The 230,686-nt window shown below is 47.1% G+C and carries 200 protein-coding genes and 1 other RNA gene (2 of these 201 only partly in view); 114 read left to right on the top strand and 87 right to left on the bottom strand.

The window, feature by feature from the left end:
• The 30 genes from FHW36_RS19515 to FHW36_RS19655 all read left to right on the top strand — a co-directional run.
• Nucleotides 1-305 carry the 3' portion of a VapE domain-containing protein gene (locus tag FHW36_RS19515; protein ID WP_145671270.1) on the top strand. Its footprint begins 1,858 nt before the window's first position, so only the last 305 of its 2,163 coding nucleotides appear in the window; its start codon lies off the left edge, out of view; the stop codon is at nucleotides 303-305.
• A gap of 296 nt (nucleotides 306-601) precedes the next feature.
• Nucleotides 602-805 (top strand): hypothetical protein, encoded by a 204-nt coding sequence (locus tag FHW36_RS19520; RefSeq protein WP_145671271.1) that lies wholly within the window; start codon nucleotides 602-604, stop codon nucleotides 803-805.
• A 382-nt stretch (nucleotides 806-1,187) separates the two neighbouring features.
• A complete protein-coding gene (locus FHW36_RS19525; protein ID WP_145671272.1) occupies nucleotides 1,188-1,403 on the top strand; it encodes a hypothetical protein in 216 nt (71 codons plus the stop codon).
• Nucleotides 1,400-1,789: a DUF3127 domain-containing protein gene (locus FHW36_RS19530; protein ID WP_145671273.1), complete on the top strand. Its 390-nt coding sequence runs from the start codon at nucleotides 1,400-1,402 to the stop codon at nucleotides 1,787-1,789. Before FHW36_RS19525 ends, FHW36_RS19530 begins: the two co-directional genes overlap by 4 nt.
• Before the next feature lie 81 nt (nucleotides 1,790-1,870).
• Nucleotides 1,871-2,371: an RNA polymerase sigma factor gene (locus FHW36_RS19535; protein ID WP_145671274.1), complete on the top strand. Its 501-nt coding sequence runs from the start codon at nucleotides 1,871-1,873 to the stop codon at nucleotides 2,369-2,371.
• 276 nt (nucleotides 2,372-2,647) lie between these two features.
• Nucleotides 2,648-3,100, top strand: coding sequence for a hypothetical protein (locus FHW36_RS19540; RefSeq protein ID WP_145671275.1), 453 nt, complete (start codon nucleotides 2,648-2,650; stop codon nucleotides 3,098-3,100).
• Between the two features lie 2 nt (nucleotides 3,101-3,102).
• Complete coding sequence (locus tag FHW36_RS30580) at nucleotides 3,103-3,276, top strand: hypothetical protein (protein WP_186452535.1); 174 nt, start codon at nucleotides 3,103-3,105, stop codon at nucleotides 3,274-3,276.
• Nucleotides 3,269-3,754: a terminase small subunit gene (locus tag FHW36_RS19545; protein WP_145671276.1), complete on the top strand. Its 486-nt coding sequence runs from the start codon at nucleotides 3,269-3,271 to the stop codon at nucleotides 3,752-3,754. Before FHW36_RS30580 ends, FHW36_RS19545 begins: the two co-directional genes overlap by 8 nt.
• Before the next feature lies 1 nt (nucleotide 3,755).
• On the top strand, nucleotides 3,756-4,916 hold the full coding sequence (locus tag FHW36_RS19550) for a PBSX family phage terminase large subunit (protein WP_145671277.1): 1,161 nt from the start codon (nucleotides 3,756-3,758) through the stop codon (nucleotides 4,914-4,916).
• Between the two features lie 10 nt (nucleotides 4,917-4,926).
• Nucleotides 4,927-5,130: a hypothetical protein gene (locus FHW36_RS19555; protein ID WP_145671278.1), complete on the top strand. Its 204-nt coding sequence runs from the start codon at nucleotides 4,927-4,929 to the stop codon at nucleotides 5,128-5,130.
• A gap of 38 nt (nucleotides 5,131-5,168) precedes the next feature.
• Nucleotides 5,169-5,747 carry a hypothetical protein gene (locus FHW36_RS19560; protein ID WP_145671279.1) on the top strand — a complete coding sequence of 193 codons (579 nt, stop codon included), beginning with the start codon at nucleotides 5,169-5,171 and terminating at the stop codon, nucleotides 5,745-5,747.
• A 133-nt stretch (nucleotides 5,748-5,880) separates the two neighbouring features.
• Nucleotides 5,881-6,531, top strand: a complete 651-nt coding sequence (locus tag FHW36_RS19565; RefSeq protein WP_145671280.1) for a hypothetical protein — start codon at nucleotides 5,881-5,883, stop codon at nucleotides 6,529-6,531.
• 1 nt (nucleotide 6,532) lies between these two features.
• Complete coding sequence (locus FHW36_RS19570; RefSeq protein WP_145671281.1) at nucleotides 6,533-7,741, top strand: hypothetical protein; 1,209 nt, start codon at nucleotides 6,533-6,535, stop codon at nucleotides 7,739-7,741.
• Nucleotides 7,742-7,803: 62 nt separating this feature from the next.
• The gene (locus FHW36_RS19575) at nucleotides 7,804-9,972 is read left to right on the top strand and encodes a hypothetical protein (RefSeq protein WP_145671282.1); all 2,169 of its coding nucleotides are present in this window, start codon (nucleotides 7,804-7,806) and stop codon (nucleotides 9,970-9,972) included.
• Nucleotides 9,972-10,523 (top strand): hypothetical protein, encoded by a 552-nt coding sequence (locus FHW36_RS19580; protein ID WP_145671283.1) that lies wholly within the window; start codon nucleotides 9,972-9,974, stop codon nucleotides 10,521-10,523. The genes FHW36_RS19575 and FHW36_RS19580 overlap by 1 nt, the downstream gene beginning before the upstream one ends.
• A 3-nt stretch (nucleotides 10,524-10,526) precedes the next feature.
• Entirely contained in the window at nucleotides 10,527-12,680 is a 2,154-nt protein-coding gene (locus tag FHW36_RS19585) for a coiled-coil domain-containing protein (RefSeq protein WP_145671284.1), read from the top strand.
• Nucleotides 12,681-12,684: 4 nt separating this feature from the next.
• Nucleotides 12,685-13,278 carry an XkdF-like putative serine protease domain-containing protein gene (locus tag FHW36_RS19590; protein WP_145671285.1) on the top strand — a complete coding sequence of 198 codons (594 nt, stop codon included), beginning with the start codon at nucleotides 12,685-12,687 and terminating at the stop codon, nucleotides 13,276-13,278.
• A 114-nt stretch (nucleotides 13,279-13,392) separates the two neighbouring features.
• Entirely contained in the window at nucleotides 13,393-14,025 is a 633-nt protein-coding gene (locus tag FHW36_RS19595; RefSeq protein ID WP_145671286.1) for a hypothetical protein, read from the top strand.
• Nucleotides 14,026-14,055: 30 nt separating this feature from the next.
• Nucleotides 14,056-15,015 carry a hypothetical protein gene (locus FHW36_RS19600; RefSeq protein ID WP_145671287.1) on the top strand — a complete coding sequence of 320 codons (960 nt, stop codon included), beginning with the start codon at nucleotides 14,056-14,058 and terminating at the stop codon, nucleotides 15,013-15,015.
• A 56-nt stretch (nucleotides 15,016-15,071) separates the two neighbouring features.
• The gene (locus tag FHW36_RS19605; RefSeq protein ID WP_145671288.1) at nucleotides 15,072-15,593 is read left to right on the top strand and encodes a hypothetical protein; all 522 of its coding nucleotides are present in this window, start codon (nucleotides 15,072-15,074) and stop codon (nucleotides 15,591-15,593) included.
• Nucleotides 15,594-15,683: 90 nt separating this feature from the next.
• Nucleotides 15,684-16,028, top strand: a complete 345-nt coding sequence (locus FHW36_RS19610) for a hypothetical protein (RefSeq protein WP_145671289.1) — start codon at nucleotides 15,684-15,686, stop codon at nucleotides 16,026-16,028.
• A complete protein-coding gene (locus tag FHW36_RS19615; protein WP_145671290.1) occupies nucleotides 16,025-18,037 on the top strand; it encodes a hypothetical protein in 2,013 nt (670 codons plus the stop codon). The genes FHW36_RS19610 and FHW36_RS19615 overlap by 4 nt, the downstream gene beginning before the upstream one ends.
• A gap of 113 nt (nucleotides 18,038-18,150) precedes the next feature.
• Nucleotides 18,151-18,621 carry a DUF6712 family protein gene (locus FHW36_RS19620; RefSeq protein WP_145671291.1) on the top strand — a complete coding sequence of 157 codons (471 nt, stop codon included), beginning with the start codon at nucleotides 18,151-18,153 and terminating at the stop codon, nucleotides 18,619-18,621.
• Between the two features lie 59 nt (nucleotides 18,622-18,680).
• Entirely contained in the window at nucleotides 18,681-19,109 is a 429-nt protein-coding gene (locus tag FHW36_RS19625) for a hypothetical protein (RefSeq protein ID WP_145671292.1), read from the top strand.
• Complete coding sequence (locus FHW36_RS19630) at nucleotides 19,091-20,560, top strand: autotransporter outer membrane beta-barrel domain-containing protein (RefSeq protein ID WP_145671293.1); 1,470 nt, start codon at nucleotides 19,091-19,093, stop codon at nucleotides 20,558-20,560. Before FHW36_RS19625 ends, FHW36_RS19630 begins: the two co-directional genes overlap by 19 nt.
• 28 nt (nucleotides 20,561-20,588) lie before the next feature.
• Nucleotides 20,589-20,885: a hypothetical protein gene (locus FHW36_RS19635; RefSeq protein ID WP_145671294.1), complete on the top strand. Its 297-nt coding sequence runs from the start codon at nucleotides 20,589-20,591 to the stop codon at nucleotides 20,883-20,885.
• Nucleotides 20,886-20,889: 4 nt separating this feature from the next.
• On the top strand, nucleotides 20,890-21,135 hold the full coding sequence (locus FHW36_RS19640) for a hypothetical protein (protein ID WP_145671295.1): 246 nt from the start codon (nucleotides 20,890-20,892) through the stop codon (nucleotides 21,133-21,135).
• A 3-nt stretch (nucleotides 21,136-21,138) separates the two neighbouring features.
• Complete coding sequence (locus FHW36_RS19645) at nucleotides 21,139-21,336, top strand: hypothetical protein (protein WP_145671296.1); 198 nt, start codon at nucleotides 21,139-21,141, stop codon at nucleotides 21,334-21,336.
• On the top strand, nucleotides 21,333-21,881 hold the full coding sequence (locus FHW36_RS19650; protein WP_145671297.1) for a hypothetical protein: 549 nt from the start codon (nucleotides 21,333-21,335) through the stop codon (nucleotides 21,879-21,881). The genes FHW36_RS19645 and FHW36_RS19650 overlap by 4 nt, the downstream gene beginning before the upstream one ends.
• Nucleotides 21,878-22,408 carry a hypothetical protein gene (locus FHW36_RS19655; protein ID WP_145671298.1) on the top strand — a complete coding sequence of 177 codons (531 nt, stop codon included), beginning with the start codon at nucleotides 21,878-21,880 and terminating at the stop codon, nucleotides 22,406-22,408. Before FHW36_RS19650 ends, FHW36_RS19655 begins: the two co-directional genes overlap by 4 nt.
• A gap of 84 nt (nucleotides 22,409-22,492) precedes the next feature.
• On the opposite strand, the gene FHW36_RS19660 is transcribed toward FHW36_RS19655, so the two are convergent.
• The 4 genes from FHW36_RS19660 to FHW36_RS19675 form a co-directional block, all read right to left on the bottom strand.
• A complete protein-coding gene (locus tag FHW36_RS19660; RefSeq protein WP_145671299.1) occupies nucleotides 22,493-22,867 on the bottom strand; it encodes a response regulator in 375 nt (124 codons plus the stop codon).
• A gap of 231 nt (nucleotides 22,868-23,098) precedes the next feature.
• A complete protein-coding gene (locus FHW36_RS19665) occupies nucleotides 23,099-24,355 on the bottom strand; it encodes a CinA family nicotinamide mononucleotide deamidase-related protein (RefSeq protein WP_145671300.1) in 1,257 nt (418 codons plus the stop codon).
• A gap of 4 nt (nucleotides 24,356-24,359) precedes the next feature.
• Nucleotides 24,360-24,782 (bottom strand): acyl-CoA thioesterase, encoded by a 423-nt coding sequence (locus FHW36_RS19670; protein WP_145671301.1) that lies wholly within the window; start codon nucleotides 24,780-24,782, stop codon nucleotides 24,360-24,362.
• A 41-nt stretch (nucleotides 24,783-24,823) separates the two neighbouring features.
• Nucleotides 24,824-25,231, bottom strand: a complete 408-nt coding sequence (locus FHW36_RS19675) for a DoxX family protein (protein WP_145671302.1) — start codon at nucleotides 25,229-25,231, stop codon at nucleotides 24,824-24,826.
• 208 nt (nucleotides 25,232-25,439) lie between these two features.
• Between FHW36_RS19675 and FHW36_RS19680 the strand changes: the two genes are divergently transcribed.
• The 3 genes from FHW36_RS19680 to FHW36_RS19690 all read left to right on the top strand — a co-directional run bounded on the left by FHW36_RS19680 (nucleotide 25,440) and on the right by FHW36_RS19690 (nucleotide 31,292).
• A complete protein-coding gene (locus tag FHW36_RS19680) occupies nucleotides 25,440-28,517 on the top strand; it encodes a tetratricopeptide repeat protein (RefSeq protein WP_145671303.1) in 3,078 nt (1,025 codons plus the stop codon).
• A gap of 19 nt (nucleotides 28,518-28,536) precedes the next feature.
• Entirely contained in the window at nucleotides 28,537-30,186 is a 1,650-nt protein-coding gene (locus tag FHW36_RS19685; protein ID WP_145671304.1) for a TonB-dependent receptor, read from the top strand.
• 161 nt (nucleotides 30,187-30,347) lie between these two features.
• Nucleotides 30,348-31,292, top strand: coding sequence for an HU domain-containing protein (locus tag FHW36_RS19690; RefSeq protein ID WP_145671305.1), 945 nt, complete (start codon nucleotides 30,348-30,350; stop codon nucleotides 31,290-31,292).
• Here FHW36_RS19690 and FHW36_RS19695 read toward each other — a convergent pair whose 3' ends face one another.
• Complete coding sequence (locus FHW36_RS19695) at nucleotides 31,293-32,192, bottom strand: SDR family oxidoreductase (RefSeq protein WP_145671306.1); 900 nt, start codon at nucleotides 32,190-32,192, stop codon at nucleotides 31,293-31,295.
• Between the two features lie 71 nt (nucleotides 32,193-32,263).
• Nucleotides 32,264-34,357, bottom strand: coding sequence for a prolyl oligopeptidase family serine peptidase (locus FHW36_RS19700; protein WP_246121194.1), 2,094 nt, complete (start codon nucleotides 34,355-34,357; stop codon nucleotides 32,264-32,266).
• Nucleotides 34,358-34,528: 171 nt separating this feature from the next.
• Between FHW36_RS19700 and pfkA the strand changes: the two genes are divergently transcribed.
• The 4 genes from pfkA (at nucleotide 34,529) to FHW36_RS19720 (ending at nucleotide 39,180) form a co-directional block, all read left to right on the top strand.
• Complete coding sequence (gene pfkA, locus FHW36_RS19705; RefSeq protein ID WP_145671307.1) at nucleotides 34,529-35,509, top strand: 6-phosphofructokinase; 981 nt, start codon at nucleotides 34,529-34,531, stop codon at nucleotides 35,507-35,509.
• Between the two features lie 12 nt (nucleotides 35,510-35,521).
• Nucleotides 35,522-37,009: a pyruvate kinase gene (gene pyk, locus FHW36_RS19710; RefSeq protein ID WP_145671308.1), complete on the top strand. Its 1,488-nt coding sequence runs from the start codon at nucleotides 35,522-35,524 to the stop codon at nucleotides 37,007-37,009.
• Nucleotides 37,010-37,171: 162 nt separating this feature from the next.
• The gene (locus FHW36_RS19715) at nucleotides 37,172-37,738 is read left to right on the top strand and encodes a TetR/AcrR family transcriptional regulator (RefSeq protein WP_145671309.1); all 567 of its coding nucleotides are present in this window, start codon (nucleotides 37,172-37,174) and stop codon (nucleotides 37,736-37,738) included.
• A gap of 35 nt (nucleotides 37,739-37,773) precedes the next feature.
• A complete protein-coding gene (locus FHW36_RS19720; RefSeq protein ID WP_145671310.1) occupies nucleotides 37,774-39,180 on the top strand; it encodes an MFS transporter in 1,407 nt (468 codons plus the stop codon).
• Here the strand turns inward: FHW36_RS19720 and FHW36_RS19725 are convergent.
• Complete coding sequence (locus tag FHW36_RS19725) at nucleotides 39,170-40,345, bottom strand: MFS transporter (RefSeq protein ID WP_145671311.1); 1,176 nt, start codon at nucleotides 40,343-40,345, stop codon at nucleotides 39,170-39,172. The two genes, FHW36_RS19720 and FHW36_RS19725, sit on opposite strands and share 11 nt — an antisense overlap.
• 114 nt (nucleotides 40,346-40,459) lie before the next feature.
• Between FHW36_RS19725 and FHW36_RS19730 the strand changes: the two genes are divergently transcribed.
• The 4 genes from FHW36_RS19730 (at nucleotide 40,460) to FHW36_RS19745 (ending at nucleotide 43,928) form a co-directional block, all read left to right on the top strand.
• Entirely contained in the window at nucleotides 40,460-41,815 is a 1,356-nt protein-coding gene (locus FHW36_RS19730; protein WP_145671312.1) for an NAD-dependent succinate-semialdehyde dehydrogenase, read from the top strand.
• A gap of 51 nt (nucleotides 41,816-41,866) precedes the next feature.
• Nucleotides 41,867-42,823, top strand: a complete 957-nt coding sequence (gene coaA, locus FHW36_RS19735) for a type I pantothenate kinase (RefSeq protein WP_145671313.1) — start codon at nucleotides 41,867-41,869, stop codon at nucleotides 42,821-42,823.
• A gap of 3 nt (nucleotides 42,824-42,826) precedes the next feature.
• Nucleotides 42,827-43,411 carry a Crp/Fnr family transcriptional regulator gene (locus FHW36_RS19740; RefSeq protein WP_145671314.1) on the top strand — a complete coding sequence of 195 codons (585 nt, stop codon included), beginning with the start codon at nucleotides 42,827-42,829 and terminating at the stop codon, nucleotides 43,409-43,411.
• Nucleotides 43,412-43,481: 70 nt separating this feature from the next.
• Nucleotides 43,482-43,928, top strand: coding sequence for a DoxX family protein (locus FHW36_RS19745; protein ID WP_145671315.1), 447 nt, complete (start codon nucleotides 43,482-43,484; stop codon nucleotides 43,926-43,928).
• A 90-nt stretch (nucleotides 43,929-44,018) separates the two neighbouring features.
• On the opposite strand, the gene tssD is transcribed toward FHW36_RS19745, so the two are convergent.
• The 5 genes from tssD to FHW36_RS19770 form a co-directional block, all read right to left on the bottom strand.
• Entirely contained in the window at nucleotides 44,019-44,405 is a 387-nt protein-coding gene (gene tssD / locus FHW36_RS19750) for a type VI secretion system tube protein TssD (protein ID WP_145671316.1), read from the bottom strand.
• 153 nt (nucleotides 44,406-44,558) lie between these two features.
• The gene (gene tssO, locus FHW36_RS19755; RefSeq protein WP_145671317.1) at nucleotides 44,559-45,083 is read right to left on the bottom strand and encodes a type VI secretion system TssO; all 525 of its coding nucleotides are present in this window, start codon (nucleotides 45,081-45,083) and stop codon (nucleotides 44,559-44,561) included.
• Between the two features lie 61 nt (nucleotides 45,084-45,144).
• Nucleotides 45,145-46,320 carry a hypothetical protein gene (locus tag FHW36_RS19760; protein ID WP_145671318.1) on the bottom strand — a complete coding sequence of 392 codons (1,176 nt, stop codon included), beginning with the start codon at nucleotides 46,318-46,320 and terminating at the stop codon, nucleotides 45,145-45,147.
• Nucleotides 46,321-46,330: 10 nt separating this feature from the next.
• Nucleotides 46,331-47,185: a TssN family type VI secretion system protein gene (locus FHW36_RS19765; RefSeq protein WP_145671319.1), complete on the bottom strand. Its 855-nt coding sequence runs from the start codon at nucleotides 47,183-47,185 to the stop codon at nucleotides 46,331-46,333.
• Between the two features lie 109 nt (nucleotides 47,186-47,294).
• The gene (locus FHW36_RS19770; RefSeq protein WP_145671320.1) at nucleotides 47,295-48,257 is read right to left on the bottom strand and encodes a hypothetical protein; all 963 of its coding nucleotides are present in this window, start codon (nucleotides 48,255-48,257) and stop codon (nucleotides 47,295-47,297) included.
• A gap of 241 nt (nucleotides 48,258-48,498) precedes the next feature.
• Between FHW36_RS19770 and FHW36_RS19775 the strand changes: the two genes are divergently transcribed.
• The 3 genes from FHW36_RS19775 to FHW36_RS19785 are packed head-to-tail and all read left to right on the top strand — an operon-like array spanning nucleotide 48,499 to nucleotide 51,845.
• On the top strand, nucleotides 48,499-49,551 hold the full coding sequence (locus tag FHW36_RS19775; RefSeq protein ID WP_145671321.1) for a PKD domain-containing protein: 1,053 nt from the start codon (nucleotides 48,499-48,501) through the stop codon (nucleotides 49,549-49,551).
• 8 nt (nucleotides 49,552-49,559) lie between these two features.
• Nucleotides 49,560-49,991 (top strand): GPW/gp25 family protein, encoded by a 432-nt coding sequence (locus FHW36_RS19780; protein ID WP_186452536.1) that lies wholly within the window; start codon nucleotides 49,560-49,562, stop codon nucleotides 49,989-49,991.
• 24 nt (nucleotides 49,992-50,015) lie between these two features.
• Complete coding sequence (locus FHW36_RS19785; protein ID WP_145671323.1) at nucleotides 50,016-51,845, top strand: type VI secretion system baseplate subunit TssF; 1,830 nt, start codon at nucleotides 50,016-50,018, stop codon at nucleotides 51,843-51,845.
• Nucleotides 51,846-51,860: 15 nt separating this feature from the next.
• On the opposite strand, the gene FHW36_RS19790 is transcribed toward FHW36_RS19785, so the two are convergent.
• From FHW36_RS19790 to FHW36_RS19825, 8 genes are all read right to left on the bottom strand, one after another.
• The gene (locus FHW36_RS19790) at nucleotides 51,861-52,958 is read right to left on the bottom strand and encodes a transglycosylase SLT domain-containing protein (RefSeq protein ID WP_145671324.1); all 1,098 of its coding nucleotides are present in this window, start codon (nucleotides 52,956-52,958) and stop codon (nucleotides 51,861-51,863) included.
• A complete protein-coding gene (locus FHW36_RS19795) occupies nucleotides 52,955-53,854 on the bottom strand; it encodes a hypothetical protein (protein WP_145671325.1) in 900 nt (299 codons plus the stop codon). Before FHW36_RS19795 ends, FHW36_RS19790 begins: the two co-directional genes overlap by 4 nt.
• A 127-nt stretch (nucleotides 53,855-53,981) precedes the next feature.
• A complete protein-coding gene (locus tag FHW36_RS19800; RefSeq protein ID WP_145671326.1) occupies nucleotides 53,982-55,352 on the bottom strand; it encodes a DUF5458 family protein in 1,371 nt (456 codons plus the stop codon).
• Nucleotides 55,353-55,390: 38 nt separating this feature from the next.
• Complete coding sequence (locus FHW36_RS19805; RefSeq protein ID WP_145671327.1) at nucleotides 55,391-55,837, bottom strand: hypothetical protein; 447 nt, start codon at nucleotides 55,835-55,837, stop codon at nucleotides 55,391-55,393.
• 37 nt (nucleotides 55,838-55,874) lie between these two features.
• Entirely contained in the window at nucleotides 55,875-58,319 is a 2,445-nt protein-coding gene (locus FHW36_RS19810) for an ATP-dependent Clp protease ATP-binding subunit (RefSeq protein ID WP_145671328.1), read from the bottom strand.
• A 402-nt stretch (nucleotides 58,320-58,721) separates the two neighbouring features.
• Nucleotides 58,722-59,777, bottom strand: coding sequence for a DUF3137 domain-containing protein (locus FHW36_RS19815; RefSeq protein WP_145671329.1), 1,056 nt, complete (start codon nucleotides 59,775-59,777; stop codon nucleotides 58,722-58,724).
• An 18-nt stretch (nucleotides 59,778-59,795) separates the two neighbouring features.
• Nucleotides 59,796-60,320 carry a hypothetical protein gene (locus tag FHW36_RS19820; RefSeq protein ID WP_145671330.1) on the bottom strand — a complete coding sequence of 175 codons (525 nt, stop codon included), beginning with the start codon at nucleotides 60,318-60,320 and terminating at the stop codon, nucleotides 59,796-59,798.
• A gap of 232 nt (nucleotides 60,321-60,552) precedes the next feature.
• Nucleotides 60,553-61,767: a DUF6807 domain-containing protein gene (locus FHW36_RS19825; protein WP_145671331.1), complete on the bottom strand. Its 1,215-nt coding sequence runs from the start codon at nucleotides 61,765-61,767 to the stop codon at nucleotides 60,553-60,555.
• A 143-nt stretch (nucleotides 61,768-61,910) separates the two neighbouring features.
• On the opposite strand from FHW36_RS19825, the gene FHW36_RS19830 reads away from it, so the two are divergent.
• The 3 genes from FHW36_RS19830 to FHW36_RS19840 all read left to right on the top strand — a co-directional run bounded on the left by FHW36_RS19830 (nucleotide 61,911) and on the right by FHW36_RS19840 (nucleotide 64,415).
• On the top strand, nucleotides 61,911-63,464 hold the full coding sequence (locus FHW36_RS19830) for a C25 family cysteine peptidase (protein WP_145671332.1): 1,554 nt from the start codon (nucleotides 61,911-61,913) through the stop codon (nucleotides 63,462-63,464).
• Nucleotides 63,451-63,723, top strand: coding sequence for a hypothetical protein (locus FHW36_RS19835; RefSeq protein WP_145671333.1), 273 nt, complete (start codon nucleotides 63,451-63,453; stop codon nucleotides 63,721-63,723). The genes FHW36_RS19830 and FHW36_RS19835 overlap by 14 nt, the downstream gene beginning before the upstream one ends.
• Nucleotides 63,724-63,797: 74 nt before the next feature.
• On the top strand, nucleotides 63,798-64,415 hold the full coding sequence (locus FHW36_RS19840) for a hypothetical protein (protein ID WP_145671334.1): 618 nt from the start codon (nucleotides 63,798-63,800) through the stop codon (nucleotides 64,413-64,415).
• Here FHW36_RS19840 and FHW36_RS19845 read toward each other — a convergent pair whose 3' ends face one another.
• From FHW36_RS19845 to dnaK, 3 genes are all read right to left on the bottom strand, one after another.
• On the bottom strand, nucleotides 64,416-65,429 hold the full coding sequence (locus FHW36_RS19845) for a dipeptide epimerase (protein ID WP_145671335.1): 1,014 nt from the start codon (nucleotides 65,427-65,429) through the stop codon (nucleotides 64,416-64,418). It abuts the gene before it with no gap.
• A gap of 68 nt (nucleotides 65,430-65,497) precedes the next feature.
• Nucleotides 65,498-68,110 (bottom strand): 4-alpha-glucanotransferase, encoded by a 2,613-nt coding sequence (locus FHW36_RS19850; protein ID WP_145671336.1) that lies wholly within the window; start codon nucleotides 68,108-68,110, stop codon nucleotides 65,498-65,500.
• 115 nt (nucleotides 68,111-68,225) lie between these two features.
• Entirely contained in the window at nucleotides 68,226-70,133 is a 1,908-nt protein-coding gene (dnaK, locus tag FHW36_RS19855) for a molecular chaperone DnaK (RefSeq protein WP_145671337.1), read from the bottom strand.
• 328 nt (nucleotides 70,134-70,461) lie between these two features.
• On the opposite strand from dnaK, the gene FHW36_RS19860 reads away from it, so the two are divergent.
• From FHW36_RS19860 to argS, 4 genes are all read left to right on the top strand, one after another.
• Nucleotides 70,462-71,766 carry an OmpA family protein gene (locus FHW36_RS19860; RefSeq protein WP_246121195.1) on the top strand — a complete coding sequence of 435 codons (1,305 nt, stop codon included), beginning with the start codon at nucleotides 70,462-70,464 and terminating at the stop codon, nucleotides 71,764-71,766.
• Between the two features lie 68 nt (nucleotides 71,767-71,834).
• Nucleotides 71,835-72,320 carry a GNAT family N-acetyltransferase gene (locus FHW36_RS19865; RefSeq protein WP_145671339.1) on the top strand — a complete coding sequence of 162 codons (486 nt, stop codon included), beginning with the start codon at nucleotides 71,835-71,837 and terminating at the stop codon, nucleotides 72,318-72,320.
• Nucleotides 72,321-72,402: 82 nt separating this feature from the next.
• A complete protein-coding gene (locus tag FHW36_RS19870) occupies nucleotides 72,403-72,984 on the top strand; it encodes a porin family protein (RefSeq protein ID WP_145671340.1) in 582 nt (193 codons plus the stop codon).
• A 150-nt stretch (nucleotides 72,985-73,134) separates the two neighbouring features.
• Nucleotides 73,135-75,063, top strand: coding sequence for an arginine--tRNA ligase (gene argS, locus FHW36_RS19875; RefSeq protein WP_145671341.1), 1,929 nt, complete (start codon nucleotides 73,135-73,137; stop codon nucleotides 75,061-75,063).
• 187 nt (nucleotides 75,064-75,250) lie between these two features.
• Here argS and FHW36_RS19880 read toward each other — a convergent pair whose 3' ends face one another.
• The 5 genes from FHW36_RS19880 to FHW36_RS19900 all read right to left on the bottom strand — a co-directional run bounded on the left by FHW36_RS19880 (nucleotide 75,251) and on the right by FHW36_RS19900 (nucleotide 79,551).
• Nucleotides 75,251-75,646, bottom strand: coding sequence for a tetratricopeptide repeat protein (locus FHW36_RS19880; protein WP_145671342.1), 396 nt, complete (start codon nucleotides 75,644-75,646; stop codon nucleotides 75,251-75,253).
• 89 nt (nucleotides 75,647-75,735) lie between these two features.
• Nucleotides 75,736-76,221: a cytidine deaminase gene (locus FHW36_RS19885; protein ID WP_145671343.1), complete on the bottom strand. Its 486-nt coding sequence runs from the start codon at nucleotides 76,219-76,221 to the stop codon at nucleotides 75,736-75,738.
• Nucleotides 76,222-76,342: 121 nt separating this feature from the next.
• Nucleotides 76,343-77,539, bottom strand: coding sequence for a signal peptidase I (lepB, locus tag FHW36_RS19890; protein ID WP_145671344.1), 1,197 nt, complete (start codon nucleotides 77,537-77,539; stop codon nucleotides 76,343-76,345).
• 172 nt (nucleotides 77,540-77,711) lie between these two features.
• Nucleotides 77,712-78,359 carry an alpha/beta hydrolase gene (locus FHW36_RS19895; RefSeq protein WP_145671345.1) on the bottom strand — a complete coding sequence of 216 codons (648 nt, stop codon included), beginning with the start codon at nucleotides 78,357-78,359 and terminating at the stop codon, nucleotides 77,712-77,714.
• Nucleotides 78,360-78,366: 7 nt separating this feature from the next.
• Nucleotides 78,367-79,551, bottom strand: a complete 1,185-nt coding sequence (locus tag FHW36_RS19900) for a sigma-54-dependent transcriptional regulator (RefSeq protein WP_145671346.1) — start codon at nucleotides 79,549-79,551, stop codon at nucleotides 78,367-78,369.
• A gap of 104 nt (nucleotides 79,552-79,655) precedes the next feature.
• On the opposite strand from FHW36_RS19900, the gene FHW36_RS19905 reads away from it, so the two are divergent.
• From FHW36_RS19905 to cysM, 3 genes are all read left to right on the top strand, one after another.
• Nucleotides 79,656-80,030 (top strand): GrpB family protein, encoded by a 375-nt coding sequence (locus FHW36_RS19905; protein WP_145671347.1) that lies wholly within the window; start codon nucleotides 79,656-79,658, stop codon nucleotides 80,028-80,030.
• Nucleotides 80,031-80,180: 150 nt separating this feature from the next.
• Nucleotides 80,181-80,993, top strand: coding sequence for a serine O-acetyltransferase (locus FHW36_RS19910; RefSeq protein WP_145671348.1), 813 nt, complete (start codon nucleotides 80,181-80,183; stop codon nucleotides 80,991-80,993).
• A 4-nt stretch (nucleotides 80,994-80,997) separates the two neighbouring features.
• Entirely contained in the window at nucleotides 80,998-81,879 is an 882-nt protein-coding gene (gene cysM / locus FHW36_RS19915; RefSeq protein WP_145671349.1) for a cysteine synthase CysM, read from the top strand.
• An 84-nt stretch (nucleotides 81,880-81,963) separates the two neighbouring features.
• On the opposite strand, the gene FHW36_RS19920 is transcribed toward cysM, so the two are convergent.
• Nucleotides 81,964-82,998: a pyruvate dehydrogenase complex E1 component subunit beta gene (locus tag FHW36_RS19920; RefSeq protein ID WP_317131893.1), complete on the bottom strand. Its 1,035-nt coding sequence runs from the start codon at nucleotides 82,996-82,998 to the stop codon at nucleotides 81,964-81,966.
• A gap of 146 nt (nucleotides 82,999-83,144) precedes the next feature.
• Here FHW36_RS19920 and FHW36_RS19925 point away from each other — a divergent pair, with 146 nt between their 5' ends.
• Nucleotides 83,145-83,768, top strand: coding sequence for a hypothetical protein (locus tag FHW36_RS19925; protein WP_145671351.1), 624 nt, complete (start codon nucleotides 83,145-83,147; stop codon nucleotides 83,766-83,768).
• A 12-nt stretch (nucleotides 83,769-83,780) separates the two neighbouring features.
• On the opposite strand, the gene lpdA is transcribed toward FHW36_RS19925, so the two are convergent.
• Entirely contained in the window at nucleotides 83,781-85,175 is a 1,395-nt protein-coding gene (lpdA, locus tag FHW36_RS19930; RefSeq protein WP_145671352.1) for a dihydrolipoyl dehydrogenase, read from the bottom strand.
• A gap of 116 nt (nucleotides 85,176-85,291) precedes the next feature.
• Nucleotides 85,292-86,464 (bottom strand): acetyl-CoA C-acyltransferase, encoded by a 1,173-nt coding sequence (locus FHW36_RS19935; RefSeq protein ID WP_145671353.1) that lies wholly within the window; start codon nucleotides 86,462-86,464, stop codon nucleotides 85,292-85,294.
• Nucleotides 86,465-86,671: 207 nt separating this feature from the next.
• Between FHW36_RS19935 and dnaG the strand changes: the two genes are divergently transcribed.
• Nucleotides 86,672-88,642 carry a DNA primase gene (gene dnaG / locus FHW36_RS19940; protein WP_145671354.1) on the top strand — a complete coding sequence of 657 codons (1,971 nt, stop codon included), beginning with the start codon at nucleotides 86,672-86,674 and terminating at the stop codon, nucleotides 88,640-88,642.
• An 18-nt stretch (nucleotides 88,643-88,660) separates the two neighbouring features.
• Here the strand turns inward: dnaG and FHW36_RS19945 are convergent, their stop codons facing one another.
• Together FHW36_RS19945 and FHW36_RS19950 are read right to left on the bottom strand one after the other, a co-directional pair.
• The gene (locus FHW36_RS19945; protein WP_145671355.1) at nucleotides 88,661-89,152 is read right to left on the bottom strand and encodes a dihydrofolate reductase; all 492 of its coding nucleotides are present in this window, start codon (nucleotides 89,150-89,152) and stop codon (nucleotides 88,661-88,663) included.
• Between the two features lie 8 nt (nucleotides 89,153-89,160).
• Nucleotides 89,161-89,982, bottom strand: coding sequence for a thymidylate synthase (locus FHW36_RS19950; RefSeq protein ID WP_145671356.1), 822 nt, complete (start codon nucleotides 89,980-89,982; stop codon nucleotides 89,161-89,163).
• Between the two features lie 328 nt (nucleotides 89,983-90,310).
• On the opposite strand from FHW36_RS19950, the gene FHW36_RS19955 reads away from it, so the two are divergent.
• Both FHW36_RS19955 and FHW36_RS19960 read left to right on the top strand, forming a co-directional pair.
• Complete coding sequence (locus FHW36_RS19955) at nucleotides 90,311-93,307, top strand: SusC/RagA family TonB-linked outer membrane protein (RefSeq protein ID WP_145671357.1); 2,997 nt, start codon at nucleotides 90,311-90,313, stop codon at nucleotides 93,305-93,307.
• Between the two features lie 29 nt (nucleotides 93,308-93,336).
• Nucleotides 93,337-94,653 carry a RagB/SusD family nutrient uptake outer membrane protein gene (locus FHW36_RS19960; RefSeq protein ID WP_145671358.1) on the top strand — a complete coding sequence of 439 codons (1,317 nt, stop codon included), beginning with the start codon at nucleotides 93,337-93,339 and terminating at the stop codon, nucleotides 94,651-94,653.
• A 96-nt stretch (nucleotides 94,654-94,749) separates the two neighbouring features.
• Here the strand turns inward: FHW36_RS19960 and FHW36_RS19965 are convergent, their stop codons facing one another.
• Nucleotides 94,750-95,931: a proline dehydrogenase family protein gene (locus FHW36_RS19965; protein WP_145671359.1), complete on the bottom strand. Its 1,182-nt coding sequence runs from the start codon at nucleotides 95,929-95,931 to the stop codon at nucleotides 94,750-94,752.
• A gap of 182 nt (nucleotides 95,932-96,113) precedes the next feature.
• On the opposite strand from FHW36_RS19965, the gene FHW36_RS19970 reads away from it, so the two are divergent.
• Entirely contained in the window at nucleotides 96,114-96,911 is a 798-nt protein-coding gene (locus FHW36_RS19970; RefSeq protein WP_145671360.1) for a FecR family protein, read from the top strand.
• Between the two features lie 36 nt (nucleotides 96,912-96,947).
• Here the strand turns inward: FHW36_RS19970 and FHW36_RS19975 are convergent, their stop codons facing one another.
• The 13 genes from FHW36_RS19975 to bluB all read right to left on the bottom strand — a co-directional run bounded on the left by FHW36_RS19975 (nucleotide 96,948) and on the right by bluB (nucleotide 112,752).
• Nucleotides 96,948-97,979 (bottom strand): sugar phosphate isomerase/epimerase family protein, encoded by a 1,032-nt coding sequence (locus FHW36_RS19975; RefSeq protein WP_145671361.1) that lies wholly within the window; start codon nucleotides 97,977-97,979, stop codon nucleotides 96,948-96,950.
• Between the two features lie 83 nt (nucleotides 97,980-98,062).
• Nucleotides 98,063-98,953: an SPL family radical SAM protein gene (locus FHW36_RS19980; RefSeq protein WP_145671362.1), complete on the bottom strand. Its 891-nt coding sequence runs from the start codon at nucleotides 98,951-98,953 to the stop codon at nucleotides 98,063-98,065.
• A 30-nt stretch (nucleotides 98,954-98,983) separates the two neighbouring features.
• Nucleotides 98,984-100,183, bottom strand: a complete 1,200-nt coding sequence (locus FHW36_RS19985) for a thioredoxin family protein (protein ID WP_145671363.1) — start codon at nucleotides 100,181-100,183, stop codon at nucleotides 98,984-98,986.
• 12 nt (nucleotides 100,184-100,195) lie between these two features.
• The gene (locus tag FHW36_RS19990) at nucleotides 100,196-101,554 is read right to left on the bottom strand and encodes a RagB/SusD family nutrient uptake outer membrane protein (protein WP_145671364.1); all 1,359 of its coding nucleotides are present in this window, start codon (nucleotides 101,552-101,554) and stop codon (nucleotides 100,196-100,198) included.
• 11 nt (nucleotides 101,555-101,565) lie between these two features.
• A complete protein-coding gene (locus FHW36_RS19995; RefSeq protein WP_145671365.1) occupies nucleotides 101,566-104,901 on the bottom strand; it encodes a TonB-dependent receptor in 3,336 nt (1,111 codons plus the stop codon).
• Nucleotides 104,902-104,939: 38 nt separating this feature from the next.
• Nucleotides 104,940-105,902, bottom strand: coding sequence for a FecR family protein (locus FHW36_RS20000; protein WP_145671366.1), 963 nt, complete (start codon nucleotides 105,900-105,902; stop codon nucleotides 104,940-104,942).
• A gap of 414 nt (nucleotides 105,903-106,316) precedes the next feature.
• Nucleotides 106,317-106,907, bottom strand: coding sequence for an RNA polymerase sigma factor (locus FHW36_RS20005; protein ID WP_145671367.1), 591 nt, complete (start codon nucleotides 106,905-106,907; stop codon nucleotides 106,317-106,319).
• Nucleotides 106,908-106,990: 83 nt separating this feature from the next.
• Nucleotides 106,991-107,863 carry an alpha/beta hydrolase gene (locus FHW36_RS20010; RefSeq protein WP_145671368.1) on the bottom strand — a complete coding sequence of 291 codons (873 nt, stop codon included), beginning with the start codon at nucleotides 107,861-107,863 and terminating at the stop codon, nucleotides 106,991-106,993.
• Nucleotides 107,864-107,899: 36 nt separating this feature from the next.
• On the bottom strand, nucleotides 107,900-108,490 hold the full coding sequence (locus tag FHW36_RS20015; protein WP_145671369.1) for a TetR/AcrR family transcriptional regulator: 591 nt from the start codon (nucleotides 108,488-108,490) through the stop codon (nucleotides 107,900-107,902).
• Between the two features lie 44 nt (nucleotides 108,491-108,534).
• Nucleotides 108,535-109,239, bottom strand: coding sequence for a LytR/AlgR family response regulator transcription factor (locus FHW36_RS20020; protein WP_222429133.1), 705 nt, complete (start codon nucleotides 109,237-109,239; stop codon nucleotides 108,535-108,537).
• Between the two features lie 31 nt (nucleotides 109,240-109,270).
• Nucleotides 109,271-110,458 carry a DUF4407 domain-containing protein gene (locus FHW36_RS20025; protein WP_186452537.1) on the bottom strand — a complete coding sequence of 396 codons (1,188 nt, stop codon included), beginning with the start codon at nucleotides 110,456-110,458 and terminating at the stop codon, nucleotides 109,271-109,273.
• A 7-nt stretch (nucleotides 110,459-110,465) separates the two neighbouring features.
• Nucleotides 110,466-111,974, bottom strand: coding sequence for a sensor histidine kinase (locus FHW36_RS20030; RefSeq protein WP_246121196.1), 1,509 nt, complete (start codon nucleotides 111,972-111,974; stop codon nucleotides 110,466-110,468).
• Nucleotides 111,975-112,074: 100 nt separating this feature from the next.
• Complete coding sequence (gene bluB / locus FHW36_RS20035) at nucleotides 112,075-112,752, bottom strand: 5,6-dimethylbenzimidazole synthase (protein ID WP_246121197.1); 678 nt, start codon at nucleotides 112,750-112,752, stop codon at nucleotides 112,075-112,077.
• 116 nt (nucleotides 112,753-112,868) lie between these two features.
• On the opposite strand from bluB, the gene FHW36_RS20040 reads away from it, so the two are divergent.
• Genes FHW36_RS20040 through FHW36_RS20050 form a run of 3 tightly spaced genes read left to right on the top strand, consistent with a single transcriptional unit; the run spans nucleotide 112,869 to nucleotide 115,726 of the window.
• Complete coding sequence (locus FHW36_RS20040) at nucleotides 112,869-113,279, top strand: Dabb family protein (protein ID WP_145671371.1); 411 nt, start codon at nucleotides 112,869-112,871, stop codon at nucleotides 113,277-113,279.
• Nucleotides 113,280-113,288: 9 nt separating this feature from the next.
• The gene (locus FHW36_RS20045; protein WP_145671372.1) at nucleotides 113,289-113,777 is read left to right on the top strand and encodes a DinB family protein; all 489 of its coding nucleotides are present in this window, start codon (nucleotides 113,289-113,291) and stop codon (nucleotides 113,775-113,777) included.
• Nucleotides 113,778-113,794: 17 nt separating this feature from the next.
• On the top strand, nucleotides 113,795-115,726 hold the full coding sequence (locus FHW36_RS20050; protein WP_145671373.1) for a gamma-glutamyltransferase family protein: 1,932 nt from the start codon (nucleotides 113,795-113,797) through the stop codon (nucleotides 115,724-115,726).
• Between the two features lie 109 nt (nucleotides 115,727-115,835).
• Here FHW36_RS20050 and FHW36_RS20055 read toward each other — a convergent pair whose 3' ends face one another.
• From FHW36_RS20055 to FHW36_RS20075, 5 genes are all read right to left on the bottom strand, one after another.
• On the bottom strand, nucleotides 115,836-116,540 hold the full coding sequence (locus FHW36_RS20055) for a hypothetical protein (protein ID WP_222429134.1): 705 nt from the start codon (nucleotides 116,538-116,540) through the stop codon (nucleotides 115,836-115,838).
• A gap of 56 nt (nucleotides 116,541-116,596) precedes the next feature.
• The gene (locus FHW36_RS20060) at nucleotides 116,597-116,962 is read right to left on the bottom strand and encodes a winged helix-turn-helix transcriptional regulator (RefSeq protein WP_145671374.1); all 366 of its coding nucleotides are present in this window, start codon (nucleotides 116,960-116,962) and stop codon (nucleotides 116,597-116,599) included.
• A gap of 243 nt (nucleotides 116,963-117,205) precedes the next feature.
• Entirely contained in the window at nucleotides 117,206-117,718 is a 513-nt protein-coding gene (locus FHW36_RS20065; RefSeq protein WP_145671375.1) for a hypothetical protein, read from the bottom strand.
• 20 nt (nucleotides 117,719-117,738) lie between these two features.
• A complete protein-coding gene (locus FHW36_RS20070; protein ID WP_186452538.1) occupies nucleotides 117,739-118,227 on the bottom strand; it encodes a DUF4240 domain-containing protein in 489 nt (162 codons plus the stop codon).
• Nucleotides 118,228-118,295: 68 nt separating this feature from the next.
• Entirely contained in the window at nucleotides 118,296-119,114 is an 819-nt protein-coding gene (locus tag FHW36_RS20075) for an ATP-grasp domain-containing protein (protein ID WP_145671377.1), read from the bottom strand.
• 140 nt (nucleotides 119,115-119,254) lie between these two features.
• On the opposite strand from FHW36_RS20075, the gene FHW36_RS20080 reads away from it, so the two are divergent.
• From FHW36_RS20080 to FHW36_RS20100, 5 genes are all read left to right on the top strand, one after another.
• On the top strand, nucleotides 119,255-119,854 hold the full coding sequence (locus tag FHW36_RS20080; RefSeq protein ID WP_145671378.1) for an RNA polymerase sigma factor: 600 nt from the start codon (nucleotides 119,255-119,257) through the stop codon (nucleotides 119,852-119,854).
• A 94-nt stretch (nucleotides 119,855-119,948) separates the two neighbouring features.
• On the top strand, nucleotides 119,949-121,118 hold the full coding sequence (locus FHW36_RS20085; protein WP_145671379.1) for a FecR family protein: 1,170 nt from the start codon (nucleotides 119,949-119,951) through the stop codon (nucleotides 121,116-121,118).
• 221 nt (nucleotides 121,119-121,339) lie between these two features.
• On the top strand, nucleotides 121,340-124,651 hold the full coding sequence (locus FHW36_RS20090) for a SusC/RagA family TonB-linked outer membrane protein (RefSeq protein WP_246121198.1): 3,312 nt from the start codon (nucleotides 121,340-121,342) through the stop codon (nucleotides 124,649-124,651).
• A gap of 43 nt (nucleotides 124,652-124,694) precedes the next feature.
• Nucleotides 124,695-126,314 carry a RagB/SusD family nutrient uptake outer membrane protein gene (locus FHW36_RS20095; protein WP_145671712.1) on the top strand — a complete coding sequence of 540 codons (1,620 nt, stop codon included), beginning with the start codon at nucleotides 124,695-124,697 and terminating at the stop codon, nucleotides 126,312-126,314.
• A gap of 175 nt (nucleotides 126,315-126,489) precedes the next feature.
• Complete coding sequence (locus tag FHW36_RS20100) at nucleotides 126,490-127,437, top strand: endo-beta-N-acetylglucosaminidase H (RefSeq protein WP_222429135.1); 948 nt, start codon at nucleotides 126,490-126,492, stop codon at nucleotides 127,435-127,437.
• 54 nt (nucleotides 127,438-127,491) lie between these two features.
• Here the strand turns inward: FHW36_RS20100 and zwf are convergent, their stop codons facing one another.
• The gene (gene zwf, locus FHW36_RS20105) at nucleotides 127,492-128,997 is read right to left on the bottom strand and encodes a glucose-6-phosphate dehydrogenase (protein ID WP_145671380.1); all 1,506 of its coding nucleotides are present in this window, start codon (nucleotides 128,995-128,997) and stop codon (nucleotides 127,492-127,494) included.
• A 135-nt stretch (nucleotides 128,998-129,132) separates the two neighbouring features.
• Nucleotides 129,133-130,881, bottom strand: coding sequence for a glycoside hydrolase family 9 protein (locus tag FHW36_RS20110; RefSeq protein WP_145671381.1), 1,749 nt, complete (start codon nucleotides 130,879-130,881; stop codon nucleotides 129,133-129,135).
• A 255-nt stretch (nucleotides 130,882-131,136) separates the two neighbouring features.
• Between FHW36_RS20110 and FHW36_RS20115 the strand changes: the two genes are divergently transcribed.
• Genes FHW36_RS20115 through FHW36_RS20125 form a run of 3 tightly spaced genes read left to right on the top strand, consistent with a single transcriptional unit; the run spans nucleotide 131,137 to nucleotide 134,711 of the window.
• Nucleotides 131,137-133,137 (top strand): TonB-dependent receptor plug domain-containing protein, encoded by a 2,001-nt coding sequence (locus tag FHW36_RS20115; RefSeq protein ID WP_145671382.1) that lies wholly within the window; start codon nucleotides 131,137-131,139, stop codon nucleotides 133,135-133,137.
• A 4-nt stretch (nucleotides 133,138-133,141) separates the two neighbouring features.
• Entirely contained in the window at nucleotides 133,142-134,215 is a 1,074-nt protein-coding gene (locus FHW36_RS20120) for a cytochrome-c peroxidase (RefSeq protein WP_145671383.1), read from the top strand.
• A 7-nt stretch (nucleotides 134,216-134,222) separates the two neighbouring features.
• Nucleotides 134,223-134,711 carry a molybdopterin-dependent oxidoreductase gene (locus FHW36_RS20125; protein WP_145671384.1) on the top strand — a complete coding sequence of 163 codons (489 nt, stop codon included), beginning with the start codon at nucleotides 134,223-134,225 and terminating at the stop codon, nucleotides 134,709-134,711.
• 8 nt (nucleotides 134,712-134,719) lie between these two features.
• Here the strand turns inward: FHW36_RS20125 and FHW36_RS20130 are convergent, their stop codons facing one another.
• A complete protein-coding gene (locus tag FHW36_RS20130; RefSeq protein ID WP_145671385.1) occupies nucleotides 134,720-135,055 on the bottom strand; it encodes a winged helix-turn-helix domain-containing protein in 336 nt (111 codons plus the stop codon).
• A 167-nt stretch (nucleotides 135,056-135,222) separates the two neighbouring features.
• Between FHW36_RS20130 and eat the strand changes: the two genes are divergently transcribed.
• The 6 genes from eat to FHW36_RS20160 are packed head-to-tail and all read left to right on the top strand — an operon-like array spanning nucleotide 135,223 to nucleotide 142,478.
• Complete coding sequence (gene eat, locus FHW36_RS20135; RefSeq protein WP_145671386.1) at nucleotides 135,223-136,539, top strand: ethanolamine permease; 1,317 nt, start codon at nucleotides 135,223-135,225, stop codon at nucleotides 136,537-136,539.
• Nucleotides 136,536-137,894 (top strand): glutamine synthetase family protein, encoded by a 1,359-nt coding sequence (locus tag FHW36_RS20140; protein ID WP_145671387.1) that lies wholly within the window; start codon nucleotides 136,536-136,538, stop codon nucleotides 137,892-137,894. The genes eat and FHW36_RS20140 overlap by 4 nt, the downstream gene beginning before the upstream one ends.
• Nucleotides 137,895-137,904: 10 nt before the next feature.
• Nucleotides 137,905-139,041: an iron-containing alcohol dehydrogenase gene (locus FHW36_RS20145; RefSeq protein WP_145671388.1), complete on the top strand. Its 1,137-nt coding sequence runs from the start codon at nucleotides 137,905-137,907 to the stop codon at nucleotides 139,039-139,041.
• 2 nt (nucleotides 139,042-139,043) lie between these two features.
• Complete coding sequence (locus FHW36_RS20150; RefSeq protein ID WP_145671389.1) at nucleotides 139,044-139,760, top strand: gamma-glutamyl-gamma-aminobutyrate hydrolase family protein; 717 nt, start codon at nucleotides 139,044-139,046, stop codon at nucleotides 139,758-139,760.
• Entirely contained in the window at nucleotides 139,757-141,124 is a 1,368-nt protein-coding gene (locus tag FHW36_RS20155; protein WP_145671390.1) for an aldehyde dehydrogenase family protein, read from the top strand. The genes FHW36_RS20150 and FHW36_RS20155 overlap by 4 nt, the downstream gene beginning before the upstream one ends.
• A 49-nt stretch (nucleotides 141,125-141,173) precedes the next feature.
• Entirely contained in the window at nucleotides 141,174-142,478 is a 1,305-nt protein-coding gene (locus FHW36_RS20160) for a hypothetical protein (RefSeq protein WP_145671391.1), read from the top strand.
• 2 nt (nucleotides 142,479-142,480) lie between these two features.
• Here FHW36_RS20160 and FHW36_RS20165 read toward each other — a convergent pair whose 3' ends face one another.
• Together FHW36_RS20165 and asnA are read right to left on the bottom strand one after the other, a co-directional pair.
• Entirely contained in the window at nucleotides 142,481-142,921 is a 441-nt protein-coding gene (locus tag FHW36_RS20165; protein ID WP_145671392.1) for a DoxX family protein, read from the bottom strand.
• A gap of 149 nt (nucleotides 142,922-143,070) precedes the next feature.
• A complete protein-coding gene (asnA, locus tag FHW36_RS20170; RefSeq protein ID WP_246121199.1) occupies nucleotides 143,071-144,057 on the bottom strand; it encodes an aspartate--ammonia ligase in 987 nt (328 codons plus the stop codon).
• A 416-nt stretch (nucleotides 144,058-144,473) separates the two neighbouring features.
• Between asnA and FHW36_RS20175 the strand changes: the two genes are divergently transcribed.
• The 3 genes from FHW36_RS20175 to FHW36_RS20185 all read left to right on the top strand — a co-directional run bounded on the left by FHW36_RS20175 (nucleotide 144,474) and on the right by FHW36_RS20185 (nucleotide 145,927).
• On the top strand, nucleotides 144,474-144,926 hold the full coding sequence (locus FHW36_RS20175) for a DMP19 family protein (protein WP_186452539.1): 453 nt from the start codon (nucleotides 144,474-144,476) through the stop codon (nucleotides 144,924-144,926).
• Nucleotides 144,919-145,509, top strand: coding sequence for a hypothetical protein (locus tag FHW36_RS20180; RefSeq protein ID WP_145671394.1), 591 nt, complete (start codon nucleotides 144,919-144,921; stop codon nucleotides 145,507-145,509). Before FHW36_RS20175 ends, FHW36_RS20180 begins: the two co-directional genes overlap by 8 nt.
• A gap of 76 nt (nucleotides 145,510-145,585) precedes the next feature.
• Nucleotides 145,586-145,927, top strand: a complete 342-nt coding sequence (locus tag FHW36_RS20185; RefSeq protein ID WP_145671395.1) for a HopJ type III effector protein — start codon at nucleotides 145,586-145,588, stop codon at nucleotides 145,925-145,927.
• Between the two features lie 51 nt (nucleotides 145,928-145,978).
• On the opposite strand, the gene FHW36_RS20190 is transcribed toward FHW36_RS20185, so the two are convergent.
• From FHW36_RS20190 to FHW36_RS20210, 5 genes are all read right to left on the bottom strand, one after another.
• Nucleotides 145,979-147,505, bottom strand: a complete 1,527-nt coding sequence (locus tag FHW36_RS20190; protein ID WP_145671396.1) for a TlpA disulfide reductase family protein — start codon at nucleotides 147,503-147,505, stop codon at nucleotides 145,979-145,981.
• A gap of 11 nt (nucleotides 147,506-147,516) precedes the next feature.
• Nucleotides 147,517-149,046 carry a RagB/SusD family nutrient uptake outer membrane protein gene (locus tag FHW36_RS20195; protein WP_145671397.1) on the bottom strand — a complete coding sequence of 510 codons (1,530 nt, stop codon included), beginning with the start codon at nucleotides 149,044-149,046 and terminating at the stop codon, nucleotides 147,517-147,519.
• Between the two features lie 10 nt (nucleotides 149,047-149,056).
• Nucleotides 149,057-152,608, bottom strand: coding sequence for a SusC/RagA family TonB-linked outer membrane protein (locus FHW36_RS20200; protein ID WP_145671398.1), 3,552 nt, complete (start codon nucleotides 152,606-152,608; stop codon nucleotides 149,057-149,059).
• A 181-nt stretch (nucleotides 152,609-152,789) separates the two neighbouring features.
• A complete protein-coding gene (locus FHW36_RS20205; protein WP_145671399.1) occupies nucleotides 152,790-153,956 on the bottom strand; it encodes a FecR family protein in 1,167 nt (388 codons plus the stop codon).
• 65 nt (nucleotides 153,957-154,021) lie between these two features.
• Nucleotides 154,022-154,591, bottom strand: a complete 570-nt coding sequence (locus FHW36_RS20210; RefSeq protein ID WP_145671400.1) for an RNA polymerase sigma factor — start codon at nucleotides 154,589-154,591, stop codon at nucleotides 154,022-154,024.
• A gap of 258 nt (nucleotides 154,592-154,849) precedes the next feature.
• On the opposite strand from FHW36_RS20210, the gene FHW36_RS20215 reads away from it, so the two are divergent.
• The 5 genes from FHW36_RS20215 to FHW36_RS20235 all read left to right on the top strand — a co-directional run bounded on the left by FHW36_RS20215 (nucleotide 154,850) and on the right by FHW36_RS20235 (nucleotide 161,717).
• Entirely contained in the window at nucleotides 154,850-155,428 is a 579-nt protein-coding gene (locus FHW36_RS20215; protein WP_145671401.1) for an RNA polymerase sigma factor, read from the top strand.
• A gap of 97 nt (nucleotides 155,429-155,525) precedes the next feature.
• Nucleotides 155,526-156,488, top strand: a complete 963-nt coding sequence (locus FHW36_RS20220) for a FecR family protein (protein ID WP_145671402.1) — start codon at nucleotides 155,526-155,528, stop codon at nucleotides 156,486-156,488.
• A gap of 167 nt (nucleotides 156,489-156,655) precedes the next feature.
• A complete protein-coding gene (locus tag FHW36_RS20225) occupies nucleotides 156,656-160,096 on the top strand; it encodes a TonB-dependent receptor (protein WP_222429136.1) in 3,441 nt (1,146 codons plus the stop codon).
• A 29-nt stretch (nucleotides 160,097-160,125) separates the two neighbouring features.
• Nucleotides 160,126-160,914, top strand: a complete 789-nt coding sequence (locus FHW36_RS20230; RefSeq protein WP_145671403.1) for a hypothetical protein — start codon at nucleotides 160,126-160,128, stop codon at nucleotides 160,912-160,914.
• Nucleotides 160,915-160,925: 11 nt separating this feature from the next.
• Nucleotides 160,926-161,717 (top strand): hypothetical protein, encoded by a 792-nt coding sequence (locus FHW36_RS20235; protein WP_145671404.1) that lies wholly within the window; start codon nucleotides 160,926-160,928, stop codon nucleotides 161,715-161,717.
• Nucleotides 161,718-161,850: 133 nt separating this feature from the next.
• On the opposite strand, the gene FHW36_RS20240 is transcribed toward FHW36_RS20235, so the two are convergent.
• The 5 genes from FHW36_RS20240 to FHW36_RS20260 all read right to left on the bottom strand — a co-directional run bounded on the left by FHW36_RS20240 (nucleotide 161,851) and on the right by FHW36_RS20260 (nucleotide 167,565).
• A complete protein-coding gene (locus tag FHW36_RS20240; RefSeq protein ID WP_145671405.1) occupies nucleotides 161,851-162,633 on the bottom strand; it encodes a M57 family metalloprotease in 783 nt (260 codons plus the stop codon).
• A gap of 306 nt (nucleotides 162,634-162,939) precedes the next feature.
• Nucleotides 162,940-163,313: a transfer-messenger RNA gene (gene ssrA, locus FHW36_RS20245) on the bottom strand.
• A gap of 75 nt (nucleotides 163,314-163,388) precedes the next feature.
• Nucleotides 163,389-164,723, bottom strand: a complete 1,335-nt coding sequence (gene rseP / locus FHW36_RS20250) for an RIP metalloprotease RseP (protein WP_145671406.1) — start codon at nucleotides 164,721-164,723, stop codon at nucleotides 163,389-163,391.
• A gap of 84 nt (nucleotides 164,724-164,807) precedes the next feature.
• Nucleotides 164,808-165,974 carry a 1-deoxy-D-xylulose-5-phosphate reductoisomerase gene (locus FHW36_RS20255; protein WP_145671407.1) on the bottom strand — a complete coding sequence of 389 codons (1,167 nt, stop codon included), beginning with the start codon at nucleotides 165,972-165,974 and terminating at the stop codon, nucleotides 164,808-164,810.
• A gap of 91 nt (nucleotides 165,975-166,065) precedes the next feature.
• Nucleotides 166,066-167,565, bottom strand: a complete 1,500-nt coding sequence (locus FHW36_RS20260; protein ID WP_145671408.1) for a GH3 auxin-responsive promoter family protein — start codon at nucleotides 167,563-167,565, stop codon at nucleotides 166,066-166,068.
• A gap of 383 nt (nucleotides 167,566-167,948) precedes the next feature.
• Between FHW36_RS20260 and rplU the strand changes: the two genes are divergently transcribed.
• From rplU to FHW36_RS20295, 7 genes are all read left to right on the top strand, one after another.
• A complete protein-coding gene (gene rplU, locus FHW36_RS20265; RefSeq protein ID WP_246121200.1) occupies nucleotides 167,949-168,305 on the top strand; it encodes a 50S ribosomal protein L21 in 357 nt (118 codons plus the stop codon).
• A 49-nt stretch (nucleotides 168,306-168,354) separates the two neighbouring features.
• On the top strand, nucleotides 168,355-168,633 hold the full coding sequence (gene rpmA / locus FHW36_RS20270; protein ID WP_145671409.1) for a 50S ribosomal protein L27: 279 nt from the start codon (nucleotides 168,355-168,357) through the stop codon (nucleotides 168,631-168,633).
• A 64-nt stretch (nucleotides 168,634-168,697) separates the two neighbouring features.
• A complete protein-coding gene (locus FHW36_RS20275; protein ID WP_145671410.1) occupies nucleotides 168,698-169,129 on the top strand; it encodes a histone H1-like repetitive region-containing protein in 432 nt (143 codons plus the stop codon).
• A 188-nt stretch (nucleotides 169,130-169,317) separates the two neighbouring features.
• Entirely contained in the window at nucleotides 169,318-171,006 is a 1,689-nt protein-coding gene (locus FHW36_RS20280; RefSeq protein ID WP_145671411.1) for a DNA polymerase/3'-5' exonuclease PolX, read from the top strand.
• The gene (locus FHW36_RS20285; RefSeq protein ID WP_145671412.1) at nucleotides 171,003-171,704 is read left to right on the top strand and encodes a PrsW family intramembrane metalloprotease; all 702 of its coding nucleotides are present in this window, start codon (nucleotides 171,003-171,005) and stop codon (nucleotides 171,702-171,704) included. Before FHW36_RS20280 ends, FHW36_RS20285 begins: the two co-directional genes overlap by 4 nt.
• Before the next feature lie 112 nt (nucleotides 171,705-171,816).
• Nucleotides 171,817-172,452, top strand: a complete 636-nt coding sequence (locus FHW36_RS20290) for a DsbA family protein (protein WP_145671413.1) — start codon at nucleotides 171,817-171,819, stop codon at nucleotides 172,450-172,452.
• Between the two features lie 11 nt (nucleotides 172,453-172,463).
• A complete protein-coding gene (locus FHW36_RS20295; RefSeq protein ID WP_145671414.1) occupies nucleotides 172,464-172,961 on the top strand; it encodes a GNAT family N-acetyltransferase in 498 nt (165 codons plus the stop codon).
• Between the two features lie 293 nt (nucleotides 172,962-173,254).
• Here FHW36_RS20295 and FHW36_RS20300 read toward each other — a convergent pair whose 3' ends face one another.
• Genes FHW36_RS20300 through FHW36_RS20315 form a run of 4 tightly spaced genes read right to left on the bottom strand, consistent with a single transcriptional unit; the run spans nucleotide 173,255 to nucleotide 188,275 of the window.
• On the bottom strand, nucleotides 173,255-175,738 hold the full coding sequence (locus tag FHW36_RS20300; RefSeq protein ID WP_145671415.1) for a Calx-beta domain-containing protein: 2,484 nt from the start codon (nucleotides 175,736-175,738) through the stop codon (nucleotides 173,255-173,257).
• A 43-nt stretch (nucleotides 175,739-175,781) separates the two neighbouring features.
• Complete coding sequence (locus FHW36_RS20305) at nucleotides 175,782-177,926, bottom strand: OmpA family protein (RefSeq protein WP_145671416.1); 2,145 nt, start codon at nucleotides 177,924-177,926, stop codon at nucleotides 175,782-175,784.
• Nucleotides 177,927-177,947: 21 nt separating this feature from the next.
• Nucleotides 177,948-178,862, bottom strand: a complete 915-nt coding sequence (locus FHW36_RS20310; protein ID WP_145671417.1) for a PorP/SprF family type IX secretion system membrane protein — start codon at nucleotides 178,860-178,862, stop codon at nucleotides 177,948-177,950.
• A gap of 59 nt (nucleotides 178,863-178,921) precedes the next feature.
• Entirely contained in the window at nucleotides 178,922-188,275 is a 9,354-nt protein-coding gene (locus FHW36_RS20315) for a Calx-beta domain-containing protein (RefSeq protein WP_186452540.1), read from the bottom strand.
• A gap of 490 nt (nucleotides 188,276-188,765) precedes the next feature.
• Here FHW36_RS20315 and ahcY point away from each other — a divergent pair, with 490 nt between their 5' ends.
• Nucleotides 188,766-190,094: an adenosylhomocysteinase gene (gene ahcY / locus FHW36_RS20320; RefSeq protein WP_145671419.1), complete on the top strand. Its 1,329-nt coding sequence runs from the start codon at nucleotides 188,766-188,768 to the stop codon at nucleotides 190,092-190,094.
• Between the two features lie 161 nt (nucleotides 190,095-190,255).
• Nucleotides 190,256-190,987 carry a pyridoxine 5'-phosphate synthase gene (locus tag FHW36_RS20325; RefSeq protein ID WP_145671420.1) on the top strand — a complete coding sequence of 244 codons (732 nt, stop codon included), beginning with the start codon at nucleotides 190,256-190,258 and terminating at the stop codon, nucleotides 190,985-190,987.
• Between the two features lie 146 nt (nucleotides 190,988-191,133).
• Here FHW36_RS20325 and lon read toward each other — a convergent pair whose 3' ends face one another.
• From lon to FHW36_RS20345, 4 genes are all read right to left on the bottom strand, one after another.
• Entirely contained in the window at nucleotides 191,134-193,536 is a 2,403-nt protein-coding gene (gene lon / locus FHW36_RS20330) for an endopeptidase La (RefSeq protein ID WP_145671421.1), read from the bottom strand.
• A gap of 212 nt (nucleotides 193,537-193,748) precedes the next feature.
• Nucleotides 193,749-194,360: a porin family protein gene (locus tag FHW36_RS20335; protein ID WP_145671422.1), complete on the bottom strand. Its 612-nt coding sequence runs from the start codon at nucleotides 194,358-194,360 to the stop codon at nucleotides 193,749-193,751.
• 112 nt (nucleotides 194,361-194,472) lie between these two features.
• Nucleotides 194,473-195,381 carry a hypothetical protein gene (locus FHW36_RS20340; protein ID WP_145671423.1) on the bottom strand — a complete coding sequence of 303 codons (909 nt, stop codon included), beginning with the start codon at nucleotides 195,379-195,381 and terminating at the stop codon, nucleotides 194,473-194,475.
• 112 nt (nucleotides 195,382-195,493) lie between these two features.
• Complete coding sequence (locus FHW36_RS20345) at nucleotides 195,494-196,675, bottom strand: metallophosphoesterase (RefSeq protein WP_246121201.1); 1,182 nt, start codon at nucleotides 196,673-196,675, stop codon at nucleotides 195,494-195,496.
• 539 nt (nucleotides 196,676-197,214) lie between these two features.
• Here FHW36_RS20345 and FHW36_RS20350 point away from each other — a divergent pair.
• The 9 genes from FHW36_RS20350 (at nucleotide 197,215) to FHW36_RS20390 (ending at nucleotide 204,915) form a co-directional block, all read left to right on the top strand.
• On the top strand, nucleotides 197,215-197,895 hold the full coding sequence (locus FHW36_RS20350; RefSeq protein WP_145671425.1) for a metal-dependent hydrolase: 681 nt from the start codon (nucleotides 197,215-197,217) through the stop codon (nucleotides 197,893-197,895).
• A gap of 67 nt (nucleotides 197,896-197,962) precedes the next feature.
• Complete coding sequence (locus tag FHW36_RS20355) at nucleotides 197,963-198,784, top strand: ParA family protein (protein WP_145671426.1); 822 nt, start codon at nucleotides 197,963-197,965, stop codon at nucleotides 198,782-198,784.
• Nucleotides 198,768-199,685: a ParB/RepB/Spo0J family partition protein gene (locus tag FHW36_RS20360; RefSeq protein WP_145671427.1), complete on the top strand. Its 918-nt coding sequence runs from the start codon at nucleotides 198,768-198,770 to the stop codon at nucleotides 199,683-199,685. Before FHW36_RS20355 ends, FHW36_RS20360 begins: the two co-directional genes overlap by 17 nt.
• Nucleotides 199,678-200,391 (top strand): DUF5683 domain-containing protein, encoded by a 714-nt coding sequence (locus FHW36_RS20365; RefSeq protein WP_145671428.1) that lies wholly within the window; start codon nucleotides 199,678-199,680, stop codon nucleotides 200,389-200,391. The genes FHW36_RS20360 and FHW36_RS20365 overlap by 8 nt, the downstream gene beginning before the upstream one ends.
• A 45-nt stretch (nucleotides 200,392-200,436) precedes the next feature.
• Nucleotides 200,437-201,147, top strand: a complete 711-nt coding sequence (gene dapB / locus FHW36_RS20370) for a 4-hydroxy-tetrahydrodipicolinate reductase (protein ID WP_145671429.1) — start codon at nucleotides 200,437-200,439, stop codon at nucleotides 201,145-201,147.
• Nucleotides 201,148-201,268: 121 nt separating this feature from the next.
• Complete coding sequence (locus FHW36_RS20375) at nucleotides 201,269-201,685, top strand: RrF2 family transcriptional regulator (protein ID WP_145671430.1); 417 nt, start codon at nucleotides 201,269-201,271, stop codon at nucleotides 201,683-201,685.
• A gap of 265 nt (nucleotides 201,686-201,950) precedes the next feature.
• On the top strand, nucleotides 201,951-202,634 hold the full coding sequence (locus tag FHW36_RS20380; protein ID WP_145671431.1) for a phosphoadenylyl-sulfate reductase: 684 nt from the start codon (nucleotides 201,951-201,953) through the stop codon (nucleotides 202,632-202,634).
• Between the two features lie 48 nt (nucleotides 202,635-202,682).
• Nucleotides 202,683-203,591 carry a sulfate adenylyltransferase subunit CysD gene (gene cysD, locus FHW36_RS20385; protein WP_145671432.1) on the top strand — a complete coding sequence of 303 codons (909 nt, stop codon included), beginning with the start codon at nucleotides 202,683-202,685 and terminating at the stop codon, nucleotides 203,589-203,591.
• 76 nt (nucleotides 203,592-203,667) lie between these two features.
• A complete protein-coding gene (locus FHW36_RS20390; RefSeq protein WP_145671433.1) occupies nucleotides 203,668-204,915 on the top strand; it encodes a sulfate adenylyltransferase subunit 1 in 1,248 nt (415 codons plus the stop codon).
• Nucleotides 204,916-204,984: 69 nt separating this feature from the next.
• Here the strand turns inward: FHW36_RS20390 and FHW36_RS20395 are convergent, their stop codons facing one another.
• Nucleotides 204,985-205,923 (bottom strand): NAD-dependent epimerase/dehydratase family protein, encoded by a 939-nt coding sequence (locus tag FHW36_RS20395; protein ID WP_145671434.1) that lies wholly within the window; start codon nucleotides 205,921-205,923, stop codon nucleotides 204,985-204,987.
• Between the two features lie 246 nt (nucleotides 205,924-206,169).
• Here FHW36_RS20395 and kdsA point away from each other — a divergent pair, with 246 nt between their 5' ends.
• Nucleotides 206,170-206,985, top strand: a complete 816-nt coding sequence (kdsA, locus tag FHW36_RS20400) for a 3-deoxy-8-phosphooctulonate synthase (protein ID WP_186452541.1) — start codon at nucleotides 206,170-206,172, stop codon at nucleotides 206,983-206,985.
• A gap of 62 nt (nucleotides 206,986-207,047) precedes the next feature.
• Nucleotides 207,048-207,449, top strand: coding sequence for a hypothetical protein (locus FHW36_RS20405; RefSeq protein ID WP_145671436.1), 402 nt, complete (start codon nucleotides 207,048-207,050; stop codon nucleotides 207,447-207,449).
• Between the two features lie 175 nt (nucleotides 207,450-207,624).
• On the opposite strand, the gene FHW36_RS20410 is transcribed toward FHW36_RS20405, so the two are convergent.
• Nucleotides 207,625-207,846, bottom strand: a complete 222-nt coding sequence (locus tag FHW36_RS20410) for a PspC domain-containing protein (protein ID WP_145671437.1) — start codon at nucleotides 207,844-207,846, stop codon at nucleotides 207,625-207,627.
• A 333-nt stretch (nucleotides 207,847-208,179) separates the two neighbouring features.
• Between FHW36_RS20410 and FHW36_RS20415 the strand changes: the two genes are divergently transcribed.
• The 3 genes from FHW36_RS20415 (at nucleotide 208,180) to FHW36_RS20425 (ending at nucleotide 211,783) form a co-directional block, all read left to right on the top strand.
• Nucleotides 208,180-210,450, top strand: a complete 2,271-nt coding sequence (locus tag FHW36_RS20415) for an aconitate hydratase (protein WP_145671438.1) — start codon at nucleotides 208,180-208,182, stop codon at nucleotides 210,448-210,450.
• Between the two features lie 109 nt (nucleotides 210,451-210,559).
• Nucleotides 210,560-211,192: an HD domain-containing protein gene (locus FHW36_RS20420; RefSeq protein ID WP_145671439.1), complete on the top strand. Its 633-nt coding sequence runs from the start codon at nucleotides 210,560-210,562 to the stop codon at nucleotides 211,190-211,192.
• A gap of 9 nt (nucleotides 211,193-211,201) precedes the next feature.
• Entirely contained in the window at nucleotides 211,202-211,783 is a 582-nt protein-coding gene (locus FHW36_RS20425) for an LOG family protein (protein WP_145671440.1), read from the top strand.
• Here the strand turns inward: FHW36_RS20425 and FHW36_RS20430 are convergent.
• A complete protein-coding gene (locus FHW36_RS20430) occupies nucleotides 211,780-212,823 on the bottom strand; it encodes a DUF4421 domain-containing protein (protein WP_145671441.1) in 1,044 nt (347 codons plus the stop codon). The two genes, FHW36_RS20425 and FHW36_RS20430, sit on opposite strands and share 4 nt — an antisense overlap.
• A gap of 26 nt (nucleotides 212,824-212,849) precedes the next feature.
• Nucleotides 212,850-213,338, bottom strand: a complete 489-nt coding sequence (locus tag FHW36_RS20435; protein WP_145671442.1) for a metallophosphoesterase family protein — start codon at nucleotides 213,336-213,338, stop codon at nucleotides 212,850-212,852.
• Between the two features lie 36 nt (nucleotides 213,339-213,374).
• On the opposite strand from FHW36_RS20435, the gene purU reads away from it, so the two are divergent.
• Nucleotides 213,375-214,241 carry a formyltetrahydrofolate deformylase gene (gene purU / locus FHW36_RS20440; RefSeq protein WP_145671443.1) on the top strand — a complete coding sequence of 289 codons (867 nt, stop codon included), beginning with the start codon at nucleotides 213,375-213,377 and terminating at the stop codon, nucleotides 214,239-214,241.
• A 108-nt stretch (nucleotides 214,242-214,349) separates the two neighbouring features.
• On the opposite strand, the gene FHW36_RS20445 is transcribed toward purU, so the two are convergent.
• Entirely contained in the window at nucleotides 214,350-214,937 is a 588-nt protein-coding gene (locus FHW36_RS20445; protein WP_145671444.1) for a hypothetical protein, read from the bottom strand.
• A 72-nt stretch (nucleotides 214,938-215,009) separates the two neighbouring features.
• On the opposite strand from FHW36_RS20445, the gene FHW36_RS20450 reads away from it, so the two are divergent.
• The gene (locus FHW36_RS20450; protein WP_186452542.1) at nucleotides 215,010-215,840 is read left to right on the top strand and encodes a CHAD domain-containing protein; all 831 of its coding nucleotides are present in this window, start codon (nucleotides 215,010-215,012) and stop codon (nucleotides 215,838-215,840) included.
• A 3-nt stretch (nucleotides 215,841-215,843) separates the two neighbouring features.
• On the opposite strand, the gene hutG is transcribed toward FHW36_RS20450, so the two are convergent.
• The 6 genes from hutG to FHW36_RS20480 all read right to left on the bottom strand — a co-directional run bounded on the left by hutG (nucleotide 215,844) and on the right by FHW36_RS20480 (nucleotide 222,425).
• Entirely contained in the window at nucleotides 215,844-216,848 is a 1,005-nt protein-coding gene (gene hutG / locus FHW36_RS20455; RefSeq protein WP_145671446.1) for a formimidoylglutamase, read from the bottom strand.
• A complete protein-coding gene (gene hutI, locus FHW36_RS20460; RefSeq protein ID WP_145671447.1) occupies nucleotides 216,845-218,077 on the bottom strand; it encodes an imidazolonepropionase in 1,233 nt (410 codons plus the stop codon). The genes hutG and hutI overlap by 4 nt, the downstream gene beginning before the upstream one ends.
• Nucleotides 218,078-218,186: 109 nt before the next feature.
• Nucleotides 218,187-219,854, bottom strand: coding sequence for a urocanate hydratase (gene hutU / locus FHW36_RS20465; protein ID WP_145671448.1), 1,668 nt, complete (start codon nucleotides 219,852-219,854; stop codon nucleotides 218,187-218,189).
• Entirely contained in the window at nucleotides 219,832-221,400 is a 1,569-nt protein-coding gene (gene hutH / locus FHW36_RS20470) for a histidine ammonia-lyase (RefSeq protein WP_145671449.1), read from the bottom strand. The genes hutU and hutH overlap by 23 nt, the downstream gene beginning before the upstream one ends.
• Nucleotides 221,401-221,429: 29 nt before the next feature.
• On the bottom strand, nucleotides 221,430-221,909 hold the full coding sequence (locus FHW36_RS20475; RefSeq protein ID WP_145671450.1) for a MarR family winged helix-turn-helix transcriptional regulator: 480 nt from the start codon (nucleotides 221,907-221,909) through the stop codon (nucleotides 221,430-221,432).
• A gap of 114 nt (nucleotides 221,910-222,023) precedes the next feature.
• On the bottom strand, nucleotides 222,024-222,425 hold the full coding sequence (locus FHW36_RS20480; protein WP_145671451.1) for an SET domain-containing protein: 402 nt from the start codon (nucleotides 222,423-222,425) through the stop codon (nucleotides 222,024-222,026).
• 126 nt (nucleotides 222,426-222,551) lie between these two features.
• Here FHW36_RS20480 and FHW36_RS20485 point away from each other — a divergent pair, with 126 nt between their 5' ends.
• A complete protein-coding gene (locus tag FHW36_RS20485) occupies nucleotides 222,552-223,430 on the top strand; it encodes a bestrophin family protein (protein ID WP_145671452.1) in 879 nt (292 codons plus the stop codon).
• Between the two features lie 58 nt (nucleotides 223,431-223,488).
• Nucleotides 223,489-224,865 (top strand): magnesium transporter, encoded by a 1,377-nt coding sequence (mgtE, locus tag FHW36_RS20490; RefSeq protein ID WP_145671453.1) that lies wholly within the window; start codon nucleotides 223,489-223,491, stop codon nucleotides 224,863-224,865.
• A gap of 43 nt (nucleotides 224,866-224,908) precedes the next feature.
• Here the strand turns inward: mgtE and FHW36_RS20495 are convergent, their stop codons facing one another.
• On the bottom strand, nucleotides 224,909-225,442 hold the full coding sequence (locus tag FHW36_RS20495) for a histidine phosphatase family protein (protein WP_145671454.1): 534 nt from the start codon (nucleotides 225,440-225,442) through the stop codon (nucleotides 224,909-224,911).
• A gap of 102 nt (nucleotides 225,443-225,544) precedes the next feature.
• Here FHW36_RS20495 and FHW36_RS20500 point away from each other — a divergent pair, with 102 nt between their 5' ends.
• The 3 genes from FHW36_RS20500 to FHW36_RS20510 form a co-directional block, all read left to right on the top strand.
• Nucleotides 225,545-227,911, top strand: a complete 2,367-nt coding sequence (locus FHW36_RS20500) for a S9 family peptidase (RefSeq protein ID WP_145671455.1) — start codon at nucleotides 225,545-225,547, stop codon at nucleotides 227,909-227,911.
• Between the two features lie 261 nt (nucleotides 227,912-228,172).
• Nucleotides 228,173-230,008, top strand: a complete 1,836-nt coding sequence (glmS, locus tag FHW36_RS20505) for a glutamine--fructose-6-phosphate transaminase (isomerizing) (RefSeq protein ID WP_145671456.1) — start codon at nucleotides 228,173-228,175, stop codon at nucleotides 230,006-230,008.
• A gap of 100 nt (nucleotides 230,009-230,108) precedes the next feature.
• Nucleotides 230,109-230,686: the beginning of a DUF4954 family protein gene (locus FHW36_RS20510; protein ID WP_145671457.1), read on the top strand. It continues 1,624 nt past the right edge of the window; only the first 578 of its 2,202 coding nucleotides appear in the window; its start codon is at nucleotides 230,109-230,111; its stop codon lies beyond the right edge, outside the window.

A 230,686-nucleotide genomic window follows, 5' to 3' on the forward strand; every position in this document is an offset into this window, starting at 1 on the left:
ACATCGCTATGCTGAATGGATATACTACCAGCTTCGATAAGAGCAGTATTGAATACGACCTTATTAACCGGTACTACGAACTCCCTGCTGCTGGCAATCAGTTTAATGTAGTGCCGCGTACCACCACCGATATAAAGGTGCGCCTGGAAAAGCTGACGATGCAGCGCTTGTCATTGGACAGGATTGGTAAAGAGATGGCTAGACTTGGATATGAGAAGAAGGCTGTAAAGATTAAGGGCAAATCATATAAAGCATATGAGTTGGTTGAAATTGGCGATCCGGTGGTAAGCAGTGGTAACCAGTAGTAACCGAAAAAAATGGCACGGTTACCACCTGTCAAATCATTTACCGTAAACACTTTAAAGGCAAAAGTGGTAAGGGTGGTAACCAGTTTTATTAAGAGATCAGAAATAATATTATAAAAGTAGTGAAAGGCAGTTTAAAGGGCGATTAAACATGTATTAATGGCATCGTGGTGAATATATTTTTTTATTCTGGGAGCTATATAAAGTAGGCTACCACGGTTACCACCTTACCACCATCTGATATTTTGATCGTCAAAAACATATCACCGCATAAATCTGACACAATAAAAAAGCATATGGCAAGAAAAGATAAAATATCGGAAATGCAGGATAGGCTAAAGGGGTATAAGGCTTACCTGGTAGATGTGGACTTCATTGCTTACAGCGTTCACATCTGCGTGCTGGCCGACAGCGTGACGGAGTGCCGCGATAAGCTGGATGCCGCCTATCCCCGCCTCCGAACAACTATTGTTCACCAGTTATCAGAAGTAATTGTATAAACTAAAACGCTAACCGGAAGCGATACCGGGGACTGATTATGATTATCATAGAGCAATACATGTATCAAGATAAGGCCGGGAAATGGCAGGTGCTATATGTCTGTGGCGGCGGATCATGCTTCACGACATATACAGGTGGATTTGGGCTGGACACAATGTATATCCAGCCAATGAACCTATTTGAGGCGGAGCGAATCATTTCTGAGATCAAGGCATTAGGCGACACTGAATAATTAACCGCACCGGCTACGGTTACCGGCAAGTAATGACAGAAGATCAATTGCAAGCTAGGTGCTACCAGTGGGCACACAATACATACCCACAGATACGCAAGTTGTTGTTTGCTGTTCCGAACGGAGGTAGCCGGAATAAGGCGGAGGCAATGAAGTTGAAGGCTACCGGAGTAACACGCGGTATACCGGATCTAGTGTTGCTATGGCAGGGCAAGATATACGGCTTTGAGTTGAAGGTCGATAGTAACCGGCAAAGCGATGATCAGGTGGAGGTAGAGAAAAAGTGGGTATCACATTCGGCCGCCTATCACCTGGTACGGGACGAAGAAACATTTCAAACACATATTAAACAAATACTACTATGAGTGATCAAGCAAGAATTACCCTCAGTGGCACACTGATTAACGTTTTCCCTACCGAGCAGATTTCGGATAGCTTTAAAAAGCGTGTCATATGGCTACGGGAAGACACCCTCGATTATGCGCAGACATATAGCATTGAGTTTGTCCAGGACAACTGTAGTAAGCTGGACAGGTATCAACCCGGGATGACGGTAGAAGTGTCAGTTAACCTACGCGGCCGTCTTTCCTCTAAGAACGGAAAAGAATATGTATTCAACCAACTCCAGGGATGGAACATTAAAAAGCTGGGGATCAATTCAGACCCAGGGGCGGAATACCAGGAAGCAGAAGCAGCTCACTACAAACAACCTGACCTGCAGGAATCAGCGGGTGATGATCTGCCCTTTTAGTTACGACCGCGTGTAAGTTGACCATCCGACATCTACCAGGATGTCGGATGGTATTAAGTCAATAACCATTAATTAAAAATCATGAATAGGGAGCAGATTATTAACCAACTTAGCCGGGACAATGAATATCACAACATATGCCGGCAGATCGGTCGGGATGATGCCGACGACCTATACCAGGAGCTTATGCTTTATATCCTGGAGATACCAGAAGAAAAATTAACCCGATTGAATGAAAGCTGCCTGAAATGCTTTTTCTATCGCATGGCAGAAAAACAATATAAGAGCAAAACCAGTGCCTTTCACAAAAAGTATCGGCGGGAAGCTGAGATTATCAGGGAACATGCAAACGATATAGTGGCTATTGGTCAGGACACGGGTATTGATGAGGATGTGATTAACGATGTGGTAGCGGCGGTACAGGGATTGTACTGGTATGATAGAGGCATCGTAGAGCTATACGCAGAAAAAGGGAATATGCGCACTGTATCTGCCGAAACAGGCATCCCCTTAATAAGCATCCACGGGACGGTGCAGAACGCCCGTAAGGCAGTCAGGGCTAAATTAAAATCACATGCATAAAGTATTGCTTCATATCGCCGGCCCCGCATGCCTGGCCCTTATATTCATAGAGTCAGGCATACCTCACTGGGTCAAAATGCGCATATGGGGCCGGGATGCATACAAGCACCGGCTAAAACCGTTCGATTGCCAAATGTGCATGGGCTGGTGGCTGGGACTTATTTCCGGGTATTTAGAAACAGAACAGGCTTTTTCGATATATACATGTATGCAGGTAGTGTTTATAGGGGCGATGTCCTCCGTACTCGCAGTACTGCTGTACAAAACTATATCTAAATGAGCTTTACACCTGAACACATAGAGATTTTAGAGAAGCACCGGGAACACTGGCTTACCCTTACTACTGCCGGCTATATGCGCAACCTGGACGAACCGGTAAAACGCGAGCTGCAACGGGTGTTTAATGAGGCTGTCGGCCCGCAAAGGTTTACGCTATGGTGCAACGACTGCGTAGTTGACCTGGTACGCCTACTGTATACCAACTACGATCAGCGAGTCTTGATAGACAAGGGGCTCACTGCAACAGCGAAGCGACACCTCGACCACATCGCAGCAGTGGAACAGCGGGTTGATGATTTAATTCATGAGTATCTGACAAAGCCAGAAGCTGGTGCTACAACTTTTGACGGGCTGGTATCTGCAATCGTAGCCCATGCCCAGCCAGAGACTCCCCCTGCTCCCTCAGCGGCCGCTAACAAACTGCCGGCGCGCAAACGTAGACGCCGTTAACCATGTGTAACAAGCGCGCACTATCCAAAGCAGACGCACAACAGGCGCTTTACTGGATCAGGTCCAATAAGCGCCGGAAGGGCATGCGTAAACGCAAGGAGTGCCGGCACTACTGGTGCGATGAGTGTAACGCGTTCCATCTGACAAGTAAGGGTAAACAGGATTATCATGGCTAAAGGAAGACCAAAGAAACAGGAGCATCCCGGAAGGCCAGCTGAAAGCTATAAGTTTTCAGTGGTTGAAATACAAGACGCCTGGCAGGAGTATAAGGCAAAATGCGATAACGCAATAAAATATGAAGTGTCTGCTGGGAAGGTCCTAAAGGTGCCCTCCCCTAAAGTTTACACGCTAGGGGCATTTCAGGTATATCTGCGTATCAGTCGGGAAAGCTGGGGTGACTACCGCACATACCCCGCCTATACAGAAACTATCATCGGGATAGAAGAAGAAGTATTAGCACGCAAGGGAGATGCTCTCGCAAACGCAGAGGGAAGTACCTCGGGGATAATTTTCGATTTAAAAGCCAATTACGGCTGGGTTGACAAACATGTAGTGGAAAGTAAGGTAGACATAACGAGCGTTGAAGTAAAGGTCGTGCCGGCGCTGGCAATGGCCATTCCGACATCAGAGAAGGATGTAGATATAGATATTTAGAATGTTCCAGGTTGGGCCACTATACGAAGCTAATCTTTATGCAAAGGAGGACACCATTGTTAATCAAGGGGGTACATCTTCCGGGAAGACATATAGTATTCTGCAGGTGCTTTTTACGAAGGCGGTTCAGGCGCCGAACCTGATCATTACGGTAGTGGGGCAAGACATGCCCAATCTGAAGAAAGGTGCACTAAGGGATGCTGAAACAATACTCGCGGCGTCCACAGAGCTGCAGCAAATGGTTATACAGTACAACCGCACCGATAGGGTGTTTAGGTTCTGGAACGGATCAATAATAGAGTTTACCAGCTACCTGACACCGCAGGACGCGAAGTCAGGAAAGCGTGACTACCTGTTCATTAACGAGGCAAACGGTATTCCTTACCTGGTGTATTACGAACTGGCAATGCGTACTAAGCGCCAAGTATTCATCGACTACAACCCGAATGCTGAGTTCTGGGTACATACGGAGATAATACCGGAACCCAACACCAGGTTATTGATCAGTGACCACCGCCATAATCCGTTCTGCCCGCAGAAGATCCGTGAAAAGATAGAGGCACTGCGACATAAGGATTACGAACTCTTTAAAGTATATGGCCGCGGGCTGACAGGTAAGATTGAAGGATTGATTTTCCGCAACTGGTTCCTGGTAGATGAGATACCGGCCGATGCAACGTTAGTAGCTTATGGTTTGGATTTCGGATTTACCAACGACGAAACAGGGCTGTTAGGCGTCTGGAAGCAAAACGGTGAGTTATGGTTGCGTGAATTGTGTTATGAAACTGGACTCACAAACCCGGCTATCGCCAGAAAGGCAAAAGAAGCCGGTATCCAGCCATGGGAAGAAATTGTTGCTGATAGCAGTGAGCCTAAATCGATCATGGAAATAAACAATGAAGGATTGTTGGTAATGCCTGCATTGAAAGGACCGGATAGCGTGAAGTCCAGTATTGACATTATAAAGCGCTGGAAGCTGAATGTTACAAAGGATAGTGTAAACCTCCGTAAGGAGCTGAATACCTATAAGTGGAAGCAAGATAAGAATGGTAAGACTATCAATGAGCCTGTGGACTTCATGAACCACCTGATTGATCCGCTGCGATATGTAGGGCTTAATCATCTGGCTAACAATAACAGCGGGGTTTATACCCTCGCATAAATCAGACATCATGACAGCACATGAATTTTTAAGCCATCACGGCGAATTAAAGGACGTAAATGTCCACTTTGTAAAGGCTGGCAATACCATTGTGAAGCCATTGGTAGGTTTACTTGAAGAATACTTATCTGCCCAGGGCATCACTACCGGCAGACAAGTGGTTAAAACCGCATCGCCAGCGAAGCGTCGGTTGGCGAACACTAAAAATAGTTGATAATGTGGGATAAAATAACCGTCGCCAAGTATCAAGAGTTGTACGAGATCATTACCGATACCGGCTTCGATCATGAGATAGACCGAGATATACAGTTACTTTGTTGCCTGGAAGGGAAGCAAACTGAGCATTACGAGAATATGCTGTTATCCGACCTGCAGCAGGAGATAAAGAAGATAGCCTTCCTGCATGGGGCGGAGATACCGTCAGTGAAGCCATCTCGTTATTTTACCGTCACCGGCCGTACCTACAAAGTGCTGTATGATTTCCGCGACCTGGTGGCTGGTCAGTTCATTGATGCTATGGCTTGCGCAAAGGAACCGGCAGAGTTTATCACCAACATGCACCGCATGCTGGCAGCCATCTGCCGGGGGACAAAGCGCACATGGCGCGGCCGCACTGTTTTGGACTATGGCGCCATTCCATTCGAACAGGTATCAGAGGCCATGAAGCAGCTACCAATTGTACAGGCTCATGCTACTGCGCTTTTTTTTTGTCAACTCTGGGCAGCCTTCTTAAAAGGTATTCCGGATTATTTGACACAGAACAGACAGACGATGGCGAAGGAGGAACACCTGATGTGGACACAGGCTTTAGCAGTCGCTGGGGGTGGCTAATATCTGCATGTAATGTTGCTGAAATGGAGCGGATACCGTTGGCGCAGGCATACGACCTATCAACAATAAACTTTCTAAATGACATGGCATACTTGAAGGATAAGGCTAATAACGAAAAAGAAGAGCAAAGAAAATGGCTACAGAAGCACAACGGCAGCAAAACCTATTAAATAGTGGGTTCCTTGATAACTTAGGGACGCAGCCGGAACCGGTGGCACTGGATAATGTTGAGCAGATCTTTGTTAAGCACATGGGGCGTTTACTGGAGGCCCTGCAAAGAAACCTGAACACCCAAAAGAATGGCCGGGAGATATCCGCATCGGGAACACTTTCCCAAAGTATCCGGGTTGAATATACTAAGGGAAGCGCTAAATATGAGGCGGAATTTTACATGGCGTCATATGCCGACTATGTAGACAAAGGAGTTCAAGGTATTGGTCCCAAAAACAAGAATACCACCAGTCCCTATAAATTCAAAACGGCGTTTCCTGGGAAGGACATGCAAAAGGCCCTTATCCTGTGGGTTCGGCAGAAATCTATACTGTCTGATGTTACAGCGCCAAAAGGGTTACGCGGCAAACATACTAGCGGATATCTGCGGAATAAGGTTCGCCGGAATGACCTGGCAATAGCGCTGGGTATTGGGATTAAACGACATGGTATTGCCGCTACAAACTTTAAGCAGGTTAGTATAAATGAAGTACTGGCAGACATGACAAAGGAGCTGGCGCAGGCGCTCGCTAAAGATATTGTCGTAAATATAAACACTGAAAGACTTAAATAGTATGGCTATTACTGTTATTGAAACCCCAGATAAATTTACACCAGCTTTTAATCCAGTAGTATTCAGTATTTCCAGCGATAACTACGCCCAACCTGATTTTAAATTTGTGGTGGATGTATATAGTGGTACTGGGCAACTGTTGGTTACCCTAAAATATCAGCCACAGGTTGCCGGAAACGAGCCAATTGATTTCGATATCAGCCGGAATTTGCATGAGTTGGTGGCTGCAAACTACTGCAAGCTAAACGAGGTCGCAGGGGCCGACATTGTGGTAACAGGGGCAGGCGCTATCTCAGGGTATAGTGTGCAGTTTGGAGAGCAATATAACAATGTGGTACATGCCAACCTTACATCATATTCTGGGTATATATTCAATGCAGCGATGAATAATAAGCGGTTCGCCTTCTATTCCCAGGCGACCTACCTAAACAAACAGTTCCTTACCAGATTCCCACGCCAGGTGGTGCGGAAGCGTGACAGCGTGATACTGTCCATATTGCAATCAGATGCCGCCGCCATGGCAAACTTTGGACTTACCATATACAACATGGCCGGCACAATCCTTTACTCAGATAATATCAATAATCCATACACCAGCCTTGCCAATACCAGCAACCGGGCTTTACACCTGCATGCCGGATTCGATCACCTGTACTCAATAGTCGGGTTTTCCACTGCAATTTACAATGCAGCAGCGTACTATACCATTACTCCCCCCGGCGGCAACACTATGCGCCTGGATCTATACAGCCAGTGTGAGAGATTCCCAGGCGTGCGCTTATATTTTCTTAATGAACTTGGCGGCTTCGATTCTTTTAACTTTATGCTGGCTTCCCGTCCAGAACAGACAAACGAAAAGAAAACATATCAGCGGCAGGCTGCCAACCGCCGCACAGCATACGATGCAACTAACAGGCGGTTTGAAGCTACAGTCCGCAACTACTCAACGTCCTATACTGAAAAGCTAAAGGTAATAAGTGATTACCTGACTGACACAGAATCTGAACTACTCGAAGGGCTTATGTATTCCCCACTTGTTTACCAGGAAGTAGCCGCCAGCGAATACGGCGGGCCGGCTGGGCAGAACATACTTATCCCTGTTGATATGAAGATGCAGGACTATACCCGTAAACAAACAAGGGTAGATAAAATGTTCAATTTGGAGGCAGATATAGAATTGACATATACAAATTATATGCAATCTATATAAATTTTCACGAACAGAACGTCGATTTCTGATATATACAGTTGATGATACGATCAGCTGTTATAATGGAAGGCGAACTTCTTGACCTCACGGAGGATATTGATACCGACTTTACGTACTCCATCCAGGATATACGGGAACCGGATAAGCGTCGTACAGACTTTTCCAAAACGATAGATCTACCCGGCACCCCTAAGAATAATGCGCTGTTTGCGCAGATATTCGATATCAATGTGGAGAATGAGTACAACCCTGCCTTGCCCAACATTGGTTATAACTTCAACCCAAACAAGGCAGCAAAGGTAATTGTGCTGGTAGATGGTATCCAGGTATTCCGCGGTGTCCTGCGTTTACTGAAGGTTACCCGGAATAAAGATCTTATAACCTATGAAACGAATGTGTTGGGCCGCCTATCAGACATTCTTTTTGCCCTGGGAGATAGTAAGCTCTCAGATCTTGACTTTTCTGACCTGGACCATACATTAGATGTAGGCACTATTGAAGCTAGTTGGTATGGCACACCGGGTACCGGCTATGTATATCCACTTATTGATTACGGCATGTCTGTAGATGGGGTTAACTTCCCTATTACCGGATTTAGGCCAGCAGTGTATGTATTGGAGTATATCAATAGAATCTTCGCCAATGCTGGATTTACTTATAAGTGCAATTTTTTCGCCCAGCCATATTTTAGGGGTCTTCATATCCCATGTACTGAGAAGAAGGAGTATAATCAGACTGCAACGCAGGCGCGTTTCTTAGAATGCTATAGCCGTGAAAGATATACAGTTAACCGGCGTACCGGTCAATGGCGCGAAGTTTATAACTGGTGGGGGGGCACAGTGGTTAAAGATAAATATGGGTTTATTGAGGTAACTGATGATGAGAGCCGTGGCACAAAAATAATTATCACCCGGAATATTACAACTTCCTTCCAGTTTTCAATGTGGTTTATTGTAAAGAACGAAGGATGTTACATGAACATTCGGAAGAATGGGCAGGTGATAGCAAGCAAAAAGCTAGGATCATACCATGTCGTCCACCATCAAGAAATTATAGAGATACCCAAGCAAGACTGGGTAGCGGGAGATGTGCTTACGATGAGTATGGACATGTCCCCAAGAAATGTTTCAACAATATTCCCAGAAAGCTCCGTTATTGCTCCCTCCCCAACTGATGACTCTCCTTATCCGGTCGATGATGGTGCGCCGGTAATGATGCATGATCTAATCAGCAGTAGTGTAGCGCAGAAAGACTTTTTTAAGTCCATCATCCTGATGCACAATTTATATGTATTTACAGACGAAAACGACGATAAGAACCTAATCATTACCCCGGAAACATGGTTTTATGATAACTACGCCGGGAATGCCGTAGACTGGACAAGCAAAGTGGATTACAGTCAGGAGATTGAGGTTACTCCAATGGGGCAGCTTACAAGCAAGGAATTCATATTTACGTATAAGAAGGACACAGATTATTATAATGATGACAGATATTTCAAAAAATACAATGAGGTATTCGGGCAAAAGAAGTTTGTCGCTGAAAATGAGTTTGAGAAGGACCAAAATAAGGTCGAACTCATTTTCAGCCCAACAATATCGGTGCAAATTCCAGAAGTAAGCCAACGGGTTATACCGCATATATACAAGGTGAATGCTGATGGCGTCAAGCAGATAGACACTTTTAATATTCGCATTCTTCAATGGGGTGGCCTAAAAAGGAGTTACATATCTATTGATCAAAACAGAGGGTACGCCACCTGGAAAATTGTGGATTCATCCGGTGTAGCAATGGCTTCATATATAGATTATCCTTATGCTGGGATGCTTGACGACCCCATTACGCCGAGCCGGGATCTATGCTTTGGCCCTCCAATCGAAATTTTCTTTGCACTAAATACCTATTCCGATTTAGGCTTATTCCGATTTTATTGGGAGCCGTTCATTAACGAAATAACAAATAAAGATAGTAAGCTGTGGAAGCCATTTATTTTGTTAACCCCTTCCGACATCAACCAGCTGGACTTTAAACGCCTGGTTAAAATTGACAACACATATTTCCGGCTCAATAAGGTAGAAAACTACAAGCCCATGGGGCAGCAAACAACGCCTGTAGAGCTATTTAAATCTAACGTTTCCGTGGAAGTGGTCCGTCCTGGGTTTCTAAAATGGAGTGACGACGGATACCTGCTGCATAGTGATGAATCACCTGCAAGAATACCTTACGCATAATGGCAGACAAGAAAATAATACAGCTGAACCCGGCCAGCACAATAACGGCGAATGACATATTAGGAGTATGCCAGAACCCGATCACAGGCGAACTATTACAGGCAACAGCATCTGACTTGCGGACATATGTCCTGGGTGGTGCCAATGCAGGTGCGCGTATATTCTTTATCGTTGGCATACCATCAATACCATTGGGGGTTGATGGTGATGTATGTTTTGATATACAGGCGCATAATATCTATCAGAAGGCTAGCGGTGCCTGGATTCTTCAAGACAGCTATGGATCTATTGGCGGAATGGATAGGATAAGATTCACTGCTACATATGGTAGCGGGGGCCTTTCAGCTGACGGGAAAAGCTATATAAACAGCTCTCTCCTAAACGGCATGCCACAGGAAGTATTGATTGATGGAAGCCCTTTAATAGGGGTAGAAAATTTCGGAGATATCCCAGCATTTGATGAATGGGATTTTGACCCCGTTTTAGGTAAACTAATTTTTGGCAGCCCACTCCCGGCTGGTGCACGTATTACTGTTTTATATTCATTTTAAAGCATGGCAACAGAAAATGTAGAGGTAAAGGTTAATGTTTCTGGCGATGGCCAGGCGGCTAAGAGTGTCGGTAGTATAAAGAAAGAAATAAAAGAGGCACAGGCCGAAGCCCTACGACTTTCTCGCCAGTTTGGCGAATTGTCCCCCCAGGCACAAGCAGCTGTTGACCGGATAGCTGAACTACGTGACGAAATAGCTGATTTAAATGAGCGTGTGGAGCTGGCAGACCCAGGAGCCAAATTTAAGGCATTCGGGAACGCCATAGCATCTGTAGCAGCAGGATTCCAGGCAGTTCAGGGAGCAATGGCAGTATTCGGAGGGGAATCTGATGAGCTTCAGAAGCAATTGGTAAAGCTCCAGGGAGCTATGAATATTACCGAGGGACTCTCTACTATTGCAGATAGTTGGAAGGATTTCCAACGACTTGGAGCTGTTATTAAAACAAATGTAGTGAGTGCATTTAGCACTCTTCGATCCGCTATTATTACTACTGGGATAGGCGTCCTTATCGTAGCGCTTGGAATTGTAATTGCCAATTTCGACAAAATTGAGGCCTGGTTAAAAAAGTTATTCCCTGCATTTGAGGGTTTCGGAAAATTGTTCGATAAGATAAAGGCAATAGCCATGGGCGCCTTTAGCGTGATCGTTGAGTACTTTAAAATAATTGGCGATATCATAGGGGACCTATTTACAGGCGACTTTAAGGGGGCTATCAAAACTGCCGGGGAAGCTGGAAAGCGCCTGGGGGATGCATATGTAAAAGGGTTTAATGATGAAGTGGCTGACCAAATCCAAGAAGCTGCAAGGAAAGCAACCGAAGCTTTAATAAAGGCACAGGAGAACGACTTGAAAGTATTACGCGCCTATGGCGCCACCCGGGAAAAAGAGTCTGACGCCCTGGAATTGGAGATAGCAAAAAATAAAGTAAAGATCACTAAGGACGGGACTAAAGAGGACCGGGAGGCACAGGCGGCCGCCTTTGCCGAATTGCAGGCACTCAGAATTCAACAGGAACAGAAAGAGGGACAAAGACAAGTAGAAATATTAAAGAATAGACAGGCGTTAGAATTACAATCCTTGCAAGACGCCGGCAAGTCTACAATAGGTATTCGTGAGTCCCAGCTACAAGTACAGTTAGCTCTGGAAAAAAAATATGGCCTGGATACAAAAGGGACTATACAGGAAATACTCCAGGCCAGAGAGGCAGATCGCAAAGCGGCTTTTGACAAAGAATTGTTGGCACTACAACGGGCGCAAGATACCCAGCTACAGGCCGCGACCATTGCCGGTAAAAATATATATGAGTTGCGCCTGCAGCAATTTGAAGCACAGTTGTCGCTTTATAGAAAATTTGGATATGATACAAAGGAGATACAGCAAAAACAGGCACAGGATGAATTGGCCAGAAGGAAGCAGCTTAATGATTCCCTACAAACATCTGTGCATGATCATAATGCGGTCATATCCAAAGAGTTAATAAATATTGCTGGCGCTCAACAACAATTAACTACTGATACCACAAATAGGATTGCAGAAGATGCTGTAAGGCTGGATGAAATAGAAAAGAAGAAACAAAAGGCGATTTCAGATACATCCTATGTTTTATCACAATCTGCACAAGCTGGTGAGGACAGAAGCGAGGTTGAAGGGGCTGCGAGCGCGGTACTAGCTGTCAGCATGATAGCAGATGAGCTTTCTAAACAGGATGCACTCCAGGCTACAAGCTCTGTGCTGAAAACAGCTACTACCGTATTAGGGCAGCAAACTGCAATTGGTAAAGGTGTTGCGATCGCAGATGCTACGATTAGCACTTACCAGGCCGCACAATCATCTTTTACTGCGCTATCACCTATCCCTATTGTAGGTCCAGCCTTGGGAGCCATTGCCGCGGCGGCCGCAGTTGTTGCTGGTGTTGCGCGTGTTAAAAAAATAATAAGCACCCAGGTACCCGGAGCGGGTAGTGGTGCCAGCGCCGGCGCTGCTCCAAGTATGCCTGCCCCGCCAGTACCGACAATTCAGCCGAATGCTACAACCCTGCTTCAGCAGCAAATTGCACAACAGTCTGCGCAAAATGCCACCCGTGTATACGTGTTGGAAAGTGACATAACGGATAAGCAAAAGCGAGTAGCAAGTATAGAAGAAAACGCCAAATTTTAATCACATGGAAAAGCTACCAGTATTTCAGTTGCTTATAAGCGACGACGAAACAGACGACAATGAGGTGAACTTTGTATCCCTAGTGGATAGGCCGGCCATACAGCGGGACTTTCTCGCTTTCGCAGAGCGCAAACTATTTGCCATCCAGGATGAAGAACAGCAGATCGTCACCGGCCCAGCTATGGTGCCAGATGAGCCTATCTTCCGGAGTGACAAGAACGGTAAATACTATGTGGTTTTCTCTGCGGATACTATCGGGAAAATCGCTTACCGGTTTTTCAAAAAGGGATACCAAGGCAATATTAATATAATGCATGAAAGTGGATCTGTTGTAGCTGATAGTGTATTTTTTGAAAGCTGGATAGTAGATCGCGAGAAGGGTAAGCAGCCGCTTGCCGGGTTTGAAGATATGCCTGATGGAACATGGTTTCTGACAGCCAAAATTAATAACACTGATACCTGGGATAAAATTAAAGAAGGTGAGTACAAAGGATTCAGCGTGGAAGGTCTGTTTAACTACAAGCCTATAGCGGAAATTGATCCAGAAGAAGCCCTCATGCTGCAAATAAAAGAGCTACTGGATCAGGTAGAAGAGTAACCCACCCTACCCATTGTTTAATATCCTCCCTGGCATTCCTGCTGGGGATTTTTTTTTGCTTAAAACCGAACGGAGGTTGCAATTCTGATATGTGCATGTATAAACAGTTTGTACATGACAGCAAAAGAAGCATTGGATAAAGCCCGGATATTGCTGAAAACGTATTTCGCCGATACTCCCCCAGCAGAAACTATTGCTGGCAAATTAAAAGACGGGACAGAGGTGCAATATACCGCGTTAGAAGTGGGCGCCAGCCTATTTATTATAGACGCTGATGGTAACCCTACCCCCGCGCCGGCAGCAGAATATGAAATGGAGGATGGCTCTATCGTCGTTGTCACTGATCCAGGTGTTATTTCAGAGATTAAGCCTGCCCCCGCCGCCGAAGGCCCCAAAGCAGAAGAAATGGCAGCAGATCCCGCACCGGCGGCCGCAGATCAAGGCAAAGGAATCGACTGGTCAGAAGAAATTAAAAGCATTCAACAGTCTTTGGCCTGGATGGCACAACGGATCGCCAGCCTTTCTACTGCCATGCAGATGTTTCGGCAGGCTACCGGAGAATCATTTGCCAGCATGGTGGATGCTGTAGAAGCTTCTGCCAGCGAAGGCAAGGAAGACCCTATCAAGAAACCCCGCCAGACGGTATTTGGTAGCAACAAAGATGTAAAACAAACCGCACTGGAGAAGATGCAGAAAGGTGTACAAGCCTTTAACGAACGCCTAAGCAAGCAGAATACCGCCAGTTAACCAATACCCACCCATTAAAATCATTTCACGATGGCATACGACGTAAGTACGTTAGCAAACTATACAAAAGAAAACGAAGCACTGCTCGTTACCTCCAGCGTTTTTGGGGCAAAAACACAACAGAAAATATCCGCACAGGGCAACGTGCTGACTGGCGTAAAGTCTTCCGAACAAATCAACCGAATCGACACTGACGCAGTATTTCAGTCTGGCGCGGCCTGTGGATTTACGGCATCCGGCACCACTGCTATCACCCAGCGGGCGGTGGTTGTGGGTAAAATTAAGGTTCAGGAAGCATTGTGTCCTAAAACTTTAGAAAGCAAATACACCCAAAAGGCGTTACAGGTAGGCAGTAAGAACGAAAGCATCCCATTTGAACAGGATTACACCGACAAAAAGTCTGCCCGCATTGCTGCACAGAACGAGGTTGCGATCTGGCAGGGGGATACCGCATCCGCAGACGGCAATTTGAATAAGTTCGACGGGTTGATTAAGCTCATTGACGCAGCCACCAACGAAATCCTGTCCAATACAGCCGCGCTCACAAATGGGGGACCCATTGCTGTTGCTACAGGAGTAACTCAGGCGAACATCATTGATATTGTAGATGGTGTATTTAAGGCACTCCCCGTGGCGCTGCTGGACAAGCCTGATACGGAAATCGTACTGGGCTGGGATTTGTTCCGTCTGTATGTTCTCGCACTCCGCGAAAAGAACCTTTACCACTATTCTGCTGATAATACCGATGGAGAGTTAACCATCCCAGGCACCAATATTAAACTGGTTGCTCTGAACGGCCTCAATGGCACTAACCGGGTGTTCGGCTTTCGCTGGTCAAATATTTTTCTTGGCACCGACATGCTAAATGAAGAAGAAAAATTTGAAATCTTCTTTGCGAAAGAGGCTCAGGAAGTCCGCTTCGATACACAGTGGAAACTCGGTGTAAACGTAGCATTCCCTGACGAAGTTGTTAGTTTCAAACTGGTGTAACCTATACCGGGCCGGTCACAACCGGTCCTTCTTTTCTACCATTAAATTTTACTACAATGCCTTGTGAGTTAACACAATCATTAACCCAGGACTGTAAGGATAGTATTGGCGGTGTCAGCGAGGTGATGGCTATCGAATTTGACAATGTGGAGTCCATTACTGAAACAGCCGGCGTTATATCCGCAATTGTTTTAGCGACTGGTAAACAGTTCCGCAAGTATTCAATGCCTAAAGATACTGCATTTTTTACGGATGTACCTACTGCAAACGTTCAAAATGGGACCATATTCTACCAGCAGGAAGTAACAATTGTCTTTAATAAGATGAGGACAAACGTCCGTAATGAATTGCTGCTACTGGCCCAAAATAGGTTAATCTTTATTATAAAAGATAAGAATGGAACCTATTGGCTTCTTGGCAAAAAGAATGCATTAGACCTAACCGGCGGGGAAGGTGGCACAGGTACTGCATCAGGTGATCGCAATGGATATACTCGTGTATTTACCGGGCAAGAACCTCAAATGGCTGTTGAGGTACAGTCAACTCTTATAGCCGCTTTACTACTCCCGGCAGCATAACCTAACCATGAATAACCATAAAAATAGCCTGATGACATCATCGGGCTATTTTTTTATAAACAGAACGTCGATTTCTGATATATACAGTTGATGATACTAATAACCAGAGGTGATATAACGCAGATAATTGTAACGGCCAGCGAAAAAGAGAGCCTTAACCCTACTGTATATAGTATCTCCTTCACAAATGATCTTACCAAGTCTGGTGTAACTGTATCTCCAGCGATTGATACAAGTCCTTTTCCGAATAGATACAACAAATTCCAGGTAGATACAGCATTATTTGCGGACCAGGATAACGGCTTCTATACATATCGGATTACAGATCAGGCAGGCAATCTTCTGGAGATTGGGAAAATGAAGCTGGTAGGCGAAAAGTTGGTGCCGGTACAGTACCAAGATACCCCAACAGAATACAAAACATACGGAGAATGAATAGCGTAAGTATAGGCGATGGTTTACTAACACTGCATTTTGAAGATGCAGCACAGCCGGTATTTTTGGAAAAGAAGGGGAAGGAGTATGTTTTTTATGGAGAAAAGAACGATTATCCAGATTACCTGCTATATCTATACAATAATTCCGCTAAGCATAGTGCTATTATCAATGGGAAAGTTGATTATGTGTGTGGTAACGGGTGGGCCTTTGAGCAGGAGGCAATAACCCCGCAAGATTCAGAAAAAGCAGAAGCATTTATTGAGCGTGTTAACAAGGAAGGTGAAAGCCTCAATGAAATAACCGGGAAAGTAGATATTGATTTCGAAATCTTTAATGGCGCCTATCTGCAAGTCACCTGGAACAAGCTGGGGGCAATTGCGGATATATTTCATGTTGACTATACAACTGTTCGGAGTAACAAAGATAATTCCATGTTCTTTGTTTCTGATGAATGGATAAAGTACAACCCAGATGGCACATATAAAACAAACAACAATCCTAAATACACTTCATATCCTGCCTTCAATCCTGACAAACCGAAGGGTACACAGATACTCTATATCAAAAAATACCACCCAGGCATTGATATATATACATTGCCAACCTATCGGGGTAGTATTACCTGGATAGAGGTTGATATTGAGATAGGGAATTACCATCTGAATAATGTCAAATCGGGCTTCTTTGTCAATAAGCTTGTCAATTTTAACAACGGAAAACCACAACCTGAAGAGCAGAAGGCAATAGAACGGCTATTCGACTCAAAATTTAGCGGCGTACGTGGGCGAAAATATATGCTTTCGTTCAATGCTGATTCAACAAAAGCGGCTACCGTAGCAGATTTAAATGTATCTGAGTCTGACAAGTTGTTTGATCAGCTAAATAAAACCACCCAACAGGAAATATTTACCGGGCATCGGGTTACATCGCCAATGCTTTTCGGTGTAAAAACGGAAGGCCAGCTGGGCGGAAGGTCTGAAATGCGAGATGCCTATGAAATATTCCAGAACACATATGTAAACGGTAGACAGCAATGGCTGGAAAATGTATTTAATATGTTAGCTGGATATGCAGGCGTCCAGGCGCCACTATCTATCCAGAGAACAGAGCCCATATCATTTGAATTCTCGGAAGCTACCCAGGCTCAGAATATGTCCAAGGACGAGATTCGCGAGAAAATGGGCCTAGCGCCAGAGCAGAAGCAGGAGACATCCCAGGCTCAGGAAATGATTAATGCTATTAATAGCCTATCCCCACTGGTCGCCAATAAGGTATTGGAGAATCTAACAAGCGACGAACTGCGCGCTATGGTTGGGCTATCCCCGGCAGCACCAGGGACATTGCCGCAACCAAATCCAAATGTTAAAGAGCCTGCCAAATTTACTGATGAGGAAGATGAATTTGACGTAGCAGTATTTGCAGAGTTCGGGCAAGAGCGCCGAGCCTTCAAAATTGTCAAGTCCAAAAAGGTAATGTTTACTTGTGATGAGGATGAAGCCCATCATTTCGACGATCAGGAACCTGATATAACCAAGATACAAGCCGATGTGCTTGACCTTCTTATTAAAGATTCCCTTATCAGCCCTGAATTGATCGCCAAAACACTAAATACTGAAACTGGTATAATCAAAAAAGCTATCTCAGCGCTTGTTGATGCAGGTCTAATAAAGGTTTCAGAGAAAAATGTAAGAGATCAAATGGTAATTGATCGGAAGCCAGTTAAGGAAGCAAAAAAACTGCTTAAGGAGAAGACGCCTACAACCAAGTCAATCCAGGTAATGTACTCCTATGAGGGGCCACAGGATAGCCGTAATAGGCCATTCTGCGCAAAAATGCTTGAACTGGATAGATTGTATAGCCGTAAAGATATAGAGGCCATATCTGAGCGCCTGGGGTACTCTGTGTGGGCTCGCAGAGGGGGATGGTATCATAATCCCACAACGGGAAAGAATCAGCCATTCTGCCGGCATTCATGGGTTTCTAATGTCGTAGTAAAGGAGAAGTAATCATGAGTAAAAACATTCTTTTCATATCAGAACAAAAGCTAAAGGATACCTCATTCCTTTCTGACAATGTTGACCCTAAGCATTTGTTACCGACCGTTAAAGCGGTTCAGGACATGTATATTTTGCCTTTGCTGGGAACCGGGCTATATAATAAACTACAGGAACTCGTTTCTACCGCGCCGGTACCAGTAGGAGTATACAAAACGCTGTTAGATGATTATTTAACGGATGTCCTGGTATGGTATGTATTGGCAAACATGCCAATGGTACTACAGTACAAGCTCCTGAATAAAGGGGTAATGCTGCGAAACGGTGAATATATGCAGACTTCAACATTTCAGGAAGTACAATCGATGAAAGATGATTGCCTGGTGAAGGCGAAGTTTTACGCCCAGCGTGCCATTGAGTACCTATGTGCGCACAATACAGATTACCCAGAATACATTAACCCCGGCAGCACTTCAGATACAGTGCATCCTGATACGACGCAGTATGACTGTGGTATATATCTCGGCAACCATATAGTTGATAGTCGCAGTGCTGAGGAAAAGTACCAGGGGAATAACTACCGAAAACCATACTGATATGGCATATAAGAAAAACGAAAAGAAATTACTGAATTACCTGGTTAAAACCGGTCGAAATGACACTCAACAACCTAATAGACCTACTAAGAAAGTACGCCGGAGATCATCTGCAAATAAATGATTTCGGTACTGGATATATATCAGAGTTGGGGGCCAGTAAAGACCAGTCATACCCATTGATGTGGGTCATTATCGCGCCCTCTCGGTATGATGGCAAACAGATGAATTATAACCTACAGCTGATTTTCGCTGATTTACTGTATGGTGATAAGAAAAATGAGCTGGAGGTATGGAGCGACCAACTACTGATCGCCTTAGACACTTTGGCTTATCTCCGTGATAACCCAGATTTCGATTTTCAGACGGACGGGAATGCCTCCGTTGATTTTTTCACAGAGCATGATGGTGATTTAGCTGCAGGGGTTATCCTGGGAATTACTATAAATGATCCAAAACCATTAGACAGATGCGTTATACCATTTTAATTTTGTTGTTTTTCATATCACTATCGACATATGCCCAAACTGGGGGATGGCGAAAGAACTATCAGTACACCCAGGCATATGGTCATAAGTCAGATTCGGTCCTTATACTTCCAAAAATACTGGTAGACCCATCGCTGATAGAAGATGGTGCGATCCGGTTTAATGCCGGGCTACTTCAATTGCGTTATTTGGGGGCATGGGACGGGCTACAGCAAGCAAATGTTAAATGGCTGACGGATTCTTTGTTAAGCAAAATAACAACTACGGAAGCAGACGCTAGGTATGTCCCATTGGGGCGCACTCTTACATTAACTGCCGGTTCTGGGATATCTGTTACAGGCGGTACACAGAGCTTAGCAGCAAACCGCACCTGGACAATTACCAACAACGGTGTACTTACTGTTGCTGGTAGGTCTGGGTCCGTCGTGATTGACTCAGGTGATATTGCCAATTTTCATATCAAGGTTAGGGGGTTGTTTTCCGCTGGCGCCGGTATCTCTCTTGCTTCTGGCGTAATAACCAATACCGGAATATTAAATCAAACCGCCGTCCAGGAAGCAAAGAATTTTCGAATTTCAGGCGATGGATATGTGAACACTTTAAAAGCCGGTTATCCATTGACCTTATCTTCGGACACTAAAATATTCGCTACCAGCAATTCTATTACTAATCAAATTGCAGCATTTTTAACCTATAACAATAATAATGATGCAGCATTAGATTCGATCGCAACGATAATTTTTAACAGGAGCAATAGTAACATCGTTAACCTTACAGATACAAGCAATTCATATGGCTATGTGAGGAGCGGGCAGATATTGGGGCATTTAGCTGCGGGTGGAATGGTATACAATAATTCCGCATCGATTGGAAGACCTTCCAGCGGTAGGCAAGTAGCGCGTATGATTTTTAGGGCTGAAAGCGATTTTGTAGATAATAGTACTTCTTCTGGGTCTATCGGATTTTATACTAAATCAGCAAGCGATTTTAACGCAGTGCAACGTCTTACAATAAGGCAGGATGGAACTGTGGGAATAAGCGTTACTACTACCTCTGCGATGTTGCATGTCAGAGGGGCTTCAGCTACCGTGGGTAATACAGCCAGATTTGAAAATTTATCCGGCACATCACTTCTGGAAGTCGCTAACAACAATACGGTTAGCTTAAAGGGAGCCGTAGTACATAATATCACTACGCAAACGGCTAACTATACCGTGGCTGCTACCGATTATACATGTTATACTGCTACGGCATCCATAACCTATACGCTGCCTGTTCCTACTGCGGTAGGCAGGTTGATTATAATTAAGAATGCCAGCGCCGGGACTATCTCAATCGCCATGACAGGCGGATCTACCGTAGATGGTAGTGGCTCTACTATTACAGTTGCCGCTGGCGCATCTTACCAACTACAGGGTGTAAGCGCAACAAACTGGACGAAAATAAACTAATCCTCAAACCCATTTTAAAATTTAACCCATGGACTTTCAAATGAGCTACGAATTAACACAGAACGATATACTTCGTACCAAAGTGCGAATGGCCTGCGTAAAGGCCGCAAACGATATTCTCGCAGATACATCCGCAGAAGCAGCGCCTAAATGGCCATTCTGCCGGTTTGTTATCCGTGAACCAATGAATAGCTACTGGCTGGATCAGATCATGTTTTCTGTTGTGTCAAATCCGATGATATCTGCTCAATCATCGGATAACGATATTCAATTTGAGGTAAACTCCGTGTTTTCAAAACACGCTTTAGCAAATACAAATCTTTAACAAAATGGCAGACACAAAATTTGGCGTAAGCCAACTGACAACAAAGACACCGGCCTGGGCTAATATAGCCTTCTATGTCGTACTAACACTTACTACCGCTGCTACCTTTGTGGTAGCCAGTGATCCGGCAATCCCGGATGACTTAAAAGTTCGTGTCGGCATCTACCTAAAGGCATTTGATTTTGTATCCCTGGGCATCTCCAAGATGTTCGGCGTAACTGTGGAACCACCTACCTGGGGCAAAAATTAATCTATGAAGGAACGGATAGTAGCATTCGCCAGTGGGGATCTTCTCGCAATGTTCGGTATGTGGCATGTATTGGATATTCAAACCATGTTCGTGGACATCGCATTCAAGGTCGCCATAACTGGCGTACTGGGGATTGTTGGAGGGTTTACTGGTCTTCTCGGAAAAGACCTTTACATCTGGTATAAAAAACACAAAAAATGAAACCATATTTGATTATTCTGGCCTACATATCGATATGCAGCTGCACGGCGGTGAGGAAATCTATTAACTCACACCAGGCAACAACCCAACAGACAGATAATAGTACCATAAACTCCGGTTATACGAAGGAAACAACGGTTACCGAAACCGGTTCAGACCAGCTGAATGTGCCGGGCGATAGCATCACTGCAACCGGTTATGTGCCAGCTGGGGACGCCGGTGCCGCGGAGTCGGAGTCAGACGGCATGACCATAACTACAACCACTACGCCGATAAAAGATTCCACTGGCAAAACAATCGGCAATAAGATATCCACCCGAGCGACGGTCAAGCCAAGAACAGTATCCGCGCCTATTAATAAGACCACGCACATAATAGAGGCCGGCAAAACTGAGGAACGGAAGGATATAGCCACAACAGTGCAGGTACAGGATAAAAGCACCGCAAAAAGGGTATGGCGACCGTCCGCCGGTGTGCAGATTATTATCGCTCTGGTGGTTATCCTGAGTCTGATATTGGGAATATATAAAATGATAAGAAAATGAAAAATGCGTATCCCAAAAAACCAATGTTACCGTACCAGCGCACTCAGGTGGAAATGTCCGTAGTGATACAGGCTATTAAAAAAATAAGCTTCCCGCTGGAGGTGAAGCGTGCCGGCTATATGGTTTTTAGAAAGGAAAGCGGCAATGGCCAGTCTGGGATCAACTTTAATTTTTTCGGACTGCAGGCCGACGCCGGCCAATGGCCAGATAAATACGACAACCTGATTGCTGGCGTGGTTAGTAAGATTGAAAATGGTACGGGCAAAACCCGCCTCTTTTTGGCTTTCAATAACCTGGTTGATAGTCTCACCATGCTACTGGATCGCCTACAACACCGAGGCTTATTTGTCGGCGGCCAGGTAGATATGGATAAACTGGATATTCATATGCCGGTACCGGATATTAACCAATTCGCCAGGGCCTATAAAAAGTGCTGGGCTGCCGGCGATAAGAACGCAGAGCCAAATACAGAGGATATAAAGGGGTTTAGATCCATGTACAGCCAGGCAAAAACAATTTTCTTATAAACCACAAATATGGGCTTGAAAGATAGCAAAAGGGGCCAGGTAGACACCCGGCCCCTTTCCCCATTGTCATATTATATATAAAAATCATCCGGTGTCAGGCCCCTGCTCCGGCCTGTATTTGTTTATCTCCTCCAACAGAGTGTCGAACAAAAAAGGTTTTTCTAAAAACGCTGTAGCGCCAGCAGCAAATGCTTCTTCCCGCGCTAAACCCATGCTTGACACTACGATAATCGGCAGATCTGAATCGACGCCCCTTATTAATTTAGTCAATCTTATACCATTTATACCAAGCAACGGCAGATCTGTAATAACAAGGTTTATCCGATACTGAAAGGTTTCAAACTTATCCCAAGCGCCATGCCCGTTACTAACAGATATTGTTTTTATCCCTGCAAGATTTAGTAATTTACTTATCGTTGTGATGTAAAAAACGTCCTGGTCTACTAAGAGTATCGTCATTTGCGAATTTTAATAGGCAAATTCAGGTAATCAGCAGACTTTTAATTACGGGAACCCATAAATAAGTGATATTTAAATTGGGTAGATATATTATCAATAATGTATATTTGACATAAAAAAAGACATAAAATTTTACACCCATTCCATAATTAGCCATGGTAGCAGATCTGAAACACTACTGCTTTAGTGCGCAACAAAAATAAGGGAATTGTACCAATTCAAATCAGGGCATTATCCCTTTTGCAGAATGAGTTTGCGCAACTCATTCAGTGCGTAAACCGCCGTCATTTGGGTGTTCCGCTCCCGGTCGTATCTCAGCTGATGCTTTACTGTTACCATCCGGCCATCGGCCGCCGCAACGGCTATCCAAACGGTACCCACCGGCTTCTCCGGCGTGCCGCCATCGGGGCCCATAATGCCCGATACGGCAATGGCATAATCCGTTTGCAGCAATGTTAATGCACCGGTCACCATTTCCCTTACCACTGCTTCACTCACCGCTCCCTGTGCCTGTAAGGTGGCTGGTTTTACCCCCAACAGCTTCACTTTCATTTCGTTGGCATACACCACTGCACTACCCTTAAAATAAGCGGAGCTGCCCGGTACCGACGTTATCCAATGGGCGATCAACCCGCCGGTGCAACTTTCTGCCGTACCCACCGACTGCCCCCTGTCTTTCAACAGCTGCCCCAATACCTCGCCTATCGTAATATCCTGGTCAGCCACGGTAATGTCTGCCAGCAATGCTTTTAATTCATGAAATAAGGTACTCGCTTCCGCCGCTACGGATACTTTATCCAGGCCGAAAGCGGTTAATCGCAACTTCAACAGGCTGTAGCTGGGCAGGTAAGCCAGCTTCACATGTGGCGGCAACTTCACTTCAAAGGCCACCAGCCGCTCCGCGATGAAAGATTCACCCATCCCGGAAGTGATCAGCGTTTGATGTACCACTGCCGGCGTCTTAAAATGATCTCCCAGCATCGGCAATATATCGTGCTCCATGATCCCCTGCATTTCATGCGGCACACCGGGCATCGACACATAGATCCTTCCCTCTTTCTCAAACCACATCCCCGGTGCAGTACCACGCCTGTTCTGGATTACCGTGCACGATGCCGGTACCATACTCTGGTCTAAATTACGCTGCAGCAGAGGTAATCCCCGGCTTTCAAAAATATGCAGCACATTTTCCAGGGCGCCTTTATCCTGTACCAGGTGCGTGTTGAAATACTCGCACAAAGTAGGCTTGGTAATATCATCGGCGGTAGGCCCCAACCCACCGGTAATTAATACAATATCTGATACCGCCGCCTCGCGGGCCATCGCGTCCAGTATATCCTCCCGGACATCCCCAATAGCTACACGCCGGTGTACCCATATCCCTATGGCATTCAACTGCTGCGCTATCCAGGCCGAATTGGTATCAATTGTTTGTCCTATCAGCAACTCATCGCCAATGGTAATGATACTCGTGGTGATCTTATCCATGATACTAGTGACTGGTTTCTTTAAAGAATGGTGTTAATCGCTTCTTCAACTCCTCCGGTAAACCGGCCTTCTGCTTGGTTTTCATATCGATAAATACCAGGGTGGTCACACCTACATTCAACAATTCATTCCGCTCATTATACAACTCGCTATGAAACTGTATCTTAGAACTCTTGGGCATTTCCCGGAGTGTAGTCTTCACCGTTATAAGGTCGTCATAAAGCGCCGGACGCAGGTATTTTACATTCAACTCCGCCACAGGCATAATCACACCCTGCTCCTCCAGCTCACGGTAGGTGAATCCCAGCTCCCGGATGGCTTCTGCCCTCCCTACTTCATAATACAGGCCATAGTTACCGTAATAAAGATATCCCATCTGGTCGGTTTCTCCATAACGTACCCTGATCGTTGTAATACTGCTAAACATGGTTCCTTACTATTTTATACCCAAACGTTTACTTGAAAATTTTATTTACCAATCGCCCCATCCAGCGAAAACTTGCCGGGACCAGTAAACAGCAATGTTACGAAGGCTCCCAGAAAAATAATAGGCAATTCTTTTTCAGAGACGGAATCTTTGGCATGAATCATAAAAATAATCACGCTCATACAGATAATCAGCGGTATGGTGGCCAGTCTGGTCAACAATCCCATTATCAATAACACTGCACAAAACACCTCTGCAAACACCGTCATGGCCAGTGAATATTTATGCCCAACCCCCAATGGATCCGGAAATGAATTCATTTTGGCAGTAAAATTGATCAGCTTGGGCCATCCATGCAGTAAAATCAGTCCCCCGGAAAGCACCCGGAGCACCAACATGGAAAAACTAACGGCGCCATTGGTGTAGCCAGTTGAGAGCAGTTTTCTCATAGTAGGTAAGGTTTTTGTGCCTGTAATTTATTTTTCGCAAGATAAATGAATACACTTTGCCCCGCTTCCGGAGTTATCCACATTGTTGGAAACCCGATGGGAAAAGAAAGGATATAACTTTTATATTTGGCTCGCAAAGGAAACCTGTGGGAAATATTTTACCAGAAGAATCGTTTTAAACGCATATTCAAGACATAACAGCTATAGCATGCAATTTATAAGAAAAGTTTTTATTCCCGGACATCTGTACTTGTCTATCCTGGCTTTTGCCGGTGCGGGTTTGGCGGGGATGCCTGCTGCACAGGCACAGCAAACACGCATATATACAGACCCGGAAAAAGTATTCAAGGACGCACAGCAATATTTCCAACAAGAGAAATATGCCGTGTCCATGCAGCTTTTCAAGCAAACGATCGATAACATCGACTACTTTCACGAAACCAACCGTGACCTGGTTAAAACAGATGCCTTCTACTATTATACCATCTGCACCCTGAAACTGCAACAGGACAATGCAGAAAAACAGGCACTTGAATTCTTGAAATTAGCCAACAACAACGCCCGCGAACAACTGGTCAGCTACCAGCTGGCTAAATACTACTTCCGCCAGAATAAACTCAAAGAGGCCATTCCCCTCTACGAAAAAGCCAATATCGAAAATCTCTCCAACGCAGAAATAGCAGAAGCCAAATTCGAACTGGCCTATTGCTATTTCAACCTGAAAGATTTCAATAAAGCCCAGCCCCTGTTTGCTTCCATCAAAGAAGTACCGGGCAAATACAGTCTTCCTGCCAACTATTACTATGGCTTCATCTGTTACTATAAACACCAGTACAGTGAAGCGCTCAGCAGCTTCCAGAAAGTAGTGAACGAACCTAAATACAGCAACGTAGTACCTTACTATATTGCTGAAATCTACTACTTCCAGGGCAAAACAGACCAGCTGATTGCCTATACAGAACCACTGCTGCAAAAAGGCGGACAATACTACGACGCGGAACTGAAACAACTGCTGGGTAAAGCCTACTTCGAAAAAAAGGAGTACAAAAAAGCACTCCCCTACCTGCAAGACTTCCAGGATAATGCAGACGAAGTAAGAAATGAAGACATCTACCAATTGTCTTACGCTTACTATCAAACCAATAACCTGACAAAAGCGATCAGTGGCTTCAAACAACTGAGCAGCTCCAAAGACTCGCTGGGACAGAATTCCATGTACCTGCTGGGCGACTGCTACCTTCGCACCGGTCAGAAAGCAAATGCCCGCAATGCCTTTGCCTTCTGCGCCAATAATAGCTCCAATGCTGCACAACAGGAAATTTCCCGCTTTAACTACGGCAAATTGTCCTACGAACTGGGATACCCCGATGCAGCCCTTAATGAACTCACGCAGTTCGTTAAAACATACCCGCAATCGGCTTACAACAAAGAAGCCAGGGAAATACTCGTGAACCTGTTCATGAACAGCAACAACTACAAAGACGGTTTAGCTACCATTGAGATGATTCCAGATAAAAACCCTACAGTGCTGAAAGCTTACCAGAAAGTAGCCTATGGCCGCGCCACCCAGCTGATCAACGATCAGCAACTGGCAGAAGCCGACCGCCTGCTGGACATTGCCATCAGCCAGCCTTATGATCCGCAAATCAAACAACTGGCGCACTTCTGGAAAGCAGAAATTGCCCTCCGCCAAAATAAAACAGAACCGGCCATCACTAACCTGAATGCCTATCTGAGCACCACGGCGCCCGTATCCGGCGAAGCCAATGCGCAAACAGCCAGCTACAACCTCGGTTACAGCCTCCTGAAACAAAATAAATACACGGAAGCACTGCCTTACTTTGAATCAGCCCAGAAAAGCAGCGGCCCTAATGCAGCACGCATCGCTACCGACGCCGCCCTCCGCAGCGCCGATTGCTACTACATGCTCCGCCAATTCCCTAAGGCACTCTCGCTGTACGACCGGATCATCAGCAATAATGAACCCGGCGCCGACTATGCCACTTATCAGAAAGCCGTGATCCTCGGCCTGCAGGGTAAACAAAGCGAGAAACTGGCACTGCTGAAACAACTGGGCAACAAGTTCCCCAGCTCCGGCTTTAATAACGAAACAGATATCGAAATAGCCAATACCTATCTCTCCCAGGAAAAATATACAGAAGCCATTCCTTTCCTGGAAAATGTATTGCAGAAACAACCCAACGGACCTAACGCTCCCAGGGCGCTGCTGAAGCTGGGATTAAGCTATTACAATAAAGACAACGACAGCAAAGCAATGTCTTACTACCGCCAGGTAGTGGAAAAATTCCCGGGATCGCCGGAAGCAAATGAAGCGCTGCAAAGCATCAAATCTATCTATGTAAGCCAGGGCAAAACAGACGACTACGTAGCCTTCCTGAAAGCCAATGGCAGAACAGTTACCGCCTCCGCAGAAGATTCCATCTCCTACGCAGCAGCGGAAGCCAGATTTACGGCCAACGACTGTACAGGCGCTACAACAGGTTTCAACAGCTATATCCAGAAGTATCCTAACGGACAGTTTATTTTACCGGCTTACTTCTATAAAGCAGAATGTGCCTATAACAATAAAGACTATACGGCGGCACTGCCTGCCTACGAATTTGTATTATCGCGCAACAACAGCCTGTATGCAGAAAGATCTGCACTCCAGGCCGCCAATATCAACTTCTACCAGGTTAAAAATTATGATAAGGCGCGGAACTACTACCTGCAACTGCAGGACCTGGCCACCAGCAAAGAAAACAGCCTCGCTGCCACCAGGGGATTACTCCGCAGCAACTACCAGCTGAAACGCTGGGACGAAGTATCCAACTATGCTGAAATGTTGCTGGCTGCCGCCAATATCAGTACAGACGACCAGATCATTGCCCACTTCTATCGCGGTAAAGCGGTACAACAGGCAAAAGACTATGCTGCTGCTATCACCGAATTTAAAACGGTAGCCAACATGACCAAGTCCGAAACTGGCGCGGAAGCTCGCTATAGTATCGCCGATTGCTACCTCCAACAAAATGAACTGGATGCCGCTGAGAAAGCCGGTTTTGATGTGATTAAAAATACGCCTTCCTACGAATACTGGGTGGCTAAATCATATATCCTGCTGGGTGATGTATATGCCCGTCAGCAAGACTTTTTCAACGCTAAAGCCACTTACCAGAGTATTGTTACCAACAGCACCATTCCTGAACTGAAACAGGAAGCAAAAGATAAGCTGGCTAAAGTAGAAGCAGAAGAAAAAGCAGCGGGTAAGAAACCGAAGAAATAACATTTAAGCGCAACAAAGCATGAACATTCCAACAACATATAGTAAACGTACTTTCATCATCACCACGCTGGGATTAACCGGACTGTTGTCATCGCAACAGGTCTTCGCCCAGGAGCCGCTGAAGCAGGAAACGATCGATATCATTTCCACTAACCAGCCTAAACTGCGCGATGCCTATAAACTCAATCTCACGGCTTCCCTGCCAGGCATTGATACCAGCAGGCCTTCGCTGAAATACCAGATACCGGCACTGAACCTGAATTTCATGTACCAGGCCATGCCCCTGAAACCACTGGCGTTGGGCAAAGATTCGCTCTCCTATCTCCAGAATAACTTTGTGAAACTGGGCTACGGCAACTATAAAACGCCTTACGTGCAGGCAGGATTCGGAAGCGGCAGGCAAAATCTCTACAACTACGGACTGTATGTAAACTATACCGGCTCCAAAGGTAAAGAGATCCCCGACCAGGATTACAGTAACCTCAATGTGCTGGCTGCCGGTACTTACCTGGCGCCCAAACTCCGCTTCGACGGAAGCATCGGGTACGACCGTAATACCGTACACTATTATGGTTACGGCCACGATACGGCCAACTATAAAAAGAAAGATATAGAGCAAACGTTCAACCAGGTAACCGCTGCTGTAGGCATGCAAAACCGCCCACAGAACGATTGGGCCTTTACCTTTCAACCTACGGTGAAGTTTATCCTGTTTAACGACTCCTATAAGCGCACCGAAAATACGTTCCTGCTGAAAGTGCCGGTGAAAAAACAGGTGTTTGAAGATATCTATGTTGGCGTAGAAGGCGTATTCGACTTGTCGACTTACAAGGAAGATAACAATCGCGCTATCAACAACAACATTGCAGCCATCCACCCTGCGGTAGACATCATCAAGCCGGGCTTCGTACTCCATGCCGGCGTAAATCCTACCTGGTCTGACAGCAAGTTCTACCTGTTGCCCGACATCGTGAACGAGTCGCACCTGATCCGCAAAAAGCTGATCCTGAGCAGTGGATGGATCTCTTACTTCGAAAAGAATTCTTACCGTAACCTGGCCAACAAAAATCCGTTCCTGGCCGGATTACCGGGAGAAATGCTGAATACCCGCATAGAAGAAAAATATACCGGTATCAAAGGTACGCTGGGCAGCCATTTCAACTATAACACCAAATTCGCTTCCGTTACCTGGTACAACCTGCCGCTGTTTGTAAACGATAGCGCCGATACCAAAAAATTCACTACCCGCAACGAAACGATGTTGCGCGCTTTTCAACTGCATGGCGAAATCGGGTACATCGAAGAAGAGAAATTCCAGGCAAGGGTGAGCTTCGACTGGTATAACTATAACAAGCAGGAAACAGAAGTACAACCCTGGCACCTGCCTGCATTCCAGGGCGACTTGTATGTACAATACACCCTCGCTAAAAAATTACACCTGAATGCAGACCTGTTTGCGCTGAGCGGCAGCTATTACCAGCTCCCCAACAAAGATTTCGGTAAAACCAAGGGAGCCTGGGATCTCAATGCCGGCGCCTCTTATGACATCAGTAAAAACTTTGGCCTGTGGGTGAATGCCAATAATATCTTCAACTCACATTATCAACGTTACTACCTCTATCCAACTTATGGTTTCAATATTGTGGGTGGGGTGCTAATAAAGTTTTAACTTAGCTATCAGCCGTTGGCTTTTAGCTAAACCAAAATGCAGCGGACGTATACTTCGCTGCATTTTTGTTTAAGTGAATAGCCCAATACACCAATGATTCTTAACAGCCAAAGACTGCCGGGCATACCGGTGGCTACCGGCCAAAAGCGAAGCACCATATAATGATCCTTCAGCAATACATACACGAAGTGCTGTTTAAGCAACGGGTTTGCGTAGTCCCCCATCTGGGTACCTTTTCCGTACAACATTTTCCGGCACATTATAATACCAATACACAAACATTAACGCCTCCCCGCGAACAGGTAATGTTTACGCAACAATGGCAAGACGACGGCTCCTGCCTGGAATGGATTGCCCTGAAAGAAAACCTGGTTCCTGCTGTGGCACAGCGCAAGCTTGAAAAATACCTGGAAGAGCTGAAAGCCAGCCTCCAGCCAGGCACTCCGCTGGTACTGCCGGGGATAGGGCAGCTCCAGGGCGACTTTGCCGGCAATATTCATTTCCATGCGGAAGAATTGCCAGTATCCCGCGATACGCTTGATATAGCGCCATTGTCACGCCCGGATAGTAAACCAGCTCCGCCGCCAACACCCACCCCTGCGCCACCCGTATCTGTTACAGAACCAATCATGACCCCGGAAGTGGAGGAAACGCTGGAAGCATTAACGGAAGAAAGTGGATTTAAATGGTGGTGGGCCGCTATTCCCGCTGCTGCCATCATCATAGGCGTAGCAGTATGGTGGTACGTTTCGGGTATATCTCCGGCGGTATCGTCTTCGGCTCCTTCTACCAATACAGATACTGTTACCCTCAAGCAACCGGTAGCCCCTGCAGTAGATTCAGCCCAACAGGCCATAGCAGATTCTGTGGCCAATGCCAGCAAGGAAATCACCTATTATGCAGTGATAGATAAATACAAGGACAGCAGCAACGCCGTATCTAACCAGAAACGGCAGCGCACCTGGAGAAAGCTGGAGTTGGTGATCTATAAAAAAGATGGCATGTTCAAACTGGCGTTGCCATTACATTCTGTCGCAGCCGATACTACGCAGCAACTCAATAAAGTAAAGGAAACGTTTAACAGGGCCTACCTGGAATTCCCATAATCAAGATTTTATTTCACCGGCCACAATTTCCAGCCCCTCTGCGAAAGTACGGGGCTGGTATCCCAGCTCTTTTTCCGCCTTATCGATGAGTAATCCCGTTTTTGTTGGGCGGGCAGCCGGCTGGGCCAGCGTTTTGGCACTGATCTTTTCCACGAGGGAGGTGTCCAGCTTAAAGAATTCGGCCGTTTTTATGGCCATATCATAAGGAGTCAAAATTTCATTTCCGGAGATGTTGAAGATACCGGTGGCTTTCTTATTGGCAATCAGCAAACAACCTTTCGCCAGGTCATGACACAACGTTGGCGTACGCCACTGGTCATCTACGACCTTCACTTTCTTACCCTGCTGTAAATTATTTTTCACCCACGTAATCATATTATTGCGATGCGGATCGGCTACCACGCCGTATACCAGCACCGTACGTACAATCGCCCATTGCAGCTTGCTGTTTACCACCAAACGCTCCGCCGCCACTTTACTGGTGCCATAATAGTTAATCGGATTTACCGCAGCATCTTCTCCATAGGGACCTTGTAAACCATCGAACACAAAATCGGTAGATAAAAACAGGAAGAAGGCATTACAGTTTTCTGCTGCATGTACCAGGTAACGGGTAGCGCCTACATTGGTATCCCAGCAGGCGTCTTTGTTTTTTTCACAGTCGTCTACCTGCGACATAGCACCGCCATGAATAATAATATCCGGCTGATGCTTTTCCACCAGCTGTTTTACGCTGCCGGCATCCCGGAGATTCACCGCCTCATAGGTGTATTTATCCCGCAAAGGAAAACGATTCGGGCCCCTGCCGGTTGCTATCACGTCATATTTTCCATCTTGCAGAAAAAGTGGGATCAAATGCTGTCCCAATAATCCGTTACTTCCAGTTATAAGTACCTTCATGTTCGTTTAGGGTATTTTTAAAGATAAGGAAAAAAGCAGAAAGCATAAAGCTTAAAGCTTTATGCTTTCTGCTACTTCGGTTGCATGCCCAGATTAAACATCGTGAAGGCCCATACGTCCGTGGCTTCATCGATCAGTTTAGAGGTAGGTTTACCCGCCCCATGTCCTGCCTGTGTTTCAATACGGATGAGCGTTGGGTTGGGCCCTGCATTGGCAGCCTGCAGAGTAGCTGCAAACTTAAAGGAGTGTGCAGGCACCACCCGGTCGTCGTGATCTGCCGTGGTAACCAATGTAGCTGGATACGATGTTCCCGGCTTCAGGTTGTGCAGCGGTGAATATTTCAAGAGGTAAGGGAACTGGTCAGCATGGTCGCTGCTACCATATTCTACCGCCCAGGCCCAGCCAATGGTGAATTTCTGGAAACGCAGCATATCCATTACGCCTACTGCCGGCAAAGCCACCTTAAACAAATCCGGACGCTGGGTCATACAGGCACCTATCAGCAAACCACCGTTAGAACCGCCACGGATAGCGATCTTCGAGCTATTGGTATATTTAGCCTGTACCAGGTATTCAGCCGCACCGATAAAGTCGTTGAACACATTTTGCTTCTTGTCGAGCATGCCCGCTTTATGCCAGGCTTCTCCATATTCGCTGCCGCCTCTCAGCGCTACTACCGCATATATACCTCCCTGCTCCATGAAATAGAGATTGGATACGCCAAAGCTGGGCGTCATCGGGATGTTAAAACCGCCATAACCATAAATCAGCACCGGGTTGTTGCCGTTGAGCTGTATGCCTTTCTTATAAGAAAGGAACATAGGTACACTGGTACCGTCCGCACTTTTGAAAAATACCTGTTTGGTTTCGTAGTCAGCAGGCGTAAACTTCACATCCGGTTTACTATATAAAGTGGAGGCGCCACTGGCGATATCATATTTATATACTGCCGGCGGTGTTACAAAGGAGGTATAGGTATAGAACAATTCCTTATCTTCCTTCTTTCCGCCAAATCCGCTGGCAGTACCGATGCCGGGCAGCTTTACCTCATGCTCATATTTCCCTTTATAGTCATATTGGTATACCCTGGCAGCAGCGTCTTTCAGGTAAGACAGGAACATTTTGCCGTTGGCGGTACCTACGCCTTCCAGCGCTTCCTTCTTTTCCGGTACGATCACTTTCCAGTTGGCCTGTCCGGGATGTAGGGGATCAATCAGCACCACCTTGTAGTTAGGCGCATCATGGTTGGTACGCACCAGTAATTTGCCACCGTCGTTATCAATAACGTCGGGTTCATAATCAAATCCTTTTATCAACAGGGCAAAATCAGTTTGCGCCGGGTTTTGCAGATCGCGGTACCAGAGCTCCCGGCCAGAGGTGCCTTCTGAGGTCGACAGGATCAGGAAGCGTTCATCTTCCGTAACAGATACACCAGCATTGCGCAGCGGATGCGCTTTATCCACATATATTAAGGCATCCTTTTCCTGCGGGTCGCCCAGCTGGTGATAATATACCTTGTGGAATTCATTCTTGCCAGAAAGTTTGCTGGTTTCGGTGGGCGCGTCATAGCGGCTGTAATAGAAGCCATTCCCCCGCCAGTCGAGGGAACTGAATTTTACCCAGTCCAGCTTATCCGATAGTAACTGTTTGGTTTCCACATCCATCACAAAACCTTCCTGCCAGTCGGAACCGGCTTTTGACAACAGGTAGGCCGCATACTTGCCATCTTTTGAAAAAGACATGGCGCCCAGGGCGGTGGTACCAGCGACAGACAGTTTATTGGGGTCCAGAAATACTTCCGGGGTACCTCCGAGGGTGGCGGAACGATAGAGTACCGCCTGGTTCTGCAACCCATCATTTTTATAATAGTAATAATATTTACCGTGTTTAACGGGGGCGCCGGTCTTCGGATAGTTCCAGAGTGCCTCCAGGCGTTTTTTAATATTATCCCTAAAAGGGATGTTGGAGAGATAGTCTTGCGTAACTTTGTTCTCTGCTGCTACCCATGCTTTAGTTTCTTCGCTATGGTCATTTTCCAGCCAGCGGTACGGATCGGCTATTTTTGTACCGTGATAATCATCTACCGTATCTACTTTTTTTGTTTCCGGGTAAATGATGGCTGGTTGTTGTGCCATTGCCTGTCCGGCTATTAAACTCACGCTCATAAAGATCCACCTCCTATTATTTTTTTTTGACATGCATAATATTTTTTAAAATTTTTAGCTACTTTGTTTGATGGAAATTAAAAATTTAGGTTATTTCATCAGATAACAGTTAGAAAACAATTGCAAAATGTTATTTTTGTGCGCCTTTAAGATATTTTTTTAGCAATTTATATGAAAAAACTCAACAACATTGCAGTCCTTACATCCGGGGGAGATGCTCCTGGCATGAACGCAGCAGTTCGTGCCGTTGTAAGAACGGGCATTTATCATCAGCTGAATGTGTACGGCATAATGTACGGCTATAGGGGAATGTTGAAGAACGAGATTTTCCCGATGGAATCAAAATCTGTTGCCAACATTATTCAGCGCGGGGGCACGATATTGAAGACCGCCCGCTGCAGAGAGTTCTATGAATATGAAGGGCGAAAAATGGCTTACGAAAATCTGAAGAAACACAACATTGACGGGCTGGTAGTAATAGGTGGTGACGGCTCGTTTAATGGTGCGCAAAAGTTCAGCCAGGAATTTGACATTCCGTGTATAGGCTTGCCTGGTACTATTGACAAGGACATTGCAGGGACTGACTCGACTATTGGATTTGACACGGCTGTAAATACAGCAGTAGAAGCGATAGACAAAATCAGGGACACCGCGGATGCGCATGACCGTTTGTTTGTAATTGAAGTAATGGGCCGTGATGCCGGTTACATTGCATTACACAGCGGTATTTCCACTGGTGCGGAACACATATTGATGCCGGAACGCAAAACGGAAGTAAACGACATTATTGAAGAACTGCAGGCGAACGAACGTCGCAGAAAACTGGTTAACCTGATTGTGGTAGCCGAAGGTGATGAAACCGGCGGCGCACAGGAAGTTGGGCGCATCATTAAAGAGAGATGTCCTCAACTCGACACCCGGGTGAGTATCCTCGGGCATATTCAACGCGGCGGCGCTCCCACCTGTACAGATCGCATTCTGGCGAGCCGCCTGGGCTATGCAGCTGTAGATGCCCTGCTGGAAGGCATTCACAATGTAATGATTGGCGTAGTAAACGACAAAATTCATTACACTCCTCTTGATAAAGCTGTTAAAGCCAAACAGGAAATCGACCCTGAATGGTTTAAGATTGTTAAAATTCTTGCGAGTTAAAAAATCAGACTTATGAGTACAAAGGATCTTTCGAAATACTATCACAAGCAGATGGATAATGCTGCGGGTAGAGAGCACTCTTCGCACAAAACAAAAATTGTGGCCACTGTTGGCCCTGCGTGTGATACCTATGATGGACTGCTGGCTTTAGTAAAAGCCGGTGTTAACGTTTTCCGTCTCAACTTTTCACATGGCTCGCATGAAGATAAACTGCGGATTATTGAATACATCCGCCAGATCAATAAAACAGAACCTTATACCGTAGCCATCCTGGCCGATTTACAAGGTCCTAAACTGCGCGTGGGTGAAATCGAAAACAACGCCCTCCCGCTGAAAAAAGGAGATATCCTCACCTTCGTGAATGAGAAACTGGTGGGTAATATGGAAAAAATCTACGTTTCCTACCCAGATCTTTACAAAGATCTCAAACAAGGCCAGAAAATCCTGCTGGACGATGGTAAAATAGAAACCATCGTAAAAGAAATCACTGCCAACGGAGAAATCAAAGCAGAAGTAAGCTTACCAGGTGTACTGTCTTCTAAAAAAGGCTTCAACCTCCCGGATACCAAAATTTCCCTCCCTGCACTGACTGAAAAAGATATTATCGACCTGGAATTCATTATCGACCAGGAATGCGACTGGGTAGCGCTGTCTTTCGTAAGAAGCGTAAAAGATCTCGCCGATCTGCGCAAACGCCTGGAAGCACGTAATTCTAAAATCAAGATCATTTCTAAAATCGAGAAGCCTGAAGCCATTCAGAACTTAAAAGAAATCATCTGGGAAAGTGATGGCGTAATGATTGCCCGTGGTGACCTTGGCGTAGAACTGCCCGTAGAGCAGATTCCAATGATCCAGAAAGATATTATCCGCAAATGTATTCACCGTGCAAAACCCGTTATTGTGGCTACACAAATGATGGAAAGCATGATGGACCGCACCCGTCCTAACCGTAGCGAAATCACCGACGTAGCTAACGCAGTACTGGAAGGCGCCGACGCGGTGATGCTTAGCGGTGAAACAGCTACTGGTATGTTCCCCGAACTGGTGATCCAAACGATGAATAAAATCATCCAGGAAGTGGAAAAAGAAGCAATCATCTACAACCGTAACCTGATCCCGCACCGCCACTCTCCTACCTTCCTCAGCGATGCACTGTGCTACAACGCCTGTAAAATTGCGGAAGACCTGGATGCTGATGCCCTCATTGGTATGACCCAAAGCGGCTACACCGGCTTTATGCTGAGCAGCTACCGCCCACGCAGCCCACTCTATATCTTCACCAAAGAAAGATCGCTCGTAAACCAGTTGAGCCTCAGCTGGGGTGTACGCGCCTTCTACTACGAAGAAGAAGAAAGTCTCGATGATATCGTTTTCGATCAGATCAACATCCTGAAAGAAAGAGGCTTCATCAAAACCGGCGATGTGGCCGTAAATACCGGTAGTACGCCTGTTAAAGAACACTTGCCTACTAATATGCTGAAGATTACGAAAGTTGACTAATAAGCCCGGTGACACCCTTGCTTAGATACTTTCCCTAAATGCATTTAGCAATATTATCAACAAAGCCCTCCGCCACGGCGAAGGGCTTTGTGCTTTTGTCACCTTTCTTTCAAATAAACATACAGACTTGTCTGTTTACTAAAAACGCCCTAATATTGTGTTATGAAAGAAGGCGCAAAAGAAAGAATTCTACATACGGCGGCGGAGCTGTTTTACCAGCAAGGCTACCAGGCCACCGGCATTAACCAGATCATCGAAGAAGCCGGTATCGCCAAAGCCAGCCTGTACCAGCACTTCTCCTCAAAAGAAACGCTGCTCACTGCCTACCTGCAAAACACCCGGGTGTGCAACCACGAACAGCGGATGAAGTACCTGGAACAACTGGCCCCAGGCAAAGAAAGACTAATAGGCCTGTTCAAATATCGCCTGCAACATATGCAGGAAAACCAATTCAGGGGCTGCGCCTTTATACGCATCGCCTATGAACTACCTCACTTAAATGAAGACGCCCAGCTGCAAATCAATACCCACAATCAAACCATCAAAGCGCTGATTGCCAGCCAGCTGCAGGCAATCAAAGATCCCTTCCCCGAAGCCTCACTCACCGAATGGACCGATATGCTGCACAATCTTTATGAAGGCGCCGGCTTGCAGGGATATCTCATGAAATCACCTAAACCGGTGGAAGACACCATCAACATCGTACAAAAACTACTGGCCACTTTATAAAACCATTTCATTTACCACTACAAAATTCTACTTACATGAAAACAGACCGGTCTGTATATATCAATAACTATAGCACCAGCCCCTGGCTGTCGCTGGCCATCATCCTGTTAGCTCCCCTGATCACGGTAGTCGACATCTTTATCGTCAATATTAGCGCCCCCGCCATCAAAACATATTTTAATAGCTCCGATGCCGCGCTGGAACTGGTGGTAGCTTCTTACCTGCTGGGATACGCCGTATTCCTCATTACGGGCAGCCGCACCGGCGATTACCTGGGTAAAAAGAAAGTGTTTATCGCCGGACTGGCCGCCTTTACAATCTCCTCCGCCCTCTGTGGTTTTGCGATATCTATGCCCATGCTCATCGTTTCCCGTTTCCTGCAGGGCGTAGCCGCTGCGTTTACGGTACCGCAAACCATTACGTTAATACAACTGAACTTTCAATCGCCTACCGACAGGGACAAAGCCTATGGCATGTACGGCATGGCATTGGGCACCGGCGCCACGCTGGGCCAATTCCTGGGCGGCTATTTTATTTCCTCTCATCTCATTACTGACAGCTGGCGGCTCATCTTCCTCGTAAACCTGCCCGTAGGCGTCATTGCCATGGTACTGGCGTTTTATTTTGTACCGGAATCACAGCAAAACAAATCCACCCGTTTCGATATTCCCGGCATCTTTATACTCACTGCCGCCTTATCTCTCCTGGTATATCCTATTATCCAGGGTACAGAGCTGGGCTGGCCACTCTGGACCAAAGCCATGCTGGTAGTGTCATTGCTGCTATTGCTATTTTTTGTGGGATATCAGCGGAAATTGGGTCAGCAACAAAAAGATCCATTGGTACCACTGTCGCTTTTTAAAATCCGGAGCTTCAATATCGCGGTGCTTTGTGTATTATTTTTCTTCGGGGTAAATACCGCTTATATCTTTGCAGTATCTATCTTTTTTCAAAGTGGGTTCAACATCCCTCCTTTTACTGCCGGCAATTATTTTGTGTTTCAAACGGGTGCGTTTCTGCTGGCATCACTATGGTCTATTAAAAATGCCGCCCGGTATCGTATCCGCCTGTTACAGGTAGCCGCAGGATTGATGATCCTCTCCTTTATTTGTCAACTGGTATTATTCCAGGAGAAATTTATCACGCCCTGGGATATCCTTCCCTGCCTGATCATCTACGGCATTGGCTCCGGCCTGATGATGCCTTCTTTATTGAAGGTAGCCATGTGGGATATGCCGGCCGACAAAGCAGGAGCCGCCAGCGGGGTGTATTCTACTATACAACAGGTTTCCTCCGCGCTGGGCATCAGTATACTAGGCGGTGTTTTCCTGTACCTGGCACGCACTTCGGGACATTACTATTTTGCTTATAAAATCGCCTTGTTTTGTATGATGGCCTACCTGTTGATCGTAGTGGTACTGCTAAATCGTATTAAGCGCTAACCACCCGGCCTGATTTTTTATAGGTAGCCAGGTAAATAATCAACGCAATGGAAATAAGGCCCGTACCAGCCATACATACGCCCTTCCATTGTGCCACCGACCATACCCACAACCCGATGCCGGAGCCCAGCGAGGTACCAATAAAACTGGTGGTCATAAACACTGTGTTTAAACGGTTCCTCGCTTCCGGTAAAAGGGTGTAAATGCGCGTTTGATTAGATACGTGAATACCTTGTAAACCCAGGTCTATTGCCACAATACCGATAATGATGCCAATGAGTTTGGTTTGAAATACATAAAAGAGAAAATAACCGAGGAACAGAAAAATAATGCCATAGCCGATCGCAATGCGCGGATTCTTTTTGTCGGCTATTCTACCTACCAACGGCGCACCCAGGGCACCTGCAGCAGCAGCCAGTCCCATTAAACCAATTTGTTCGCTCGTATACTTAAAAGGTGGCGCCGACAATAAAAACACCACCGTTGTCCAGAACATACCAAACATCGCAAAGCAACAGGCATTGATCGCTGATGCTTCCCTCAACACCGGTTGCTCTTTGATCAGGGTGAGTAATGATTTCATCAATTGCCCGTAAGTACCATTGAAACTGGGCTTACTCGACGGAAAAGAGGTAATCATGATCAATGCCAGCAAAGCGCTGATGCCTGCAGCAATCCAGAACATTGCTCTCCAGCCCAGGTGATGCCCGACCATACCGCTGAGCGTCCGCGATAATAAAATGCCCACCAGCAAACCACTCATGATGGTACCAATTACTTTACCGCGACTGGCAGGGTCTGAGAGGTTGGCCGCCAATGGCAAAATCAATTGAGGTACCACCGAAGTAAATCCTATCATCAGCCCAGTTACTTTCAACATGGTGATGTTTACTGATTTGGCAGCAGCTACTAACGCTACCACGGCCGCCAGCGTCATCACCACAATCTGCGATTTACGTTCCAGCTTATCACCCAGGGGTACGCAAAACAACAATCCAAGGGCGTATCCCAGCTGTGTAAAGAAAGTTACTTGTCCGGCATTGCTTTCCGTTACGCCAAACTCCTCACTCATCAGTACCAGTAGAGGTTGGCTGTAATAAATATTGGCTACGATCAGGCCAGTACAAAGGGCCATCACTAAAATATTCCATCTGCTAAGCGTCATAAAGTTGTGCTGGGTTTAAACACTGCAAAGATAGCATTTAGCTTTTAGCAGTTAGCTTTTAGTGGAAAACGGTAAATTTGCAGGACTATTCACTAACGGCTAAAAGCTAAAGCCATGTTTACAAGCATCAACCCGTTTACACAGGAAACCATTGCAGTATACACCGCGCATACGCAGGCAGAGATAGAAAATAAATTAGCGTTGGGACACCAGGCTTACCGCGAATTATTACAGGTGCCACTGGAACAACGCCGGCAGTGGATGATGGAAGTAGCCGCCTCATTGAAAAATGATGTGGATATGCATGCTGCCCTGATCACACAGGAAATGGGCAAAACGCTGAAAGAAGCCAGGGCAGAAGTATTGAAATGTGCTACAACTGCAGAATATTATGCAGAAAATATTGCCGGCATGTTAGCGCCCAGGCCGATTCATTCCGACGCATATAAAAGCTATGTATCTTATGAACCCAAAGGAATTGTGCTGGCCATTATGCCCTGGAACTTTCCTTACTGGCAGGTATTCCGCTTTGCCATTCCTAATATACTGGCAGGCAATACCGGCTTATTAAAACACGCCAGCAACGTAAGCGGCTGTGCATTGGCCATTGAAAAATTGTTCACCACCAGTAATTTTCCACAAGGTACTTTCCAATCGTTGCTGGTAGCTTCCAAAGATTTAGAGCCCATTATTGCAGATCCGCGTGTACAGGGTGTAACGCTTACCGGTAGCACACCGGCGGGCAAAAGTGTGGCAGCACTGGCAGGAAAGTATATCAAAAAAACAGTGCTGGAACTGGGTGGCAGCGATCCATTTATTGTATTGAAAGACGCCGACCTGGAAGCCGCTGCTAAAACCGCTGTACAAGGCCGTATGCAAAATGCCGGTCAATCATGTATAGCTGCCAAGCGGTGGATTGTGGAAGAAGAAATTGTGCCCACCTTCACCGCCGAAGTAAAGCGTATTCTCCAGGATCTTCACCAGGGCGACCCTACGCTCGATACCACGCAAATGGGGCCTATGGCCCGCCCCGACCTGGCCGAAGAGCTAAACAAACAGCTGCAGGAAAGCATTCGCCAGGGCGCTCAACTGGAGTTGGGCGGCACGCACGAAGGCTGTAACTTTGCGCCTACCTTGCTAACCGGGGTGACCAACAACATGACCGTTTTTAAAGAAGAAACATTTGGTCCTGTGGCAGTGATCATACCGGCTGCCAATGAAGCCGAAGCCATTACCCTGGCCAATGAAACAGACTTTGGACTGGGTGCGGCATTATGGACCAGCGACCTGGACAAAGCCGCCCACCTGGCTAACCAGATAGAAAGCGGCAACGTATTTATCAATGCCATGGTGAGGTCCGATGCCCGCCTGCCTTTCGGCGGCGTTAAACAATCGGGCTATGGTCGTGAGCTATCACTGGAAGGCACACACGAATTTTTGAACGTTAAAACTGTTTACATACAACAATAGTGATCCGCTGCTGACATTTTCAACGACGGGTTGCTAAAAGCTAAACTTGTAATGACCACTTCTCTGAAACGCGACCGCTATACTCCCTATATCAGCTTCTCCCGTAAGGAATGGGCAGAAAGAAGCGGTGATGCTATGCTGCAAATGCAGGACTACGACCTGGAAGCACTCCATGGTATGAACGAACCACTCACCCAGGAAGAAATTACACAGGTATATCTTCCGCTGGCGCACCTGTTGAATTTATATGTTACAGGATCCCAACAACTACATACCGCTACCAGCAACTTTCTCAGCAGCCAGGTACATAAAGTACCCTATATTATTGGCATTGCAGGTAGTGTGGCCGTAGGAAAAAGTACTACCGCCAGGGTCCTGCAAAAACTGCTGCAAGCCTGGCCCAATCACCCCCGGGTGGACCTGGTAACCACCGATGGATTCCTGTATCCCAACAAAATACTGGAAGCCAATAATATCATGAACCGTAAAGGTTTTCCTGAAAGCTACGATATCAAGCGGCTCATTCACTTCCTGGCAGATGTAAAATCCGGCAAGGAAAGGGTGGCGGCGCCGCTTTACTCCCACCTGGAGTATGATATATTACCCGGGCAACTCCAGTGGGTAGAACAACCCGATATCGTAATTGTAGAAGGCGTAAATGTGTTACAGGTACGTCCACGTCAGCAACAGAAAGATCCGGCCGTTTTCGTATCCGACTTCTTCGACTTCAGCATCTATGTAGATGCCGCAGAAAAAGATATCCGTAAGTGGTATATCGCGCGCTTCGAATCGCTCCGCAGGACCGCCTTTCAGAACCCGGAATCGTTTTTCCACCGCTATGCCCATCTCTCTGATACTGCCACCGTGGAACTGGCCACCCAGATTTGGGAAGACATTAATAAACCTAACCTAGAACAGAATATTGCACCTACCCGCTACCGGGCCAGCCTGATCCTGGAAAAAGGTCACCATCACTTTGTACAGTCTATACAACTGAGAAAGACGTAACAGATGTCAGATACCCTACACATAAAACAACAGCTGCAGGCATTGCTCCGGGAGCCGCTCCAGGATTGGAATGCCTTTGAAGCCATCCTGCAGCCGGTGAGTTATAAAACAGGGGAATTACTTTCTGAAGCCGGCAAAACCTCTCAGGCTATTTATTTTATTGCCACGGGTATTGTGAGGGTTTACACCTTACACAATGGGAAAGAAATCAGCCTGGATTTCTCATTTCCAGGATCGTTCTGCGCCTCTTATGCCTCTTTTATTACCAGGCAACCTGCTGCGGTAAATATACAGGCCATTATGCCTGTTACGGGGTATGCTTTTCATTACGCCGATCTGCACCAATTATATCACGCATCTCATCAGTCAGAGCGAATAGGCCGGCTGATAGCCGAACAACAATATCTCCGCAAATACAACCGGGAGTTATCCTTCTTGCAATATTCCGCCCAGGAAAGATATGCGCAACTACTCCAGGAACATCCAGAGGTGATACAACATATTCCCATCAAACAGATTGCTTCCTACCTGGGTATTGAGCCCGAGAGCCTTAGCCGTATCCGGAAAAATATGAATGCCACCGAATAATGGATTAACTAACATTTGTTAACGTAATAACGAAACCAGGTACGGACCTTTGTGATATAAATTTATACGCATGGCATTTTTCTCTGGTTTATGCAGCATAATGTTGCTGTTATGGGCGATAGGTCACCTCCTCGGTATTTCATCACTACAGGCATTATCTATGGATGCACGGATAGCAGCCGCGGTCATGTTTGTGCTGATTGGAGTAGCACATTTAATAAGTCCCCGCAAATTGGTATATATGATTGAGGGCATGTTGCCCTTTCCTTTCTCCCTGGTAATATTCACTGGTATCCTGGAAATATTGCTGGGAGTGGGCTTGCTAATTCCAGCTTTCCAATATTACGCGGGTTGGGGCCTGACAATATTGTTAATCGCGATGTTCCCGGCCAATATCAGGGTGGCTGTGAAAAAACTACCTGCTCCCGGTGGATTACCTGCTAAACCCTGGTATACGTGGAGTCGCTTGCTCTTTCAGCCGCTGTACATTTGGTGGATCTGGTGGGCTATATACTAATCATGCGAATATATCGCAGTAATAACGGCATTAAAAAAGAAGCCGCCTCTACTGGGTAGAGACGGCCCTTTTGCATACTGTAAGGAGTTATTATACCCACTCATTAACATGTTTTGCATTACCCATGCTAATTTCACGGGCAGAAATGGTAAAGGAAATTACCATTGGGTTTTTGTTTTCATAGTCAAAAGACTCTTCAAACTTAACCAGGTAACCCTCTTTAAATTCCAGGGTTTTTAATTTGGAATCAGTATCTCTCTTGAAGAAAGTGATGGAACCATCTTTTCTTTCGAAGTTGTTGACCATCCATTCGAAGAGATCTGTTTTTCCGGTAGATTCTACTGTCAGCTTAATGCGTCCGCCACGGGTGATGGCTGAAGGGCGACCGGTAGCATCTGTTTCCTGTGTGAGGTCGTAGGCGACATGCTGTACGTTGTACTCTTGTCCGCCTGTTTCAAATTTTGCTTTGAAGGACATGTTGGGTTAATTTTTAAGGTTACAATAAAGAAAAATACCTAAGATTTATTTATGAATTTATAAGTCTCAAATATAGGATGAAATTTTCAATAATTAAGAGTCCTAACGAATAATTTTTACCCTCATATCTAAAAGATAATATAGTCTTTTCAGTTAATGCGCACGGCTATTCAGCAACATCATCTGGCGACAGTTATCCAGGTCCCTGCTCTTGGTTTCCAGTTGCCTGTTGAGATCTGCTACCTGTTCTTTTAATCCCGCAATATTTTGTTGTGCATTCTGTAACTCCCGCAGCTGTTGCTTGGTTTGCTGCAGTGACAGGCAGTTTTGTACAACATTATCATACAAGCCAAAATGCGTCACCGCTTCTTTTGGGATAGAGTTGCGCATATCGGCCAGGGAAGCAGCAATGATCTGGTCCATATACGTGGCATTCTGATTGGGCAGGTTAATAGAGTCGAGATTATGCTTCACCTTATCCAGCTTTTGCAGGAAGGTGGCCTGGAACGCCTGTTCTTCCCGGAAAGCCGTCAATTCCTTACGTAACGCAGCATTTTCCCTGGCTGGCACCTGGTAATTAAAAAATACGGCTAATACAAACAAGCCTACGGTGATGATAAAAAACAAAAGGAACCAAATAAAGGAAACATTTCTTTCCTGCCTGTTTAATACTTGCATATTTCAGAATTATTCTTTAACTAAATGATCATATAACGAAGTGCGCATAACGGTTGCGCGCTTAGTCCGTAAAAAACCAACGCTTGGCTTTATGTTTACGGAGGTACTCGGAATCCTCCTGTGATTCTTCTTTCACAAAAATATTGCTGTCCTGCTTGCGTCCGATATAATCCAGTCTGCTCAAGCTTTCAAAGAGTTTGTTCACTGCCCTAACGAAAGGAATCATGGGTTGCAGGCATTCGCGTACATCCAGGTGTTTATAACGGATATTGGCGCAGTTGATCATAAGGGTTTCCAGTTCCCCCTGTCTGAGTTCGCACCATTCAGATAAATAGTTGAGCAGTTCTTCTTTACCGGCGCCGGCACGTTGATCAATAGCATTTTTCATCGTGCGGGCCAGTCCGGCAATGATTTCCAGCATCTGTGCCGGCGGCTGGTTCATGGCCAGCCATCTGAACTGGGTGATCCGCGTACCGAGGAACTGTACCATCTTCTCCGTAGTATAAAGTACTACCAGCGCCAGGTCGTTATTCTGATTCCTGCCATAAATTTTTTGCACGATATGCACCCCATACAATTCCATTTGCCCGAGGAACTGATCAAGCTCATGATACAGGTCGATCAGCGACGGGTGGGCACTCACAATGCTGCACGGGGGAATATAATCATCGTCCATCAGCGGGCGGCCATCTATTACGTTGATACGTGCCAGCACCATCTGGTAGCTGCCTAACTGGCCGGAAGGCAACTGGGAGGCAGGGGCTACATATAAGCTATATTCCGGGGTAGCATACGGCAATCTTGGCGGATCTTCATCCAATAATGGTTCCCCACTGGGCTGGCGGTTAAACGGGTTCACCTGCATGAGTACGTAATAGCTGCTTTCTGTATGCTGCGGGTCCCAGTTGTAAGTAGCTTCGGGGAAAGTGGTGGCGTACTTGAGGGAATGTACCGTATGTTCGGGTACCTCAATCCTGCCGCCACCGGGCGTTACCGCCCTGCATTCTGTCAGTTTGATGCGCCACTGCTGTTGATTGTCACTCACAAACCAGCAACGCAGCGATTCTTTATTTTCACCTTTGGGAGGTAATAAGCCATAGTTGAGTGCATGAATGCCGCAGGCCAGCGCATCCCTGATCTGATCCAACAGCGCATTTTCCGTATCAATAAAATGCTGCTTCTTTATCTTCATGCCATCTACCCAGTTAACGGGAAAATGCTTTAACGGTTCTGCCATAATACTGCTTTTAGGATAACATTATTCTATTACAAATGATCACACTGTTTTCCTTGATGCCATTCATAAACACTGCCTTGTGAGGGTCGAGCGTTTTAGCGCCGCCAAACCAGCGTGGCTTCAGGTGAAACACCCATCCGTAGGGCTGCCCGTTGTTATCTACAAAATCAATGGGGGTATTGGGATAACGATCATTATAGTCATTAATAAAGTGGTAAAATAAATCGCCCAGGTCCATTTTAATCGGCGTTCTTGCACGGAAATAAGTACGGGTACCATCTTTAAGTCCCTTCTCCATTTCCAGTCCGATCACGATCAGGTCCCGCATCTCGTCTTCATTTACCTCCGGCACTTCCTTATACATTGGGTATTGCCACCATTTATGCACTTTTACCGGGATAGCCATCATCCGCTCAAAAGTTTTATATACAAATGTGGGAAGTACAAAAGAAAACATACTGGTAAGCATCGGATAATACAGGAAGGTATCCTTATCGAGGAAGCGGTTGACCAGTACAAACCCGGCACCGCCAAACAACCAGATAGCCAGGATAAAAGCCAGTTCAGATACCAGCGTGGTTTCATTTGCCCAAAAACGGGTATACATAAAGTGACAGTGAACAACCCCCAGCCCCAGGAACCATACTTCATAAAAGAGATACTGATTCATCAGGTTCTGATGGGTAAACAGGAAAGGGATGGAACTGATAACGGCAAATACCAGCGTCATACACACTAAATACAACAGTGCTTTCTTTTTATAAAGGCTGAAATTTTTAATGTATCTGCTGAGCAAAGCCACTATGAAAGATCCTACGGCCATAACGCCGGCCAGCATAATGTAAAACTTAGCAGTGTATCTCATAGCTCTGATAATATGTCAAGGTTTTTCGGGTTTGGGTACTAACATGTTTTCGGTTTTTCAGATGCCGGGTAACAGCAAATATAATTCCATAATATAATGAATCAATCGCTCACAGAAAAAAATTATAACCCATTAATCCCTGATCAGGTTGCTTATCGGCCATGACCACCGTTTTCTCACCGGCGGGCGGTAATAATAAAGTTTTTACTTCCGCATCGGCAGGAAACAGGTAGCCGTAACATACCTCCAGCAGCTTTCCATAAGGCCGCCAGGGCAGGTAATCGTATAACCGTTGGCGTTTAACCGGCCCAATGCTCACCGTAATAACAGGCATATCGATATAACAGGAGGTGCCTACCATCGCATCCACGCCAAGGGCACATTCTCCCAGGGGGACGCCATTGTCCGTTTCCACCAGCTGCGGATTCCGGTCAATCGTGATACTCACGGTTTCTTCAAATACCTGCTCCAGGCAAAGCTTTATCAGCGAACTATTACCGGCAATTCGATGTACATAGGGCAGGAGTTTTACCAGCCTGTTAGCGCCCACATCCGGTAGTCCTTCCGGCAGGTTCCAGAATGCGTGAAATAACTGGTCGGCATCTTTACCAAATACATCAAATAACAAATGCTTCTCCCGCTGTTCCAGGTACACCCGCTGCAGGAAAAATTCATTCTCCAGCGGCTGAAAAAAACGACGGGCCTGCTGCTGCTGCTGCTGTTGCCGCTTATAACGCGCCACCATCTCTCCCACCCCCATCTGCCGGGAAGAAGGTTCCTGCTTGAATTCATGAAAAATTCCCTGGGGAAGGCGGTCGTAGATACCATCGCGGGAAAGCGTTAAATTAATAAACGGCTGATAGGGCTGGCTATCATCCAGCTTTACCTGCGTAATATCTGTGGTAAACGAACGGGTAAATACATTCTGCATCTGTACCACCACTTCTTCCTCCCGTACACAGTTATCCAGCAATTCCCCTACCACTACTTCTGCCCTCACATCATAGGGCAAAGCATCGACATGGGCAATCACTTCCTCCAGCACGGCGGCTTTCTGTGCATTGTTTACCATAAGGTGTTGATTTTAGGTTCTTCTTATCCTGCTATTAGCTGACGACTGTTAGCATAACTATCGTTCGTTCGACTATGGTTCCGGGCTAACAACTAGCAGCAAAAATAGGGGATTGCTTTTATTATTCTCCATAATTACAGCTTAAATTTTAATGCCCTGAAAAATTTTTTCACCGGGTTAAGTTTAGCAATTTATCCAAAAAAACACTAAAATTGCAATATCGTAAAAACCTGAAAAACCGATGGCCCCCCGTAAACCCGAAAATGAACGTAAGGTTAACTCATTCCGACCTTTTGGAAAAATTGCCAGTCATGTCGACCCCATGGTACTGTGGACTTTCTTTGCGCTCTTCCTGATCAGCGGCGTGCTGCTGGCCTTTCAGCTCGATACCAAAGAAGATTGCAGCAATACCGATATTATACTGAGTCATGTTCAAAACACCAACAGTAAAGCCTACCTGGTAGGCGAAGTCATTACTTTCAACGCCACTAATCACGATAAAAAAACTAACAACTACACCTGGGAATTTGGCGATTCCAGCAATAAGGCCACCGGCCAACAGGTGTACCACTCCTTCAATAAAGCTGGCAGCTACATGGTTACCCTCAGTTCCGGCAAATGCAGCTGGACAAAAGAAGTACTCGTAACCATGCCCGTGGAAAATACCGGTGGCAAGCCCGATATTTTCCCGGTTATTGAAGGTCCGTCTGAAGCCTTTGCAGGCAGACCTGTTACTTTTACGAACAAAACATCCTCTGCTACCCAATGGAGCTGGCGGCTCCTGCAGGACAACGCAGAAATGCATTCAGGCGCTACCGTTACCTACACCTTCTCTTCTCCCGGTGAAAGAACCCTGTCGCTCATCATCAACGGCGACAGTGCCCATATGGTACTCAAACACATTACCGTATTCCCCGCACGCCCTGCGGCGCCGGAACATACTCCTGATGTACCTTTCAACCCCGAACCGGTACAACCCAAAGCACCGGAACCACCACCGGCAGTGGAAAAGCCTAAACCCTCTATCTCCGATGACGAATTTAAATACCTGCTCACCCAGGTAACCACCAAACAGAAAACAGCAGCAGACTTCGCGCAGTATCTCTGTAATAACCTCGGTACCAAAGTGGTACTGAACGGTAACGACCAGGATAATTTTGAACACTTCTGCTCCCGTATTTATGGCAAGAAAAAATTCAAGATAGAAAGGGTGAACCTGACCAAAGATGCCAACGGTTGCGTAAATGGCATCCTGATCATGTATGACCGTAAAAAATTACTGGGTATATTTTAATGTCATCCATGAAAGGAAAATATTATAAACTTCCGATAGACTTTTCTCAGCTGCTGCAGAAAAAAGACATGCCTGCCATCACACTGGAAGAGTCTATCGAACAGCATATCCACCTGCTGATCACGACCGTATTGGGAGAAAACAAAGATGATCCCCAATATGGCTGCCAGTGGTGGGACAGCGACTTTGATATCAAAGCCTCCAACAATGAAGTGAAGGAACAGATAGAAAACGCGGTGAAAGCATCCATTGTACGATATGAAAAAAGAATCACACAGATAAGGGTGGTAGCCGCTGTAAACCAGGAAGAGTTACTCCTGCCGGCTACCCGTAAAATGAAAAAGAAGATACGCGTGACCGTTACCGGCAGCATCAGCAAAAATAATAACCCGTTCCAGTACAGCAGTTTCTTCTATATTAGCCCCTTATCCTACGATTGATCATTTGTTTATTAACCGCCACTCATGAAAGAAAAGAAAGAACGAATAAAGGATAGAATGTTAAAAACCGCTGCCCGCCTCTGGGGATATCCCGATGCGGAAGTGGAAACCTCTTTTGATCCGGTTGTGCAGCTGTTACTGGAAACCTGCGCCAGCGAACTGGAAAAAATTTCCGGGGAAGTAGACGTATCGCATGCACGACTGGTGGAACGACTGGCGCAAATCATGATGCCGGAACCCATTACCAGCGCCCAGCCCGCCTATGGCATCCTGCACGCCATGGCCACTGAAGCGGTGGCCGACATTCACGCCGATCACCAGTTTTACCATCATACCAAAAGCGGCAGCCACACCCACGATATCTTCTTTTCCCCCGTTACTAATCATCGCCTTTTCCGGGGACAGGTACAATACCTGGTCATCGGCAACAAATTATTTGAAGCCCGTGATCATTGGTTTAAGGAACAGGTGTTACAGGGACATTTATCTCCCGACACCCCTCCCAACCACCTGTGGATCGGCCTGACCATGGAAGATGTTCCCCATTCCTGGGAAGGCATGTCACTCTTCTTTGATCTTCGTAATATCCACCAGCAGGAAATGTTTTATCACTACCTGCCCCTCGCCAGGATATTCGCCAATAACCGCGAGCTGGCGATCAAAAGTGGCTATGCCCATAGCCGTAATATGGCAGAAGAAGACGTAGACAATATGGTACAGGTAGCAGTTAACAACAACGCCCGGTACAGCCAGCACATTCTCCAGCGGTTTCGCCGCCACTTTGTAACCATCACGGATACCCAGGCGCCAGTAGCCACCAGCCTACCGGAACAACTCAGCAGGATATTCGGCGCCGATAGCCAACGCATACAAAAAGATATTTACTGGCTACGTATTGAATTCCCCGAGGCACTGCATCATACCCTGATGGAGGACCTCTACTGCAGCATCAACTGCTTCCCGGTGATCAATAAAAAAAATAACGAGCAGTCCATGAAACTGAATCGTTATCTCAATATTATTCCCCTGCAAACACCAGATATCTTCTTCGATATCAAAAGAGTATACGACCTGGAAGGCACCGATTATTACATACGTAACTTTTCTACTGCCGGCCAGATGCAGGAGGGAGAGCTGGTCATCCGCAGCAGCGGCATTGGCCGCTTCGATACCCGTGAAGCCAAAGAAGTGATCGCCTACCTGGTGGAAGTGATCCGAGATGAAAGCTCCTTGTTTGAAGAAGTGAAGAACGACTACGTAACCAACCGTATGCGGGAACTGCATCAGCTGATTGCTTCATTGGAAGAACAATTGCAGCCTGGCGCCAATAAAGGGAATATCCCCTATGTGATGGTAAAACCGAAAGACAACGCGGAATATATTTTCCTGGAATTTTACTCCACCAATGGTACCACTGCCAATAACATCCGCATGGGCACCCGCTTGCTGGAATATGGAAATATTCATACCCGTCCCAATAGCATTACCTTGCTGACCAATACGCAGGGAGGAAAAGACCGGTTAAACATCGATGAAAAAATAAATCTTTACCGCTCTCACCTGCTGTCGCACAACCGCATTGTAACGCCGGAAGATATGAAAGCGCTGTGCCGCACTATTTATGGCGAAGAAATGAAAACGGCCAACATTACGAAAGGGGTAGCACTACAACCCGGCAACGGCGCGGGTTACAACCGTACCCTGGATATCCGCATTTCCCTGGTACAACCGACCGACAGGTATCCTGCTGCCAATCTTCAGTATATGAAAGAGGAGTTGCTGCTGCAACTGGAAGAGAAATCCACTAATACTTTCCCGTACCGGGTTTTTATCAATGAAGTATTGATGCCGTAAGCCGTACAGGTAATATTATCGTATTGCTAAAACAGCCGTTGCATGGCCACTCACCTGGCTAATGTTCCTGTTATCATTCGCACTACGCAACTGTACACTACCACCGGTTTTCAGCAAATCGGCGGGAATGCCTTTTTTTCCGTCTGCTGCACAAAGCACTACCGTATTACCGAATCCAAGATCTACATAAACCCGGTTGCTTACCAGCCAACCCTTGCCGGAGAGACTGGAATTTTTCCGTATGTATACGCCATTGGCCTGCAAATCATCGAGCAACTGGATGCTGACCAGCTGTCCGTCTTCGAAGGTGGCATAATGCTGTAAGCGGGCGGCGTAAACCGTTACGCCCTGTTTGGGAACAGCGGCTGACCGGCCAATGGCTATGCGAATATTATTAAAATCCTTATCGCCCGCTTTACTAACCGGCGCCGGGGTGGCAAACACCGACCCGTTGTTGGTGGATTTGGCAAATACATTATAGCCAAAGCCCGGCATGTATAGTTCCGGGCTTTCAAACAGTTGCTTGATCGCAATGATCTTATAGATATACTGCGCCGTTTCGTTGTTGAGCACCAACTGGTAATAGTCGCTGCTTCCCTGTCGTTTTATGTTTTTGGAGATGTTGCCCGGGCCGGCGTTATACGCTGCTGCAGCCAATGTCCAGGAGTTAAGTTGCTGGTGCAACTGGCGTAAGAGGCGGCAGGCTGCATGGGTAGCCTTGATCAGGTGATTACGCTCGTCGTACCCGGGGCTAACGGTAAGCCCCAGTTCCGCTGCGGTGCCCGGCATGATCTGCCACACGCCCTGGGCGCCCACTGGGGAAGTAGCATTGCTTAAACCGCTTTCTACGATGGGCAGGTATTTAAAGTCCAGCGGTACGTTGTATTGCTGAAGAATAGGTTCTATAACCGGGAAATATAATTCCGCCTTCATGCGTAATGCAGGAAGATAACCCTGGTAGCGCAGGTTGCGCTTAATGATATCCATCAGCCGGAAAGAAACAAAGTCCCTTTCCATAGGCACCACCTCTCCACAGAAATCAATCTGCTGGGCAATGCCCGGCGCTGCCATACCCAGCAGCAACAATACCATCAGAACAAACCGCTGTATCATTGTTTGGCCAACATATATTTCGGAAGCACGGTTACGGGAATGTATAACACCAGTTGCTGTTTACCTTCTGTGGTTTGTAATACCACAATCACTTCATCTTCCTTTCTAAACTGTTTGGATGGCACCACGTACACTTCACTGGCCTCTTCTTTAGGCGCGATAACGGAAGGCCCTTTCCGGTAAAGGATGGGCATGGTATGCAGCAGGGAAGTGTCCTTCTTTTCCTTATGGAGCAAGCTGGCCTTCACTATCTCAAAAGGTTCCTTTCCTTTATTGCGGATACGGAAACTAAAATAGTTCAGTTTATTCAGTGTCATGGCCTGGGCATAACCCACGCTTACACCGTCCACTTTTACTTCATACTGGTGATTTACTTTATGATCATGCCCGAAGTCATCTGCGATTTTGCCTACAGTCACCGTATCCACGCTGATGAGGCTTACGCCGCTTTCTTCCGGCAGGTTAGCCAGGTCATCTGACAATCTTTCCCCTCTGCCGGCACGCGGTTCCTGTGGCGCAGCTTCCGGTGTGGTAATAGCTCCGGTAGTCCTGACCTTGCCGGACAGGGTGTATTTCAGCCGGGCCAGGTCTACTTTATCGCGGAAGGCGATGATCATGTAATGTATATTTTCACCTTCCCTGACAATCAGGTTAGTTGGCCGGGGTGTAGCGGTAACAGGCCGCAGGAATACCATATTGCCATCTACAATGCGGTAGTCATAATCGGTATTCTTTCCGTCTCCGATCTGGAAAGTACTGATGGGTGCGCCGGAGGTAATAAGGGTAACAGCGCCTTTGGTGGTCAGGATACTGTCTGTACCCGCTTGGGCCATGACAGTGAAACCAGTCCCGGTAATTAACAAACAAAGCAGTAAACTGCACAGCACTCTTTTCATCGTTTCGTCAGCATTTTAGCCTTAAGATATTAACTGAATCATGTTTAGGGATTTTCAGCGGTCAGCTTCCGGTGGTCAACAGGCACTCTTAAAATGCCGTTAAAGGCCTAAAGCTGACCGTTGACGACTATTTGCCATCCTGTTCGTAGGTAGTATCCCAATCTGTAGCTTCATCGCCTTTTTGACCCTCCATTTTGATCAGGAAGTTCTTGGCAGGGAAATAGGGCTTCAGATGGATATCCAGGTGGATACGGTCTTTCTGTACCGGATCCTGTTCAAAACGGCGGATATTGAAGTCTTCTATGAGTTTATCGGGCCCGGTGATACCATCCAGGAAGCGGATAATCTGTTTCATCAGGTCCTTACGTGTATTAGCATTGAAGTTTTCAAAAGCGCGGCGGTTGAGGAAGTCCATCAGCACTTTGGTAACGAAGTCGAATACCCGTACTACGGAATAGGTTTGCAAGCCCAGGTTATCACCGTTAAACAGCGTTTTGGCACTGAAGGCCATTACCTTGCCGTACTCCTTTACCATGGGCACCAGGCCCATTTTTTCCAGGCTGGCGATTTCGCTTTTCTTCAGCTCAAATTTCACCCCATCTACTTCGTTCATACCACCGAATTTTTTACCGGCAGTTACCTGCGACATGAGGGTTTTATAAATTTTCCCTGCGAGCGCACCTGATGGCGGTACATAGAGGTGATCCTGCTCTCCTACTTCGTCGAACTTGCCGCGGCCTACCAGCCAGTTACAAGCCATGATCACGTTGGAGCGGTGGATTTCGCCACCGGTAAGGTTAGCCAGTTCAAACATTTCCATCACATCATCCGGCGCATCCAGGTGTGCGAAATCTGTTACCAGCATGGCTTTATTTTCATGGGCTATTTTCGCCCATTTTTCTATTACTTTATTGGAACCAAGATATCCTGGTATCACCAGCAGGCTGTAGTTGCTGCGCAGATCCAGACGATCGTAGTTGTTGACCAGCTCCATGCTCACCGCGTCGATAAACCGGGTATTATCCAGGTCTTTCAGCTGCTCCAGCTCCACGTTGATAAACGATACGTTCTTCACCTTGTCGGACTCCGTATTTTTAAAGAAGAGCGCCACGTTGCGGTAAGACTGTTCCAGTTCGCGGGTAGCATCTACAGCTTCCCCGAGATTGGTGGACAATACTTTCTCTGCTTCTTCCGCATGGGAGGTACAATAGTCTACCATTTCGGGCAGCTCATTCGTTTCTGACAATACCTTTTCCCAGAGTGACAGTACTTTCTTGAGTTTATCTCTTTCTGTTTTCTTTCCGGCTTCGGTCAGAAAAATATTACGACGCGCTTTACGATCGGGGTTAAGATTTTGCGCGCCTTCAATTGCAGCTTCCAACAGGTCGAAACCGCCATATTTTGCCAGTTCTTCAATATTCTCTACGAGGTTAACTTCCTGTTTTTGTGAAGACAGGCTTTCGTTTTGCGGCTCCTGGTTTTTCTGTAATTCTGCCATAATCAGTGAGGTTATGTTCCTGGATAGGGAACTGTTAATTATTTGGTATTAAGGTCTTTCATCATGCCACGAATGGCTCCCAGTATCGCTTTGCGGGCATCGGGATCTGCCAGGGCGGATTTGAGGATCTTGTTTGTTTTCAGTTGCCTCATAATTTTCAGGTACTGTTCTTTTTCAGTAGCCAGGTCATTTAAGAAAGCACTTTGAGCGGTGATACCTTTTACACCAAAATCCCCCAGGTGATGAAACTGCAGTTTTTCAGGCACGGTACGGCCTTCTGCATCATGGAAGCTTACGTTCACGGCTGGTTTGAAATGTTCAAAAACAGCTTCTACAGAAGTAAGCCCTTCCACTATTTCAGGTTTAACAGGCGCCTGCTGGGTTAACTTTTCAGCAAACAAGGTACGGTTATGCGAAATTTCCGCGATGGCTTCGTTGGCGTCCAGCTTCACTTCTGTGCCGCCAATTCCGTAGTTGTCATTCATTTGAGATAAAATTTAAATTTTTGGAATCTGACAATCATCAATTTATGGTCCAGTCTAACTGATCATTTTTTATATCGAGGGTTACCGACATATCTTTCCGGAGATTACCATTAATAATCATGCGCGACAATGGTTTGCGCAACTGTCCCCGTATCACTTCCCGCAATGGGCGCGCGCCATACTGAGGTGAATATCCCATCAGTGCCAGGTGGCGCCGGGCTGCTTCGGTAACGGTTAAACTAATTTCCTGCTGTTGCAACAATTGTAATAAATGCTGTAAATGGATATCAAATATCTTTTCCACGTTTGATTGCTGGATAGGGCCAAAGGGAATGATTTCAGTAAGCCTGCCCAGGAACTCTGGCCTGAAGTGTTTAGCCATCAACTCCATCAACTGCGTTGATCCGGGAATGATATCCTGTTGGAAAGATTTTGCAATGACTTCACTGCCAATGTTGGACGTAAACAACACCAACGCATTCGAGAAATCGCCGGTCTTCCCCAACCTGTCGTGCAGCTTTCCCTCATCCATGATCTGCAGGAAGATATCAAACACAGAGGGATGCGCTTTTTCGATCTCATCAAACAATACCACCGCATAGGGCTGTTGTCTTATCTTATTCACCAGCAATCCTCCTTCCTCATACCCTACATATCCCGGAGGAGCGCCATACAACAAGGCTGCGGCATGTTCTTCTTTGAATTCAGACATATCAAAGCGGATCATACTGCGTTCATCCTGGAAAAGAAAATCAGCCAGCGACTTGGCCAGTTCCGTTTTACCGGTACCGGTGGGTCCGAGGAAAAAGAATGAACCTATAGGTTGCCCAGGTCTGCTCAGGCCGGACCTCGACTCCAGGATGGCGTCTGCCACTGCTTTGAGTGTATGATCCTGGCCAACTACCCGTTTGCGCAGGTGTTCTTCCATACTCACCAGCCGCGCTCTTTCCTCCGACTGCACTTTTCCCAAAGGAATGCCGGTAATGGAAGCTATCATGGTGGCCAGGTCCACCGGGGTTACTTCCTCCTGCTGTGCCGCGGCAATGGTAGCCAACTGCTCCAGCAGTTGTTGCAGGGCTACCTGCAATTCCGGTGTGGTGGTTAGTTTATGTATATCGGCCGATGCAGATAAACGAGCAGACAGTAATGCGCCCAGGCGTTCTGTCATTTGCCGGTAGAACCATTGCAGGTCGTCCATCTGTAAGGGATCATTACCGGTTAGTGCCGTAAACTCTGCCTGCAATGTTTGTAACAACGTTGGGCCGGTATCATGCATAGCGCGTATAGCGGCCATGGTACGGTCCAGGAGATTAATGGCACTGTCTGGCAGGCATCTTTCTTTCAGGTAGCGGCGCGACAAGCGGATAGATTCGTGTATACTTTCCGGTGATACCTTCAGTTGATAGAAATTCTCGTACACGGGAATCACGGCCTGTATCATACGGGTAGCCAGGGTTTCATCCGGCTCTGACAGGGCGATTGTTTCAAACCGGTGCCGCAGGATGGCGTCCGGCTCTATCAGCTTACGGAATCCTTCCGGCGTGGTAGCGCCGATCAGGATAATTTCACCTTTTCCCAAAGCTGCCTTCATCACGTTGGCCATTCCGCCACCAGATTGCTTGTCCAGCAAACTGTGCAGGTTGTCAATAAAGAGTATATGCCTGCCCGTTTGCTTCAGTTGCTGGATTACCTGCAACAGGCGATCTTCCAGTTCATTTTTATAGGCTGCCCCCGCTATAAATGCGCCATAATCCAGGGCATATACGTCGGAGGACTGTAAAGACAAAGGGACCTGTTTTTGTACGACAGCCCGTGCAAGGCCTTCTACCAGCGAGGTTTTACCTACCCCTCCTTCTCCTATGATCAATACGCTGGCCCGGTCTTTTCGTGTAAGCACTTCCGTGATACTCCTGATTTCGCCATCGCGGCCAATGACCGGGTGGAAAGTTTTCAGCAGCTGGGGATCTGTAATGCGATATACATACTTTAGTGCGCCCGGCTTAATACTTTTGCCATTGGCGGAGATAGCCGGGGCTCCTTCCTTTCCCTTCTTGCCGGCTGTTTTCAGCTGGTCGCGGGTAAAGGGAAATGTTTTTAGCTGCTCATAGGAAAAACCTACTCCAGGCGTACACAGCGCGATCAGCAGGCTCCAGGCATCTGCCTCCGCCTGGTCGTTCTCCTGTGCTATATTGATGGCTTCCTGTAATACAGCCGTTGCAGCCTCATCCGGTTCCGGTTCATCGGGGATGCGGGAGGCCCTTGGCATTTCGTCCAAACGCACTTCTGCCCACTCTTCCAGGTAGTATACATCGATATCCATTTCATGTAAAGCAGCTGTTAATCCTGTTTCCCGGTGTAAACAGGCACGCAACAGGTGCGCAGGCGTGTACTGCGGATGATGATACTCTTTTGCAATGGCTGTTGCTATCCTTATGGCAGATTGCAATGCAGGGCCGAATATGGTCAATGTTGACAGGGTCATTTGGGTGATACCAGGTTTTTCTAATAATTAAGTTAACAATTACAAATTCTATATGGGTGCCATCTCTTGCGTGGCGTGGTAAAGATACAGCGAAAACCTATACAGCGAAATCAAACTTAAAAAAAACTCGCCCAAGATGAAATAATTAACCCTTAATCATATATTATTCGTATACACCATCGCCTATAATATACTACAGCAAAGGATTACAGCGAATATAAAAAAATACCGTAACATATTATTTAAATTTTAAAAATGACACCTGCAATGCGCTGTGCTGCTTTCTTTGGCAGGAAAAATATGGGGAGGATATCTACCTATTAACGGACTATAGATTTATTGTCTCCTAAAAAACAAATAATATTCCTGCAGTTTTATCGCAGGAATTATAGTCACGCGTATCTACAACCGGGAGAAAGTATGGTTGGTCCAGATAGTAGTATTGTGCTGAAGATCCTCTGCGAGCTGTAGCATGGATGCAAAATCCAGGTAGAAGTTCTTCAATAGCTGCCGGTCTTCCAGGGATTTATGTAAAGTGGTTTCAAAGTAATCCACTCCATGGCTGATGCCTACGTACACCCGGTTATTGTAAAACGAGATGAACAGTTTAGCGCCGGAGCGTTCCTGCAGTCCGGTTAATTTCTCCATTAATATAGGCGTGAGCAACTGCTGCGCTTCATTTTCGTCTTTCGCATACACCATAAACAGTTTATTGAAAGTACTGTCGGCGGGTAATACTTTTTTACCCAGGTTCCAGGTTTCTATAAACCCATTGTCGGCGGTGCCGGCGCTAAACCAGCTTTCCAGCGTGGTACTGCGCGACAGGATATATACCGGGGTACTGAAATAACGGGGATACTGACCGATAAAATAACTGCCACAAAAAACAACGTCGGGGCCTTGTCCCCTTAAGGTCACCAACGGCATATGCGTTACCGTGAGATCGCAGCACTGGAAATTCATATCGCCCAGTTTACCATACACCTGGTCATTGCCGGTAATCGTATAATTTTTCCGGGCAAACAGGCCGCTTTCGGTAAATTCGTCGTAACTGGCGTAATTGAGTGGTTGGTAGGTATACGACGGGTTTAGAAAAGCAATCACCGGCCTTACGATCTTTTCTTTAAAATCCTGTCCATAATCAGCCGCAGCCGTAGCGCCTTTTTGTTTCATCATAAAATAACGCACCGCGTATCCTCCCAGTGTGAACAAGGTTACCAGCGCCACCATCAGGATAACCTGGTTGCCGGAACTGGCCTGGCCGGTGGCTGCCGTTTCCGCAGCGGTATGCAGGCTATATCTCACCAGGAAAAAAACAAAAACGGCAAATGGTACCAGGATGGCTGCCCACATCCAGCGCATCCAGTTACGGCCGGCGATACGCCGTTTTTCCAGGGCCGGTAACTCCTGTTGGAGCCGCTGGTCCAGGAAGGTATTAAATTCTTCCAGTGTCTTCATACCCGATATTAATTATTATCAGTTAGATGACCAGTTGGCAGAGCTGCCTCCAATGCTACTCACATTGTGAAGGGCAGGCTGACTGATCAGGGCTTTAAAAGGTTGTACGTTTTCGGCCGATAGTGGCAGCTTAAAGAAAGAGCGGCTCTGCCCTATTCTTACGTGGGCATATTCCATTGGAAACAAGCGGATCCTGATAATGCGCAGGGGCAGTGTCAGTTTATAGTCCGTATAGGTATCCACGTTATTTACAGATTCTCCCTTCTCCAGGCGGTTTACAAACTCCATGATTTTCTCCGGGCGTTTTTTTGCCTGTATGAGCATTACAATATACGGGATCAGTACCCCTACTGGCAGGAACAGTAAAATGTAGAGAATGGCTTTGGGGGTTTCCGTACTGCTGCCGGAAAAAATGCTATAGCCTATCAGGCCAAAAACGAGTACAGCAAATACTTCAGCAGTAATAAGGGCGGTAATAGTTTGCTTTTTATCCCTTTCATGGATTTCCAGCAACGTTGTTTTCAGTTCAGCGAGGTTGTTCATCAGTATATGTATTTAGAATAAAGTGGTAAATGACTATGGGATTTTAGCCCACCACACTTCCCCTGAAAAGGCACATCGTTCTCATCTGGTGCTGGTTTCTCTCTGTATATAAGTTCTTCATGAAGGATGGCGGTTAAGGGTTATAAAAGGCTTCTCCGAGGTTAACCGAGTGAAAGCCCGATCATTCACGGCGATAAAATAAATGAAAAAGCGACTAATCTCCAAATGCAAATTAACGATAGCTCACCTGTGGCGGATGTGCATAATCCTGCCAGGCGGCCTCTGCTTCTTCTGTGGTGATATCTCCGGCAAACACCATGATGCGATATTTCAGCTGGTAGCGTGACCCGGCATAGAGCTGCCATGGTTTCATGCGGGTGGGTGTATAGTTAAACATGAGTTCGCCGCCTTCCGCGTCTTCTGGCCACACCCGCAGTGGTTCGGGTGAATCGAAATTATCAGGATCACTCATAATTAACAATCCTGCCTTTCCTTTGGGCGTAGTGCCGCTGATTTTTACCCAGCGGGCCCGGGTACTGTCGGCATTCTTCCTGGTGTTACCTTCGGAGGTAAGCACCTGGCTGGTTTTCGCGGTAAAGTAGGCCGTGGTTCTTAATCCAAAACCGCCTCCATAACGATACTGTAACAGCGTAATACCATTCGGGGAGGCGGGGGTAAATGTACTGGTAAAATCCCATAAACGGCGGGATCCCTTATCGGTGGCAGGATACGCCTTCACCAACCAGGTTTCTGTAATAGCTGTTTTTTCCCTACCATCTTTCCCGAAAGCAATATGATCCTGTTGGGCACTGAAGCCACACCAGGCATTGCCGGAAAAAGTTTCCAGGTGGCCGGCAAAACGCACCTTCCCTTCTTTTTTCTGCACATTCCAGAAATCCGTTTCCCGTCCTTCAAAAAGCGTATGTGTCCATGGGTTCCAGATCCCCATGTGATGGAGATGCCCTGCATTGGGAAAAATGTTTGTCAGGATGACACCATTGGGCGCCCATAGCGGGTGAATAAACCCACTGCGGTTATACACGGTATCTTTACCCGCAGGAGCTGCCACCGTTTCGTAATTATACTGAAGAATGGGGGATTGCTTTTCTTCCAGCAGCAGATGCCCTGATTGCGTCACCGCTTTCAGGAGGGGGGCTCCCGGCGCATGACCTTTCTTCAGCTCATACACCCGTTCTGCACCGGCGGGCGTAGTGCCGGCCATTATCCAGCACAGCTGACCGTTGTGCACACTAACGTTAACGGGAATACGCTTTCCGTTACTCACTTCTTCCATAGTTACTTCCTCGGCGCCCTCCGGCAGGGTCGTATATACGATACTGTTATACCGGGTAATATCTCCGGCTTTTACCACCAGCCGGATCGTTTGCGCCCGGATAGATGTATATATGAAAAGTAACAACATAATGGATAACTGGAATTTTTTCATATGCCCGTGGATAGATTTACAGAAAAATACGGTTTACTTTTTCACTATGCAAATACCATGCGTACAACGCCGGTAATATTGTGATGACGGTGTGTAGCTTATTATTTTTTAATTCCTATTTTTGACTGATTAATCAGGATAAAATGGCATCCCCTAATATAAATATGCTGACTACCAAACTCATAATAACCAATAAATCAGCGCTGCAGGCCAAATATGGTGATGCACATCAACAGATACTGGATGACATTAACGCATTACTGGCCTATGACGTCAGTCGCCACCTGGATGCGCATGTTATTTTCCTGGATGATGCGGCACAGATGCAATCCTGCCAGGCCACGGCGGTAACAGATGTCAATGATGATGCACAGCATAAGAAAGCGATTGATGACCTGTACCGTTTTTTCTCGCCGGGATATCTCCTGTTACTGGGCGCACCCGATATTATTCCGCTACAGCGGCTGAAAAACCTGCTGCCGGGCGAAAACGATCCGGATGCCGTCATTCCCAGCGACCTGCCTTATGCATGTGATACCCCGTATGACACAGATCCGGGTAAATTTATTTCGCCTACCCGGGTGGTAGGGCGCTTACCGGATGTACCGGCACAAGGCGATCCTGCATACTTACATACATTGATCAACAATATCATTACGGCTGTTCCTTCTACCCGGAGCGAATACCTGCCCTACTTTTCACTCAGTACCTTTGACTGGCAGGATTCAACGCAAAACAGCCTGCAAAGCATTTTCGGCAACCATAGCAGCCTGCAGCTGTTTCCCGGGGATCCGAGTTTTACGGGTACCAACTGGACAGCCGAGCAATTACAGCCTAAAACACATTTCCTCAACTGTCACGGCGCCATCAACAATCCCGCTTACTACGGGCAAAAAATTGCTGATTTCCCGATGGCATTGCGGTCGGACATACTCAACAACAAAATTGCATTTGGCACCATCGTAGCAGCCGAATGCTGCTATGGCGGGCAACTGTTCGACCCGAAGAAAAACAGCGCCCGGCGGATGAGCATGGCCAATAGCTACCTGCTCAACCATGCACTGGCCTTTGTAGGCGCTACAAATATCGCGTATGGTCCGCCTACCGGGCAGGGACTATCAGACCTGCTCACCCAGTATTTTGTGATCAATGTGCTGAATGGCGCTTCCACCGGCAGGGCTTTGCTGGAAGCAAGGCAGCGGTTTCTTCATGAAATGGGCCCTACCCTGGATCCTTATGAACTGAAAACAGCCGCACAGTTTTACCTGTTGGGCGATCCTTCCCTGCAACCGGTTATCAACGACCAAGATCCCAGCGCCACGGATGCAGAAACGCCCTTTGTCAATGCCCTGCAGAACCGCCGCGATAACCTGGAAGCCCGCGGCAAAATGCTGGACGATTTTATTGCGGTGCCGCAGCCGTCTGATGACGGACATGCCACAGATCCCGCACTACACACCGCCCTGCATCAATTGCTCGACGAAAAAAGCTTTGCTAAAACACGCACACAGAAAATATATGTCAACAAAAAAAATAAAGACATCAGCAAAGAAGACGCACATAGCTCCATGCCATCTGTAAAATTTCATGTATTTTCGGAATCAACAGCCAATGGGGACATGCCTTTAACCAAGGTCCTGGTGGTAAAAGAAAAAAACAATCAAATACTGGGATATCGTGAATATGTCAGCAGATAAAACGAACCGGGATGATAAAGACAATCCCTTTGTGACGCTTACAGGGCGCCTGGTGTTGCGCACATTTGGCAGACATAGCAAAAGCGAGCACCTGGCAGTATACCTGGTTTCCGACCAGGGCGACTACCTCATACGCCCGGCAGGCGCTAATCCGTTTATGCCTGATGCGCTAATGCCACTGGTAGGCAAAACTATCATCGCCACCGGCTATATAGAAGATTACGTATTCCTTGCCCAAACCTGGAAAGAGGAAGAATAACTATTTTTTGCTATTTTGTCGTTTCAACATTATCCGCTGCCCGCGCATCGTGGCAAACGGCCAAATGCTAACCTATGAACTTATCAGTGTTTATTAACCACCTTGTACGCGAAGGACAAATAGCTGTAGTAGATGATCTTCCCCCCCTTTTGCCGGCTGCATCGGCAGATGCATTAGAGGTACTGACAGATTATTATCACCACGACAAACTGGAAATGCCCACTACCGCACCGGAATTTGATCCCGATGCCGCCCTGTGGGCAGCTACCTATCTCTACCAGGCAGTGCGGCTGATCATGCTCCGCAACATACAGCCCGACAAGTTCCTGCCAGGACTATCCCCTTACGCTGGGGATATTAATGCCAACAGCATTTACAGCGCCGATCTTTGCCTGAGGTATTTGCCCGATCTGCTTTGTTTGACCAGGAAACTGGATGCACAGGATGCATTGGTCATACATATCAGGGAAACCGCCATGCAATGGCCCTTTTCTTCTACCGGTATGCAACTGGCGGCAAAAGGATCGTTGGCCGGCATCATTTCATCGCCAGCGTTGCTACAGGCATATGCGGACAGAATTATTGTTACCAGGGATTATCCCCGTTGTGGAGTAACTGCCGTACGGGATGCAGTAAATGCGTCTCTGGGCGACTATGCCAGCGTGCTATGGCCCGGGTATCCTGCGTTATAATCAACGTAATAACACGGCGCCTGTTCCTATTCTGTCCGCGTATATAATACGGCCGTGCTCCATTTTAATGCCGTCCGCTGTATCTTCTGCCAGCAACAACGGACCATCCATATCCACGTAGTCCAGGAGGGGAAGCAAGTGGGCCACTGCCGAAGTACCAACAGTGCTTTCATTCATACTACCTGTCATGACCTTCATACCAGCCTGCTTGGCGGCTGTAATCATACGCAGCGCCGGGGTGATACCACCGCATTTGGTGAGCTTGATGTTAATGCCATGAAAATAGCCGATACATTGGGCTACATCCTGTTCTACAATGCAACTTTCATCTGCAATTACCGGCAGGACTATGTTTTCGTATACCCGCTTCATACCTTCTTTGTCGGCGGCAGCCATGGGCTGCTCTATAAATTCAACGCCCAACTCCTTTAAGGCGACGGCATTGTGCAGCGTTTCTTCTACCCCCCAGGCACAGTTGGCATCTACACGAAAAACAGCAGCGGTATGCTTTCTCAGCTCTTTGATGATAGCTATATCTTCTTTGGTACCCAGTTTTATTTTATAGATAGGCCAGGGAAACGCTTGTAACTTACGCACCATGTTTTCCACGGTATCTATACCAATCGTATAATCTGTGAGGGGATTATGACGGGTATCCAATCCCCATACTTCATACAATTTCTTTTGTTGTTGTTTGGCGTAGAGGTCCCATGCAGCAATATCGAGAGCGCAAAGGGCAAACATATTGTTTTGCAGCAGCGGGTACATATCCTGCCAAAATGCCGCCGGGGTGGTAAGCTGATAGTTTTCAATAAACGGGCGATGCTGTTCGATGGCCTGCATTAACAGGGGCACCGTCATGTTATAATAGGCATTATCGGCGGTTTCGCCCAGGCCACTGATACCGTTCTGTTCCAGCTTTACGACCAGCAGAGGTTGTACATCCTTTGATTTACGGGAGATGGTAAAAGTATAACGAAACTTTAGTTCATAAGGGTAAAGCGCCAGGTTCATAATAGGATACTATTCCGTTTGATGAAATAACAAATTACGGATTAAGCTGCATACATTCTTAAAGAAGATCAATACTCGTTGATAGGTTTGGCGATACGATACCGCCAGTAGTGCGATGCTACCGCAGGGATATTAATTCTTTCCGCATCCGGAGGGACCTCTGCATGATGCCCGGCAGCTGCCAGCAGGTCCTGCAATTGAAAGATTCGCCACATGGCAGGCGCTTGTATGTGCCGGGTAACAATTTGTTGCAATAGCTCCGGGGTGGCTGTTGCCGGGGCGGTACCGGCCTGGTGTAATTGGTTCCGGTAGTATTCCCGGGAGCGAACAGGATCTTCTTCCCACCAGCCCCTGAGCGTACTCATATCGTGTGTATCGGGGGTAAGTACCGACAGGTAGGGCGCCTTATTTAAATCAGTGAAACTGGCTGTTGCCGACTTAGGCATGCGCTCTACTTCCAGGCTTAATATGCCCAGCGCCTGCATTACGCCAGGTACACAATCGGGCACCATGCCCAGGTCTTCCCCGCAGATCAGCATATTGGTAGCACGTTTGATCAGGGGGAGTTTATGCATGGCTTCCTTACGCCAACAGCTCTCCTGCCGCACATAAAAATAGTCGTGGTACAGTGCCAACAGGCTGTCCTGTTCTTTTTTGCCAAGTGCGGCAAAAGAACGGGTAGCGGCCAGGTCATAACGGGGATGGTACAACGTTCTGTTCCTGTCGGTAACCCGGATAAACAGTACATCTGTAATCAAATGACAGAGTATATTTTTCACGGCTTCCGGCAGGGTCGCTGCGGCCACTTTACGTTGGGTATTAAATTCCGGCAACAGTTGATAGCGTCCGTCTCCGAGGGGAACCATCAGTTTATCTTTCATAATGCCCGCATAGTTACCGAAAGCTTCTTCCAGTATAGCCTGGGTGATATAGGGCTGGCAGTACCGGTTTTCGTCGAAGTCGATGCCTCGCTGCCTTATTTCCTCGCGACTAACGGGTATGGCTGGATGAAAATATCCCAGCAGTCCCTGGATAGCATCAGCAGGTATTTGCCAGATACGGAAGAAACCGAGGATATGGTCGATGCGGAAGGCGTCGAAATAAACGGACAGATGCCGCAGGCGTTGCTGCCACCATTCGAGGCCATTGGTGCCCATCTGTTTCCAGTTCCAGGTAGGGAATCCCCAGTTTTGCCCGGTGGCGGTAAACCCATCTGGCGGGGCGCCGGCCTGCATATCGAGGTGATAATATGCCGGATGCATCCAGGTATCTACGCTGTGCCGGGCTACCCCGATGGGAATGTCTCCCTTGAGGGCTACCCCATGCAGGTGAATAGCTGCGGTAGCCGCCGCCAACTGGCGATGCAGGTGATACTGTACAAAGAAATGATAATGTGCCGCACTGGCGGCCGCTTCACTGCTGGCTAACAGCTGGCTGATGGCCGTATAGTCGTATATGTTATATTCCGGCCATTGGCTGAAATCACTGGTGTTATATTGCTCCCTCAAATAGCAGAAGGCCGCATAAGGCAGGAGCCAGTATTCATTGGCGGCAAACCATTGCCAGTAATCCGGCGTCTGGAGTTGCGTGCCCATTTGGTCATATAAAGCGTGCAGGTAAGCCAGTTTAAAGGACATCACTGTTTCATAGTCGACCGTTTCTTTTTCGTTGAGCCATTGCCGTAACCGCCCGAATTGCCGCTGTAACGGGTGTTGATCCGGCAGCACGCCCACATCCTGGAGACGTATGTATTGCGGATGCAGGGCAAAGGAAGAGATAGCCGCATAAGGATATGAATCTTTCCAGGTGTTGGTCTGGATGGTATCGTTTACCGGGAGTATCTGTATAAGTTGCAGGTGATGGCGCTGTGCCCAGGCTGCCAACTGTGGCAAATCTGCGAATTCACCCGTGCCAAATCCCTCCGCGCTGCGCAGGCTGAATACAGGTATAGCCACACCGGTTCCTTTCCAGGGCGTATGTTGGATACGCAGGATACCATCGTGCAATATTACCTGGCGACCGTTGATGGCTGCCGTATGCAGCTGCCTGTCTTCACCGTCTTCATAGTATAGAAAACGTTGGGCTTCCAGGTCGTAGATCCCGTATTTATAGGAAAGTGGTACTGGCACCCCAGGGAGTTGGAGCGCCAGGGAAAACCATCCCTGGGCATCATATTGCAGCAACAACGGTTGAGCAGTATTCCAGTTGCCGGTTTGATGATTACTTCCCAACATGCATACCGTTTTACCGGCATCCAAGAGGGGCGCCTGTACACGGAATATATGAGTAGCGGAGCTAAAGCCCGGCACTGATGCCACCGGTCTTTTATAAAAAACACGTGAAAAGGGAGCGGTGAGCCAGGCATTTTCCGGGCGGCCGGCATCATTCCAGGTATCCGTAAAAACAATCTCCTGGTGGCTGCCGGGGCTCACTGTGCAGGCTCTTACCTGTCCTTCATAACGTACCTCTTCCAGTTCCCGGACCAGGTATTGGTATTGCAGGGTAAACGTTTCACCGGGAGCCAGCTGAATATCGGTGTACCACCAGTCTTCATTCAGCCAGCGCATGGCATGTGCGTGTTTAGGCACATCATTGCCCAATGCGGGTAAGTTACCAAGCAGGTAAAGATTCTGCCCGTAATAGGTACGGTAACGGAGATAAAAACGTAATCTATAGTTCATCAGGTTCCTGCAAAGTAAGAAAAAGCAGGCAAAGGATAAAGCTAATAAGCCGAAGGCCAGTGCATGGATGCACCGGCCTTCGGCTTATTAGTTTTATATGCTTTTCAGCTTTCGCTTACTTCACTTCTTCAAATTCTGCGTCGGTTACACCATCATTGCCAGCATTAGGTTGGCCTTGTGGCTCGCCTCCGCCTGGCTGTCCACCACCTTCCGGCTGACCCTGAGAAGCTTTGTACAGCTCTTCAGAAGCAGCAGTCCAAGCAGCTTCCAGTTCAGCAGTAGCTGTGTCCAGCTGTGCACTGTCCTGTGATTTATGTGCCTCTCTCAGTTTGTTCAGCGCAGTTTCGATGGTTGCTTTTTTATCGGCAGGCAGTTTATCACCGTATTCTTTCACCTGCTTTTCAGTTTGGAAAATCAGGCTGTCTGCTTTATTGAGCTTTTCGATTTTTTCGCGTTGTTCTTTATCGGCAGATTCGTTGGCTTTCGCTTCGGCTTTCATCTTTTCGATTTCATCCTTGTTTAAACCGCTACCTGCTTCGATCTTGATGTTCTGTGTTTTACCGGTGCCTTTATCTTTTGCAGTTACGTGCAGGATACCGTTGGCATCGATATCGAAAGTTACTTCGATCTGTGGAACACCACGAGGAGCTGGCGGAATATCCCCTAAGATAAAGCGGCCCAGTGTTCTGTTCTGGTTAGCCATTGGTCTTTCCCCTTGCAGTACATGGATTTCCACGCTAGGCTGGCTATCTGCTGCTGTAGAGAAGGTTTCAGACTTCTTGGTAGGAATAGTGGTATTGGATTCGATCAGTTTGGTCATTACACCGCCCATAGTTTCGATACCGAGTGACAGTGGCGTAACGTCGAGTAACAGTACGTCTTTTACTTCACCGGTCAATACACCACCCTGGATAGCAGCACCCACGGCTACTACTTCATCGGGGTTTACACCTCTGTTAGGTTTTTTACCGAAGAATTTTTCTACTACTTCCTGGATTTTAGGAATACGGGTAGAACCACCTACCAGGATTACTTCATCAATTTCGGAAGTGTTCATACCGGCATCTTTCAGCGCTTTACGGCAAGGCTCCAGTGTTCTTTCCACCAGGCTGTCGCTCAGTTGCTCAAATTTAGCCCGGGTTAATTTTTTCACTAAGTGTTTAGGAACGCCATCTACTGCAGTGATGTAAGGCAGGTTGATTTCTGTTTCCTGGGAAGAAGACAGTTCAATCTTTGCTTTTTCAGCAGCTTCCTTCAAACGTTGCCATGACATGGGGTCTTTGTGTAAATCTACTGCTTCATCTTTCTTGAATTCATCTGCCAGCCAGTCCATGATCACTTTATCAAAGTCGTCACCACCGAGGTGAGTATCACCGTTGGTAGATTTTACTTCAAATACACCGTCGCCCAGTTCCAGGATGGAGATATCGAAGGTACCACCACCAAGGTCAAATACAGCGATTTTGCTGTCATGATGTTTTTTATCCAGGCCATAAGCCAGGGCGGCAGCAGTAGGTTCGTTGATAATACGACGAACCGTTAAGCCGGCGATTTCACCTGCTTCTTTGGTAGCCTGACGTTGCGCATCGTTAAAGTAAGCAGGAACGGTAATTACCGCTTCGGTTACTTCCTGTCCCAGGTAGTCTTCCGCAGTTTTCTTCATTTTCTGAAGTACCATCGCGGAAATTTCCTGTGGAGTATATAATCTGCCTTCTATATCTATACGGGTAGTATTATTATCACCCTTTACCACTTTATATGTAACGTGTGTCAGTTCATTGGTTACTTCATCAAAGTGACGACCCATGAAACGTTTTACTGACATGATGGTATTTACGGGGTTGGTAATAGCCTGACGCTTTGCGGGGTCACCTACTTTCCTTTCTCCGTTCTTCAAAAAAGCCACTACAGATGGGGTTGTTCTCCTTCCCTCATCATTGGCAATCACTACCGGTTCGTTACCTTCCATTACGGCAACGCATGAATTGGTAGTTCCTAAGTCAATGCCTATTATTTTTCCCATAGTATTAAAGATTATCCTTTAGTTGTAAGTTGTTTTCTGTTTGTCGTTGGTTTGTCAATGATTATGCCAAGCAAAAAAATATGAAATTATGTCAGTCAGGTCCCCTATATTTGATGTAATATTTAGTGGTTCAACCAATTGGATACTGCAAGAACGTCCAATAACTAAATAAAATAAGCGACAAATTGTTCATAACCTCGCCTTCCTTTGCCCTATTTTATTCCCCGACCTACCTATTTTATTCGTGCAAATTGTGTAACCTAATGTTAATCTTATGAACAAATCCATTCTATGGAGGTCAGCATGCTTGCTGTTAACACTCTCCCCAATGATGAGCCAGGCTCAGAACCAACCTGCCGGCGCCACTCCTTCTGTTCGACTGTTCCAGGGCCCCAGCGACTATAAAACGTGGTCAATCGGGGTGAATGGTGGCATGTTGGCACCTGTGGCGGCGACCGGTGGCAGTAACGACTTCACCAAGTGGAAAGGTTCCTTCGGCTACGGCGCCTATGTGAAATACCAGCTGCTTCATTTCCTGGCCCTACGGGCTGATTATGTAGGCGGTAAATTACAGGCCGACAACAGTAAAGACCTGGGAAATGGTTCCCCCCTGGTAAGCCCTTACAAATCTTATGAAACCAAACTTCCCTGGTCGGCTACCCTGAATGCAGTATTTAATATTACCACCGTGAACTGGTTGTTCCGGGAAAACTTTGTGCAACTCTATGCCTCTGTGGGTGGTGGTTTGGCTGGATATAAGCCCACCCTGGAGCTCAATGATGGAACTAAAATGGATTATAAGACCGATAACAAAGCTATTAAAGAACTGATTATACCCGTAGGCGCCGGTCTGAAGTTCAAATTATCGGAAGTGGTGAACCTTGACCTGGGCTACACCATGTACTATACTGATGGAGATAACCTGGATGGGTACTACCATGGCCCTAACAAGGATAAGTATTCCTATGGTTATGCAGGGCTGGAGTTTGCATTGGGTAAGAAAGGCAAAAAACAATTACAATGGCATAACCCTGCCAAGGCCATGTACGACGAGTTGGAAGCACAAAAGACTACCCTGGCGGCTTCCCTGGATGCGGCTAATCAAAACAATGCCAGGTTGACTGCCGACGTGGATAAACTGACAAAAGACAGCGACGGCGACGGCGTTTCCGACTTCTTCGATAAATGCCCCGGTACACCTGCCAACACCAAGGTGGATGGCTCCGGATGCCCGCTACCGGTGCCGGTTATAGAGAAAAAAGAAGAAAAAGTAGTGATTACGGAAGAAGACAACCGTATTGTAAAAGAAGCCATCCAGAACCTGGAATTCGATTTTGCCAAAGCCAGTATCAAGCCACATTCTTACCCGGCATTAGACCGCGTGGCAGACCTGCTGATACGCAAGAACCTGAACCTGAAACTGAGTGGCCATACGGATAACGTAGGCAGCAAAACGAGAAACCTTGCCCTGTCAAGAGAAAGAGCCGAATCCGTTAAAGCTTACCTAGTAGGTAAAGGCGTGAATGCATCCAAAATTGAAGCTGTTGGCTATGGTATGACGCAGCCGATTGCCAGCAATAAAACCGCTGCCGGCCGCCAGAAGAACCGTAGGGTTGAGTTTACGATATTCTAGCAATAGTTGTCAATAATAAAAGCAAATAGGGATTTTCGGTTTAAGGCCGAAATCCCTATTTTTATTTTATGGAATCCATCTCTATCAGAACCATCATACCTGCAGACGACCCGATCATTGCCAACATCGTAAAAACTACCCTGACAGAATTTGGCATGAACAAGCAGGGCACCGCTTTTTCAGATCCGACGACAGACCACCTGTCAGTGTTGTTCAACATCCCGCGCGCCATTTATTACATTGCTGAAATGGATGGCAGGATCATTGGCGGGGCAGGTATTCACCCGCTGGATGGCGGCCCCGACACGGTATGCGAACTGCAAAAAATGTATCTGCTGCCAGAGGCCCGCGGAAAAGGCCTGGCCGGCAAGCTGATCACGATGTGCCTCTCCTATGCTAAACAGCACGGCTATACGCATTGCTACCTGGAAACCAGTCCCGAGCTGGCCCGCGCCCGGAATGTATATGAACAATTCGGTTTCAGGTATCTGACAGGCCCCATGGGCAACACCGGCCATTTTGGCTGTGACAGCTGGATGCTCAAGGATTTATAGCTTTTCAGTGGGTGCTTGTCTTTTTAGACGGCGCTCAAACCGGCATACTTCTTGCCAGATGCGCCTACATAAATAACATATCATGAAAAAATTTATTTTGTCTGGTGTATTAGCTATAGGAACGATGCTGGCAGTACAGGCACAAATCGTAAAATTTGGCGTTAAAGGGGGATTGAATATTTCTAAACTTACAAATACAGACGGGTCTAAAACCCTGGCTGGCTTTAACGCCGGCGGCCTGGTCAACTTTGAACTGGATAAAAACTGGGCGATCCAGCCGGAGGTATTGTACTCCACCCAGGGTACTAAGTTTGAGCATAGCGCCTTTTGGGGATTGATCAGCAATTCCGGTACTACTAAATTAAACTATGTGAATATCCCGGTAATGGTACAATACTCCATTGTTCCTGAATTTTACCTGGAAGCCGGTCCACAATTGGGTATCCTCACCGCAGCCAAAGTAAAATCTGGTAGCGTTACACTGGATGTAAAAGACCAGATGAAGTCCGTAGACTTCGGCCTGGGCTTTGGCTTTGGTTATAAATTCGATATGGGCCTGGGTATCAGCGGCCGTTACAACTTCGGGTTAACTAACGTATACGACTCCGATAAAGTAGACAGTAAGAACTCTGTAGCGCAGATTGGCGTGTTTTATACATTCTAGGAGCTAAGGAGCATAAAGCAAAAAGCTATTGAGGAGAATGATGTAACGGATATCTATCCGCATTGGTCATTCTCCTTAATAGCTTTTTGCTTTATGCTTTAGCTTTCCGCTAATTGACTATCTTTGCCCCTCGCATTAATCATTTTCCGCATGAGTGTTGTACAATCTATCAGAACGGCCGCAGTGGCCGCCATTAAATCGCTTTACGACCAGTCGTTAACGGTAGCCGACATTTCGGTGAATACCACCAAGCCTGAGTTCGAAGGCGAGTATACCATTGTAGTTTTCTCTTTCACAAAATTCAGCCGGCAGAAACCGGAAGAAACAGCACAGCGCATAGGGGAATACCTGGTGGCGCATCATCCTGAACTGATTACACGATTCAATGTGGTAAAAGGGTTTCTTAACCTGAGCATCAACGAAGCTTACTGGACCCAGTTCTTACAGCAAAACTACAGTAACGCCAACATCGGGATACAGCCTGCCAATGGTAAAAAGATCATGGTGGAGTATTCTTCTCCCAATACCAACAAACCATTGCACTTAGGGCATCTGCGTAATAATTTCCTGGGATACTCCATCGCGGAAATTATGAAAGCAAACGGTTTTGAAGTGATTAAAGCCAACCTGGTAAATGACCGTGGAATTCATATCTGTAAATCCATGCTGGCATGGCAATTATTTGCACATGGCGATACCCCGCAAACTACCGGTATTAAAGGCGATCACCTGGTGGGCGACTACTATGTGAAATTTGAATCGGTAGTGAAAGAACAGGCGGAAGTGATCATTGACCGGGCGTTGGAAAGAGACTTCCAGGACTTTGACGCCACCGAAGCAGAAAAACTGGAGAAGCTGGTAACTGCCCTGCATAAGCCGGAGGTAAAAGACGATAAAGACAAAACCGGCAAAATCATGGACGACATCAAAGAGATGTCGCGTAATAAAACAGAGATTATGCAGCAGGCGAAAATCATGCTGCAGCAATGGGAAGCCGGCAACCATGAAGTAAGGGAGTTGTGGGCAACCATGAATAGCTGGGTATACGAGGGATTTGACGAAACTTACAAACGCCTGGGCATCAACTTCGATAAGATTTATTATGAGAGTGAAACCTACCTGTTGGGTAAAAACATTGTGACCCAGGGACTGGAAAAAGGCGTGCTGTTTAAAAAGGAAGATAACTCTGTATGGATAGATCTCACCGCTGATGGTTTGGATGAAAAGCTGCTACTGCGCGGAGATGGTACATCTGTTTATATTACACAGGACCTGGGTACCGCGTGTCTGAAATACGAAGACTACCATATGGATCAAAGCGTGCATGTAGTGGCCGATGAGCAAAACTATCACTTCAAGGTACTGCAACTGATCCTGCAAAAGCTGGGCGAGCCGGCTGCTCCGGGCATCCTGCACCTCAGCTATGGCATGGTGGAATTACCGCATGGTCGTATGAAAAGCCGGGAAGGCACGGTAGTAGATGCCGATGACATGATTACCGAAATGGTGGAAACAGCTGCCAAACAGACCAGCGAACTGGGAAAAAAACTGGAGTCATTTTCAGAAGAGGAGCTCCATACTTTATATGAAACAATAGGTTTGGGCGGATTGAAATTCTTCCTGCTAAGGGTTGATCCTAAGAAGAAAATGATCTTCAACCCGGAAGAATCTATCAGTTTAACCGGGTTTACCGCCACCTTTGTGCAATATGCCTATGCGCGTATCAAATCCATTATCCGGGAAGTAGGCGCTGTAGCAGACTTACCGTCCTTTAACTATAGCGGCGAATTGCTGCCGTTGGAGAAAGAACTGATTATCCTGAATGAGCAGTTCCCAGTAGTACTGGCAGAAGCTTACCGGGAGCTGAGCCCCGCGGTAATTGCCAATTACGCTTTCCAACTGGCGCAGGCATTTAACTCTTTCTATGGAGAGAAAGTAGAGGGCGTACCTACCTACTCTATCCTGCGTGCCGCTACCGAAGAGAAGAAAAAATTACGGTTGCAGATTATCATGATTACCGCGCATACCATTGCACAGTGCATGAAATTAATGGGTATCCGGGTACCGGAAAGGATGTAAAATATTTTATTTGATAGGAAGGCCTCCCACTGTAGTGGGAGGTTTTTTTTATGCATAAAAAAACGCTGCGAGCCTGACGGATCGCAGCGTTGACAACTTACCGCCACCGTGGCGAAAGTTGCCGAAGAAAATACCACAGCAGGCAGCGCAGCGAAAAAGGAGCTTGCCTATCCTTTATGCGCTGTTTTTAAAAACCATCTACACTGTGGCAAATATGTCTGTCGGCTGTTGATGCCTCACTTAATATAATCGCTTCATCGCAAATCGCCGCTCCTCGTTCCTGCTCACCTGCACCCATATACGATTTTCCGAGCATAAACATAGCAAAAGCATTTGTAGGTTGCAAGTGCAATACCCTTTTCCATTGTACAATGGCTTTTTTAAAGCGCCGTCTTCCGTACAAGTCGTGTGCCAATTGTTGATAATACCACACACTATTTAGCGTATCCTTATCAACGTGTAACCGTAAAGGATAGTGACAGGTAATTGCTTTTGTATCAAAGTAACGTGTTACCGGTTCACACCTGGCTGCAGTAAACAGCAATAACAGGCTGCAGGTGGCTAAAAGCTGACAGGGTTTCATGTCCGGGCATTTAAGGATACCCGGCAAATGTATATAATAAATTAATTATAATTAATATTTTTTAATATGAATAAAACTGAAGTGGTTGCTCAACCCAGTTCTGCTCCGCTGAAAGATAATGGGAGCAGGTCATTGGCGCGGTTGATCACATATACCTTACCGGTTAAACCACCGAGAATAAGCCGGATAGCGCCATCCTGTTTCATTTCATATTCAGCCAGTGCCTGGCGGCACATACCGCAGGGAGAAATGGGGTGCCCGCTATCCCCTTTGAGATTATGATAGCTGATAGCAATGGTATCTATATCTACATTCGGATATACAGAGGCGGCAGAGGCCAGTGCCACCCGTTCTGCACAAAGACCGATTGGGAACGACGCATTTTCCTGGTTAGTACCTGCCACAATTTCTCCATTGGCTAAGCGAATCACCGCGCCTACCTGGAAATGCGAATAAGGTGCATACGCATGCGCGGTTACTTCTCTCGCTTCTTTCAGCAGCCATGCATCCGCATCTTCCAAACCATTAATATCATTGTATACGATGTAATCGATATGCAGCTGTTGTTTTTCCATATGAGCAGTTGTAAAGGGTTGATGGCAGGTCTTTTCCTGGCGGCAGGCCGGGGTAAAGACGACTACGGACCGGCAAAAGGCCGGTCCGTAATTTACTTTAAATTATATTCAGGACAATTACTTACTTGATATTTCTGAAGATGCGGCTCCAGCGGATACCACCCTCTCCGTAGCTCATCCAGATCAACCAGGCTTTACCTACCACGTGATCTTCCGGAACAAAGCCCCAGAAGCGGGAATCCAACGAATTGTTGCGGTTATCCCCCATCATCCAGTAGTAGTTCATTTTAAACGTGTAGGAATCAACAGGCTGGCCGTTAATGATAAACTTACCATCTTTTCTTTCCAGGGTATTGCCTTCATACACGCGGATAATGCGATCGTACAACGCAATATTGCTTTCATCCAGTTTCACGGTAGCACCTTTCTTCGGAATGTACATGGGACCGAAGTTCTCATCTGTCCATTTGAAATGCGCAGAGTCATGCGGGAAGATATCGTTATAGTTGAAATCTGAGAAGGCAGCTGCTTCATACATCGTAATATTCTTCACAATGGGGAATTGTTTCAGAGCGGCCACATTTTCTGGGGTCAGGTTATAGAGAAACTTGTTGGCATCGATCTGGAAAAAATCGGGAGGCGTAGTAGTAATGCCCAATTCTTCGAGTCTGCTGGGATTCAGCTGATCGCCGGTAGTTTCCACTACATACTTGTGCTGACTACCCGGAGGTACCGGTGCTGCCTGTCCATTGATATATACAGCGCCGTGAACAATCCGGAGTGTATCTCCCGCCTGTCCCATACAGCGTTTGATATAGTTTTCGCGTTTATCTACCGGGCGTTGAATGATCTGGTAGGAATTATGAACAGCCTGCCAGCCATTCTGTCTTACCATGTTATAGTAACTTGGATCCGGCGAGTCTATCGCTACTGTATCTCCCTCAGGAAAATTAAATACCACTACATCATAACGTTTAATATCAGAGAAACCTGGTAAACGTCTGTACTTCCATTTTACAGCTTCAGAATAAGCTTTGGTAGATTTTGTAAAGGGAAGGGTATGATGTACAAAAGGTACTGCCAGCGGTGTCATTGGAATACGGGGCCCGTAACTGATCTTGCTGACAAACAGGAAATCGTTTACCAGCAATGTCTTTTCCATAGATGGTGTAGGGATCGTATATGCCTCAAAAATGAAGGTGCGGATAAGCGTGGCTGCTATGATAGCGAAAATACCAGCGTCTAACCATTCTCTAGCCTGAGATTTCTTCTTCTTTGGCTGACTGTCTTTGTTTTTTTTCCAAAATGCCAGGTTCATTCAGTTTCGCTTATTAGATGCTTAAAAAGGCAAATATAATATTCTGCCGTTTGCCAGTAGCTATTCCGCTACAAAAGTTTTCTTAAAAATAGATTAAAAGACAATTTATTATATTTTTCGAATATGTAACATACCACCCATCAAATAACCGGTATTTATAGGCTGGAGAAGTTTACAGTACCGTTTCCAGGATCTGGTTGATGACAGTTGCGCGATTGAGCACCATAAAATGGCCGGCATCGGGGATCAGGTGGGTAGGTGTGAGATATTTAGCGGGGAAAGGATGGTCATTAGCGCCGTGAATATGCACCAGGCCTTCGGGTATCTGTTCATTTTCCCAGTGCAGGATAGCATTTACTGCCCACCGGGTATAGGTGTAATCTTTTTTAGCGAGATATTCATTTACCAGTGCCCTTTCTGCCTCGGTTTCAATGTCGAGAAACTTTTTCACAATCACATTCCTGCGCTGGTAAAGGAGTTGGTCGGGGAGTTTATGAATGCCCAGGCGTTTCACCCAGTTGTAATAAGGCGGTTTTTCGGTAGTACGTTTGATGCTGGATACCAGGATGTTTTTGGCAATGGGTATATGCCGGGCAATTTCCAGGCTCATAATGCCACCGAAAGAAACGCCCAGCAGGGTTACCGGTCCATCGGCCCGGATGCCTTGCGCCATGCGGGCGGCATACTGGCCGATGGGTTCATCCGGCAATGGCGTGATCCATTGCAGGTAATGTACCTCGTAGCCAGGCGGAAAGCACAGATTGTTAAAAATGCGCTCATCGGCCCCCAGCCCACTGATCAGGTACATTTGCTTTTGCATATCTCTCTTAGGAACTTACTTTTTTCTTATCGCGGTTCGGCACCACAAAATCGTCTACATCTTCTGCGGTAATGGTTTTGCCGGACAAGATGATCAATCTTTCCACCACGTTGCGCAGTTCCCGGATGTTACCCGTCCAGTTATGATTTTGCAATGCTTTCATCGCATCTTTATCGATGGCTTTACGTGCAATACCGTATTCGCTGCAAACGCTGTCGAGGAAGCTATCTACCAGCAATGGCACATCTTCCCGGCGATCATTCAGGGAAGGTACATGGATGAGGATCACGCTCAGGCGGTGATACAGATCCAGGCGGAAGTTTTTGCTTTCCACTTCCTGCAGCAGGTCTTTATTGGTAGCTGCCACCACGCGTACATCCACACTGATTTCCTTGTCGCCGCCCACGCGGGTAATTTTACCTTCCTGTAAGGCACGCAGTACCTTGGCCTGGGCGCTGAGGCTCATATCGCCTATTTCATCGAGGAAAAGGGTACCGCCACTGGCTTGTTCAAATTTACCAATGCGCTGTTTTACTGCGGAAGTAAAGGAACCTTTTTCATGGCCGAATAATTCACTTTCTATGAGTTCGCTGGGAATAGCGGCACAGTTCACCTCTACGAGCGGCGCTGCGGCGCGATTGCTGCGCTCATGCAGCCAGCGGGCTACCAGCTCCTTTCCTACCCCGTTTTCACCGGTAATCAATACACGGGCATCGGTAGGCGCTACTTTTTCAATAGTTTCCCTGATCTTCGTTAATGGAGAAGACTCACCGATCATTTCCGGCACCTTGTTCACCTTGCGGCGCAGGGTTTTGGTTTCAGTGACCAGTGTGGTTTTATCCATCGCATTACGCAAGGTGATCAGCAGGCGGTTCAGGTCTGGTGGCTTGGAAATATAATCATAGGCGCCTTTCTTCACGGCATCAACGGCAGTATCAATATTACCATGCCCCGATACCATGATGATGGGAATATCCGCATTCACTTCCCTGGCTTTCTCCAGGAATTCCAGTCCATCCATTTTAGGCATTTTGATGTCGCATAATACGGCATCGTAAGACTTTGCCTGGAACATTTTAAATCCTTCCATTCCATCTGCTGCCTCGTCTACTTTGTACCCCTCGTAACTTAAAATTTCCGTAAGTGTTTTACGAATACTTTTTTCGTCGTCTATTATTAAAATATTAGCCATAATCAGGTTTAATTTTGTACGACCGGCAAATACCTGCCATTTATACAACGGGCAAAAATAAAGATTAATCAGTTAAAATTGCAGGATATATCATATCATTTAACATGTCTGATACAATTGAGATGACGCCGTACAGCTCCCGCTGGCCGGAAGAATTTAAGGAGATAGCCGCCCGCCTGGAGGCCGTATTGGGTAATTATGCCCTGGCTGTTGACCATATTGGCTCAACCAGTGTACCGGGAATGCCTGCCAAAGATGTCATAGACGTGCAGGTAACGGTAGCCTCGCTGGAACAGCCCATACAACCCTTACTGGAACAACTGGGGTATGAGCGGAAATATCACCTGGCCGATCACCGGCCGCCAGGGAGAACAGACCTGGCGGAGACGGAACTGGAAAAACACTTCTATTTCAAACAACAACGGCGGATCAATCTGCATGTGCGGGTAGCAGGTCGGTTTAACCAGTATTTGACCTGATTATGGAAGGCGCTTATGAGTGGAGCGGAACAAGGCTGTAATAGTATCCGGCTACTGATTTGACATTTCCCCACTTGTCTACTACCTTTACAGGATTTATGCGTAATTTCAATATATATAAAGTGCCCATCCCTGTAATTACATCCGCATATGAATGAGTTTCTTGAAGAGTTGAAACGGCGGCATCAGCTGGCAGCAGCTAATGCCTATCCCGCAACCGGTGCAGTAGATGATTTTGTCAGCAACCTGGTAAACTGGTTATTTCCGGAACATAAGGGGCAGGTAATTGCTGATCCGCAGGTATTAGAGCAATACAGTGTTCAGCTGGAAACGCAGTTACAGCAACTATTGCATTCCATGGCCAACCAATTGCCCACCGATGCCTCTTCCCTGAGCCAGGCCTTCATGGGCAAGGTGCCGGTTATTTATGACGAATTAACCAAAGATGCCAGTGCCATGTACCAGGGCGACCCGGCGGCATCCTGTATGTATGAGGTGATCCGAGCTTATCCCGGTTTTTATGCGATTGCCTTTTACCGCATTGCACATGCCCTGTATAACCTGAAGATACCGGTATTACCCCGCATGATTACAGAACTGGCCCATTCCCGCACGGGCATAGACATACATCCGGGGGCTGTTATTGCGCCCTGGTGTTGCATAGACCATGGCACGGGTATCGTCATTGGGGAAACCAGCATCATCGGGCCTCATGTAAAGATATACCAGGGAGTTACCCTGGGGGCATTGAGCGTAGAAAAAGGAATGGCGCGCAGCAAACGACATCCTACTATTGAAGAACATGTAGTGATATATGCCGGGGCCACTATCCTGGGGGGCGATACCGTAATAGGCCACCACAGCGTTATTGGAGGGAATGTGTGGTTGATTAAAAGCGTAGAGCCGTTTTCCCGCATTTATTACAAAGCAGAACATAAATATTCAGATACAAACCAAGATTAATCATATGGCATCCATCATAGAGCTGATCGGCAACACGCCGATGGTAGAATTAAAGCACATTTCGGAAAACCCGGAGGTGAAAATATTCGCCAAACTGGAAGGCAATAATCCCGCGGGTAGTGTAAAAGACCGGGCTGCCTATGGCATGATCAAGGGAGCGCTGGATAGAGGCGATATTAAGCCGGGCATGAAGCTGATTGAAGCTACCAGCGGCAACACAGGTATTGCGCTGGCCATGATATCCAGCCTGTTTGGACTGGAAATAGAACTGGTAATGCCTTCAGATGCCACGCGGGAGCGGGTGCTTACCATGGAAGTATATGGCGCCAAAGTAACGCTCACGCCCAAAGAATTGTCGATGGAAGGTTCTATCGACTATGCCAACGACAAAGTAGCGAAGGGGGGGTATTATATGTTGAACCAGTTTGCCAATCCCGATAACTATGGCATGCATTACAAAACCACGGGACCGGAAATCTGGCGGGATACGGCGGGGAAAGTAACGCACTTTGTCAGCGCCATGGGCACTACAGGTACTATTATGGGCGTATCGCGGTTCCTGAAGGAGCAAAACCCGGATGTACAAATCGTAGGTTGCCAGCCCACAGAGGGATCAAAGATTCCGGGTATCCGTAAGTGGCCGGAGGCTTATCTTCCTAAAATATTTGAAAAATCCCGGGTAGACCGGATTATGGATATTGACGAGGCCGATGCCCGGGCGATGTCCAAACGACTGGCCAAAGAAGAAGCTGTTTTCTGTGGCATGAGCAGTGGCGGCGCTGTATCGGCAGCAGCACGGTTATCGCGCGAGTTACGTAGCGGCGTTATCGTTAGCATCATCTGCGACCGCGGCGACCGGTATTTATCGAGTGATTTGTTTTCCTGAACGGAAAACATACCCTATAAAAGCTAAAGGCGAATGATCGATGAGATCATTCGCCTTTATTGCTTTTATACGTTTAGCGGTCTGCTATTTCTTCATGTACATTACTTCCTTCACCAGTTTCACAGTACGCTCAATATCCGGCAGGTATAATTTTACCAGGTTAGGCGCATAGTGCATAGGCGCATCCTGTGCAGTGATACGGCGGATAGGTGCATCCAGGTAGTCGAAACCTTCTTTCTGGATACGGTAAGCGATTTCAGAAGAAACGCTGGAGAATGGCCATTGTTCTTCTACGATTACCAGGCGGTTTGTTTTCTTTACAGATTCGAGGATGGTAAACCAGTCCAGCGGACGGATGGTACGCAAGTCGATTACTTCCGCTTCGATACCTTCTTTCGCCAGTTCTTCTGCAGCGCCCAAAGCTACTTTCATCATTTTGTTGAAAGAAACGATGGTGACGTCTTTACCGGCACGTTTGATATCTGCTTTACCGATAGGGATGATGTATTCTTCTTCAGGTACTTCGCCCATATCGCCGTACATCAACTCACTTTCCATGAAAACAACCGGATCGTCGTCGCGGATGGCCGCTTTGAGCAAACCTTTTGCATCATATGGATTAGATACGGATACTACTTTCAGGCCGGGGATATTGGCATAATAACTTTCGAATGCAGTGGAGTGTTGTGCTCCCAGCTGTCCTGCAGAACCGTTTGGTCCGCGGAAAACGATCGGACATCCTACCTGTCCACCACTCATCGCCAACATTTTGGAGGCGGTATTGAGGATCTGATCCAAAGCCAGCACGGCAAAGTTCCAGGTCATGAACTCTACTACCGGACGCAGGCCGTTTTGAGCGGCACCTACTCCAATGGCAGCAAACCCAAGTTCTGCAATCGGCGTGTCAATTACACGTTTTGGACCAAATTCATCCAGCATTCCCTGGCTCACTTTATAAGCACCATTGTATTCGGCTACTTCCTCCCCCATCAGGAATACGCGTTCATCACGGCGAAATTCCTCCTGCAGGGCTTCTCTTAAGGCTTGTCTGAAAGCTATCTGACGCATGCTATTCTTAATTGAAAGTTTAAATGCCTTATTTAAAGGCAGGGCAAAAATATTGTTTGTTCACGAAAAAGCAAAGTAAACGCCCGATTAATAATTATTATGACAATGATATAGGAGTGGCAGCTTATTAATTAATAAAAATACATATATTTATATTTTCTAACTTTATTGAAGCCCGTGCTAACTCGTTTATCGTCATGATCACGATTACTATCCTGACACTTTGCTTTTTAGCTGCCCTATCCTGTAAAATAAAAAAAGTAAAAGTGCCCGTCGTCCAGGTGCTCCTGTGGTACTTTCACCTGTTTTTGGGTAGTATTAGCCTGATATGCCTGTTCCTGATGCTTAACAACTATGGTTTTAAAGGCACGCAAACAGAGCGGGTATTCTTTACCCTGTATGCCGGCACCGGCATGTTGTTATATGGACTCGCCAAACCCGACAACGATGCCCGCTATGCTTACCTGTTGTGCTTTTTTGGGTTTCCGTTTGTGCTGTTGCTGGGACTGCTGATTCCGCCACTGCGCACCATTACGCTGGTAGCGGCTATTACGCTGTTGTCTGACAGCGAGTTTCAGCGCTACGATATCGACAATGACTTTGCCCTGCAAACCAAGAGCACCAGTATTTTATCAACCTACCCCGTTTACAGCCTGGTGGCAGATAAATACTTACTTTTTGAGAAGCTGACACCGGATGTGATCCGGCCCGGAGCGGCACCCGGTTTCCTGAAAATGGAAAAAAGGGGCAAAGACAGCGTCAGGATCCTGTTGAAAACAACGGGCAACAAAGTAGACACCGTACTCTTACTGTCGGAATAAACACGTGTTGCATCAGATATTGATGGCGCTTTTTCCTGCCCCGAGCAAGAAAGCATCTTTCAACGCCTCCGAATAGGTAGGATGCGCATAACAGATCCTGTACATTTCCTCGGCGGTAGTTTCGTGGGCCATGCCCACGGCGGCCTGGCCAATCACATCGGCCGCCCTTGGGCCTATGATATGTACGCCCAGTACTTCGTTGTAAGCTTCCGCTACCAGTACTTTCACGAAGCCTTCCGTATCCATGGAAGCCCTGGCGCGGGCACTGGCCATATAAGGGAACTTACCGGAGCGGTAGGCAATGCCACCGGCTTTTAATTGCTCCTCCGTAGCGCCTACCGACGCCACTTCCGGCCAGGTATACACCACATTGGGAATGAGGTTATAATTGAGATGCGGTGTTAATCCACCTATCACTTCCGCCACCAGGGTCCCCTCTTCTTCTGCTTTATGTGCCAGCATAGGGCCGTCAATCACATCGCCGATGGCATATATATGCGGAGCCGATGTCTGCAACGTTTTATTCACGGGTATCTTCCCGTTCTTCATCGTTTCAATACCTGCCGCTGCTAAGTTAAGGCCGGTGGTATAAGCGCGGCGACCTACCGCCACCATACAATAATCGGCTGTCAGCTCCTGCTGCTGGCCGTCCTTGTCGACATACCCCACTACTGCGGCATTATCCGTATTTATGGCCGATTGCACCTGGCAATTCAACCGGATATCTATCGACAATGTTACCAGCGATTTCTGCAAGGCTTTGCCCAGCTCCAGGTCCATCGTGGGAATGAGGCTGCCGGCGTATTCCAGGATGGTTACCTTGGTGCCAATGCGGGCGTACACCGAAGCCATTTCCACACCAATCACCCCACCACCAATGATAACCATAGATGCCGGTTGTGCAGCCAATGACAAGGCTTCCGTGGAAGAAATGATCCTTTTTTTATCGATGGTGATACCCGGCAAAGAAGCTGGCTTGGAGCCGGTGGCAATAACAAAGTACCGTGCCTGTAACAACTGGTCTCCTACCTTTAACTGGTGGGCATTGACGAAGCTACCGAGGCCATGGTGTACGGCAATCTTATTTTTTTTCATCAGGTATACCAGTCCCGAAGTATTTTGCTTTACCACTTCCCGTTTTCGTTGAATAAATTGCTGAAAATTGAGATGCAGCCCCTCCAGGCCGATACCGTGGGTGCCAAATTGCACTGCCGCCTTGTGATAATGCTCCGAACTGTCCAATAACGCTTTGGCGGGTATGCAGCCAACATTTGTACAGGTACCTCCAAGCACGTCGTACTTTTCTACCAGCGCTACTTTGAATCCCAGTTGCGCCGCCCGTATGGCACATACATAACCGCCGGGGCCGGCGCCGATTACCACCACATCGTAATTAACCGTTTCCATGATGAGTCTTTTTTTGCAGGCATAAAGGTAATTAAAGCAGGAATAAAATATACCAATCGGTATATTTTATCTCAAAAAAACCGCCTCTACTGAATAGAGACGGCTTTTCGATGATTTTATACTTTTTCGATGATAATAGCGCTGGCGCCACCACCGCCATTACAGATACCAGCTACGCCATAGCGGGCATTCTGCTGATGCAGGATGGCATTGAGGGTTACCACGATACGGGCACCACTGCAACCAATAGGGTGTCCCATTGCTACGGCGCCACCCCATACATTTACCTTATCCATAGCGAGGCCCAGGTCTTTCGCATTGGCAATAGGTACACAGGAAAATGCTTCATTTACTTCAGCATAGTCCATATCGCTGATCTTCAAGCCTGCTTTGTGCAACGCATTGTTAATTGCTTTTACCGGCGTGGTAGTAAACCATTCCGGCGCCTGGGAGGCATCTGCAAAGCTGACAATCTTCGCCAGCGGCTTCAGTCCCAGTTCTTTTAATTTTTCGCCACTTACCAATACCACAGCGGCAGCGCCGTCATTGATATTGGAAGCATTAGCGGCTGTGATGGTACCATCTTTCTGGAAACTTGGCTTCAGGGTAGGCACTTTTTCGAAAACTACCTTCTTATAGTCCTCATCTTCCGCTACGGTTACTACCTGTTTACCGGGCACCTGCACCGGTACTACTTCTGCTTCATAGTATCCCTTTTCCCAGGCATTTGCAGCACGCTTATAGCTTTCGATAGCATATGCATCCTGGTCTTCCCGGGTAATATGATATTCGGTGGCGCATAATTCCGCCGCATTGCCCATGTGGAAATCTCTATAAGGATCCCACAGGCCATCGCGGATAATACCGTCTATTACGCTGCCATGCCCCAGTTTGTAACCCGTACGGGCTTTATCCAGGTAATAGGGAGCAGCGCTCATATTTTCCATACCACCGGCTACCACTACATCGTTATCGCCCAGCATGATGCTTTGTGCGCCCAACATAATGGCTTTCATTCCGGAGGCACAAACTTTATTCACGGTCGTACAGGGAACTGTATTGGGGATACCCGCTGCCAGACTGGCCTGGTTGGCAGGCGCCTGTCCCAGGTTAGCACTGAGTACATTACCCATGTATACTTCGTTTACTGCTGCTGCCGCTACGCCGGCTCTTTCGAGGGCTGCTTTGATAACGGTAGCACCTAACTGCGTTGCCGCAATACCCGCCAGCGCCCCATTGAACGATCCAATGGGTGTACGGGCAGTAGCAACTATAAATACTTCTTTCATCTGATAAATAAGATTGATTTGGCTAGTTTATAATCTACCAAATATACGGAAAAGCTTAAAGCCGAAAGCATAAGGCATAAAGCTATGGCAGCGAATCTTTACGAATATCTAAAAGTCACGCTAGTCGCCCGTTTTCGCAGCATTGTGCTTTCAGCTCTCCGCTTTCTGCCAGAATTTAGGTATGTTTGCAGTTGCATTGACTGAACCGTGATATCTCAAAACTCCATACAGCAGATCCTCAGCCGCATAGACATTGTGGATATAGTGGGTTCCTTCGTTAAATTGAAAAAACGGGGAGCCAACTACCTCGGTCTGTGCCCGTTTCACAATGAGAAGTCGCCCTCCTTCACGGTATCTCCCGGTAAGGAAATCTATAAGTGTTTTGGTTGCGGTGCCAGTGGCAACTCGATCAGCTTTATCATGGAGCATGAAAAATACTCCTATGTAGAAGCTTTGCGCTGGCTGGCCCAACGTTACCAGATAGAGCTGGAAGAAACTGAGGTAAGTCCGGAGGTGAAGCAGTACCAGTTGATGGCGGATAGTTTATTTATCATCAACAACTATGCGCGGGAGTATTTCACCGATACCTTGTTCAACAAAGAAGAAGGGCAGAATATCGGGTTGAGCTACTTTGAAGAAAGGGGATTTACGGAAGAAACGATCAAAAAGTTCCAGCTGGGATACTCCCTGAACACCTTCGACGCCTTCGCCAAATCGGCGTTGGAGAAAGGTTACAACCTGGAATACCTGCAAAAAACCGGTCTGGTCACCATTCGCAATGACCAGCCCGCCGACAATTACCGGGGCCGTGTTATCTTCCCGATACATAACCAGTCCGGTAAGATCCTGGGCTTCGGTGCCCGTATTTTGGGAGCAAAATCAGACCGGGCGCCCAAGTATATCAACTCCCCCGAAAACGAGATTTATGTAAAAAGCCGGGTACTGTATGGTACTTACTTTGCGCGGCATGCGATAGATAAACAGAACGAGTGCTTACTGGTAGAAGGTTATACCGATGTGATATCACTGCACCAGGCCGGCGTGGAAAACGTGGTGGCCTCCAGCGGTACCTCCCTCACACAGGACCAGCTGAGGCTCATCAAGAAATACACGAACAACCTCACCATCCTGTATGATGGGGATAGCGCCGGTGTAAAGGCAGCACTCCGCGGCCTGGATATGGCCATTGAAGAAGGCCTGAATGTAAAGCTGGTACTGCTGCCAGACAAAGAAGACCCGGATAGTTACGTACAGAAAATAGGCGCCGCCGCTTTCCGGGAGTTTATCCAGGAACATAAGCAAGACTTTGTGCTGTTTAAGCTGCAGCTGAGCATGCAGGAAGCAGGCAGCGACAGTACTAAAAAGTCGCAGCTGGTCAATGAAATTGCCGAAACTATTTCCAAAATTGATAAGGCTGAGGACTTTACCCGGCAGCAGGACTATATCCGTCAATGTAGCCAACTACTGCATATCGACGAACAGGGGTTGATCCAGCTGGTTAATAAGTTTATCCGCGACCGGCTCGTTAAGCGCGAACAGGCCCATGCCCGCAACCAACCTGCTCCAGGCGATGATGCACTGAGCGAAGAGGCGATAGCTGCTATGGAAGCCGCAGAAACCGGCATTTCTGTAGAATCGTTGCTCAACGGACATGAACGGCAGGAAAAGGAGCTGGTAAAAATATTGCTGCGCTTCGGGGATAAGCCCTTCAGTGAAGAAGACAATAGCACGGTAGCAGATTATGTGTTTCATCTGCCTTACGACTTCGAAGCACTGGCAGAAAGTGAGTTGGTAAAAAGAATTTTGAGAGAATACAAGGCGCTGTATGATACGGGGAATTTGCAGGACAAGCGTTGGTTCCTGTATCATGAAGACCAGGCTTTGTCTAAACAAATTGCCAATATCCTGGAAGATAAAGAAGCGGATTTGAGTATTAACTGGAAAGACCGTTTTGAAATTGATACCGTATACGGCGACAACGCCTACCTGAGAGATACCATCTCCACCACCAACTACCTGATACTGCGCAAGATCAAAAAGCTGATCCACGAAAACCAGGAAGAGGCAAAAAAGGCCACTGAAATGGATCAGATTATTGCCTGCCTGGAAATGCAGAAGCATTTGAATGCCCTGGAAAAAGAACTGACCAATGGTATGGGCACCGTTATTTTCAAATAGCCATTAACATTAGTGTTCCTATATTCTTTCCCATACCTGGAAAGAGAAGGGATATTGGTTTTTCTCATCTTCTTCATGGCGTTCATCGCTTATCAGTTCAAACTCACCGCCATCTATTTGCGGGAAGAAAGCATCGCCGTGTACCACTGCATATACGCGTGTGAGGTAGATGCGATCTACTTTGGCCCAGGCTTGTTTGAAGATTTGTGAGCCGCCGGTGATAAACAATTCGTCGCCTCCGAAAGAGCGGGCTTTTTCGATGCCCTCTTCAATAGAGCTAACGATATATGCTCCTTCCGGGTGATAATCAGCCTGGCGGGTAATAACAATATTAGGGCGGCCTGGGAGGGGCTTGCCGAGTGAGTCGAAAGTTTTGCGTCCCATTACAATGGGTTTACCCAATGTAGTGGCCTTAAAATATTTGAGATCGGTAGGCAGGCGCCAGGGCAACATGTTATTGATACCAATGGCATTGTTTTCTGACGCTGCTACGATGATGGAAATGCGCATATGCAAGGTTATATAGCTACCGGAGCTTTAATAGCCGGGTGAAACTGATAGTGCTGTAACTCAAAATCTTCGAAGGTAAAAGAGAAGATATCTTTTACTTCCGGGTTGATTTTCATGACCGGCAGCGGGAACGGCTGTCTGCTCAGCTGCAGTTGGGCCTGTTCCATATGGTTGCTATACAGGTGTACATCACCGAAGGTGTGTATAAAATCGCCGGCATCCAGGTCGCATACCTGTGCCATCATCATGGTCAGCAGGGCGTAGGAGGCGATATTGAACGGTACGCCCAGGAATACGTCGGCGCTGCGCTGGTAAAGTTGGCAGCTCAGTTTTCCCCGGGTTTCCCCTTTTTCTTTGTCTGCCGGGGTTACATAAAACTGGAACAGGCAATGGCAGGGGCTGAGTGCCATTTCAGACAGCTCTCCTACGTTCCAGGCGTTGACGATAATGCGGCGGGAGTCGGGGTTGTTTTTAATGGTGTTGACCGCTTCTGTGATCTGGTCAATCACCTTTCCGCTGCGGGTTTCCCAGCTACGCCATTGTTTGCCGTAAACAGGGCCCAGGTCACCGTTTTTATCGGCCCATTCGTCCCAGATACTTACGCCGTGCTCTTTTAGCCAGGCAATATTCGTATCGCCTTTTAAAAACCAGAGCAGTTCGTATATAATTGATTTAAGATGTAATTTCTTGGTAGTTACTAATGGAAAGCCTTCCTGTAAATTGAAACGCATCTGGTAGCCAAAGCAACTGGTAGTGCCCGTTCCGGTACGGTCCGTTTTCACTGCGCCGTCACGGATAATATGTTGTAATAATGATAAATACTGATCCATAAGGCTGCAATTTACAAAGTTTACGGATGAAAAATATAATGTATTCCAGTCAAAGAAAAAAACGGTAGATCCGTATAAATCACGTAAATTTTGTTCACTGCTTAGTATTCGACTTACCGAGACTGGCTTAATGAGAAACTTGCAGGAAGTATGTGCGGAAAACCTCAATGACCATGACCACTTCACTGCATAACCAAGGCAACAAAATCAGCTATTATTAGCAACCAAAATCAGGAATTACTATTTACTTCATTTTTAAATCTACTATCAGCTCTATGATAAGATAACCTATTTCATCACTATCATCATTTTATAAACCAAACAAGCTATGCTTCTACCAAAATCAGGCTTGCTGGTACTGCTTTGTCTTTGCAGTACCCTGGCATTATTTGCCCAACAAAATATCACCGGAAAAACAAGGGATGCCGTTAGTGGTAAACCTATTCCCGGTGTAACCGTGCGGGTACCCAATAGTAATAAAGGCACCATTTCAGACGCCAGCGGTAATTACACGTTGGTGGTACCAGCCGGCACAACCAGTTTACTGGTCAGCTATACTGGCTATAAAAGCCAAACCATCCCAATCAAAGCTGACCAATCTGTAGTTAATATTTCCATGGAAGAAGACTTTGCACGTCTCGAGGAAATTGTAGTAACCGGTTTGGCTACGAATGTAAAGCGTGCCAACCTGGCGAATGCGGTAGCTACTATTTCTGGTAAAGAATTAACTGGTGTAGCACCTGCACAAACCTTCGATGCCGCACTGAGTGGTAAAATACCCGGCGCATTGATCACCGCCAACTCGGGCGCTCCCGGTGGCGGTATCTCTGTAAAAATGCGTGGTATTACTTCCGTATTCGGTAATTCACAGCCACTGTATGTGGTAGACGGCGTTTTCTTCAACAGCGCCAGTATTCCTGCGGGCCTCAATGATGTAACCGGGGCAGCTACTGCCGGTAACCCAAACAACCAGGATAATCCCTCCAGCCGTATCGCTGATCTCAATCCTGAAGATATTGAAAATATAGAAATCCTGAAAGGCGCCTCTGCTTCCGCGTTGTATGGCGCGAAAGCAGCTGCCGGCGTAGTTATCATCACCACTAAAAAAGGTAAATCAGGAAAAACCAGAATCAGTATAAACCAGGAAACAGGTTTTGTGAAAGAACGGCATCTGCTGGGGGTACGCACCTTTACTCCCGAAACAGCTGCAGACCTGGCCGGTACTGCCGACAACCCCGATCCTACTGTGCAAGCCAACCGCGCCGCATTAAAAGCGCAGTTTAATGCCGCAAAAAGCGCAGGAAAAATTTATGATTATGAAAAAGAAATGTACGGACAAACCGGACTTTTGCTGAACACCAATGTGTCTGTGAGTGGTGGTGGAGATAAAACCACCTTTTATCTTTCCGGCAACCGCCGGCAGGAACAAGGTATTATCAAAGGTACCGGCTATTTCAACAATGCCCTGCGCCTGAATGTAGATCATAAGATAAATGATCGTATATCCCTCGGCGTTACCACCAATTATATTGGTTCTTCGTCCGACAGGGGGCTTACCAACAATGATAATAACGGTGTTACTTTTGGTGTGGCACTTTCTTCCACCCCGGATTTCATAGACCTGCACCCTAATGCGCTGGGCGAATATCCCCGTAACCCCTTTGCAGCTTCCAATCCGCTGGAAACAAGAGACAAGATCATCAACAACGAGCTGACCAATCGCTTTGTGGGTGGCGCCAATATTGACATTAAATTCCAGCAAAGCGCGCATTCTACTACCAAATTTGTGGGTCGTGGCGGTCTGGATTATTTCAACTTCAAAACCGCAGCCCTGTTTCCCCGCGATCTGCAATTTGAAGAAAATGGTTTGCTGGGACAATCTATACAGGGAAACACCAACAGCTCCAATACTAACTGGGGTGGATTTTTTGTAAATACATTTATTCCCAATGAAAACATCAGTTTAACCAGCAGTGCCGGCGCCACACTGGAAACGGGTTTCATGGACAATATTGTTACATCCGCCAGCAACATGGTGTCCGGGCAGAGCAACCTGGATGCGAGTGGTAACACCACTACCCGGCAATTCCGCCAGAAATACCGCGATAATGGTTTCTTCGTACAGGAAGAATTGACGTTGATCGATGCGTTTACCATTAGTGGTGGTGTGCGTTTCGACAGATCCACCAACAATGGCGACTTTAAAAAATACTACGTCTTCCCTAAAGGAGCGGTGTCATGGAATCTTACTAAAATGAAATTCTGGAAAGTAGATGCCATCGACAACCTGAAAGTACGGGCGGCGTATGGTCAATCCGGTAACGTACCTCCTTATGGCAGTAAGTTTACCGCCATGCTGGGAAGCAATATCGGCGGACTTCCGGGCGTACTGGTGGATAACCTGCAGGGAAATTCCCAGATCAAACCGGAAAGGCAGGCTGAATTTGAAACCGGTCTGGATATCAGTGTGCTGAAAGGCCGTATCAGCCTGGAAGCTACCTACTACGACAAAACCATTACGGATGTATTGCTGCGTCACAACCTTCCCGGTTCTACCGGTTTTGCCACCGAATGGAAAAACAGTGGCGACCTGAAAAACCAGGGTATAGAACTCGGGCTTACCGTGATACCGGTGAATACGCCTAATTTTAAGTGGACCAGTAACCTTAACTGGTGGCGTAACCGGTCGAAGGTAACGCGACTGATTATACCTCCTTTTGCGATAGGTGCATTTGGTAACTCACTGGGTACTTTCTACCTGGAACAGGGTAGACCTGCCACACAGATCAAAGGTAATGTAGGAGGGCAGTTGAAACTTCTGGGCGACGCAGAGCCTAAATTCCAGGCGAGTTTCTCCAATGAGCTCACCATCTTTAAGAACTTCTCCCTGCGTTTCCTGATTCACTGGAAGAAAGGCGGAGATAATATTAATCTCACTGAGCTGCTGACCGACCTGGGCTCCACTACTGTTGACTACGATGATATTATCAACGGAATGAAGGCGGGTCTTTACCGTCAGAACGCAGGCGACGCCTCCATTTATGTACAGGATGCTTCGTACGTGCGTATCCGCGAGATAGGCCTTTACTATAGTATCCCACTAAAAAACACAGAGAAGATCAAATCGATTCGCGTAGGTATTTCCGCGAACAACTTCTTTACCTGGACGAGATACAAAGGATATGATCCCGAAGTATCCAATTTTGGAAGCAACACCATTACCACCTCTCAAAGCCGTGGTAGTAACGGGTTATCAACAGGTGTAGACGTAACGCCGTACCCTGCTTCCAAGAGAGCCAGCTTCCATGTTGGTATAGATTTCTGATCATTATCTGTCTGTTAAAATCATTGTATATGAAAAAACATATTTCCATTATTTCGATATTCTTTTTTCTGCTGGGCTTTGCGGCTTGTCAGAAGGGAGAAATCAACAGCTTAAATACGCCAGTAGTGGCGGGGATTACGGCCGACCCTTCCAAAAGTGATCTGTTTAACCTGGTTACCGGAGCCGAATCCGGTATGCGTTTTAACATGGCCGTTTACCTGGATGGGTTGGGCGTTATTGGCCGGGAAATCTATCGTTTCTCGGGGGCAGAACCTCGTTATACGACCGACTTACTTGGTGCTGGTACAAAGGTGCTGGATAACAATACCTTTTATCTGACCAATCCCTGGAATTCCCGTTACCAGGTAATGCGGCAGTGCTTTATTCTGCTGGATGCCGTCAAGAATACCAGAAGTGCCGTAGCAACAGATGCCCAAAAGAAAGCCTTTAGTGGTTTTGCCAAAACCATTATCGGCTATCAGCTTTTGTTGAATATTAACATGACTGATTCCAATGGCGCCCGCATACCGCAGCCCAATGGCTCGCCGATAGGTCCGATCATCACCGATCCCGGAGCAGTGATGGATGCGGCACTGAAATTCCTGGATGATGGCAAAGCAGATCTGACAGGTGCTGAAGTCATATTCCCCTTATCCGGTTTTGGCAACTACAGCAATGCTGCCGGGTTGTTAAAATTCAACCGGGCCATCACCGCCAGGATTTACACTTATCGCAAAAACTGGACAGCTGCGCTGACAGCGTTGAATGAGTCCTTCTTCAACCTGAACGGTCCATTAAATGACGGCGTATATCATACCTTTTCCACCAATGGAGGCGATATCGCTAATACATTGTTTCTGCCACCAAATGGTAACGGAGAAGTAAGAGTAGCGCATCCTGCCTTTGTTACTGATGCTTTACCAACCGATGACCGCGTATCAACGAAAACGGCGTTGCGTAACTCATCTGCCAGCCAGAGCGGATTATCCGGTAATCGTGATGTGATTATCTGGAGTTCCCTGAACTCTCCTGTTACCATTATCCGTAACGAAGAGCTGATCCTAATTTATGCAGAAGCCAAGATCCAGACGGGCAGTTTCCCCGACGCCATTGTAGCGTTGAACAGGATACGGGTATCCCATAACCTGACTCCCTATGCAGGTGCCGTCACCTTCAATGCGTTGATTAACGAACTGCTGTACAACCGGCGTTATTCCCTTTTCATGGAAGGGCACCGTTGGATTGATATGAGAAGATATGGCCGTTTAAGCCAGCTGCCTATCGACCGCCCCGGTGATGATGTATGGGCCAGGTATCCGCTGCCACAAAATGAAAATAATCAATGATGAAATAGCAACACAGGAGCTATAAAACAACAAAGCCGCAAGTGGTATTTATACCAGCTTTGCGGCTTTGTTGTTTTATAGTTGTATAGGTGCAGCTTAATTCAGTCCCCGGCGCTTCATTTCTTTCCTGATCAATCCCAGTTCACGGCCCATTTGTCCGGCGATGGATGTATTTTCCTGGGCCCTGCGGAGCAGGTAAGGCATTACATCCTTTACCGGGCCATAGGGCAGGTATTTGGTGACGTTATAGCCGGCGTGTGCCAGGTTGAAGGTGATATTATCGCTCATGCCCAGCAGCTGTGAAAAGCTTACATGGGAATGGTTATGAGGTATTCCTTTCTGATCGAGCATATGTGCCGCCAGCATGCAGCTGTTTTCGTTGTGGGTACCGATAAATATTGCCAGTTTATCGAGGTTGTCGATACAAAATTTCACGGCAGCGTCGTAGTCCTTATCGGTAGCGGCTTTGCTGGGTTGGATGGGGGTGGGATAATTATTTTCCGCGGCCCGTTTATTTTCTTTTTCCATGTAAGCGCCCCGTACCAGTTTGGCGCCCAGCAGGTAACCTTTTTCCTGTGCTTTTGCCAGCGATACCTGCAGGAAAGCATAGCGATCGTGGCAATACATCTGAAAAGTATTGTATATAATTACTTTATCCTTGTTAAATAAGGCCATCATTTCATCGGTGAGTTCATCTACCGGTCCCTGGATCCAGGATTCCTCCGCATCTATCAGGATGGCTACATTATGTTTGGCGCCGGCTTCTGCAATAGCGCGAACACGGCCGCGAACACGGATATATTCTTCCTGTTCTGCGGTGGTTAATGTTTCCTTACGGTGTACTTTCTCCAACAGCTCAAACCTGGCAAAACCGGTTACTTTGATCGCGATAAAAGGAATATCCGGCCTGGTAGCAGCATATTGAATGGCACGGATAAATTCGGGTACCGCAGCATCATAACTATCTTCCCCTTCCATTGCCTCCACACCATAATCCAGCACTACGCCAACGTGGTAGTTGCCCAGCTGCAAAGCTGTTGTGGCCGCTTCCTCGAGGCTTTCTCCGCCGCAAAATTGAGAAAAGATGGTGTTTTTGATGATGCCTTTAATAGGTAATCTCAGTTTAAAGGCGATGGGAGTCATCACGGAGCCGAATTTTACCAACCAGGGTTTCCCGATATTGCTAAAGAGAAAGTTGGCTTTTTTCAGTGCGTGGTCGGTCTTTGCCTCAAATGCAATAGCCGTATTATCAAAAGATAAAGATAGCTGCTTTTCCATGGGCCGCAAAGTTAGGGTGCGTATAGCTTCCAGCCAAAAATCATTATAATATCAGCATATCTTTTTAACAGCGTTATCAGATATTGTCTATTGCTTCTCAGAAATTGTTTAAGCATACCTTTTTGCCGCTGTTTATTTTATTAATTTTAGGACTTTTCTCTTACATACAAAATTCCCGGAATATGCTATTTAAATCTGATACTATCTCCTGTACCTCGTCCTGGAAACCTATGCTTGTCCTGTTGCTTATGGGGGGAATAGCATTCAGCAGCTGTAAACCGGCCGCGCCAGCCCACAACAACGCCACCCTGCAAACACCGGGCATTAAATACACTACCCATAAAGGCGTTACTGGTCAGCGTACGGTGGTAATGCTGCCCGACAGTTCCCAGGTGATCCTGAACGCCGCATCGGTACTGGATGTACCGGAAAACTACGGGCAGGGTAACCGGGCGGTGATACTGGATGGCGACGCTTTCTTTAACGTAACCCCCTCCGGCGACACCTTTACCGTTACCAGTGATAAGTTGAGAGCTACCGTACTGGGCACCGCTTTTAAAATGCGCTCTTTCGCCAGTCAACATGGCGCTACCGTATACCTGCTCCATGGAAAGATCCGGGTGAGCAAATCTTACCACTCTCCTACCGACAATCAACCGGAAGTGCTGGAGCGTGGACAAATGATCCTGGCCAATAATGAAATAGACCTGATGGAAAAGGAAACTTATCATCCGGAGGAACTGGAAACCTGGTTATCGGATACGCTGACTATCAGCAATGCTAATCCCATGGCTATTTCGAGGGTGCTGGAAGATTGGTTTGGGGTGGAAGTGGAAATGAAGGGAGATGCGTCTAAAGCGCCGGTGATCACCGATGCCCGCTTTTTTCATGCTACCCTGGAAGAAGTGCTGCGCAACCTGGGCGAACAACAGCATTTCAAATATAAGATCAGTAACAACAAGGCTACCATTACCTTCTAAAAGAAAGTGGCGCTGTTGGTAACAGCGCCGCTCTCTTTATATCATTGCTCCTACTTTCAGGAGCAGCTCTTTCGTTTTCCGGATACCCTCCTCTTCTGCTAATTTCTCTCCTTCATACTCAATGCCTATAAAGCCGGTAAATCCTGCATTTTTCACAATAGGTAAAATGCGTTTATAGTCGATCGTAGTTTCGTTGCCTGCTGCATCGAAGTCGTAGGTTTTAGCGCTTACCCCTTTTGCAAAAGGTATCAGTTCCTGTACTCCCTGGTAGCGGTCGTATTCTTCCAGGCAGGTGGTTTTAGCCCAGGCTTCGGGGGTATTGTTTTCAGGTTTACTTCTCTTGATACAGAAATTACCCAGATCTGGCAGGGTTCCACAGTTCGGCATATTTACGGTTCTCATAATGCCGCTCAGCCATTTACCATTGGAAGAGTTACCACCATGGTTTTCCACAATTACGTTGATATCGTGTTCTTTTCCGAAGGTAGCCAGTTTAGTGAGTGATGCTGCTGCTCTTTTGGCTACTTCCGCCGGATCGCCTTCCCCGGCTGCATTTACCCGGATAGCGTGGCACCCCAGAAATTTGGCAGCTTCTACCCATTTGTAGTGATTTTCTACGGCCTGTAATCTCTTCTTTACATCCTCATCGCCCATCTCTCCTTCTCCATCGCACATAATGAGCACACTGCGTACGCCGAGGTCGTCGGCGCGCTTTTTCATTTCGGTGAGGTAGGCCTGGTCTTTGGCTTTGTCTTTGAAAAACTGGTTGACATATTCAATGCCCTGGATACCGAATTCATTTTTTGCGCGGGATGCAAAATCGAGGTGGTTCATCTTGCCGGCAAACAATGCTTTGTGGAATGACCATTCTGCCAGGGAAATTTTGAAGAATAGTTCTTTGGCGGCAGCGGTAGTATCATCGCTCCTGGTAGCGGCGCTGTCTTTATCTTTTTTGTCAGTGGATTTTCCTTCGTTGCAGGCTGCCAGTACAGCGGGTAACATGCCCAGTCCCATGGTGTATAAACCCATTTGACGCAGGAATTCCCGACGGTTGTTTAGATTACGCATATACGTGGGTTTTAAAATTAACAGGTCTAAAATATTGTTTTACGGGAGGGAAAGCAAGTTTAAACAAATAAATTTTAGGATTCCTACTTAAACGGTATCCGGGCAGGGAGATCATAAGTGGCCGCCACGTGGGCCGCTGTGGCCTGTAAAGCGTCGTTATAGGCGGCGGGTACGGTGCACTGCTGCGCAAACAACTGCTGGTAATAGGTGTTGTATTGCGGATAGTATTGTGCAATGGCTTGCAGCATCAGCGGCTTGCTGTCGGCTTCCTTCTCTCCCCATAGGCTAAGGGAAGCAGGAAATACATACCGGGCGCCATGGGCTTTAAAGGCAGCGTACATACGTGACAGTTGTTCCGGTCGATCGGTTATAAACGGTAACAACGGCATGAGGCTTACACCGGTCATAAAGCCGGTGTTGGCGCAAGCCTGCAGGGCCCGTAGCCGTTCTTCCGGCGCGGGGGCTCCCGGTTCAAATTGTTTTCCAATTACCGGGTCGATGGTACTGAAGGAGAAGGTAATAAACGTCTTATGGGCGTATAATTGCATTTCAGGGGGTAAAACAGCGTTTTCGTTGATGCGGTGGAGTAAGTCAAGGTCGCGTACCACGAGGGGAGATTTGGTGATGATATGTACCGGAAACCGGTATTCCAGCAGCAGTTCCAGGATCTGCCTGGTCTGCATTTCTTTTTCCTCAATGGGCAGGTAGGGATCCGTAGCGGACGACAATACTACGATACCCTGCTGATGTTTGGCAGCCCTGGCAGCCAGTTGCCGGCGAAGGATTGGGATGGCATTTTCCTTCACCGACAACTTTTCTGCCAGGTTGATGCCGTATTTGCTACCGCGGATATAACAGTACAGGCAGTTAAAGGCACAACTGCTGTAGGGATTAATGGTATAATCATCCAGGAACCAGGGATCCCGTTTCTTTGTTTTGTTCAGTAGTGATGTTACAGTAATATACCTGGGCATATTGGCAGTTCTGTCACCTAAGGTCGTACTTTATTTCATTGCCTTGATCTCGTCCAGTTCCTTTTGGGCTATTTTCTGGATCTTGGATGTTTCCAGCAGCGACAACTGGTAGGCGGCTTCGGCAGCTTCCAGTGCTTCCGGCTTATTGCCCAGCTCCCGGCAGATCTTAGCCAGGGTGCCCTGGTTGCCGTATTCTTTCGGGTCGATCACTACCGCGCGTTTGGCCAGCTTGTAAGCCTGTTGCAGCATATCATGATCTCCACCCGCCAGGTACTGGCAGCGGCGCGCCAGGAAACCCAGTCCCATATCATCATTTTGCATTACGCCTTCCAGGGCGCGATTGGTAACCCGGATAAAATCCTTTGCGTTGCCGGTGGTCAGGTAAAACTCTGCTTCCATCATGGCTGCTTTCTTCTGCAACCCCGCATCGGAAGATTGTAACCAGGGATTGAGACGGGCATAAAATGCCGTGCTGTCTTTCTTCCGGATTAATGTGTACAAGGTACTGCTCTGTAAACGTTCCTGTACTTTCTTCACCGCTTCGGGGTCGAATTGCTTCGTATAGTCGCCCAGGTGAGTCATAAAGTACTTACCCAGTCTTCCTTCTTCCTCCCAGGCAAAGGCTTCTATCGCCTGCCATCCCAGCGGTGTTTGCAAATCGTTGTCGGTCAATTTTGCCATCAGCATTCCACTGACCGTATCCGCTTTATAGCGGTCTGTTTTTTGCAGCGCCAGTGCATAGGCCAGTAATATTTCCTTGCTGCGGTTACCGCTGTTAAATGCCTTTTCCATGGCTGCGAGCGAGCGGGTGGGGTCCAGCGCTTTTTTTCCTTCTTCTACAAATGCCAGCGTTTCCATACGGGAAGTGGCTTTATGCACCAGTTCTCCTTTGCCATTAATAAAAAGGTAAGTGGGAAATACCTGCACCCCATAGCGCTTACGCAGCTCCGGCCCCTCTCCTTTCTCCATATCAATTTTATAATTGATAAACTTGGCATTGTAGTAAGCGGCGGCGGTGTCATTTACAAACACGTTTTTCTCCATCCATTTGCAGGGGGCACACCAGCTGGTATAACAATCAATAAACACCAGTTTACCTGTGCGGGCGCTTTCCTTCAATACCGTGGCAAGAGCATCGTCCCGGAAGACGATACCTTTTTCTTTTTCCTGCGCGGATACGACGATGCCAACGCTCAGGACCAATACATTTAACAAGAACAATTTCTTCATACACTCATTTTATCAATAACCAGGATTTTGTACTACTTTCTTATCAGAAGCCTGAAGCGATTTAATGGGAATAGGCAGGATATACCGGTCCTTGCCCATAAAGTTGGGCTTAAATGTTTTGATATCCAGTTCCCCTTTGCTGGCAAACCTTACCAGGTCGTACCACTCTTCGCCGCTTTCTGCGCCCAGTTCATATACTTTTTCTTTGCGGATAGCTTCCAGCAGACTAGCGGGGTCGTTGAGCGTGATATCAGGCATCAGGGCTCTTTTTCGGATGGTATTCAGCGCAACTTTGGCATCGTCAAGTGAACCACCGCTTCTGACGATGGCTTCAGCCTGCACCAAGTAAATTTCCGCCAGGCGGAGGAAGTACTCTGTATCTGAATTGGCAGGCGCTCCATCAACTGTACCGGCAATGAACTTACCATTTCGTACGCGGGTGCCTGTTACCCTGATGGCCATGGTATCGCGTGCATCACCTTTCATAAATGCCTTATAATAAGCCGAAGGAACAAACCAGGTATTGAAAGCATAAGCTTTATTATTGATGTTGGTACCCACGTCATAAGGTGTTTGCAGGATCACCTCTTTGGTATTCAACGTTTTCTTGGAGAACACAATTTTAAAAGTGTCTTCCAGGCTACGCTGGCGACTGGTGGTTACCTGCTTCGCCATGGCAGCAGCTTCTGCATAACGACCTTCATACAACAGTACTTTTGATTTCAGGGCGCGGGCTGCTATTTTAGACGCGTAGAAGGTACTGGCAAATTCACCGGTTTCATTGATGGCCTCATCCAGGTCTTTGTTAATCACATCATAAATCGCCTTAACCCCTGACCGTGGAATCACTTCTGCATCTTTTACCGGGTCCAGACGCAGTACCAGTCCATAGTTAGAGGTAGTATCATAAAACTGTCCGAATAAGCGCAATAAGTAAAAGTAGCTCATAGCGCGGAGGTATTTGGCTTCCCCGATGATCCTTGTTTTACGCGGATCACTGCCACTTAACGCCGATGTTTTGGTGATAATATGATTGCTCATATTAATCAGTTTATAGCCTCCAGAATACATACTTTCCAGCCAGTAGTCTTCGGTAGGCACATTATTCTCCCCATAACCAAAACCCATCTGGGCGGGATCCATGGTGAGTCCCATCAGGCTGGCGGCTGCCGGCATATAGTAGTTGAAGGCCAGGGTGCCTCCATTCAGAATACCATAAGTGCCATAAAGAGCGCTTTGGGCTTTTTCAACAGAAGTGATGGCATTGGCATCTTCCAGCTGATTTACCGGCGCCACGTCTGTTACGTTCACCAGTTTACAGGAACCAAATAATAAAGAAGCTGAGATAATCGCTATAATATGCTGTTTCATGTTTTTTTCGTTTATAGGTTAACGTTAATACCAGCGGCAAAAGAGCGGGTCAAGGGATAAATATTGGTATCTATCCCTTGTGAGAAGTTGCTGGCGGGCGCCATATTCACTTCCGGATCCAATCCTTTATAACGGGTGAAAGTGAGCAGGTTAGTGCCACTCAGGAATGCCCGGATGCTGCTGATACGTACCCGGCTCAATGCAGGTGTATTAAACGTGTAGGCAACCTGTACATTTTTCAGTTTCAGGTAGGAAGCTTTTTCAATAAAGAAATCCGACGTACGGCCATTCTGGTTAGGATCGCCCGTTACGATGCGGGGTAAGCTGGCGACTTTGTTGGACGGAGACCAGGAATCATACAGCATTTCTTTTGCATAGTTATTGGTATACCCATTAAAGTACACCACGTTTTTTCGGCCGCGGTTATCCAGCGAATTACCAATGCTGAAGTTGAGGAAAGCAGTAATCTCCCATTTTCCTATGCGCACAATATTGTTCCAGCCACCGAAGAAATCGGGTTCTGATTTACCAATGATACCACGGTCATCATCGGTGATACGGCCATCGCCGTTCACGTCTACAAATTTCAGGTCGCCGGGAGCGGTGCTGGATGACTGGTAAAAGCCACCGGGTGCTGTTTTGTTGAGGGCATCAATTTCTTCTTTCGACTGAAAGATACCAGCCGTTTTGAATCCTTCAAAATAACCCATGCTGCGGCCTTCTACCAGCTGACCGTTGAGATCGAAACCGCCATTCAGCTTTTCTACCCGGCTGCGTATACGCGTAATGTTTACATCGGTGATATAGCTGAAATGCCTGCGACGTATCACATCGCTACCAACTTGTATTTCCCAGCCACGGTTGGAGAAGTCGCCTACGTTATAGTATTGCTGGGCTGCACCTGTTTCCATCGGAATGCTGCGATACAGGATCATATCGCGGGTATATTTTTTGAAGTAGCCGATGGTGCCTCGTAATCTACTTTTGAACATAGAGAAGTCTACCGCTGCATCAAGCTGGTTGGTAGACTCCCAGCGGATATCCGGGTTAGGTACATCGTTTACGATCATACCATTCTTCTTGTTATAGAAACTACCGGAAGTAAACAGGGTGGTATACTGGAAGTCAGAGAAATTGGCACTGCCGGTTTTACCCAATGACATGCGCAGTTTCAAGTCTTCCAGCCAGGTAGCGCGCTTCATAAAGCCAGCTTCCGACAAGCGATATGCGATGGCGGCAGAGGGGAAGAATGCCCAGCGGTTACCCGGGGAGAATTTAGTTGATTCATCGGCCCGGCCGGTAAAGGTGAAATAGTACTTACCGGCGAAGTTATAATTGGCCCGCAGGAAGTAAGATTGTAACCCACTGATGGTACCGCCGCTGCTCCAGTTGTTCAGGATGCTGGCGCCGCCGAGATGATTCAGGGATTCATCGTCAGAAAAATTATTCGATTTAATATTGGTAAAATCGCTTTTGCTTTGCTGGAACGACATACCTGCTACTGCATTGATATTGTGGCGGCCAAAGCTTTTCAGGTAAGTGAGCATGTTATCAAAAATGCGGGAATTACTGTTATTGATATAGTCTTCCCGGGAGCCTGTTCTGGCGTTCCTCATTTCAAACACATCGGAGGCAGGCGTATAGCCTACCATATTTCCTTTTACAATATTATAAGAGAGATCCGAACGCCATCTCAATCCTTTCCAGAGTTCTATTTCTCCGAAGAATGACAGGAGCATATTCTGGCTCTTTTGCTGGTTAATACGACTCAACATGGCTACCGGATTGGCAGAGGAACTGTCCGGCGTAGCACCATATCTTCCTAAACTATCATAAGGTGGCACATCCGGGCGATAGCGGATAATATTATAGTAAGTGTTACTGGTATTGGTTTCCATTACAGCATATGCCATATTGGTACCGAGACGCAGCCGGTCAAACAAAGTAGTTTCAAGACGGCTTCTCAGGTTATAACGTTTAAAGCCGCTGCCCCTGATAACGCCGGCCTGGTCTGTAACGCTACCAGACACAGAATACAGGGTGCTTCCGTTGTTGGATCCACCGTTGATATTCAGGTAGAGATTGTTGGTCATACCCGGGCGTGTCAGCAATTTTTGCCAATCGGTGCTTACACCGGGGTAGAGCGTAGAATCTTTAGGCATCGGCCGGCCAGCATTGCTATAGGCTGTTTGTACCGCTTTCAGGTACTCGTTGCCGTTCATCATATGCTGCTTCTTCGCGAAATTATCCATGGTAGCGGTATATCCTACGGAGATATCTGCTTTAGGACCAGAGTGTCCTCTCTTGGTAGTGATGATCACCACACCGTTGGCAGCGCGGGAACCATAGATCGCCGCAGCAGAGGCATCTTTCAGGATGTCCATACTTTCAATATCTTCCGGGTTCAGGCTGGCCAGCGGAGATATTTGCCTGTTGATATCGTTGGCATATTGCGCATTCCCCTGGCCATTACCTACTTCAAAGGGCACTCCATCAATTACATACAGGGGCTCGTTGTTACCGTATACAGAGGTACCACCACGGATGCGTATAGAGGCCACTGCTCCGGGTGCACCGGTAGATTTTACGGCGTTCACACCGGCGGTGCGTCCTGCGAGGGCGGCGTCGAAAGAAGTAGTATTCATTTTCTTCATATCGTCTGTTTTCACAGATGATACGGAACCTGTCAGGTCTTTCTTATCTACTTGTCCATATCCCACTACCACGATACTCCCCAGCGTCCTGGAATCTTCAGAGAGCTGTACGTCCATTTTGTCGCCCGTGATAATGAATTCGCGGGATTGCATGCCTACGGCAGAAAATACGAGCATATTCTTGTCGGTGGGAACTTTAATGGCAAAGGCGCCGTTTTCATCGGTGGCTGTACCACGGGTCGTTCCTTTTACCAGGATTGAAGCGCCGGGTACCGGGCTTTTTTCTTTAGCGCTGGTAACGATACCGGTAATGGTACGAAAAGCAGCATGGGCAGTTATTTCCGCTTTCACGAAAATTACGATACCATCATTCATGGTGCGGTACTGCAGGTTGGTATTCTGCAATAACGCATCGAGTATCTGGGTGATACCGGCATCCTGGAAGCTGAGCGTATTCACCGTATATTTCTTTACATCACTTTCGTTGTAGGAGATGTTGACCGCGCTTTTCGTCTGCAATTTTTTCAGGCAAGAGGCGATGGTTTCGTAGCTGAAGTTAATGGTGGTTTGCTTCTGCAGGTACGACTGTGCCGCAGTGCGTAACTGCGCCGCCAGGCATAACAGCAGGCATAGCAGTATTACTTTCACGCGTTTCTTTTGGTTGATGTTGGTTGGAAAAATTCCATTGTTCATAAATAAATGGTATTTGGTATGAATGGTAAAGTGCTTTATCAGCAAGGCTGACCGCTGATGACGATTTCTTTGTTGCGAACAGTATAAGTGATGTTATCGATCAGTTTAAGGAGATCCAGTACTTTGGTAATAGGCTCTTTATCGTTGAAATGCAGGCTGTTGATACATTGTTTCATCTTATCATTACTAAATCTGATCTGGTAACCATAGATATTTTCCAGTTTTACCGCCAGTTCTTCCAGGCTTACATTGGTGAGATAGATATCTCCATTGCGCCAGCTGTTTGATTGGGCAGCGTTGGCTGTTTGGGTAGCAAATGTGGCGAGGCGGCTGTTGTACACCACTTGCTGGCCGGCGCCCAGCACTACTTTGCGCTGCTGCGGATCCGTTACCTGTACATTACCGCTGGTAACGGTTATTTTCTCTTTTACCAGGCGGGTATAGGCGGCTACGTTAAAAGAGGTACCCAATACCTGTACTGCCAGGTTCCGGGTGTGCACCACAAAAGGATGCGCTGCATCCTTGGCTACTTCAAAAAATACCTCTCCATTGTTCACGACAAATTCGCGGTGGCTGTGAAAGCTTGCATTATAGCGGAGGCTGGAGCCGCTGTTGAGCCATACGACAGAACCATCTGGCAGGGCCATTTTCAGGCGTTTTCCGGCGGGGCATTCCAGCGCTACCCAGGAAGGCCGGGCTGGTGTGGGAGATGAAGGCAGCAACCATTTCAGACCGATCAGCAATAGTAAGATGGCTGCCGCCGGCCACACGTACCGCAGCCAGCGGGATAATTGTTTCACTGGCACTGGCTGTTCGTATAATGCAGACAGCTGCTGCCAGGAGGCTTCCTTCAGTGCTGTCCTTTCTTCTGCCCCTGGCATGTTGGCCGGCATGGCGTCGAGGCTTTGGTACCATTGCTGTAAAAACAGCTCCTCTTCCTGGCTGAGGCCCTCCTGTTGTTGCTTCTGTAATAAAAAACGGATATACCGATGATTGAGCATAGTTGGTTCTTGATATGGTAAGTACAGGGAGGGGGATTGATCGTACCAGCCAGTTAAAAAAAATTTATTTTTCTCCGGGCACTAAAAAGGCGGCCATCTTCTCGCGAAGATGGCCGCCTTTTTAGTCTTTAAAAGAACAGCTATTCCTTCAGCAGCGGATTATTTGCTAATGCCTCCAATGGAATCTGGATGGTGTAGCGCGGATCGCCTGCTTTCAGGGTATATGTTTTTCCTTTTGGCGGTAAATATTGCTATTACTGATCTTCTTAACAATATTATTTCCCTTGGCGTCTTTTCCATAGTATAGATAGTATAGCTTCGTGCGCGCAAATCGCCGGTAGCATCGTACAGGGAAAACAGTTTATCAGAAACGATCATCGGGACGAATGATTGTGCTACGAAGAATGGGGGTAGTTATTTCCCGGTAAGTATACTTACAATAATCACGAGTAAGGTAGGATCTACTTTGCCTCGCAGGTGTTCCTTCATTTTTTCGGTAGCGCGATGTAATTGGTTCTTCACGGTTTGTACCGATAAAGACAGATGTGCGGCTATTTCTGCGGGAGATAGTTGTTCTTCCCTGCTGAGCATAAAAATTTCCTGCATACGGGGCGGCAGTTGCGCAATAGCATCGTTGATGATGTGCTGCAATTCTTTCAGCGTAAGTTGCTGGGCCGAGTTATTATGTGCAAAGGTGGATTGCCATTGAGTTTCCACGATGTAACGAAGTTTTACTTCGTTGCGGGCATAGAGGTTAAAGATGCGGTTGCGGAGAATGACCTGCAGGTATGGAAACAACGATTCCCTTGGTTGCAGCGCTGCACGCTGTTTCCAAGCAGTCACAAATACTTCCTGCACTACATCACGGGCTTCCTCGGCATCCTGCAATCTCTTAAAGGCAATATTAAAGAGCGGATCCCAATACCTCTGGTATATGAGCCGGAATGCCTCTAAAGGTTGCGAATGCACCAGACCAACCAGTTCCTTGTCTGTTATATCATTCATGCCACCAGCAAATTAACGGGAAGGCCACAAGATAAGACAAACAAACTGGATTTACATCGTATACATTTTTATTTAATGTCAGATCAGGGAGCCGACAGGAAAGTCATAATACCATTCAGCACCTTGGTATCGCGCATAATCCGGAAGTGTCCTTCGCCGGTAATGCGGAGCGATTGGATAGCGGGGTATTGCTGCAGGTAGTCATCTATTTCTGTGGCCAGGGCCAGGGTATCGGTGGTATCGTAGCCCAGCCAGATCTTTTCTGCTTTTATACCGTTGATGTATCGGTGCATATCCATATCGGAGAGGTCTTCCCGCAGGCGGGTACGGATCAGTTGCTGCAGTTTGGGCATTACCACCGGGTGAATGCGGAATAAGCGGAGCGCTTCATTGAAAAAGACCGGGGCGCTCAACGCCGTGCTTAGCAATACCAGGCGCGGTACGGCCACATTTTTACGGGAGAGCGTCAGTGCTGCATTGAGGGCGCCAAACGAGTGGCCTATCACCGCGTAAAAAGGAGCTTCTTCCTGCATGACCTGTTCGAGCACATGCATCCATTGTACCAGGTTGGTGCGTTTTCCACCGGAGAGGCCGTGCGCGGGCGCATCATAGGATACTACCTGGTAGCCTTGTTGCAGCAGGGCAGTGATGAGCTGTTTGAAATGCAGCGGACTACCTCCCCATCCGTGCAGCAATAAAATTTTTGGTCCTGTACTTCCCCAGCGATAGGTTTTTACTTTCAGGGGGGTATTGTCGAAAGGATAGCTGCTCACCTGCAAGGACTGCATTACCGCCTGGTTGCGGAGTTCCACATGGGTGGACCGGAGTTTGCCTGCTGGTGGCGTACAGTACAGCCGGTAAAAAATCCGGGCAGTGGCGCCTGGAAAAGGGCGGCTCATGGCGGAAAGCACTTTTCCCGCCATGCGGAGCGACAAGGGTAAAACCTGGTGTTGCATTTTAGACCGATTGGTTTATTTTTAGCAATAAAAAAATCACAGCATGTGACGTTTCATTTCTTCCCGTAAAGCGTCTATTACTACCAGCATTTGTTTATTATGCCCCAGCACCCCGCTGACCAGTATAGCCCCTTCCAGCATGCTAAACATCCTGATGGCAAACTTCCTTTCGTCCCAGTCCTCGCGAAACTCGCCGTGCTCCTTTCCATACTGCACCATCTTTGCAATGCGGGACTGAAAATAGAGCACCAGTTCACTGACTTTCTTCTTTAAGCCGGGGTTGGTATCGTCGGCTTCTACACCGAAATTGAGCATAGGACAACCGCCGGATACCGTTTGTTCCATCGGAAAGCGTTCGTAGTGAGCAAACAGGGCTTCAAATTTCCCGGCAGAGGTAGTAGCGGCGGCGGTTACGTTTTTCAACCGCTGTTTCTCTTCTTCCACCATATAGTCAAATACTGCCATTACGATTTCCTCTTTGGAGGAAAAATTGCCATACACTCCACCCTTGGCCAGTTTGGTGGCCTTCAGGATATCACTGATAGAAGTACCGGCCACTCCCTTCCTGTTGAAAATAGGCGCCGATTTTTCTATGATAAACTGCCTGGTGAGTTCCGCTTTTCCCATAGAGAGATAAAATTAGACCAATCGGTTTAATTTAACAAAAAAATCTACAGGCTTAAGATACGCTCAATAGCGGGCGCGTAAGCAGCCCCGATGGGAATAGGTACATTTTTGATATAGAGCGCGTTCCGGTCGGCCCGCTCTATTTTGTTGTTGGCGACAATATAGGAACGATGTACGCGGGTGAAAGCATTGATGGGCAGCAGATCTACTGCCTCCTGCATCGACAGGCGGGAAATCAGCTTACGGTCGCTGAGAATAAAATTGACGTAATTGCCGGCGCTTTCCAGGTAGAGAATATCATCGAGGACAATACGGAATTGTTCATAACCGCTTTTTACGAAAATGTAATCCGGCTGCTCTTTTATTACAGGCGTGCCTGTTTGCTGTTTCAACTGCAAAAGGCTGTGGGCTTTATTGCAGGCCTTCATGAAACGTATCAGGGAAAAAGGTTTCAGCAGGTAGTCGATGGCATCCAGCTCAAAACTTTTCACGGCATGTTCAGAGTAAGCGGTGGTAAAAACGGTCATGGGCGGTGTGGGCAGGCTGGACAAAAAGTCCAGCCCTGAAATATCCGGCATTTTGATATCGAGAAACAGCAGGTCTACTTTTTCTTTACTCAAAAAGTCGATGGCATCAAATGCGTTGGTAAAAAAGCCTTTCATTTCCAGGAAAGGCACCATGGCAGCATGATTTTTAATAACAGCCAGCGCCACGGGTTCATCATCTATTGCTATAGCAGTCAGCTTCATATGGCTATTTTACGGGTAAACAATATAGGGATTAACTGATCCGGCCCAGTAACAATTTTTTGGCTTGTTGCCAGAGTTGGTGATACTGGCGGTTCTCGCGTTGCCGCCAGTCCCTCACCAGGGTTTCCGCTTCTTCTTTGCGGATGTCGCGGGTAGATTCGAAGAGATGATCCACCGTTTCTTTATCTGCCGCCAGGGCTGCTGCCTGGTAATGTTCCTGCAATGCTTTGCCGGTTTGTGTTTCCAGTTCGGCAGCGCTGACACCGTTGGCCGTAGCAGCTGCTATTTTTTCATCGTATTCTCCTTTGGGCATCAGTATTTTGCTGAGCAAAGGCATTACTTCTATCAAGGTGATAATGAATACAATGAGGCGATATCTTTGTTTTACCGGCGGATGTGTTTCTGTTAATTCCTGCAATGCCTCCACCTGTGCCAGGAAGCCATTGGTCAGGGTGCCCAGGTACACCACTTCCTTGGTGCTGTCCACACTGTGCATGCGGGCTATCTGCGCCTGCAGCTGTTGTTGCTGCGGCTCCCAGGCGCGCTGCAAGGTTTGCAGTTCTTCTTCTGATTTCAGGTAGGCCGACTTTTTCACCCGGGCAATGTCCGACTCTCCTATCCTGCCGGAACCACCGGTGCCATCGGTTTCTTTGATATAACTATCTTTGTATACCTTCATTTCGGCGGCCTTTTGCGCCAGCTGCTGCTTTCCCTGATCCAGCGACTGCTGCAGGGTTGCCATCTGGCCGGCATTGAGCTTTACCAGTTGCGCCCGGTAGGCGTCCAGCTTAGACTGTTTACTCAGCTCCAGCTGCGCATCAATGTCTTTCTTAAATAACATTAATACCACCGGTTGGGAAATAAACAAGCCTATAGTAACGGCCAGGACTAAACGAAATATTACCGGCATCACTTTTATACTGCCATTGGTACGCGACATGGCTGCAATCAGCGTACGATCGACCGACAAGATGGCGAATCCGAAAAACAGGGCCAGTCCCACTACGATCATATCATCGTTTACCACGGTGGAAAAGAAATATCCCCAGGCCAGGGTGGCAAACATCCAGGTAACGAGCACGGATATACCGATAATGCGGTACCGTTCTTTCTCCGTTCTGCAATCTTTTAATATATCTGCATCAGCAGCGGCCAGCCACCATAAAAAACGGGTCATGCCGTCGGGCGCTGCGGTCACTTCCTCTTCTCCTTTTTTCATCTCCTTATTATTTATTAACATCAATAGTCAGATGGACAAAAAATTCTGTGGCAGTATGGCGAATACTCAACTCATGCCGGTGAGGATACAATAAGGCCAGTCTTTCTTTTACATTATTCAATCCTATGCCCATTCCTTCGCGTTCTGGATCATTTTCCGGCCGCGGATGCACACTGTTGTATACATCGAAAAATATTTGTTCTGCGGTGCAACTGAGAGAGATAACAATGCGGGAGCGATGTCTTAAACTAATACCATGTTTAAAGGCATTCTCAACGAACGGGATCAGTAGCATAGGCGCTATCTCATGCTGGCACTGACTTTCATCAATATTTACTTCTATCAGGATATCAGGAGAAGATAACACCCGCAGTCGCTGTAAAGCTATGTAATTCTGGAGATACGCCACCTCTTTATCCAGTGGTATTTTTTCCAAATGGTTATCATGTAGCATAAAGCGCATCATATCGCCCAGTTTTTGAATGCCTTCGCTGGTACGGGCGGCCTCTTCCTGTAGAGCGGTGCCGTAGAGGGTGTTGAGCGCATTAAATAGAAAATGGGGATTTATCTGGGAACGGAGGAAGTCGAGATTGGCGGCAGAATGCCCCAGTGCCTTCTTCAGCGTTACCACGGTAGCCTGCTGCTGCTGCCGGGTTTTAAACAGCAACCAGCTGAGCGGAGCCACAATGGCAGCGGACACGAAAATACCAGTGGCGCCCAGGGCCACAAACCAACCGCCATTCCGGTGCCCGATAGCCCGGCAGATCAGCGCCATCAATACATTGCTGCCCAGGATGGTAAAAATGGCATCCCGCAGCATCAGCGCCCGGTTATTGGAGGCGGCATATTCAGGCAGTACCTTATAACGCAGCACAAAAAACACCACGATAGACGTAGGCCCGAAGAAAAATATCATTAACGCCGTGTCTCTCGAATCGCTGAATGACAGGCAAAAAAGTACCACGATCAAACCGCTGGCCCAGAAAATTTCCGTCATCATTTGCCGGAAAACAGGGTCTTTCATATAACGGGGGTAAAACAGGTCCAGCAATACCCTTCTCACATAATAATAAATCACATATAGCACACCTGAAAATACGGTGGTAATAAAAGCCGATTTGGCAAAATGCGTATGCGCCCCCTGTATAGTATCATATACCCCAAACAGGTAACCGCGGTAATAAGAATCGGCCACCATCATCATCAGGAAATAAAATACTCCCAGTGGTAACAACATCAACATGCCTTTCACCCATTTCTCCCGCTCAAAAAATTCCGGCACAATGATAAAATTCACCAGCAGAAACGATGCGTATATCAGCACCACCCGGCCCATAGTGGGCAACAGGTAATGCAGGTAATAGTCAAATACCTGGTGGTATTGCGCAAACTTATGCCCATAAATACTTTGCAGCTCAAATACGTTGTAAATGATACTGGGATACAACAGCGAAAACAGCAGTAACAGGAACACTGCTGTTACGAAACCAAATTCGAATTTCTTAAATTGATTCATAAGGAGAAAGCATTATATCGCAATATTAGCCATTACACGGTAGCTGCCACCCTAAAATGGGATGAAAGTACCGGAATATGGGGTGAATGCGAAAATAATGTTAATAGCCTTCTTTGAAAACAACCGCTTCTTTCATTTTCCGTTTCTCCCACTGTAATATTTCCAGCTCCGGCTGCGTAAAAAATCCGTCTGTATATCCCACACATAAATATGCGACCAGCTTATTGGAAGACGGCGCACGTAATACCTGCTTTACCTTTTCAGGATCCAGTATGCTTACCCAACCTATACCTATATTCAGTGCACGGGCCATAAGCCACATGTTCTGCACCGCGCATACCACACTATACAAGCCTGCTTCGGACATGGCTGTTTGTCCCAATACCGGCTTGTCAGACGGCTTATAGAATACCGCTATATTCAGCGGTGCCTCCATAATGCCTTCCAGTTTAAGACGTATATATTCTGGTTGCTTTTCTTCGCTGAACTGGGGTATGGCCCTGGAATTTTCCTCCTGGAAAGAGTTTCTTACCTGTTGCTTTACCACTTCATCGCGGATCAACACAAATTCCCAAGGCTGGGAAAATCCTACTGAAGGTGCGTGCAGGGCCGCTGTCAACAGCTGGTCTATCACCGCCTCTTCCAGCGGAACAGACAAAAAACGGTTACCTCTCACATCTCTGCGATGAAGAATAATATCCTGTAATATCGAGACTGCTGCTTCATCAAAATATTTACCTTCCATGGAATAACGGGCGTTAGCCGGCAAATATAACATGTTATCGGAACGGGAAATAAAACGTTTATGAAAACAGTCGATAAGTGTCGCCCCAACAGCAATAATTATAATAAATCACCAATCTTTATTATTTTCATCACCTCAACAGCATACGTATGAATACCTCCAACAGGCGAAAATTTTTAGGAACCGCAGCTGCGCTGGCCGCCGGCACAGCCGCAGCTGCAGCAATCCCTTCTGCAAATATGGAAAAACGTTATCCGATTGTACATCATGTATTTTTCTGGCTGAAGAACCCGGACTCCAAAGAAGACCGCGATAAGCTGGTTGCTGGTGTAAAAACATTATCAAAAATTGAAACCGTAAAGGAACTGCGTGTAGGCGTAGTAGCGAGTACGGAAAAGAGAGACGTGGTAGACAACAGCTGGGCAGTATCTGAACTGATATTTTTCAGCGACCTGGCCGGTCAGGCTACCTACCAAACCCACCCTATACACCTGGAGTTTGTGAAAAACTGCAGCCACCTGTGGGAAAAGGTGATTGTATATGATGCAGTAGAAGTATAATACTACGCTATGGCAACAGAATACTGGATGAGTGGGCCGGTAGATAATATACCGGCATTACTCCAGCCTGTAGCACATGCGTTGCTACAGGCCAACCTGGAAATTAATACCCTGATGCAGGACTTCCCCGAAGAAAAATTGTGGGAAAAACCTGCTGGTATTGCTTCTCCCGGCTTTCACCTGCAGCATGTAAGCGGTGTACTGGACCGCCTGTGTACCTACGCCCGGGCGGAAGCACTGAGCGAAGCACAGCTGGCAGCGCTCAAAGCAGAAGGCACTCCCGGCCCTTCCCTGCACGATTTGCTGGAACAATTTGATGCACAGGTACATAAAACCTTACTGCAATTGTCGGCCACACCGGAAAATACCCTCACCGAATTCCGGGGCGTAGGCAGAAAACAACTTCCTTCCACCGTACTGGGCCTGTTGTTTCATGCAGCAGAACATACCATGCGACATACCGGCCAGCTACTGGTGACGGTAAAAGTACTGTCGTAATCCTTTAAATTAGCGCCATGAAACGCTTACTCATCCTTTTCCTGCTGCTGGGCAGCTACACTGGTATGCAGGCACAGCAAACGCAGAAACCGCCATTACATGGCAAAAACTGGATGGCCGTTACCGGGAAACCACTGGCAGCCACCGCCGGCGCCATGATCTTCCAACAACGAGGCAACGCCGTAGATGCCGCCTGCGCCATGCTGGCCGCTACCTGCACCATGTGGGATGTACTCAGCTGGGGCGGCGAAACCCAGGCATTGATTTACAATCCGAAAACAGGCAAAGTAATCGCCATCAACGCCCTGGGCGTAGCGCCTACCGGTGCCACCCCTGCTTTTTATAAAGGAAAAGGCTACGACTTTCCACCGGAATATGGCCCGCTGGCCGCCGTAACACCCGGCACCGTAGGTGGACTCTGTTATATGCTGGCCGAATATGGCACCATGAGCCTGAAACAGGTACTGGCGCCAGCCATGGAAATGGCCGCCGGCTATCCTATCGAGGCGCAAACGGCCAACAGTATCGAACGTGGCAAAAAATATATCAAAGAATGGCCCTATAGCAAAGCTGTCTTCCTGACCCACCCCGGTGAAAAAAGAGAAGCACCTGAAGCGGGAGAAATCTTTGTGCAGAAAGACCTGCTGGCCACCCTCAATAAATTGGTAGCGGCCGAGGAAAATGCCCTGCGTCAGCATAAAAGCCGAAAAGAAGCCATCATGGCGGCGTATGATCGCTTTTATAAAGGCGATATCGCGGCCGAATTTGTAAGAGGCTGCCAGGAACAGGGCGGACTGATTACGCTGGAAGATCTGGCTAAATGGAAGCCGATAGAAGAAACGCCCCTGCACGTGAATTACAAGGGCATAGACGTGTATAAACTACAGGAATGGACACAGGGGCCTATGCTGCTGCAAAGTCTCAATATCCTCGAGAATTTCGACCTGAAAGCCATGGGATATAACAGCACCGAATATATCCACACGCTGTACCAAACCATGAACCTCGCCTTTGCCGATCGCGATTTTTATTACGGCGATCCGGCCTTCAATAAAAACCCTGCTATCCAGGGATTGTTGAGCAAAGAATATGCAAGGGCCAGGGCGCAACAGGTTAACCGAACACACAATGATGCGGATGCAGGTCCGGGCGATCCTTATCCATACATCGGTAAAACCAATCCCTACCTGCATTTCCTGCAGGAGCGTACCCAACTCACTGATACCAGCAATGGGCGGCAGCCTGGTGGCTTTGTGCCTAAACATGATGCCGCGTGGCAACAAACTATCGCAGACCTGAGCCAGGTATACGCTGCCAACAAAGTAGACAGCGCCTATATGGACCGGCTGTGGCGTGGTACTACCAGCGTGGAAGCCGCCGATAAAGACGGATGGGTAGTATCTATTACTCCCAGCGGAGGATGGCTGCCCGCCTGCATTGCAGGGAAAACAGGCATAGGCATGAGTCAGCGTGCACAAAGCTTTGTGCTGGATTCCGCTGTATGTCCCTTCAACGTGATTGCCGCCGGCAAACGTCCGCGGGTTACCCTTACGCCCTCACTGGCGTTGAAAGAAGGTAAGCCTTTCCTTTGTTTCGGTGTGCAGGGCGGCGATACGCAGGATCAAAACCTGTTACAGTTTTTCCTGAACGTAGTGGAATTTGGGATGACGGTACAACAAGCCACCGAAGCGGCTAACTTCAATACCAACCAATTGTGGTTATCGCTGGGAGGCAGCACGATAAAAGACCGGGAGCCCCGCCCCGGAAGCATACTGTTGAATAATAATACCAGCGAAAAAACGCGTAAAGCACTGGAGCAAATGGGCTATCACCTCAGCTTTGGAGAACGCACCAGCGGCCCTGTAAACGCTATTTACATAGATCGCGCGCATGGCAGCCTTTGGGGCGGCAGCAGTAACCATGGCGAGGATTACGGAATAGGCTGGTAATGTAATAAAACATAAAGCACAAAGCATAAAGCTATTGAAGCGAATGCCCAGTGCGATTTTTAATATTCGCAAAGATCAATCGCTTCAATAGCTTTATGCTTTGTGTTCTCTATTCCAGCGTTTTAATCCACACTTCATGAATCGGATCCCCTTTGGAACTTAGTCCACTGTGATCCCATTCGTTGCCGTTTACTTTGCCTTTAAAAGACAACGCGGCGCCCACCCGGGTATTATCGCGGGAAAAGAAGGCGATTTTTTCAGTGTAAGTACCGTTATCAAATGTATACGTACCTCCTCCTGTTCCGAAGAATTCGCCGGTAGACAAGTTCACTGCCACCCATTGAAAGCGGGTACCCGTAAGGATCTTGAATGTTTGGCGTGGGCCATCGGGAATAGTATTCATTTTTCCGTTGTTTTCCCGGGCTGTAATTTTCCATTTACCGGCAAGCGGACCGCCGCCATCATCAAGGCGGGTCCACCGCTGACTGCCACCACCAATAGCATTGGTAACCAGTTGACCGTTTTCCATCGTTACCGGCACACGGGCATTTTGTCCTACCTGGTTGGGATTAGCCGTATTAAAGGAAATAGCCACGGTTGTTTCTCCATTACCTGCCTGTTGCCAGGTGCCACCATAGGTGCTTACAAAATCTGCGGCCCGGTAATCAGTCACCGTAAACCAGGAGGGCGTTATCAACAATACGCTGGTGATATCTCCGGACGTGGCTGTCCATGCCCCTACCGGCGACTCCTGTGCTTTTACTATCCCCAGCGATGCCAGCAACAAGGTTAAACATATGAATAGCTTTTTCATAACATAGCTTTTGATGATAAAAGATAGCATATAGATGGCAGAAAAGAAAGCGCAGATTATTTATACAGATGTTGATCCTGTATATAATCAATGCCATGCGTTTTCAGATAGGCAATTCCCCATTCGCTGGCAAACACATACAGCGGTGCCAGGGACTTACCCATAGCCGACAGCTCATACGTAACCCTGTAGGGCTTTGCAGACAGTACTGTTTTTTCTATCAGCCGGTCCCTTTCCAGCTCTTTCAACTGTTGACTTAACATCTTCTCAGACACTCCTGGCAGGTTATCGCGGATATCTGCATAACTTCTTTTTGTAAAATAGTGGAGATGAAAAAGGATCAGCAATTTCCATTTTCCACCAATGAATCCCAGGGTTACATCTACGGGACAAGTGTATGTTTTATCGTGGAGCGTAATCATAAACAACGGTATAAAAAACCACTACAAGATAACAACGATTAGGCGTACTTCCATAGCAACGCACAGGACGGCCTCCGCAAAAGCGCCGTCTTCCCTCTTTCCTTCAGCTGGTGAAAGATTTTCAGAACGATATCGCAGCAATGAAACATTGCCAGGTTACAGCAAACCGATAGCAGCGACAAAAAATTAACAAGGGATTTACAAACACCGTATCGCTGTGGATATGCTGTACTGGCTCGATAACTACGCTTCTTCCAGCGCGCGTTTCAGGATATTGAGGTAACCGATGCGTTGTTCTGCATAAGACCAGCTTTCTGACAACAGGGCCCAACAAACCTGGCGTTCCAGTGCAATGGTAATCACTGGTTTATTTTCCTCATCAATAACGCCTTCGAGTACCAGTTGCCCGAAACCGGTGGCAATGATGGCCGTATCCAGGATGAATATACACTGGTGGGCGTCAAATACCGGGTCTTCCATTTGCTGCGCGATATAATCACGGTCCAGCAGGGTTTCATTGTAATCTTCAAAGGGCATATCCCCAATGGATTCAATGGCCCATTTCAGGCACTCAATAGTAGGGGTGTGCGGATGGGTTTTCCGCCATTCGAGGAATTCAGTCAGGGCGTTTTCCCCTTCATCAGAGCCGAAAGGGGCCAGTTCATCTGAGCAATCCCAGAAAAACTCGTCCTGCATCAGTGCAATAGCTCGTGGATGCGCATGCACTTTAGCAATACCAAAAATTTCTTCACTCATAGGAATGTATTTACGGTTAATTATACTTCCCATCCCCGGGAGTTGGAACAGGTTTCAATACAATGAATGGTATTACGTTCAAATTCTTCGCCAAATAATTCCTGGTAAACCATATAGCCGATAAAACCTACGATTTCCGCCTCTGCATCAGCGGTTGCCATGGCCGGCTCCCGGTCGATCTTATCATAATAGGTTTGCCCCATGCCTACAATAAAACAACGGCAATACAGGAATCCATCATCTGAGCCATCCGTATATGCGTGAATATCCTTTCTGTCGATATGGTATAGTTTTTCTTCCATAAGACGGTTAAACCCGGTCAGTGTCTCTTTATCAAGTCCTAATAAAACATCCCTGATATTGTTCGTAATAGCGCCATATACCACACTGGTGAGATCTTCTATCACCACTGCATCATTGGTTTCCAATGCAGTATTACGCATTTCCAGCAATGCCGGGGAAGCTTGCCATGCCTGTTCTATAATCTCCCAGAATCTGCTGTCATTCATAAGCGTAACAATTAAGTATGATGAATGCAATATAGACTTCGCAAACGCATTGGAATTGCGTAGCCACATCAGGTCCGGTCATTTCTCCCTACAAAATATCCCGATACGGCTTCCACAATATCGGCAATTGCCGCGTGATAAAAACCAGCCGCATTCATACAGCCACACTCCACAATATAAAATTCTTCCCCACACAAACAGATATCCATTACAAACACATCGTGTGGCATGTATTCCCGGCAACGACTTTCTGCATAAGCGATTACTTCCGGCGGACAACCCGCTTCTTTTGTCAGCTTAAAATAAGTACGGTACTTCGAGGCCGCCACCACCTTTCCTACCACGATCCATAACCTCCACTCGTAGCGGATATCATAGGGCGTAGATACTACAATACGGCTGTCGGGCGACAAACTGGTGTTATCCCACATGGACAGCTGATCATACCATTTGCTCAGTTCACCAAACGACTTTGTTTCCCCTGCAAACGCTTTGTTATCATCATCCGGACGAATAAAAAACAACTTATCGGCCGCCTCATTCCTCGACATCAGTTCCCGGAAACTGGTAATTTCCGCATCGGCATTCAACATATATTTTCCCCACTGCCCGATATAATTCGCTATAGAAAACCGGGTATTGTCGAAAAATAAACCAGTCCTCAATTCTGGCCGTGCATCTACTAATGCACAGAAGGTCGTTGACCCGTAAAAAATGCTGCGGCGACTGGTGTCAAAATATGGCAGCTCAGCGGTAAAGGGAATGACATCGATCATTAAAAACGGAATGCCTTTTTGTTTACAGGCTAACTCCAGGTTTTCAAGGTCTTTCGCATGAGTAAGGTTCCGCTGAACCACCCATTGGATATCAGTGTAACGTTGTGGCATATGGTGAAATTACGTAATAATTCTATCCAAATCATACGCACTTGTGCCGATCCTGTCTACATAAATTATTTTATTATTAAATCCGTGTCCCCTAAATTTACTTTGTGTATTGATTTGTATGGGCACCAAAACCACCAAATTTGTCAAACAACTCCTTACCAGATGAACGTGAACTGCTGCAACTGGTTGCCGAAGGCAACGGGGATGCCTACACCATTGTGTTCCGGCACTACAGCCGGCAGGTATTTGACGTGGCCATGGTGTACCTGAAGGATGCCGGTATGGCGGGTGAAATCGTACAGGAAGTATTCCTGAAAATCTGGTTGAAAAGAACAGAGATGGACCAGGTGAAAAGCTTTAAAGATTACCTGTTTATCCTCACACGCAATCATATTTACGACAGCTTCAAAAAGCAGCTGGTACGGTTGAAAGCCTATGACATTCACCTGCAACACCAGCCAGCCACCCGTAATGATACCGACCACCTTTTATTACAGCGCGAATACGACGCCATGCTCGATAAGGCGGTAGCCGGGCTTCCTCCCGAGCGAAAAAAAGTATACCTGGCCCGGAAAGAAGGCTGGAGCAATGAAGAAATCTCCCTGCAACTCAATATTTCTGTGCATACGGTAAAAAAACAAATGAGCCTGGCCATGAATGCCGTACGCGCCTTTGTAAAAGCCCGTCTCCATAACGATGTTATCCCTTTCCTCCTGTTACTGATCACCCTCCGGAAGTAGTTTTCCTCCTCCTCAAAAAAAAATTTTCCCCGGGGATACTCCTTTTTTATTTGTCGCGCGTCTTTACCCATATCACCCTTCCAAAACCTTGTATATGTCCATGACGGAAGTACAGTTATTGCTTGAAAAATATAAAAATGGCCAGATCAGTGAGGAAGAGCTATTGCGCCTGAAAGCGATGGTAGCGACCGATGATTACGAACCGGAGATAAAAGCAGATATCCTGTCGGCTCTGCACAGCGATGTGCCGGATAGCGGCTGGCCGTCGGCAAACAGCGAAAAAATATTGCAGTCCATCCTGCAGACAAAACCCCGCAGCATTACACGGAAACTATGGTATGCCGCTGCTGCCTGTCTACTGGGCGCTACCCTGCTGGCAGGCAGCTTATATATTGCCCGGCAGCTCCAACACCCGGCGCCATTGGCCGCCGGCAAGCCGTCGCCGCTCGATCCGGGCACCAATAAGGCCATGCTGGTACTGGCAGATGGTAAAACCATTCCGTTGGACAGCGCCAATATCGGCTCATTGGCCAAACAAGGCAATACCAGTATTGTCAATACTCACCACGGCCTCTCCTACCAAGCAGATGGCAGCCCTGCCGCCCCTGTATACAACACCGTAGTAACACCGCGCGGCGGACAATACCAACTCACCCTGGCCGATGGCAGTAAGGTTTGGCTGAATGCAGCCAGCAGCATACGTTTCCCTACCGCCTTCACCGGCAGCGAAAGAGTAGTGGAAATTTCCGGAGAAGGCTATTTCCAGGTAGCCACCAATGCACAACAACCTTTCCGGGTAAAAGTGAAAGGCAACGCCGATATGGAAGTCAATGTACTGGGTACCAGCTTCAATATCATGGCCTATGCTGATGAACAAACCATAACTACTACGCTGGAAGAAGGCGCTGTGCAACTGGTGCATCGCAGCACCAAGGCCTTGCTGAAACCAGGTTTTGGCGGTAGCCTCACTACAGGTGAACACAATTTCCAGGTAGAAAAAGCAGATATGGAACAGACGCTGGCCTGGAAAGAAGGTAAATTCCGCTTCCGTAATACCAGCGTACAAACCATTATGCGCCAGATAGCCCGATGGTATAATATAGAAGTAGCCTACGAAGGCGATCTGTCTGATATACGCTTAACCGGGATCATTTCCCGTAGAGAGAATGCAGCATCCTTATTAAAAATTTTATCAACAACAAAACGCGTTCACTTTGACATCAATGACAACCGGGTCGTGGTAAGTCCGTACGATCCACAGTAACAACTATTTGTCCACTTATGAATTGAACTTTTAAAATTATTTGAGTTATGAAGACGTGAATAATTCCACTATCGGTTGTAAAAAAACCGGAAGCACTGCAATGCTCCCGGCTATAGCTGGCAACCCAACTCCCTGAATCAAAGAAAATTGAATTATTAAGCCAACAACACAAAAGTATGGAACTACTTGGTACCTGCAAAGTCCCCTGTAAAGGAGGCCGTATGCAAAGAAAATTACTCCTGATTATGCGATTAACTGCAATACTGACACTGGTATTCACCCTTAATCTGAGCGCCAAATCATTCTCTCAGTCTGTTACCATCAAAGGGAAACATCTCCCCCTCTATGATGTATTCAATAGTATTAGCCGGCAAACAGGTTATGAATTTATCTATGATGAAAATTTACTCCGGAAAGCAGCCCCGGTAAACCTGAACATGACCCAGGCTCCCCTCACCGAAGTGCTGAATGCCTGCCTGAACAGCAAATTGTTTAACTATAGCATTGTTGACAAAACAATCGTGATCAGCCCAAAGGCCCAAACCACCAACCTCTCTATGGTAGCCATTCCACCCATTACCCTGGAAGGAAAGGTAACTGATAGTAAAGGGCAGCCATTGGTAGGAGTATCCATACAAATAAAAGGCACCAGTAAAGGCACCATTACCAACGTAAACGGCGGCTTTACCCTGGCTGCCAATACCGGCGATATCCTGATCATAAGCTTCATTGGCTACGAAACCAAAACTATCACGGTAGGTACAGATACCAACCTGCAAATCACCCTCTCCAGCCAGGACTCCCAGTTGGGCGCAGTGGTAGTAACTGCCCTGGGTATTAAAAGGTCTGAGAAATCTATTACCTATTCTACCCAGCAACTCAACGGACTGGAACTCACGAAAGCGAAAGATGCGAACCTGGTAAATACCCTGAACGGTAAAGTGGCCGGTTTAACGATCTCCTCCAGCGCTTCCGGCGTAGGCGGTTCTGCGAAAGTAATTCTCCGTGGCAGCAAATCAGGATTGGGAAGCAACCAGGCATTATATGTAATCGACGGGGTGCCCATGAACAACACCGTTACCAATCAGCCTTCCAGCATCTATGGCGGTAGCACCTCCTATGACGGAGGCGATCCTATCTCCAACCTGAACCCGGAAGATATCGAGAGCATCTCCGTATTAAAAGGTGCTTCTGCTGCCGCACTGTACGGCAGCCAGGGAGCCAATGGGGTGATCATTGTGACTACTAAAGGTGGAAAAGCCGGTCACACCGCCATTAATATCTCCTCCGGTTTCAATATCACGCAGGCAGCTTACCAGCCTAAGTTCCAGAACAATTATGGCCAGTCGAAAGATGTAGCCAGCCAAAGCTGGGGCGATAAACTGAGTAGCCCTGCCGGCGATAACCTCTCCCCTTTCTTCCAGAATGGTCAGAACTTTACCAACGCCATCAGCATGTCCAGCGGCTCCGATAAGATGCAGACTTATTTCTCCTATGCCAACACCTCTGCCAGGGGCATTGAACCAGGCAATAAACTGGGCCGTCATAATCTCGACTTTAAAGAAACTGGCAAATTCCTGAACGATAAGCTCACCGCGTCTGCTGATGTGAACTATATGACCCAGCAGATTGATAATACACCGCTGACCGGTTACTATTTCAACCCGCTGACCGGTTTATATCTCTTCCCTCGTGGTAAAGATATCCGGCCATATAAAAACCAGTTCGAAATCCCCGATCCTTCGAGGAACTTCCTGCCGGTACAAAACTGGCCTTTCGATGAAGACCTGCAACAGAACCCATGGTGGATCATCAACCGCAATCCAAATTCACTCAAACGTAACAGAATACTCGCCAATGCCAGTCTGAAATATGATGTGAACTCCTGGTTGAATGTGCAGGCAAGAGGAAGCATAGACCGCATCAACGATCTCTATGAACAAAAAATATATGCCAGCTCACAGAAAGCACTGGCTACCAGGAATGGCGGCTATAATTACAACAACAATACAACCACACAACAATATGGCGACCTGATTGCCAACTTCAACATCCCGGCAAAAGACTTCCGGTTTACAGGTCTGGTAGGAGGTAGTATCCGTGATGTAAAAACCACCGGCGATTATCTCGTGTCCGGACAAGATAGCCTGCATTTACCCAACATCTTCACTATTCAGAATATGTCGGCACTCAATGCCCGCAACTCCGGTACCTTACAACAGAAACACAGCCAGTGGCAATCCGTATTTGCTAGTGTCAACATTTCCTATAAAGAGTGGTTATTCCTGGATCTGACTGCCCGTAACGACTGGGCTTCCAACCTGGCATTTACCAACCAGCTGTCTTATTTCTATCCGTCCGCAGGTTTGAATGTGATGTTAAGCCAGTTATTGCAAATGCCGAGCGCTATTTCCTTTGCCAAAGTACGTGGCTCCTACGCCATCGTAGGTAACTCTCCGCTGGCTTATCAGAGTAATGCACCTGAAAACCTGCTGGGAACCGATGGTAACCCGATTGTAAGAACAGCAGGGCCTTTCAATACGCTTAAACCAGAAAAAACCAAATCATTCGAGTTGGGTACAGAATGGCGTTTCTTTGGCGATCGCCTGGGAGTAGACGTTACTTACTACAAAACGAATACGACCAACCAGACCCTGGAAATTGCCGCACCTAACGCCACGCTCTACAATACCTATTTCATCAACGCTGGTAATATCCAGAACCAGGGGGTGGAAGCGATGATCCGATATGATGTATTGAAAGATACTAAGCTGAAATGGAACACCGGTATCAACTTCGCTACCAACGACAATAAAATCATCGCCCTTTCTCCACAGGTAGATCGCTTTACGCTGAGTGGTGCTTCCGGCGCCAACTATGCGTCCCTGTTTAAAGTAGGTGGCTCTTTTGGAGATATTTACGGTACGGTGCTGGACCGCGACGATCAGGGCCGCGTGAAAATTACCAAAGGTGCTCCCAGCAAAAAAGGCGGCGACATGCAATATTTGGGCAATGCCAATACCAAATGGCAACTGGGTTGGAATAACAATTTCGCGTTCGGCAACTTTACGTTCTCTTTCCTGATCGACGGCAAATTTGGCGGAAAGGTAATGTCTGTTACCCAGGCCATCATGGATAGCTACGGCGTTTCCAAAGCCAGCGGCGATGCCCGTGATGCCGGCGGTGTGAAGATCAATGGCGTAGATGAAAATGGCAATGCCGTATCTTCTGTAGATGCCAAATCCTGGTATTCAATCGTAGGTGGTAAAGACGGCGTGTCCGGTGAATATATGTACAGCGCTACTACAGTGAGATTGAGAGAAGCAGCCTTAGGCTATACCTTCCCCGTTAACCGCTCTGTGGTAAAATCACTGAAACTGTCGCTCACCGGCCGTAACCTGTTTTACATTTCAAAGAAAGCGCCGTTTGATCCTGAGCAAACCATGTCTACCGCCAATGGATTGGGAGGTGTAGATGTATTTATGTTACCTGCTACCCGCAGCTACGGTCTTACATTAAATGCCGCTTTCTAAATCAATCACCGAAAAACTGAAAAAGATGAAACTTTATAATAAAATGAAAAGTCACAGATCAGGCCTGCTCATCGCAGTAGCTGCACTGGTGACCGGATTGAGTGCTTGTACTAAGAATTTTGAAAGTTACAATACAGATAATACCGGTGTTTCCAACGGTCAGTTTGGTCCCGATTACAATGCGTTGGGGCTCTACCTGAAATCTGCCCAGATGGCGATCTATAACTTCTCCGGAGGCGGTGACCCCAACTCCTACCAGTTGCAGCAAAACCTGAACGCAGATTGTTACTCCGGGTATTTCATGACACCTAACTCATTCGGCAATGCCAATAACACCAACTATTCACTGGTAAGCGGCTGGAATGGCGAAACCTACAAAGCAGGATACCTGAGTGTGATGTCTCCCATATTAAGCCTGAAAGCTACCGGTATTGAACAAAAAACCCCGGCAGTATGGGCAGTAGCGCAAATTGTACAGATAACTGCTATGGCCCGTGTGACAGATGTGTACGGCCCTATTCCTTACAAACATGTTGGAGAAGGTTTGTCTACCGTTCCATACGACAGCCAGCAGGATGTTTACAACCAGTTCTTTACGCAGCTCGATGCCGCTACCCAGGCCCTGCGTACCCAGATCAGCAGTGGCGCTACACTGCCTTTCGCCTTTGCTACCTTTGACCTGGTATACGATGGTGACTTTACGAAGTGGCTACGCTTTGCCAATTCCCTGCGTTTACGCTTAGCGATGCATATCCGGAATGTAGACCCAGCTACCGCAAAAATACAGGCGGAAAAAGCGCTGGACCCTGCTAACGGCGGCCTGATCACCGACAATAGCGGCAATATGGCCGTGAAGGTAACCGGTAACTTTACCAACCCGCTGGTATTCATTGCGCAGAACTGGGCAGATATCCGCATCGGCGCCTCTATCCAATGCTATCTCACCGGTTATAAAGATCCGCGCATTGCCCGCTACATGGATAAAAGCACCGACGCCGATCCCGCACTGGCCGGTAAGTACAAAGGCATCCGCATAGGTAGCGTAGTAGATAAAGACAAATACAAAACATACTCTAACCTTAACCTCAACGATGGCACACCGGCGTTTAGCCTGAAAACAGCGCCTGTGCTGATGAACGCGGCAGAAGTATATTTCCTGCGTGCCGAAGCAGCGCTACAGGGCTGGTCTAATGCAGGCGGTACTGCACAGCAGTTATATGAACAGGGCATCGCCACTTCCATGCAACAATGGAACGTAGCTGCGCCTGGATATATTAACGATGGCACCAGCACCCCGGATGCTTATACGGACCCTAAAAACTCCGCCAATGACGCACCCAGGCCGTCTACCATTACCATCAAATGGGATGATGCCGCCTCACCGGCAGCAAAGCAGGAACGTATCAGCACCCAAAAGTGGATTGCCATGTTCCCCGAAGGACAGGAAGGCTGGACAGAATTCCGCCGCACCGGCTATCCTAAACTCTTCGAAGTAGTAGTCAATAAAGGTCTACCGGCCATTTCATCCAGTCTGCAGATCCGAAGGCTGCCCTTCCCGCAGAATGAATACAATACGAACCCACAAACAGTAGCCGACGCAGTAAAGCTGCTGAATGGTCCCGACAACGGTGGTACACCGCTCTGGTGGGATACCCGTAAATAAAGTATCATAATACCCGCCCGGTGGCTGACACAGCATCAGCCACCGGGTTTATAAAAGATTCAACGTTAGCCTGAGCACTATCACGAAAGCACCCATCGTTTGTATCATTAGCAAGGAGACCCAGTACCAAAACCCGAACCCACATTTCTTCATTCATTTAAACAAGCAAGTTGGTATGAAACAACAATTCCACCCGCTGCGGCGTATTGCCGCAGGCATCTCTGCTGCTATGACCCTATTCCTTGCAGCTGCCTGTACAAAAGAAAACAACACCCCGCCACCGGCTAAAAACACCGGGGTAAAAACGGAAACCGTTACTAAAGCAGGAGGCATCTCGGTTTGCTACGTGGAAGTAAACAGCAACAGTTTACTCAATACCGGCAAATACACCCTCACTACCGGTGGGCAGCAACTATTTGATATTGCCATCATATTTGCCGCCAATATCAACTATAATACCGCTACCCATCAGGCGGTGTTATACAACAACCCCAACGTATCTGCCGTATTGACTAACAAAGCCACCCAGATCGTGCCCCTGCAAAACAAAGGCATGAAAGTATTGCTGTCTATACTGGGAAATCACCAGGGCGCCGGCATCTGCAATTTTACCAGCAGAACTGCCGCACATGCATTCGCCAAACAACTCAGCGATACTGTCACCTACTACGGCCTGGATGGCATCGATTTCGATGATGAATATGCCGACTATGGTACCAATAACACCCCTCAGCCCAACGACAGTTCTTTTGTAATGCTGGTAGATGAACTGCATCAGCTGATGCCTGGTAAGATCATTTCTTTCTATTACTACGGACCTGCAGCTTCCCGCTTATCATGGGGAGGTAAGCGTGTAGGCGATATGGTTAATTATAGCTGGAACGCTATTTATGGCAGTTACTCCGTTCCTAATGTGGCGGGGTTGCCTAAGAGCAACCTGGGCCCTGCCGCAGTAGATATACAGGCTACTTCTCAAAGCACGGCCAATTCACTGGCTACGCAAACGAAAAACAATGGGTATGGGGTATACCTCTGGTACAATCTTACCAGCACGGATAAGCATACCTATTTTTCAGGGGTATCTAATATCCTCTATGGAAGCACGGTGAAATATACCCCCTGAGGGATACAACAAAAAAAACGGGAGCGCTAAAGGCTCCCGTTTCTCTTTATCATCTTACTTGATACTTTCTTCCCTGGCCGACAACCGGAACCAGTCTTTCGCATAAGGCTTCAGCAAAGCGGTAGCTGCTGTGGGTCCCCAGGTACCGGCTTTATAGAGATGCAATTCTTTGGCAGGGTATTTCTTCCACGTATCCAGTATTGGCATCACTACTTTCCAGGCGGCTTCTACCTGGTCGGCCCTCATAAACAGGGTGGTATTACCATCCAGCACATCCAGCAACAAAGCTTCATATGCCTCGGGAATAGTTTCTGTATACGACTCCTGGTAGGTGAAATCCATTTCTACCGGCTTCAGTTTCATCTTCAATCCTGGTACCTTACTTTCAAACAATAAACTTATTTCCAACTCCGGTTGTATGCTGATGATTAAGCGGTTGGGCGTAAGGTCATCTTTGAAAATTTTATGCGGAGAGTCTTTAAACTGTACCACTATCACGGAAGACTGCACGGGCATTGACTTCCCTGTGCGCAGGAAGAACGGTACGCCTTTCCACCGCTCATTATCGATAAATAATTTAGCGGCTACAAAGGTTTCTGTATTAGAGGTCGACAGTACATGCTCTTCTTTGCGGTAAGGCACCCGCGGTGTACCATGTACATTGCCGGCGGTATACTGGCCACGGATCACACTTTTCAGTACCTGTGCCGGCGTAAATGGCCGGATGGATTTCAGCACTTTTACCTTAGCATCACGGATCAGCTCTGACTTATAAAATTTGGGAGGTTCCATGGCGATGATACACAACAATTGCAGCAGGTGATTTTGTATCATGTCGCGCAGGGCGCCGCTGCCATCGTAGTAGCCACCGCGTTTTCCTACGCCTACTTCTTCTGCTACGCTGATTTGTATATGATCGATGTATTGCTTGTTCCACAATGGCTCAAATACATAGTTGGCAAACCGGAAAGCCATAATGTTCTGCACCGCTTCTTTTCCCAGGTAGTGATCTATGCGGTAGATCTGTTTTTCTGAAAAACGTTTTCCTAAAAAGCGATTCAGTTTTTTGGCAGTATCCAGGTCGGTGCCAAAAGGCTTTTCTACCACAATGCGGTCCAGCTCATCGCGGTTGCATAGGTTGTGTTTAGACAATGCTTCAGCGATGATTTCAATGAAGCGGGGCGCCACTGCAAAATAAAAAATGCGGGTAGCGTTCTGTTTCTGCTTCTTTTCAAATGCATCCAGCGTGGCTTTCAAACCGGTGTATGTTTCTGCCTTCACAAAATCGCCCTGCAGGTACACAATATTTTTGGCGAACTCATTCCATTCTTCGTCATTGGCCTTTCCGTTCCGGCTAAACTCATTCACACCAGCCAGCAGGTCCTGTTTAAAGGCTGTTTCCTCTTCTTCCAGGAAATCCACACAATAGATGGTGAATACGGGTGGAAGATGTTTGTCGGTGTACAGGTTATAAAGTGCAGGAATCAGTTTTCTTTTTGTCAGGTCCCCTTTAGCGCCGAAGATGGTAATGGCGGCGGGGACTATTTTTCCAGGTTTCATCGAAGCATCGGTTTATATGCCATGTAATTTAAGCATCAATTCCCGGAAAATGCTAATACAATTTTGTGATTCCCTGTTATCATTTCCTCAACAATACATGAACAATAAATTATCTATATCCAAACCATGATATATTTACTGGTAACCTAACGTCTGTTTGAGGGCATCGATACCGCTTACAAGATATACCAGTGGCGCGTTCCAGTTGATCGCGATTTCATTGCTGGCATAGGCGCCGGCGTTATCTGTATAAGCCGTTTCGGGTTCGGTAAACTCATAGTTGCTTTTGTCTTGCCGCCCGGGGTTAGGCCCTCCTACCAATAAGCCCGGTACCGGCGGTGTAATACCATCGGCGATAGAAAGGCGATGATGCGGATGCAGGGGCGATTTGCTGCCGATGCCGGTTACAAAGCAATAGGTGGTGGCATTACGGCCCAGCAGATAATCCAGGTTACCCAATGCAGCATAGGCATATCGCTGGTCACGGGTAAGCCTATACGCATTCAGTAACACAACGCCCTGGTTAGCTGCCACGGAACTACTGCCCCAAGTAAAATCCCCGGGCGATTGCCCCATCACTGTGTGAAAAGCGCTCGTATTCGCAGCCATTACGTATTGGTTGGCCAACGCCAGTACCCGTTCCTTTATTTGGTGTATGACCGTTGCGGTACTGCCGGGCAAGTCTTTGGCCCGCAATAGCGAATAGTATCCCAGCATGCCCACGTTTGCCCAGGCAGGCAAACTAACCGGGTCCCCTATATGTTTTTCCACCACGCTGAAAAACTGTGGGTCGCGGGTGGTGATATACAGCTCCGATGCAGCCCATAGCCATTCATCGGCAAAGTACCGGTCGCCATACCCGCCGGTGGTAACAGCAGGCTGGTACACTTTATTGAGGCTATCCTGGTCGTAGCGCAGGGCCGGGTGCTGTAGCGCCCATTGCCAGGCCTTCCCGGCCGCCTCCCTGCATTGGGCCGCCAATGCGGGATTGAAAGGTTGTAATACGCGGGCTGCCTGGGCGGTAACAGCGGCAAAATCCAGCGTGGCAGCGGTGCCTTTCTGTACTACATACCGCGGCGCTTTAGTGACTCCCGGCATTACCATCCCATCGAAAGCAGCGTTGGTGCATTTATTATATACCCCGCCATCGGCAGGGTCCTGCATGGTAAGCATCCACTGCAGGTTGTATACTGCTTCGTTCAAAATATCCGGTAGGGCATCGCCGCTCTCGGGAATATTCGTGTTTAACTGTTTGAAATAATCGGGAAAATCTTCATAGGCGGAGAGTAATGTGCCCATGGTGATACCGGAATTAACGATGTATTTGTTGTAATCTCCGGCATCATACCAGCCGCCGGGCGTAGCAATCACCGTACCCGCCGGCCGTGTGGCACTGGCTGCCCCCGCATGTACCAGCACCGCCGTATCCGGGTGTCCGGCCGGCCGATGCCACTGCCCCGCAAAACGGGCTTCCAGCGGCATATCGGAGCGCTGATAATAATACCCTTTGAGCGCCGCCACCGCTACGGGATGATACACGTTGGCATTGACAGGAAAGGCCGGCGATTGTCCGGCACCAGGCACCACCATCACAAAATCGCCCGATGTGGTAAATGCAGAAAAATCGGCCACGCGGGTGGTGATAGAAGAATGCACAGAGCGATTAGCCGCTCCTAACCGGCCACGGAAAACAATTTGCTGCGAATGAGAAGGGGTAATATAAAAGCTGTCGCCCTTCACTGGCTGTGTCACCACGGCTATTTTTGGCGCATGGGGATAAAAACCTGCCTGGTTCAGCGTAATGGAAAAATTGGGTTGCTGTGCATGCAAACAGCCTCCCAATAGCAATGGGAGACCAGCAAAAACGGACTTGTTACCTAACATGGAATATCTCTTTAAAATGCTTGTTAAGATAGTCGTTTTAACCTTATCTCCTGGTTTATTCAACAAATTTATAATCTGGGGATTGATTGACTTTTTAACAATTTCCCCCTATCATTGTACCCGAATTCAACCATACACCCTAACACTTCAGCCTTTTTTCAGCTTCCCATCCCGGTTATTGTGTCATTGTTATTGTAGCCTGGTAAGCATTTTTCAACCGTTATTCATAAAAATGAATAACGAAAATAAACGTACATGCACAAAGCGTTACTCAGCATTGCCCTGACTATGGGATTAATAGCCCCGGCAGCGGCTCAGGTAAAACAAGACAGCAGCCGGGTATTTACCCTTGGAGAAGTAGTATCCTATGGCCGGCACACCGACTCCGTCAGCACTATTACCCTGAACCAGGTACAGTCCTTTCATCGCCTGAATGTGGCCACCGCGCTCAACTTGTTGCCCGGCATCAGCCAATCCAATGTAGGCCCCCGCAATGAATCCATGATTTATGTACGCGGGTTCGACCTGCGGCAAACACCGGTATTTATCGACGGGATACCGGTATATGTACCCTACGATGGTTATGTAGACCTGGCCAGGTTTACCACTTTCAACCTGTCGAAAATAGCCGTGGAAAAAGGCGGCGCTTCTGTATTATATGGCCCTAACACAATGGGCGGCGTTATTAACCTCATCTCTTCCAAACCTGTACATACACTGGAGATAAACGCCTCCGCCGGATGGCTTACAGGCGGTCACGAAGAAGCGCTGAACATAGGCAGCCGCCTGAATAAGGTTTACCTCCAAGGCGACATTTCCCGGTACCAGCGCGATTATTACAACTTATCTAAAGACTTTCAACCCACTAAAACCGAAGATGGCGGACAGAGAAATAACTCCTATAACAACGACTGGCGCTATGGTTTCAAGCTGGGATTTACTCCCAACAGCCGCCATGAACTGGCTATCGGGTATTCCCACCAGGAAGGCAGCAAAGGCACGCCGGTGTATACGGGCACGGATACACTTAATTCACAGTATAAAAGTCCCCGCTATTGGCAATGGCCCAAATGGAATAAGGAAAGTGTGTATTTCCTGTCGAACAGTACGCTGAACGATCACAGCCACCTGAAAACACGCCTGTATTACGACCGGTTTATCAACGTGCTGAAAAGCTTCGACGACGCCACATATGCCACGCAGAAAAAGCCCTATGCCTTCACCAGTTACTACAACGACTATACGCTGGGGGGTAATATTGAATACGGCTATACGCTGTTTTCCGCCAACCAGTTGAAAGCGGCGGTTCATTTCAAGCAGGATGTGCATCGCGAACACAATGAAGGCGAACCCGAAAGAAAAGTAGCCGATAATACTTTCTCCGCGGGCGTTACCGACCAGCACTCCTTCAATACTCACTGGGCTTTACAGGGAGGCGCTGCGTTTAACTACCGCCAAAGCCTGGATGCGCAGAACTATAACAGCCAGACCAAAACCATCACCGATTTTCCCAGTAACAACAGCCACGCTATAAATGCACAGACCAAGGTGATATATACACCAGTAGCCGGCCGGGACTTCCGGTTTTCGGCAGACCGCATGACGCGATTTGCCACCATTAAAGACCGTTATTCCTACCGGCTGGGGACCGCCATTCCCAACCCGAACCTACAGCCTGAAAACACGCTGAATGTTGCGCTCCAATACACCGACACACGGATCAGGAAAGTGAACCTCGACGCCAGCATCTTCTACAGCCATATACAAGATGTAATTCAAAATGTGAATAATGTAGTATATGATACCACGAAACGTCAATGGTTGTCACAAGCCCAGAACAAAGGACGCGCAGCATACTATGGCGCAGAAATAGCGGCCACCTGGCATATTTGCACTGCCTTTACCGGCGGGTTAAACTATACGTTCATCAAACGTAAAAATCTCGATAACCCCAACATCCGCTTTACCGACGTACCGGAACATAAAGCCATCGGCTGGCTGCAATACGATGCTTCCCGCCTTAGCCTCCTGCTGAATGGCGAGTACAATGCCAACCGCTATAGCAGCAGCTATGGCGCCAAAGCGCCGTCATTCTTCCTCCTGCATGCCAGCGCCGTGGTACAACTCACCAACTGGCTAAAGCTACAGGGAGGTGTGAATAACATTTTTGATAAAAATTATATGCTTACCGAAGGATACCCTGAGCAGGGCAGGAATTATTTTGCCAAGGTACTTTTCAATTATACTTATTTTTAGAGAGATGAATAAGCGCTGGCTCCTGCGATGGTTTGGTCTGGCCGCCCTGTTGTTTACGGGCAGCCGGTGGCTGCCTGTACCCGAACCCTATGTGCCGGTATACCCGGCCAACTTCGGCAACCGGTTAAATATCCCGGCAGATAACCCGTTGACCAAAGAAGGCGTTCTCCTGGGAAGAATGTTGTTTTATGAACCGCTGCTTTCTGCCAACAACAAAGTATCCTGTGGCAGCTGTCACCAGCAGCAACGCGCTTTTACCGATGGAAAAAAATTCAGCACTGGCATAGATAGTATCCCCACTGAACGTAATAGCATGTCGCTGGCCAACCTGTTATGGGTACGCCATTTCTTTTGGGATGGCAGGGCCGAAAGCCTGGAGCAGCAAGCACTTACACCGCTTACCGCCTTGCATGAAATGGGGCAGCCCCTGGATATCAGTGCCGCAAAACTACGCCGCAGCCAACGCTACGCCGCGCTTTTCAATGCCGCCTTTGGCAACAGCAACATTACCGGCGATCAGATCATAAAAGCCCTGGCACAATTTGAAAGAACTTTAATTTCTGCCAACGCGCCATACGACCACTATCTCGCCGGTAAGTACCAGCTCTCTCCGGCAGCGGAGAGAGGTATGCAGCTGTTTATGAATGCCCCTGATCCGGGAAAAAAGATACGCGGCGCCAACTGTGCCCATTGTCACGGTAGTCCAAAATTGTACATGGAATTGTTTCATAACAATGGCCTGGATAGCCTGCCCCTGGACCCTGGCAGGGAAAAGCTCACCGGCCTCGCGGCCGACAGGGGCCGGTTCCGCATTCCCACGCTCCGCAACATCGCGTTAACGGCGCCGTATATGCACGATGGACGCTTTGGCACCCTGGAAGAAGTACTGGATCATTACAGTGAGCATATCATCCAGAGCCCATCCTTAAGTCCCGTATTACGCAATACATCCAACGACATGAACGGCACGTCGCTCAAACTTAGCCGCAGCGAGCAGAAAGATATCATTGCCTTTTTGCACCTGCTCACTGATTCAACATTTATCAACAATTCACAATTCTCCAATCCTTTTAATTGATGCATCCATGAAATATACTTTGCTCCTTTTTCTGGCCACTATATTGTTGCATAGCCGCACATGGGCGCAGTCGGCCACTATCAGCGTCACCGGAGAAGTAACCCACCCACTGCAACTCAGTGCCGCCGATATTGCTGCGATGAAAAAAGTAACCGTACAGGCCACGGATCGTGATGGAAAAGCACATAGCTACACAGGCGTGCCAGTAGCCGATATTCTGCAACAGGCAGGCGTTACCATGGGAGCACAGCTCCGTGGAGAAAACATGTCGAAGTATTTGCTTGTAAAATCAGGCGATGGCTATGAGGTGTTGTTTTCTTTGCCTGAGCTCGACGCCGCTTTTACGGATCGTGTGGTGATACTGGCCAGCCAGGTAGATGGACAGTCGCTACCCGAAGGAAAAGGGCCGTTCCGGATCGTAGTGCCCGGCGAGAAAAAACCGGCCCGCTGGATCTGGGAGGTAACGGCTATGACTGTACGCTTTGCGAAGGAATAGTATTAGGGTCATTCTTCCATACGGGCGGCTGCGGTTACCAGGAATTGCTGAAAAGAAGTATTCAGTTCGTGAAACAATCGGATGGCAGCTTCGCCTTTGGGCGTCAGCGAGGCGCCGCCGCCATTCTTCCCTCCCCGTTCCATGATGACCAGCGGATGGCCCGTGCGCTTATTCATCTGGTCTACGAAATCCCAGGCCTGCCGGTAAGATAGCTTCATGGCGGTAGCCGCCTTTTTCAAAGACCCTAATTCGCCAATCTTCTCCAGTAGCTCAATTCTTCCATATCCCAGGAAAGGCCCTTCGGTAGTTTCTATCCAGATGCGCCCGTTGGCTATCAGTTTCATATTATACAATATCGGTGTGCCCTAAAGATAACAGTAAAATTGGCCGGTGCTACCAGCTTACAAATTTGCCAGAGCAACAATACTTAAATTTTTCCCACAAAAGAGGGAGTATAATAATATTTTATTTTACGTTATATTTAGAGATACACACAATCGAGATCTTTCTAATGACACAAAACGAGGGCTTAAAGAAAACACTTACTCCCTTTATGTTGTGGGGACTGGGAGTAGGATACGTAATTTCAGGAATGTACTTTGGCTGGAATCTGGGCCTTGAAAAAGGTGGTACCGGGGGAATGGCTATCGCCACGGTGGTGATCATGCTGATGTATGTTACTTTTACATTCAGTTATGCAGAACTGGCCTGTGCTATCCCAAAAGCGGGCGGTGTATTCGACTACGCGAACAGGGCCATGGGAAAAGATATTGGCTTCATTGCAGGTATCGCCCAGGTCATCGAATTCATCCTGGCTCCCCCGGCTATTGCGTTTGCTATCGGCGCCTATTTCAACGCGTTCTTTCCCCAGGTGCCCATTCTTACCAGCGCTATTGCCATCTATTTCGTTTTTACTGCATTAAATGTGTATGGCGTACAGGCAGCAGCTTCCTTTGAAATGATTGTTACCGTGCTTGCAGTAGGAGAATTATTGCTGTTTTCCGGGCTTACCCTGCCGAAGTTCCAAACCGTACATCTCACCCACAATGCCCTGCCCAATGGCTGGAACGGCGCCTTTGCCGCCATTCCTTTTGCTATCTGGTTTTTCCTGGGCATTGAAGGCATCGCCAACGTAGCCGAAGAAACTAAAAATCCGCAACGCGATATCAGCAAAGGATTTGGCTGGGCTATCCTTACGCTCGCCATCTTATGTATCCTGGTATTTGTAGCTGCCACCGGCATTGCAGGCTGGGAAACTATCGTATATAAAAATGGGATCAGTGGTGATACGTCCGATTCTCCTTTGCCTCTCGCAATGGCAAAAATTACCGGCGATAACCACCTGATGTATCACCTGCTCATTACCGTGGGATTATTTGGCCTGGTAGCCTCCTTTCATGGGTTGATCCTCGCCGCTGGCCGCTCTACCTATGAAATGGGAAGGGTGCATAACCTGCCCGCTTTCCTGGGCAAAATATCTCCCCGCTTTCAAACGCCCGCCAATGCCCTGGCCGGTAATATGGTGATCGGTATCCTGGCCCTGCTGTCGGGTAAAACAGCCGAAATCATCGTGGTATCTGTTTTTGGCGCATTAACCTTATATATCATTTCCATGGTGTCGATTATCGTGTTGAGAAAACGTGAACCGGATTTACCCCGCCCGTTTAAAGTGGCCTGGTACCCGGCGTTCCCCATCATCGCCCTGGTCATTGCCACCGTTTCTATTATTGCCATGTTTATCTTCAATGGTATATTAGGACTCATCTACTTCTCCGTATTAGCCATCACCTTTTTGCTATACAAAATCTTTAAACCCGCCAATACATGACAACTTCCGAAATATTAGCGTATGTAAAGCAACATCCATCCGGTAAGGTAAAAATAGCTGTTGCTGATATTGATGGCGTATTGAGAGGCAAATATATTGCGGCCGACAAGTTCGCCGCCGTCATCGACAGCAAGCTGGGTTTCTGTGACGTTACCTTCGGTTGGGACATGAGCGATGTGGTATATGATAATGTGAAATTCACCGGCTGGCATACCGGCTACCCCGATGCGTTGGTACGCCTGGATCTCAACACCTTCCGCCGGATTCCCTGGGAAAATGACATTCCCTTTTTCCTGGGAGAATTTGTACTGGAAGATCATTCGCCGGTATATACCTGCCCGCGGCAACTGCTGCGTAAAGTAATGGCAGATGCGGCGCAACTGGGATGTACACCATATTTTTCACAGGAGTTTGAGTGGTTTAATTTTTCTGAGACGCCGGACACGGCTCACCAAAAACATTTCCACGATCTTACGCCCCTTACTCCCGGCATGTTTGGTTACTCCATCCTGCGTAGCGCATTGAAAAATGAATATATGAGTAACCTGTTTGAATGGCTGGTGAAATTTGATATACCGGTAGAAGGATTGCATACAGAAACCGGCCCCGGCGTATATGAAGCCGCTATCAAATACGGAGAAATATTAACAGCGGGGGACAGAGCCCTGCTATTTAAAACCGCTGTAAAGGAAATTGCCTACAAACATGGTATCATGGCCACTTTCATGGCCAAAATAAATGAAAATCTCCCCGGCTGCAGCGGGCATGTACACCAAAGCCTCTGGGACAGCGACAGCAAGCAAAACCTGTTTTATAACGATAAAGATCCGCACAAAATGAGCGCCGTCATGAAGAGTTATATCGCTGGTCAACTGCACTGTCTCCCGCATATCCTGCCCATGATTGCGCCTACGGTCAACAGCTACAAACGGCTGGTAGAAGGCGCCTGGGCGCCTACCACGCTCACCTGGGGAATAGATAACCGAACGGTAGCGCTCAGGGCATTGCCCTGTGGCGAGAAAGCCACCCGTCTGGAAACCAGGGTAGTGGGATCGGATACCAACCCGTACCTGGCGCTGGCAGCATGTCTAGCCGCAGGATTGTACGGCGTAAAAAATAACCTTCCGCTCAATAAAGAAGCCACCATTGGCAACGGGTACAAAGACACCTCCAATGGTGTATTACCGCAAAATCTCCAGGCCGCCACCCAACAAATGAAACATTCCGACATCGCCAAAGAACTGTTTGGAGCCTCATTTGTTGAACATTTTACCCTCACCAGGGAATGGGAATGGCGACAATACGCAAAAGCAGTGACCGACTGGGAACTGAAAAGATATTTTGAAATCATTTAATAGCAGGTATATGGCAGCTCAGTTTAATTTTCCAACCACCATCCGCTTCGGAGCAGGCGTTATCAGTGAACTTCCCGCCTATCTTCAGAAAAACGGATTATCAAAGCCCTTGATTGTAACAGACCCTACCGTGGCAGGACTATCATTTTTTAAAGCGATTGTCAACGATCTGCAGGCACATCACCTTTCTGTAGAAGTATTCAGCGATATCCATAAAAACCCGGTAAAAAGTGATGTGTATAAAGGCACAGCAGTATTTGATCATACACAGCGCGACAGCATCATTGGTATAGGCGGAGGCGCCGCCCTGGATGTAGCCCGCGCCATTGTACTGCGCGTGCATCACCGGGAGGACCTGTTTAAATACGATGATCTTATTGGCGGCGATATCTATGTCACCAATGATGTACCTCATTTCGTTACCGTTCCAACTACCGCCGGCACCGGCAGCGAAGTAGGCAGAAGTGCCATCATTGCCGATGATGAAACGCACCAGAAAAAAATACTTTTCTCGCCCAAACTAATGGCGAAAATTGTATTTGCTGATCCACTCCTCACTATGGAACTCCCGCCTTCCGTAACGGCTGCTACCGGCATGGATGCACTAACCCACAATATGGAAGCATTCCTGGCAAAAAATCCACATCCGCTTTGCGATGGCATTGCGCTGGAAGGAATATGGCTCATCAAAAATTCCCTGGTAAAAGCCACCAACAATCCCGATATCGAAAGCAGGAGCAATATGCTGATGGCCTCCATGATGGGCGCCATCGCTTTTCAGAAAGGACTGGGCGTGGTACACTCGCTGGCGCACCCGCTATCGTCCCTGCTGGATACCCACCATGGCCTCGCCAATGCCGTGAATATTCCTTACGGTATGCGGTTCAACATTGCCGGGTTTGAAGATAAATTCCGCCGCATTGCCAGAACACTGGAACTGAAAGAAGAAACCGGGGAAGCCGTGGTGAAGTATTTATTCGACCTCAATACCATGGTGAATATACCACACCATCTCAGCGATATCGGCGTGAAGGAAAGTCATATCGACACACTCGCCGACCTTGCCTTCGCCGACTTTGCACATCCTAACAATCCCAAGCCCGTAACCAGGGCCGATTTCAAACAGCTGTACCAAAATGCTTTATAATCATGAAGAAAAAAATTGGTATCAGTTATACAGAAGCCAACTTCGCCAATTACGAAAACTGGTTCCTGCCCGCAGAGCTGGGAGAGGATATAGAACTGGTCATCCTCTCGTTTATCAACAATAATGTGGACGATATCTACGCCTGCGATGGATTTGTTTTAACCGGTGGCGTAGATGTTTTACCCGCTTTATATGGCGGCGCCGAACACTATCCCCATCAACCTGACCACTTCTTACCGGAAAGAGATGCTTTTGAAAAAAAGATCTACGAATACGCCCAGCAGCAACGACTCCCGGTATTAGGCATCTGCCGGGGATTACAGTATATCAATATACTGGAAGGGGGAAAAGTATACGAAGACATTGGAGAACCGGCTAATAAAATTCATAAAAAAGAAACCGCCGATAAAATACATGGTGTCAATATCCGCGAAGACAGTCTCCTGTATGCCATTACGGGCGCTACTCACGGCCAGGTCAACAGCGCCCATCACCAGGGGATTCATCCCGCTCACCTGGGCAGCAACCTCATGGTGAGCGCCACCTCCGATACCAACGATGGCCTTATTGAAGGCATCGAGTTCAAGGATAAAACAGGTAAAGCCTTCATGCTTTGTGTACAGTGGCATCCGGAAAGAATGCAGGAGAAAGAGGTAAATCCGCTTTCTCAAAAAATTAAAACACAATTTATCCAGGAAGTAAGAAACCATACAAAATGAAAGTCATTAATCCCGCCACCGGCGCCACCCTGAGAATACTACGCGATGATACCCGCGATACCTTGCAGGACATGTATATGCGCCTGAAAGTAACGCAGCCCAAATGGGCCGCCACCAGCCTCGCAGAGCGTATGAAGATCATCGCCAGGTTCAGTCAGCTGCTGCAAACCCATATAGAAAGACTGGCTGGCATACTTACTTCAGAAACGGGTAAACCCCTGCAGCAATCCAGGAATGAAATCAATGGCGCCCGCACCCGCATACAATGGATGCTGGACAATGCCGAAAAATTCCTGGCAGATGAATGGGTCACCAACTCGGATGCTTTAAAAGAAAAAATTTCCTACGAGCCACTGGGAATCGTTTGTAATATCTCCGCCTGGAATTATCCTTACCTGGTGGGCGTGAATGTGTTTATACCGGCTCTGCTGGCAGGCAATGCCGTATTGTATAAGCCATCGGAATACGCCACCCTCACCGGCATGGAAATAGAAAGCCTGCTGGTGCAGGCCGGGCTCGATCCCAATCTTTTCGTGGTAGCTACTGGCGGAAAAGAAACCGGTGAAGCGCTGCTGACCATGAAATTGGATGGCTACTTCTTCACCGGTTCTTACAAAACCGGTAAATATATCTACGAAAAAGTGGCCGGAAAAATGGTGCCCTGCCAACTGGAACTGGGCGGTAAAGACCCGCTGTATGTGGCCGACGACATCAATGACATTGCCGCCGTAGCCGCTGCTACCGCCGACGGCGCTTTTTATAACAATGGCCAGAGCTGTTGCGCCGTAGAACGTATATACGTTCACGAAAAAATATACGACGAATACGTGAATGCATTTGTAACCTCCGTTCGCTCCTGGAAGTTAGGATTACCAACGGAAGAAGGGGTTTACTTCGGCGCCCTCACCCGCCCCGATCAGCTCAAAGTACTGGAAGACCAAATACTCGAAGCAAGGGCCAAAGGCGCTACCCTGCTGCTGGGCGGAAAACGTATTGAACACGAGGGCAACTTTTTCGAACCTACTATCCTGGCGGACGTAGATAATAAGATGAAAGTCATGCAGGAAGAAAGCTTTGGCCCTATTATCGGTATCATGAAAGTGAATAGCGATGCGGAAGCCGTGGAGCTTATGAACGATACTGACTATGGCCTCACCGCTGCGGTATACTCAGGCAGCCAGGAAAGGGCGGCACAAATCCTGTCGCAGGTCAACAGTGGTACCGGCTACTGGAACTGCTGCGACCGCGTAACAGCAGGCCTTCCCTGGGCTGGCAGAAAACATTCCGGTTTTGGCGCTACCCTCTCCCACCAGGGATTACGGGCATTTACCAAAACAAAATCATGGCAGATGAAAAGTGAATAAAGTAGTGTTGAAGAAAAAGATGTAAGTTGCCGTCCATTGTAGTTAACTGATGAAAAACCGTATCTTTTACATAGTACTATTGCTATTTCTGGGCCTGGCAGCCCATACCAACGCGCAAGCCGATAAATGGACCGGCACCTGGCGTATGGAATATAAGCCCTGGCCGGGCCGCCCTCCCCTGATAATAGAACTGCAGGTAGGACTGCCCGGCCAGCAAACGCTGTACCCCGCGTTACTAAAACTGGATTATGGCAACACCTTTCATGGCGTTTATGAATTGCTACTGGCCACCAAAAGCATTACCCAGCTGGGCATTGGCCGGTTTAAATATCCCGTCAGTGAAACGCCCTTCCGCCTCGGCCCCTGGATGCTTTACCTGAACGGCACCTTCAACTACGGCAAACCAGCTAACGGTGCCGCCTATATGCAACTCAGCAGGATGTGGATCAAGGATTTCGGCCTTTTCATGAAAGGACTGGATGAGGATGATGAAATATATACCAGCACCAAAGTAACGCTCAGAGGCTTGCTATACCAGGACAGTATACGGCTGAAAAAGATCAACGCCCAACCCTGGACCGGGCCGCATACCAACAGGATCATTCACCCCGAAGAAGATAGCGTTTACTTTGGCATTTATGATAAGGTGATTACTGCCGACAGCGTCGTTCAACTATCCATCAAAGATGATGACCAGCTCGACAAAGACACCGTTACCCTGGTACACAACGGCCGCGTATTGCTACATCGCATGGAGATGAATGATCAAACCCGTGAACAACGCATCCACCTGGATACCGGCATGAATATCCTCACCTTTTTTGCCGACAACTATGGAGGCCTTCCTCCCAATACCGGCAATATGCGGATCACCACCGAAGGGAAAACACATGTTTTTGATTTTGCGCACCGGGCCAATTGGTATGCCACCTACCTGGTAGCACAATTTTATAGAAAGCCTACTGCGCCTACAGCCGCTATCAAGGCGCTTCCTCCACCAACGACAACCCGGAAAAATGAATCACTCACCAGCTTTACCGTACGTCAGGCAGATATTATATTGGAATTATGGGACGCCCAACAGGAAGATGGAGACAGCATTTCCTTACGGTTGAATAATAACTGGATAGCCACCGGGCTGCCGGTAAAGAAAGCAGTGCAGCAAATCAAAATATCGCTGCAACCCGGTGAAAATACGCTGCTGTTTATGGCCGATAACCTCGGCAGCATTCCGCCTAATACGGCGGCACTCCGCATCCGGTTTGGCACACAGGCCAAAACGCTGGAACTGAAAACAGATTTCCAACGCAATAACCTCGTGAAGATCGTATATGAGCCTCCGGCCCAACCCTGAGTTTACTGCTTGCTCCTCAGCGCATCCACACTCCATTTATACCCGGAAAGTGTGGATAATAAAAAGCTGGCGGCACTGGCGGTAAATACGGAATAATTCAACGGAGACTGTATCCCAAAAGCTACGGCCATAGACAATCCAAATAATAATAACAGGATACCGCTACCCAGGGCGGCGAGGCGTGTCCATAATCCAATAACTAGTAGCAATCCAAAACCAATTTCTCCGGCGGTAGCTACTGCCGCAAAAAACTCGGCCATCTTATACGGTAAAAAGGACATTAATTGATAGGCATAGGTCATGAAATGCTGCCAGTCGCCCCAGCTGATGCGGGCGCCCCCGGGAGGTCCCCAAACACCCAGGCGATCCAGTCCGGCACAGAGATAGCTGGCGCCCAGCGCCCATCTTAAATATAATTGCAGCAATGGCTGTTGATGTTTCATCGATCATTCATTTACCCGGTAAAAGTACGTTACACAAACGAAGTGACAGTAGTCCAGTTATCCAATAACAGGTAGTCCAACCCGGCACTAAAAAAACCGTTGCCGGCCGCTAACAGCTACCAGCAACGGTTATAATAGGATGTTACTCCTTATGCGTCGGGCCAGATGCCAGACTGTACTTCTGAAATTTTCTTTTTCTGCAGCAGGAACATGCACAGCCTGGACTGCCCGATTCCTCCGCCAATGCTGAGTGGATACACGTTATTGAGCACATTGTTGTGGAACTGTAATCCACTTCTTTGTTCACAACCCAGCAATGTCAGCTGACTACCCAGTGATGCAGCATTTACACGTATTCCCATAGAAGATATTTCCAGTGCCCTCCCCAGTGCCGGACTCCACAAAATTAGATCACCGTTCAGGCCCTGATAGCCGTCTTCATTGTCAGATGACCAGTCGTCATAATCCGGGGCACGGTCGTCATGCACGGCATTGTTGGAAAGCTTTCCACCGATACCCATGATAAATACGGCGCCATGAAGTTTGGCAATCCGGTTTTCGCGCTCTTTGCAATCCAGGTCGGGATAAAGCTGTAGCAGCTCTTCGCTGTGTATAAAATAAACTGATTCCGGTAAGTCCAGCACACGCACATGTTTTTCTTCCAGCATTTTATTGGTGTCCAGGATGGCCTGGTAAATTTTCTTCACTGTTTCTTTCAGATAGGGGATGTTCCGGTGTTTATCCAGGATACATTTTTCCCAATCCCACTGGTCTACATAAAAACTATGTATATCAGATACCACTTCATCTGGCCGGATGGCTCTCATATCCGTAACAATACCGGTTTCCGGCTCCATGTCCAGTTCATACAGGCGCATTCTTTTCCACTTGGCGAGCGATTGTACAATTTCTACCTGGTAGGGAATATTCTTCAGGTTAAAGCGGATGGGTTGTTCCACTCCATTTAAGTCATCATTAAACCCGGTGCCGGATTTTACAAACAGCGGCGCGGATACTTTGGTTAGGGATAATTGTTTACATAACTGTGTGGAAAAATAATCCTTTATCAGGGAAACGCCCTTTTCCCCGTAAAGCAGTTCTTCTTTAGATACTTTAGCTGGCTTTGTCATCTGCATGATGAAATAACTTTTTAAATTTTGATAAAAATGAAGAATAATTGTTTTGGCGACCTATTATAATCACTAAAATAGTTCTTTCGATATATAAATTTCAACAAAAGAACGAAATTATTAAACATTTTCCATTCAAACCGAAAATTTTATAGAATAATGGGGCAAAAACCGAATTTTATTCGACATTTTAGCCAAAAACACTGAATATCATAAAAAACAGCGTCGTTTTCTGTCTTTTTGTTCATTGGCTATCATCAGTTAAGCTACCTGTTCCCGTTTGAAAAACGACGGCATTGACGCATACTTCCTCCAAAGCCATTATCTTTATTCCAGATAAACCATATTGCTAACCCCCATCTGGCATTAAATACCCCCCACTTACAAGCAGGTACTGGCCGGTGGAAAATATGCTGATTGCCATGGAACAAGAGGAACAAAGGAAAGCGTTTGAAGATTATTCCTTTGAGATAACAGACAAATTATTCAAAACATTTGGTGGGAAACTGGATCAGATGCCTGAAAAAGAACAGGAAGTGGTCCGGATCTGGCGGCTCGAAGCAGACATGTACAATGGCGGCTTTATCCAATATTTCTGTAACTGGGGATACGATAATTTTCTGTCCACCCGGGATATCCTGCAACGGCTGAATGCAAACAAAAGCCTGGATATCATTACCGAATGCGAAAACCTCCTCGCGCTGGTGATAGATGATAAAAGACTCACCACGCTCTGGGATATTCCCAGGTACCTGGGCGATTACCTGACACCGGAACAAGAAGCCAGGCTGGAGAAACTGGACCAGCTATACTGGGAAAACCCGGACGATATACAATTATTAGCGTACCATTATTATTTACAATCACATGTATAACAAAATAAAAATACTCGGCCTCACATTAGCCCTCTGGGCTACTACCGCAGCCGCACAATCCAAAGTAAACGACTACCTCCGCATCCCCGGCCCCATTCAGTTGAACAACACCAGCTACAACCTGGTATGGACCTCCCATCCCAACAACAACTACTACAAGCAAGAATACCTTACGGCAGGCGACAACCTGGAAAAATTTAAGTCGCTCGTTACAGTTGATTTCCTCCAGGGCAATTTCCAGCCCCGGGATCTGGCAAGCCAGAAAGTGGAAGAATTGAAGAAATTGAAGGCCACTAACCCGATGATTAACTACAACGTTTACGAAAAGAACCAGGAATATATCCTCGACTTCCTTATTAGTCAAGCCTCCGCAGATGGGAAAGGTATTGCCATTATAGAAAGAAATGTGTACCGCTACCATGCTGTTGGCAACAACGGCGTTAAAGGCCTGCTACTCTTCGCTGCCAGCCAGCGCGCATATGGGGCAGAAGTAACTGCCTTTCTGAAAAAATTATCGGCAGAAAAAAGTAAGTTGGTAGACGCCGTAGCAGCGTATAAATTACCGGAAGTGAGTATTAAATAAACCCTTTGAAGAAAATTTCTATTTTTGGCCTTGTTAAAAGGGGGCACTGCCTCTCCTGTTAAATATTATATACTACATGAAAGAAGCACTGACTACTTTACTTAAGCATTTAAAAGACAACAACACCACCTTTAAAGAGGTGATTGAATTTATAGAAACACATTACCAGCATCAACCCACTGCTTTTAAAAACGGCGATGCCTATAATGAAGCCACGCAAAACCAGGGCAGCGCCAAAGTTTTAGCTTTCGCCCGGTTACAGCAGTTAAGTAAAGAAGATACACTTTATTTATTTGCGGAGCACTATCAATCAGTGTTACAGCATCCGGAGGGAACAGATCACCAGAATATCCGGCAGTTTATGACACACGGTTGGGATGGGGTTGTGTTTGAAGGAACAGCGTTACTGGTAAAGTAAAATTTAAAAGGTAAAAGGGCCGGCAGATATAAATTTGCCGGCCCTTTTAAATTATTTTCGTTTCAATACCGAACCAATCATCAATTCCAGCGTCCGTTCATTACTTCCATCTATCCGGAAATCTGTAAACACGAGCTGTCCATTTTGATCAATGAGGAAGTTGGTAGGCTCTCCCCGTACTTTGTATACCTTGGCCGCCCAATCGCCGTCGGCGCGCAGCGGGGTAAAGGAATAGCCCGTTCCTTTCATAAATGGCACTACATATTCGTCTTGGTCGGGCGCTACATTAATGCCCACATAGGCTACATCCTGTCCTTTAAATTTGTCCATCACACTTTGAAAATGTGGAAACTCGCCGCGGCAGGGGCCACAACCCGGAAACCAAAAAGTCAGCAGCACCACTTTCCCCTTGTAATCTTCCAGGGAAGCTGTTCCGGAGGAAGTATACAAACCGAGGTTAAAAGGAGGCGCAGGTTTAATGGTCTGTTGCCTTATCTGCCATACATCATTTTCTATCTGCTGATGATCTTTTCCCTGGGCCTTTCCATACACTTCCAGCCATTTCCATAAATCGTCTGTTGGTTCCTTGGCGTAAATAGTGGCCAGTCCATTATATGCGTCGGCGGTATTGCCCATGCCATGGGCAGCCTGGGCTTTCAACTGGGCGATAAAGGTGGTCATACTGGAATAACGGGGCAGTTTTATGCCGGCCAGCATATCAGCGGCTGCTTTAAATTGCCGCTGTTGTATCAGGTTATTGATTGTCGCAATCTTTCCTGCCAGGGTATCTTTTGCCCCCCAGCCTTCCTGGCCCTTCAGGGCAGCAGCCAGCGCTACCGCCTTTGCAGGATTGGTTTTCAGGTAGATGTTAAACAAATCATCCATGCCTCCCAACGACCAGTTGAACTTTGCCGGCGGATAGGCAGCGCGCATCTGCTCAAACACCATAATTTTTTCCGCTGTATCCCGGCTCCGGGCGCCCAGCCAGTATAAGCCCTGCGCGCCACGCCCACTTTGCGGAAATTTTTTGGCCAGGTCATACAACATGGTCCGCCATTTCTTCCCATCAACATGCTCAAAATCCATGGCATAATAAAAAGCATAACCCGGATCTGAAGGATCAGCGGCAGATGCTTTGCCCATATATTCTCTTGCACCCTCCTGGTTTCCCCAGCGGTCAGCATCAATAGACAGATCCCTCCAGGCAGGCGCCAGCTGCGGATTCAATGCCACGGCTTTTAACAGGTACGGTCTGGCCTTCGGACTTTCTACATCCGCAAAGGCTTCACCCAGCGCAAAGGGTACAATCGCTGATGTAGGAAATTGTTTTGCCCATTGCTCATACTGCCCCTTCAGCAGCGACACCACAGAATCGCCATTGCGGAAAGACGCATTGGGAATGCTTTTACGGAATGCCGCTATAAACTCGTGATGTGCCCCCAGGCTATCGGGATACTTCCCGATCACCGCTTTTAACTCGCTGATGCTTGCTTTGCTTTCCTGCGCCAGTGCGGACATCACCGGGAGCCCTGCCAATAGCAGGGCAATACCGGTATGGATGATTTTTTTACAAGTCATATGGATGGTTTTTAATATTTATTTTGTTCAATTAAACCGTTACTGGAAATAATTTCTGTCCGGGGAAGCGGCGCCGCAAAGCGCCTTCCATTTTTAGGCAGCGAATAAGTCTGTGTAGGCTCTCCCACCGATACCTTGGCATTATTATATGGATAAAATGTTCTGTTGAGTACCACATCATCATTTGGATCCTCGTTGTTATTCAACCGCCGGATGTCAAACCAGCGTTGTGTAAAAGGCATTTCACGGCGGCGTTCTTCCAGGATCAACTTTATCGCGGCATCTTTACCGGCGGCGGTAAGATTTACCCAGGGACCAGGTTTCATACGTTTTGCCCGCAGCGTGTTTACCGCTGTCATCGCATCGCTGATATTGTTGGCACGCGCCTGGCACTCCGCCTTTATCAGCAGCATCTCAGCAACTGTAGGACCCGAAGGTATCCTATCTTTAAAAAAGAAAATGTAGCCCGGGTAACTATAGGCTGGTTTGATCAAACCACGGTCGTAAGAATAATTTTCTACGATATGATATTCATAGCGCAGGTCGTGGTCCTGGTCGTACAGATCCAGCAAAGCTTTGCTGGGTATGTACCACCACGATTCATGGTACAGCATCCGGAAGTACAGGAACTCTTTCCAGCCTATCATATCTGTCATGTCGGACTGGTTGTTATGGGTATACGGATATTTAATAGTCACTGTTTGTGCATTCGGTGTACCCGCATTAATGGTTACGTTCCCATCATTCCCGTATTTCATCTCCGTATTATAATCTACCAGCTGGCTGTATTCTGTTAATGCGGCATTGGCATACTTCAGCGCCTCGGTATAATTATTCCGGTTTAAATAATAACGTGCCGCAAAACCATTAACCCCTGCTTTGCTGGCCCGCCAATGACGGGGCGTTCCTCCTCCAGTCAGTGATACCGGTGTTTTCAGCGCTTCCGCCAGGTCTGATTCAATCAGGCTATACACCTTTTCCAGTGGTTGGCGCACTACCGGCTCTTCAAACCCGGTGCCCAGCTTCAGCGGTAAACCAGCTTCCTGTTTATTGGCATCTGTAAAAGGCAAACAGTAAGTGTTGGCCAATACCCAATAGCTGTAGGCCCTTATGAAATGCGCATCTGCCTTTATCACCGCTTTTTCGTCTTCTGTACCGGTTACCTTATCTGCATAAGACAGGGCCATATTGGCATTAAAGATCTTTTTATATTCTCCGCTCCAGAACGATTCACGGCCATCATCCGGGAGGTTGTTGATATCCCATAGCGTAAACTCCACCTGCGCCATGGAAAAGGTAGAAGGACGGGCATTGTACAGGTCTAGTGGAAGATCTGCATCATCGGTACTGTAAATGGCGGTCCTGTTACCTTCCTGGTAAAAGGTGCTATAATTATTCAACAACGCATTTAACTGTGCCGTAGTGGTGACTACCAGTGACGATGTTTTTGAAGGTGGTTCATTCAGGTATTTATCGCATGAAGAAAGTAAAGTCAGCAGCGCCATACCAGGCAACAAGCGGTATATTTTATTGATCAGCATGATGGCAGATTTAAAGCGTTAATTTAAGTCCGAATGTAAATTTGGGCTGAGGCTTCATACCTCCCAGCGGATATTCCGGATCTTCTCCGTAGCTGTTGGCCAGGATGGTAAAAAGATCATTTCCCTGGGCATACAACTGCAGCCCGCCAATGTGCATAGCAGAGGTCAGTCTCTTTTTCAGACGGTAGGTAATATTCAGTTCCTGCATCCGGATATGCGATGCGTTGGCGGCCAGGTAGCTCATGTAAGGATAAAACCGGTCCCAGAAATAAAACTTAGGTTCATCATCATTCTGTGGCAAGGGCACTATCTTCATGGGATCACCATTCATGACTTCACCCAGCTTCTTGTTGGGCAATACCCGGGATCCCCAGAGTACGGGATAATTAAACGACATGCGGTTAAACACATGGCCGAATTTCCCGGTAATGATAAATGATATATCAAAGTCATATAGCTTGAAAGCATTCACCAATCCCAGCGTGTAAGGCGCTACCTGTGTTCCCATATCCAGCATATAATCCCTGCCGTCGCCGGGTGTCCAGCCGGTAAAATTATACATGTCTTTTCCCGCGCCTTTTACATATGGCTGTTTGTCGTATACGCCTGCATATTGAAAGCTCCAGAGCGTATTCGCGTCCTTTCCTTCCACATAGGCCCCGCTGCCACCGGAATACAGCGTAGATGCGGCATAGTTGGCCACAAACAGTTTGGTGATTTTATTCTTATTGTAAGCAAAGTTTACATCTCCTCTCCATATGATATCATTTCCTTTGATGGGGATATGAGTGCCTATGGTAATCTCTATCCCGCGGTTGCTCATTTCTGCATTGTTCAATTTCTGCGACGTGGTACCATTTACCGCCGGAATAGATAATACCGCGATCAGGTCCCTTCCCTTTTTATTGTAAACATCTACCTTACCATGCAACCGGTCATTGAAAAGCGTATAGTCGACACCGAAATTCCAGGTACCTGTTTTCTCCCAACGCAACGTAGGATTTCCATAACTGGAAACGGAGGCCTTAAAGTCCTGCGTATAGAGATCCGGTGTAGCCGTGGTGGCTATCAGTGGACGAAAGGCGGTAGACTTATCCACGTTACCATTGAATCCGTAGGTAAGCCGTACATTCAGCCAATCGATCCAGGAAATACCAGACATAAAACGTTCTTTTTGCAGCTGCCAGGCCAGACCTGCCGACCAGAAAGGCGCATAGCGATATTGTGGATCATCGGTGATCAGGTTTGAGGCATCAGTACGATAACTGCCGGATACGGTGTATCTATTGTTGAAGGTATAGGCGCCGTTGGCATAAAAAGAAAAGTATCTTTCTGTGGCATAAGAGAAAGTATTGGTATAGGAGAAGGTCTGGTTATTACCCAACCAGTTTTTAATCGGTGAAAAAGTGCCTCCCGGTCCATTCGGAAAGGTGCCCAGGGTAAGGGTTTGATCATTATACCCATAAGCAGTAGGATTGCCGAAGGTTTGTATAACCTGGCTGTTGATTTCTGACCCTGCAATCACATTTACTTCATGTTGCCTTCCGAATCTGCGGTTGAAATTAACCTGGTTACGGAAATTATATGACTCAGCCTTGCTCCTGCTTTGTGTGAGCATGCCTCCCTTGGGCAGGTTCAGGGTAATGGCGCCGGTCGACTGGTTCCAGCTGGCAGCAGTATTCACCCTGCTTCTCACGTAAAAAGTCTGTTCGTTGTATAACCCACGGTTAAACGTGTTAAACAACTCGTACTGAATTTTGCTATCGAACGACAACCCTTTCATTAACCGGAACGTGAGTCCCGCCTGCATCCTGGCGTTTAACTGCTTGGCGGTGATATCCCGGTTATTCACTTCCTGGATGGGATTGTAGGTCCAATCGGGATAAGGAAATTTATTCATAGGTACAGACCGGGTTAGTATTGGCCAGTAGTACTGGCTGATATTGGTAAGAGAGCCGTCGGGGTTCTTCAACATATCATAGGGCGATAAACCCTTGATATCATCCAGCGTTACGCCGTTGTTATGTGCATCATTGTACTGCAGCATCGCATTGGCATTAAAATCGAGCCATTTAAATATATTGGCATTGGCGCGATAATTAAACATATAGTTGTTGGCATTCGTTCCTCTGAAGTTCGACTGTCTTTTTCCGAATAACAGGGACAGTACATTGCTCATTCGCTGGGAGCCACCATAAAGGGTAAGATTATACTGTTGATCCAACGGGTTAGCCAACAGGTTTTTCGATATCTGGGAACGGTTATCCTGTGTTTTCAGTTTCTCCAGCACCGCATCACGATCGGCGTTTGACAAGTAGCCGAGATAATTTTCACTCAGCGCTACTGTAGCCTGCGACCATTGCTTGCTATAGTTAGAAGTCAGGTCGCCGGAATTGACCTGTGCTCCCCACCTGTTAAAGGTCAATTTCTCATACTCCACTGTTTCGGCAGATGATGCCAATGGATTTACATAACCCAGGTCAAATTTACTACCCACGCGGGTAAACGCGGAAAACTCCACTCGTAGGGGCACACCGTGGGTGGATTTTTTTGTGGTAATAACAATAACGCCATTGGCAGATCTGGCGCCCCAGATAGATGCTGCTGCCGCATCTTTCAGGATGGTCACACTTTCTACGTCATTTGGGTTAACAGAATTGAAATCGCCCTGAATAGCAAAGCCGTCTACTACTACAAGCGGGGTAGCACTGGCATATAAGCTGGTTTTTCCCCTGATTTCAAATGTGGGGTTCCCATCTACGTCCAGCTTGGCCTGCATACCCGCTGTGGTGCCTATCAGGCGTTGGGCAATATTAACCGCTGGTTTGTCGAGCTGCGATTTGCTGATCACATCAAAGGAGCCGGTGGCGCGTTCTTTGGATATAGTTTGATAACCAGTGGATACCACGGCTACTGCATCCAGCACATTGGTTTTTGTTTTTAATACAATGGTGAGAAAATTTTTGCCATCCGCTTTCATCTTTTGGGTTTCATATCCCACACTACCTATAATTAAGGTGGCATTGTCTGCCACGCCGGTCAGCGTAAACTCGCCGTTTTCATTAGTAATGGCCCCCATGGCTCTTCCCTCTACACGTACGCTCACACCAGCCAACGCTTTGCCATTTTCATCTGTAATACGGCCACGAATAGTAGTGGCCACCAGCATCTGCAACGGAATCGATGGAAAAAGCCGGCCCGGTATGCGCCTCACAATAATAAGGTGGTCTTCTATACTATAAGCATAGGGTAACCCCTTTAAACAAGCATCCAGCGCTTCTGTCATCGTTACGTTCTTTAACTGGAGATCCAGCAATGCATTACTTTCCAGCAGCGTATTGTCGGCTATAAAGGAATAGCCGGACTGTTTTTTAATTTCGCTGAGCGCGTGTCTTATGGTCAGGCTTCCCCTTTTGATAGTGATATACTGAGAGTAGGTTTTAGCGCTCAGATGCAGTGCGATGATGAGTAATAATATAGTCAGCCGCATGATCTTCCAGATTAAAAGGGGCAATAGCTTTCCCCTGCCCGCAAGGGCATTCCCATTAACAATAAGTTTCATAAATTTGGTTTGTTCGGTGGTACTTTAAAACGAGGTCCTTAAGCAGATTTGGTTGACAAGGTATCCTGAATAACTGCCGGGGGTGAGTCCTAATCACTTCCGGCCTTTTTTTCAGGCATACCGGTGGCCTAACAACTATCCTGTTGTCATATCATTTTTTTTTGGTTGATGAATAAATTTTTTACTTAGCGGAAACGATCAGTGTCCGGTTTTCCAGGCGTGCGTTAACGCCATAAACAGTTAATGCTTTTATTACGTCAGATAAATATACGTTCCGGTCTATCATACCTATAAAGCCGGTTTCCGGTAATGTCCCCTCAATTTTTATATCTATATTATACCATCGTGCTATCTTTCTCAGGAGTGCCTGCAGGTTATTACTTTCCAGGGAAAGCTGACCATTTACCCAGGCCATCGCATCGGCCGGATTATCCACTTTACTGACGGTTACCTGCTCCTGCCCAACGGCCACCTGTGCCTGTTCCCCAGGCTTCATCAATGTTCCGTTTACCCGTATCAATCCCTCTACAAGGGTCGTTTTCATGACCGGCTCGTTGGCATAGGCATTGATGTTAAAGGCAGTACCAATATCCTCTATCACGTGTTTACCCACCCGCACTTTAAAAGGTTGCTTTTCGTTATGTACTACCTCAAAATAAACTTCGCCCGTAATATCCACGATCCGTTCTTTGCCGTTAAAACTCAACGGGTAACGGATAGAGCTGGCTGCATTCAGCCATACCCCGCTTCCATCCGGCAACACCATTCTCCACTGCCTGCCTTTATCGGTAGTCACTTCGTTATACACTTCTTCACTGGTTGTTCCCTGGTATTTTATCATCCCATTCTCTTTTACCACCTTCACTTTTCCCTGTACAGCTACTGTACCATTACCCGCGCTATCCAATACCAATGTACTGCCATCTGAGAGGTGCAATACGGCGCCATTGCCTCCCGGTGCAATATCCGCCCTGGCAGCAAGCGCCGGGGAACCTGCTCCCGCAGCATGTTGCAGCCACCAATACATGCCCGCACCTGCCAGCAGCAAAGCGATGGCCGCTGCAGCAGCCCACACCCGCATACGACGCCGGTAAGGTAATTGCCTTGTTTTTGTAAAAGGTATTTCCGTTCTTTTGCCGCCAGGCTGACGAATACTTTTCAGTAACTCCGCCTTTATATCTTTCTGCAGCCCGCTGCTGTCCTCCATATTGTCTGCCCCGTTGTCCAGGTTATCCAGGCTATCCATGTAACTTTCAATAAAACGCACTTCAGCCGGGCTCGCCTGCCCTGCCTCATATTTTTTGAGTATGGATAGCAAATACTTCTGGTGCCAGTCAGAAAGCTGCATAAAACGCCTTTTTAGTATAGTCACAAAAAAGGACCCATCTTCCCGGAAAAAAGTATTTTTTTTCTTTACCAGATGAAAAAGTGTAGAATGGCCACCAGCGTGCCAAACCGTGTGCGCAGGTGACGGAGGGACAGACTTAAGTTATTCTGTATCGTTTTGGGCGAGAGGTTCATTTCAACCGCTATCTCCTTTACAGACAACTCCTTCAGGAAATACTGTATAAAAATCCGACGCTGGGTTTCCGGTAATATATCCACCCACCCTTCCAGCAGCTTAATGAAATCCTTTTGTTTCAATACCTGGTCTGCCTCATAAGGGGAAAAAAGCAGGGTTTCGAATAAATCAAAAAAAGCGGGAATCTTATTCCGGTTGATATAATTGATCAGCCGGAAGCGGACCGCCTGCTCCAGGTAGGCAGGAAGGTAACTGATGTTTAGCGTTTCCCGGCGTTTCCAGATGTCCAGGAATACATCATGCACAATTTCTTTGGCTTGCTCCTTATCCGCTTTCTTACGGCAGGCGGATTTGTAAAGCTGGTGCCAGTAACGATCATATATTTCAGTAAAAGCCGCCTCATCGCCGCATTTAAGCAGCGCAATCAGTTGCTCATCTGTATGTATATCGTACTGGGACATAAAAAATAGCAGCAATGGTTGGTCCCCTAAAGATAATCTGTTTTCATTCAGATGTTTAAAAGATTTTTTGGGTAAAATGCTACCCTATTTATTTTTTTATAGATTAATAGTAAGATAACATTCGGCCTGCCGGCACCATCCATGGCCCAATACACGCCAAAGAAAGCACTAAACAAACCATTATCTTCCATTCCAAAATTTATTATTTGCAGGAAAGCCATATACTTTTGCCAGTAGTAACTGTACTTTCTGCACGCAATGGCATTTAACGAACTGACCGACTTACATCTGTGGCTCCAGGTAAAACAAGACAAGGGTTTTGCTTTTAAAACACTTTTCGACAGGTACTGGGAAAAGCTGTATGTCTATGCCTTTAACCGCCTAAAGTCGGAAGCAGACGCGAAAGATGTAGTACAGGAAGTAATGATCAGCCTATGGTCTCGACGGGCTTCCCTGGATATCGAAACTACCCTGGCCGCCTACCTCCATGCTGCCGTTCAGTATGAAGTGCTGAACCATTTCTCCCGGGCCGCTAAAATTGCCGGCCGGAGCCAGGAGTACGAACAAAATATCTTACCGGAATTAAACAGCTATATAGCGCCTTTGCAGGCAAAAGAGTTAGCGGCACTGGCGGAAGTTGAAATAACCAGGCTACCCGAAAAAATGCAACAGGTTTACCGGCTACGCCAGGAAAAAAATCTCTCCGTAAAAGAAATCGCCGGCCTGTTAAATATCTCCGAACAAACGGTTCGTAATCAACTTAATTCAAGCTATCAAAAGCTTAAAAAGCATTTAAAAGAAGCAATGCTGGTTGCCATATTTCTACATAGCAACTAAGTCTTCCCATTTGGTAATAATTTGGTAACAATGCCCGGATAGTTAAAATCCTGTTTTTGAAGGCATATAGTCAGGAACATAAAAAGCTCCGGGTTATATGGACATAACAACAATCAGGGAAATGGTTGACAGGTACCTTCAGGGCTTGGCGACCGACCAGGAAAAACAATTCATAGAAAAATGGCTGCAGGCCCGGCCCGAAGATGAGCAACCTTTACAGGACCAGGATAGGCAGGCGATTCACGGCGTGCTTTGGCAGTTATTTACAGATCATACCGACTGGTCATCTTTCGCCACACCCATGACAACTCGTAAATCACACTCCCTGTTCAACTATCGTTCGTGGATAGGATACGCCGCCGCGGCTGTTGTGCTACTCTGCGGTACCGTGTGGCTAACTACCATCTTATTTAAAAAGCAATCACCCGTTGCACAAACAATTACTGCGTTAAAGGGCGCCCACAAAACGGTGCAGCTGCCAGACAGTAGTATTGCCCATCTCTTCCCCGGCGCCACATTGGTGATCCTCGGTAATTTTAATACCACAGAACGGCCCGTCAGCCTTTCCGGGAAAGTCTTCTTCGAAGTAAAACAGGATCCCGCACGCCCCTTCTACGTGCAGTCGGGTAAGTTACGTACCCTCGTATTGGGTACCTCCTTTGAAGTTACAGCGCAAGACAGTTTTTATACTGCTGTCGTCGTACGCACCGGTAAGGTGGGTATACAATACGATGGTCGTCAATTGGCCGATCTAACCCCCGGGAAACGGCTGCGATACGATGTACGACAAAACAATTTTGCGATCGACGAAGTAAATGCAGCCGTGCTTTGCGAATGGTGGAATAATGGAATGGTTTTCAACCAGTCCCCTTTTGAGGAGGTCGTTCAATCCATCTCTGACTGGTACAATGTTCCCATTGAAATTACCGGTACAAAATGGAAACAGGAAAAAGTAACTATCCGTATCAAAGACCGGTCGCTTACCGAAGCCCTTTCCCTGCTATCAGCCACCCTGGGATTTCAGTATAAAAAGGAAAATAACAGGATTATTATTTACTAACAAACCTAAATACCTATCACGCGTATGATCAAATAAAAAATGAAAGCAATAAAAAACCGGTCTGCGTTTCCAGACCGGAGTATGCTATGCCGGTATCTCACCACCTGCACAGCACTGTTAAACGCACAGTTCCAATAAGAAGTCTGTAACATTTAATCAATAAAGTTATGCAAAAAAGGATACGCTGTATCATTTGTTTTTTATTCAGCATGATGTTGCTCGTCGCCAACCCCGTTTCAGCGCAGGTAACATCAAAGTCGATCCAACTTCCCCAAAAAGATATAAAAGGGAAAGAGATACTTACATTAATAGAAAAAATTGACCCTGTTCAATTCACCTATGGAAAAGAGGTCAGTGAACGTTTGGAAAAGATCCTGCATTTCAACCATTCCAATCCTTCTGTTAAGGAGGTACTGGAAACGCTGTATAAAACTTCCGGTATTTCCTACAGCATCAGTAATGGTGCCATCATACTTAAGCCTTCAGCTGCGCCCGGCAACACATTAGATGAAGGTGCTAGACTAACAGGAAACGGCCGCGTTGCCGGAAAAATTATTGATGATGAAACCGGGGATCCTTTACCCGCGGTAACGATCCGTGTCGGCAATCTGGGAGCCACCAGCAAAGATGATGGCTCCTTCAGTATCCCTTTATCCAAAGGGAAATACCAGGTTCAAATAAGCACTATCGGATATGTTTCCAAATTGGTGACCGATGTTGAAATAAAAGATGGACAGGTATTCCAGCTGAATGTAACCATGAAACGGCAGAAAGGTACACTAACAGGCGTTGTGATCACCTCTTCCCCCAGCAAGGAATCTACGGCATCGTTATACACCCGCCAAAAGAACGAGGCCGGTATTTCAAACGGGATCAGCAAGGAACAGATATCGGCGCTGCCCGACAAAAATATAGGTGAAACGTTGAAACGCATTTCAGGTGTTAGTACAGTCGATAACCGCCGCGTAGTGGTACGCGGCATCGCCGAGCGCTATAATATCGCCATGATGGACGGCGCTGTTTTACCAAGTACCGATGTACAGGTACGCGATTTCGAATTCGACATTATTCCCAGCAACCTGATAGATAATGTGGTGGTATCTAAAACGGCTACACCCGATATGAGCTTTGGTTTCGGCGGTGGCCTCATACAGGTGAATACATTTGCCATTCCCAATGAAAATTTCACTACCATAAGCGCCGGTACAAAATATATTTCCGGGAGCACGGGTACAGATTTCCTGGGTTATGGCCGTGGAAAAAAAGACTACCTCGGATTTGATGACGGAAGCAGGAACCATTTTCCCAAAGACCTGATGGCTTTTACCAATGACAATTACAGGCTGACTGACCCTAATGCAACACCCTCTCCCGGCGTTACCCCTATTACCCCTGCTATGATAGCTGCGCAGAACAACAAAATAGGCGGCTTCGAACGACTTGGTACAAGAACTTACAAAGCAGCACCCGGGCAAAATTATCAGTTCAGTCTCGGCCGGAATTACAATATTAACAACAGCCGCTTCGGCTTTGTAGCCTCACTTAGCTATCGCAATGAGCAGGCCATCGACGATATTCCGCGTTTTGAAAGAGGGAATTGGGAAAAAATTGGCAACGACAGGTACGACGTCATAACCGGAGATGAGCTACAGCCCACCTTTTCCAATCAGTATAACTTCGTCACCTCCTGGGGGACGCTGCTCAACGCCGGCTGGAGTTCAAAGCACCACAAAATCACCATGCGTAATTTTTACTCCCGTGTTTTTAACAACCAGTTTTCCCGAATTGTAGGCTGGGGAAATGAAATTGGTGGAGAGCTGCCTGAAATCCGGGAATACGACCGTCCAAAGTTTATTGACATGTTGCAGAACCGCGTTAATGGAGAACATACTTTCGGTGCCTTTAAGTTCGAATGGAACATAGCCCGTAACAGCGTTACCAATAATGAGCTGGATGCTGTAGAAGCCTGGCTGTATCCCTATAAAACCCTGAATGGAACCGTATATAACGTGGCGCCTACCGCACTGACTAACCCCGGCTACGGCACATTTAACAGAGCCCAATACTATTACCGCGAAACCAATAAGATAGCAGAAGGGGCATTAAGCTACCAGTTTAAAATGGCAGCACAAAAACAGTCGGTAAAAGTTGGATATCAGTTCATGGAACGTCATGGCTTGTACGACTGGATTATTCTGCCCATCGGTAGCGTACAACCGGCTAACAGTGTTTATCCCTATGTACCGGTGCAGCAGTGGGGGCAATTCCTGGACTTTAAAAATCCCCTTAAAGACCTGCTCTATTATCCTGCGGCCTTTTCCAGGAATGGATATGAGGGCAAAAATAACAACCAGGCAATATACGCTATGCTCGACAACCGTTTTACCAAATGGCTCCGGCTGGTATGGGGCGTTAGGGCAGAATACTACAAATATGAAAGATTTAAAAACAGCGCCAATGACCTGGCGATTGATAAGCTGATTGAACAAGGTGAAAAGACAAAATACGTAGATCCGGAAACAGGGAAAATTGTAACTGCTACAGCTAACCCCGAAACAGAGGAAAAAACCTGGCGTTACCTGCCTTCCGCTAGTCTTACCGCTACACCGTTCAGCAACTTCAACATCCGTGCAGCTTATTCACAATCAGTTGTTCGCCCGGCGTTGATTGAAAATTCATTAATGATACGCTACGATCCGTCAATTGCCGGCTACCGCCGCAACGAAGGCGTATTGTCTACCGTTATCAATCACTACGACTTTCGCCTGGAGTGGTATCCTAAAGCCGGCGAAGTGATCTCCTTCGGCTATTTCTACAAATATTTCGATCAACCGGTGGAGCTTTATCGTAACTGGACAGATGCCAGCATGCGTGTATACCTGACCACCAGCAACTCTGAATGGGCCAAGGTACATGGCTGGGAAGCAGACCTGCGCAAAAGCCTGGGTTTTATTTACCCCGGTTGGAAATTCCTGGATCAGTTATATGCCAGTGCTAACCTCACACTCCAAACCTCTGTAGTACAGGCAGCCCAGTATGGTGGAAAATCAATGAGTGACGACATATACGGCAACACCTACTCTTACCGTACAAAAAAACTCGTGAAGGAAAAACGTCCGCTGTATGGCCAGGTTCCGGTCTTATACAATTTCGGGATGCAATATACCGGAAATCGCCTGGGCGCCAATGTTGCCTATAACCACATGGGCTATAAGACTTTTGCAACTGGTATGGAACCCAACATCGTAGAATACGAACGTCCACGTAACCAACTGGATGCCCAAGTCAGTTATTCATTCCTGAAAAATAAAAAACTGAATGTAAGGTTCAATATGAGTAATCTGACAAACAGTCCATACCGCTTCTACATTAATAGTAATGATACCTATAAAATCCAGGACAAATGGAATGGCCTGGGAGGATCTTATATCACCGCTACGGAATGGTCCGACATTTACGAATGGAAAGATGGCTTCTCGCAAAAATATGAAGCAGGTTATCTAGAAACTTCCTCCGACGGAAAAACCAAAGTGAGAGTAGGTGATAAAGAAACCTTTGTCAGGAAAGTAGGCGCTTCATTCAGTTTAACCGCTGCCTATACGTTTTAATACTTCTCCAGTTTCCTAAAAACAAAAAAATGAAAATCATTAATATATTATTTGCTGTAGCGACAGGAACTTTACTGACAACACTGCTGGCCTGCAGTAAACAGAACCACGATTTCCTATACGAGGATAATATGCTGGCGGTAACGGTGAAAGGTTACAACGCGAGCAACGAAACATTAGCCATCAAACTCGACACCTTCCCCGTTACCGACGCGGCCCCCGGGAAGTTTGACGCTACGAGAGGCTGTATCATTCCTGCGGGTCAGTCTACCTTACAACTAAGTATCACAGAAACCGGTACCGGCAAAACGGTCATGAACAAAGCGCTAAAAAAGGAAGACAGCCCTGCGAATATCGAATTCTTTTATTTCAACGGGCAGGTCAGCAAAATGCCCGAAATACCTGCATTCGAAAATGATAAAATCAAAATATCCTACCTGTTCACGCCTACGGTTACCAAATATGCTGAACCTGTAGACATTGTTCTGGGTAAATACTACTTTACACCAAAAGTCTTCGAAGAAATTACCCGGATCAAAAATGTAAAGCCAAATGAATTTTCAGCGCCAGTAACCATTTCAACGTTCTCTACTACCGGACAGGTATATAACGGACAGCCCACGGCAGTGCTATTTCTCGTCTATATTTATAAAGCAGGCACCAACGAATTTTATACAGCAGGATCTGAATATACCTGGCATGCCACCGCTACTACTGCGCCTAAACCCGCCGCTTCAACAGCAGCATCCAGGGTATATATATTTGAAGAAGCGCCTGTTGGTAACAGCATGAGATTCGCTAAAAAATTAGAACTCTAAACACAAACGAAATGAGCAAATTTATTAGTTATAAAAAGGTAATGCTATGGCTATTGATATTATCAGCAACCTTCACCGCCTGCAATAAAGAAGAACAGAATGTCCGGAAAGCCATGCACGTGGTAATTAATGGGTACAATGGCTCAGCCAATGCGCTCCAGGTAACGATAGATACCACTGTATATGCGGGTGATAAAGTGCTTAAGCCAACAGCAAAATTCGAATTCAACGTTGCATATGCTTACACCGAAAAGCATCAACAAAAAACAGTGGTGATAACCGATACGGTTACCAAACAAGTTATTTTCACTAAGCCTTTACCATCCGGCGATACCCGGGCTGCTGTCAATTTTCTGTATATCAACGGTAAAGTGATGGAGGTACAGCCACCCGCCGCAGGTATATCTACCAATAAACTGGGCTTCTATATTCATTATACAGATAATGAAACACCACTGGATATATCCCTTTACAGGATGGATAATAGCACCGGCAAGGAATACAGAACATATTTAGCTAAAAATGTAAAACCTGGCAGCTGGATCTATGTAGATTATTTGGCGGGAGCAGACTTCAATACCAAAACTAATGTAGACGATGCTGCCAGCCTCTGTTTTACCAGGACCGGCACTATAGATCAATGGGCATTTGAAGACGATGAAAGCAAAAGCAAAATGTCTGTTTCCGGTATACAGTTGCCATTAGCAGGAGAAAAAGGATTGGTACAACAGTATGTGATAACCCCGGGATCATATACGTTGGATTACGCCAGGATGTATTTCCATCCGGACAGGGTAAGATAGAAACTTATTGACTACACCAATGTCTCAGAAAGCAAATGCTTTCTAAGACATTGGTGTAGTCAGCGCTAAAGCGGACGTTAACACGATGAAAAGATTTTCCCATCAACCGTAAAGATCAGCCCTCATCAGCGTTTTATTGCGGATATAAAATCTGCGTGGCAAGAACATCTCCGGCCGTAAATCCATTCCATGGGAGCACCGTTGAATTCATCACGGAGTTAGGATCTACGTTGGGAGTTCCCGGAATTAATGTGCCAGAGAGCTGGTTAGTGTGGTGGAAGCCAATTGTATGACCAAATTCATGGGTTATTGCAAACAGCTTTTTGTTGGCCGCAAGGCCATTAAAATTGGAATTAATTTCAACACTGACACCAGGTGTACCAGCTGATCCTGGCAAATAGGCTCTCGCGATCCAGTTTGCGTTTTCAAAACCCATAAAAATACGGGTATTCGAACTGGCTTGATTGGCTACAATAGACATCCCGAGCCGGGTACCATTCACGGCGTTCCAATTGTCTACAGCTCCCTGAATTGCTGTTTTCCAATCGGCAGGCACCGCAGGATCAATATAAAACTTAATGTTGGTGTTGTAAACATTGCTTACAATGTAAGTGCCTCTCCGTTGTTCTGTTTGAGGTACACCAGGTTGATGCTCCTTCTTCCAGGTAGCAACGCGTTGCTCAAGTTCAGCGAGTGTTATGATAATATCGCTTTCGATAACAACACGGTCCTTACCAAATACAATTTGTTGTTCACTAAATCCCTGGTTTACCAGGTAATTGGTCATCTCCTGAACATTAGGAGCTGGGGTTAAGTCTTTCGATTCTTTGTCGTTCTTTGAGCAGGAAGTGAAGAGAAGCATTAAGGATGCAATACAGATTACTGAACAGGTGTAGTGTCCACTTGGGTGTTTCATGCTAGATAGATTTTTGAGTTAAACAATAAATAATGAACTAAAACTAAGGTTCGAGGCGGCAGTCTGGTTGCAGTCTGGATAAACAATTAATATCAATCCTTTTTGCTCCCCCTACTCACCCTGTCAACAGGTCTTTTGAATAATAGGAAGGATAACGTACTAACCTGGTTGATAGCCGTTACAGTTAGGGGCGGTCAATAGATTTGTTACACCTATCATCAAACAGTGTTATTTATGATTTAGGCACAAAAAAGCCTTTGGAATTCCAAAGGCTTAAAAATTGAAGAATCGGTGAGAACCGTTCAAAAGTGGAGATGGCGGGAATCGAACCCGCGTCCAAACATATTCGCCGAAAGCTTTCTACATGCTTATTTATGCATTGATTTGTCGGAACTCGGCAGGGGCATAACGAACCAACCTCGTTCTTATCCGTTTAGCTTCAGTACTCACTCACAGAAACCATGAGCACCTATCCCTATGGGTTTGATGATTCAGCGGCGGGAGTCGCATAAGGCGACAACTCCAGGCGGCTATAATGGGTGTCTAATCTCTGATTAGGCAGCCATGGCGTAGTTAGATTCGCCAATTAGAGTTTGGGTATTCAGATTATCGTGCTAATTATCCAACGCACGGCATGCTTACACTCTCAAAGATCTATGCTGTCAAAACCAGGCATCCCCGGTATTTTAGCTTACAAAGATAAGAAAAAAATGGAACATTTGATGACATGATCTCACCAAATGTTCCATTTTTACTTAAAATAATTTACTCACCAGGTTTCTCCAGACGTCCAGCCCATTGGCAAACAACAGTAAGCCAAACAGGATCACCATACCGAAGATCTGGGCATATTCCAGGAATTTCTCGCTGGGCTTACGGCCGGTAATGATCTCGTACAACAGGAAGAGCACGTGCCCCCCATCCAGGGCCGGAATAGGCAATATATTCATGAATGCCAGGATGATGGATAAGAAAGCCGTCATTTCCCAGAACATACGCCAGTCCCACACTTCAGGAAACAGGTTACCGATGCTCATAAAACCACCGAGCGATTCTGTTACCTTCACTTCCTTCGAAACAAAGATCAGGCGCAGCTGCTGTACATACTTCACCAGCTTTTCTACGCTCTTGCTAAAACCTGCCGGGATCGCCTCCAGGAAAGTATAGGTCTTGGTTTTATATTCAAACGGATCTTTGGGGTATACGCCAAACTGACCTTTATCATTCAGTTTCGCGGCCAGGTTCAGGGTATCGTTGCCACGGATTACACTCACGATCACATCTTCATTCTTATGCTTCTTGATCTCCTTGGCAAAATCACTGAAATAAGGCAATGTTATGCCATTGATGGCTACCAACCGGTCGCCTTTCTTCACGCCTACCGCGGCAGCAGCGCTGCCAGGCTGTGTACTGTCGGCCACATAAGGGAAACGGGGTACAGCAAAAGGAGCCTTCTGCTTCAGCAACTGACGGATAAATCCATCCGGGATGGGCAGGTCTATCGCTTTTCCGTCGCGTTCTATCTGGATACTTTTAGCTTCGTGCAGGATCACATCTCCGGGGATGGCATCAAATGCTTCAACGGTACGATGGTCAATGGTCAGGATCTTATCTCCATCCTGCATACCAATGCTGCGGGCCAGTGAATCGGTTACCACACCGTATTTGGCAGCAGCAGTGGGTAAATAGGTTTCCCCCCAGTACCACAACATCATCGCATAGATGAAAAATGCCAGTACAATGTTAACCGTTACCCCTCCTATCATAATGATCAGACGCTGCCACGCCGGCTTGGCCCGGAACTCCCAGGGCTGCGCAGGTTTGGCCATCTGCTCCTTATCCATGCTTTCGTCTATCATGCCGGATATTTTCACATATCCTCCCAATGGTAGCCAACCTATACCATATTCTGTTTCCCCCTTTTTAATTTTAAAAAGAGAAAACCATGGATCAAAGAACAAATAGAATTTTTCCACCCTGGTTTTGAACAGCTTGGCCGGGATAAAATGGCCTAACTCATGCAATACTACCAAAATAGAGAGTGACAGTAATAACTGCCCGGCCTTCACCAATATTACCTCTGTAGTCATTTAGTTGTTTCTGCTTTAATCTGCCTAATATATCAGTTTTAATACATATTCAGGCAAAACTCTTTGTTAATTTTTTACCGGTAGTTATATAACGATAGCATTGATAAGGGATGCGGCGTGTTCACGTGCAGCATTATCGCACTCGTAATAATCATGCAGGGAAGGGGTGGCTATAAATGGTATTTTCACCAGCGTTTCTTCAATTACTTCCGTCATTTGCAGGAAGCCTATCCTGTTTTTCAGGAAAGCATTGACCACTTCCTCATTCGCCGCATTCATCACGCAGGCAGCATTACCACCTTTATGCATGGCATCTGTGGCAATAGCGAGGTTACGGAAAGTTTTGGTATCCGGCTGCTCAAAAGTGAGGGATGGATAATTTCTGAAGGAAAACCGGGGAAAATCATTGGCCAAACGGTCAGGATATCCCAGGGCATATTGTATAGGCAACTTCATATCCGGCAATCCCATCTGGGCTTTCAGTGAACCGTCTATAAACTGTACCATGGAGTGAATAATGGATTGGGCATGTATCACCACCTCAATATTTTCCGGCGCCAGTCCAAACAGCCAGCGAGCTTCAATCATTTCCAGCCCCTTATTCATCAGGGTAGCGGAATCGATGGTGATTTTAGCGCCCATGGTCCAGTTGGGATGTTGCAGTGCATGGTCTTTCTTTACATTGATCAGGAAGTTCGGCTTCTTTCCCAGGAAAGGCCCGCCGGAAGCGGTGAGTATCACCTTTTCCACCTTGGTAAACGGTTCGCCCAGCAAACACTGGAAAATAGCCGAATGCTCAGAATCTACCGGGATAATAGGCACATTTTTCCTGCGGGCAGTAGCCATCACAATATCTCCGGCTACAACCAGTGTTTCTTTGTTGGCCAGCGCCACAGGCGTACCCTGTTCAACAGCGGCTAAAGTGGGCGCCAGACCGGCAAATCCCATAATAGCAGCCAGCATCATGTCGATCGAACTCCAGGCGGCTACTTCTACCATCGCTTTCGGACCGGCAAATACTTTAATGCCTTTATCAAATAAAATGTCTTTTACCTGTTTGTACTTTGCTTCACTGCCTATAACAACCGCATTAGGCTTAAATTTCAGCGCCTGCTCTATGAGCAGGTCTGCATTCTGCTGAGCGGTCAGCACTTCTACACTAAATCTGTCGGGATGCGCAGCGATCACCTCCAGGGCCTGTATGCCGATAGAACCGGTGGATCCGAAAATGGCAATCTTTCGTTTATTCATTACGGTGATTTACTTTTTTACAGTTAACAAAAAATGAAGAATCAGCTGTCGGCACATGCCCAACAGCTGGTAATGCAGCTTGAATCGCCGGTTATTTTTGTAAATATGCTGCCAGCTCATCTGCCAGCTTCCTGTCGTTACTTAAACGAGGCACTTTATTCTGGCCTCCCAGTTTTCCAATTGCTTTCATATAGTCAATAAAGCCCTGTTTACGTACAGTCCTTATTTTCAGGGGTTGTAATATACTGCCGGTCAACAGATCATCATAATAGATATTCTTCTGACGCATGTTGTCATCTACTTTCTTCGCAAATGCGGCCATGTTCTGCGGCATATTCTCAAACTCTACAAACCACTCGTGGTAAGGCAATTCACCATTGGTTTGCACCATCGGCGCCACGGTGAATTCCGTAATATGCACATTTTCTTCTGCGGCCGCCTTCATCAGGCTATGTTCCACTTCCTCCCCGATAACATGCTCGCCAAAGGCCGATATAAAGTGCTTGATACGCCCGGTTACCAGCAAGCGGTATGGGTTGGTGGAAATAAACTTCACCGTATCGCCCAGGTTATATCCCCACAAGCCGGCGTTGTTGTTGATCACCATGGCGTAATTTACACCTGTTTGCACATCTTTGAGCGACAGTCGGGTAGGATGTTCACTAAAAATTTCGTTGGCAGGGATAAATTCATAGAAAATCCCGGAGTTGGTATTGAGCAACAGCCCTTCCTGTTCCTGCGAGTCCTGGAAAGCAAAAAAGCCTTCCGAGGCCGGGAAAGTTTCCACCGTATGGATGGGTGCGCCGATGGAGGCCATGAGCTTGGCCCGGTAAGGCTCAAAATTCACCCCTCCATACACCATTACGTCAAAATTCTTGAAAATTTCCTTAATGCGCTTGCCATTGGTACGCTCCATCAATCGGTCGAAATACATCTGTACCCATGGTGGTATCCCGCTGATCAGGGTCATATCCTGCTGCAGAGTTTCTTCCACTATCTTGTCCAGCTTGGTTTCCCAGTCATCGATACAGTTGGTTTCGTAAGATGGCAGCTGGTTGGTACGCAGGTACCGGGGAATATGATGGTTCACAATCCCGCTCAAACGGCCGGTAGGAATGCCTCCCACCCTTTCCAGTTCGGGCGAGCCGGATAAGAAAATCATCTTGCCGTCGGCAAAAGCGGTGTTACCCGTCTCTCCCATATAGTTCAGCAACGCATTACGGGCTGTATCTATATGATTATTAACCGATTCTTTGGAGATAGGAATATATTTAACACCACTGGTAGTGCCGGAGGTTTTGGCCAGGTAGATAGGCTGTCCTTTCCACAGTACATTTTGCTTTCCTTCCTTGATCCTTTCTATATAAGGCTTAAACTGTTCGTAATCTCTTAAAGGTACAGCCTGCTTAAACTCTTCATGGTTCTGTACCGCGTTAAACTTATGTTCAGTTCCGAATTCAGTCTTTCTGCCTGTCTTTATCAACTCCTGCAGGATAGCATCCTGATCTTCTACCGCCCTTAACATTTCCTTCTTTATCTTATTATGAACGATAGAAGCAAATGGTTTGGCCAGCAGTGATTTAAACTTCATGCCTGTTATTTTATGATTGAGAGACTAAAGATTGGAATATTTTTCTATTTAATCATGGCCGTCACCGGCTTTTTCCCGGGAAAAAGCATCGGTTTATAATAAATGACGAAACAATGAAAAAAAAAATGCCCCGATCTTATCTGTTTTTTAATGCACGTAAACGACAAAAGTATATAAAATTGCGTTGGTTTGCACAGCAGATAGGCTGTTTTTGTAAGATCGCTGAATAGCAGGAAGATAGGGAAGTTACGGCCCCATAGGCACTCACACAATTTGTTAAAATAATTTAAAATTCAAGAAAGTATGTATCTTTGAAATGATTAAGCTTTAAACGGTTCTCTACACATGTTTATACATTGTGAATTAAAAAAGACCGAAAAACTTTGTCTATTAGAAAACAAAAGGTTACTTTTGCGGAAATTATATTTTGGATAATTATGTTTGCAGTTGTAAAAATCGCAGGTCAGCAATTTAAAGTACAAAAAGACCAGGAAATTTTTGTACAGCAGTTACAAGGAAATATTGGCGACAAAGTGGAGTTTTCCGATGTACTGTTAACAGATAATGCTGGTACGCTGTCCGTAGGCACTGATGTAAAATCAGTAGTAAAAGCAGAGATTCTGGCTCATGTTCAGGGTGATAAAGTTATCGCTTTCAAAATGAAGAGAAGAAAAGGCTTCAGAAAGAAAGTTGGTCACCGTACCCACTTTACAAGAATCAAAATCAATGAAATAGCTTAATTCGTTTTAAGCTAAATTTTTTTTTAGACAAAGTTAAAGTAACTATACAATGGCACATAAAAAAGGTGAAGGTAGTGTAAAGAACGGCCGTGACTCCCACAGCAAAAGGCTGGGAGTAAAAATCTTCGGTGGTCAACCTGCAGTTTCTGGTAACATCATTGTTCGCCAGAGAGGTACAGTTTATCATCCCGGTCAAAACGTAGGCGTTGGTAAAGATTTTACCATTTTCGCAATGACAGACGGTGTGGTTGAATTCAGAAAAGGTCGCGAAAACAAGACTTACGTTTCTGTTAAAGCATTTGACACCACTGCTCAGGCAGAAGCCTAATCAGTGTTAGCCATAAAGTTTTTTTTAATACCCAATTTTTTTACTAACCCAAATTCAAAAAACAATGGCAACAATTAAAAAAGCAGCTGCTAAGAAAGCTGCACCAAAAAAAGCTGCTGCTAAGAAAGCCGCTCCTAAAAAAGCTGCTGCTAAGAAAGCCGCTCCTAAAAAAGCTGCTGCTAAGAAAGCTGCTCCTAAAAAAGCTGCTGCTAAGAAAGCTGCTCCTAAAAAAGCTGCTGCTAAGAAAGCCGCTCCTAAAAAAGCTGCTGCTAAGAAAGCCGCTCCTAAAAAAGCTGCTGCTAAGAAAGCCGCTCCTAAAAAGAAAGCTGCTCCTAAGAAAGCCGCTGCTAAGAAAGCTGCTCCTAAAAAAGCCGCTGCTAAGAAAGCTGCTCCTAAAAAGAAAGCTGCTGCTAAGAAACCTGCTGCTAAGAAGAAAGCTGCTCCTAAAAAAGCTGCTGCAACTCCTCCAGCTGCACCTCAAGCTCCGGCTAACTAAGATCGGAATTACAAAATGTAGTTATAAGGATCCTGGCTATATGGCCAGGATCTTTTTTATTGCAGAAAGCGTAAAGCAAAAAGCTATTGAAATGATTAACCATAGCGATCTCTACATCATTCCTGGAGATCATCGGTTATCATAGCTTTTTGCTTTACGCTTTCAGCTTTCTGCTTTAAATTTACCACATGGACAATTACTCAATTGCAGATAACTTCTCCCTGCTCTCTAAACTCATGGACATACACGGGGAAAATAGCTTTAAAGCCAAATCCTTTGCCAGCGCAGCATTTACCATAGAAAAACTGCCCTCCCAACTCAAAGATACCTCCCGCGAAGATATATTCCGGATCAAAGGCATCGGGGAATCTACCGGTAAAAGCATCCTCGAAATGTTGGATACCCAACAATTTCCCCTGCTCAATCAATACCTGGAAAAAACCCCCGCCGGCATCCTCGAAATCATGAAGATCAAAGGCCTGGGACCCAAAAAAATAGCCACCATCTGGAAAGAACTGGAAGTGGAATCGATGGGAGAATTACTCTATGCCTGTAACGAAAACCGCCTCATGCTCCTCAAAGGCTTCGGCGCCAAAACCCAGGAAAGCGTAAAACAAAACATCGAATTCTATCTCGCTAACCGCCACCGCTTCCTCTATGCAGAAGTAGCCACCATTGGCCACAACCTGGAAAAACAACTGCAGGAATTACTGGCGCCGGCCAACGTATCGGTTACCGGAGCCTTCCGCCGCCATAGCATCATCATCGATGAAATCGAATTCTTAATAGCTGCTCCCGCCGCCACCATCACGGCGCACCTCAGCACCCTGCCCGGATTTTCCCTCCTTACGGATAACGGTCAACACCAGGTATGGCAACTCGATGGAAAACTGAAAATTATTACCCATAGCTGCAACGCCGGCGACTTTTACGCCCAGCTCTTTGCTACTACCGGTAGCGCAGCCTTTATCGATAAATTCAATGCCGCCGGAGGCGCCGCCTTCCTATCCGGCGCCAGCACGGAAGAAACCATCTTCTCAGCAGCCGGCATGGATTATATCCCGCCCTTCTTACGGGAAGGCCACAACGAATTGTCCCTCGCCCGCGAACACCAGCTGCCCGAAGTCATTACCGCCACCGATATCAAAGGCATTATACACTCCCACAGCAACTGGAGCGATGGTGAATCTTCCCTGGAAGAAATGGCCCTCGCCGCCAAAGCACAGGGATTCGAATACCTCGTGATCAGCGATCACTCCCGCTCCGCCTTCTATGCCAATGGCCTCTCTATTGAGAGAATCGTTGCCCAACATACCGAGATTGAGGCGCTGAACAAAAAACTGGCTCCTTTCCGCATTTTTAAGAGCATAGAAGCCGATATCCTCAACGACGGCACCCTCGATTACCCCGATGAAATTTTGGCAAAATTTGACCTCGTCATTGCTTCTGTGCATTCCAATCTCAAAATGACAGAAGAAAAAGCCATGGCGCGTTTGCTGAAAGCCATCGAAAATCCTTACACCACGATACTCGGACATATGACCGGTCGCCTGCTCCTCAGCAGAAGCGGATATCCCGTCAATCATAAAGCCATTATCGATGCCTGCGCAGCCCACCAGGTAGTCATTGAACTCAATGCACACCCACGTCGCCTCGATATCGACTGGACCTGGTTACCTTATGCCCTCGAGAAAAAAGTGCTCATCTCTATCGATCCCGATGCCCATAGCATCGGCGGATTTAAGGATATTCATTACGGCGCCCTGGCCGCCCAGAAAGGAGGCATCACCAAAACAAACAATCTAAGCAGTTACACTGTTGACATGCTGGATAATTACCTGCAGCAACGCAGACAACAAAAAAATATGCTTCCATGATGCTATTGGCACTGGCCGTGGCTCCTGGTTTTGCCATCTGCCTGTTTATTTACCTGATAGATAAATATGACCGCGAACCTACGGGCCTGCTCATAAAAAGTTTTTTACTGGGTATGGGCTGCGTGGTTTTTCCCCTCGTAATACAGGGGCTGGCAGCTGTCATGGGCTGGCGCGAAAACAATGGTACCATACTGGGTACCGCCGGTTTTGCCTATGGTATTGTGGGATTATCGGAAGAACTGGCCAAATTCATGGTCCTCCTCCTCTACGCCTACCCCAAGAAAGCATTCAATGAGCCGCTCGACGGCATCGTATACGCCGTGATGATTGGAATGGGCTTCGCTACCCTCGAAAATATTGCCTACGTAGCGCAATATGGGTTCAGCACCGGGGTGGCACGTATGTTCCTTTCTGTACCCGCTCACGCCACCTTCGCCATACTGATGGGCTATTATACCGGCCTGGCCAAATTTATACCACAGCGCAGCAGCGACCTGCTGTTCAGGGGACTGTTAATCGCCATATTCTTCCATGGCACCTTCGATTTCTTCCTGTTTCTCGGTAATAATATCTTCCTGATGGGCGCTTCTGTGATAACGCTCATCTTTGCCATACGGCTATCTATCAGGGCTATACGAAAGGATGCCCGCCTGTCGAAAGAAATACATGAACACGGACAACAGCATATAGAAAGCTGACGGCCAGAGACGTCAATTGCTGAGAGCGAATGAGCGCTGCGGATACTATCTCCTAACAGCCCCATTCGCTTTCATCGTTTTATGCTTTCCCGTACCTTTGAAAAAAAACACCATGAGGCTCACATATATCTACGATCCATTGTGCGGTTGGTGCTACGGATTTACCCCCGTTATACAACAGCTACAGGAACGCAATAACGGAACCATGACCTTCGACATCCTCTCCGGGGGAATGATCATCGGTGATAACCGCCACCCGTTTTCCTCCATGGCCGCCTATATCCAACGGGAACATACCAATGTGGAAAACATGACCGGCGTGAAATTCGGCACCGCCTTCCTGGAAAAATTACTGCCTTCTGCCGAAATGATGGATTCGGAAAAACCCAGTATCGCGTTAACCGTTTTCAAACAATACCAACCCGAAAACGCCATCAGCTTTGCGCATGATATGCAGGTGGCACTAAATTATTCCGGGCTAAGCCTCAACCAGGACAGCACCTACTGCACATTGATAAAAAAATTCAGCCTGCCGGAAGATGAATTCATCGATCGCCTGCACCAGGAACATTACCGCTATGAAACACACCAGGAATTCCAGTTAATCCAAAACTGGGGGATTACCGGCTTCCCGGCCGCTATCCTTGATACCGGTAAACAACTTTACCTCTGTGCCCGGGGGTTTACGCCACTGGAACAACTCGAACAAACCATCGAAAACATACTGAAAGAAGACAGCACCTTATAACACCAGCTACTATGTACCAGATAACGTCAGCAACGGTAAATGATATTCCTGTTATACAGGACCTCACCAACAGGATTTGGCGCCCTACCTACCAGTCTATCCTCTCCCCCGAACAAATCGAATATATGCTGGAGATGATGTATAGCACCGCCGCGCTCGAAAAACAAATCAACGCCCTGCAACACCAGTTTATCATCCTGCTAGACGATAATTACCCTATCGGTTTTGCTTCCTATAGCGCCACTGATACGCCCGGTATTTTCAAATTGCATAAAATTTATCTCGACCTTAACTACCAGGGAAAAGGCGTAGGCAAAATGCTGTTGTCAACAGTAGCCGACCAGGTAAAGGCCCGCGGAGCCAGCATCCTGGAGTTGGATGTGAACCGGTTCAATAAAGCAAAAATCTTTTATGAAAAGCAGGGATTCAGCGTATACAAAGAAAAAAATACAGACATCGGAAAGGGCTACCTGATGGAAGACTATGTAATGCGGAAACCGTTGCCATAAAAAAGCCCGGTAAGGATATACCAGGCTATTCCCAAGTTAACCATTAAAAGACACAACTCTTTTAAATCAAAATTACTTGTCTATGCTTATATACGGGTAGCGCCAAATCCCGGATTTCCCCAATATAAAAAAAGCAGCATCTTTTATATTGTAATATAAAAGATGCTGCTTTTTAGTCTATTATTAAGATGGTAAGGAATCCAATTAGTCAGTAAAAAAATCCCGCATAGTAAACTATGCGGGAATGTAGGTGTGCCTGAAGCGCGTATATCGGTTATTGATCCAAGCCGTTATTATTTGGCTGTCAGCACGGAGCCTTCGTCATTATCATCATCGTGGATAACGGCTATGGCTTTGTTGAGCTTCAGCTCAGGGGAAATTTTCAGCATCCCTGCATTGCCGGCTGCGGTGGCATCACGCAGCTTCACAATTACCTGTGCATCGGGTTCCTTCACACGGTCGTTTACCAGTGCTACCTGGATATCCGTTTCGCTGAACGCACAATCACCGGTAATTTTCACCATGTCGCCATTCATGATAACATAGTCTTTACCATAGGCAGCGGTGCTAGTGGAGTCAACACCGAAGAAGATATTGATATCACTACCTGTACAGTTGGTTTGTACAGACTGGTCAGCAGCTTTTACCAGGATACATTTAAACATACTTACCGGGGCAGTGGCAGATTCGTTGGCATCTGTCAGTTTAACCAGGGTAATATAGGCCGGTTGATCCTGTATGTACTGGGAAGCAGAAATAGAGGTAACGTCTCCGTTGTAACCTACCACTGCTTCATTTTCTGCCTTGATTTCGCTCAATACCAGTACCACGGTTTCAGCCAGTTCAAAACGGTTGTCGTCTTTCACTTTTACATTCAGGCTGGCAGTAGTGGCGCCGCTATCAATCGCGAAAGGCGCTTTAATACTGCTTACAAAGTCGGCGCCAGGCAAAGCGGTACCATTACCAAACTTATAGGTCAGGCGAACGGGCTTGGAAGTGGCATTGATCAAGGGCGTATTATCTCTCTTAAATAAACCGGCAGAAAATACTACATCAGTACCTGGCTCCGCCCCATTGCTACCACCTATAAACTTCACCATGGCTGGCTGATCGAGGATCGTTACTTCACCTTTGGCCTTAGTCAGGTAAAGGTCGGAAGCGTCCAGTATTTCTACGTGGAAAGCTTCTTTACCCTCTAACAGGTTATCACTTTTTACAGGTATCTGTATACTTTTGGAGATAATAGCACCTGCTGCAAATTCGGAAGGCACAAAGGAAATAGTTCCTTCGGTAACATCGAAATCGGCCGCACCAGCGCTGCCTTTATGAGGGATGGTTTTATAATGTACGTTAACGGGTGTACGAACACCATTACTTCTCAAAAATCCGGATAAAGTAATGGTCAGCGTAGCATTGGATAAACCATTCAGCGGCTCAGATACAGCGATATCGTTGATAGAAACGCCATGGCTGATCTTAATGATACGGTTGCCATCTTCATCGCCACCACCAGCTGCAATGATTTCGCCGGAAGGGCTCATCAGCAGGGAAGCCAGCGATGTTTTAGCATCGTATTTACCCAGCTGTTTGTCGAACATCATTTCGCCATCGGGACTTACTTTGATCATACGGTAGCCTTCCCGGGTTACTACGCAGATTTCATCGTCTTCTGTCAGTAATAAATGCTGAAAAACGGAGCCCATGTTTTTGTCTACCACAGTAGTTCCATCGGGCAGCAACTTTACGATCTTACCGGTGTTGTTGGTGATGTTACCTCCAGCGGCTACTACTTTACCATTTTTACCTACTTCCAGGGCATATAATGCAGCATCTGTTTCCTTGTTGAACAATTCTGTTCCATCAGGACGCAACTTCACGATACGGCCTTTATCTTTTTCTTCTGCACAGGCAAAAATCTGTCCCAGGTCATTTACTTTGATGGCATTGAATTTACCATCTACGGTGCTGTATTCTTTGTCAAATACTACCTGTCCTTCCGCGTTTACTTTAGCAATGCGGCTGGCGTTGCCGGTTCCATAAGCACCACCGCCCATAGCCAGTACAGCACCATCTTCCAGCAGCAGCATCTTTTCGAAAATAGCGCCTGGTTTACCGAAAGAAAGCTCAAATTGCTTTTCTCCCTTACCATTTACTTTCACCATGTAAGCTTTACCTTGTCCATCCCCCACGTCGCCACCTACAGCAACAATGTTCTCATCTTCATCTATCAGCACATTGGTAAATACGTTATGGGCGCCAAATCCTTTGTCGAATTCTACGCGGCCATCCGGCGTCATTTTGGTGATACGGGCCTGTGCAGGCTTGCTGCCATCTACTCCTACGGTAATGTAGTTACCATGACGGTCTACAATTACCCGGGTAAAATAGCCGCCCTGGCCATTCCCGATGCTTTTGTCGAATATTACTTCCCCGGTAGCCGACAACTTGGTGATGCGGGCATTACCATAGGCAATGGTACCACCACCCACGGCTACCAGCTCATTCTTGGGTAATAAAAGCATGTCCTGGTAAGCTACCAGTCCGCCTTTGTTCAGTTTGGCATTGTAAATAAGGTTTCCTGTGGAAGACAATTTGGTGATACACCCATTATCTGTTCCCCCGCCGATAGCAACAATAGCGTTGTTGTCTGCAATAGCCAGTTTCTTATACTGGTTCTTGGGACCACTGAAGCTCTTGTTAAACACCACAGGCATTTCCTGTGCGAAGGCTTGTGAGCCAAGCGCCAGTAAAAGCATTAGTGAAGAAATCTTGTTCATTTGTGTTAGTTTGATATACGCTAAAAAATAACCGATAAAAAGTTTATAAAATCCGGATCTCGCAGCGCCTGTTCACTCCCTGTAACTGGATGAAAGCATCCCGGTTGCCCGCGAGGCTGTAGTGGGTAGCTACCCATACCGGTTTGGTAGATCCGAAATAATTGATCCTGACTTTGTCCGCATATACGCCCCTGCTCAGCAGGCATTCCTGTATATACATCGCACGGTTCCGGGAAAGCGACAGGTTGTACTTTTCCGTTCCGATAATATCGGTATGCCCGTTCACCAGTATTATTCTGTGTGGATTGGCCTTCCAAACCTTGAAAATAGAATCGATCTTGCGCCACTCCTGGTCCTGTGGCACATAGGAATTAAGATCATAGTAGATAACGCCTGGAACCCGCCACAATATTTCCAGCGCTTTTACAGTACTGTCGGTGAGCAGCGTATACGCTTTACCGTTACTGGCGGCCGGGTAACCAGCAGATCGTTGCCAGGAAACCATTTCCGGGCTGCTGTAAGTGGCCTCGCTGGTATAAACAGGTGCCATTGCTGGTGTGCTGCCTACAGATGAAGTAACGGTTTGGCTGGTAGCAGGACTGGCATTCTGCCAGGGAATCATTTCAGGAGAGCTGTCTGCAATATCATTGGCATAGTTGGTTACCTTACGCTCCGGCTCCGCCGCCGCCACGGTGGCTGGCTTCACTACAGCAGGAGTCACCACCTGTTGTTCCACAGGTTGGTTATCATAGCGTTTATCACCTACTAAAGTCAGCTGTTGACGGCTGTCCGCCTGGTTCATGGTATAAGGCACTCTATCGTCTTCTTTTACTGGCTTGCCGGGATAGGGCAGATCCAGTTGTTTCAAAGGATTTTTCTTCAGGTTTAACACATAAATATGATCATTATCATGTGCCCCTGAACGGTCTGATGTAAAATATAATAATAGCTTCTTTTCGTCCAGGACGGGATTCAGGTCATCAAACTGTGTATTTACCGGGTAAGGCAAATGCACGGTGCCTTCTTCCGGCTTTTTGATGTTGATCACGAAGATGTCCAGCCCACCAAAGCCACGAAGGCCATTGGAAGAAAAGAACAACTGCTCTCCGATAACGAAAGGATATAGCTCATTTCCATTGGTATTTACCTGGGGCCCCATATTCACAGGTGTTTTCCACCGCTTTTCCTCCTTATCCCAGTCAGCATAGTATATGTCTGTTCCGCCGAAGCCTCCAGGCATATCGGATGCAAAGTACAAACGTTTACCGTTCGGTGCAACTGATGGATGCAGGAAAGAGTAAGATGCTGAATTTTTTCCCAGCTTTACAGGTACCGGTTTACTCCAAACATCATGCTCCGGCTGGTAAACAGCCGATAATAGCTGGGTGCCATTATTATAGTTGATGTAAGAATTTTTATCATTCTTTACATCGGTAAACCGGTTGGAGGTATAAATCACCTTCTTACCATTATCAAAAAAAGAGGCCGGACCTACCTGTAATACACCTCTCAGGCTATTATTAAACGGTTCTATACCGTCTTCTGAAATCTGGTACAGCCTGGAGTTAGTGTAGAAGGTTTGCTGGTCCTTTTGCTTAAAATCGTTGGAAAGAAAAACGATATTATCCTGGTATAAGGCCAGTCCATATTGGTAACCAGGTAAGTTTAACCGCAAACTGTCTACCCGGATATTGGCCATAGAATCGCGGTTAAAGAACTGGTAGTAGTCTACCAGTGAAGCCTGCAGGTTGGTAAACCGGGCATTGTCTTTATAGCTTTGGGCATACACATCACTGAGCTGTTGCGCCTTGGCTACCCTCCCGGTACGTTTCAACAGGTCGATGTAATTGGTTACATCGGTCACCAGGATATCTTTCTCCGGCTTATAGAGCAGTTCGTCGTATAAGCTGATTGTTTTTTCAAACTGTCTCGTTTCAAAATACACCCTGGCCAAGGTAAATTTAGCCCGGCGTGATACTTCTTCAGAAGCTCCGTTATTGATCACACTATTACACAGTGAGATGGCCCCGGCATATTCCTGTCGCTTATACAGGCGTTCTGCACGCTTTGCTTTAGCCATACTCCCCAAGCCCCCCAACTGCACATGATCCTTTACGAAACTACAGGAAACAAACAGGGAAACAATGCTCAGAAAAAGTATGAGGGAATAGAAATTAAACTTTCGCATACTATTCTTGATTTGATTAAATTAGAAATATCGCGGCGCTACCACTTTCCACTTCGACCAGGAGAAACGATAATTCACCATTAATTCATGGGATACCGTTTGCGCGCCCTTCAGGTTCGACTGCATCGGCGTATCATAAGAGTAGCCGATTTGCAGGTTCTTGGTAGCCTGAACCTGTATCAGGCCGGTCATCGTTTTTTCCGAACGCCAGGAAGCACCCAGCCATACGATGTTCTTTAGCAGGATATTGGCATTCAGGTCGTACTGTAACCCCGCTCCCTTTACCTGCCTTAATAAAACATTGGGCTTTAGCTTTACCGCATCATTGATATCGATCAGGTAACCTGTCTGAAGATAATAATGCGAAGCCACTACCACTTTATTCACACTATTGCCTAAGTCGAAACTTTTGAAAGTGGGGGAAGATATACCGATAAAGAACCGGTCGGTAAATATCATAAACCCAAACCCTACATCGCTTTTCATATAACTCTGGTTATGAGCAAACGTGGGATCTGAAGTGGATAAGGAAGAATTGTCTTCCCGGTATTGGGATATTCCTCCTTTCAACCCCAGCGCCAGGTAAATTTTCTCATTCAGCTTTACCCGTTGAGATACGTTGAAATTAACCTGGGTCTGGGAGTTGACGGTAATCTTTTCATTCATCAGCGACACGCCAAAGCTGGTATTGGTAGCCTTAATAGGCGTGTAAAACGAAGCCGTAGCTGTTTTAGGCGCACCATCTACTCCCACCCATTGATTGCGGCCCACTGCCGTAAGGCTCGACGATTCGTCCATAGATGGATAAGCAGGGTTAATGACCATACCATTGAACATATACTGCGAGTACAGTGGTTCCTGCTGAGCTATCGCCTGCAGGCTGCAGCACCAGCATAAGATCACAATCCCTAATGCTTTCATAAGACGCTTATTCATAGGTATCAGCTTAAATATTTTGTCAAACACATCTTATTAATTGTTGTTTCGTTGGTCCATTACCGTTTTATGACTATAAACCCGGTATAGCGTTCCTTCTTGCCTTCCGGCGTAGTTATTTCAATATTGTAGAAATAAGAACCGTCCGGTACATCATTTCCTACATTACCACCCGCATTGGCTTTTCCTCTAAAATTATTGGACTTGTTGTCATAGTTCTTCAGCTTAAATACAGTGCCACCCCAACGGTTGAATATCACTACTTCGTTATTCGGATACTTCTCAATATTCTGGATATACATCGCATCGTTACCCTGTCCATCGTTGTTTGGCGAAACAGCCGGATGTACGCGGATCTTACCATCTTTACCATCCAGGTAGTCGATATTCTTGTTCTGGTCGAGATTGTATTTACTTACCGAATCAGGCACGCCATCGCCGTCAGAATCCAGGTCCAGGAAATTCGGAATACCATCTCCATCGGTATCATCATCAAACGGATCGCCATTCTTGTTGATATCCTCCTGTTCATCCGTGAGGCCATCTCCATCCGTATCGCAGGTTTTACACATGGCATCATCGTTGAGAATAACGCCGGTGGCTTTATCCGGACTACCAATCGTTGGTATATGCTGACCAGAAGGCACGGTCACTGTCTTCATTTTCACAATAAATGTTTCGTTCTGCTCAAAGGTGGTATCCCCGATAATGTTTACGGCTATCTGCCCGATGGTCTGCATCGGCGCTATCACTGCTTGTTTGATCGTATTATCGAAGTCCTTTCCTGGCGTAGCTTTGAAGTCCATGAATGGGAAGGAAACGCCATCGGTAGATTCTTCAAAGTCGTAGTTGATGGTAATAGGACGGGAGCTTCTGCGACTCAGTTGTACATTGAAGTACAGTGGTGTATTTTCTCCTATATTACCTTCTTTCACGCTGAACTTATCGGCTGCAAATACCAGTGTTAATGGATCATTGTCTGTTACTTCCACCCTGGCTGTGTCTTTTACTCCAGGTTTATATATCATCGAGCTGGAAGCCGGCAAATATGGCAGGATGCTGGCTTTCAGGTAACCATCGTCGTCATTGATATCATTATCGCTGGTAGTGATGGTGAAAGTATGTTGCCTGGTCTGCGCCGGCATGTTAACGGTAACGATATTACCATTCACCGTGCCTTCACCGGCTATAAACGTACGGGCAGCATCCTGGGCAATCTGGATCCGGATCGGAACGTCATGCGCCGCAGTGGCAGGCGATTGCAGTGTGAATTGTATAGCGGCGCCCTCCGCTACAGTTGTTTGAGCCGTAGATATTTCTACCATCAGGGTATCGTTATCGTGAATCACCACGTCGGCCACTGTGTTGGCAGATAATGGCCAGGTTACGCCCTGGATCGTGCTGGTAACAGTGGTCAGTTGCACCTGCACATTTTCATCTCCCTCAACAATATTATTGTCAATCGGATCTACCTTAATATCCGCACCATGTTGACCGGCGGGAATTAATACGGTTCCGCTCAATTTCTGGTAACGGCTATCGGCTACCGCTGTACCGCCAATGGTATAGTATACGTTCACATCTTTGGCGGCGGATAACTGCGTATCTGTAAACTGTACCCGGAAGTAGCCCGATGTAGCAGGTTCAGATGCATCGGCTGTTTTGATAATGGCCATCTGGCGACCAGCTGAATTGCTTTCGTCATCGTGAACGGTTAAGGCCACGGTGTCTTTATCATCCACATCCAGCGCTATATTTTTACCAAACCGCTTCATCTGGGCCAGCATCAGCGATATACGCACCTGTTCATCTCCCTCAATAACTTTATTATCGATCACATTTACGGGCACGGATACACTATTTTGTCCAGCCGGTATAACAGCAGATGTTTGTATCGGTGCAATATTGGTAGTGCCTATGATACTGCTTACATAGAACACTACTTTTACATCGGAAGCAGCGGTCAGGTTACCTGGCAAATTCAGCGTGTAGGCGCCGTTGGTGGCTGGTTCTGCGGCGTCTGCAGTTTTATGCAGTAACACCCGCATATCGCCTGTTTCAGGAATTAATACCATGCCTGGTTGTACGACGGTATATCCTGCTGTACCCAGCTGCACAGCAAATTGCAGCTGCTCATCTCCTTCCAGTACCTGGTCATCTGTTATCTTCAGCTGGTAGGCTTCATTGTGCGTACCCGCCTTTAATACTACCTGCGTCGGGATACCGCTATAGTCAGCATTGTCGGCAGTAGAAGTAATATCTTTATTGATATTGATCACCACATCTTCTGAAGAGGTAATCTGGCTGGCAGCAAACCCAATAGTAACTGCACTGCCACTGCCTTCATGAACAATGGATGAGTCAATACGCATGCTTACTTTCAGGTTCTCCGGATCCAGCCTGGTAGCGTCATCAATGGTCACAGCCATAGAATCGCCTTTCATACCCACGAAATGTTGTGGTTCGGCCACTATCCACAATGCTTCCGGTTGCTCCAGTATAAAATCTGTCTTGGCAGTGAACGAGAAATCTACTCCCGGATCGCCTGCTTTAATCACTACAGTTGTCGGCAGGTTATCGAAATCAGCTGCGGAGGCCACAGACTTACCACCCCTATTCAGCGTTATGGTGAGGTCTTTTCCACAGGTAACGCCAGGCGCCAGGCTCGCATTCAACTTATAAGTATTCCCTTCCAGCACATGTGTTCCCGGCGTAATACCCGTCAGGTGGATAAAGCCGGTGGTGGGATCATCATGTGTTCTGTCTTTGATGGTAATGGTGGTATCTTTTACAACGCTGGCGCTGAAAACCGGATCTGTAATATTACCTGCAAATACCACGGTTTCATCATCTTCCAGGATCTTATCACTTAATGCCTGCAGCACAAAGGCATTAGTTCCTATGTTACTTCCCTTTTTGATAGTAATATCATAAGGAGATGGTAACGCATTGTGGTCGCTATTCACCGCTGTACTTAACGTATTGTCCTTATTAATATGTACCACAATATCTTTACCGGCCTGCAGGTTATTAGGCAATTGCACGCTCAGCGAAGCCCCGGTACCACCCTCATCAATAGCCGCTAAAGTGCTGTTGATGACAACAGGCGCCGGCAATGGGTACTGGCGTGGATCGTCCTGTATGGTAAGTGTAGGTATAGCAATGGTGTAGCTACTGATACCGTCCGATGCCGCTGGCGACAGCGTAATGGTTTCAGGCCCTTCTGTGAAATTGTCGTTTTTAATTTTCAGGCTGGTCACTACACTGTTGCCATTGCTCAGGGTAACGCTGGCCGGCAATACATAATCCAGTCCTGCCTCTGCAGTACCTCCTGTTTGTGGTAACTGTATATTGATAGGTACAACGGTAGTAATGCCGGTTGGCAGGCTAATTGTCACAGCCCCACTGTCGCCTTCTACCAACGGTGATTTGAAGAAGGTTACATTTAACTGAAGATTCGCAGCATTCGCTCTTGTCAGGTCTTTAATCTTCAATGGCAGGTTGTTCACCGTGTAACCATTTACGGTAGCATTGACGGTTACCGTTTCATCTGTTTCCAGTACAGGGTCGGTTTTGGTTTGCAACAGTTCAAAAGTAGCCGTGGTTTGGCCATGCGGCAATACAAAGGAAGTAGCAGACAGCGTATAATCTGCGGGGTTGCTGGCAATAGTCTGACTGTTGTCGACTGCCAGTTGAATAGCTACATCTTTCGTAGAGGCATAAGGAGTAGATACGGTTACCATCACCTTATTGCCTTCTGGTACCAGCGTAGCATCCGGTGTGAGCATAATTTTCCGGGCGCCTGGTTGCAGTTGCGTGATATCTTTTACATAAATGGCGGTAGTGGTAGCCGGCATTTGAGTGTTTCCCTTATTACCATCTACTACAATCGTTCCTTCGTCGTCCAACAGCGGGCTAACGGTAGTAGCAATGGCGCTGCTATTGCCGGATGACTGGTTATTCAAGATGGTAATCGTAGTAGGCAATCCAGACAGGCGCGCTGTGGGGAAAGTGGAGGCTGGATCGTTTTTCTGTAAACTGATCTGCCAGTTCTTTCCAGCTTTCCATCCATGCGGGAAAGTAGCGGTGATAACTGCGCTACCACCTTCGTTGATGCTGTCAGGCACGCTGGTCAGCAGTACGGAATCGCCGGCTGGGAAAGGATATTGCGCGTCATTAATATTCAGGGCAAATAAAGCAGGCGTAAAGGTATAAGTAGCCGTACCATAGTCGTCGCTCGCGGCTGGCGTGATGCTGATCTTTTCCACATCTTCCACCAGGATATCCGATTTCACATCCAGCGTCGCTGTACCGCTGCCGCCACTGTTAAAGGCAAAACTGGCTGGCAGTATATAATCTGTTCCGCGGATAGCCGTTTCCGTAGCCACATTGGATGGCAAGGATATTTTAATCGGTATTTCCGTTGTAACGCCACTTGGCAAATTAAAGTTGATCGTAGGTGTGGTGCCTTCATTTACACCGGTAGCAGGCAGCGTATACGTAATCGCCGTATTAGCAGCTGTTCGGCGGGTAACGTCATCGATAATCATCGCTGTATCCGATACCGTATAACCAGCAGCAGCTACCGTAATGGCCAGGCGCTCATCTTTTTCTATGATCTTATCTTTCGTGGTAGCAATGACCGCATACTGGGTGGTAAACGGGGAAGCGGCACCAGCAGGCAGTTTGATGCTGGTTTGCAAACGGGTGTAATCAGTAGCTGCGGCTTCCGTGCCAGCGCCTACACCCAGGTTGATCACTACATCTTTAGCGGAAGTGTAACCCGCGGGTAAGGCAATAGTGAAGCGCGTACTGTCATCTTCATTGAGGTGATAGCTTACCGGCGCTACTACCAGTTTCTTTTGGGCAGGGTTGGTATTATCCTTAATGTACACACTGGCAGTCTTAGCCGGCATATTGGTATTACCAACGTTACCATTGATTGCAAGAACGGCATCATCGTCAAATACATTATTGGTTGTGGTATTAAATGCCGTAGAAGTGGCCGTACCGGAGTTAGATGCTTTAGTGATGGTAATGCTCGCAGGCACTGTACCATGGCGACTATCGGCCGCCGTTGATTTCACCGCATCTTTCGCCAGGGTGATCGTCCAGTCTTTACCGGCTATCCAGCCATGCGGGAAGGTAGCCGTGATTTGTGCATTACTTCCTTCCAATACGGTATCCGGTACGCTGGTCAGCAGTACAGAGTCGCCGGCTGGGAAAGGATATTGCGCGTCATTAATATTCAGGTCAAATAATGCAGGTGTAAAGGTATAGGTAGCCGTACCATAGTCGTCGCTCGCGGCTGGCGTGATGCTGATCTTTTCCACATCTTCCACCAGGATATCCGATTTCACATCCAGCGTCGCTGTACCGCTGCCGCCACTGTTAAAGGCAAAACTGGCTGGCAGTATATAATCTGTTCCGCGGATAGCCGTTTCCGTAGCCACATTGGATGGCAAGGATATTTTAATCGGTATTTCCGTTGTAACGCCACTTGGCAAATTAAAGTTGATCGCAGGTGTAGTGCCTTCATTTATACCGGTAGCTGGCAGCGTATACGTAATCGCCGTATTAGCAGCTGTTCGGCGGGTAACGTCATCGATAATCATCGCTGTATCTGATACCGTATAACCGGTTGCAGCTACCGTAATGGCCAGGCGCTCATCTTTTTCTATGATCTTATCTTTCGTGGTAGCAATGACCGCATACTGGGTGGTAAACGGAGAGGCTGCACCAGCAGGCAGTTTGATGCTGGTTTGTAAACGGGTGTAATCAGTAGCTGCGGCTTCCGTGCCAGCGCCTACACCCAGGTTGATCACTACATCTTTAGCGGAAGTGTAACCTGCGGGTAAGGCAATGGTGAAGCGCGTACTGTCATCTTCATTGAGGTGATAGCTTACCGGCGCTACTACCAGTTTCTTTTGGGCAGGGTTGGTATTATCCTTAATGTACACACTGGCAGTCTTAGCCGGCATGTTGGTATTACCAACGTTACCATTGATTGCAAGAACGGCATCATCGTCAAATACATTATTGGTTGTGGTATTAAACGCCGTAGAAGTAGCCGTACCGGAGTTAGATGCTTTAGTGATGGTAATGCTCGCAGGTACTGTACCATGGCGACTATCAGCCGCCGTTGATTTCACCGCATCTTTCGCCAGGGTGATCGTCCAGTCTTTACCGGCTATCCAGCCATGCGGGAAGGTAGCCGTGATTTGTGCATTACTTCCTTCCAATACGGTATCCGGTACGCTGGTCAGCAGTACAGAGTCGCCGGCTGGGAAAGGATATTGCGCGTCATTAATATTCAGGGCAAATAAAGCAGGCGTAAAGGTATAGGTAGCCGTACCATAGTCGTCGCTCGCGGCTGGCGTGATGCTGATCTTTTCCACATCTTCCACCAGGATATCCGATTTCACATCCAGCGTCGCTGTACCGCTGCCGCCACTGTTAAAGGTAAAGCTGGCTGGCAGTATATAATCTGTTCCGCGGATAGCTGTTTCCGTAGCCACATTGGATGGCAAGGATATTTTAATCGGTATTTCCGTTGTAACGCCACTTGGCAAATTAAAGTTGATCGCAGGTGTGGTGCCTTCATTCACGCCAGTAGCTGGCAGCGTATACGTAATCGCCGTATTAGCAGCTGTTCGGCGGGTAACGTCATCGATAATCATCGCTGTATCTGATACCGTATAACCGGTTGCAGCTACCGTAATGGCCAGGCGCTCATCTTTTTCTATGATCTTATCTTTCGTGGTAGCAATGACCGCATACTGGGTGGTAAACGGAGAAGCGGCACCAGCAGGCAGTTTGATGCTGGTTTGCAAACGGGTGTAATCAGTAGCTGCAGCTTCCGTGCCAGCGCCTACACCAAGGTTGATCACTACATCTTTAGCGGAAGTGTAACCCGCGGGTAAGGCAATGGTGAAGCGCGTACTGTCATCTTCATTGAGGTGATAGCTTACCGGCGCTACTACCAGTTTCTTTTGCGTAGCATCGGTGGCATCGGTAATGGTCAGCTTCAGGCTGTCTTTTACCAGGATGCCGTTATCGGGCGTCCAACCCACCAGTACCAGGTCGCGGGTATCATCAAATACCAGGTTGGTGGTGGTGTTGATATTGATTTTATTGGAAATGGTAGCCCCGGCGGGAATAATCACCGAATCTACCGGAAAGTCGTAAGTACCTGCAGCGGCAGTAGAAGATCCTCCACGGGCAAATTTCACTTTAACTGGGATTTGGGTGGACAGGCTTGCTGGCAGTTCAGCCCACACATTGGCAGATGCTCCTTCATTAATAGAGGTGGCTGAAAGATGCAACACGATTGGCGCGGTCATGGGCAACTGCGCATCCAGTATTTGAGTAGTATCTGGTGCGGCAGTATAAGTAGTCCCTGCTATATGATCTGTGGCAGTAATAGCTAAAATAAGTGACTCAGTACCTTCTATTTTACTGTCATCTATGATAGTAAATGGAATGGAAACATTATGTCCACCTGCCGGAATCTGCGCCGTACCGGGCAACGTATAGTCGTCTACGGTAGCGATGGATGCATTGTCACGGGTAAGTGTAATATCGATGGGGATATCGGTAGTAACATTAAATGGCAGCGTAGCTACCGCCTGTCCATTGTATGGTTCCTTTAACAGGGCTGGTGCATCTTTTGCTAGGGAGATGGTGGTAAGGGTAGCATCCAACCGCGTAGCATCCTGGATCGACAGGGATTTGGTAGCTGTTTGCACCTGCCCCATTACAGTTGCCTGTGCCTTGAAATTTATCAGCTCATCATTTTCCAGTACGCTATCCTTTACTGCCACAACCGGGATATTTACACCGTTAGAATCTTTGGCAATAGTCACCTGGTGAGGAAACGTAAAATCTTTTAATTCAGTTGCTACCGTACCCGCATCTAATGTCAGGTCTACGGTGGCTGGTTCTGAAGCCAATACACCGGTAGGTAAGGTTACCCGCATATTGTTGCCGGTACCTTCCAGGATTTTTGCCGGTGCGCTCAGGGTGATATTTCTTGGCTCATCGTCTACGATGGTGTAAGTACAGGTAGTTCTCCCTGAAATTTTTACCAGCTGGTTGCAGGGCATGGGTACCAGGCGGAAGGTCATGTGCCGGTTGTATTCCAGCACATCATTTCCGATAATGCGGATATTCTGCAGCGGAATCAGCTGATTGGCAGCATAAGTACCTGCCGGGATCATATAAGCGCCGGTAAAGAGATAGTCCGTTCCTTGCTGGGCCACATGTTGTTCGCCGGCAGCCGGGGGCACCACTTCCATTTTAATATATAATGGAGCTTTAATAACTGTGGCCGCTCCTACTTTTACATTGATGGCCGCGGTAGAAATATTCCCGCTGTTGTTTTCGGCCCCACTCACTGAATCCTTTTCGAAAGACAGTGTAATAGGCTGAGTACCAGTACTAAGCGGGTCTCCGCCGGTGAGGATAATCTGTGTGGGAGCTGTATTGTCTTCGTAATCAATGGCTACCCGGGTTCCAATCGCGGCATTGTCGGGTTTTTGTCCCATATACACTTCAGCCCCCAACCCTTTATTGGACGGATTATTTCCACCACCATCAAAATTATTCAACAGGTTAAATCCATTGATGGCTTCTCTATCCCATGATGATACGGCTGAAAAAGAGTTGAAAGTATTGTAAGCATGATAAGTATGAGATAGTGGTCCGGGGGTGCCGGCAGGATCCATGTTATTGTCGCCGCTGGCACTTCTATAAAAACCTATTACACTGGGAGTGGCAGAACCGACAGGCAAACGGTAGCTCACCGCCCAGGTATTATTTGCGTTTATGGGACCCGACGGAGGCAGCGGATCCTGCATTGCCAGGTATTCACTCAAAAAGAGGTGTACCTGTTGCCCGATCAGGTTATTGTAAAAAGTATAATCAAGGAGAAAATAGGTCTTGGAGCGATCGTAACTGATGGTCATTAATACAGTGGCATCATTCACCACGGTGCTACCGTCGGCATAGGATGTTTTTCCTACCAGGCAAACTTTAAACGGATCAGCGGTGGTACCGGTACCCATAATGTCTGAGGCTTCACAAAACGTTACTGGCAACGGATCGATCGTACGGTTTCCTGTATAAACGTTCTCTATCTTAAAAGCCGTTTTTATCCCCAGGGTAGTAGAGTCATTGGAATCTTCAAATCCCGTTTCAGTTTTCCCCTTCCGGAATACCTGGTAAGTACCGTTGGCATTGATCTGTATTTTCAGTTCACTGTTGGCGGATGTTCCCCCGGTAGGATTAATAATGATCGGGAATTGCTGTGCGTATACTCCAACGCTAATGAGGGAAAAAATAATCGCCAGGTACCATACCTTCTTCATAAACAGGCAGATACGAAGGGACATACCTTGCTTCGTCGATTTCATAGGATGGGAAAGGAGTAACATATAAGTTCGTAAATTTCTATTTATACATATAGATTTTTAATCAAAAAATGTGGAAACAATCCTTAGTAAAACCCTATATGCGAATCTCTAATTGGCTCTCCCGGCAGCGCTAATACTATTCTACTCCTCTGTTATAACTGAAAGACCAGCCGCCGGCAATTTTCTATATATCTCAAATCTTTGGGTAGAGGGATATTCAAGCGCACTTAGGGCACTTTTTATGATTTCTATAATTGTTATATACCCTTCCACCTGTGGCACATTATCAAACAATTAGATATAAAATCATATATTTTAATTAGCAAATTTATAATATTATTTATATTAAATCAAATTAAATTATCAAAGGATGTTGGGGCGAAATGAGCGCAGTGGTTAACAAAAATTTAAGTTTCCCGTGACAGGAGCCAGTGTCATATCATTATGTTAAAAGTTAAAATAACCCTAGATTTGCAAAAAAGAATTCAGAATGTCAACAATAGCAAAATCAAACATTGACTTTAGCCTCGAATACAAGGTAAAAGATATGTCTCTGGCGGCCTGGGGTCGTAAAGAGATTGAACTGGCAGAAGCAGAAATGCCCGGTCTCATGTCTTTAAGAGAGGAATACGGTAGCAGCAAACCATTACAGGGAGCCCGCATCGCCGGCTGTCTGCATATGACCATCCAAACAGCTGTTTTAATTGAAACCCTGGCTCACCTCGGTGCTGAAGTGCGCTGGAGCTCCTGCAACATATTCTCCACACAGGACCACGCCGCCGCTGCTATTGCCGCTGCCGGTATCCCTGTATTTGCCTGGAAAGGCCTGAATGAAGCAGAATTTGACTGGTGCATTGAACAAACCCTGTTCTTTGGCAGCCCTGACCGTCCGCTGAATATGATTCTGGACGACGGTGGCGACCTCACCAACATGGTATTCGACAGGTATCCTGAGCTTATCCAGCATATCAAAGGATTGAGTGAAGAAACTACTACCGGCGTTCACCGCTTATACGAGCGTATGAAAGCAGGTACTTTACCAATGCCCGCCATCAACATCAATGACTCCGTTACCAAATCTAAATTTGATAACAAATACGGTTGCCGCGAATCCTGCGTAGATGCGATCCGTCGCGCTACTGATGTGATGATTGCCGGTAAAGTAGCTGTTGTAGCCGGTTTCGGAGATGTGGGTAAAGGTTCCGCTGAATCCCTGAGAGGTGCAGGTGCCCGCGTTATCGTTACTGAAATTGACCCTATCTGCGCATTACAAGCCGCTATGGAAGGTTATGAAGTAAAGAAAATGAACGACGCCGTAAAAGAAGCAGATATCATCGTTACCACTACCGGTTGCCGCGATATCATCACTGGCGAACACTTCAAACTGATGAAAGATAAATGCATCGTTTCCAATATCGGTCACTTCGATATCGAAATTGATGTAGCCTGGTTAAATAAAAACTACGGTAATACTAAGGTAGAAATCAAACCACAGGTAGATAAATATACCATCGATGGTAAAGACATTATCCTCCTGGCTGAAGGCCGCCTGGTAAACCTTGGTTGCGCTACCGGTCACCCATCTTTCGTAATGAGTAACTCTTTCACCAACCAGGTACTGGCTCAGCTGGAACTGTGGCTGCACTCAGAAAACTACAAAAACGAAGTGTACGTGCTGCCTAAACACCTGGATGAAAAAGTAGCCCGCTTACATCTCAAGAAAATCGGCGTGGAACTGGATATCCTCACTACTGCTCAATCTGAATACCTCGGTATTCCTGTAGCAGGTCCGTTCAAACCTGATTATTACAGATACTAATAGCAGAAAGCGAAAAGCATAAAACGAAAAGCTATTGTAGAGAAGAACTTAGCGAGTATTTAAAATTCGCTTTCATCATTCTCCACAATAGCTTTTCGCTTTATGCTTTATACCCTCTGCTTTTTACAGGTTGCTTACTGCTTTTTCAGTATTTTTGCAGCATGACAAAGCTGAGCGTAAACATCAACAAGTTTGCTACCCTGCGCAATGCCCGCGGTGGCAATCTTCCGGATATATTAAAAGTGGCACAAGATTGCGAACGCTTCGGTGCCGATGGCATTACCGTTCACCCCAGACCCGATGAACGTCATATTCGATACCAGGATGTGAGAGACCTGAAACCACTGGTCACTACAGAATTCAATATCGAGGGCTATCCTTCGAAAGACTTTATGGACCTGGTATTGGCTGTGAAACCACACCAGTGTACCCTGGTACCAGATCCGCCAGATGCCATCACCTCTAACACCGGCTGGGATACTATTGCACATCAATCGCAATTAAGAGAAGTAATCGGTACATTGAAAAAAGCCGGCATCCGTGTATCCATTTTCCTCAACCCGGATGTTAGTAAAGTGGAAGGCGCTAAAAGCGCAGGAGCCGACCGTATTGAACTATACACCGGCCCTTACGCCGAAGAGTATACGAACGCACGTACACAACCGCAAAACCTGCAGCTCTTCAACGATTATAAAAACACCGCTAAAGAAGCCACCGCTATTGGCCTGGATCTCAATGCAGGACATGACCTGAATCTCGATAACCTCCGCTTCTTCAAGCTCCACATTCCCCAGCTGAAAGAAGTATCTATCGGTCACGCACTCGTTGCTGACGCCCTGTATTTCGGACTGGAAAATACCATCCAACTCTACAAGCGACAACTAACAGATTAAGCATAAAAAAACAAAACCATTCCGGTTCCCCGGAATGGTTTTGTCAACCCTTAAAACAATCAACATGAGTTCATAGCGGGGTCACAACAAACCGATATGAACTATATATAATTTGCCGCCATGACTGACGGCAATGTTACGCCCCTTTACTTCTTTAATAACGCTATTTCCAGCACTTGGTTCATTTGTTTTACATAATGAAACTTCATGCCTTTGATATAAGAAGGATTTATGTCTTTGATATCCTTCTCATTTTGCCAGCAAAGAATGATTTCCCGGATACCTGCCCTTTTGGCGGCCAGAATTTTCTCCTTGAGCCCACCTACCGGTAATACCTGTCCACGCAACGTAATTTCACCACTCATGGCCAGGTACGATTTAACTTTACGGCCGGAAAATACCGACGCCAACGCTGTCAGCATCGTGATACCTGCACTCGGTCCGTCTTTAGGCACTGCCCCTTCTGGTATGTGTATATGTACACTTTTGCTTGAAAACAGCTTTGGATCCAGTTTCAGCTCCACCGCATGTGATTGCAGGTAAGTAAGTGCCGTCACAGCAGATTCTTTCATCACATTCCCCAGGTTACCTGTCAGCTTCAGATCTCCTTTTCCTTCGCTCAAGCTGCTTTCGATAAACAGGATTTCGCCTCCTACATATGTCCAGGCCAGGCCTACGGCTACTCCCGGAGGATTACCCACTTTATAGATTTCATTGGAATAACGGGGTTTGCCCAATATCCGCTGTAAATCGGCCTCTGTCAGGCTATCCGGCAACGCTTTATCCATGGCTACCTGCTTGGCCAGGTTACGCATAATGGCGGCAAACTGCCGGTCCAACTCACGTACCCCGCTCTCCCGGGTGTAATCTGAAATCAGCTGCTCTATGACCGGGTTGGTGATTTTTACTTTGATATCCTTCAGGCCATGGGCATCTTTCTGCTTAGGCAACAGGTGCCGCTTGGCTATCTCTACTTTCTCTTCTATAGAATACCCGCTCAGGTCTATAATTTCCAGCCTGTCGCGCAGCGCAGGGTGAATAGAATTGATATTATTGGCAGTGGCTATAAACAACACCTTGCTCAGGTCATACTCCAGTTCCAGGTAGTTATCGTAGAAAGTGCCGTTCTGCTCAGGATCCAGTACTTCCAGTAAGGCAGAACTAGGATCGCCCCGCATATCGTTGCCTATTTTATCAATCTCATCCAGGATCATTACCGGGTTAGATGACTTAATCTTACGGATCGACTGTACCACCCGGCCCGGCATGGCGCCGATATAGGTTTTCCGGTGACCGCGGATTTCACTTTCATCATGCAGTCCCCCTAAACTCAAACGCACATACTTGCGCCCTACCGCATTGGCAATAGAACGGCCCAGTGAGGTTTTACCAATACCTGGAGGACCTACAAAGCACAGGATAGGCGACTTCATATCCCCTTTCAACTTCAGCACAGCCAGGTATTCCAGTATACGTTCCTTGATTTTTTCCATGCCGTAATGGTCATGGTCCAGTATTTTCTTGGCCTTTTTCAGATCGTAGCTATCCGTGGTGTATTCGTTCCAGGGCAAGTCCAGCATGAGATCCAGGTGATTGTATACCACGCTGTAATCAGGCGTGCTGGGATGCATGCGCTCCAGTTTCTCAATGCCTTTGGCAAAAGCTTCGGCTGCCGCAGCAGGCCACTTCTTCTCTTCCGCCTTGCGTTTCATCTCCTTCAGTTCCCGGTCATTGGCATCTCCCCCCAATTCTTCCTTGATCGACTTCATCTGCTGCTGCAGGAAGTAATCCCGCTGCTGCTTGTCCAGGTCTGCCTTGGTTTTATTGGTAATTTTATTCTTCAGCTCTGCCAGCTGCAACTCTGTTTGCAGCAATTTCATCAGTAATTCAGCCCTCGTACGCAGGTTATTGATTTCTAATAACTGTTGCTTTTCCTTCAGGTCGGAATTGAGATTGGAAGAAACAAAGTGCACCAGGAAAGAAGGATTCTCTATATTCTTCAGTATAATGCTGGCTTCAGATGGCAGGTTGGGAGATAATTGGATAATCTGCCCTGCCAGGTCTTTGATGGAAGAAATATAGGCTTCAAATTCGGAATCATCTTCCGCCGCCTCATCGTGCAGTATATTGATTTTGGCTTTGAAGTAAGGATCTTCCGACACAATTTCATCTATCTTAAAACGCTTGCGGCCCTGGATGATAATGGTAGTACCTCCATCGGGCATTTTGATCAGCTTCACAATACGCGCTACCGTACCCACATCACTCAAATCTGCCACCGATGGGTCTTCTATCGTACTGTCCTTTTGTGCCACTACACCGATTGCTTTGTCGGTTTTGTATGCATCGTTTACCGCCTTTATAGATTTATCCCGGCCTACCGTAATTGGCAGCACAACACCCGGAAATAATACTGTATTTCGTAATGGTAATAATGCCAGTTCATCGGGAATCTTCTCATCCTCCTGTCCCTCCCCATCTTCATTCAAAGGGATAATAGGCATGAACTCCATTTCATCTTCCGAATTTCCTAAATAAAATTTGTTCATCTGTGATATTTAAAAAGACATTCTGTCAGACACTCCCACAAAAGTCTTCATTTTTTTAGATACCCCTACATTGTCAAGTTTGGTGCCAAGTGACGCTCTGGCAGACCGCTATTAGGCCACTTAACCAGCTATTAGCAAAAAAGCAGCGAAGACAAATGTGATACACATTTGTCTTCGCTGCTTTTTATGGAAAGCTATACTTTGCGGTACTTTTAGAAGCTTACCCCTACACCCAGCTGAATGCTCTGGTTTTTCCAGTTGCTGGTGTTGGTAACGCTTTCTGCATTCTTCACATCATTGAAGCCGATGATGTAGCGGGCACTTACGTTTACGATAGGCAGTTGTAACCATAAACCGGCAACACCGGAAATTTCACCACCTTTGAAAGCCTCATTGGCAGCGCCAAATACTTTCCTGTCGCTGACCATAGCACCAAACTGAGGTCCTACCTGAAGTTTCAGGCGCGGGGTACCTAAATCAATGTTAGCTAATAAAGGAATGCTAAGGTAGTTGAGGTTTACTTTTTTGCGGTTATCGGAAGTACTTACATTCTTGTAGATGTCGCTAAAGTTGTCGGTAGTTTCTGTTTTGATAGAAGAGAAAATCACCTCTCCCTGTACTCCGAATCCTTTTACCAGATTCAGTTGAGCGAAACCTCCCAAGTGGTAGCCTAATTTAAACCCATCCTGAAAACCAGTTCCGTCAAGCTTTCCAAGGTTGGCACCGCCCTTGATACCGAAGCGCAGAAACTTCGTGGTTTGGGCATTTACGGCGGTTACGGCGGTCATCGTCAGCAACGCTGCGGCGAAAAACAGTTTTTTCATAAATCTTGAATTGTTAGTAATGGTTAAAATATAGACGTCCCAGGGAAACGTTACCCCTATTTTGTAATTACAAATTCCGTAAATACAAATTCCGTGCTACTTGTTAAAAAAATCAAAAACTGTAGGCCATACGGGCAGTGAAGTAACTCATAATCCCCTGATCCACACCGGTGAAAGGCTTGAAAACAGTGAAGGCGGGAGCCAGGTTAAAGCGACCAATAAAATACGATAAATTGAGGGTAAGATCCAGGGCGCGGGGCGCAAACTCGGTATGATCTTCAAAATTCAGCTCTTTTCCCGGGTGCTTTACTATTTTACTCAGCTTGGGAGAGCGGGTGATATATTGGAATGCCTTAAGATTGCTGTAATAGTTGGCGGTGCCCATCGTGAAGTTAACGGAAGGGGTGAGCATTAATACATCCATACGGCCCAATACGCTGGAAAATATAAACGGATGCCTTACCGATACGATGGTATTGAAATCATTGCCCCGCAGGGTTTCTCTTTTGTGCATGCCTTCAGACACGTCCTTTCCCCAGCCGTAATCCAGGCTCACACCAGGTTGCAGCCACCAGCGGCGATAGTAGAAGTAAGTAAATATTTCATTCCGGATAGGTGTAGCAGGCACATCTGTGGAATCGGCAAACAGGTAGTGGGTATAGGAAATGCCAGTGAGGAAGTCTTTGTTTTTCGTATAGTCATAACCGGCAGTCAGATCCCATTCAAACCATGGCTGATGATCTGAATTGAAAAGATAATAAGCGCTAACGCTTGCGTATACACCGCTTTTATGATAATAACTCAGAGAGGGAGCTACAAATGTTTTCAAAACAATTGGCAACTCAAAGTTGGTGACCTTACTGCCGTAAGCAGGATTATTACCATACCCAACGCCCACCACCACTTCGCTCTTTTGCTGCTTCTGCAGCAATGAGTCCAGCTGTTTCTCCAGCTCTGCTAAAGTCTGTCCGGTTGCAACACGGCTACATAGCAACAGGAACGTTAAGAAGTATAGGCGCATGTTTTAAAAGTACTGACTGCAAGATAAGAGTAATTCAGTATTTAACACCCCCTATCCCGTGAATAAGGGGAATAGGGGGTTAAACAGCGCTTTTCTGTCGGCCGGCCAGCAATCAGGTCAGATCTATCACTGTAATCTCCGGCAATATGCCCACCCGTCCGGGGTATCCGAGGAAACCGAATCCACGGTTAACGTACAGGAATTGGTCGCCTTTCTTATATAATCCGGCCCACTGTTTATAAAAGTACTGCGCCGGGCTCCATTTTAAGCCAGGAATTTCCACGCCGAACTGCATACCGTGGGTATGGCCGGCGAGGGTCAGGGAAATGTCGGGATATTCCGGGCGCACCTGTGCATCCCAATGGGTGGGGTCGTGCGACATCAATATTTTAAAGGGAATATCTGCCACACCTTCGTAGGCCCGTTTCAGGTCGCCGTAGCGGGGAAAACGCTTAATGGAACTCCAGTTTTCCACCCCGAGCAGGGCTATTTTTTCACCACCGCGCTCCAGTACTACATTTTCGTTCATCATCAGTTTCCATCCCAGCTCCCCATGTAAGGCCTTCACCTGGTCCAGGTTAGCATGCTGCATAGCGCTATAGCCGTTGGGCGTTTTATCGGGCCAGGGGTAATAATCGCCGTAGTCGTGGTTGCCCAGGGTAGAATACACGCCCATAGGTGCTTTTACCTCCCTGAATACATCCATCCAATCGGCCATTTCCACGGCCCGGTCGTTGACCAGATCGCCGGTAAATAGTACCAGGTCGGGCTTTTGATCGTTGATCATCTTAATACCTTTGAGTACGGCCTCGCGGTTGGCGAAGCTGCCGGAGTGGATATCGGATATCTGTACAATACGCATGCCCCTGAAAGCGTTGGGCAGGTGCTTAAAGCCCATTTTAATCCGGTGTATGCGGTAATTGTATTTATTGGAAAACCCATATACCAGGGATGCAAAGAGGGTGCCTCCTGCAATAAGCCCCAGGCGGTTCAGGAACTGAGAGCGGGTGAGTCCGCTCACTACCCCACTGCCATCCGGCACAGCCGGTGTGCTACCAGAAAATCGGCGGATGATCCATACCACCCCTCTCCGGAGGTCGTCGATCAATAAAAACACGGATACCAGGAGCTTGGCTACCACCAGGCCCATAAAAATAGCCATGAGATAGGATTTCAGCACGGGGGGCCAGCTATGCCAGTTGATATAGGGCAACAGGGCCACCATCAGGAGGCAGCTGATTGAAATAAACCAGTAAATCGTATAGGTAATGTTCCGGACCCGTGGAGCCGACATATAGACCATGGCTCTAATGGCCTGGAAAACGTAAATATCTAACAACAGTAGAAAAAAAATCAGAATAATAGAGTTTAACCCGGGTCGCATTATGAATTTTTAATATAGTTTATAACCAGATAGCAATTTAGCGCAAGTAAACTGGTCGAAAAAGTTAAAACAGGTCTTGCAAGTATATAGACGAATAACAAGGAGAAGAATTGTATGTTTTATTTTTTTTGTTAAGTTAGGGGAAACAGTACATTTGCTGGCTGACCGGTTAACGAAGATAACTTTAATATTTTAATAATATATTAGTCATGCGGAGGCCGAAACCGGCTAAAAATTAACCCGTTAACAGAGGACGGGAGCCTGTTCTGCGAACAGTTTGTGTATAAATAAATATACTGCAGCACCCGATTTTTATGTAATCGTTGTATTTTTGTCCGATTGAGCTACTTTTAATCGTTACTTTTAGATATAAGGCGTAGATTAATTACCAGTTACGGGACGATTTATCGCCCGCCGTTGGTGGGTGGTATTATTCAAATGAATTGATTATGAAGTATACTTGTTACGGACATTCTTGTTTTGCAGTGGAAATAAAGGGAAAAAACATTCTTTTTGATCCTTTCATTACGCACAACGAGCTGGCAAAAAAAGTAGACATTCATGCCATAAAGGCGGATTATATTTTTGTGTCGCATGGGCATGAAGACCATACCGCCGACCTGATTGACCTGGCAAAGCGCACCGGGGCTACCGTGGTATCCAATTATGAAATTGTTACCTGGGCAGGTAAACAGGGGTTGACAAAGCTGCATCCCATGAATACCGGTGGTAAATGGGCTTTTGAGTTTGGTACCGTAAAATGCGTGGTAGCACAGCATTCCAGCAGTTTACCGGACGGCACTTACGGCGGCAACCCGATGGGCTTTATATTTATGACGGAAGAAGGAAATTTTTATTATTCCGGTGATACGGCGCTCACCCTGGATATGGAGCTGGTGCCATCTATTGCTACCCTGGATTTTGCTGTATTACCGATTGGTGATAATTTCACAATGGGTATTACGGATGCCATTGCAGCGGCCGAATTAATAGAATGCGACAGGATAGTGGGTGTTCATTACAATACTTTTGGCTATGTAAAAATTGATCCCGTTGAAGCAATCGGGCAATTCGGAGATGCTGGTCTGGATTTGATACTTCCTGAAATAGGAAGTACTATAGAGGTTTGAGGAGGAAGTGATCATAGCTGATTTATCCTTTATCCTATAAATAACCTTAGAATTTTTAAACAACACAATGGCTAGAATAATCGCAATCGCTAACCAGAAAGGTGGCGTAGGAAAAACTACAAGTGCAATAAACCTGGCAAGCAGCCTGGCTGTGCTGGAATTTAAAACACTGTTGGTAGATGCCGACCCGCAGGCCAACAGCACTACGGGGCTGGGTTTCGACCTGCGCAATGTGCAGCAGAGTTTGTACGACTGTATGGTGAACGATGTGCAGGCCAAAGATGTAGTACTGGAATCAGATACTCCCAACCTGAAAGTGCTGCCTTCCCATATCGACCTGGTAGGGGCAGAACTGGAGCTCATCAACCATCCCAACCGGGAACGGGTGATGAAACAGGTGATTGATAGCGTGGCATCGGACTATGATTTTGTGATTGTAGACTGCTCCCCTTCCCTGGGCCTGATCACGGTAAATGCCCTGGTGGCTTCCAACTCGGTGATTATCCCGGTACAATGCGAATTCTTTGCCCTGGAAGGTTTGGGTAAATTGCTGAATACGATAAAAATTGTACAAAGCCGCTTAAATACAGCGCTGGAAATAGAAGGCATCCTGATGACCATGTACGATGGTCGTTTGCGCCTGAGTAACCAGGTTGTGGATGAGGTAAAACAACATTTTGAAGAAAGTGTGTTTAACACCATCATTCACCGCAACACCAAACTGGGAGAGGCTCCCAGCTTTGGTAAATCTGTAATTATGTATGATGCCGCCAGCACAGGAGCTATCAACTACCTGAACCTGGCCAAGGAAATCCTGCAAAAACATAACTACACCAAAATTAAATCCAAAGACAAAATCCTAGCTATTAACGATGACCAATCCAAGTAAGAAAGAGGCGTTGGGTAAGGGCATCCGCTCTCTGCTTCAAAACATTGATACAGATCTGAAGCATACTGCCAGTACCCTGGGTGATAAGGTAGTAGCTGCTGCTACCGGTATTGAACGCATACCGCTGGATCTGATTGTAACCAATCCGAAACAGCCACGTCGCGACTTTGATGAAGTTTCTTTACAGGAGTTGAGCCAGTCTATCAAACTGCACGACATTATTCAACCTATTACGGTATCAAAGGTCAACAGTAAGAAATACCAGCTGATAGCCGGTGAAAGGCGTTTAAGAGCCAGCAAACTGGCTGGTTTGAAAGATATCCCCGCTTATGTTCGCCAGGTGAATGACCAGGAACTGCTGGAACTGGCGCTGCTGGAAAATCTCCAACGCGAAAACCTCAACGCGATTGAGGTAGGATTGAGCTACAAACGGTTAATGGAAGAATGTACCCTTACACAGGAACAGGTGGCCGACCGTATGGGCAAGGAAAGAAGTACCGTTACCAACTATATACGCCTGCTTAAACTGCCCCCGGATATCCAGGTGGCCGTACGAAATGGCCAGTTAAGCATGGGACATGCCCGTGTATTGACCGGCGTGGAAAATGTGGAAAACCAGCTTTTCCTCTACAACGAAATTCTGAAAGCCGGTTTGTCGGTACGACAAACAGAAGACCTGGCCCGCAGAATTAATCAAACCGACAAAAACCGTCAGCAGCCATCTGCTAAACTAAAGTTACCTCCTGCATTTCAGAAGATCCAGGATAAGCTTTCCTCTCATTTCTCTACCAAAGTAAAACTGGACAGGGGTAAGAGCGGCAAAGGCAGTATTTTGATTGAATTCTATTCGGACGAAGAACTGGATAGCATCCTGGAAAAAATAGATATATACGGTGGCTAACACGGCTCAACAAATACTTCATTTATCACAACGTTTTTGCTTACTGCTTTTGTTCGCCATGGTAGCGGCTTTGCCGCTTCGGGCACAACAGGATACCCTGCGCCCTATTGCCAAAACCATGGACACCCTGATCCGGCCCGTTCCTGCACCAGGTACAGACACGGTAAAAAAGGCGAATAAAGCGTTGCTGACCGATTCGTCTTACGTTCCAGACTCCAGGTTGCCCCATAGTCCGCGTAAAGCAGCCCTCTACTCGGCCGTACTGCCGGGCCTTGGGCAGGTTTATAACAGAGAATACTGGAAAGTGCCACTGGTATATGCTGCCATTGGTACCTGTACGTATTTCTTTATAGACAATATGAAGACCTACAAACTGTTCCGCGACGCTTACCGGTTGCGGGTAGATGGAAACCCCGATACCAATGATACGGGGGAAACCGTAAAATTCGATACCGAGTCGCTGAAACTCAACCGGGATCAGTTCCGGCAGTATGTAGATTATTCCGTATTATTTTTTGTACTGGCTTATGGCTTAAACATCGTAGATGCCACGGTGTTTGCGCACCTGCGTAATTTCGATATGTCTGATGACCTCAGTATGCGGATATCTCCTACATTGATTAACAACCGTACCCTGGGCATCGGTATTCATCTTTCCATTGGCAATAAAAAGTCCAAAGGAAGCCGGTATTTTGCCGGTCGCTGATCACACATGTATCAATCCATCATCTAACATACAACTATAAGGGTCATGAAAATAGCGCTCATCGGATATGGGAAAATGGGAAAGGCTATAGACGCCATTGCTACTGCGAAAGGGCATGAAATAGTACTCCGTACCAGCAGCCAGCATCCGCTGACAAAGGAACAGCTGGCAGGGGTAGATGTAGCCATTGAATTTACCGTTCCGGAAACCGCCTACCAGAATATTATCACCTGCTTTGAAGCCAATGTACCCGTAGTAAGTGGTACTACCGGCTGGCTCGATAAATTGCCGGCTATAAAAGTACTGTGTGAAGAAAAGAAACAGGCTTTTTTACATACCACCAACTTCAGCATAGGCGTCAATATCTTCTTTGAAGTCAATAAAAAGCTGGCTGAACTGATGGCACATCAGCCGCAGTATAATGTGTGGATGGAAGAAATTCACCATACCCAAAAGAAAGACGCCCCCAGCGGCACCGCGCTTTCCCTGGCTGAACAGGTAATGTCGTCGGTAACGCGCAAAACCAAGTGGGTAAATGAAGAAAGCAATCAACCCGACACCCTGTCTATCATCTCTAAAAGAATAGATCCGGCGCCGGGTACGCATATTATCAGTTACACTTCTGCCATCGATGATATTACCATTACGCATACGGCGCATTCCCGGGAAGGATTTGCTGCCGGTGCGGTAGTAGCGGCCGAATGGCTGAAGGGCAAAACCGGTGTGTTTACTATGCGGGAGGTATTGGGTTTGTAGCACCCGATCCCTGCTTTTAGCCCCCACTGGCTGCTAGCGAAAAACTGCTTATCTTTACAGGAATAATAAAAAGTGCCCGCTGCACTATTCGTTCATCCGGGAGGGATGCAAATCAGTCAGTATGTTATCAAAAAAAACACAATACGCTTTTCACGCTTTAGTACACCTGGCAGAGAATGTAGATAAGGGCCCTATCCTTATTTCTGAAATAGCCCAGGAGAAAAATATCTCTATCAAATTCCTGGAAAATATCCTGTTGGAATTGAAGAATGCCGGGATTCTCGGCAGTAAAAAAGGAAAAGGTGGTGGCTACTACCTGATGCGGCCTCCGAAGGAGATTGCATTAGCTAAGATTATTCGCTTGCTGGATGGTCCTATTGCCCTGCTTCCCTGCGTGAGCCTCAATTACTACGAGCGTTGCGAAAATTGCCGTGATGAAGCCGTTTGCGGCCTGAATGAAGTGATGGGAAAAGTAAGGGATTCCGCCCTGAAAATATTGGAAAACAAGACGTTGAAAGATATCCTGACACGGAGCTAAGCAAAAGCTTAAAGCAGAAAGCAAAAAGCTATTAAAACGAATGATATGAGCGAATATTTTAATAACTCGCTGACATCATTCGTTTTAATAGCTTTTTGCTTTCTGCTTTAAACATTCGGCTCCTCTCCCATGGCCCCTTTGCAAGAAAGAAATAATTTTTTACCCTATTAGTCTATCTTTTTTATAGGTTTTATGTATTTTTGTTACGGGAGTGACCATAATCACTCGCTGGCACTACACACATCAATTTATAAGGAAGAGCTACATGACAGACATTACCACCGCACTGGCCAACAAATCGGTGGAGGAGTCAATACAGTACCTGGTAGAGCAATACCCCGGGGCTGTGGCTTTCTCAACCTCCTTTGGTCAGGAAGACCAGGTAATAGCAGATATTATCTGGCGTAACCATTTGCCGGTTAGAGTTTTTACCCTCGACACAGGGCGCCTGTTCCAGGAAACATACGATGTAATGGACCTGACCATGGCCCGCTACAAACAGCCTGTAGAAGTATTTTATCCCGAAACAGCTGCCGTAGAAAAACTGGTAGCTGCCAAAGGGCCCAACAGCTTTTACGAATCGGTGGAAAACCGCAAGGAATGTTGTGGTGTCCGTAAAGTAGTGCCACTCAACCGTGCACTGGAAGGCGTAAAAGTGTGGATTACCGGGCTCCGGGCAGAACAGTCTGACAACCGTCAGGGCATGGAAACCCTTGAATGGGACGCACAACGCCACCTTTATAAGTACAATCCGCTGATTCATTGGGGCTACGACGAAGTACTGGCTCACCTGGAAAAGTACCATGTTCCCTACAATAAGCTGCATGATAAAGGCTTCATCAGCATTGGCTGCGCGCCCTGTACACGCGCCATCGAGCCGGGAGAACATCCGCGCGCCGGCCGTTGGTGGTGGGAACAGTCGCACAAAGAATGCGGCCTGCACGGATAAAGTGATCAAGTATAGCTTTTAGAATTCAGCATAAATCATTTATAGTCTATGACTAATCAAATCAATTGGGAATTTCCACAAGCACTGGAAGATGAAGCCATCTATATACTCCGCGAAACGGTAGCACAGTTCGAAAAGCCCGTGCTCCTGTTTTCCGGCGGAAAGGATTCTATCACCCTCGTAAGACTGGCCCAAAAGGCTTTTTATCCCGGTAAAATTCCTTTTTCCCTGCTGCACGTAGATACCGGCCACAACTTCCCTGAAACCATCGCTTTCCGCGACTGGCTGGTAAACACACTGGGACTGGATATCATTGTAAGAAATGTACAGGACAGTATTGACCAGGGAAAAGTACAGGAAGAAACCGGCAAATATGCCAGCAGAAACGCCCTGCAAACCGTTACCCTGCTGGATGCCATCGAAGAAGGCAAGTTTGATGCCTGCATCGGGGGCGCCCGCCGCGATGAAGAAAAAGCACGCGCTAAAGAAAGAATATTTTCTGTAAGAGATGAATTCGGTCAGTGGAACGCTAAAATGCAACGCCCTGAACTGTTCGACATCCTCAACGGAAAAATCAATATAGGCGAAAACGTACGAGTATTCCCGATCTCCAACTGGACTGAGCTGGATGTATGGAATTACATTGTACGTGAAAAGCTGGAAATACCATCTATCTACTTCTCTCATGAAAGAGAAATCATTGAACGCGATGGTCTTTACTGGCCTTACTCCTCCTTCCTTAATACAACTGCCGATGAGGTGCCTTTCCTCCAGAAAGTACGCTTCCGTACCGTGGGCGATATGACCTGTACCGCAGCAGTACTTTCCGAAGCAGACAAACTGGAAGATATTATTGCCGAAATCATGGAAGCTAAAATCTCTGAAAGGGGTGCGCGTATCGACGACAAACGCTCAGAAGCCGCCATGGAAAAGAGAAAGCAGGCAGGATATTTTTAATCAGTATCCTGGTATTTTCATTTAACTGAACACATTTTTTGAGCGGCAAGCCGCTGCATCTTAAAGCTAAAATATTATGGAGGTTTTACGTATAGCCACTTCCGGTAGTGTAGATGATGGTAAAAGTACTTTAATAGGCCGTTTATTATACGATACCAATTCTATTCCCCAGGATAAAATGGAGGCACTCCACGCCGCCAGCAAAAGAAAAGGACTTGATTTTACGGATCTGTCGCTGCTGACCGATGGACTGGTAGCCGAGCGTGAGCAAGGTATCACCATCGATGTGGCGCATATCTATTTTTCTACGCCTACCCGCAAATACATTATTGCAGACACCCCCGGGCATATTGAATATACCCGCAACATGGTAACAGGTGCTTCCAATGCACAGGTATCCCTGATATTGATCGACGCCCGCAAGGGAATTGTGGAGCAAACCCACCGTCACTTCTTTATTGCTAACCTGCTGCGCATCCCTTACCTGGTGGTATGTGTGAATAAAATGGACCTGGTAGATTACAGCGAAGCCCGCTTTAACCAGATCGTGGAAGATTTCCAGGTAATGCTGAGCAACGCCTCCTTCAAAGGCCAGGAAGTAAAATTCATCCCGATTTCGTCCCTGTACGGCGAAAATGTAGCCAGCCGCAACGGCACCATCAGCTGGTACCAGGGCGATACGCTGCTGGAATACCTGGAACAGGTATCGTTTGACCATGAAGATAATCAGCATCCCGCCCGCTTCCCGATTCAAAGTGTGATCCGCCCCAGAACTACCGAATACCATGATTTTCGCGGCTTTGCCGGTAAAGTGGCCAGCGGTCATTTTAATGTAGGCGATGAGGTGATATCGTTACCATCGGGACAAAAAAGCCGGATCAAAACGATTGAGCAATTTGAAAAGCAACTAACGGTAGCGCATGCACGTGAAAGCGTAGTGATTACCCTAGAAGATGAAATAGATAGCAGTCGCGGTAACATGCTGGTGAAAACCACCGAGGTACCGCCGCAACTGAAAGAAGTAAGCGCCAGTATCTGCTGGATGGATCAGCAAAAACTGACCAATGGTAAAACATATTTACTGCAGCATGGCGTTAACCGGGTGAAAGCAAAAGTACAGCAGATCCAATATATTACAGACGTTACCAACCACCTGCAGAAAGCAGATAAAACAGAAATGGGCTTGAACGATATCGGTAAAGTTGCTATCAAGACTGCTGCCCCGATATTTGCAGATGCTTATCAAAACAACCCGGCCAATGGTGCATTCATCCTCATCGATGAATTTAACAACACCACGGTAGCGGTAGGGTTTATTGACTAATCATATTCACATAAAAAAGAAGCAGCTAAGATGGGATAACTTAGCTGCTTCTTCTGTTTTACAGATATACTAAATGTTCTTCAGCATATCTTCCGTCATGCGGGCCAGATCATACTCTGGTTTCCAGCCCCAATCCTGACGGGCCAGTGTATCATCAATACTGTTTGGCCATCCGTCTGCAATTTCCTGGCGATAATCCGGCGCATAAGCCATCGTAAACCCGGGAATATGCTTTTTAATTTCTGCACCTATTTCTTTTGGTGAGAAACTCATTGCCGAAAGATTATAGGCAGAGCGCACGTTGATTTTAGCCGCATCCGCTTCCATCAGTTCAATCGTAGCCCTGATCGCATCCGGCATGTACATCATTGGGAGGTACGTGTTTTCAGAAAGGAAGCTGGTATAGTGCTGATGTTCTTTGGCTTCATGGAAAATCTCGATCGCGTAATCGGTCGTACCGCCGCCTGGCGCTGATTTATAGCTGATCAGGCCGGGGTAGCGCAAACTTCTTACATCTACGCCGAAACGGTGGTTATAGTATTCGCACCAGCGCTCACCGGCAAATTTGCTGATACCATAAATGGTAGTAGGCTCAATGATCGTGTGCTGTGGTGTGTCCTGCGCCGGAGAGTTAGGTCCGAATACTGCGATGGAACTAGGCCAGTATACTTTGTCGAGGTTTTCTTCTTTCGCAATATCCAGTACATTCAGCAGGCTTTGCATATTGATATGCCATGCCAGCAACGGATTTTTTTCACCGGTGGCCGACAGGATCGCCGCCAGCAGGTAAACCTGGGTAATATTATGGCGGATCACCAGTACATGCAGCATTTCCTTGTTCATCACATCCAGCGACACATAGGGGCCTGTTCCTTTCAGCAAATCGTGCTCTTCCCGCAGATCTGAAGCCACCACGTTGGTATCTCCATACATCTTTCTTAAGGCCAGCGTCAACTCCACGCCAATTTGTCCACAGGCGCCAATGACCAGAATCTTATCTTTCTTCATACAAAAATATAATTGTAAGCTACTTTTTAAATCGGACCGTAATATTAACAGGTTCGTCGCTATTTCCACTCACGGCGCCTCAGCGGATGACAATGTGATAACAATAAAAATACAAATGAGCAGCGCACATGGTTTTGAATTACAATACCATGACAATTACGGTAAATGCACTCCTTTCGACCCATGCCTTTGCCGGATAATGCCTATCTTTGCCCCTTCAATTAAATGACCCAATTTTTTCAAGATATGAAGCACTTAAAAGCATTATTTAAAGAGCAATACAACCCGGAGAACTTTTTCCTGATTGCTGGCCCCTGTGTAATTGAAGAGGAAGAGATCCTGATGACGGTAGCGGAAAAAGTAACGAAGATTTGTAAACGTTTACAGATCCCCTATATCTTCAAAGCTTCTTACCGTAAGGCCAACCGTACCAGCGTACATTCCTTCACCGGTATTGGCGATGTAGAAGGACTGGAGCTGTTGCAAAAAGTGGGTAAAACATTTAACGTTCCAGTTACCTCCGATATTCACTCTGCAGCGGAAGCAGCTATGGCAGCGGCTTATGTAGATGTATTACAGATACCGGCTTTCCTGTGCCGTCAAACAGACATCCTGCTGGCAGCGGCAGAAACTGGTAAGGTGGTGAATGTAAAGAAAGGGCAGTTCCTCAGCGGAGAGTCCATGAAATTTGCCGTAGAAAAAATCAAGGGCGCCGGTAATGATCATATTATCCTGACCGAGCGTGGTACTACTTTCGGTTACCAGGACCTGGTGGTTGACTACCGCAATATTCCGATTATGAAGCACCTGGGCGAGCCGGTGGTAATGGATTGTACCCACTCCCTGCAGCAGCCTAATCAAACCAGCGGTGTAACCGGCGGTAATCCGCAAATGATCAGCACCATCGCCAAAGCAGCTATTGCTACCGGCGCTGATGGCCTGTTTATAGAAACACACCCCGACCCTTCCAAAGCAAAATCTGACGGCGCCAACATGCTGCGCCTCGATCTGCTGGAAGAACTGCTGGAAAAACTGGTAGAAATCCGTAAGGTAGTGCGCTAAATAGCGCATGATGCTTTCAGCTTTTTTTCCGTAAATTCATAGCACATAAAACTCTGTTCACTATGATTAGCATTCACGAATTAAAATCAGGTGATACCGTTATCACAAACTATGGAGGCATGGAAAAAGAGGGGAAGATTTTGCAGGTAGACCATGAGGATAAGAAAGTGTTGGTAGCTACGGATGAAAATGAGTATTGGTACGACCTGGACAACCTGTTGCCAGTTCATTTGACGGAAGCTACCTTGTTGAAACTACAGTTTCACAAAGATGAAACTGCTTCGTCGCCCGCAGGCGGCAGTTTATATGTAAGAGGGCCTTTCTCAGTCAGGATGTTTGAAGATGGGCATAAACCCTTACTTCAGCTGCACTACCGGGATGAAAGCAGGAATCTGAATGCACCAATCACACTGAACGAACTTCAGAACCACTATTACGGCATGACAAATTTCCACCTGGAATAAACATAAAAACGCCGGCCTCGCAGTATTGTGAGGCCGGCGTTTTTTATTAATACATTGGCGCCGCATTGTTTAATGCGATGTGGCGTAGCATAGCGCTCCCCTCACCCCACATTTCTTCACGAGCGTATTAATGCTTGTCCACAAGCATTCCTAATAACTTTAGCTTATTTATTTATCAGAGATAGCGAAGGGGATTCCTTCTGGCATTCTGGATGTAATTTTTCATATTTACCCAGAACGCAAGGATCATATAAACAATGACGGGGGAACCCATTGTAAGGAAAGTGGCATAGATGAAAAAGAAGCGTATGCGGGATGTGGCAACTCCCAGTTTATCACCAATAGCGGTACAAACCCCGAACGCTTTCCATTCCACAAAGTCTTTAATCCGGTTCATAGTCCAAATTTATCAAATTCCGGCTGGAAAAACAAACTGAAAAAGGCTCCTTCCCTCTCTTGGTTTAGCATCCTGAATATCAGCAATTTGCCGCCGGGAGGGGTTTTGATATACCCGGATATTGCCTGGTAAGCAGGGCGCATAAATTTAATATAACACTTTTTAATAATTTTTCAACACCTGTTTTCCGTGTATAGCGGGAGTTTGGCGACAGCCTACCGGGACGGAAAGTTTATACACAGTAGGTATCTCTTAAGTATTTAATTTAAAAACTTGTTGTTTTTAGTGTAATTTTGCAACCAATTTTTAACTGCTCTTAAATTTTTTTTTATCATGGTGTTTGATATTGACATGATTAAAGGAGTGTATGCGGCATTACCGGGTAAAGTGGAAGCGACCCGGAAAATGTTAGGTCGTCCGCTCACCCTGGCCGAAAAGATTTTATACGCACACTTATCCGCACCTACTTCTACACCTTTTGAAAGAGGCAAATCCTATGTAGATTTTGCTCCAGACCGTGTAGCGATGCAAGATGCAACTGCCCAGATGGCGTTGCTCCAGTTCATGACCGCTGGTCGTGACAAAGTTGCGGTTCCGTCAACAGTACACTGTGATCACCTGATACAAGCTAAAGTAGGCGCTGTTCAAGATCTGGCGACTGCTAACGATACAAACAAAGAAGTTTACGCATTCCTTTCTTCTATCTCTGACAAATACGGTATTGGTTTCTGGAAACCAGGTGCGGGTATCATCCACCAGGTAGTACTGGAAAACTATGCATTCCCCGGCGGTATGATGATTGGTACCGACTCTCACACTCCTAATGCAGGTGGTTTGGGTATGGTGGCTATTGGTGTGGGCGGTGCCGACGCAGTAGACGTGATGGCTGGTTTGCCCTGGGAGCTGAAGATGCCAAAGCTGATCGGTGTGAAACTGACCGGTAAAATGAGTGGTTGGACTTCTGCAAAAGATATTATCCTGAAAGTAGCAGGCATCCTGACTGTAAAAGGCGGTACCGGTGCTATTGTTGAATACTTCGGTGAGGGTGCTGATTCCTTCAGCGCAACCGGTAAAGCTACCATTTGTAACATGGGTGCTGAAATCGGTGCTACCTGCTCCCTGTTCGCTTACGACCAGAAAATGGCAGACTACCTGAAACTAACCAGCAGAGCGGAAGTAGCAGCAGCAGCTGACGCAGTGAAAGAACACCTGCGTCCGGATGCTGAAATATACGCTGATCCTGCTAAATACTATGACCAGGTAATCGAAATCAACCTGGATGAACTGGAACCTTATGTAAATGGTCCTTTCACCCCGGATCTGGCATGGCCTATCTCCAAATTTGCACAGGCAGTGAAAGAAAACAACTGGCCTGAGAAACTGGAAGTAGCCCTGATCGGTTCCTGCACCAACTCTTCTTACGAAGATATCTCCCGTTCTGCATCCCTGGCTCAACAGGCCATCGACAAAGGACTGGATATGAAATCTGAATATACTATCACACCGGGTTCTGAGCTGGTGCGTTTTACCATCGAAAGAGATGGCCTGTTGAATACTTTTTCGCAGGTAGGCGGTGTGGTACTGGCTAACGCCTGCGGACCCTGCATCGGTCAATGGGCTCGTCACATCGATGATCCAAACCGTAAGAACTCAATCATCACTTCTTTCAACCGTAACTTCGCGAAAAGAAATGATGGTCTGGCTTCTACCCACGCATTCGTTGCTTCTCCTGAAATCGTAACTGCGCTGGCTATCGCTGGTGACCTTACTTTCAACCCGCTGACTGATACCCTGACCAACAAGAAAGGCGAACAGGTGAAGCTGGATGAACCTAAAGGTTTTGAACTACCGGTGAAAGGTTTTGCAGTAGAAGATGCCGGTTATCAGGCTCCTGCTGAAGATGGTAGCGGCGTTCAGGTAATTGTTTCTCCTACTTCCGATCGTTTGCAGCTGCTGGCTCCATTTGCAGCCTGGGAAGGCACTGACCTGAAAGGCCTGAAACTGCTGATCAAAGCAAAAGGTAAATGTACTACCGACCATATCTCTATGGCGGGTCCATGGTTGAAATACCGTGGTCACCTGGATAACATCTCCAACAACATGCTGATTGGTGCGGTAAACGCATTCAACGACAAAACTGATACCGTTAAGAACGAGCTGACTGGCGAATACGGTGCAGTTCCAGCTACTATGCGCGCTTACAAAGCTGCTGGTCTGGGTGCTGTTGTAGTGGGTGATGAAAACTATGGTGAAGGTTCCAGCCGCGAACACGCTGCAATGGAGCCACGTCACCTCGGCGTTCGTGCTATCCTGGTAAAATCTTTTGCCCGTATCCACGAAACCAACCTGAAAAAGCAAGGTATGCTGGGTTTGACTTTCGCTAACAAAGAAGACTACGATAAAATCCAGGAAGATGATACCATCGATATCCTGGGTCTGACTACCTTTGCTCCGGGTAAGCAACTGACTGTTGAACTGCATCATAAAGATGGCAGCACAGAGCAATTCCCGGTAAACCACACTTACAATGAACAACAGATTGAGTGGTTTAAAGCAGGTGGCGCCCTGAACGTGATCCGTGCACAGGCAGCCAAGAAAGCATAATTAACGCTTTTAACATACAACAGCGAGGCTGTATCAGTAACTGATACAGCCTCGCTTATTTTTTACGGTATTTTTTCCTTTAAATTGTGCCAGCAAAAAGCACCTGATTATGCTTACCGATAACGACTTAAAGACCCATTGGACCCAATTACACCAGCACCTGACTACAGATACGTCGCTGGTAGATTATCAATTTGAGCACCTCACGATGATGTACACCGGCGCCCAGCAGACTTATCACAATCTTGCACACATCCGTCAGCTGATATCCCTGCTGGAAACACATAAAGCGGCCATCAGCGATCCGGAAATAGTATTGTTTGCCATCTTCTTTCATGATATGGTATATAATATCCTATTTAAAGACAATGAAGAAAGAAGTGCAGAAGCAGCAGAAAAATATCTGCAACAACTGCAGTACCCGGCAGAAAAAATAACGGTGGTCAGCGAGTTTATCCTGGCTACCAAAACGCATATCAACACCCTGAACAACCAGGACCTTGATTATTTCCTGGACTTTGACCTGGCTATATTAGGTACTGCTCCGGATATTTACCAGGAATATGCCAGGCAAATCAGAACCGAATATCTCATCTATCCTGACGCGGTGTATAAACCCGGCAGAAAAAAATTATTACGGCATTTCCTTGAGGCGCCAGCCATTTATCATACGCCTGTCTTTAGGAAATTATATGAAACACGCGCCCGGCAAAATATCCAGGCGGAAATAGACACTTTATAATTGAATGATATGAAAAGTATTGTGGTTTTTTGTGGCTCCAGTGGCGGAAACAACCCGGCATACCTGCAACAGGCCACCCTGTTGGGCGCTGCCCTGGGGCAACGCCAGATCACCCTGGTATATGGCGGCGCAAAAGTAGGACTAATGGGAGCTGTGGCGGATGGCGCCCTGCAGGCAGGTGGAAAAGTGATAGGCGTGTTACCTCATTTCCTGCAACAAAAAGAACTGGCACATGGAGGTCTTACCAAACTGATACTGGTAGATACTATGCATGAGCGCAAAACAAAGATGAACGAATTATGCGACGGGGTGATTGCATTACCCGGTGGCTTTGGCACGATGGAAGAATTATTTGAAGTGCTGACCTGGGGGCAACTGGGCCTCCATAAAAAGCCTATCGGCCTGCTAAATGTAAACGGCTTTTATGATAATCTCATTGCCTTATCCCATCACATGAGCCAGCAGGGCTTCCTCAGCGCAGCTAACCGGGATATGTTGCTATGCAGCGATAACATCGATGAGCTGTTATTAAAGCTGGAACAATACCAGCCACCAGCAGGTACCAAGTGGATTACGCCGGCACGGAGCTAATTCCAAATCGGCTTCTTCAGGGTAAAGCGGCGCACCAGGCTTACCCTGAAATTGCCGGTACCAAAAGTTTGATAGGTGTGCGGAATAGACATGCCACTACGAATAGACATGCCTACATAATGTATACCGGCAAAATACCGGCTGGAATTATAACCAATAGACGCACGTACGGTATTACTGAATTGAATCCCACCTTTACGGCTTACCTCCCCATTTTCCAGGTATAGGGTGGTAATATTGCCTCCCAGGCCCGCTGTGAGCGACATTGATAAAAAGAAATGTTGTTTCAGCACAAAAGTATAGGCATACCCCGCATTGGCTGCCAATGATGAAATACCGGTTTTGTAGTAATGTTCATCCCGCAAAAAGAGGGTATCCGTCATATTGGAGGGTATCAGGGAGGAATCCCCTTTTACCCTGCCCACAAAGAATTCGCCTCCCAGCAGGAAAGAGCCGGCACTCTTTTTCTGGTATTCGTTCTGCAGGTTAGAAGCCCGGTAAGAAAAGCGTTTATCATTGAAGATGTATTGGGCATTGAGTCCTAATCCCAGATTCTTAATGTCGGGACGTTGAGGATAAGGATGCTGTTGGGCGTATTCTTTACCAAACACCCCCTGGGCGTTAGCAATATAATAGCCCTTGTATGATTGCCCGTAAAAATCTATTACCAGCTTCCGCAGGTAAATATGCGATTGCAGATCGATATATTTTGTTTCTCCGAACTTATCATTATGCCGGTTGATAAATGGCAGGTTAAATCCGAGGTTGATGCCAATAAAACGGTAGTTGGCACCAAAACCAATATTGAAAGGGGTATTGGGCCGGTACAGGATATGCTTGTTTTGCTTCCGGTCGGCAATGTCGTACTTGGTAAATTTACGGGAACCATATAAGCGGAAGGTGATATCTTCCGTATGTTCATCGATATACGAAGAATCATTGTCTGTTTTCAGCCACCGGAGAAACCTGCCCTGGGCCTGTGTTGCCACAGTCCCCGTACAAAGAGTTATCATCAGGCATAACAAAATACGATGCGTCATAAAGTTGCAGGTTAAGAGGACGATGATCAGGGCAATTCAATCACTTCCAGTTGTTGAATATTGCCGCTGTCCAGCTGAAAGCGCAATAATGTTTTCACGCTGTGCCAGCCCTGCTGGCCGCAGGCGCCCGGGTTCATGTGTAACAAATGCAGGGCCGGATCGGGCATTACTTTCAAAATATGTGAATGCCCGCAGATAAAGAGTTTCGGCGGATGCTTTTTCAAGATCTCCCTGACACCTGGGGCATATTTTCCCGGGTAGCCACCAATATGTGTCATCATCACCTCTACTTCTTCCAGGTTAAAACGTAATATTTCCGGGTAACGTATACGGATATCCGCACCGTCGATATTGCCGAAAACGGCCCTGAATGGTTTAAAGGCTTCCAGTTTATCTGCCAGCTCTACGTTGCCGATATCTCCGGCATGCCAGATTTCATCTACTTCTTCGAAGTATTTGAATACCTGTGGGTGCAGGTAACTATGGGTATCCGACATGAGTCCTATCTTTTTCAAGGGAGATTGTATTAATATTATTATTTTGGTAACTATATGTCAAACCACACTACACCTATCACCGCCTGCCTGTTGATCTGTTGTCCCGACAGGCCCGGTATTGTTGCCGGGGTATCCCGGTTTCTTTACCAATCCGGTGCAAATATACTTGATGCGAGCCAACACAGCACTGATCCCAGGGAGGGTTTATTTTTCATGCGTATGGAATTCCATTTGGACGAGCTGGACAAAGCCAGGCTGGAAGCCACTTTCCAGGAGGAAGTAGCCACGCCCCTGCATATGGAATGGAAGATCGATTATAGTGATCAGCGCAAACGTATGGCTATCCTGGTATCTGCCTATGATCACTGTTTGCTGGAATTATTGTGGAGATGGAAAAGCGGGGAGTTGCCTGTAGAAATTCCGTTGGTAATCTCCAATCACACTAAACTGGAAAATGATTGCCGCGCGATGGGGATCCCGTTTCACTATCTCCCGGTAAACCCTGATAACAAAGCTGCCCAGGAACAAGCGGCCATTCGCTTACTGGAAGAACATGCGATCGATTTTACGGTACTGGCCCGGTACATGCAAATATTATCCCCGGAATTCGTGGGCAGGTATCCACAACGGATTATTAACATCCACCACTCCTTTTTGCCTGCGTTTGCCGGCGCGCGGCCTTACCTCAACGCCTACACGAGAGGTGTTAAACTGATTGGCGCTACCGCGCACTATGTAACCAATGAACTGGACGAAGGACCCATTATAGAGCAGGATGTAGTCAGGGTAAGCCATAAACATACCGTGGAAGACCTGGTAATGCTGGGACGGGATATTGAACGGCAGGTACTGACCCGGGCGGTAAAAGCACATGTGGAAAACCGGGTATTGCTACATGGCAATAAAACCATTGTTTTTTAATAGCAGAAGGCATAAAGCAAAAAGCTATTGTAGCGAATGAAAATAGCGGATAAATACTTACTCGCTCTGGTCATTCACTACAATCGCTTTTTGTTTTCTGCTTTCTACTTATTTACCCAGGAATTTAGCCAGTTTCTTTCCGGCTACTGCATACGACTCTGTGATGCGCATACCAGTATCGAAATCGAATCCCATCATACGGCCAGGAGCATTATCTACGGATATTTTTGCCAGGGTTTTACCTTTGTTGGCTGTTTCCACGATCAGCACTTCCGCGTCAATGTAAGAGTTTTTGCGGGCCACGCCTACATTGAATCCCGGCTCTATGAAAGTGGTGTGAAAGATCAGGGTATACTTCGCATTGGGGAAGCTGCCTGCCTTGATGTCTCCGTTGTCATTAAACAACTCATCAAACTTAGGCTCATAGCGGGAAGCGCGATCGGCTACCCATGCTTTAGCCCAGGTATCGCCTTTACCTGGCTCTTTCTTATTGTACTCAGCTGTTTTCTTCTGCACATAATCTTCCTCGCTGTCTTTACCAACAGACAGGTGATCATACGTAAATTCGACATTGAGTTCTTTCTGGTCTTTTAATACGGCCGGATCGCCGTCTACCAGTTTAATCTTCTGTGCTGCCGCGGGAAGGCACAATACAGATAACAGCAATACTGCTGCCACTTTGGGGATTAGTTGCATAACATAACAATTTTGGGCAAAAATATTGAATTTCCCGGGATTGCGGCGGATTTTATGTTAACTTTAGTAAGCATGTTACTTACCGCATTATATCAGTATTTGCGTAAAGAGTGCGATACGGTGATATCGGCGTACGACACCCTGCAACAAATGCAGGGAGATGCAGATGCTGTACACCAGCTCCGGGTGGGCGTAAAAAAACTCCGGGCATTTTTCGCGCTCGCCAAACAATTGCCAGACTATTCTTTCGGTGCAGGAAAACACCTGCATACCGCAAGGCTGATACAGTCTGTGGGAGGGGCTTCCAGGGATGCGCATCTGCAGGAAAAACACCTGCGCCTATACGAAAAGAAAGTTGCCTGGCGCTTTTCGTTTGCGCATTTATTGCTACAAAAGAAACATACCACTGCTATCGACCTGCTACAGGACACGATCAAACATACTTCATTGAAAAAGCTGGAAACCTTGCCCGAACGCTTCAGCAAGGCCATTGAAAAAATGGATAAAACTGCCGCTACCGAGGCCCTCCGGCAATATCTCTATCAGCAGCATCAGCAGATAATTTTACCCGCTGGCAGGGTACATCATGCGGAATGGCATGAGGTAAGAAAGCAGGTAAAGTCGCTGTATTACCAGCTGACCATACTGGCTGAAGTACTGCCTACTACGTACACCGACACCTTGACCAAACATACCGGCAAGGCGGGTGAATTGCTGGGGCAATGGCACGACACCAGCGAATTGTCGTTGTTTGTAGGCCACACCATTACCCAATTAAGGAAAGAAAAAATAGCATTGCCCGAACCAGTGCGGCAACTACAGTCACGCTTAAAAGCAGATACCAGAGCCCAGCTGTTGCAGTGTTCCAAACAAATAAAAATGTTGATGGAAATTGGCTACTAGCGGCTAAAAGCTAAACTCCCCACAATAGGCCATCACTGTTTCAAAAATGAGGGCAGCCCCCAGTTTGGCCGTGCGGCTGTCGATGTCCAGCGAAGGGTTCAGTTCCGCAATATCGACCCCTGCCACCTTTCCACTTTGTAATATTTTACGATAGCATTGTAGAAATAATCCTCCGGGCATAATGCCGTTATAGGCCGTAGCACTTACGCCAGGTGCAAAAGGAGCGGCAAATACGTCCAAACAGGTAGTGAGGTACACTTTATCTACCTGGCTGAGAAAATGCTGAATGGCGGCAAACAGGGTGTCTTTATCATTCAGGTGGAAAGCGTCTGCGCTCACATAGGTAGCTTCCTCTTCCCCGGCGATATTGAACAACTGTCGGGTATTGCCCAGTTTCTGTATACCGAGAGCGAGGTAATGAAAAGGCGTTCCGGCCTGTTTGCAATCCTGCGCCAGCTGCCAGAAGCCGGTGCCGGAGCTGGCGCCCTGTTCGTCAGGAATACGGATATCGAAATGTGCGTCGAAGTTGATGAATCCTACCTGTTGCCGTGCCGCGAACTGGCGTATACCACTGGCATGACCATACGCAATTTCATGTCCGCCACCCAGCAGTACCGGAAGGTAGCCGGCAAGCAGTATTGTTTGCACGGCTTCGCGGAGTACGGTTTGTGCATTTTCCAGCTCTCCGTTTACACATACGATATCTCCTGCATCCAGCAATATCGTTTGTGCGTTGAAGTGAACAGGGAAACCGGCGATGGCTTTACGTAGTGCCGCCGGGCCTTCTGCGGCGCCTACCCTGCCTTTATTACGACGCACGCCTTCATCGCAGGCAAACCCCAGCAGGGCAATCCCTTTCTGTCCGGGTAATAATGCGGGCAATGGTTCCTGTAGCAGGTTGGTTACTTTTATTACCTGGTGCCAGCGCAGCAAATCCGGTTCGGTGCCGTCGGTGCGGCCTGTCCAGGTATTTGCTGCGGTTGGCTGATAGCTTTCCTTTGTTATCATATTGATACTAGTTCTCCTTTTTTCCACACCATAGCAGGTTTCATCTTACCCTGATAATAGAGGATATCCCTGTAATCAGCGGTTGGATAAGCCTGTAAGTCGGCCATATAGCCGGGTATTAGTTGACCGGCATTGCGTAACTGCAGGGCCGGTGCGGCCCTCAGGGTCAATGCGGCCAGGACTTCTGCTGTGGACAATTTCTCTGCGGCGCTCATCACGGCAGCCTGCACCAGCAAGTCGCCCATTGGCGCTGATCCGGGGTTCCAGTCGCTGGCGATGGCAACACAAGCGCCAGCGTTCAACAACTTACGGGCCGGTGCATAGGGCATGCCCAGTCCCAGCGAAGCACCCGGCAAAACTACAGCAACCGTATCAGAATTTGCCAGTAAAGCGATTTCTTTTTCTGTGCTGGCTTCGAGATGATCGGCAGATAAAGCGCCAGCGCTAACGGCTACTGCAGCGCCGCCGGCGCTGAACTGATCGGCATGCACGGTGGCCGCAAAGCCTTGCTGCATGGCCTTTTGCAAAAAGGAGGCAGCAGCAGCGGCAGAAAAAGCTGTTTCTTCAATAAAAATATCCACCCGTTGGGTCAGCTGTTCCTGTTTCAGTATGGGCAATAGCTCCTGTAAGATCCATTGCAGGTAAGCTTCTTCCGAATCGTTGTAGTCGCGGGGCTTCATATGCGCGGCCAGGCAAGTAGGTACCAATGCAGCTTTTGTATGCAGCGCTGCCTGCTGGATGGCGCGCAGCATTTTTAATTCACTCTCTTCGTTGAGACCGTAGCCGCTTTTCACTTCAATGGTGGTAACGCCTTCTTTTAAATGGCGATTGGCCCGGGCGACTATATTTTCGGTAAGTGTAACGAGATCGGCTACACGCGTTTTGGTGACCGAATCCCAGATACCGCCGCCGGCACGGGCAATTTCCAGGTAGCTTTTCCCGGCAATGCGCATGGCATAGTCGCGGCTGCGGGTGCCGTCATAACAGATATGGGTATGGCAATCGATAAACCCGGGTAGTAATACCATGGGCGTATCTATAAAAGCAATTTCACTGTCGGGGTATCGTTGCAGGAGCGACTTATAATCTGCCACCGCAACAATGTTACCGTTTTCCACCACCACGCCTCCTTTTTCTATCACCTTGAGCTGCTCATCCTGCAGGGCGCCCTTCAGCGACAGATCTGTCATGGGTAATATTTGGGCGAAAGGACCGAGTAATGTTTTCATGGTTTATTTTTTGAGCTGAAAGCACAAAGCATAAAGCCATTGGTGCGAATAATTAAAGCGAATATAACACCATCAACTTTATGCTTTCTGCTTTCAGCTTTTTTTGCTTTTAATAAATTTCAAACTTTCTTCCCCATTCCTGTGCCTTTTCATAACCGGCATCTGCATGGCGATAAATGCCCAGTGCGGGATCATTGAACAGTACGCGGCTCAGGCAGGCTGCGGCACGCTCTGTACCATCGGCCAATACTACCATTCCGGCATGTTGAGAATATCCCATGCCTACGCCACCACCGTGATGGAAAGATACCCAGGTAGCGCCGCCGCCGGTATTGGCCATGAGGTTGAGTAATGGCCAGTCGCTAACGGCATCGGAGCCATCGAGCATCGCTTCCGTTTCCCGGTTAGGGGATGCCACTGAGCCACAGTCGAGGTGATCACGGCCAATAACAATCGGCGCTTTCACTTTCCCTGTTCTTACCAGCTCATTGAAAATAAGGCCGGCCTTTTCGCGCTCACCGAGGCCCAGCCAGCAAATGCGGGCGGGAAGTCCCTGGAAGGCCACCTTTTCCTGGGCTTGTTTCAGCCAGTTGATCAGGTGGGTATTTTCGGGGAATGCTTCCATGAGTGCGCGATCGGTGGTATAAATATCTTCCGGATCGCCGGAGAGGGCTACCCAGCGGAAGGGTCCTTTTCCTTCGCAGAATAACGGGCGAATATAAGCGGGCGTGAAGCCGGGGAAATTAAAAGCGTTAGGCTCTCCTCCTTCCCTGGCAAACTCGCGCAGGTTGTTACCATAGTCGAAAGTAATGGCGCCTTTCTGTTGTAATTGCAGCATGAAGCCAACGTGACGAGCCATGCTTTTCAGCGATAATTCGCGGTACCTGGCCGGGTCTTGCTTACGAAGGTCCAATGCCGCCGCCAACGTCATGCCATTAGGTACATAACCATTCAGCGGGTCATGGGCCGAAGTTTGGTCGGTGAGGATATCGGGAATGATATTGTCTCTCAGCATTCTTTCCAGCATATCACCGGCATCGCTTACCAGGCCAATGGAGAGCGCCTGCCCTTTGGCCTGGGCCTCTTTGGCCCATTGGATGGCTTCTTCGTAAGAATAAGTCATGCGATCGATATAGCGGGTATCTAGTCTTTTCTGGATACGGGTAGGATCGATGTCGGCGCCAATGAATACAGCGCCCGCCATGGTAGCAGCCAGGGGCTGGGCGCCACCCATACCACCGATACCCGCAGTAACCAGTAGTTTACCGGACAGGCTGCCGTTGAAATGTTGACGGCCGCATTCCATAAAGGTTTCATAGGTACCTTGTAAGATGCCCTGGGTACCAATATAGATCCAGCTACCGGCAGTCATTTGCCCGTACATCATCAGGCCTTTGGCTCTTAACTCGTTGAAATGCTCCCAGGTAGCCCATTTGGGAACCAAGTTGCTGTTGGCAAGCATTACGCGTGGAGCCTGGGGATGGGTGCGTACAATACCCACCGGCTTTCCCGACTGCACCAGCAGGGAGTGATGGTCGTCCAATACCAGCAGGGATTCAATAATTTTTTGCAGCGCTTCGCGGTTGCGGGCTGCCTGGCCTATACCACCGTATACCACCAGTTCATCCGGGTTTTCGGCTACTTCGGCATCCAGGTTATTGAGCAACATGCGCAGGGGCGCTTCTGTTTGCCAGGATCTGGCATGCAGCTGTGTACCGCGTGGGGCCTTATAATGCGGGTGGGCTGCGTAGGTTTTAATAAAGTCCAAACTGGTCATTGTAAACTCCGTTTAAGTTAAGTTGATGACTGGTGGCGGCTTCATTGGCTACGCGTACCAGCGATTGATTGGTGATGATATGATGAAGGGCGGCAATATCGTTGGCGAAGATGCGGTCCTTAGCGGCAAACGTTACCTGTTCGCGGGTATAGCGATGCACGGCTTCCAGTACCGGGCCCGATTTCAATGGCCGGCGGAAATCCACTGCCTGGGCGGCATACAGCAACTCTATAGCCAATATGTATTCCAGGTTATCGATCACCTGGTTCAGTTTTCGTCCACTGATAGATCCCATGGATACATGGTCTTCCTGGCCCAGGGAAGTGGGTACACTATCGGCGCTGGCAGGGAAACAGAGTGTTTTGTTTTCTGTTACCAGGGCGGCTGTGGTGTATTGGGGGATCATGAAACCGGAGTTAAGCCCGGCGTCCTGGATCAGGAGTTTAGGCAGGCCATATCTTCCTTCGATCATCATATAACAACGCCTGTCGGAGATATTGCCCAGCTCCGCAGCCGCTACGGTGGCGTAGTCCAGGGGAAGGGCCATAGGTTGTCCGTGGAAGTTACCACCGCTGATAGTATCTTCTGCGCTGAAAATAATCGGGTTATCGGTAACGGCGTTCAACTCTATGGTAGTGAGTTCGAGTAAATGCAGCCAGGCAGTGCGGGAGGCGCCATGTACCTGTGGCATACAACGCAGGGAGTAAGGATCCTGTACGCGGCCACATTCTACATGCGATGACATAATTTCAGAATGGTCGAGCAATGTTTTCAAGCGGTGCGCTACCAGCTGGTTACCAGGGAAAGGACGGATGGCATGTAAGCGGGGATCGAAAGGTTTGGCGGTGCCCATGAGCCCTTCGAGGGAAAGGGCGCCGATGATATCGGCCGCTTCCAGCGCGTTGTGCAGGCGTTGCACGGCTTTTACGGCAAACGACAGGATGAACTGAGTACCGTTGATCAGTGCCAGTCCTTCTTTGGGCCCCAGTACAATGGGTTGTATGCCTTCCTGTTGCATCATGGCGGCGGTATCAGTTTTCTGCCCTTTGTACCATACGAGGCCAAGTCCGATCAGCGGGAGGAAGAGGTGCGACAATGGCGCCAGGTCGCCGGAGGCGCCCACAGAGCCTTTTTCAGGCACGAGGGGAGTTACCTGGTGATCGATATGCCAGATGATCCGTTCCAGGGTAGACAATGCCACCCCTGAAAAGCCCTGTGCCAATGCATGCACTTTGGTGATCAGCATAATACGGGCCACTTCTTCCGGGATAGGATTTCCTACGCCTACACTGTGGCTTTGCAGGATGTTGTACTGGAGCGCGCGGGTATCTTCTTCGGATATTTTGGTATCACAGAGCGGGCCAAAGCCGGTGTTGATACCGTATACCGTGGTATGTTGGGACACGATGGTTTGTACATACCCGAAGCTGGTTTGTACACGGTTGATGACTTCCGGTATCAGTATTCCTTTCACTTTGCCGGCCGCAATATCGATGGCGGTGGCAACGGTGAGCTGGTCAATACCATACTTAAAAATGTCACTCATATTAGGAAGATTTTCTGGTGTATGATGTATTAAAGTTGTTGTTTGATCCTTTCTGACAGCGGCTTTTGCTGTACGGCTTGTTCAATTTGTGCGATGGCTGCCAATACCTGCTGACTTTGTTTGTTTTCCATGGCCAGTTCATTCATGGCACTGGTAATAGCTTCCCATATGGGTTGTATCTGGTGCAGTAGTTCTTCTCCTTTTTTAGAGAAGGCCACCAGCTGCCGGCGTCCATCCTCTTTGCAGGGAGTGGTTTTCAGCAGTCCTTTCTTTTTCAGGTTAGTCACCATCTGGCTAACGGCGGAATGGGATATTTCCAGCTGTTCGGAGATGTCGATCATGGGGATGGACTGTTGCTTCGACAACAGGTAAAATACGGGGAACCAGCTGGCGTCAAAGGCGATGCCTGCCTGTTCATATACTTTATTTACTTCCATGAGGAAGTATTCGCTCAACCGGCGAAGGCGGCTGCCAAAGACGAGATAACCTAGTGATGGATAGAATGACATATCTTATTATTTACATAAGTGATTATACAATTCAATTTATATAAGCACTTATACAATATTACAAAAGAAATACGAAAAAAAGCCGCAGGCGGGTATTTTTTCGTATTTCTTTAATTACTTAGTTTTTTGTTTCTTTTTTACATCGAACCAAAGCGGGGAGGTATCAGTGATATCGCCATTATAGTTAATAAAAAGTTCTTCTCCTTTTTTGATTTCACGGAGGGTAATGATGCTCATGGTTTCTTCAGAAAAATCCATTTCATACTCACAGTTAGGGTGGTAGTCGTGGTTATAGATGGAGCAAAAGCCCAGTGCCACGCAGGATTTGGTTTCTTTAGGTCCCCAGAGAAAGATATAATTATGGAGCCTGGTCTGGTCCACAATGTCGGTATCGCTGTTAGAGAGAACAAGTACGGGGGATGTTTCTATTCTTGTTCCAGCCGGAATATTTTCGGTAGTATATACTCCTCTGCCTCTGCCCTTCGATTTATCAATGTACAAGTACGGCTTTATCATAGCGCTATTTCAGATAATAAGAAGACGTAAAGTAAAGTTAAACGAAGAAGTTATCAAAATCATGTTGAAAAAATTTAGGTTTGCGGCCCGGAAAATATTTTTTTTGCCTTTCATGAACCTGAATATATGATCAATTATAACCCAAAAGAGTGGTTTACGTTTATTTTCCGTATTCACAAAGCGGATACGGTGAGAAAGCTGTTTCCGATGTTTATAGCCCTCGCTGTTTATGCCACCATCATTGCCTGGCTGGAGTTGTCGGTATGGAAGCTATCGGCCAACAGCGAGGTGAAGAACATATCCCTCATGCACGGTTTGCTGGGTTTTGTGATTTCGCTGCTGCTGGTATTCCGCACCAATACGGCGTATGACCGTTGGTGGGAAGGCAGGCGGCAATGGGGGGCGCTGGTCAATTCCAGCCGCAACCTGGCCATGAAGCTACAGGCCATATTGCCAGCCGGTAATACCGAAGCCCGGGAGTTCTATAAAGTAATGATCCCCAATTTTGCCTACGGCCTCAAGAACCATTTGCGCAAAAGCTATATAGCCGCCGAGATGGAAGCCCTGCCCGGCCAGGAAGCCTTCCTGGCTGATACCGGCAAGCATGTCCCTAATCAGCTGGCTTTGCAGATCACGACCAAAACCATGGAGCTATACCGTAGTGGCAACATCAGCGGCGATCAGCTGATTGTGATCAATAACGAGTTACAGAGCTTCGCCGATGTATGCGGCGCCTGTGAGCGGATCAGGAATACCCCTATCCCCTTTTCCTACAGCGCATTTATTAAAAAGTTTATATTCTTTTATGTGATGTCCATGCCATTTGGATATGTATTCAGCCTGGGCTACCTGATTGTGCCCATGATTGTATTCGTATTCTTTGTATTGGCCAGCCTGGAGCTGATCGCAGAAGAAATTGAGGATCCGTTTGGCTGGGATGCCAACGACCTGCCCCTGGATACCATTTGCGGCAATATCCGGCTGCATGTATCAGAATTATTATAACGACTGTCCCGGCAGCGTGCTATTTTAACTTATTTTCGCAGATAGAGGCAATTTGTACATGGAAAATGAAGCTTTACTGGAAAAATTCCAGACACTGACAGATGAAAAGAATTACCGCGAGCTGTCAGTATACCTGGATGATCAGCTGATAACGGATATAGCCGAACTGATTCACGAAGATCCGGATGAAGCCGATGTGATTATCAATAACCTGTCGATCAGCAGAGCGGCAGCGGCTTTCCGCATCCTGGATTTTCCTTTGCAGGAAGATGTGATCCGTACTTTGTCGGCCGCGAAGATTGCGGAACTGATGAATGAGCTGCCGGCGGATGACCGCACCGCCTTCCTGGAAGAATTGCCTAGCGAGGCGGTAAAAGAACTGATTAAGCTACTCGATCCCGAAGAAAGACGTATTACCCTGTCGCTCCTGGGCTACAAGGAAAACAGCGTAGGCCGTATCATGACGCCCGACTACATTGCCGTCAGGGAAGAGTGGACAGTAAAGCGCGTACTGGATTATATCCGGGAATATGGAAAAGACAGTGAAACGATCGATGTAATATATGTGATCGATGAAAAAGGTCATCTGCTGGATGACTTCCGGATACGGGAATTCCTGCTGGTATCTACAGATACGGTAGTGCATACCCTGATGGACGACCGGTTTGTATCCCTGCATGCCAATGATGACCAGGAAGAAGCCATCCAGGTGTTCCGGATGGAAAACCGGGTAGCCTTGCCCGTAGTAGACGACCAGGGCATCCTGCTGGGCATTGTGACCATCGACGATATGTTGTGGATCGCTAACGAAGAACATACAGAAGATATCCAAAAGATTGGTGGTACCGAGGCCCTGGATGAGCCTTATCTCGATATGCCTTTGCTGAAACTGGTAAAAAAACGTGTAGGCTGGCTGGTAGTATTATTTATCGGGGAGATGCTGACCGCTACCGCCATGGGATTTTTTGAAGACGAAATAGCCAAAGCGGTAGTGCTGGCACTATTTGTACCTCTCATTATTTCCAGTGGAGGTAACAGCGGTTCCCAGGCTTCTACCCTGATTATACAGGCCATGGCCCTGGGCGAAATTACCGTAACCGACTGGTGGCGGGTCATGCGCCGGGAAATTCTCTCCGGCCTGCTACTGGGCGGCGTATTGGGTTGTATCGGCTTTATACGCATCCTGCTCTGGAATACCCTGTTCCATACTTATGGCGCCCATACAGTGCTGATTGGCGCTACAGTGGGCATTTCGCTGATAGGCGTGGTGTTATGGGGTACCCTTTCCGGATCGATGCTACCGCTTGTACTTAAAAAATGCGGCGCCGACCCGGCTACTTCCTCCGCACCGTTTGTAGCTACCCTGGTAGACGTAACGGGGTTACTGATTTACTTCTCTGTGGCTTATACCCTTATGAGGGGAATATTATTGTAAGGTAAAAGCCTCCGGCTTTTGCCTTACGTTTTTTAGCGCCTTATCAAAAGCTGATCTCTTTCAGCGTTGTTTCCGCCTTAGTCTTTCTGACAATAAATAATTTATCGTACTCCATGTCCCGGATAGAATCCCTGGCAGGACTTACTTTCAGGCTGCGTAGCAGGGGGATGATTGTGTGCGCATGTCCGACCACCAGGATACGTTTGCCCCAGTCTTCATGCCGGGTTACCTGGTAAATAAAAGACTCCCCACTGGTATCTGCCTGGTAAAAACAGGTGTCGAGATGCAGCTGTATACGTAGACTGTCGGCCGTGGCCACTGCTCTTTTATAGGGCGTGGTGTAAATTTTATTCAGCCCTGAATCCTTTAGCAGCCTGTATAAAGCGCCTGCGCGGGCATTGCCGGCAGCGGTGAGTACAGAGTCCGGACCCGGGCATTCTTCTGCATGCCGTACGATATAAAAAGTGCCGGTTAAAAAAGTGGTGTCTTCCGCTACTGGTATGGGTTGCCGTACCGGTTGTTTGGGCTGGCAGGCTATGAATAGCAAGAGGGAAAGCAATATTGGCATTATGCGCATAAAGCGGATTTAAAACAGATGACCGCAGTACGTCCATCCAAAACTTATGTCAATTTATGATTAAACTGTTACATTTATTCCCCAACAAATTAATGAACCACTATGAGATATTGGGTAATACCCGCCATTATTTTTTTTTCAGCCAACAGCACCTTTGCCCAGCAAGCCGGGCCGCTTACGGTAGAAAAGATGATGCGAGATCCGAAATGGATAGGAACTTCTCCTGATCATGTTTTCTGGGGTACCGACAACCAAACCGTGTACTTCGACTGGAACCCGGATAAACAGCTGAGCGACTCCCTATACTATGCCAGCACAAAGAACAACACGCCCCGAAAAACCGATGCGGCCGAAAGGGCCCTCATCAAGGCCAGGGCCTCCGGCGCCTATAACACGGATAAAACTTTACTGGCTTATAGCTACCAGGGAGATATTTATTTACTGGAGATAAAAACCGGGAAGGTGACCCGTATTACCAATACTGCCGCCACGGAAAACAGCCCTGTGTTCAGCTTTGGCGGTAAGCAGGTGGTATTCCAGCAAAACAACGACCTGTTTGCGTGGGACCGTGCCGGCGGGTTGATCAGCCAGCTGACCAGCTTTGATAACGGCAGTAAGCCGGTTGACCGCGACGAGCGCAAGGTGGGTAACGTGGAAGAACAAACGCTGAAAGCACAACAACTGGAGCTGATGCAGGTTGTACGCGACCGCACGGCTAAGAAAGACGCTGCCACGGCCTTCAATAGAGCACATGAGCCGGCAACCCTGCGCCGCCTGTACCTGCAAAACAAATCGCTTTATAATATCGGTATCAGCCCCGACGGACGATTCATTACCTATACCCTGTATACGGCGCCTACCGGCATACGCAATACCATCGTTCCTGAATTCGTGACGGCCAGCGGCTATACCACCGATATCTCCACCCGCGATAAAGTGGGGTCGCCGCAGGGCAGCTATGAAAGCTATGTATACGACCGGCAACGCGATACCATGCTTCCGGTTAAAACGACCGACCTGCCGGGAATAAAAGATCAGCCGGATTACGTAAAAGACTATACGAAAAAGGATACGCCCGCGGTAAGGGACGTACAGGTAAACGGGCCCTGGTGGTCTGACCAGGGCACCCATGCCATCGCAGAAGTGCGCTCCCAGGACAATAAAGACCGCTGGATAGTATTGCTGGATGCCGCCACCGGTACCCTGAAAACATTGAACCGGCAGCGGGACGAGGCCTGGATTGGCGGTCCGGGTATCGATTGGGGCAATGGCAACATTGGCTGGATAGATGAAAATACCGCCTGGTTTCAATCGGAAGCCACCGGCTATTCCCACCTATACACGGTAAACGTGAACAACGGCGACGTGAAACAACTGACCAGCGGTCAGTACGAGATACAGGACGCGCAGCTATCGCCCGATAAAAAGTATTTCTATCTCACCACCAACGAAGTACACCCGGGAGAAAAACAGTTTTACCGTATGCCTGTTCAAGGTGGAAGGGCTGAAAGAATTACCACGCTGCCTGGCGCCAACGAAGTGCAGGTATCTCCGGATGGCAAGTGGTTAGCGTTTCGTTATTCTTATTCCAACAAGCCCTGGGAGCTATACCTGCAGCCTAATAGCCCGGGTAGTCCGTCGGTACAGGTAACCCGCCTGGGACAATCGGATGAGTTCAAATCCTATCCGTGGCGCGATCCGCAGGTGATCACCTTTATGGCCCGCGATCAGCAACCGGTGTATGCCCGCCTGTATACACCCGATCCTGCCAAAAATAATGGAGCAGCAGTAATATTTGTACATGGCGCCGGTTACCTGCAAAATGCACACAAATGGTGGAGCAGCTATTTCCGGGAATATATGTTTCACAACCTGCTCACTGATAAAGGATACACGGTACTGGACATGGATTATCGTGGCAGCGCGGGTTACGGACGTAACTGGCGTACCGGTATTTACCGGCATATGGGCGGCAAAGACCTGGACGATGAAGTAGATGGCGCTAAATATCTGGCAGAAAAATTGCAGGTCGATGCCCGGCGTATCGGGATTTATGGAGGCAGCTATGGTGGCTTTATGACGCTCATGGCTATGTTTACCCAACCCGGTACCTTTGCAGCTGGTGCGGCTTTGCGCTCTGTTACCGACTGGGCGCATTATAACCACGGTTATACCAGCAATATACTGAATGAGCCATTTACGGACAGTATTGCATATCGCCGTTCCTCTCCTATTTATTTCGCAGAGGGATTGCGGGGCAAACTGTTGATGTGTCATGGTATGATAGATACCAACGTGCATTTCCAGGATATCGTGCGTTTATCGCAACGATTGATAGAATTAGGTAAGAATAACTGGGAGCTGGCGGTATATCCGGTAGAAGACCACGGATTTATTACGCCCAGCAGCTGGACAGATGAATATAAAAGAATACTTTTGTTGTTTGAGAGCACGCTCTTAAAACCGTAAAGGCATTTTAATTTTTTTTATTTAGTTATCTCTATAAAAAAAATTAGCAAGGGAATACAGTGAATAATATGGGTGAATGTTAAGGAATCTTAATTTTCTCCTGCATGTTCACGGTATTCCCTTTTTCATTTTACTTTAGGACTATCGTAGAATGCACGCAGACCATATCTTTAACTTAAACAATATTCACATTTCCTGATGTGATTTTAACAATTAATGCGATATTGCAATGATAAACCTTAGCACAAATCCAAAAACCTTATGTGTGGAATAGTAGCTTATATCGGGCAGCGAGAAGCCTACCCGGTAGTATTAAAAGGCCTCAAAAGACTGGAATACCGCGGCTATGACAGCGCGGGGGTAGCCCTCATTAACGGCAGCCTGAAGGTATACAAGAGAAAAGATAAAGTGGCCGCACTCGAAGAGTTCGTGGCAGGCAAAGATATGCACAGTCATATCGCCATCGGGCATACCCGTTGGGCCACCCATGGAGAGCCCTGCGACCGGAATGCCCACCCGCACTTATCCGGCGACGGTAAACTGGCCATGATCCACAATGGCATCATCGAAAACTATGTGCAGTTAAAACAGGAACTGATCAAACAGGGACATACGTTTCTCAGCGATACCGATACGGAAGTTTTGCTCCACTTCATTGAAGAGATCAAAAAACAAAACCAGTGTTCACTCGAAGAAGCCCTGCGCATAGCTTTGAAAAGAGTGGTAGGCGCTTACGTGATCGTATTGATCGATGAAGATAATCCGGATACCCTGATTGCCGCCCGTAAGGGAAGCCCGCTGGTTATCGGCGTGGGTAAAGGAGAACATTTCCTGGCATCAGATGCTTCTCCCATTATCGAGTATACGAAAGAAGTAGTATATGTGAATGACTACGAAATAGCGATTATCAAAGCCGATGAGCTGATCCTGAAAAATATTTCCAATGAAAGGCAAACGCCTTACATACAGCAACTGGACATAGAGCTGGCCGCTATTGAAAAAGGTGGTTATGATCATTTCATGCTGAAAGAAATATTTGAACAACCGCAAACAATCTTCGATAGTTTACGCGGACGCCTCGATGCTAAAAATGGTACGCTCACCATGGGCGGTATGCGCGAGTATGCCGATGTGCTCAGCAATGCCAAACGCATTATCATCGTGGCCTGTGGTACCTCCTGGCACGCCGGGCTGGTAGCTGAGTATATGATTGAAGAGCTGTGCCGTATCCCGGTGGAAGTAGAATACGCGTCGGAGTTCCGTTACCGTAACCCGGTAGTGGGTGAAGGCGATGTAATCATTGCCGTATCACAATCCGGCGAAACTGCCGATACCCTGGTAGCCATTGAAAGCGCCAAAGAAAAAGGCGCTATCATCCTGGGCGTATGTAACGTGGTAGGGTCTTCCATTGCCCGTTTATCACACGCCGGCGCCTATACACATGCAGGCCCTGAAATTGGCGTTGCCAGCACCAAAGCCTTTACCGCCCAGCTGGCGGTGCTTTGCCTGGTAGGCCTGAAACTGGCTGCAGACAAAGGCACCATCACCCCGCAACGTTTTCAACACCTGCTGGACGAACTGGACCAAATCCCGGAAAAAGTAGCCGTGGCACTGAAACTCGACGACCAGGTGAAACAGATAGCAGATAAGTATAAAGATGCCCGCGACTTCCTTTACCTGGGCCGTGGATACAATTTCCCGGTAGCCCTGGAAGGCGCCCTCAAACTGAAAGAAATTTCTTACATCCACGCGGAAGGATACCCTGCAGCAGAAATGAAGCATGGCCCTATTGCCCTGGTAGATGACCAGCTGCCGGTAGTCATAGTGGCTACCAAAGACAGCTATTACGAAAAAGTAGTGTCGAACATCCAGGAAATAAAAGCACGCAAAGGCAAGGTGATCGCCGTAGTTACTGAAGGCGACCAGACCATTCCGCCTATGGCAGATGATGTGATCTTCGTGCCTGCTGCCGATGAAATGGTAGCCCCTATCATTTCCGTTATACCATTACAATTACTGGCTTATCATATAGGCGTATTAAAAGGACTGGACGTTGATAAACCCAGGAACCTTGCGAAATCCGTGACAGTAGAATAGCTGCTGCTGATCATTGCTGACCGTCTTTCAACCTATCCGTTTTCAACGGGTATGTTGGAAGCGGACAGTCAATGGCCCCCAGCTCTTAAAAGTTATATCCATGAATAACATCCAGAAAAAACCCCTTTCCGAACTGGGGTATAATTTTATTGAAACCACGTTACCAAAAGGCAAAGACGAATATTATTTACGTAACGAGCAATGGAGCCGGAAAGACCAGTACCGCAAGCTGACCGCTTACGAAGTAGAAGCATTGGTACGTAACGACAACACTTCAGACGACTGGAACATCATATTTGTATCCGATGAATTTAACCCGCAACTGGTACAACACTGCCATTTCTTTGGCATGGTACGCATCGGTAAGCTGGAGCCGTACTACCTGGAGTTTCACAACCTGCGCATGCCGGTAGGACTGTACAACAGTACCATCTGCGCCTGCGATTTTGGCGACAATGTGGTAGTACATAACGTCAACTATCTTTCGCATTATATACTGGGCAACGAAGTCATTGTAGCCAATGTAAATGAAATGGCTACCACCGACTATGCTAAATTCGGGAATGGTATTGTGAAAGAAGGGGAAAATGAAAACGGCCGCATCTGGATGGAGCTCTGCAACGAAAATGGTGGAAGAAGCGTGATGCCTTTCGATGGCATGCTGCCCGGAGATGCTTA

Source organism: Chitinophaga polysaccharea (assembly GCF_007829335.1).
Classification (GTDB): Bacteria; Bacteroidota; Bacteroidia; order Chitinophagales; family Chitinophagaceae; genus Chitinophaga; species Chitinophaga polysaccharea_B.

Bases quoted from the DNA above. Each gene is read 5' to 3' on its own strand.
- FHW36_RS19520 (WP_145671271.1), top strand. From the start codon at position 602: ATGGCAAGAAAAGATAAAATATCGGAAATGCAGGATAGGCTAAAGGGG.
- FHW36_RS19525 (WP_145671272.1), top strand. From the start codon at position 1,188: ATGAAGTTGAAGGCTACCGGAGTAACACGCGGTATACCGGATCTAGTG.
- FHW36_RS19530 (WP_145671273.1), top strand. From the start codon at position 1,400: ATGAGTGATCAAGCAAGAATTACCCTCAGTGGCACACTGATTAACGTT.
- FHW36_RS19535 (WP_145671274.1), top strand. From the start codon at position 1,871: ATGAATAGGGAGCAGATTATTAACCAACTTAGCCGGGACAATGAATAT.
- FHW36_RS19540 (WP_145671275.1), top strand. From the start codon at position 2,648: ATGAGCTTTACACCTGAACACATAGAGATTTTAGAGAAGCACCGGGAA.
- FHW36_RS30580 (WP_186452535.1), top strand. From the start codon at position 3,103: ATGTGTAACAAGCGCGCACTATCCAAAGCAGACGCACAACAGGCGCTT.
- FHW36_RS19545 (WP_145671276.1), top strand. From the start codon at position 3,269: ATGGCTAAAGGAAGACCAAAGAAACAGGAGCATCCCGGAAGGCCAGCT.
- FHW36_RS19550 (WP_145671277.1), top strand. From the start codon at position 3,756: ATGTTCCAGGTTGGGCCACTATACGAAGCTAATCTTTATGCAAAGGAG.
- FHW36_RS19555 (WP_145671278.1), top strand. From the start codon at position 4,927: ATGACAGCACATGAATTTTTAAGCCATCACGGCGAATTAAAGGACGTA.
- FHW36_RS19565 (WP_145671280.1), top strand. From the start codon at position 5,881: ATGGCTACAGAAGCACAACGGCAGCAAAACCTATTAAATAGTGGGTTC.
- FHW36_RS19570 (WP_145671281.1), top strand. From the start codon at position 6,533: ATGGCTATTACTGTTATTGAAACCCCAGATAAATTTACACCAGCTTTT.
- FHW36_RS19575 (WP_145671282.1), top strand. From the start codon at position 7,804: ATGGAAGGCGAACTTCTTGACCTCACGGAGGATATTGATACCGACTTT.
- FHW36_RS19580 (WP_145671283.1), top strand. From the start codon at position 9,972: ATGGCAGACAAGAAAATAATACAGCTGAACCCGGCCAGCACAATAACG.
- FHW36_RS19585 (WP_145671284.1), top strand. From the start codon at position 10,527: ATGGCAACAGAAAATGTAGAGGTAAAGGTTAATGTTTCTGGCGATGGC.
- FHW36_RS19590 (WP_145671285.1), top strand. From the start codon at position 12,685: ATGGAAAAGCTACCAGTATTTCAGTTGCTTATAAGCGACGACGAAACA.
- FHW36_RS19595 (WP_145671286.1), top strand. From the start codon at position 13,393: ATGACAGCAAAAGAAGCATTGGATAAAGCCCGGATATTGCTGAAAACG.
- FHW36_RS19600 (WP_145671287.1), top strand. From the start codon at position 14,056: ATGGCATACGACGTAAGTACGTTAGCAAACTATACAAAAGAAAACGAA.
- FHW36_RS19605 (WP_145671288.1), top strand. From the start codon at position 15,072: ATGCCTTGTGAGTTAACACAATCATTAACCCAGGACTGTAAGGATAGT.
- FHW36_RS19610 (WP_145671289.1), top strand. From the start codon at position 15,684: ATGATACTAATAACCAGAGGTGATATAACGCAGATAATTGTAACGGCC.
- FHW36_RS19615 (WP_145671290.1), top strand. From the start codon at position 16,025: ATGAATAGCGTAAGTATAGGCGATGGTTTACTAACACTGCATTTTGAA.
- FHW36_RS19620 (WP_145671291.1), top strand. From the start codon at position 18,151: ATGTATATTTTGCCTTTGCTGGGAACCGGGCTATATAATAAACTACAG.
- FHW36_RS19625 (WP_145671292.1), top strand. From the start codon at position 18,681: ATGACACTCAACAACCTAATAGACCTACTAAGAAAGTACGCCGGAGAT.
- FHW36_RS19630 (WP_145671293.1), top strand. From the start codon at position 19,091: ATGCGTTATACCATTTTAATTTTGTTGTTTTTCATATCACTATCGACA.
- FHW36_RS19635 (WP_145671294.1), top strand. From the start codon at position 20,589: ATGGACTTTCAAATGAGCTACGAATTAACACAGAACGATATACTTCGT.
- FHW36_RS19640 (WP_145671295.1), top strand. From the start codon at position 20,890: ATGGCAGACACAAAATTTGGCGTAAGCCAACTGACAACAAAGACACCG.
- FHW36_RS19645 (WP_145671296.1), top strand. From the start codon at position 21,139: ATGAAGGAACGGATAGTAGCATTCGCCAGTGGGGATCTTCTCGCAATG.
- FHW36_RS19650 (WP_145671297.1), top strand. From the start codon at position 21,333: ATGAAACCATATTTGATTATTCTGGCCTACATATCGATATGCAGCTGC.
- FHW36_RS19655 (WP_145671298.1), top strand. From the start codon at position 21,878: ATGAAAAATGCGTATCCCAAAAAACCAATGTTACCGTACCAGCGCACT.
- FHW36_RS19660 (WP_145671299.1), bottom strand. From the start codon at position 22,867: ATGACGATACTCTTAGTAGACCAGGACGTTTTTTACATCACAACGATA.
- FHW36_RS19665 (WP_145671300.1), bottom strand. From the start codon at position 24,355: ATGGATAAGATCACCACGAGTATCATTACCATTGGCGATGAGTTGCTG.
- FHW36_RS19670 (WP_145671301.1), bottom strand. From the start codon at position 24,782: ATGTTTAGCAGTATTACAACGATCAGGGTACGTTATGGAGAAACCGAC.
- FHW36_RS19675 (WP_145671302.1), bottom strand. From the start codon at position 25,231: ATGAGAAAACTGCTCTCAACTGGCTACACCAATGGCGCCGTTAGTTTT.
- FHW36_RS19680 (WP_145671303.1), top strand. From the start codon at position 25,440: ATGCAATTTATAAGAAAAGTTTTTATTCCCGGACATCTGTACTTGTCT.
- FHW36_RS19685 (WP_145671304.1), top strand. From the start codon at position 28,537: ATGAACATTCCAACAACATATAGTAAACGTACTTTCATCATCACCACG.
- FHW36_RS19690 (WP_145671305.1), top strand. From the start codon at position 30,348: ATGATCCTTCAGCAATACATACACGAAGTGCTGTTTAAGCAACGGGTT.
- FHW36_RS19695 (WP_145671306.1), bottom strand. From the start codon at position 32,192: ATGAAGGTACTTATAACTGGAAGTAACGGATTATTGGGACAGCATTTG.
- FHW36_RS19700 (WP_246121194.1), bottom strand. From the start codon at position 34,357: ATGAGCGTGAGTTTAATAGCCGGACAGGCAATGGCACAACAACCAGCC.
- pfkA (WP_145671307.1), top strand. From the start codon at position 34,529: ATGAAAAAACTCAACAACATTGCAGTCCTTACATCCGGGGGAGATGCT.
- pyk (WP_145671308.1), top strand. From the start codon at position 35,522: ATGAGTACAAAGGATCTTTCGAAATACTATCACAAGCAGATGGATAAT.
- FHW36_RS19715 (WP_145671309.1), top strand. From the start codon at position 37,172: ATGAAAGAAGGCGCAAAAGAAAGAATTCTACATACGGCGGCGGAGCTG.
- FHW36_RS19720 (WP_145671310.1), top strand. From the start codon at position 37,774: ATGAAAACAGACCGGTCTGTATATATCAATAACTATAGCACCAGCCCC.
- FHW36_RS19725 (WP_145671311.1), bottom strand. From the start codon at position 40,345: ATGACGCTTAGCAGATGGAATATTTTAGTGATGGCCCTTTGTACTGGC.
- FHW36_RS19730 (WP_145671312.1), top strand. From the start codon at position 40,460: ATGTTTACAAGCATCAACCCGTTTACACAGGAAACCATTGCAGTATAC.
- coaA (WP_145671313.1), top strand. From the start codon at position 41,867: ATGACCACTTCTCTGAAACGCGACCGCTATACTCCCTATATCAGCTTC.
- FHW36_RS19740 (WP_145671314.1), top strand. From the start codon at position 42,827: ATGTCAGATACCCTACACATAAAACAACAGCTGCAGGCATTGCTCCGG.
- FHW36_RS19745 (WP_145671315.1), top strand. From the start codon at position 43,482: ATGGCATTTTTCTCTGGTTTATGCAGCATAATGTTGCTGTTATGGGCG.
- tssD (WP_145671316.1), bottom strand. From the start codon at position 44,405: ATGTCCTTCAAAGCAAAATTTGAAACAGGCGGACAAGAGTACAACGTA.
- tssO (WP_145671317.1), bottom strand. From the start codon at position 45,083: ATGCAAGTATTAAACAGGCAGGAAAGAAATGTTTCCTTTATTTGGTTC.
- FHW36_RS19760 (WP_145671318.1), bottom strand. From the start codon at position 46,320: ATGGCAGAACCGTTAAAGCATTTTCCCGTTAACTGGGTAGATGGCATG.
- FHW36_RS19765 (WP_145671319.1), bottom strand. From the start codon at position 47,185: ATGAGATACACTGCTAAGTTTTACATTATGCTGGCCGGCGTTATGGCC.
- FHW36_RS19770 (WP_145671320.1), bottom strand. From the start codon at position 48,257: ATGGTAAACAATGCACAGAAAGCCGCCGTGCTGGAGGAAGTGATTGCC.
- FHW36_RS19775 (WP_145671321.1), top strand. From the start codon at position 48,499: ATGGCCCCCCGTAAACCCGAAAATGAACGTAAGGTTAACTCATTCCGA.
- FHW36_RS19780 (WP_186452536.1), top strand. From the start codon at position 49,560: ATGAAAGGAAAATATTATAAACTTCCGATAGACTTTTCTCAGCTGCTG.
- FHW36_RS19785 (WP_145671323.1), top strand. From the start codon at position 50,016: ATGAAAGAAAAGAAAGAACGAATAAAGGATAGAATGTTAAAAACCGCT.
- FHW36_RS19790 (WP_145671324.1), bottom strand. From the start codon at position 52,958: ATGATACAGCGGTTTGTTCTGATGGTATTGTTGCTGCTGGGTATGGCA.
- FHW36_RS19795 (WP_145671325.1), bottom strand. From the start codon at position 53,854: ATGAAAAGAGTGCTGTGCAGTTTACTGCTTTGTTTGTTAATTACCGGG.
- FHW36_RS19800 (WP_145671326.1), bottom strand. From the start codon at position 55,352: ATGGCAGAATTACAGAAAAACCAGGAGCCGCAAAACGAAAGCCTGTCT.
- FHW36_RS19805 (WP_145671327.1), bottom strand. From the start codon at position 55,837: ATGAATGACAACTACGGAATTGGCGGCACAGAAGTGAAGCTGGACGCC.
- FHW36_RS19810 (WP_145671328.1), bottom strand. From the start codon at position 58,319: ATGACCCTGTCAACATTGACCATATTCGGCCCTGCATTGCAATCTGCC.
- FHW36_RS19815 (WP_145671329.1), bottom strand. From the start codon at position 59,777: ATGAAGACACTGGAAGAATTTAATACCTTCCTGGACCAGCGGCTCCAA.
- FHW36_RS19820 (WP_145671330.1), bottom strand. From the start codon at position 60,320: ATGAACAACCTCGCTGAACTGAAAACAACGTTGCTGGAAATCCATGAA.
- FHW36_RS19825 (WP_145671331.1), bottom strand. From the start codon at position 61,767: ATGAAAAAATTCCAGTTATCCATTATGTTGTTACTTTTCATATATACA.
- FHW36_RS19830 (WP_145671332.1), top strand. From the start codon at position 61,911: ATGGCATCCCCTAATATAAATATGCTGACTACCAAACTCATAATAACC.
- FHW36_RS19835 (WP_145671333.1), top strand. From the start codon at position 63,451: ATGTCAGCAGATAAAACGAACCGGGATGATAAAGACAATCCCTTTGTG.
- FHW36_RS19840 (WP_145671334.1), top strand. From the start codon at position 63,798: ATGAACTTATCAGTGTTTATTAACCACCTTGTACGCGAAGGACAAATA.
- FHW36_RS19845 (WP_145671335.1), bottom strand. From the start codon at position 65,429: ATGAACCTGGCGCTTTACCCTTATGAACTAAAGTTTCGTTATACTTTT.
- FHW36_RS19850 (WP_145671336.1), bottom strand. From the start codon at position 68,110: ATGAACTATAGATTACGTTTTTATCTCCGTTACCGTACCTATTACGGG.
- dnaK (WP_145671337.1), bottom strand. From the start codon at position 70,133: ATGGGAAAAATAATAGGCATTGACTTAGGAACTACCAATTCATGCGTT.
- FHW36_RS19860 (WP_246121195.1), top strand. From the start codon at position 70,462: ATGATGAGCCAGGCTCAGAACCAACCTGCCGGCGCCACTCCTTCTGTT.
- FHW36_RS19865 (WP_145671339.1), top strand. From the start codon at position 71,835: ATGGAATCCATCTCTATCAGAACCATCATACCTGCAGACGACCCGATC.
- FHW36_RS19870 (WP_145671340.1), top strand. From the start codon at position 72,403: ATGAAAAAATTTATTTTGTCTGGTGTATTAGCTATAGGAACGATGCTG.
- argS (WP_145671341.1), top strand. From the start codon at position 73,135: ATGAGTGTTGTACAATCTATCAGAACGGCCGCAGTGGCCGCCATTAAA.
- FHW36_RS19880 (WP_145671342.1), bottom strand. From the start codon at position 75,646: ATGAAACCCTGTCAGCTTTTAGCCACCTGCAGCCTGTTATTGCTGTTT.
- FHW36_RS19885 (WP_145671343.1), bottom strand. From the start codon at position 76,221: ATGGAAAAACAACAGCTGCATATCGATTACATCGTATACAATGATATT.
- lepB (WP_145671344.1), bottom strand. From the start codon at position 77,539: ATGAACCTGGCATTTTGGAAAAAAAACAAAGACAGTCAGCCAAAGAAG.
- FHW36_RS19895 (WP_145671345.1), bottom strand. From the start codon at position 78,359: ATGCAAAAGCAAATGTACCTGATCAGTGGGCTGGGGGCCGATGAGCGC.
- FHW36_RS19900 (WP_145671346.1), bottom strand. From the start codon at position 79,551: ATGGCTAATATTTTAATAATAGACGACGAAAAAAGTATTCGTAAAACA.
- FHW36_RS19905 (WP_145671347.1), top strand. From the start codon at position 79,656: ATGTCTGATACAATTGAGATGACGCCGTACAGCTCCCGCTGGCCGGAA.
- FHW36_RS19910 (WP_145671348.1), top strand. From the start codon at position 80,181: ATGAATGAGTTTCTTGAAGAGTTGAAACGGCGGCATCAGCTGGCAGCA.
- cysM (WP_145671349.1), top strand. From the start codon at position 80,998: ATGGCATCCATCATAGAGCTGATCGGCAACACGCCGATGGTAGAATTA.
- FHW36_RS19925 (WP_145671351.1), top strand. From the start codon at position 83,145: ATGATCACGATTACTATCCTGACACTTTGCTTTTTAGCTGCCCTATCC.
- lpdA (WP_145671352.1), bottom strand. From the start codon at position 85,175: ATGGAAACGGTTAATTACGATGTGGTGGTAATCGGCGCCGGCCCCGGC.
- FHW36_RS19935 (WP_145671353.1), bottom strand. From the start codon at position 86,464: ATGAAAGAAGTATTTATAGTTGCTACTGCCCGTACACCCATTGGATCG.
- FHW36_RS19945 (WP_145671355.1), bottom strand. From the start codon at position 89,152: ATGCGCATTTCCATCATCGTAGCAGCGTCAGAAAACAATGCCATTGGT.
- FHW36_RS19950 (WP_145671356.1), bottom strand. From the start codon at position 89,982: ATGGATCAGTATTTATCATTATTACAACATATTATCCGTGACGGCGCA.
- FHW36_RS19955 (WP_145671357.1), top strand. From the start codon at position 90,311: ATGCTTCTACCAAAATCAGGCTTGCTGGTACTGCTTTGTCTTTGCAGT.
- FHW36_RS19960 (WP_145671358.1), top strand. From the start codon at position 93,337: ATGAAAAAACATATTTCCATTATTTCGATATTCTTTTTTCTGCTGGGC.
- FHW36_RS19965 (WP_145671359.1), bottom strand. From the start codon at position 95,931: ATGGAAAAGCAGCTATCTTTATCTTTTGATAATACGGCTATTGCATTT.
- FHW36_RS19970 (WP_145671360.1), top strand. From the start codon at position 96,114: ATGCTATTTAAATCTGATACTATCTCCTGTACCTCGTCCTGGAAACCT.
- FHW36_RS19975 (WP_145671361.1), bottom strand. From the start codon at position 97,979: ATGCGTAATCTAAACAACCGTCGGGAATTCCTGCGTCAAATGGGTTTA.
- FHW36_RS19980 (WP_145671362.1), bottom strand. From the start codon at position 98,953: ATGCCCAGGTATATTACTGTAACATCACTACTGAACAAAACAAAGAAA.
- FHW36_RS19985 (WP_145671363.1), bottom strand. From the start codon at position 100,183: ATGAAGAAATTGTTCTTGTTAAATGTATTGGTCCTGAGCGTTGGCATC.
- FHW36_RS19990 (WP_145671364.1), bottom strand. From the start codon at position 101,554: ATGAAACAGCATATTATAGCGATTATCTCAGCTTCTTTATTATTTGGT.
- FHW36_RS19995 (WP_145671365.1), bottom strand. From the start codon at position 104,901: ATGAACAATGGAATTTTTCCAACCAACATCAACCAAAAGAAACGCGTG.
- FHW36_RS20000 (WP_145671366.1), bottom strand. From the start codon at position 105,902: ATGCTCAATCATCGGTATATCCGTTTTTTATTACAGAAGCAACAACAG.
- FHW36_RS20005 (WP_145671367.1), bottom strand. From the start codon at position 106,907: ATGAATGATATAACAGACAAGGAACTGGTTGGTCTGGTGCATTCGCAA.
- FHW36_RS20010 (WP_145671368.1), bottom strand. From the start codon at position 107,863: ATGCAACACCAGGTTTTACCCTTGTCGCTCCGCATGGCGGGAAAAGTG.
- FHW36_RS20015 (WP_145671369.1), bottom strand. From the start codon at position 108,490: ATGGGAAAAGCGGAACTCACCAGGCAGTTTATCATAGAAAAATCGGCG.
- FHW36_RS20020 (WP_222429133.1), bottom strand. From the start codon at position 109,239: ATGAAGCTGACTGCTATAGCAATAGATGATGAACCCGTGGCGCTGGCT.
- FHW36_RS20025 (WP_186452537.1), bottom strand. From the start codon at position 110,458: ATGAAAAAAGGAGAAGAGGAAGTGACCGCAGCGCCCGACGGCATGACC.
- FHW36_RS20030 (WP_246121196.1), bottom strand. From the start codon at position 111,974: ATGAATCAATTTAAGAAATTCGAATTTGGTTTCGTAACAGCAGTGTTC.
- bluB (WP_246121197.1), bottom strand. From the start codon at position 112,752: ATGTTATATTTGCCGGCTAACGCCCGTTATTCCATGGAAGGTAAATAT.
- FHW36_RS20040 (WP_145671371.1), top strand. From the start codon at position 112,869: ATGAATACCTCCAACAGGCGAAAATTTTTAGGAACCGCAGCTGCGCTG.
- FHW36_RS20045 (WP_145671372.1), top strand. From the start codon at position 113,289: ATGGCAACAGAATACTGGATGAGTGGGCCGGTAGATAATATACCGGCA.
- FHW36_RS20050 (WP_145671373.1), top strand. From the start codon at position 113,795: ATGAAACGCTTACTCATCCTTTTCCTGCTGCTGGGCAGCTACACTGGT.
- FHW36_RS20055 (WP_222429134.1), bottom strand. From the start codon at position 116,540: ATGAAAAAGCTATTCATATGTTTAACCTTGTTGCTGGCATCGCTGGGG.
- FHW36_RS20060 (WP_145671374.1), bottom strand. From the start codon at position 116,962: ATGATTACGCTCCACGATAAAACATACACTTGTCCCGTAGATGTAACC.
- FHW36_RS20065 (WP_145671375.1), bottom strand. From the start codon at position 117,718: ATGAGTGAAGAAATTTTTGGTATTGCTAAAGTGCATGCGCATCCACGA.
- FHW36_RS20070 (WP_186452538.1), bottom strand. From the start codon at position 118,227: ATGAATGACAGCAGATTCTGGGAGATTATAGAACAGGCATGGCAAGCT.
- FHW36_RS20075 (WP_145671377.1), bottom strand. From the start codon at position 119,114: ATGCCACAACGTTACACTGATATCCAATGGGTGGTTCAGCGGAACCTT.
- FHW36_RS20085 (WP_145671379.1), top strand. From the start codon at position 119,949: ATGTCCATGACGGAAGTACAGTTATTGCTTGAAAAATATAAAAATGGC.
- FHW36_RS20090 (WP_246121198.1), top strand. From the start codon at position 121,340: ATGCAAAGAAAATTACTCCTGATTATGCGATTAACTGCAATACTGACA.
- FHW36_RS20095 (WP_145671712.1), top strand. From the start codon at position 124,695: ATGAAAAGTCACAGATCAGGCCTGCTCATCGCAGTAGCTGCACTGGTG.
- FHW36_RS20100 (WP_222429135.1), top strand. From the start codon at position 126,490: ATGAAACAACAATTCCACCCGCTGCGGCGTATTGCCGCAGGCATCTCT.
- zwf (WP_145671380.1), bottom strand. From the start codon at position 128,997: ATGAAACCTGGAAAAATAGTCCCCGCCGCCATTACCATCTTCGGCGCT.
- FHW36_RS20110 (WP_145671381.1), bottom strand. From the start codon at position 130,881: ATGTTAGGTAACAAGTCCGTTTTTGCTGGTCTCCCATTGCTATTGGGA.
- FHW36_RS20115 (WP_145671382.1), top strand. From the start codon at position 131,137: ATGCACAAAGCGTTACTCAGCATTGCCCTGACTATGGGATTAATAGCC.
- FHW36_RS20120 (WP_145671383.1), top strand. From the start codon at position 133,142: ATGAATAAGCGCTGGCTCCTGCGATGGTTTGGTCTGGCCGCCCTGTTG.
- FHW36_RS20125 (WP_145671384.1), top strand. From the start codon at position 134,223: ATGAAATATACTTTGCTCCTTTTTCTGGCCACTATATTGTTGCATAGC.
- FHW36_RS20130 (WP_145671385.1), bottom strand. From the start codon at position 135,055: ATGAAACTGATAGCCAACGGGCGCATCTGGATAGAAACTACCGAAGGG.
- eat (WP_145671386.1), top strand. From the start codon at position 135,223: ATGACACAAAACGAGGGCTTAAAGAAAACACTTACTCCCTTTATGTTG.
- FHW36_RS20140 (WP_145671387.1), top strand. From the start codon at position 136,536: ATGACAACTTCCGAAATATTAGCGTATGTAAAGCAACATCCATCCGGT.
- FHW36_RS20145 (WP_145671388.1), top strand. From the start codon at position 137,905: ATGGCAGCTCAGTTTAATTTTCCAACCACCATCCGCTTCGGAGCAGGC.
- FHW36_RS20150 (WP_145671389.1), top strand. From the start codon at position 139,044: ATGAAGAAAAAAATTGGTATCAGTTATACAGAAGCCAACTTCGCCAAT.
- FHW36_RS20155 (WP_145671390.1), top strand. From the start codon at position 139,757: ATGAAAGTCATTAATCCCGCCACCGGCGCCACCCTGAGAATACTACGC.
- FHW36_RS20160 (WP_145671391.1), top strand. From the start codon at position 141,174: ATGAAAAACCGTATCTTTTACATAGTACTATTGCTATTTCTGGGCCTG.
- FHW36_RS20165 (WP_145671392.1), bottom strand. From the start codon at position 142,921: ATGAAACATCAACAGCCATTGCTGCAATTATATTTAAGATGGGCGCTG.
- asnA (WP_246121199.1), bottom strand. From the start codon at position 144,057: ATGCAGATGACAAAGCCAGCTAAAGTATCTAAAGAAGAACTGCTTTAC.
- FHW36_RS20175 (WP_186452539.1), top strand. From the start codon at position 144,474: ATGGAACAAGAGGAACAAAGGAAAGCGTTTGAAGATTATTCCTTTGAG.
- FHW36_RS20180 (WP_145671394.1), top strand. From the start codon at position 144,919: ATGTATAACAAAATAAAAATACTCGGCCTCACATTAGCCCTCTGGGCT.
- FHW36_RS20185 (WP_145671395.1), top strand. From the start codon at position 145,586: ATGAAAGAAGCACTGACTACTTTACTTAAGCATTTAAAAGACAACAAC.
- FHW36_RS20190 (WP_145671396.1), bottom strand. From the start codon at position 147,505: ATGACTTGTAAAAAAATCATCCATACCGGTATTGCCCTGCTATTGGCA.
- FHW36_RS20195 (WP_145671397.1), bottom strand. From the start codon at position 149,046: ATGCTGATCAATAAAATATACCGCTTGTTGCCTGGTATGGCGCTGCTG.
- FHW36_RS20200 (WP_145671398.1), bottom strand. From the start codon at position 152,608: ATGAAACTTATTGTTAATGGGAATGCCCTTGCGGGCAGGGGAAAGCTA.
- FHW36_RS20205 (WP_145671399.1), bottom strand. From the start codon at position 153,956: ATGCAGCTTTCTGACTGGCACCAGAAGTATTTGCTATCCATACTCAAA.
- FHW36_RS20210 (WP_145671400.1), bottom strand. From the start codon at position 154,591: ATGTCCCAGTACGATATACATACAGATGAGCAACTGATTGCGCTGCTT.
- FHW36_RS20215 (WP_145671401.1), top strand. From the start codon at position 154,850: ATGGCATTTAACGAACTGACCGACTTACATCTGTGGCTCCAGGTAAAA.
- FHW36_RS20220 (WP_145671402.1), top strand. From the start codon at position 155,526: ATGGACATAACAACAATCAGGGAAATGGTTGACAGGTACCTTCAGGGC.
- FHW36_RS20225 (WP_222429136.1), top strand. From the start codon at position 156,656: ATGCAAAAAAGGATACGCTGTATCATTTGTTTTTTATTCAGCATGATG.
- FHW36_RS20230 (WP_145671403.1), top strand. From the start codon at position 160,126: ATGAAAATCATTAATATATTATTTGCTGTAGCGACAGGAACTTTACTG.
- FHW36_RS20235 (WP_145671404.1), top strand. From the start codon at position 160,926: ATGAGCAAATTTATTAGTTATAAAAAGGTAATGCTATGGCTATTGATA.
- FHW36_RS20240 (WP_145671405.1), bottom strand. From the start codon at position 162,633: ATGAAACACCCAAGTGGACACTACACCTGTTCAGTAATCTGTATTGCA.
- rseP (WP_145671406.1), bottom strand. From the start codon at position 164,723: ATGACTACAGAGGTAATATTGGTGAAGGCCGGGCAGTTATTACTGTCA.
- FHW36_RS20255 (WP_145671407.1), bottom strand. From the start codon at position 165,974: ATGAATAAACGAAAGATTGCCATTTTCGGATCCACCGGTTCTATCGGC.
- FHW36_RS20260 (WP_145671408.1), bottom strand. From the start codon at position 167,565: ATGAAGTTTAAATCACTGCTGGCCAAACCATTTGCTTCTATCGTTCAT.
- rpmA (WP_145671409.1), top strand. From the start codon at position 168,355: ATGGCACATAAAAAAGGTGAAGGTAGTGTAAAGAACGGCCGTGACTCC.
- FHW36_RS20275 (WP_145671410.1), top strand. From the start codon at position 168,698: ATGGCAACAATTAAAAAAGCAGCTGCTAAGAAAGCTGCACCAAAAAAA.
- FHW36_RS20280 (WP_145671411.1), top strand. From the start codon at position 169,318: ATGGACAATTACTCAATTGCAGATAACTTCTCCCTGCTCTCTAAACTC.
- FHW36_RS20285 (WP_145671412.1), top strand. From the start codon at position 171,003: ATGATGCTATTGGCACTGGCCGTGGCTCCTGGTTTTGCCATCTGCCTG.
- FHW36_RS20290 (WP_145671413.1), top strand. From the start codon at position 171,817: ATGAGGCTCACATATATCTACGATCCATTGTGCGGTTGGTGCTACGGA.
- FHW36_RS20295 (WP_145671414.1), top strand. From the start codon at position 172,464: ATGTACCAGATAACGTCAGCAACGGTAAATGATATTCCTGTTATACAG.
- FHW36_RS20300 (WP_145671415.1), bottom strand. From the start codon at position 175,738: ATGAACAAGATTTCTTCACTAATGCTTTTACTGGCGCTTGGCTCACAA.
- FHW36_RS20305 (WP_145671416.1), bottom strand. From the start codon at position 177,926: ATGCGAAAGTTTAATTTCTATTCCCTCATACTTTTTCTGAGCATTGTT.
- FHW36_RS20310 (WP_145671417.1), bottom strand. From the start codon at position 178,862: ATGAATAAGCGTCTTATGAAAGCATTAGGGATTGTGATCTTATGCTGG.
- FHW36_RS20315 (WP_186452540.1), bottom strand. From the start codon at position 188,275: ATGAAATCGACGAAGCAAGGTATGTCCCTTCGTATCTGCCTGTTTATG.
- ahcY (WP_145671419.1), top strand. From the start codon at position 188,766: ATGTCAACAATAGCAAAATCAAACATTGACTTTAGCCTCGAATACAAG.
- FHW36_RS20325 (WP_145671420.1), top strand. From the start codon at position 190,256: ATGACAAAGCTGAGCGTAAACATCAACAAGTTTGCTACCCTGCGCAAT.
- lon (WP_145671421.1), bottom strand. From the start codon at position 193,536: ATGAACAAATTTTATTTAGGAAATTCGGAAGATGAAATGGAGTTCATG.
- FHW36_RS20335 (WP_145671422.1), bottom strand. From the start codon at position 194,360: ATGAAAAAACTGTTTTTCGCCGCAGCGTTGCTGACGATGACCGCCGTA.
- FHW36_RS20340 (WP_145671423.1), bottom strand. From the start codon at position 195,381: ATGCGCCTATACTTCTTAACGTTCCTGTTGCTATGTAGCCGTGTTGCA.
- FHW36_RS20345 (WP_246121201.1), bottom strand. From the start codon at position 196,675: ATGTCGGCTCCACGGGTCCGGAACATTACCTATACGATTTACTGGTTT.
- FHW36_RS20350 (WP_145671425.1), top strand. From the start codon at position 197,215: ATGAAGTATACTTGTTACGGACATTCTTGTTTTGCAGTGGAAATAAAG.
- FHW36_RS20355 (WP_145671426.1), top strand. From the start codon at position 197,963: ATGGCTAGAATAATCGCAATCGCTAACCAGAAAGGTGGCGTAGGAAAA.
- FHW36_RS20360 (WP_145671427.1), top strand. From the start codon at position 198,768: ATGACCAATCCAAGTAAGAAAGAGGCGTTGGGTAAGGGCATCCGCTCT.
- dapB (WP_145671429.1), top strand. From the start codon at position 200,437: ATGAAAATAGCGCTCATCGGATATGGGAAAATGGGAAAGGCTATAGAC.
- FHW36_RS20375 (WP_145671430.1), top strand. From the start codon at position 201,269: ATGTTATCAAAAAAAACACAATACGCTTTTCACGCTTTAGTACACCTG.
- FHW36_RS20380 (WP_145671431.1), top strand. From the start codon at position 201,951: ATGACAGACATTACCACCGCACTGGCCAACAAATCGGTGGAGGAGTCA.
- cysD (WP_145671432.1), top strand. From the start codon at position 202,683: ATGACTAATCAAATCAATTGGGAATTTCCACAAGCACTGGAAGATGAA.
- FHW36_RS20390 (WP_145671433.1), top strand. From the start codon at position 203,668: ATGGAGGTTTTACGTATAGCCACTTCCGGTAGTGTAGATGATGGTAAA.
- FHW36_RS20395 (WP_145671434.1), bottom strand. From the start codon at position 205,923: ATGAAGAAAGATAAGATTCTGGTCATTGGCGCCTGTGGACAAATTGGC.
- kdsA (WP_186452541.1), top strand. From the start codon at position 206,170: ATGAAGCACTTAAAAGCATTATTTAAAGAGCAATACAACCCGGAGAAC.
- FHW36_RS20405 (WP_145671436.1), top strand. From the start codon at position 207,048: ATGATTAGCATTCACGAATTAAAATCAGGTGATACCGTTATCACAAAC.
- FHW36_RS20410 (WP_145671437.1), bottom strand. From the start codon at position 207,846: ATGAACCGGATTAAAGACTTTGTGGAATGGAAAGCGTTCGGGGTTTGT.
- FHW36_RS20415 (WP_145671438.1), top strand. From the start codon at position 208,180: ATGGTGTTTGATATTGACATGATTAAAGGAGTGTATGCGGCATTACCG.
- FHW36_RS20420 (WP_145671439.1), top strand. From the start codon at position 210,560: ATGCTTACCGATAACGACTTAAAGACCCATTGGACCCAATTACACCAG.
- FHW36_RS20425 (WP_145671440.1), top strand. From the start codon at position 211,202: ATGAAAAGTATTGTGGTTTTTTGTGGCTCCAGTGGCGGAAACAACCCG.
- FHW36_RS20430 (WP_145671441.1), bottom strand. From the start codon at position 212,823: ATGACGCATCGTATTTTGTTATGCCTGATGATAACTCTTTGTACGGGG.
- purU (WP_145671443.1), top strand. From the start codon at position 213,375: ATGTCAAACCACACTACACCTATCACCGCCTGCCTGTTGATCTGTTGT.
- FHW36_RS20445 (WP_145671444.1), bottom strand. From the start codon at position 214,937: ATGCAACTAATCCCCAAAGTGGCAGCAGTATTGCTGTTATCTGTATTG.
- FHW36_RS20450 (WP_186452542.1), top strand. From the start codon at position 215,010: ATGTTACTTACCGCATTATATCAGTATTTGCGTAAAGAGTGCGATACG.
- hutG (WP_145671446.1), bottom strand. From the start codon at position 216,848: ATGATAACAAAGGAAAGCTATCAGCCAACCGCAGCAAATACCTGGACA.
- hutI (WP_145671447.1), bottom strand. From the start codon at position 218,077: ATGAAAACATTACTCGGTCCTTTCGCCCAAATATTACCCATGACAGAT.
- hutU (WP_145671448.1), bottom strand. From the start codon at position 219,854: ATGACCAGTTTGGACTTTATTAAAACCTACGCAGCCCACCCGCATTAT.
- hutH (WP_145671449.1), bottom strand. From the start codon at position 221,400: ATGAGTGACATTTTTAAGTATGGTATTGACCAGCTCACCGTTGCCACC.
- FHW36_RS20475 (WP_145671450.1), bottom strand. From the start codon at position 221,909: ATGTCATTCTATCCATCACTAGGTTATCTCGTCTTTGGCAGCCGCCTT.
- FHW36_RS20480 (WP_145671451.1), bottom strand. From the start codon at position 222,425: ATGATAAAGCCGTACTTGTACATTGATAAATCGAAGGGCAGAGGCAGA.
- FHW36_RS20485 (WP_145671452.1), top strand. From the start codon at position 222,552: ATGATCAATTATAACCCAAAAGAGTGGTTTACGTTTATTTTCCGTATT.
- mgtE (WP_145671453.1), top strand. From the start codon at position 223,489: ATGGAAAATGAAGCTTTACTGGAAAAATTCCAGACACTGACAGATGAA.
- FHW36_RS20495 (WP_145671454.1), bottom strand. From the start codon at position 225,442: ATGCGCATAATGCCAATATTGCTTTCCCTCTTGCTATTCATAGCCTGC.
- FHW36_RS20500 (WP_145671455.1), top strand. From the start codon at position 225,545: ATGAGATATTGGGTAATACCCGCCATTATTTTTTTTTCAGCCAACAGC.
- glmS (WP_145671456.1), top strand. From the start codon at position 228,173: ATGTGTGGAATAGTAGCTTATATCGGGCAGCGAGAAGCCTACCCGGTA.